The organism is Fructilactobacillus sp. X8R2C1, from assembly GCF_059900955.1.
The window spans coordinates 1-185,350 of the sequence record NZ_JBWXVI010000004.1; the positions used below are offsets into that span (position 1 = coordinate 1).

The following is a 185,350-nucleotide window of genomic DNA, read 5'->3' on the forward strand; positions in this document are numbered from 1 at the left end:
GTTCTACAACTTAAAATTACCTTACACTTGTAATCAAAATCTTGTTCAGTTTTCAAAGATCTACTCTTGATTGTTGCTGTTTAATTCTTCCTTAACGCAACATGTATAACTATACTACGTTGTGTTTTCAATGTCAACAGATAAACTCAATTATTTTAAATTTATTTGTTCAAGCATTGTATCCGAAGAACCCAGACAACAAAGACTATTATACAACGCTCATAATGAAGATGCAAGAGAAATGATTAAAATAATTAATTCAGTTCATAATCAGTGACTAATCGATTATTATCAAATCACTTTGTCTCCCTCACTGAGCATTTACTACTATACATGCGCTCAAATCATTTGTCAACACTTTTGGTCAAAAAAGGTCAAACTTTTTTAATTTTCATTTTTTATCAAGAAAATTGGCCTACTTTTTCTTTGAATATAAGTCAATTCCATCTTGCGGGTGTTGTCTTAGATAACGCGTCGTAAAAGCATCCACTGCACTCTTATCCTCTAAATCAACGTCAGCATCTTCCATCGCACTAACCAATTTCTTATAAAAGGCATCAAAATTAGAATCGTACATTGAACGTAATGCTTTACTATTATTTTCTACCCATTTATTCAAACTAGGACCATTACTAATAATTCCCTGATCGTTTAAATAAGAAAATAAATGGATTAAGGCAAAGGGAATTAGTTGAAACAGCGAGTCCGTTTTCTCATCACTATCTAGCATCAAAGTAAAACGATTAAACATTACGTTAGTAACTAAATCAACGTTCCAGTCTTTGGGCTGAACGCCTAAACCAACAATCGCAATCTCAGAAAAACTATCAATAATCGTATCAATCTCGTCAATTTCATCTTGAGTCTTTTCTGATACATCAGATTGATCATCAATAGCGTCTAGCCAGCGATCGATCATTTCCCCTACTTGTTGTACTTCTTCATCCTTATCCATGACTTCATCTCCTAAAGTATTTTTATTATTCACTTTATTATAGTAGAAACTCGAAATTAACATTAACTTTTGCACTTTAAAAAAAGTTAAGTAAAAACATGTATAATTATCAACGAATCATGTCAAAGGAGCATCGAATCTATGAATGACAATATCGTAATTGTAAGCGCAAAGAGGACTCCGATTGGTAAAATCAACGGCACCCTCGATAGCCTAACTTCGGTTGATCTTGGAACCATTGCCGCCAAGGCAACCATCAAAGACGCGGGCATTGATCCAAAACAAATCGACCAAGTCATCTTTGGAAACGTAATTCAAGCGGGCGGTGGACAAAACGTCGCCAGACAAATCGAGTTAAACGCTGGCATTTCTGACACAGCCACCGCCTCCACCATTAACCAAGTTTGTGGTTCCGGTATGAAAGCGGTCCGACTGGGGCAATCCGCCATCCAAATGGACGATGCTGACATCGTCCTTGTCGGGGGAACCGAAAGCATGTCGAACGCTCCATACCTAAATGTGAACGAAAGAAGGGGCCACAAATTTGGCCCAATCACTTTAGAGGACAGCATTCAAAAAGACGGACTAAACGACGCCTGGAGTGGAAAACCGATGGGAATGACCGCCGAAAACGTTGCCGACCAGTTCAACATTTCAAGAAGGGATCAGGATGCTTTTGCCCTTCAGTCCCATCGAAAAGCCAGCAAAGCTCAACAAAATGGTTACTTTAATGAAGAAATGATCCCAATTGAAGTTCAGAATCGCCACGGAAGCACCGTGGTTGATAAGGATGAGGGCGTTCGTTTTGACACCTCAATGGAACAATTAAAAAAGTTAAAGCCATCCTTTAAAGAAAACGGAACGGTGACGGCCGGAAACGCCGCTAGCTTAAATGACGGAGCCTCTGCAATCCTATTAATGAAGCAAAGTAAGGCCAACGAGCTTGGTCTAACCCCGCTGGCGGTTCTAGATGACTACGCCGAATCCGGATGTGACCCTAAAATCATGGGGTATGCCCCCTACTACGCCGTTAATAAACTACTGGATAAGACTGGTCAACAAATCAGTGACTTTGATTTGTTTGAACTAAACGAAGCCTTTGCCTCTCAAAGTTTAGCGGTAGCGCGTGACCTCAATCTTCCCGATAACAAGCTTAACATTACCGGTGGTGCCGTCTCAATGGGTCACCCCCTTGGCGATTCCGGTTCTAGAATCCTCATCACCTTAATCAACAACCTCAAACGGACTGGTCAGACTAAGGGACTGGCCACCCTCTGTATCGGTGGTGGAATGGGAATGGCAATGACCGTTCACACATTATAATGAAGAAACAAAAAAAGATCTCAGTAGTTAGATTCATTTTTAACTACCGGGGTCTTTATTTATCCTTGCTTCAATTGTTTTCTGGTCTTTTTCACCGAAAGAATCAATCCAATCGCAAATCCAATCAATGCGAACAAAACCCATCCCATTCCGTACTGCGCCAGCGGCAAAAGGTCATTAATTTTAAATAACCAAGCTAATTCTGGCACGTGCGTCAATTCGGGAATGGTGGTAATCCCGCTTAAAAAGGCTGGAATGGCGATGAACCAGATCGTCATTTGGTAAACAATCTTAGAGTTTTTAAGTAATGGTTTAATTAACGAAATCAAAATCAGACAGATGGAAAACGGATAAACAATCATCAAGACTGGCATGATAAACTTAATCATTTCAGTCAGACCAAGCGTTGCCAAAAACGCTGACATCACCACCGCAAAAACCAGAACGGGAAGGTACTTAAGCTTCGGGAAGACGTCAGACATTGTATCCGCAAAGGCACTACTCATCGCAATCGCTGTCTTAAGACAGGCCACAATCACAATTAGCGCCAACAAAATGTTTCCATACCCGCCAAAGTAATGTCTCGCAATCTGAACAAGGGCAATGCCACCATTCGCCGACGGCCGAAAATCGCCCAGACTGCTAGCGCCCATGTAACTTAATAGAACGTAGACAACTGCCATCATCAATCCACCAATCAAGCCGGCCTTTCCGATGCTAACGGCTAACTGCTTGGGGCTTTTGGCTCCTAGTCCACGCACGGTTTCCACAACCACGATTCCAAAAGCAATCGAGCCAGCACCGTCAAGCGTGTTGTATCCCTCAACGAAACCCGAAAGGAGTGGGGAATGCCCGTATTCACCCATTGGATGATAGAAACGTGGTGAACCCATTGGTTTAACAATCGACATGACGATGATGACCGCCAGTAAAATCAAAAACAACGGGGTCAAAAATTTTCCGATGTATTCCAGTAAGCGCCCTTGATTATACGAGAGTAAAAAAACGGCAATGAAGAAAATTAAAATAAATCCGATTAAGCCTAACTGCTGACGACCAGAACTAAGAAATGGTGCAATTCCAATCTGAAATGAAGTGGCTGCTAAACGTGGAATGGCCAAAAGTGGTCCCATTATAAAAGAAATTAAAATAGTAAAGACGTACGCAAACGACTTGCCAACGTTTGAAGAAATTTCAAAGGCTCCGGAACTGTCAGTAACCCCTAACGCAATGATTCCTATGATGGGGAGACCCACTCCAGTTAAAACAAATCCAAGGGTTGCCCACCAAACGTTGCCACCAGCCATCTGTCCCATATTAACGGGAAAGATCAAATTGCCAGCGCCAAAGAAAATCCCAAACAACATAATTCCAACGTAAATAATCTGCCTTACACTTAATTTCTTTTCCAAGTTTTCTCCAACTTTCCTAAATTACTGTTCAATGCATTTTACCAGAAAAAAAGCCGGCTCCCTAATTAATTTGGTGGTTGAAAAACCACATGAGCTTCACTATAATTATTTATCGTCTGATAATAAAAGTAAGGAAGTGTTATTATGTCTACTATTTACGTAAGAAAAGCTACTGAAGCTGACTTAAACGATATCTACACTATCATCAAAAACGCCAAGAAGTTTTTGGGCGAACAAGGCATCGACCAATGGCAAAGTGATTACCCGAGTGAAGAGGATTTAGCCAGAGACGTTAAATTTGGCATCTCATACGTCCTAGATGTTGACGGAAAAGTTGCTGGAACCGCAACCCTGCATTTAGGAATCGACCCCGATTACTTACACCTTGAAGGTGGGGAGTGGGAAAATGGTGACCAAGGTCACTACTCCGCCATTCACCGTATCGCCGTCTCAAACGACTATCGTGGTCAGGGACTAGCATCCAAATTCATCAGTGGCCTATTCACCATCTCAGCCTTTCGTGGTTTTAAAGACGTCAGAATCGACACTCATCCCGACAACAAGGGAATGCAGCACGTCATTCTCTCAAATGGTTTCACTAAACGTGGTATCATTTACGCAAACGGTAAAAAGAGTCATGGAACAAAACGTTTCGCTTACCAAATCGAACTAAAATAATAACTAGGAAGTGGCCAAATTGGGCGACACAGCGGTATTAATCAAATTAATCATAATGGCAACGTTCGGATTGATCGTAATTTTGGGATGCATGGGATGGACCTATCACAAGACCCACAAATTGACGTCAAAACGCTTTTTGGCATTATCGGTGTTGGCAATTTGTTTCATTATCATCCTAATTATTCTGGCATAAAAAGAGGCTCAACCTGTGATATTCATGGGTTGGGCCTTTTTGTTTTGGGATTTTTGAACATCAATTTGTGTAAACATTGAAACTTTACTACACTTAACACCATTAATTTAGTTAAGGAGAATTTTAATGAAACACAAAAAGACAATCGTATTCGTCGTTATTATCGTATTAGTAATTGGGATTGGATTTATCGTGTATTCAAATTCACATCATACAGGTCATAACGAAACATGTAATAGGACAAAACAAGTGGAACAAACAAAGGATAAAAAAACAAGCAATAGCAACGATAGCTCTGAAAACTCACCACAGACATCATCTACAACAGATAGTCAAAGTAATATAAGTTCAGACACTCCCTCTAGTTCCAATGACAACTCATCCTCTTCTACTAATGAGGCTCAATCTACACATTCCTCTAACAACTCTGATCAAAGAAACAATTAACAAAATCAGTCCAATCAAGCGCAAAATAATGTAGTCAACAATCCTGAACAAGCTATTAATGTCCTAAAAAATGGCTTAGGTTTTGGTGACGATATGGAATACGAATCTTTACCAACTGATGGGTCTTACTATGATATCCAATTGATAATTAAATCCTACAGAGATCAAGGTGGATCTGGAACTGCAGGAACTTATCGTGTTAATAAAAATGGAACATATGAAGAAATTCAATAAACGTTCTTATAAATGAAGAAAAGTAATATTTCGATGTTATCCTCTCTTTACATGTCAAATACCTTCTAATCGCTGATACTATTGTTACTTCAAGCATACTAGTGCTAACATAATTAGGGCACACCATTCAGCTTGATAGAAAAGCATTAACGAACATTCTTATTGGAGGAATTATTTTGCAATCATATTTTCAATTAGGTTATTATCTGCTGGCTAAATTATTCTTTTTTTGTATGCTTATAGTAATTATCTATGAAATTGTTGCCTATGAGCGTTCCAGACATTATTTAAGAAAAAGGGGAGAAATATTTAACAATATTTCTCCTCTAATATACATTTTGATTCTTTTTCTATATTTTGCCTCTAACAATATCATTGGACATACTTTAACTGATAATTATATGTGGAACAAAACATTAACAGATCGCTGGTATTATTTAATCGGGAACCCTAGTGGACTAATTATGCTAATGTCATACGTAATTATTCTTACCTGTATTGTTTTGTACATGACAATTAAACGCTGGAACATTTACAATAATGGGAACCAACAACCAAAATTAATTAAGCAACTGAAACAATCATTTTTTAAACATATTAACTATATCTATATATTAATTATATTTACTTGCATAATTTCATTTATTAATGTTGCATTAGGAATAATCTATCATTTTGTATTTTACTAATAAGGTAATATCCTAATTGTGAGGAGGAAGATAAATGTCAGAAAAACCGGACTACATCAAAGACTACCAAGAATACTTACATAAATACCACATTATGTCACGCTTATTGCTACCATCCATTATATTGGTAATCATTACCTTCACTTTGGGATCCATTCTCCTTAATATGCATGCAAACAAATTCATCCTTTGGATCATGGGGACAATCGATGGAATTACATTCTCGCTATTTATTACCGCACTAGGAACTACAATAAGATTAATGATAGAAAAATATAAGATTAAGCATATGCGACCTTCAAGGTTAAAACATTATTATTGTTTATGGGTCATTATTTTATTTCTGTGTTTTGGAATTTTTGTTTTCATTGGATCAATTGAAATACTATTACTTTCAAACAATTTATGGGAGGCATATGAATCTCCAATGCTGCCAACGTTTTTAATTTGCTCTGGATTTTTATTATATTATCTTTCTAAAAGCACCTTAAAATATCGGAAAAAGAAATATTCAAAAGAACTTACTGAGGGAATTAAAAAGATGAAATAAGTAATTGAGATATAAATCAATAAATGGACCTGTAATTACAAATTACAGGTCCATTTATTTAATCATTTTAATACAACATAAATTACGCAAATAATGACATATATCATCCTACTAGTGCCGCTAAAAATGCAATTATTACAGCAATACCAACACTTTCACCCTCAATTGCATATCTTACATATGCCGGTGTCAACGCAAGCGTATCAGTCTTTTCTCCTAATTTATCGGTAACCTCATCATAAGCTTTTTCATAACTCTTAAAGTCAGGATAATCATGTGGATGAGAATCAATATCTATTGAAATAGAAAGCTCTGTATCAAAACTTTTATTATTAATTTTTAACTTAAAAATATTAAATTCTACTGATATACTCCAACCGTCTTTAGTTTCTACAATCTCAATTGAAACTTGACCATCTTCAATTTTTTGAACAAATTCCCACTTATTAAATAAACTAACGATGTATACGCCAGCATTAACATTGTTATTACAACTTTGCATGACCCAATCAAACATAAATTTTAGTGGTAATTTCCCATTACTAATGGTAAACATCCCAGATCCATGGACTGGCTTAATATCAGCTTCACCTACTAAAGTAATTTTTAATGATTTATTATCATTGTATAGCACATAAGGAACATCAATTTCTACCTGTGTATTATCAACAATATTCTTTAAAGCTTCTTTAGCAGACATTTCTCCAATTCCCGTTGGCTTAATCTTATTAGTACCATCATCTCTACCAGACGACGCATCTTGGTCAATCGCAATGTCACCTAAACTGTATTCAACAAATTGGTCAATTGCCCAATTTTTAGGCATCTGATAACCCAAATTTCCACTATATCCAGTTGACATATCAGATACAAACGCCGTTTTTGCAAGTCCTTTACCAAGGGCTTGAGCACAAACATTTCTGGTTCCGTAAATTCCTGCTTGATAACTTGAGCCGCCTAATGCTTTTTTGACTCCCTCCATATATGGAATAACCGTACTATCAATGTCACCAGCTTGAATATCAGTATCAACAGCAAAGTAAATAATAGTATCCTTTGGGAATCCAAGCCGTTGTGCTGTTGCATTTGCAATTCCTGCATCAGCACAACCCTGGCCGTATTTAAAGTATTCCTGACTGCCATCATTATCTTGATAGATTGGAAACACCTTTAGGCCACCATCAGTAATTCTTTTCAGTTCATCATCAGTCAGATTTTTGTTACGACGTTTTGAGCCAGTGCCAACTGATCCAGTTAAATAGCGACCAACAATTTCAAAGCCATAATTTTTGATGTTTTTAACGTCTTTATCACTTAATTGAAATGAAGTATCACAAGCATTTGAATCTCGATTAGTATTCCCATTACTGGTAAGCAACCCCTTGATAACGGTTAAATCAGCTTTCCCTGTAAATGGTGGTAAATTCATAAACTTCCTAAAATTAACCACATCTTCAGCAACCGAATTATTAAACACTCCATCAACAGATCCACTCAGAAAATCATTAACCATTAATCCATATTGAAGTAGCTTAACGCCTGCACCTTTGTCCCCTTCAGTTAAAGTTGGCGTTTTATTAATGGTTCCAGGTCCATAAACTCCGTTTGCTTGTCCAGGTGTCATTCCTTCAACAGCTTGCAGGGCATAAATCAAAGCTGTGTTTGTATTTCGTTGATACAAACCATCAGTTGGAACCAAGCCAAGATCATCACCAAAATAATCTAAATAGTTATGGTTTAAATATTGTTGCATTTGACGATATTTCTTTTTACCACCATCAAGTAATTCAAAGGCAGCCATATCAAATAGACCAGCCATTAATGGAACAGTAACCCCACCTTTATCTAATCCAGCATCATTACGTAATTTATTTACTGCATTCTGTGTATCTTTGGTATATTTCTCATCAAACGCATTCGGGCTAATTCCCTTACACCAAAAAGCACCCTGAATTAACTTCGCAATCTTGCCCTTGTAACCGACCTTCAACTGATCGACCATTCCACTTAGTGCTTTCTTGGTTTTATCACCAAAACCACTACCAAGTGGACTAATCCCTAGTTCATGCTGAAGTCCCATTCTTAAAGCATAAATAGTTGGCCAACCCGTCTTTCCATTTTCCTTGACCTTATCAAATCCTGAAACATTACCGTATTCTTGGTTCAACCACTTTTGAACGCTTAAAACTTGTTCATCCATAATTATTTCCTCCTAAAATTTTCTTTATAAAATTTAAGAGCTAGCGCTAACTCGTACGTAAACACATCGAAATCAATTCGCAATCATGTAGAATAATCATTGAATCTTATAGACAAAAGTTCTACAATGATGGTAAAGAAAATCAGCTGAAATAATCTAAACCGACCTTTCTTCAAGATTTTTGCTTGATTTCTCATCTGTTTACAGGAACAATCATGTATCAATTATTTCTACATGTCAACAATTTCATAGATTAATTTTCTATGTAAATAATTAAAAGGAGTCAAAAATGTCGATCTATCAACGGGTTAAAGAGCTTGCTAAAAATAAAAATATTTCCATTCGCGAATTAGAGCATCAACTTGGGTTCTCCAACGGAACCATGCAAAAGTGGGACCAAACCGCTAATTCGCAAAAACTCAAAAAAGTTGCCAACTACTTCAACGTCTCCGTTGACTATCTCTTAGGAAACTCAACTGGTAACTCGGCTGACTTAGATGACCTCTCAACGATCATGATGTTTGGGGGCAAACCCATCCCAGAAGAAGACCGTGAAACAGTCGTGGAAATCTTAAGGAAACTTCGAAATGCACGAAATCATCAATAGTCTTTTTAACTATGCGTTAGATAATGACATTGCCGTTGTATACACGGACAAACTCCATCAAAATACCCAATCCTTTGCGGACGTTCGTTCCCATTCAATTGTGATTAATGCCAACTGGCAGCTACGAAAACAACTTCCATTTATCATTGCGCACGAAATTAGCCACGTCCTGCAGTGCGATCAGGATGATGCCATTCTTAGTTTTACCACTCTGATGAATCCCAAGTACGAACAGAAGGCCAACGTGAATGCCGTTAGGCTTCTAGTTCCCTTCTACGCTGACAACAAGGAAATTGACCAGCTTAACCTAGAGGAATTCATGGATTTATTTGCCATCCCGGATTCACTACGTGACGTGTGTTTTACTGAAATTAAAGACTATGTTGATTGAAACATCAAAAAAGCTCAACTTCATTTCGAAGTTGAGCTTTTCATTTACGATCATCTATTCAAATAATTTTTTAGCGGCCTTGGCCAGAATCTTCGGATTCTTATCAAATCGTGGGTTGTCCACGAGTTTTGACATTGGAACACCAGCAAAGTGGTAAGCGGCCATTTCACCAGAACGAACGGCACTTTGTTCGGTGAAGACCATTTGGTAAGGTTGTTCAACAAACTCACCGGTGAATGCTAGATTCGTTGAATGGTCAGGGATGACCTTGGGACGGTCAATCTTAGCCCGGTTGTTAAACAATGCCGAAGCGTATGGCATGTAAACGGGAACCGAGTTGACAATTGAGTCCATGATTTCCTTTTCTTTATCACGGATGTTTACGGGACCCGGATCGACCTTTGAAAGCTGTCCGATCAACTCTTGAACCATTTCTTTTCCAGTCATCTTGATGTACTGCTTGTCGACGAATTCACCGCGACGATATGGATACAAGAAGTAACCCCAAAGAACGGTTTCGTTTGGCTTCTGGTCGGTGAAATGAGGTTGATGATGAACCACAATCGACATTCTCACGTCTTTTTGACCTAACGGAGTAATTGGACTCGTTGATAGGAAGGAGTTCAAAGCATTCCCAGGTAGTTGCGTAGTAATACGGGTGATTTCGTTTAAGAAAGTATGATCCTTAGTGGTTACGGTAAAACTACTCCAGCCACTGGCGTTCCGATCGGCGAAGAATTTGTCTGGATTCCCCAAGTTGTAGAAGTGATTGGTGGCTTTCTTCCACAAACTTGAAGCAGCTCCATAATCGGTGTTTTCACCGGACGGGGTGTTGAAGTCTCCAAGCGTAGCCGAATCGGTAATGGAACCATTGGTGAAGAAGACCGCAGTATCATCATCGACATCAATGTGTTCATCTTTACCAGTGTCAACGTTCTCCATTTCTAGGCCCTTAACGGTAATTTCTTCGTTCATTGGAGTTTCTTTGAAGTCCCAATCATTAACCCGACGGTTCAAGACGAAGGTTACGCCTTGTTTCTTCAAGTAATTAATTAATGGTAGCATCAAACTTTCGTACTGATTGTAGCGAGTTCGGTTAACCCCCACGAGCGTGTTAATTTGGGTAAATTCGTAAATCATTTGGTGCATGTAACGCCTGAGTTCTTGAGCTGAACTTTGGGTACGAAAGGCAAAGGTCGTCTCCCACATGTACCAGAAGTTGGTTTGAAACATGTGGGGATCGTCCTTGAAGTAGTCAGCGATGGAGACGTTATCAAGTTCAGTCTCCTTGTCGTCTGGCATCATGATTAACTTCGTCAATAAGAACCGATCCTTGTTGTTAAATCCCATTTTAGAGGAGTTAATGATGCCCTTTTCGCCTTCCATCAAACGCGCTTTATCGTAGGTCCGATGCTTAGAATCAAAGTCACGCGTGTCCTCTGCGGCAGTCATTCCCTCTTCGGTGGCTGACGGAACCCGACTTAAGAGATCCATCAAATCAACGTAGGTCCGGTAATTCAACATTCTTCCCCCACGAGCGACAAAGCCAGTCTGGTCAGACGTTTCGTGATTGCGATTCCAGTATTCATTGCCGGTCACGTCAGTCTTGGCACCATCATTTGCGCCATGGTCGTCCAATGAATAGAAAGTAATGTTCTTTCCGTCCCAGTGACCTTCTTGAATCAAGTAAACGGCGGCGGCCATGTTAGAAATGCCGGCACCAATCATAATTGCTTTTTTCTTAGTCATATTAAACCTCCTAGATTTAAATACGTAGTAAGCATTTGTCTCTATGTTAGCAGTTTCACATATGCTTATATTTATATTATAACGTACCCAAAAGTTGGAATGTAACTTATCAATTTGATTTAATAATTTATTTAATTAATGTTCTTACGTCAACCATTAAGCAACTCACATGTCAGCCTGCGAATAGATAATTAAGGTCGTAATCTGGTACAATATAGTAGAAGAAAGGTGGTAATTACTATGCCAGAAACAGTATTTTTCAATCCCGGCGACTCACTTGGAAACTTTCACGACTATAATGATGCAGTTCGTTCTGCTCAACTTTACCGTGACAAACAAGTGGAGGCCAAAAACGTCGTAGTAGTTCATGGAAAAGACAAAAAATCATTCGATATTTTCCTTTCGGATAACGCTCAATCAGATGCTAAAAATAACGATCAAACTTCGCCCTATTACGTTAATAAACGAATCTAATTAATTGATTTAATTTAATTGGAAATTACGTAATTATTAGTGTACAATTGATTATATTAAATAACCAAACGTATGTTCGCAATTACGTAATATGTAAAAAGAAAGGAATTTTATGGCAAATTCTAAAAACAGTGTCGACGGGCGTCAAATCGAGCTCGATAAAGCACTCAGCAAAATCAAAAAAGAATTTGGAACTGGCGCTATCATGCGGATGGGCGAATCCCCTAACCAAAACGTTGATTCCATTTCAACCGGCATTTTATCCTTAGATATCGCCCTTGGCATTGGGGGTTTCCCTCGTGGCCGAGTCGTTGAGATCTTCGGTGCCGAATCATCTGGTAAAACCACGATTGCCCTTCAGACCGTTGCTGCCCTCCAACAAGCTGGCGGAACGGCCGCATACATCGATGCCGAAAACGCGATGGATCCGGAATACGCTCACAGCCTGGGAGTTAACATTGACAACCTTTTGTTATCGCAACCAGGAACCGGTGAAGAAGGACTGCAAATTGCCGATGCACTGGTACAATCCGGTGCTATCGACTTAATCGTTGTCGACTCAGTAGCTGCCCTAGTTCCGAAGTCTGAAATTGAGGGTGACATTGGTGATTCTCACGTTGGTTTACAAGCTCGTCTAATGTCACAGGCACTTAGAAAACTAGCTTCCAGTATCAACAAGACCAATACCGTCGTTATCTTCATTAACCAACTAAGAGAAAAAGTTGGTGTGATGTTCGGTAACCCAGAAACAACTCCTGGTGGTCGGGCCCTTAAGTTCTACTCAAGTGTGCGACTCCGTGTTAGTTCTGGTAAGCAATCAAAGGAAGGTCAAGACGTCGTTGGTCGAGAAACCAAGATTAAAGTCGTAAAGAACAAGGTGGCTCCCCCATTCAAGACCGTTGACACTTTGATGAGTTTTGGAAAGGGTATCGAACCGATTGCTGACATGGTCAACCTAGCCGTTGACAAAGACATCGTCGACAAATCTGGATCATGGTACTCATACGGTGAGGAACGACTGGGACAAGGCCTAAATAAGACCGTGGCCAATCTGCGTGACAAACCTGAGATGGTCGAAGAAATCAAGAACAAGGTCAGAGAAGCCTATGGCATTGCCAATGATGAAGAATCAAAGGACGATGACAGTGACAAGGATGCAAAATCCAAGTCAACTGACAATAAGGCCACTACTAAGAAAACAACCAAAGCAAGTACCAAAAAAGATAGCGAAACTAAGTTAGACGTTTAATTAAATGGAAAAGCATCAAATCATTATGTAATGATTTGATGCTTTTTTAATACAAATAATAATCTTGATAAAGCTTTAAACAATATTTTAATTAAATCTACATAAGTCAAATATCGAATACTCAAATGAATTTTCAGTGTAATTACACAACTATAAAAAACAATTTTTATAACTTTTAAAAAATTGTTGACTTTCTATATCGTTTAATTTATATTAATTATGGTAATTAAACCTCTCACAAGAAAGGAAGATTTAATATGAAGTACTTGCTTAATTTACAAGCACAACCAAACGTGGAGTTAAAGAAGAAGCGTCGTCATCACCATCACGGAGTACGAAGTAATATCAGTGTTCAATGTGATGTTCGAAGCAATGTAAGTGTCTTCTGTCAGTAATTTAACAATAGGTGTATTTATTATGAAAACTTTGCTAGACCTCCAAAAGACTGTGGGTAAAAATGCCAAGAAGCTTGTTGGCGGGAAAAAAGATTCTCATATTAGTGTTATGGGATGTGGCAACAACAGCAATATTAGTATTATGTGCAAATAATACTATAGGAGCATTTCATGAAACCTATTCTGCAATTACAACAACTTGATAATGTAGCATTAAGAAAAAAGCGCCGAAAAGGACGTAAGGGTTCTCATCTGAGCGTTGGATGCACAATTAACAGTGACGTTAGTATTCTTATATGCAAGAGATAAGAGAGCCCTAATAGGACTCTCTTTTTATTTTAAACTTAAAGGATGTAGTTATGGATTTAAGATATTTAGATTATTTAAAAAAAGGATCATTATTTTATCAACCCACCACAGCCGAAACAAACAGTTTAATTTATAAAGTTACTATTCACGACAAGGATAAATGGAATCATCATATCGATAAAAATTGGAATTATTTTATCAATAAAAATAGACAACTGCCAAACCAAGGGTGGAAAATTCATGTAACATCTCCCATTGATTACGCGCAAAAAACATTGGACCAAATCACACCGTATTTGATAGAAAATAACATTTCTTTTAAATTTGTTCCTACCAAAAAAGAATTAATTATGAAAAATTCAAAATATGGTGATCGATCTGCATGTGGAAAATTCATAACAATTTACCCCAAAGATGAAGATCAATTTATTCAACTATTAAGTCCCCTAACTGACCTAACCAATGACATCCCCAAGGGTGCATATATTTTAAACGATAAACAGTGGTACAATTCCAACATCTTCTTTAGGTATGGGGGATTTATTGGAATGCCAATGGTACATGATGGAAAAACGATCATGGGAATCAAAAATCCAAATGGAGAGTTAGTGCCAGACTTAAGGGTTCCATACTATAACGTTCCCTCATTTATTTCTGAACCAAAAGAAATTAAAAAAATGGATAAAATACAAACGATTGAATATTCCAAAATTGATTTAACTAAATTCAAACGCTATGAGGTTATTTCCGCAATTCACTTTAGTAATGGTGGCGGCGTCTATCAAGTCACAAAAGATGGTAAAAATTATGTAATGAAGGAGGGACGAAAACAGTCTGGAATTGATGCACAAGGGAATGATGGTTTTTTCCGTGTAAAGAATGAATACAATACCCTAAAAAAATTAAATGGGATTAACAGAACAGTTAAGGTCTATGATTATTTTGAGATATGGGAAAATAATTACTTGATTGAAGAATTTGTTCCTGGAAATTCATTATCCGATTTCATTCCAGAAAACTTTCCTTTCTCATACGAAAAGAATCGAAATGAATATTTAAAACTTATAGATCAATTAATCAAACAGTTAAAAGTGGCAATCACAGAAGTTCATCAGGCTGGTTTTGCTATTGGTGACTTAAATCCAAATAATATTATGGTTACTCCTAACAATAACATTAAACTAATCGATTTTGAGACTGCTACCCTCCTCTCAAATGAATATCATCCAGAACTACAAACTATGGGATACGTTAATTCTAAAATTAGTGACTTTAAAAGTGCTGATTGGTTTGCTTACATGAGGATCTCAAGATTTTTGTTACTACCGATTGAGTTCGTTTCTGATTTGTCTTTAAAAATTGAAGAAAATCAAAATAAATGGATAACAGATTATTTTGGAGAAAAAGCACTTGATATATTACAAAATACAGAAAAGGATTGTAAAAATTTCATTCCAAAATTAAAGAACATTTTCGACGTCCCAAAATTTGAAATCAATATAAAAGCAGTAGACAAACTCATCAATGGGTTAAAAACCGGAATAATTGAATATTCATCAAATCAAAATGATAGTTTTTCAGGTGGTGACATTAGACAATTTATTGACAAGCTTGGAAAAGTTAACATCGCTAATGGTGGTTTTGGAATACTAATGGCATTAAATCGGAGTAATACAAAGTTAACAAAAGAAATCAATTGGGCTAATAATAGCAGCAAAAATCTTATTAGCCACTTCAATGAAGACACCAGTCTTGGACTATTTAATGGTATTTCAGGAATCGCGTCTATTTTAGATGATTTAAACTTACAGGAACATTCAAACCAATTTCTTGAATTTATACTTGATCAAAAAAATAGAATTTTAAAAGAAACAGATTACACTCTTTACTCTGGATTAAGCGGAATTGGTTTAAGTTTACTAGCCTTCTTTAAAAAAAATAATAATAATAAATTTTTAGAAATGAGTAAATTAATCGCGATCCGCTTAAATACATTATTTATAAATGGTTCGGGAACTCAACCAGATGATGAAGATACCATTCCTTATGGATTAATGAATGGATGGTCAGGCGCGAGTTTATTTTTATTACTACTATTTGATGTAACAAAAAACAAAGAAACTCTGAAAAATGCCAAAGATATGTTGAATTTTGAACTAGATAAAAACATTGAAATTTCCGACTCACAATCTGCAGAGATTTTGGATAATTCAATTGGTTTTCCCAGAATACTTCCATATCTAGGAGAAGGAGGAGTTGGTGTCGGATTAGTATTGAGCCAATTTATTAGGCGCTTACATGAATTTCAAAACGAAAAATATTTAAACCTTCAAGAACAATTCACTAAAAATCTCCAAACTTACTGCACATACTCATCTGGACTAACCAGAGGGATCAGTGGAATTATCCTTATAGGAATTGATAATAAAAACAAATTATCCGACATCGATAAATTAGTCCAGTCATTAGAAAACTATCTGCTTGTAGATTCTAATAATAATATTATGTTACCCGGAACATATGGATATCGTTTTTCAAATGATTTGTTTACTGGAAATGCTGGTCTAATGACTGTCTTACAAGGCATTAAAGATAATAACGCTTGGAAATGGATGCCAGTGCCTAAATCTGTCTTAAATCAACTGTTTCTTTCCTAATCAAAATTAAATTAATGTCATCGTATAAAATCATTTATTATGATTAATTCTTAAATAAATTAAAAGTAGGAAAATAATGAAAAAGACAAAAATTAATTTCATTAAACTAGATGCCGGCTTCTTCGTTGGACTCGGTTTAAGTCTGATTGGAACAATAGTTTCTTTATTTATTCCCCTATTAATTGGTAAGGCTATCAACATTAAATCGTTACTCAGTCAAAAAAATAATACGTGGACAATTATTGGAATTTTGGCCTTGCTAATTTTTAGTGCCATTTTTACAGCAATTAGTGGATATTTGCTTAGTCGTTCAGGAGCCAAACAAATTGCAAATATTCGCACTCGTATTCAAGATCATCTTCTTTATTTACCAACTACCTATTTTGATAACCAATTAAGTGGAAAACTTTCTAGTAGAGTTATTAATGATGCCTCAATAATTCAAAACTTTACTACTGAAATAATCCCCTCTTCAATTAGTGGAATAATTACTGTGGTGGGAACATTTGCAATTTTATTTTCACTTGATTGGAAACTATCTTTACTTATCTTAATTGCATTTCCACTAGACGCGATGGTTACCATCCCAATTGGAATAATTGATGAGAAGGTTTCAATTAAATCTCAAGAGAAACTAGCTCAAATGAATGAAACCAGTTCTGAAAGTCTTAGAAACATTCGAGCGGTTAAATTAAATAACGCAGAACATAGTATCCAAAATAAATTCAAAAAAGACGTAAATGCTCTTTATCATTTATCACTAAAAATGAATGCAATTTTTGCTATAACAGGTCCAATTCAAACCATGTTTGGACTTTTATTGATTATTATAATCATTTGGTACGGTGGTGTTCGGGTATCAGCTGGAACTCTTTCCATTGGAACCCTAGTCGCTTTTCTAATGTATCTATTCCAAGTAATTGGACCAATTAATGTCATAGCTGATTTCTATGCAAGCTACAAGCAAGCAAAGGGAGCAACAAAACAAATTACTAGAATCTTACAGTTAAGTCCAGAAAATAACTATAAAAATCCTGTTATTAAAAACACTTCAAAAAATTCAGTTATTAAATTAAAAAATGTATCTTTTTCTTATGAAAATCACCTAGTACTAAGTAATGTTTCAATGGATTTTACTCCTGGTGATAAAATTGCAATCGTTGGTCCCTCAGGCGCTGGGAAAACCACTATTATCAATTTATTAACAAGACTTTATCCAATCCAATATGGAAAACTCTTGTTTGATGACAATGACGCTTCTAATTTTTCTATTTCGCAATGGCGTTCGCTTTTTGGAGTAGTAACTCAAGATAACACTATTTTTTCTGGAACATTTTATGATAACTTAGTTCTTGGTTTAGTAAATATCCCAAGCAAATCAGAAATATCAATAGCAATTAAAATTGCTGATTTAGAAAATTGTGTATCATCATTACCAGATGGAATAAAAACAATCATTGGTGAACAAGGACTTAAATTATCTGGAGGACAAAGACAACGATTACAAATTGCTAGAGCATATTTAAAACATCCTAAATTCCTAATTCTTGATGAAGCAACTTCTAGTCTGGACTCTGATTCTGAACAATTAGTAACACATGAAATTGATAAGATGATGACCGGCAAAACAATTATTGCCATTGCACACAGACTTTCAACCATTATAAATGCCGATAAAATATACTTTCTAAACCGTCACAAAATATTAGGCTTTGGAAACCACGAAGAATTAATGAATCGAGTTCCAGAATATCATCGCTTCGTAAATGAACAATTCATTGATAAAAACTAAAAAAGCATCAAATCATTATGTAATGATTTGATGCTTTTTTGTTTGTTATTAAATTAGGCTTTTCGCATTAACTTACTACCGACATAGTAGATAATGGCAATCACAATCATGGAAATGAAGGTGGCTCCAACCGTTGCCTTAATAATTGGCAACATGTTTAACGCAATGTACAATACCACCCCGATTGCGATACATAACATCGCGAACCAGTTAATTCCATTTTTGTACCAATATTTTCCGGCGGGAGTTTCTAAGGCTTTCAAATCGTATTTACCGTCCGACAAGCCAAAGTAGTCAACCACCAAGATGGCAATGATTGGACCAAGGAACATCCCAGTATAGTTTAGAAATGCGGTAAAGGCATCGAGGAAACTACCGTTAATCAAGGGAACCAGTGTCAAAATCATGGACAAGATGGTAACGATGAACAGTGATTTATTCAAACTAATCTTAGGAATCAGGTTATTTAGAGCGGAGCCACCAGACTGAATGTTGACGGCGTTAGCAGTCATACTGGTCAAAACAATGACAACCATCGCGATAACTCCTAGTCCCAATTTATTAGCAACCGTACTAGGATCGGAGTTATTAGGATTAAAGACCCCGGACGTCAAAGCAACACTCAGCGTCGTGCACAGACCGATGATGACAAAACTGACCATCCCAAGAATGGCGCCGACGTACGGGGCCTGGGTGGCAATGCGTTTACTGGAAGTGAACCGGGTAAAGTCAGCTCCACCAACTACCCAGCCAAGCGCAGCTGCAGCAATCGTATCAAGGGCGACCCCAAATGGCATCCGGGCTTTCATTGGAACTTGATACTTGGCAATCTGTGAAAACGAAACGTCACGAAAGACCACGATGACTTCGATAATCACAAAAATAATTACCAAAATCACTCCGATTCGTTCGATAATTTGAACGGATTTGGGACCAGCGATGATACTAAGTAAGTGCAGAATGCTCATGATGATAATTCCAACAATAATCCCAAAGTAACCGCCGGGTTGACCAAACAACGCCCAGCCAAACATACTGTGGAACAGATACGCAAGGGACGTGGCGGCGATAAACGTGTTAACGGCCGTCCACCCCATAAAAAGCGTCAGGTTAATGACTGATGGCACAACACTTCCCCGAATTCCAAAGGGGGCTCTGGACAAGATCGTGGTCGATGCCCCCGTTTGATATCCCATGTAGCCCACCATGCTCAAAAACGCGAAGGCAATTGCTGAAGCAACGATTGCCGAACTAATCCCACCAAAGAAACCAGCGGCGGCAATCACGCCACCAATGAACCAGGTTCCGTTGTTAGCGTTCGCTCCGAACCACGTGGCAAACATATCCCAATAATTCATGTCTCGTTCGGAAATTGGGATTGACTCAAATGCATATTTCTTATTTCGCTCCATTTTATCCTCCAATTATTAACGACTGGTTTGGTTTACTGTCTGATGGTCGTATTTGCAACTTATTTCAAGTATACCACTGAAAGAATCCTTCACAACGAATAATTCGAACACCTCCTCAATTACGAAAATTCTAAATTACATTAAGTAAATCATTAAGTTACCACAAATTTTATCATTCGTTTTTCTTTGAATCAATTAAGTTGGCTAGCTAATATTGTTCGCTTTCTACGAAAATAAAAACGCCAATCACTTTTGACTGACGTTATTATTATTTATTTTTTAGCCCTAACCCGCTGCAAAGTATTATTTGATAGCAGGTATAAATATTCGTCTTTAACTGGTTTACCCAAGATGTCTGATAAAGCAATCCCATAGATATTTACCTGACCACGATACTGGTCAATGATCTTCTTGACACTTTCATCCGGCTTCTTCGGATTAACGAAATCGGTCTTGTAATCAAACAGAACGGGTCCATCGTCTAAATTAAGATAACCATCAATAATTCCGTGGACCAACAACTTTTGTTTTGAATCGTTTTCAAATTCAGAGAAGATTTGGTCGGCTGAAACCAGCAGTGAAAACGGAACTTCCCGATGAAGTTGATCGGGATGATCCTTAATCAGTTTGCCTAGGTCACTTTGATAAAACTCGACAACCGAATCAACGTTGACCTTTTTGGCAACCTCCGGCGTAATTAACTTATCATTAATCAGCTGCGCCAAGAGTTCTGAAACCGTCTCGTGATTAACTGGTTCTTTGACGTTAATCTTCTGCAAAATCAGATGAGTTGCCGTTCCAATCTCCATCGAGTTGGGTTGTCCGACCGATTGCATGAACTGCGGCTGCATAAACGTTGAGTTATTGTATCGCGTTCGTCTTAAAATCATATTGCGACTTTCGGCAACACTTCCCAGCTGAATGTTGTCCGGATCATCAAACAATCGTTTGATTTCCGAAACGGACTGATAGGCCGTGGTGGTAGTAGCTGCTTTGTATGGATATTTGAACCCCATAATCTGCTTAATTTGTGATTGATCAATTTGATCAGCTGGAAGTTCCTGTTCCTCTGTGGCCGACTTTGTTTCGATCGTCCCAGGTTGCTTCAAATCCTTCGCCGTCACAAATTCGACCTTAAAGTTCGTCGGATCCTTCGCCAAAACGTGGGTGGCGTCAACTTTTCCCCGATTCTGATAGTAGTTTGGGTGACGAGCAAGGGCCGCCCCAATCCAGTCCATAAAGTTATTCGCACTACTTCTCGTGGAATGATTTAAGACCAAGTCTGAACTCTGATAGGCACGCTCCCACTTCTTGGTCTCGTCTTCGACCGACTTTTTGTTCTTAACAATCCCAGTGATGTAGAGTTGCTGCTCAGCCCGCGTCAGCGCAACGTACAACTGCCGCATCTCTTCGGCTAGCATACTGTTGTACTCTAAATCATTGATGGCCACGTACTGCAAACTGGGCAACAGTTCATGCTTTTTTTGGTCTAAGTATTTAACCCCAATTCCCAATTTATTATTGAAAATGTAGTTTCCCCGGCTGTCAGAGTTATTGAACTGTTTGGTAGCGTCCATCAAAAAGACCACCGGAAATTCTAGTCCTTTACTACCGTGAATCGTCATGACGTGGACCGAGTCGGTCTCAACTTCTGCAGGGGCCTCCGCTAAATCGTCATCCTTGTCCTGCAGTCGTTTCACAAACTGCACGAAGGCAAACAAACCCTTAAAACTACTCTTTTCGTATTCAGCGGCTCGTTCGTACAAAGCGTGCAGGTTAGCCTGGCGCTTCTTTCCGGCTGGCATCCCACCAACGTAGTCCAAGAAACCAGTCACACTGTAAATGTGCCAGATCAAGTCCGAAAGTTCATGTTTTGTCGCAAAGTCCTTAAAATCATTCAATTGATCCAAGAACAACTGCACTTTTTTAGAAACCAAATTCCCGAATTCGGTTGGTTCCTGTGTCGGATAGTTGTGGTAGAAATCAAGAAGCGACGTGAAATAGTCACCGGTCTTGTGGTTAATTCGCAGATAAGCCATCTCATTTTCATCCATTCCCACGATTGGCGAACGCAGGACCGCCGCGAGCGGAATATCCTGGTAGGGATTATCAATAATCTGTAAGAGTGACATCATAATCTGAACTTCAGTGGTTTTAAAGTAGCTCTCGCCACCATCAATTGAAAGTGGGATCTGTTTTTGGGCAAATTCTTTGGAAATATCTAAGTTATTCTTCCGGGTTGGTTCCAAGATAGCAATATCACCATAACGAATGTCACGCATCTCGTGCGTGGTCTTGTCGTAGATTTGCATCTTCTTTTTCATTAAATCTTGAATTTGATCGGCCACCATTTTGACCTGACCTTCAGAACTATTGTCTGGTTCAAGGGTCAGATCATCGTCATCATGGTCTGAATCATCAACGTACATCATGATATTGGCGTTTGATTTAACGTCATCACCGTAGTAAGTGGCTCCGTACTTCAACTTGGCGTTGCCGGTATAGTTCATTTCACCAAGACCTCGGTCCATGATTTGAGAAAAGACTAAGTTGGTAAAGTCATCGACGTTTTTGGCCGAACGGAAATTATCGGCCAAAACGACCGCCGTATCCGGATTATCGGATTCTTGATAATCGTCTAGTTTTTCCAGAAACATCCCGGGATCGGCCAACCGGAAACGATAAATCGACTGCTTGACGTCTCCTACCATAAACATGTTCTCATGTTTCGGATTCTTCATGGCGTTTAAAATGGCGTCTTGAAGACGATTATTATCCTGATACTCATCAACCATGATTTCATTAAAATAGTTCTGAAACTGATGTTGAATTTCAGGACTGTCCTTGCCCTTCCCCGTCAAAATGTTTAACGCAAAGTGCTCAATATCAATAAATTCGTAGGCGTGCTTTTGTTTTTTGACCTCAGCATAACGCGTCGAAAACGTCTTAACGACGTCCACTAACTTGTTAACGATGGTTTCGGAATGATGAATCACATCCAAATTGTCAGCTTGTTTGGCAAAAAAGTAGCGATTGGTAAGATTCTTTTTGATCGTATCATCAGCATTTTTACGCAGTTCCATGGCTCGTTTCTTGAATTCTTTTTGAGAATCATCCACCTTTTTTCGAGACATGGTTCCCAGTTTAAAATCATGAAATACATCATAGAGGGCATCCCAGTCCGCTGTTTTCAACCGATCGTAAATCTGATTCAACTTTTTAATGTCAGATTCAACCAAATCGGCCCGATCAGACATGGCACCGTTTAAAAATTCCTGACGGGACTGTTCAAGTAAACTAAGGGTCTGCTTCATTTTGTTTTGAAGTTCTGGGAGGAGGTACTTCTGGTAAAACGCACTCCGAGTGATACTACCGTCCATCTGGTACAAGCCTGAAAGCTTATCTAACCACGCCGCTGGATCTCGATCAACGTTTGCGAAATCATAAAGTCCCAGAACCACGTCGGTTAAGCCGTCGTCACCCCGATCACTTGAAAAATTGCGGGTTAATCTGGCAAATGACCCATCCTCATCGTCTCCATACAGGTCTTCACGCACGTCTTCCCAGACGGAATCCCTTAGCATCTCCAGCTCCGTTCGGTCGGCCAAAATCCGAAAGTTGGGATCTAGGTCAATGGCGTAGTAGTACTTCTGGACCAACCACTGACAAAAAGCATCCATCGTTGAAATGTGGGCCACTGACAACTTCCGAATTTGCTTGACCAAGTTTCGTTTTTGCGCATTGTCACTGGTCTGATTAATTTGATCCTGGAGACCCTTTTTAATGCGGTCCTGCATTTCCTTAGCGGCGGCCTTCGTGAACGTCACAATTAATAGATGGTCGACGTCAATGCCGTGTTCGACCTTATTTAGGACTCGTTGAACCAGCACTCGGGTTTTTCCCGAGCCAGCCGAGGCCGACACTAGCGCATTCCCCGGGAACTTTTCCGTAATAGCTTTTTCTTGTTCGGGGGTAAAATTCATACTATTGTTCGCCATTATCACGTGCCTCCTTTCTTAAGAAATCAATCACGTCCTTGTTGTTTCCCATGTCTTTTACAATTCGATAGTTATTTTCAGTTAATAATGGGTCAAACTGCATCACCGGTTTATAGGGAGAATAAATAATCTTGGATTGGTCTTTATACTGAGACGGTTCCAACTTAATGTTTCCGGCAAAAATCTGCTTACCAGCATTCTTAATCCGATCCTCAGTCCGTTTCAGTAGAAGGTCCAAGTCACGTGGTTCAACAATACTGGTCTTGACCGCATTACTGTATAAATCACCCTTACTGGTAAACTGATATGGATAAATATTACCGGCATCGTCAACGTTATTGACCATGTCTTTTAACATACCGTCGTTATTAACCAAGAGGCCCGTGTACTTATGAGCCTTCATCAATGCAGCTTCCAGCTGCTTCGGATCATCAAAATTCTTGACGTCCTGCGGCTTCAAAATCGGGTCAAAGATGTGCATGTAAAGCGCTCCCGCTAACTTCACCTTGTCAGTAGTAGATAGCTTGTCCTGATTTCGTAGCACTGCATCAAGGTAGGTCATCATCTGCATCCGCGTTCCGTCATAGGCTTCCGACAAATCAATCTTCTTTTCACCGGATTTATAGTCGACCACCCCGAGATACTCGGTCCCATCAATGAACATCTGGTCAATCCGATCAATTCGACCCCGCACGTTCACCGAGTGTTGACTGCCTAAATCAAAGTTCAGACCGTCAATGCCATTCGGTTTTCCGGGTTCACCAAAGATGACCTCGGTGTTTTTCGGCCGCATCTTGATATAATGGGACTGGTCTCTAAGTGCCGTCGCCATCTGGATCACGGTTTGAACTAACTGCTTAGCAATGTACTCCATCCGGTTGGAACTCTTCAGGATTTCGTACTGCAGGTTCGGGTCGTTTTCAATAATGGTATCAGTGATTTCAGTTACCATGTTTTTAATCTGTTCGTTGGTTAACTTAGTAATGTCAATGTGTTCGGCATTAATCTTCTTGACCAGTTCATCAAGAGACTCGTGGTAGAACGTTCCCGTACTGCTGGGATCAAGGTTAAACTCGTCTCGTTCTCTTAGTCGCAGTCCATACTTCAAAAAGTATTCGTACGGATCATAGTAGAATTCTTCTAGCTTAGAAATGGAGGTATTAATCGTGTTCCCGTACAGACCCGTCACAATTTGTGGCTTCAAAGAAGCTGGCACGTTCTCATACGTCAGACTGCCAAGTAACTTCTGCGTGATGGTCCGCATCGTTGGGTCATTTTCAAGGTTCGCTTTAATCTGATTCCAAGCCGGACTCAATTTTTTACCACTAACCTTCGCATCGAGTGCGGCCTTGACCAAAAACTTCAGGGTGGCACGCTTGGAACCAATGAACTGCCGAACATCATTAGAATCAGATACTGGCGTCCCACTTACATGTTGCTCTTTTAGGTTAAAATGATCCCTAATTCTGGCGATGTACGGTGAGATGGACTGAGTCACGTCTTCCTTTCCGCCACCCAAGTTGTATGAAAAGACCAATTTATCAGATGGAGTCATGAAGGCTAAATAATTTAAGTAGGGTTCGTTGACCATCTGGGTCTCACTGTTGTCATTTAAATACTGGTCATCAGTAAAGTGATCATTCATCTGGTCACGATCAGCGTCGTTAAAAAGACTATTGTTTTCAATCGTGGCCGGCATGCTATTGTCGTCAGCCCCCATCACAAAGGTCACTTTTTTATCGTTCAATTGGACTAGTCCGGTTTCAGAAATCGTGACCTGATCCAAGGTTGATGGAATCTGGGAGTACGAAGCCCCTTCAAAACCAGCCTTTAAGAGGTCCAGGAAGGTGTCCATCTCAAAGGGATGATCACCCAAAAAAGTAACAAAGTCGTCCAGTAAACCGCACAGTGTGTTCCAAACTTGTTCCGACTGACCAGCTTCCTGTAGGTCACCACGTTCAGTGGCATGATCCTGCCAGTGTTTTAGTTCATTAATTACACCATTTTCATCCAAAAATTGGTACAGCAGGTTGGCAGCATCTTTCCCCGTCTTGGCCTTCGCCATTTTCTTATAAAATGGTGGTAACGTTTCTTTTACAAAGTGGCGAATGACGTTGATGTCAGTGGAGATTTCCTTATTTCGATTTGACACAATGCCCGTATCGTTGTCAGAAACAGTGGCGTACTCCCAGTCTTCGTCCTGAGTCCAACATTTCCCCTCGTAGCCATTTTTTAGGACTAAATTTTCACACAACGAAAGACAGCGACGGTAACGATCAATGTTCATCGGCTTTCCGTCTTGATCCCTTGGCAGTAGTAATTCTGACTTTAGTAATCGCATCACATCGTCGTAGCGGTAATTCCGTTTCCGATCGGTACGATAGATGGAAAACAACGCGTCGATTAGTTCCACTAGGGGATGATTGTCCATGTGTTTCTGAATGTCCACGAAATACGGAATTTGTTGCATCTGAAAAATGGGATCAATGACGTTTTGATACTTGTCCAAATGTCTGGTAACCACCATGAAATCGGAGTAACGAAAGCGTCCCGTGGCAACCATCTGACGAATCATGGTCGCAATGTTCATCAACTCGTCATAATTGGAATCAGCCCGAAAAAGTTCGAGGTCCGAGTTGCCATTCGTGTTCGGCGAAATTGGTGTCCCGACCTGGCTACTTGAAATCCAGTAGTCCTCTAGTTCCTTAATGCCATCACTACAACGACAGTCGCCCGCGTACTGATCGGTCATGATTTTGACCCCGCTTGCCTTAGCGTACTGGTACAACTGGTTGTACAGTCTTCCCGAACGCAAAAAGAAGGCCGAGTTATCGGGCATTTCATTTGGATACGAACGGTCCAAGTTGAGGTCAATCGTGATGTCTTTGGCTTTATCAATCAACGTTTTGACGATGTCTAGTTCCGAAGCAGAAAATTGGGAGAAACCACTGATGTAAAAATGCATCTGGGACAGGTCGGTGTTTAGTAGGTACTGGTTTAACATTGTCAAAGTCTGTGAACTATAGACGTATTTTCCGTCCGTTTTTTTCAAGAATTCGCGATAAATCACGCTAATGTCTTTCAGTTTTCCCTGTAATTCGGGATTAATCGTTCCAGGATCAAGATCAGCAATCTTATCCAACGTATCGGGGTCAATCTTGCCCTGCTGCAGTTCGTTAATCTGATCAGCCACCTGCGAAATAAAACCTGGTTGGGCTCCTTCACCCTTAAATACGGATAATTGCTCTTGTTGATTTTCAATAATCTGAAAAATAATCATGTTGATGGCATCTTTTGAAAGCCGAGGTAGTTGATACTCCTTACTGTTGCCGAGAAAATACCACATCAATCGCGAAAAGGAAAAAACCTGGACCCGTGTCTCAGCAAACGTGTTCTGCTGCTTATGATTCAATTGTTTCAGCGTCCCTAGTTCGGACTCAAACTTAATATGGTTCGGTACCAAATAAAAATATGCATCGTGTGGATGCTGCTGCATGGACTGATCAAGATTTCCGACCACTTTTTTAAAATGGTCGTTACTGGCTTTGCCTAAGACAAATTGTAGTGCCATTATGCTTTCCTTTCTGAACGCTCCTCAATGAGTGCTTGTGACTGATTGATAAATTTCTCGTTCACGATTGCGTCAATTACAAAATGTGCAACCGTTTCATGGGAAACGTCTCCAACTGGAACGGACTTTCCTTCTTCAATCGTATGACCATCGTTGTGTTTGGTATTAACTACGTTAACCAAGCGAAAAACAGTGTAGGGGATTTCCGATTCATCAATGACTTTTATGGCATACTGTTGCTGCTTTAAAAATTCAGAGACGTCATCGACTCCCGGATAATCAAGTTTTCCGTCAACTTCTTTGTCAATGCCTGCTACCGAAAGAAAAATAACTCGTTCTAGTTGAAGGCGGTGCGAATAAATCACGGAAAACAACGCTTCCATGTCCAAATCAACGTCCATCGGTCCCAGAAAAGAAACCACGATATCAACATCCTTTAAGTGTCCCCGATACGTCCGTTCCTTAGTAAAATCGCCCGCGGTAATCTCAAAAACCTGAAATTTATTACTTCTATTAAAGTAGTTAAAGACCATTTGTTCGGCCGGAGTATTTCCTAATAATAAAATCTTCTTCATCTCTAAAACTCCATTCATACTCTAATTCTAACAAACATGTCAACGGACGTTAATGCACGATTTTTGCCTTGTAATTAGTATCGTTCGTGATTTGACACATTTTAACTTTGTGTTATCCTATTATCGTAATTCGTTTTTGAAAAACCGAATATTAATTTGATAGGAGTTGTGGAAATGGCTAATCGAATTGCCTCGTTTTTTCACTTTCAGGAATTAGGAACTAACTTCACCCGTGAAACGGTTGCGGGAGTTACGACTTTTGTTTCCATGGTGTACATTTTATTCGTAAACCCGAATGTTTTGGGTGCCGCAGGAATGGATAAAGGTGCCGTCTTTACGGCAACGGCCCTCGCCTCTGCCTTTGGCTGTTTCCTAATGGGAATCATCGCAAACTATCCGCCAGTCTGGGGCTCAACGCCTTCTTTGCGTACTCCGTATGTATTGGGATGAAGATTCCATGGCAGACCGCACTAGCCGGCGTGTTTGTTGCCTCCATTCTTTTCGTCATCTTGACCTTGCTCAAGTTGCGAGAAAAAATCATTGATTCGATTCCATCTGACTTAAAGTCAGCCATTGCTGGTGGGATTGGCCTGTTCATTGCCTTTTTAGGATTAAACAATGGTGGGCTTGTGGTTGCTAACAAGTCCACTTTGGTGGGTCTTGGTTCGTTCAGTAACCCTCTTACTTTACTGACGGTTGCCGGCTTAGTCATCACCTTGTTCTTGATGGCCGCTAACGTTCCAGCCTCAATCTTCATTGGGATGGTTGCTTCAGCCGTAATTGGAGTCCTTTTCGGATTAATCAAAATGCCTACCGGAATCGTCTCGGCAGTTCCCAGCATTAAGTCCACTTTCCTAGTAGGACTATTCAATGTTGACAAGATCAACACGCCCCAGTTAATTGTCGTCGTGTTGACGTTCCTTTTGGTAACCTTCTTTGATACCGCCGGAACGTTAGTTGGATTAGCCGAACAGGCTGGTTACATGAAAAACAATAAAATTCCACGAATCGGCCGTGCTTTAGGTGCCGACTCGGTTACCATGCTGGTTGGTTCACTTCTTGGAACTTCGCCAATGGGTGCCTACGTGGAATCATCAGCCGGCATTGCGGTTGGTGGTCGTTCTGGATTTACGGTAATTGTGACCGGAATTCTGTTCTTGTTAGCAATGTTCTTCTCGCCACTATTGACCGTTATTACTAGTCAGGTGACAGCTCCCGCACTGATTATCGTTGGAATCTTGATGGCCAAGTCACTTGGTAACATTCATTGGAACAAGTTTGAAGTGGCAGCCCCAGCCTTTCTGATTGCAATTGGAATGCCACTAACGTACAGTATCTCTGACGGAATTGCACTTGGTTTCATCGCCTACCCAATTACCATGATTGCCGCTAAACGTGGTAAAGAAGTCGGTTGGATGATGTACTCGTTAGCAATTATCTTCCTAGTCTTCTTGTGGATACTAAACATTAAATAACAAAAAGTCCCAAAATGAATTTGAAAGTTCATTTTGGGGCTTTTTTAAGAAATAGTAATACTAAGTTTTTTACCTAACGCCGTCGCAATTTTTGAAAGCGTCTTTACACTAACGTTATCACCCCTTTTCAACGCGGTTAACAGTTGACTGAGGAATTCTAGCCTTTTTAGCAAATTCTCTTTGAGAATATCCCGCATCTTTCCGTGCTTTCATAACTGAAACAGCACCTTCTAATTTGCCTTCTTCTTTTTGAACCCCACTCTTAAAGCTGGGTTCTTTTTTATCTCTATCTAATACATACTTTTCTAACTTATTCATTATATTCTCCCCTTATCAAGTATATATTTATTTTTTGTTCTTTTCCCACTTGCAAGATTTTTGTATCTTTTTCGTAAATATATAGGTAAATAATTTTTTCAAAACAATTAAGCCAATTTCATTGTAACCGCTTCCGAATGGATTATACTCAAGGTGAGATCCGAGTTAGCTAACTGATTCTCATAGTTATTTGGTCACTAAAGTTTAATTCAAGTTTATTTATAATAAGGGAGAGTTATTATGGCATATGAGACTGTAAATCCATTTAACAACGAAACAATTAAGACTTATCCAAACGCTACCGACGCAGAATTAGAGCAGGTGCTTAAAACTGACGAAGCGCTTTATCAAAAAACGAAAAAACAAGACATTAAAAAACGAGCTAAAATCCTTCACAACGTTGCCAAGGCTTTGCGTGACAACAAGGACGATCTAGCTAAGACCGCTACCATTGAAATGGGCAAGTTGTTCCGCGAATCTCAAGGTGAAGTTGAACTTTGTGCCATCATTGCTGATTGGTTCGCCGACCATAGTGAAGAATTACTTCAACCAAAGGCCATTTCATCAATTGTAACTGGTGAGGCCGAGGTTCATTATCATGCCCTTGGAACGTTAGTCATGGTTGAACCCTGGAACTTCCCTTACTACCAAATTATGCGAGTCTTCGCTCCCAACTTTATGGTCGGAAACCCAATGATTTTAAAGGATGCATCCAACATCCCAGACTCAGCTCAATCATTTGCGGACGTTATCAGAAAGGCTGGGGCACCAAAGGGCGCTTTAACCAATATGTTCCTATCATACGGCCAGGTCACAAAAGCCATCGAAGACAAACGGGTTCAAGGAGTAGCACTAACTGGCTCCGAACGAGGTGGCTCATCCGTTGCTGAGGCCGCTGGTAAAAACCTCAAGAAAAACTCAATGGAACTGGGTGGAATGGATCCATTCCTGATTTTAGATGACGCTGATTTAGACAAAGCGGAAGACATTGCTTGGCGGGTTCGTCTCTATAACGACGGTCAGGTCTGCTGCTCTGACAAACGTTTCATCGTCATGGACAACGTCTACGACAAGTTTGTTGAGAAATTAAAGGAAGACTTCAGCAAAGTTAAAATGGGCGATCCAATGGACCCATCCACAACGCTTGCTCCAATGAATTCCAAGAAAGCTAAGGACAAACTTCAATCCCAAGTTGATGCCACCATTAAAGCCGGCGCTAAGGTAGTCTATGGCAATGAACCAGTTGATCTCCCAGGCCAATTCTTCATGCCAACCATTCTTACCGACATCGACAAGTCTAACCCTGGTTACACCACTGAATTCTTTGGTCCAGTTGCTTCGGTCTACAAGGCCCACAGTGAACAAGAAGCCATTGACCTTGCAAACGACAACCCTTATGGACTAGGTGGAATCGTCTTCTCTGGCGATCCCCAACACGGCGCCAAGGTTGCCGACCAAATTGAAACCGGGATGGTTTTTGTCAACAACTTCCTTGCTTCCCTTCCAGCCTTACCATTCGGTGGTGTGAAAGGCTCTGGCTACGGGAGAGAAATGAGTGACATTGGACAAATGGCATTCGTCAATCAACAATTGATCGTTACTGCTCAAGAACCAGATATGCATAACCTGGCAGGTGCACTGGTTGCCACTGATCCTGAAAAATAAATCAAACTAAGAATGAACTTAAATAATTCATCCTTTTTAATAAAGAAGAGTCTAGATCGTTTGATCTAGGCTCTTCTTTATTTTTAAATTTGAACGTTAGAGAATTGGGGCTAACAAACGGCTAAAGTGCTGCTTGAAGTTTAACCACCATGACTCTGATTCAAACATCTTTGTTGTTTGAAGGGTACTATTCTTCAAGTCCTCTTCAAAAATTGCTCCCATTTGTTTTCCAAATGCTTCATCATAGGTAAACGAATTAATTTCGAAGTTTAGTTTAAAACTACGATAATCCATGTTAGCTGACCCAACTGAGACAATTTTATCATCAACTACCACCGTTTTAGCGTGCATAAAGCCGTTATTGTAGTAGTAAACTTTGACCCCCAGTTTGGTTAACTGACGTGCATAGTACTGGGTGGCCCGGTATACGAACGGATGATCTGGCATGTCTGGCACAATGATTTGGACGTCCACTCCCGACATGGACGCAATCTTCAGGGCGTCTAAGACCGATGGGTCAGGGATTAAATATGGCGTAGTAATCTGGACCTTGTGTTTGGCCATTTCAATCATCTTAATGTAGCCAATCTTAATCTGTTCCATACTGGTATCAGGGCCACTGGAAACAATCTGCATGACCGCTTCACCGTCGGTATGAATGATTGGATAGTACTTCTTGATCATTTCTGGGTTGTTGGGATTAATTTGGAGTTTCCCATCAGTGGCGTTCCAATCCAAAATAAACTGGGACTGGAGTCCATAAATGGCGTTTCCGTGAATTCGAATTGAACAGTCTTGCCAATTGCCAAACTTCTTACTCCAACCCATGTACTGGTCGCCGATGTTAAAGCCACCGACGTAAGCATGCTCACCATCGATCACTAAAATCTTGTGGTGATCTCGAAAGTTAACCCGAAAATCAAAGAAATTAGAATGGGTGTGTAGAAATGGGTAAGCATGGCCACCCGCTTCAAACAGCGGTTTAAAGAACTTCTGCGTGGTTCCCATCGAACCCCATGAATCATAGATGACCCGGACGTCAACGCCCTCTTTGGCCTTCTCAACCAATGCCGCTAAGACCTTTTTCCCAATTTTATCAGCATAAAAAGTGTAGAACTCAAGGTTAATGGAACTTTTCGCGTTCTTAATGTCAGAAAACATCTGATCCATCAACTTATCACCATTAGTGAAAACATCAATCTTGTTGTTGTCATAGAGTGGCGAGGTATCAGAATTCATAAACATGCGAACCATGTTAGCCGACTCCCACGCAATCTGTTTCGATGGTGTGTCAGCATCTTTCGGCTTTTTAAGCATTGCTTTTTCTTCACTAAGTTCATGTCTCACGTGTTTTTTCACGCTACCCTTTAACCGGAAGAACTTACTCTTAGGTAGTTTTCTCCCAAAGAAAGCGTAGATAATGAAACCTAGTAATGGTAGAAATACCAGTACTAAAAGCCATGCCCACGTTGCGGCGATGTCTCGTGGTTGCCTGAACACGGTAATAATCGCAAAAATCGCATTACCGATGACGATAATGTGCCAAATTAACATCCAATCAATTGCCATTGTAGATCCTCCTAGGTTTTATACGTCTATAATACATAATTTTAAAAGACTTTGCTTACTTTTTTGCTAACGATGGATTAAAATAATATGTACTTCGCATGAAATAGCAGGTGATGAAAATGAATTCTTACTTTGTCCTCGGACTACATGGTGTGCACAGTTTCTCGATTCTTCATCGATTAGTCAACGCCTTGATTGCCAATCCGCAGGTCGCAACCGTGGTCTTTGCCGCCATAGTCATCGCAATCTTAGTCTATCAATTGTTTTTGAAAAAATAAAAGTGTTTCATAGTTGGCGATTAGTAAACATCGCTCACAACTACGGAACACTTTTTTATGTTTCATTTATATCGATAATGATGATTAATTGTACTCTGAACACGTTGATTGATGATTAACAAGAATGCCAAACTGGAGAAAAGCAGTATTAGCATTGGAAAGTAATCGATGGGAAGGCTTACGAGTACCAAAGATAACGATCCAAATATCATAAATTCAACGACGTACAATCCAATTTTCAAAAACCACTTCATCTTACTCTCCCACCTATTCTACTGCTTGTTTAATAATTATTGATGCAAATTATACAAGCAATATAAATCGATGTCTACCGCTTAGTAGCGGTGTTTTGGAATTTTAACCCGCTGTTAAATGGATTGTAATAGTGTATAATGTCACAAACACTTTTTTCATGTCAAAACAACGAATGTAAATCTAAAAAAATAGGTAACCTACTGTGAAACGAACTTACGTTAAAACCAAAAATGGAATATTTACGTGTTTTTACCAATAACATTTTGTGATCAATAACTGTCCTAGCTATGCATCCCAATAATGATTCATTAAAGTATGAAGCCATTGTACTGGCAGCTGTATATCAATGCGACTGCTTTTTTATAATTATATATTATCATATGGAATAAAATAATCCATAAAAAACACCCTCCACATCGGGAGGGTATTAAATCAATTTTTATTGTAATGAATCCCATGGATCCAACTTGATTGGAGCTTTCTTCAGAACCTCTTTTTGGGTGTGCTTTAGATAACTCTTCTTAACAACCACTTCGTAAACGAAATCCTGCATCCATTCGTCGGTCATTGCGAAGTAGCCGTCGTCTCCCACCTTTTTGCCCCAACTGTTTTCAACTTTCCATTTCGTTGGAACGTCGTTGATTAAATCAACACCGGTCAATGTCATGGCGTGGGAAACTTCAGCTTCGTGGTACTTGAGGCGTTCAGCCTTGGTCATGGTCATGTTTACATCAAATAAGGCAGATTGACGGTAGAGTTTGCTATCCAAGTAACCCTTTTGTCGGTTCATTTGATGCAAAACATCATTTCCAAACCAAACAGTCTCGCCATCTTTAAGTTGCTTAATGGCGGCTTCCTTCAGTTCGTCCATTGGAGCGTTCAAGAACTCAATTGGCATGCCACCCTCAACGTTGTTCTGACTTGGAAGGGAATACATCTCATCCATTTTCTTGTCAGGTGAGTTGGTTAAAACGACATAATCGTTTAAGTCAACGCCGATGTACTTGTCGTAAAACTGTTTGGGAGTCAAACCCTGATCCAAATGATATTTCTTATCGTCATCACGATATTCAAGGTCAAAAGTCTTTGGTGGAACACCAAACGAATAGGCGGTCATTCGGTAGACCTCTGTCATCATCTTCTGTTTCATTTGGTTGATATCGTCGTCTGAGGCATCAGAATTAACCAAGTCTCTGAGGACCATCCCGTCGTGACGTAACTTTCGATCCATCACCTCATCGTAGTCGGTGGTGTCATCGGTGACGGCCGTTTCTGGAAAAGCCTCTTTGGGCATAACGCCGTACTTTTGGACCAGTGCCGCTGCCATTGCCCATTGGCCACCGTCTTCACCCGGCATGCTCAAGTAAAAGTCAACGTCCCGGTCACTCGTTGGTCGATCGGCCAATGCAATCATCCGGTCGTAAAACATATTCGCCCGTTCAATCTTGTCCCAGAAGAACAGGTAGTTCTGGGATAACTCAAAATCTTTCTTGTTGTACTTGACCGCAAACTTATGTCTCAAGGTGTTTAACAATGAGAATAGCCAGCAACGGCCACTATGTTTCTGATTAGAAACCGTTCCCGTATCAATGTCGATTGAGAAGGTGCGGTTCAGACGCACCGCCGTCTTAGGGTCCTCTGAAGCCTTATCAATCCCGTTGGTCATGATGGCCCGTGAGATCACTTCATTTTTTGGTTGCACTTCCAGATCGGCCTGCATTTGATCAACGTCATCTGGTGTAATTGGGTGGTTAAATTCTGTCATTATTTTTGTCCTTTCTTTCGATTAATTAGTTAATTGTAATTCTAAGTCTCAACTAATCGTTTTACAAGCGAAGGGACTAAAAATTAGGATTCGTCATCCGCATCAGTTCGGGACCTCGGTTTACCAGTAGCATGCCCTTCCCGTTTTCAAACGACAGTCCCTCAAACTCGCGGTGACCGTCGGTAATAGTCGTCCGGATGTCGCTGGTCTTTAAGTGGCCTAACTTATTGACCGGAATTCGCATGACCCCACCATTAGAAACGAGGTAAAGGTTATTATTCTGACCGTTATACGCCAGTGACTGAGGCACAATCCCAGGAGCGTGTCGGATTAACTGCGGAATTAGTTTGAACTTAGCTCCCCGTTCGTTAATCTGACCGCGATAAATCTTGACGGCTCCCCTTGGAGCGATGCCGTGATGAGTAATGCTGTAAAAATACGCCCGACCGGTTTTATCAAAGGCGAGGACCATTCCCATTGGAACCTTACCAGGAATGGTCGACTGAACCTGTGCTCTGACTTTTTGTTCTGGCTTTAAAGTCTCCATGTTCAGACGTTGGACAACCGGCTTAAACCCATTCTGTTTGATAAACCACATCTGTTTATTCTTAGGGTTATAGGCCATCGACTGCCCGTGCCCCGTGTGAAAGACGGGCCCAACCTTGATGGCGGCCAATTCGGTCTTACTATGACGAAACTTCCCCATGTAGCCTGGCAAGTCAAATCCCAGTTCGTTTAGCTTTTTTAAATCATAGCGCACTACGAACCCGGTGTTGGAGCCACCGTAGAAGGTGTACATAACGTACGCATACTGTCCGTGTAGCACCACACTCTGTGGATTACGCATCAGCCGGTGATTGCGGTCGTTCAAACGCGCGTGTCTACTGGTATAAGTAGGTAAAAAGTATTGGGTAACAAAGTCAGAATGACCGTCACCCCGAATCGTATGTAAAGTATTCGGATAGTTCTCATTTGGTTTATAGGCCGATTCGTATGGATAATAGCCCCGTGAGTAATCCTTGTTGTCAACTACCTGATAGGCGTGTGCTTGTTTTGATGATTGGGTCTCATTTTGATTTGATTTCATAAATTCTAAAAGGTAAAAAATGACGACCAATCCAACAAAAAGCAGACACATCACAAATAAAAGCCTCTTCATCAATCCCTTCATATAATCCCCCAAAAATTAATTTAAATAAAAAGCTCATCATAAATATGAAGAGCTTTTATTGATTTAATATCCTAATTCATTAATATTATACCGCTTTTGCTTGGTGGTACTCCATGGGAAGGTCTTGACAACCCCAACGACCTTCTTCTTTGGAACAAAGCCCCAGTAACGGCTATCGTTTGAGACGCTCCGGTGGTCACCTAAAACGAAGTACTCTCCCTTTGGCACCTTTACAACGCCCTTATTCTTAGGCCAGTTCTTGGATAAACTAGTTAGATCCCAGTCACCAGGCATCCGGTTGTAGTAAGTTCCCTGTTGCTGCTGACTCTTACTGATGTAATCCTGGTTAACCTTCTTGTTGTTAACGTAGATAATGCCACCCTTAAAGGCAACAGTATCACCAGGAAGTCCAATCACCCGCTTAACGTAGTCGGTGTTTGGGGCAGCAGTGGGATCCTCCCCTGCCGCATTAAATACAACGACACTTCGATGCTTAATCTTCGCCTGTCTGAAGACCATGATCCGTTCTCCATTTTCAAGGTTCGGCTGCATCGATGGTCCATCAACCTTGGCCAGCGTAAATAGATATTGTCTGATTATTAAGGCTAGGATCAGTCCAATCACAATCGGAATCACCCAACTCATGACGCTCTTAAAAAATTTCATTTCAGATTCTCCTCAATCATTATGTATAATTTTATTCTATCACTAATGATTTGTCAGGGATGAACTCCATCCCGAAAATTTCCTTTATATATTTAGTAAGTATACCTTATAATAGCAATTAGTGCGTCATTGATCGCAAATTTTTTACTAGGGATGAAAAAATGGAAACAAAGAAAAGTTATGTCATTTGGTTAGCGGTCTTACTTGGGATCGTTAGCGCAACTGGTCCACTCTCAATGGACCTATACATGCCAGCGCTCCCACAGATGATGGCAACGTTTCACACCAACGCCTCCATGATGCAACTAAGCATCACTGCTTGTCTGATTGGCCTGGCGGTTGGACAAGTCATCATCGGCCCCTTAAGTGACCATTATGGTAGAAAACCACTACTAATCATCGGTTTTGTCCTATTTAGTGTCTCATCTGCGATGATTGCGTTCATTCCCAACGTTTACGCGCTCATTAGTTTGCGACTGGTTCAGGGAATCGCTGGAGCAACCGGTCAGGTCATTTCTAGAGCCGTCGCTCGTGACATGTTTTCAGGAAAAATTCTGACTCGTTTCTATTCACTATTAACCGCTGTTAACGGCATCTTCCCCATTATTGCTCCCATCTTTGGTGGTTTAATCATCAAAATTACCGACTGGCAGGGAATCTTCCTCATCTTAGGGGTGATCGGAATCGTCATCATTTTCATGTGCCTCTTTGGCATCCCTGAAACTTTGACGCCCGAAAACCGCAGCACCGGTTCTCTTTTTCAATCCGAAGTGCAGATGTTTTACCTACTAAAGGACCCTAAATTTCTCCGCCTTGTGCTCGCAACCGGACTGGTTTACGGGTCGCTATTTAGCTACATCTCTTCCTCTTCCTTTGTCTTTCAGAATCAGTTCCACATGTCAGTCACCGAATTTAGCTTCTTATACGCCATAAACGGAATTGCCATTGGGATTGGTAGTGCGTTGCCGGGTCGTTTGGTAATGAAAACCGACTCCATCACCCTATTAAAATGGTTCATTAAGGCCACCATCATCACTAGTTTTATCCTAATTCTCAGTGCCACCTGGTTTAAAAACCTGTTAGTGGTTATTATCCTAGTCTTCATCATTCTCATCTTTATCGGTGCCATGCTGACGTTATCCACGACCGTCGCCATGAACGCTGCCAGTAAGAACGCCGGTAGTGCCTCTGCTCTCGTGGGTCTAACGCAAAACGCCATGGGTGGAATTGTTTCGCCACTCGTTGGTATCATGGGTGAAAATACGTATTTACCAATGGGACTCATCATTTTAATTGCCATGATTCTGTTTAACTTATTGTTGGTCAGACCAAAAACTGTGAGAAAATAAAGCAAAATCATTAATTTTTTCTGCAGGTTTTCTTCATGTTTTCTGCAGGTTTTCAGCACCCTTAAGTACCCAAAGACTATCAAATCAACGTTTTTACATCATCTTTTCTGCAAGTTTTCTGCAGATTTATTCTATCAATAAGGAGAACACCCCCATGCTCACCACCAAAAACAAACGCTTCGACTCCTTCTCACTTGTAGTCGGACTCTACTTTTTATTTGTTGCGTTCCTCCTATTTATCCGACCAATTGGCTCTTTAATCACCATTATGGCACTTGGAACCCTACTAGCCGGAATCTATCGCTACGTTCTGTACTACGAGTTGTCCAACTATTTCAATGTGATTAATAAGACCCTGATAGTAACGGGAACGATTGAACTCGTAATCAGTATCATCTTGTTTTTTCATCAATTCTTGAACTTTCACGTGGTCCTGATCTTAATATTTGCCTGGATAATCGTGGACTCCCTCACCGAACTTTTAACGGTCAGATTCATTCCTAAAGTTCGGAAGTGGTACCACGCAGTCGTGATTGGCCTCGGGATGTTGGGCATCATCGTTTCAGTGGCCCTCACCATTCTGTCATTTGTCTCCACCTCAGAAATGGTCATCTTATTGGCCTTGTTCTTCGTCGCCGATGGCATCGTCATTGCCGTTCGAGCATTTTAGGGAGTGAATTAATGATCGAAATTATTTTCAGCTCAATCGTGGCTTATTTTTCAACCAATCTGGATTACTTACTCGTCTTGGTCCTCTTGTTAGGAGCTTATAAGAGCCCAAAGTTGGTCCTAACTGGTGACTTAATTGGAACGGTAGGATTAACTACCCTACCGATGGCGATTGCACGGATTCTCGGGGCTGTTCCCCAGATGTGGATTCTCGGCCTTCTTGGGATCTTCCCCATTTTATTTGGAATTAAGGAGTTATTTCCACCCAAACCCCACTCTAGTAGTGACATCAGTACCAGTAATGGATCGCAATTCAAAACTGTGATGAAAGTCGTGGCGATTACCATCACCGCGTGTGGTGCTGATAACGTTGCCGTCTTCATCCCCATCTTCATCCGAAAGACTAATCTAGAATTACTGGTGGCCCTAATCACCATGCTCATCATGGCGGTCATTTTTTTCTTTTGTGCCATCCTCATTGAGGACAACCAACACATCAAGAAGCTGTTAGGAAAATACGGCCGTTACCTGTCATCAATCGTGTACATCCTTTTGGGAGTCTCCGTTTTAGTTCAAAACGGAACGATTGCCCATTTCTTTCATTAATTAACAAAAAGGCATCCCACTAGGATGCCTTTTTGTCTTGTTTCATAACTCGTCTCATGAACTGATCCTTCTGGTCAAACACGGTCTCATTCATAAAACCACTCGGACCATGGGGAACGCCGTCAACAATGTGAACCTCAACGTTCGGTTTGCCAATGAACTTGATGAGTTCAGCCGCCATGTTAATCGTCTGAACGTAAGGAACAACGCGATCACCAGTTCCCGCATACAGAAGTGCCGGAACCATTGCTTCATTTAGGTACGTCACCGGATTGGCCTCGGCAACTAAATCAGGAACGTCAATCGGTCGGTGAAATCCCAGCATGGCACCCTCAAAAGAGTCGGCGTCACCGGTCTCATAAAAATTGGGTTTTTGACCGAGCGCCTCAAACTCCGGCTTTAAAAGGTCCATTTCGTACAATCCGTACGAAGAAATCACGCCATCAACCTGACTCGAGTAGTCAAAATGACTACCAAAATCACTTTCAAGGTGGCCACTGGCTTCAGAAGCTGCCAGTAACATCGCTAATTGAGCCCCTGATGATTCACCCATCATGAAAACTGCGTTACTATCAAAGTGATAACTATCAGCGTGAGCTTTCACGAAGCGCACCACGGCTTTTAATTCGTAGATTGCGGTGGGAAATGGTTTCATGTAACTAAGCGAATAATTGGGGCTGACAACCGCGTAACCGCGCTTTAACAGTTCCAAAGCACCGTTTAATTTAAATGAACTCTTCTGTCCAAAGTACATCCCACCGCCATGCACATCAATGATGACCGGATAACGGTCCCGCTTTTCGTTTGGGAGGTAAACGTCAAGTTTGTGTCGTTTGCCTTCCGCATAGGCCACATCGATGAACTTGCGGTCCACGAAGTCAGAATCGGCTGGTGAAAATTTATGTTCACGTTCAATGAATTTAACCATTTTAAGACTCCTTTGAAGTAGTTAATTTTATGATAATTCAAAAGCAGAAGGGCGGCAATTATTCCTACTTAATCGTGATGGTTTCACCCTGACCCAGGTTAAATTAATTTATTTTACGAAAGTCAGTTTTTTCTATTGCTTTTTTAAAAAAAGAGGCTAAAATCAGTCCACGGTTGTTTAGAAGCACATTCTAAGCGATATTTGGAAAAAGGGGTGAGAAACATTGGATAACAAAATTCTAACTGACGATGATTACGCCAAAATGTCATTGTCAGATCTCACTAGCACGCTAGACACATCGAGCACCAAAGGTCTAACTACCAGCGAGGCCAAACAAAAGTTACAAAAAAACGGAGCCAACGTCATCAAGAAAGGTAAGCAGGAATCGGTTTTAATCGCCTTCCTTAAAAACTTCACTTCACTAATGGCCATGCTGCTGTGGGTCAGTGGTGTGATTGCCATTCTGGCAGGAACCGTCGACCTTGGAATCGCAATTTGGGCGGTCAACATTATTAATGGCCTCTTCTCATTTTGGGAGGAACATGCGGCCAAAAAGGCCACCGACGCCCTGAGTAATCTACTGCCAACCTACGTCAACGTCATTAGAAACGGGAAATCAATTCAAATCAACGCTGATGGGATTGTCCCCGGCGACCTACTGCAACTACAAGCCGGTAACGCCATCCCAGTTGATGGAGTCGTGGTCCATTCTTCATCACTACAGGTGGACGAATCTGCTCTAACCGGTGAATCACTTCCGGTTGATAAGAACAATAAGTACCAACATGGTGACGGCAAGTTTGCCATCAGTAACGTAGTCTACGCTGGGACCGTTGTCACTAACGGAACGGCGACCGTCTTAGCCGTTAAGACCGGGATGAACACCGAATTTGGTAAGATTGCCAGCCTGACGCAAAACCAGAAGAAGACGGACTCACCACTTACTAAGGAATTGAACCGTTTGACCCGTCAAATTTCCATTATTGCTTTTGCGATTGGAATTACGTTCTTTATCCTGGCAATTTACTTTGTTCATTACCCGCTTGCCAAGTCGTTTATCTTTGCACTGGGAATGATCGTGGCCTTCATACCGGAGGGACTCCTTCCGACCGTCACGTTGTCTCTAGCCCATGGCACCCAGGTCATGGCCAAACGCCACGCCCTTTTAAAAGACTTAGACAGCGTTGAGACCCTGGGTGAAACAAACGTAATCTGTTCTGATAAGACCGGAACGCTGACCCAAAATCAGATGACGGTCAACCACGTCTGGCTTCCAGACAAGGAGTATACCGTTACCGGAACGGGGTATTTCAACAACGGCAAAATCCAGTCCAACGGACAAGACGTTAATCTCGCTCACGAACCGGATTTGAACCTTTTGTTAAAGATTGCCCTGTTAAATAATGACACGGCCATTAAGTACGACCCAGACAACAAGAAAGCTCCGTCAATTTTAGGAACTCCAACCGAAGCCGGATTGAACATCTTAACCAACAAGGCTGGTTTAAACCGTGATGACGCGGCCAAACAAACTCCGAGGCTGAAAGAACTCCCATTTGACGCCAATCGGCGCCGCATGACCACGGTTCAAAAGACGGCGCCAGACGGCAGTAACGTCATTTACACCAAGGGTGCCCTTGATAACATTCTTTCGATTTGTGACAAAATCCTAGTAAACGGTCAGGTGCGCCCCATCACCGCAACTGACAGGCAAAAGATTAACCAGGCGAACGCCGATTACGCTAAGCAAGGACTGCGTTCACTCGCTTTTGCCTACCGCGATAACGATACTGATGATCCGAAACAAGCCACGATTGACAACACCGAAAAGAACCTTGTGTTTGTTGGTCTAGCCGTCATGTCCGATCCCCCACGAGAGGAAATCTTCGACGCGGCTAAGAAGTGTCACAGTGCCGACATTCGAATCATCATGGTCACCGGAGACAGTTCTTTAACTGCCAAGAGTGTTGCCGTCCAAATCGGCATTACCTCTAATAAGGCTCGGGTCATCACCGGAGAGGAATTAACCAAGATGTCAGACGATCAACTTCAAGAAGCCGTCAAGGGTGAAGTCATCTTTGCCAGAGTGGCTCCGGAAGACAAATATCGCATCGTCTCAATGTGTCAAAAAAACGGTGACGTGGTTGCCGCTACTGGTGACGGTGTCAACGACGCTCCAGCTCTAAAGAAAGCTAACATCGGGATCGCCATGGGGGTTAACGGAACCGACGTTGCCAAGGATGCTGCCGACATGATTTTAACCGACGATAACTTTGCCTCCATCGTTTCTGCCATTGAAGAAGGTCGAACCGTCTACAGCAACATCCAGAAGTTCCTCCTTTACATCTTGAACAGTAATATGGCCGAAGCCTTTCCATCAATTCTGTTTCTAATCTCTAACGGTGCCATCCCACTCCCACTGACGGTTATGGAGATTTTAACCGTTGACCTGGGGACTGATCTCCTGCCAGCTCTGGGACTTGGAACCGAAAAGAGTGAACCGGGAATCATGAAACGGCCACCACGTTCAAGAAGCTCGCACCTGTTAAACAAAGGACTTATTATCAAAGCGTTTGGTTGGTACGGACTATTTGCGTCCATCTTGTCAACTGGCGGTTACTTCTTTGCCAACTACCAACACGGTTGGCCCAAGATTCCGCTAGCTGGCAGTGGCACATTTTACGCCGAAGCCACTACCATGACGCTAGCTACCATCGGCTTCTGTCAAATCGCTGCCGTCCTTAACTGTCGAACCGATTCGACTTCCCTATTTAAAATTGGGATCTTTAGTAACCACCGCATCATGTGGGGCATCGCCTTTCAGATTGTCCTAATCACCCTCCTAATCTACGTTCCGTTCCTTCAAAGTGTCTTTGGAACCGCTGCAATTGGTGTCAGTGACTGGATCTATCTGATTGCCATCCCAATTCCACTGGTTCTAATTGATGAGGTCAGAAAGTACTTCGTAAGACGACACATTCACAACAAGTTCAACCAACACATGTCTCACCTACAAAAACTAGAAAAAACCCTATAAAATTAAAAGAGGATGCTGAACAAATTGTTCAACATCCCCTTTTTGGTATGGGTTTTAAAAATTGAGGTTTTAATAATTTAATGGCAATCAATCGTTACTTCAGAATCTGACAAAATTCAATGCGTTCATGGTTAGGACCATAGACGTTAAAGAATTTAATTCCCTTCGTCCAGTATGCCCCAATGTATTGAATTTGATCATCATCGACGTTCAGTCCCATTTCTTTAGCGGCCTTAAAGGCACTTTCAATGTCAGTGGTATTTAAGGCAAAGTGGTTAATCGCGCCATCAACTGGGTTGGTTGGCTCGCCTTCCCAAATTTCAAGGGTAAGGTTGTCGTACTTCATAAAGGCACAGTGAATGTTACCATTTGGGAAATCGCCAATCTTTTTAAATCCAAGTTTTTCATAATACTGAATGGTTTTGTTAAGGTCTTTGGTAGGAATTCCTACGTGTTGAAGACCAGTAAAGTAATCACTAATATTCATTTTCTTACTCCCCTTTTTATTATGCGATAATTGGTGGTCATCATTATCAACGTCGGTTGCCACCGTTGAATCTTCTATGCCATTAGACGTATCTAACGCTTGGTGCTTGAGGCTTGGAAAGACGACCTTATCGGCAATTCCGGTAATGCCACCCTGGAAAAGAAAGGCAAAAATCGTTCCAATCCCATAGTATTCAATTCGATGTGTGATCAAAATCGCAACTATTCCGATAACAGTCGGTGGGATGTATGAAGCCCACATTGCTTCAGCGGCGTTTCCCTTAAAATACTTGAAACGTAGGATCTGCATTAGATCGTCATTTGGGTGTAAGACCAGGTTGACCCGTTGATAAATCGAAATTCCAATCGCAATAAATGCAACTCCGATAAAGTTGACCAGCACGTAAACGGTGATTAAGCCCAACGAACGGGCCTCCGGTAACTTGATAATCTCGGTCAAAAGGTCATAGAATACCTGAACTAACCAGGAAAACGGAATCATGAAAATCATGTTTCCAATGGCTCTGCCCCAGTCCCATTTTCCAAGCAAGAGTGCATTCAAAATGATGATGGCGACTCCGATCAGGACGAAAGTCCAAAAAAGATTCCAATGAATCGCAATACTAAAGTTGGTTTCGGCCGCCGTCCAGTACGCGGACCCCAAAAACTGGGGAACCACCTTGGCACTGGTGACCAACGTCAGAACGTTTCCAAGTGAATTGATGATGATTGAAATAATAAAATAAATAATCGAAGCACTCATCGAAATCGTTCGTGGTGTTTTCTTTGCAGTCATAACAATCACCACATTTTTCTATTTAAGTTCTGGGTTAACTGCGACAATCGACTTCCCCATCTTAGGGGTCGTGTGATTTAGAACTCCTTCAACTTCGTCAAGCTTTAAAATATTATCCTGGAACGGAGTGGTTTTAACGGCACCGGATGCCAGTAAAGCAATCGCATCTTCAAAAGCATGGGGATTAATAATCGATCCCTTAATCGTTAACTGTTTCTTAAAGACGTTGTAAGTATTCATTGAGAAGGTCTGATCTGGTTTACCAACTCCAAACATCAGCACTTGAGCACCTTTGTTGGTGTGCTCAGCAGCTTCTTCTTGAGTCTCAGGACGACCAACGGCTTCAACCACAAAGTCATAATTTTCTTTAATCGGGGTCTTCGTCGTGTTAATCACGTTGTCTAACTTTAATTCAGACTTCAAGCGGTCAAGCACCGAGTCGTCCAGAATTCCGGCTAAGTCAATTCGTTGAATTCCATAATCACGCAGGATTTGAGCGAATAATCGAGCCATGAAACCATCACCAATGATTAAAGCGTGTTGGTAAGGGGTAATGTTCTCGGTAATCTTCATTGCGTGAACCACACAGGAGATTGGTTCAAGTGAACATGCAGCTTGAAGTGAGACTGAGTCTGGTAACTTGTAAACCACTTTTTCAGGTGCTGTAAAGTATTGAGCAAGTCCGCCATTACGAGTTACTCCAATGGCTGACAAGTTGTCACAGAGTTCATAACGACCAGTTCGACAATAGAAACACTTGTCACAATAAATATTGGGGTCAACGGCCACCCGATCACCCTTTTTAAATTCTTGGACGTTTTTACCAACGGCGGCAACAATCCCAGAATTTTCGTGACCTAACACGATTGGTGGGGTAGCGTCAGTGGAGCCTGGTAGTCCGTTGAACAGCCCATTATCAGTCCCACAGATTCCAGCATAGGCCGTTTCAACTAAAACTTCATCGTCTTTAGGAGTTGGAGTGTCAATCTGCTCCATCTTCATCTTCTGTTTGGCAGTCATTACTAAAGCATTCATTTTATCGTTCATAATAAATAGCCTCTTTTTATCATGTTAAATTTAGTATTAATTAATAGTAAGTAAAATAAGCGCTTGTTTTTATTTACACATTCAATATATACTCGGAATTTTAATAATGCAACCGCTTACACTATTGGCATGGCAATAAATAACAACTTCACAAGTACTTCTGAATCAGTAAATATACTAAGATCAATATTTCAAATCATTTTGATTCTCATTTTATTCTGAAATAAATTAATATAAATAATAATTTCACAATAATTGTTTTGGCAAAATGAAATAAAAACGAGAATTACACGAATTGTTCGGAAATAAAAAGCATCCCTAAACCGCTAGTGGTCCGGGGATGACTATCAAATGAAGGTATTTAGATTAATTGCATGATCAAAGTACTGTAGTTCAGACTTATTATGAACGACAGAAATAATGGTACTGTTTTTTAAATATTTTCCCATTAATTCATAGAATATATTAACCGATTGTGGATCAAGTCCACTACTACTTTCATCAAACAAAACCACCGATGGATCTTGAATAAAAGTTCGCAAAATCAGGATTTTCTGTTGCTCACCACCGGAAAAATGACTCTTAAATTCTTTAGTAGAATAATTTTTCAAAGCATCATCTTTTGAGACTTTCTCTAATCCGATTTCGTCAAAAAGTTGAGTAATTAAATCAAACGATGTCTTCTGATTTCCTGGATACGTTAAATTATCGTATAACGATCGGTTAAATAACGGTGTGTCCTGACCAAGATAAATAACATCAGTTGGACCTTCCACTGGAATTATAATTTCACCCCTTTGTGGCACTATCAGTCCACCAATTATTTTTAACAACGTACTTTTCCCTAAGCCATTATCACCAACAATCGCCGTCTTTTCACCTTTATGAATGTTTAATGACAAATGGTTGAAAATGTTTTTGCCATTACGATAACTAAATTTAACGTTTTTAATTCTCAACCAATCACTACCCGGGGCAAAAATTCTGCCTTCATGAAACGAACCCAAAACAGGATAGTGTAAATCGTCTAATCCCGACCTGATACGATCAAAAAGCTCAATCATCTCCAGATACTCAGACCCAAATTGACTCAAACTAATGATTGAATACACTAAAATTAAAAGTCCAGAAATACTGTAATCCTTGTTCTTACCAACAATGCTGATAAATACAATAATTCCGAAAGCCATCACCACAATGAATAACTGCTGGATAATCGCAGATCCATTAATTTTATTTTGTAATTTATAATAGATTCTTCTCTCATTATTTAGTAGGTTATTAAAAATACCGTTTTCGTAGCCTAAACTTCTTAGTGAATAAATTGTTTCTTTATTATTATAAAAATCCAAGATGTATTCATTCACTTTGGAAGTTTTACTTAAAGAGTCGCGGACATATTGCCGATTTCTTCCCGACAATTTAACGGAAAGTAAAATGTAGATGAGAAAGACAATTAAATATGCAATTCCAATCATTAAATTCATTTTAGCCAAAATAACGGTATATAAAGAAAGTAAGGCAACTCCCTTAATTCCTGCTGGCATCACCTCTTGAACCAACTTGCGACATGAAAACGATACCTCATCAATGTAACTTTGAAGTTTGCCCACTTTTTCTGCTTGAAAGTACTTGTAACCACCCTTTTCGATGTTTGACCAGATCTCCTGTTTAGAATACTTACGGGTAGCCTGTAAAAAATAATTACTAACATAAGTGGTAATCGAAGGAATCATTAGCGTTAAAAACAATAAACAACTCGTAAAGATGATTTTCTTACCGTTTGAATTAATGATTTTACTTAGTAAATACGGCTGTAAATAGAAGATGGCATACGACACAAATAAAAATAAAAGGTAAATGATAATCTTCAAAATACCAATTCGTTTAATCAAATGTTTAGCAAAATATTTCATTGGCCTGCTCCCAATATCTAATATTAACTACCGTTAATTTTTATGTGATTCAAATAAATTGAGATAATCATAGCACCATCAAAAAAAGATGTTGAACTTAATGTTCAACATCTAAAACAAATCATTTATAAAATCTATTCATTCTGAATCTCTTCATTTTTTCTCAAAAAATTGATTATCATAGACCCAACAAAGAAAATTAACACAACTACATTTAAAACCATCATTAAATTACTATTTGACACAAAAACCGCAATAAACCACAAAGTGAGAGCGGCAACAATCATTGATAAGAACTCCATGATAAAAATAAAAGTGGACATCATCTTACTATTAACGTAATGCTGAAATTCAATATTAAGTTGATATGAATAGACATTGAACGGAATCTGTAAGAGCGTCAAAAAGACGACGGGCATAAAATCAAGCCTGAATACATTACACAATGCAAATAAAATCAGAATAAGTATTAGATTAATAACATAAGATATCTTTGAAATTTTGATGTGTTTTAACATCATATTTCCAATAATTGAAAAGAGTTGAAACAACACATACACAATTCCGAAGTAAGCTTTAGAGATGTGGTCTTGTAACAATATAAACTGCCAATATTGATAGAACACTTGGGCAAACATCTGCAAAAAGCACATCAGTACAATGATTACTGATAATTTACTGTTACTTTTAAGACTTTTAAGTCCGCCTACCATTTGACTTAAGGTGATCCGATCTTCCATCTTGATGTTTACTTTTGGAATTAAGCCTTGAATTAGTATAAAGGCAAGCACAAATCCTAATAAAGACACAATGTATATGTTAATTCCGATGTAGTTATAAATGGTTGCACCTAGTCCGCCACCAATTAATCCACTAAACAAAATCGCATAGTTGTTTTTCACGTTGAATTTTTTGATACTACCGTCATGATTTTTAATGGTTTTCACAAAATAGGTGTCTAAAGACCCTGTCATGCCCGCTGATGACATCCCATACAAAAACCATGCCACGCTGATTAGCAGAAATGATTTGGTCATAAAAGTTAAAAAATAAGAAATAAAAATCAAAATTAGGGAAAGTTGGTACATGTTCTTCTCTGAAATAATATCTGAAACAATACCAGATGGAATCTCCATTATGAGAGCTGCAACCATAAAAATACTTTGAATGATAGATATTTGACTGATAGAAAATCCCTTATCCAACAGAATTACGGATAAGATCGCATGCGGGAGGACCCTGGAAAAATTATACATAAAGTTTCCGGTTAAAAAGCTTTTTATTTGAGTACTTAAAGCATCGATAGGATCTCCTCCAATCAATCAGATTCTAAAAAAAGGGAAGAATATTTCTTCCCCTTTTACAATTAAGTTAGCTCTATTAAACAACTTCCATTCTTATTGTTCAAATACTTTTACTATTTATCGCCCCCACAAGCTCCTTTGCCACCGCTTTCGGTGATTGCGGATTTTGTCCCGTAATTAAGCGTTCGTCTTTTACGACATGGCTTTTAAATGGTCGTACTTTTTCAAAATGAGCGCCGTGTTTGTTGGCAACCTTCTCATTTAAGAACGGCACTCTTTTATAGTTGCCACTTAAAACTTCCTCAGCAGTCGTAAAACCAGTAATCTTTTTATTAGAAATCAGATATTTCCCATCTGGCAGCTTAATGTTAAGGATTCCAGCAATGCCATGACACACCGAACAGATGTATCCACCGTTATTGTAGATTTCCAAACTGATTTTCTGTAACTGCGGGTCATCGGGGAAATCCCACATTACTCCGTGGCCACCAGTATAGTAAATCGCCCAATAGTCTTCGGGGTTGATGTCGACTGGTTTCAGAGTGTTAGCCAATCCATGATTCTGATAGTCGCGATCTTGATACATCCTTAGAGTATCAGCATCAACGTACGACGACTTCATACTTCTCGGATCAATCGGGACGTACCTTCCCTTCGGACTAAGATAATCCACGTCGTATCCAGCCTCTTGAACTTCCGCCACAAATTCAGCTGATTCCCCCAACCACAGGCCAGTTAGTCGATTACTATTAGGGAAATTAGTCGTGTTAGTCTCGACCACTAAAATTTTTTTCATCGCAGCATCCTCCTATTTATCTTGACTCAGATATGGCACTAAAATCGCCTTCACTCTCTTAGCCAGTTCACCTTTATCAACCTGTTTGTCTGATAAAACCAGCTCTTCGATGATGCCATCAATCCCGTAGCAAATGAAGTCTAGTTCCGTTTGACTGACGTCTTTAGTGACAAACACCAGTTGTTCCCTAGTAAAATCGTTGAATTCTTTTCTGAACTGATACGAATCTTGACTTTTTAATAGATTACGAAAGAAGTTACGATCCTGAGTGAAGAAATTAATCCAAAGTTCAATCTTTTCTTGGACTTTCGTGTCGTCGACATTCTGACAGGTCAACCTCAACTCTTTGAAATATGAATTCATAAAGTCCAAAACCAGCGCCGACTTGTCAGAATAGTGGTCGTAAAAGGCTTTTCTCGTAATGTCGGCTTGATCGCAAATCATTTTGACCGAAATGTTATCTAAACTATGTTTCTCCTGCAATAGTTCACGAAAGCTGTCCTGGATGGCTTTCTGGGTCTTTCGAACTCTTCTGTCAATCTTCTTTTCCATTAATAATCACCTTTTTTTGGTTAATAGTTGCAAATGCAACAGTTGTATTATAATATACTCGTGTAACTTAATCAATGAAACTTATATCATTTAGGAGGTAACTAATGAAAACAATCTTAATCACAGGAGCTAGCTCCGGAATGGGATATCAAACCGCTAAACGACTGGCAAACTCCGGTTATCAAGTTTTTGGGGCTGCCAGAAAAACAGACGCAATGGAACCTTTAAAGGCTTTTGGGGTTACTCCAATTAGCATGGACGTTACCGACCAAGATTCGATGCAAAAAGGTGTTCATCAAGTTATTCAAACTGCCGGCAAGATTGACGTCTTGATCAACGGGGCTGGTTATGGTTCTTTTGGCGCCATCGAAAACGTCAGTACTGAGGAAGCCAAACGCCAATTTGACGTCAACGTCTTTGGATTAGTTGCCCTAACCAAACTGGTTCTACCCTACATGGAAAAACAACACGCGGGCAAAATCATCAACATTTCTTCAATGGCGGGTAAGTTCAGTAGTCCACTCGCCGGCTGGTACTTTGCTTCCAAACATGCGCTTGAAACTTTAAGTGATTCACTTCGAATGGAAGTAAGAAAATTTGGCATCCAGGTGGTTCTAATCGAACCGGGGGTTGTAAAAAGTAACTGGTCCAACATCGCTATGAACAAGCTGGTTAATTCCTCTAAGGGAACCAAGTACGAAGCAGCCGCTAAAGAAATGGCCGAGAAAACTAATAAAATTTATGCTTCAAAATTAGCGTCACAACCCACTCTGATTGCCAAAACAATTCAAAAAGTCGTTTTAGCCAAAAAGCCCAGACCACGATATCTCATTGGGTTTGGTGCGAAGCCAACCGCTTTCTTCAATGCCGTTTTACCAACGAGACTGATGGATCGTCTGATCCCTAAATTTATGTAAGAGGTCATCAATATGACTAACATTCCCAAACAAATGACTGCGCTGCAACTGCTGAAATACCGAACGCCCTTTGTAAAAGACACCATTCCCGTTCCTCAAATCAATGACAACGAGGTCTTAGTGTCAATTGCGGCCTCGTCACTTAACCCAATCGACTATACGATTCAATCTGGTAAAGTAAAAATCATCATGCCTTACAAATTACCGATCACCGTTGGTAATGACTTTTCCGGAACGGTGGTCAAAGTCGGCAAAAAGGTAACTAAATTCCAACTGGGTGACCAGGTGTACGGGCGTCCTGATGATTATCAAAGTGGCACTCTAACCGAATTTATCGCGATTGACGAAAATGACATCGCTAAAACGCCTAGTAACCTAAGTATAGTAGATGCCAGTGCCGTTCCCCTAACTGGATTAACGAGCTACCAGGCTTTAATTGAAATTGGCAAACTGAAAAAAGGGCCAAAAAGTCTTCATTCAAGCCGGATCCGGTGGCGTTGGTACCATGGCAATTCAGATTGCCAAAGCGCGGGGTGCCTTCGTTGCGACGACCACGAGTCAAAAGAACGTAGCGTTAATGCGCTCTTTAGGTGCCGATCAAGTGATTGATTATCATATGACGGATTTTTCCGAGGTGTTAAGCGATTACGACATTGCCTTTGACAGTCGTGGCGGCAGGACCCTCAAAGATACCTTTAAAATCTTAAAACCAGGTGGCAAGCTAATCACAATCAACGGAATTCCAACCTTTAAATTTGGAATGGAACACCATCTCGGCTGGTTTAAATCAATTTTGTTTGGGATTGCTAGTGGTCCACTGCGACTTTTAGCTAAAAAACATCACGTTGAATACACCTTCTTCATCATGCATCCCAGTGGACCTCAACTAGACATTTTAACCCAAATGATTGAAGACCAGCAGTTAAGGCCGATTATTGATAAGGTCTTCCCGTTTAGTGACGTGCTAGCGGGATATAAACTACTGGAATCACACCACGCTACTGGCAAGATAGTGATTAAGATGAGGTAATTTTATTTAATAAAAACCGTAAAAATAAAATGAAGTGCCAGATAAAGTTAAAATTCTATGTCTGGCACTTCATTTTATTTATTTAAATACATCAACAATTTCAGGAACAAACCATCCTATAAATCCTCCAAAAACGTACAACAGCCACCAATAATGAGAAATAAAATACCAAAAATTCAAAACCAATTAAGAGGTTCTAAATATATTAAAAAGTTTAATTAACAATAAAAAAAGAAAAACTATGTACTCTTATGTTCTTCAGTGTTACATGTGATACAATGTAATTGAGGAGATGATGTTGATGGAAAAAGTTAAAATCAGAAAACGTGGAAACTCAATTGGTATTAACTTCAATAGTGAGACTCAAAAAGAATATGGATTAGCTTTGGGACAAGAATACTTTCTAACTAAAGATCAACAGGGAGCACTTATGTTGGTCCCAAAAATAAAACAAATTTATGGCGACAAAAAATATGCCAACGGAAAACTTTACCAGTCTCCCATTAATAATAAAAGTCAACTAGAGGGACGTGAAATGATTTGAATAATCAATCGTATTGTCCAAATCAAGGAGACGTTGTTTGGATTGATTTTGATCCCAGTAGAGGAAACGAAATTAAAAAAAGACGTCCTGGCCTAGTAATCAGTACCAAAGCCTTTAATGACGCAACTCGTTTTGCTGTTGTTTGTCCAATTACGAGTACAATTAGAAACTATGCTGGTAATTTTAATTTAAATGGATACAAAACACATGGTCAGGTTATAACTAGTCAGCTAGCAAGTTATGATTGGTCTAGCAACAGTGATAGAAATATTAAATTCATTGAAAAATTAACTCAATACGACTTACTAATCATAGAACAATTAGTAGGTCAGATCTTTAATTTCCCTAGCCAGGGATAAAACAAATAGTAATAAAAAACTGATACGCCACAAAAAGCCTCTAACTATCGAATTAGTTAGAGGCTTTGGCATTCATATTGTTAGTACTAACAGTACTAACAGTATTCTCATATCATTACACATTTCAAAAACACTAAAACCAATTTTTACTCTTAGTCATGCCTCTTAATTGGTTTGGCCGGATCGCCTACGTAAGTTGAATTGGCAGGAACATCCTTATTAACAACCGAACCAGCACCGATAATGGCATTTTCACCAATGGTAACACCTGGAAGGACAATGACACCAGTTCCAAGCCAAGCATTCTTATGAATGTGAATGGCACCAGTAGTAATCAAATTTCGGTGATCCGGTCGCGTATCATGGTTAAGCGTAATCAGTGAAACTCGTGGTCCAATCAAAACGTTTTCGTCGAGATAAATCCCACCAGCGTCGTCAAACAGACAATCGGTGTTAATTAAAACACCTGGTTTTAGGAAAATATTGCGACCAAAATCAGTCTGAAGTGGTGGAAAGACAATCACGTTTTCCGGTACTTCTCTGCCAGTAATCTTAGCCAAGATTTCCTGTTGCTTAACTGGATCTGGTTCACTGTTAAACTGTTTCAATAATTCAGCATTTTTAAAATGAATATCAAAGATTGGTTTAAACGACGGGTCACGAAAGTCAAACGTTCCACCGTTTAAGGCGGCTTTTAAAAGATCATCTTCTTGGGACATAGATATCTACCTCGATTTTTGTTTTTTAGAGTTATAAAGGCTCCTGTGACAATTGTATCATCATTATAATGAGAAACAGAAAAATCACATAAATGCCTACCTATAGTATCTAATAGTACTTTTTCTAATTTCGATACCATGCAGTTTTAGGCCAATTGTGATGTCGTTTCTTTTGACTCTCCATGATTAGCAATCTTTAACCCCATATCCATGCTCATTAAGTCCTTGCTAAAAATATTAATTGGATTTGAATTAATATTACTAAAAACAACCAAAAGCACCGAGAAAATTGAAATTACAACAAATAAAATTAACTTATCCGTTTTCATAGGTGTTATGTTACATAAATGACATTTCGTGATAAAATATTATCACGAAAAATAATAAATTAAGGGGACTACAAAATGAAAGCTAAAACAATTCTTATATCAACATCACTCATTATCATTTTATCGATTGGTTTTCTTGCTTTTGACCTTTTATTTGCTGACCATGCAGCAGTAAGCATTCAAATGAGAGCAATAACTTTATCAAATACTAAAATTAAAAAGTTTAGCAAAAATTTAGCCACTTATAACTACATAAAACGCCATAAATATGAGACATTAAAAAATTTATCAGATGATCAAGGGTCAGAAAACTTAGATTATTACGTAGGATCGTTAGGGCAAAAAAACATTGGTGTTTACGGAAGACTCAATTATTCAGGTATTAGGATTTTATTCCCACAATTTCAAGTGAAGTATATAGAGATAGAATAATCAAACTGAATAGATAATATTAACAATATTGGTTTTAAAATGAAAAAAATAAAATCAAAAACGTGGTAATTCAATTGGCATTAACTTCGATAGTAAGACAAAAAAAAGCCCACCAGCTTTAGCTGATAAGCTCAATCATCAGTTCACCACAAACTGGTGACTTGTGTATCTCTTACTATCAGTCATTATTCCAGTAATAATTAATTTATTAACTCATTTGATTGAAAAATTAATTGACTTTTTACTTAATAGGCAAACTACATAAAATTATTTTCTTTCATGTTATCCTAGCGATTAATCGCATCACAATCAATTCGTTCCTTATGCTCGCTCAGGTCTAATCCCTTAGCCTCTTCTTCTGGAGTAACTCGCATCTTCGTAACGTGCTTTAGCACTAACACAATCAAGAAAACCATGACGGTCACAAACACGATACTGAAACCAGTTGCCAGCAGCTGAATCCAAAACTGATGAAGTGAACCACCAGCAAAGATGCCACTAAACTTCACCTGCGGATTAATTGCCTTACTAGCGAACAGTCCGGTCAAAAGACTACCAACAATTCCAGATACCCCATGACAACCGAACGCATCTAACGTATCGTCGACGTGCAAGCGGGGCTTTAAGTATTTAATGAAGGTGTAACTACATAACGTGGCAATGATGCCAATCGCAATCGCACTTCCAATTCCAACAAACCCACAGGCCGGAGTGATGGCAACCAGGCCACACAAAGTTCCGGTACATGCGCCCATCAGGGATGGTGCGCCTAGGATGAAGACGTCCAAAATAATCCACGTTAACATCGAGGTTGCCGTAGCAATCGTGGTCGTCAGCATCGCCTGAAACGCAATGTGATTAATGGCGAGTGCCGACCCACAGTTAAAACCGTACCAACCAAGCCACAAGATGACCGTTCCCAAAAAGACCCAGGTCAGGTTATAAGCCTTGTCGTTTTTGCCGCGCTTGTGTCGTCCAAGCATGATGGCCAGAACCAGGGCGGTAATCCCAGCGTTAATGTGAATGACCGTTCCACCAGCAAAGTCCAAGACTCCCATCTGTTGTAAAAATCCCCCACCCCATACGATGTGAACGAGTGGATAGTAAATCAAGATACACCAGGCAATCGTGAACAGGATTAGGAACTTAAACTTCATCCGGCCAACGATTCCACCAATCCAAAGGGCTGGCGTAATGATGGCAAACATCATCTGAAACAGCATGTATGAACCGTTGGAGATGGGACCGGCAGTTGCTGGGGCGGTAAAGTTGAAATTATGTAACATGAAATCATGCATCCCACCGATAACGTTGAAGTAGTTCCCCGAAAACGAGAGCGAGTAGCCAATGATGACCCACAAAAGAACGGGGATGCTGCACATGATGAAGACCGACATCAGGGTGTTCACCACGTTTTTTCTTGAAACCATCCCGGCGTAGAAAAACGCCAGCCCCGGTGTCATGAAGAACACCAAAATCGTACAGATAAATACAAAAACCTCGTTTGCTGCCATGTTAGTCACGCCCGTTCATCAATTTAGTATACTAATAGTCTAGGCTTTAATTTTCATTTGAACAGGTTTAATGTCTCGAAACGTTACATGGAAGACGGAAAATTTTCATCAAGTCACCTTTCTTGACGTTTACGCCATATGAGGGTTTACCCTTTAACAGTATTAAGAAGGGAGTTGTTATGATGTCTGTTAAAGATAAAGTTGTTGTCATCACCGGTGGCTCTTCTGGAATGGGAGAAGCAACCGCTAAGTTGGCCCTTACACGAGGTGCCAAAGTGGTCATTGGATCACGAAACGAAGAAAAATTAGAACGAATGGCCGATGAAGTTGACCATCCCGAAAACTTTGCCTATCAACAAACTGACGTTACGAAAAAAGACGAGGTGCAATCTTTAGTCGATTTAGCCATCAAAAAGTTTGGCAAGCTCGACGTAATTTATAACAACGCTGGCATCATGCCTCAGGGAATGGTTGACGATCCAGCTAAATTGAGCGAATGGCAGGATATTTTAAATACCAATATTATGGGAGTATTAAACGGGATTGTGGCCGCCGTTCCCCAAATGAAGAAACAGGGTCATGGTTTAATCATGGCCACCGACTCAGTCGCTGGTCACGTAGTTTACCCTGGATCAGCCGTTTACAATGGTTCGAAGTATGCCGTCAAAGCCATCATGGAAGGCCTGCGTCAGGAACAACACAAAGATGGCATCAAGACCGGGATTGTTTCACCCGGAGCCGTTGATACCAACCTGATGTCAACTGTTCACGACGATACCATTCAAAAGAGTATTGAACAAAATAACAACACCAAGTATGGCTGGTTAGAACCTGACGACATCGCAGAGATTGCGGTCTTCATGATGAGTCAACCAGAAAACGTCGACATTAACGAGGTTTTGGTTCGCCCGACCGACCAAGACGTTTAATAAAACCTTGATTTAACTCCTACTCAACGAGTGGGAGTTTTTTTGTCACAGAATCTTAATCAATTTTGGAACCCATTTACTTGAATCAGGACTAAATTTAGCGTTAAATGATCTCGTATCGGAAGTCATAAGTTGGAAGAGGGGTTTTATTATGACAATCGAAAATAAAGTTGTAGTTATCACCGGTGGTAGTTCTGGGATGGGAGCTGCCACCGCCAAGTTAGCTTTGTCTAGGGGTGCCAAAGTGGTCGTTGGTGCTAGAAACGAGGAACAACTTGAAGAGCTTTCCACCGAAGTTGATAATCCAAAAAACTTTTCTTACAAAATTACGGATGTTACTAAGAAAGAAGACGTTCAGGAACTGACTGGCATGGCAATCGACAAGTACGGTCAACTAGACGTCATGTATAACAACGCTGGCATCATGCCGCAAGGGCCTGTCGACGACCCAGATCGTTTAGCCGATTGGAAAAAAACCATTGACACCAACATCATGGGCGTTTTAAACGGCATTGTGGCCGCGGTTCCCCAAATGAAACAGCAGGGCCAAGGTTTAATCATGGCCACCGATTCGGTCGCTGGACACGTAGTTTACCCTAATTCTGCCGTTTATAACGGTTCCAAGTACGCCGTCAAAGCCATCATGGAGGGTCTCCGTCAGGAACAACACCAAAATGGGATTCGGACTGGGATTGTCTCACCCGGCTTTGTCGACACGAACCTGATGGATACCATCAACGATGACAAGATTAAAAAACAGATTGAAGCTGGCAAACATGGTTGGTTAAGTCCCGAAAACATCGCGGAAATCGCAGTTTTCATGATGAGTCAACCAGAAAACGTTGATATTAACGAAGTCTTGGTTCGTCCAACCGACCAGGATGTTTAAATAAATAAACCAAATAAGCCCTTACTCAAATCGAGTAAGGACTTATTTTTTGGAAAACTAATCATTCTAATTTCATTAAACTATTGTTCAGTCAAACATAATTAATCCTTATCAACAATCAACAACGATTTAATGGCTTCCCGCTTATCCATGGCGGCATAAGCATCCTTGACGTGATCTAAATCAAATTCCTTGGTAAAGACTTTTCCGGGATTAATCTTGCCGTCAAGAACCGCCTTCAACAAGACATCACGGTCGTAGGTGGTAACGGGCGCAATGCCACCACGTAAACCAGTGTTGTTATAGAACAAGTTGTTGGTGTTCATGTCAGCCTTTTGGGGAATTCCCACTCGACCAACGACGGCACCTGGTCTAGCAACCTTAGTTGCGGTATCAACCGACTGTTCGGTTCCCACACATTCCAAAATGGCATCAGCGCCAGCACCGTCGGTTAGTTCCATGACGTGCTTGACCGCTTCATCCCCACGTTCTGGGACGATGTCAGTGGCGCCAAATTCTTTAGCCAACTTTTGCCGGTCCTCGTGCCGACTCATGGCAATGATTCGTTTTGCGCCACGTAACTTGGCCGCAATCACACCACAGAGACCAACGGCCCCGTCACCCATGACGACAACGGTGTCACCGTCCTTCACTTCGGCGCTGGCAGCCGCATGATAACCCGTTGCCATGACGTCAGAAAGGGTAACCAGTGACTTCAACATTTCGTCTGAATAGTCCGATGGTTGACCGGGAATCTTGACAAGCCCCCAGTTAGCGTTGATGTATCTGAAGTACTGGGCTTGATAACCAATGTTGGCACCCTTTTCCTGATTCATACAGTTACCGTCAAAACCCGCCAAACAAGCGGCACAGTGACCACAACCATGGGTAAATGGGGCAATCACAAAGTCACCGGGTTGAACGTCCTTGACGTCGGACCCAACTGAATCGACAATCCCGATGGCTTCGTGACCAACAAAGGTATCGCGTTTTCGTTCGTCAATGCCACGATACCACCAGAGGTCGGATCCACAAACGCTGGCCCTGACCACCTTGATAATGGCATCGGTTGGTTTTTCAATCTTGGGTTTGGACGTGTCAACGAGTTCAACATCGCCCGGTTTGATAAATTCCGTTGCTTTCATTTCAATTCCTCACATTCATTTAACTAAGCTTTTCGATTAATTCCTAAACTTTCTCTTACATCCAGCTGGTCATCTTGAAGCAGGCGCGTCGCTAGGTCAGCAATACTGGCAACGGCTACCCGATTACCGCTAACATCTTGACCCTTATACGTAATTTCGTATTCACTACTGCCGTTATCAAACCATCCCGGTCGAATTAACGTGTAATCTAAATCAGAACTTTCAATCACATCGGCCGCCTCACGATACGGTGCCAGTCGCGGATTATTTTTCAGGTTTCCACTTGCCGAAATTTCTTCAGGGACTTCATTATAAATGCCCATTGACGTAATGAAGACTAGGCGTTTGACGTTTTCATCATCCATGGCGGCCACAACGTTCCTGGCCATTTCCGGTAAGTTGCCACTAAGCGCCACAAACACTTCGTCCTGACCGTGCACTACTTTTTCAAGGTCAGATAAATCATTTACGTCGCCATTAACGACTCGTTCACGATCATCATCACTAAACCTTTGACCTGCACTTCTTGAAAAGAGTGTCAAAAAATCATCGGTCTTTTCCAACAGGTTCTTTCTGACTTCTTGGCCCACGTTTCCGGTCGCTCCAACAATTAAAATTTTCTTCATGAATTATGCCTTTCGCATTCTCATTATTTAACGAAGTTTTGAATGGTCTTTGGATCACGGTGGTCAAAGAATTGGCTTTCACCCTTGTCCAACTTGGCGATCTCCTTCATATCATCGTCACTTAATTCAAAGTCGAAGATATCAATGTTTTCTTCCATGCGATTCTTATGAGTTGATTTAGCCAGGGTCACGATTCCACGTTGAAATTCCCAACGTAAGATGACCTGACCAACACTCTTATCGTACTTAGCACCAATTGCTTTCAGGGTTTCGTTATTAAAGATAGCGTGTTTGCCCTCCGCAAATGGGGCCCAAGCTTCTGGACGAACATCAAATGATTCCAGATAGTCGACGGCGGTCTTTTGTTGTTCCCACGGATTAATCTCAATCTGGTTGATGGCGGGCTTAACGTCGTTAAATAATGCCAAATTGGTAATCTGATCATCGTAGAAGTTGGAAACCCCAATGGACTTAATTTTGCCCGCTTTTTGAAGTTCTTCAAGGGCTCGCCATGAACCAAAGGTGTCGCCGTAAGGTTGATGAATCAGGTATAAATCAAGGTAATCAAGCCTTAGTTTCTTGAGGCTGGTTTCAAACATGTTCATGGTTTTGTCGTAACCACTGTCAGTGAACCAAACTTTAGAGGTAACAAACAAATCTTCACGTTTTACGCCAGACTTCTTGAGACCCCGACCCACGGCTTCCTCGTTTTGGTAGTATTGAGCGGTATCGATTAAACGATAACCCGATGCGATGGCGTCGATGACCGATTGTTCGGCCTCTTCGGGGTTAGTGATTTGAAAGGTCCCAAAACCAGTTGCGGGCATTTGGTTGCCGTCATTTAATGTAAAGTATTCCATAATAACTCTCCTTATTTGTTATTTATTAACTACCCATAATTTACACCTTCACTTGGACTTGAATGCAAGTAAAGCGTTTTGTCGAAAAGAAAAAACAACCAAAGATTGGTTGTCTTAAACCGATTCATCTTCAAACTTAGCCATCCAATACACGTCATGGTAACTTCCGTTGACGTAAAACTGGTCTTTTAAGGTTCCCTCAATCTTAAACCCAAACTTTTCGTAAATATGAACAGCTGGTTTGTTTTGCACGTCAACGTACAAGAAAATCTTGTGGAGGTTTAACGTCTCAAATCCATAGTTCACACAGGCATCAAACGCCGCCTGGGCAATGCCGTTGCCAACGAATTCGTCACCAAGCGCAATCTCAATCTCAGCGTTTCGATCGCGTGGATTAATATCAATCAACGCCACGATTCCAGCAAACTTGCCCTTGACGTCAATCGCAAAATTGCGAACGGCCGAATCATTGTTCTCACGTTCGTATCTTTCGTTAAGAGACGACATAGAAAGATACGATTCGGTGAACCAGTAGTCCATGGCGCGTTTATCATTAAACAGTTCATGGAGTTTGGGTAAATCAGTTTTCTCTAAAGCACGTAATTTCATTAATTATTCCTCGGTTGTCTTTTAATTAGTGCCTAAATCTTATCAATCTTTAGCTACTTTGACAATTTATGAAGAAGAAACAGAAGTAAAACAAATGAACCCATAAAGTCGACTTTTAGTCCGACTCTATGAGTTCATCCTGTTCCTAATTATTAATATTGATTATCATTTTGCTTTATCAGGGTGTCCCTGCAAGTAGATGGTGTGGGTATTTAAGAATTCATCAATTCCATGTTTACCATCGTCACCACCAATTCCAGATTCTTTCCAACCAGAATGTGAACCATTAATGGCTTCAAAGTTGTAACGGTTAATGTAGGTTTCACCATCTTCGAGTTCGTTTGCGGCTCGATGAGCGTTATCCAGATTCTCGGTAAAGATTGATGAAGTAAGCCCAAAGTCACTATCGTTAGCCATCTTGATGGCATCACTTAAGGTCTTGAAGGTCACAATTGGGAGAACCGGTCCAAATATTTCATCCTGAATAATCTCAGAATCCTGTTTGACGTTCGTGATGACCGTTGGTTCGTAGTAAAAGCCACCTTCGATGTTCAACTTGTGACCACCAGCGGTAACCTTGCCGCCAGCTTCAACGGCTCGGTCAACCATCTTTGAAACTTTATCCAAAGCTCCTTGGTTAATCAGTGGACCCATCCCAACGTTTTCGTCCTTCATCGGATCGCCAACCGTGATTTCTGACATTTTCTTCGATAATTTCTTGATGAATTCGTCGGCCACGTCTTCTTGGACGTATACTCGTTCACAGTTATTACAGATCTGACCATTATTATCAACTCGGGAATCAATGATGGATTGAACCGCCAAGTCAATATCAGCATCCTTACATACAATGGCGGGAGCTTTTCCACCAAGTTCAAGTGACACTTTGGCCAAATGGGTAGCGGCACTCGTCATGACTCGTTTCCCTGACTCAACCGAACCAGTCAGACTGATAATGCCAACCTTTTTGTTCTTTGACAATTCGTCGCCAACAACCGAACCAGGTCCCGTGACAATGTTAACGACGCCCTTAGGAATGCCGACTTTTTCAACGATCTTAGCGAATTCAAGTGCTAAGTTAGGGGTGTCAGAACTTGGCTTCATCACAATGGTGTTCCCGGTGACTAGTGCTGGACCCATCTTTCTGGCAATTAAGAAGAACGGGAAGTTCCATGGTAAAATGCCGGCCGCAACGCCAATTGGTTGCTTTTCAATCATGATACTTTCGTCTTCGTTATCAGATTGAAGGATTTCTCCCTCATAGGTGCGACTGGCACTTCCCATGTAGTCAAAGTAATCGGCTGAGAACAGGATCTCAGTGGTGGCAAGTGACTTAATCTTGCCCTGTTCTTCTTGAAGCATGTAAATCAAATGGTCTTTTTGTTTACGAACTTCGTTTGCGACCGCGTGCAAATACTGACCACGAGTGGCAGCTGGAACCTTCTTCCATGATTCTTCGGCTTTAGCTGCGGCATCGATGGCTTGTTTAGTCTCTTCCTTACTAGCACTAGGAACGGTTGAGATTGCTTGTCCCGTCGCTGGATTGAGCACCGTTAATACTTTTCCTGAATCTGAATCTTTAAATTCTCCGTTAATGTACATTTGGTAATGTTTTAATTCAGTCATAATATGATGCTTCCTTTCAATAACGTTTAATTTCAACAATCATGTTAAAGTGATTTAATCAACCTTATTTGCCAGGTTGGTAGTCCTTATCAATTACTAGTACCGGTTTAATCGTCTTTCCGCTGATGGAATCAGCATTGGCTTCGTTGATTTCATCAAATGGGTAGAACTTCTCGGTCTTATCAAAGTCGAACATGCCTAATTGGTAAAAACGAATTAAACGTGGAACGTCGACTTGCGGGATCGAATCACCCATGTTAACACCGACAACCTTGCGATCACTGGTACAAAGGTCGTTCCAAGTATCCAAGTTAATGTGCTGGTCGGTTACGGCAATCGTAGCCGTTGTTCCGCCTTGAGCCAAGGCTTGAATCGAACTTTCCATGACCTGTTTAACACCAGTGGTATCAACGGCGTAGTCGACTCCGTGCCCATTAGTTAATTTCTTGATGGCTTCAACGGGATCCTCGTCCTTACTGTTGATGGCGTCAGTGGCACCAAGTTCCTTGGCCAACTTCAAACGGGAAGGAACGATGTCAACGGCAATCACACTGGTACATCCGGAAATGCGACCAGCCATCATGGCTGCCAAACCAACGGCTCCAGTTCCAAAGACCGCAATCGTTGAGCCGGGCTCGGGCTTTAAAGTGTTAAAGACCGTTCCGCTACCAGTCACGTAGCCACAACCTAATGGTCCTAACTTTCTTAAATCGAGGTCCTTTGAGACCTTAACGGCGTTTCGTTCACGTACCACCGTGGTTGTGGTAAACGATGATTGGTCAAACATGTCGGCAACATCGTGCCCATTTTCGGTGAAGTGCGCACTGCCATCGGGACGAACCCCCGATAGGTTATTGGCCGCGTAGTTTAGACATTGAGTGGGAATTCCCCTTAAACAGTTAATGCAATTTCCACAACCATAAAATGACAGAACGACGTGATCGCCGGGCTTAAAGTCTTTTACTTCCGAACCAACCTTTTCGACAATCCCAGAACCTTCATGACCCAGAATAATCGGATAACCAATCTCGGCCGTGCCCTTTCTTAAAGCTTCATCTGAGTGACAAATTCCAGTCGCAACCATGTGAACTTGTAAATCATCTGGTTGCATTTTGGCTAATTCGACATCATCTTTAATTTCGAACTTGCCATTTTTCTTATTAACGACCGCTGCTTCAATCTTCATAAGTAAACCCTCCCATAATGTAAAATTGTTAATTATTGAGCAATTATGATCAAAGAAAAAGCTGATTTCATTAATCAACAATTGATTTTTTAAACTCTTTTCTATAAAACAGGATTGGAATTTTCGAAATGATTGGTTTGATCTGTAACCGCTTACAGATTGTTATACTCGTCTTCTAAAAAAATTCAAGTTATAACACATCAAAATCATAATTATCTAAGAAATTATTCTTTCAAACCCTTGTGTTTCTAGTAGAGTCAAAAGCCAAAAAAATTCCCCAATATTGTGATGAAATAAACTTTAATTATGTATAAAAAGGGAATCCCAATAAATGGATTCCCCTTACTTAATTATTTAATTTTCGCTGGCTTCAAGATTGGCTTCTCCCAGAAATCAAGCGCACAAATCGAGTTAATAATGTAATAGATGTACTTGCCAACGTTTGCGAAGTTGCCTTGTACGATGGCCTTTAGTAACTGGATCAGATTGTAGACGAACCAGTACTTCCACTGAACGGTCAGTTTCATGGCGTTTAAAATGTTCGCAGTCAGCGACAAATCAAACGCAATCACGACAATCCAGAATAACAAATGCGTGTAACCGTTAGGCCATCCCACTAAATTGGCCGCAAACGAAAATATGAGACTCAAAAGTAAAATGCTGGTCATGACGACCCACTTCTTGATTCCCGTATACGGTTTGGTCGCCTTGTACTTAGCGGTCTTCATCCACTTATTAATCGCAAACGTGTAGATGATGAAAGTCACCGGATAGGTAACGACCGCCGCTTTATTACCTAAAACGTAGTCAATAAAGCCGGACAGAACTACGTTAATGATGCCAATCACATTGCCGAGGTTATTCATTCTCCCAGTTAAACGCGTTGAATAGATGGAGAGGACGGCGTTTATGATCGAAATAATTCCAAACGGAACAAAGACCGCCCAGGAGCCCCAGTGCGTGACGTCTGCCAGATTCTCCGTCAGATAACCACTCGCAATCGACGCAATCACCACGATTGCGACTCCAACTAGGTCAAACCATCGACTTTTTGCTAATGCATGTAACATTATGAACATCTCCTCATTGTTTTTAGCGAGGCGTATCGGAAGCAACCCTCGTTATTTAGTTTTTTGTTACAAACAATTGAACGGCTTGATTATAACACCATTATCATTACCAGAAGCCAAATTTTGAACGTAAAAAAGACAACCCGGATGGATTGCCTAATTAATCTAGTTCGATTTGCTTTGACTATCTTTCGCTGTTTCTTGATGCTTATTCTTAGAACTATCTTTATTTGTAAAGTGATTAATGACCATGTGTAAAACAATAATAAACAGGATGGCACCAACTAGGACGCCGACAATACGCTTTAAACTACCGTTAATGATGTACATCCCACCGACAATGTAGATGATCGACTGTGGAATTGACCCAATCACGACCGCTAGGACCAGTAGTTTACGTGATATTTTGAACCGTGAAGCCGCGTAACTAATTAAATAAACGGGGAAGAATGGGATGGCATAACCAATGCATAGAATGATAAAGGGATGCTTAACGTTACTAAAACTCAATTCTTTATCTCGATAATTACTGGCGATGTTACGGACGGACTTAATTAACTTAACACTGCAAAGACCTCCAAGGGTCAATCCAATTAAATTAATAAAAAAGCCCAGAACGTTTCCAAAACAAATGCCGGCTAACACACAAATTACTTGATAGGGAACAAATGGTAACAGTGTCGCAAACGTTAAAACAATTAAAAACAGAGCCGCATCAATGACCCCATGCTCATGAATTTCTTTGACGGCCTCGCCACGCTGACTTGGATCAAAAAACATCCGAATCTGTGGAAAATAATCCTTAAATAGAATCACTAATCCAATAACGACGATAATCGCTAAAAGACAGTATACGATTTTCTTATTTTCTAATTTTTTAATGATGATAAACTTCCCCTAACGTTAATTGAATAGGAAAATTCTAACACATGTCACGAAACGATAAAACCGATTTTACAAAATTAAATTCGATAATGCCATTTCTTTTCTAACTTTCATCACTAGTCTATAATCAATCCTAATAGTCACATTCAAGGAGGTTTTTACTTTGCACATTGACACAAAATTAATTCACGGTGGTATCACCGGCGACAAGGGAACGGGTGCCGTTTCCGTCCCGGTCTACCGCACCTCAACTTTTAAACAAACTAAGCTTGGCGGGAATCCACGCTGGGAATACTCACGGACGGGCAATCCGACCCGGTACGCCCTTGAAACCCAGATGGCAGAACTCGAAAACGGAACCGCTGGTTTTGCCTTTAGTTCGGGGACTGCTGCCATCAACACCATCCTCTCGATGTACTCCAAGGGTGATCACATCATTGTCGGCCAAGACCTGTATGGTGGGACGATTCGTCTAATTAATCAAGTAATGAAACGTTTCGGACTTGAGTTCACGGCCGTTGACATGCAGGATACTGATGCCGTTGAAGCTGCTTTTCAGCCCAACACTAAAGCCATTTACTTTGAGACCCCTACGAACCCACTGCTGACGGTAGCCGACATTCATAAATTATCCGAAATGGCGAAAAAACACGTTGCCAAAACCATCGTTGATAACACCTTTGCGACCCCTTATAATCAGAACCCGTTGGATTTGGGCGCTGACGTGGTGGTTCACTCAGCTACAAAGTATCTCGGTGGACACAGTGACGTCGTGGCGGGCGTTGCCGTTACTAACGATGACCAGATTGCCGAACAGTTGGCCTTCCTGCAGAATTCCATCGGTAGTACGCTTGGTCCCGATGACAGTTGGTTGGTTCAACGTGGCATTAAGACGCTGGGTGCTCGCATGCGGGTTCACCAAGACAACACGAACGCCATTCTTGATTTTCTCAAAAATGAACCCAAAGTGGCGAAGGTTTATTACCCTGGTGATCCTGACAATCCGAACTACGAAGTGGCAAAGAAACAGATGCGTAACTTTGGTCCCATGATTTCGTTTGAACTGCAACCAGGACTGTCAGCGAAGACGTTTATCGAAAGTTTGCAAATCATCACCCTGGCCGAAAGCCTTGGTGGCGTGGAAAGCTTGATTGAGGTTCCAGCGGTCATGACCCACGGTTCAGTTCCAAGAGAACAACGTCTAAAGGACGGGATTGCCGACGGTTTGATTCGTTTGTCAGTTGGGATCGAGGATAAGGAAGATTTACTGGACGATTTGAAACAGGCGTTTGATAAAATTTAGGAAGTAAAGAACTAGCATATTTAGATACGAATATGCTAGTTCTTTTATTTTGCCGAATGATATTTTTTAATCATAAGGTACCAAATTAACTGACAAATAAGTAGAATTACATATGGAACTAACAAGATCCCAAAAGTAATCCATTTAAGTTCAGTATTTTGGACTACACCAGTCGCATCAACTTTTCTAACAAAAATTAGTGTTGTAAATACAACAAACGTTAATGCTTCAAAAATGGATACTCCAGCCCATAATTTTATATGTAAAACACTCCAATAATTCTAATAATAGTATTTGCACATGATTATACACATTATCCGTAAGGTCGTCTATAATTGCCTAAACGAGCCAATTCTCTTGAAGGAGCATCTATCATGAACACTGTTAATCATGCATCAAAAATAATGGGACGCAACATTATGATCGAGAGAAAAAGACATGACTTATCTCAATCTGAACTAGCAAGCGGAATCTGTTCACAGTCTATGATTAGTAGTATCGAAATGGGAAATTATATCCCAAATGCCATTCTTTTATCACAGATCTGTCATAAACTAGACATTTCCATTGATAGTGTTCTACTAGCTGACTATTTTGAAATTGGCTCATTCAAAGACATTACGAAAAAAATCGAAAATTTATGTAATCAACATGAATATCAAAAATTAGTCGACCTGCTGGATCATTCAGATGTCATTAATCAACTTCACTACGACAAAGATTTTCAGAAATATTACTATTATTACGGTTGTGCGGTATTTCAACTAAAGCAAGATCCAAAGGAATCTGCCAAAATTCTTAAAATGGCATTACAATACACCTATAATTCAAAAGCCAAGCGAAACTTATCGTCGATTGAAATTCTCCTACTCAGCGCAATTGACTTTATCAATTCCAAATCAGCAAAACTCAATAGCGAACAATTCAACTTTCTAATCAACAAAATTAAAAATTATCATTTCAAAGATTACAGTGAAAATTTAAATGTTGTCTTTTATCAATACGCTTTAACCCTTTATGATCACCAAAAATATAGCGATGCAATTAATATTATTTCAGATGGAATCGTTTGGATCACAAAAAACAATTCTAACTACATGTTGTCTGATTTATACTTCTTACTATCAAAATGCTACGAAAAGTTGCGTGATAAAGACAACGAAAATAAATCTAGAAAAAATGCCACTGTTTTATCAGATGTATTTAACCAAAAAATTAATAAAAATCTGTAAACTTTAGATGATTTCATAACTTTTTTCTTAACCAAAGTAAGATAAGTAATTTAATAAAAAATAACACAAAGTATATTGCATAAACTACCAGTGCTGTAGTAAGTAAAGATACCGAAAAAAATTTACTAATTAACAGACTGATAAAGAAAAGTACAATCAATTGCCACAACATAAGTATCCCTCCCTTAATTAAATATAAGAATAATTGAGCTTACTAAAAAACGATAATTAGAATACTAATTATCGTTTTTCTATCTGCTTATTTAAAATTAAATCATAAAAAATAAGGGAGAAATTAATATGAAAGCAATTGTTCAAACCAACTATGATGGAATTGACGGTCTGGTATCTAAAGAAATATCACAACCAAGAATATTACCATTATCTAGTTTAATCAAAGTAAAGTACGTACCAGTTTTACCGTGGGATATTTATAGTGAAAATGGACTACTAGGGGATTTAAATTCAAAGGTACTTCCTAATGTTATTGGATATAGCTTTTCCGGTACTATTCAAAATTCAGGATTATTAAAAAACAGCAAAAATATCAACCAAAATGTGATTGGGGTTTCAACAACTGGAAGCTATGCCGAATATGTTTCACCAAAAATACCATTTTATACATTTAAATTGCCTAACGGAGTCTCTTTGAAACAAGGTGCTACCATTTTTGGCGGTGCAGATACTGCTCTAATGATGATCCTAGAATCAAAGATTACTTCCAGTGATAAAGTCCTTTTAATTGGAGCATCGGGTGGTGTTGGGAGTTACCTAATTCAAATGTTAAATTTATTAGGAACCGAAACGGTAATTTTTTCTTCTGAAATTGATCAAAAATTCTTATCTAGTAATTTTAAAAATAATATTGTGACCGATAAAAATGAGTTGTCTAACAACCAGTTCAACTGTGTTTTAGACACAACTGGAAATGTACAAATATTGCACAGTTTAGAAGTCAAATTATGTAGGCACGGAACCATTTTTTCGTCAGCATTACCGAACTTTATTCCCATTCGTAAAGAGATTAATTATCTGTTTAAAAATAAACCAATTGCTCCTCAAAAATACAACAAAATTATCCAAATGCTAAATGATGGTTCTTTAAAATCCTATATTGACTCAACCTATGATTTTAATCATGTCAAAGAAGCCCAAAAACATTTAAGTGATCATGGAAAACAAGGAAGGATTTTAGTGAAGATAAACAATCTTTTAGAAAATTAACCTAATATTGACAATTATTCTAACTTCGGTAAAATTATTAAAAAACAAGGAGGAAGTTATGAATTTATCTAAAAAGTTTATAATTCCAATTCTTTGCGTAACAATGTTGTTTATTCTAAGTGGATGTAAGAATTTCTCGTTAAATAGCTCTGGGAAAGATTATTTAAAAGTATATGATGCAAATAACAAAGTTATTGAAACGGCAAATGGTCATAAAAGCACTGATATTCTTTCAAAAATAGATAAAAACTATAATTCAGTAAAGAAAGAAAAGGTTCCTAAGGATGCTAAAGTAAGCTATAAATATGTAAGTCATGAAAGAAAACACAATATTAAAACCTCTTTGACCGTATATTCAAATTATAAGATCGCAAAAGTGAGCGGAATTCCAATGATTGGAAATGGCGTTATCCACTTAAATCAAAATGAATTTAACGAATTAAATAATCCTAATAAGCTAATTAATAAATACAAATAAAGTTGATTATTTTAAACGATAAATTAACGGGTCACTTTAATATCCATATATAATAAAAAAAGCTAATCATCACTGATTAGCCCAACCAATTAACGCACCTGAAATACGCGCTTGGAAGAGATATCGGACATCTCTTCCTTTTTTATTAAACTATTATTGTATGTGATAAACGCATAAATGTCAATCCAACTTTTTTTACTCCCAATCAACCTCAATCTGTTAAACTGAAACCAAATAATTAATGGGAGGCATATTATGACTAGAAAAATTGGAATCATTGGTGACGGTCACGTTGGATCAACGGTGGCAAATTACATCGTTGTGAACGGTTTCGCCGATGATTTAGTAATGATTGATAAAAACGACGCCAAGGTCAACGCTGACGCCATTGACTTTCGGGAGGGGATGCCTAATCTACCCTTTCACACCAATATCATTGTGAATGATTACGACGCCTTAAAGGACGCCGACGTTGTTATCTCGGCCCTTGGTAAGATTAAACTGTCAAATAACGACAGCGACAATCGTTTTGCCGAATTATCCTACAACATCGAACAGGTCAAAGAGGTCGCACCCAAGATTCGTGATTCCGGTTTTAATGGCGTTTTGATTGCCATTACCAATCCAGTTGACGTGATTACTCAGTTGTACCAACAAATTACTGGTTTACCAAAAAAGCACGTCATCGGAACGGGAACACTCCTAGATTCTGCCAGAATGAAGCGTGCCGTTGGTGAAAAGCTAGGCATTGATTCGCGCTCGGTGACTGGTTACAACCTTGGCGAGCACGGTAACTCCCAGTTTACCGCATGGTCGACCGTTCGGGCTCTTGACCAACCAATTGAAAAGTTAGCCAAAAGTCGTCATCTTGACCTCGACACTTTAGACCAGGAAGCACGCCACGGCGGTTTTAGAGTAATGCAAGGTAAGGGTTACACCAGTTACGGAGTTGCCAGTGCCGCAGTACGACTCGCCAACACCGTTCTCTCTGATGCCCGCACCGTTTTGCCAGTCTCAAACTACCGTTCTGACTATGGCGTATACTTCTCCTACCCAGTTGTGGTTGGAAGAGACGGCATCATTGAAGATGTCCCACTTGATTTAACCGATGAAGAAAAGGATAAACTCCAGGCTTCCGCCAACTTTATCAAAAAGAACGTTGAAAAATATAATTAAGAAATAAAAACACACCATAACCACTAGTCTTCTAGCAGTTACGGTGTGTTTTAATACTGTCAGCAATTAAAATCACCACAGCAGACGTAATAATAAAAAAGCCAATCATAGTGGACTAACTCACCTATGATAATCGCATCCAACTTGCGATGAGAAAAAAGTTAGAGATTTCTTCTCGTTTTTATTATATGGAATAAATAATTAGATGTCAATTTAAATAAAATCCATAAAAAAATGATTGCCCCACCAGGCAATCATTTTTTTACATTTATATGAGCAGCCAAGGACTTGAACCTCAATCTCACGAATAAAGAATTCGTTGCTCTAACAAGTTGAGCTAGCCGCTCGCAAGCAAAACTCAATTACATTTACCAGTATAATGCATATTAGCGCGTTCGACAACACTTTTTGCGGTCGATTAATGAAAACTTCATAATTTTAATTACTAGTGACGATGTCGATTAAACTTCCTGATTTGAAGAATTAAGTAGATTAACAACAGAAGGATAACCAGTAATTCAATCGCGCCCATGATCATTTTCATCACATTTACTGGATTGGTCGATTTGTAAACAACGGGGACACTCATGGAACTGTTTGGTAATAAGTCTAATTCATTTTGAGACGCCTGGATGTTAACCGTTCCAACCCTCTCGCCGTTCGTAATTGGAGCAAGTGGCGTTTTGAAAACCCTAGAGTGGTTGGTAGAGACAAAGTCTGTCTTTAATTTTTCACCCTGCGGTAACCAGTACGTTTGAGGCTTTACTACTCCAATCTTGGTTGTTTGCTTTTGTCCGTTAACAACGTTGACGGTTTTATTTTTAATCACGTTGTCACCAATCGTAATTGGTTCCAGGCTCTGACTGATTTGATTGAGCATTAATTGAGTTTGGGTGAAGCGCTGTTCCTTTGGCGCTCCCAAAACGACGGTAATCACACGGTCGTTGTTGCTGGTACCGGTTCCCACAAAATTCTCACCCGCGGTATTACTGGTCCCCGTCTTTAATCCATCAATCTTAAATGGATTAGTTTGGCCCAGAAGTAAGTTAGTGTTCTTGTGCGTATTTCCATCCCATTCCAATGTGGTCATTGAGGTAGTCTTTAAGATTTGCGGGTATTGAGTAATTAATTTCTGTGACAATTGAGCTAATTCCCTAGCTGACATCGTATTCTCAGCGTCATCACTTAGTTTAGGATTCTTTAGCGCGCCTAAATCATGATTAGCCAATCCACATGCGTTATAGAATTGCCCGTTCTTAATTCCCAATTTTTTGACTTCTTGATTCATCATTTTACCGAAGTCGTGGTTAGGACCTGCCAAATATTCGCCAAGTGCCATGGCAGCACCGTTAGCAGAACAAACCAGACTCGCGTCGTACAGTTGTTTAACCGTGTACAATTGCCCAGCTTTCAACGGAACGTTGGTAAAATCACGTTTCTGACTCAAATTAGCAACCCCAGGGCTAATTTTGACCTTGCTGTCCCACGAGATCTTTTTTGCTTTTATTTGGTTTAACACAATATATGTAGTGATGAGTTTACTAACGGACGCAATCGGCAACTCTTGGTTAGCGTTTTTGCTATAAATGATCTGGCCGCTGGTGGCATCAACGGCAATGGCACTTTTGGCCTTTATGTTAATTTCATTCTGTGAAATGGGCGGCTGTTTGTTACTAGCATCGACCGTACTAGGATTGAAGATCAGCGGCATGATTAAAAACACCAGCGAAAATATCACGCTCAGCGTCAGTAATTGATGTTTTTTACTTTTCAAAATCAAATGACCTCTTTTTATTAAATGATATTTTTTGTAGATAACACTTATACATCTATTGTACTAAATTAATAAAATAATCAAAATATGCCATTAAAAATAAGCTGACAATCACCATTAGATTGTCAGCTTATTTTATCTTGTTTAAAGCTTTAAACAACAATTTCGAAATATATTCGGGTGATTCAGGATTATTCTTCCTAAGCCACTTATCTAATACATTCCAGTATCCACCAACGAAAAAAGTCATGATGTAATTTGCCCCATTTTCACTCACGTTTACATGCCACGGGAAACTAAATAAAGAATAAACATCCTCAGATTTATCTCTTTTTTTCAACATAATCGGAATAAATAAATCTCTTTGAATTAAAATCGTTACTTTATCCTTTTTAGACCACCAAAAAGCAAAAAAGATATTCAATATATCTTTAAATGACATCTCTTCATTAACTTTTTGCTTCAACATTTCAAAATACTCATTAAATAAATTGTCACAATAATAGTTCAGTAAATCCGCCTTATTATCAAAAATGCGATAAAAAGTTCGTCGAGCTAATTGAGCTTCTTCAGTAATGTTACTAATCGTAATTTCAGAATAATTTTTGCGTTTTAATAGTTCAAAGAAAGCGTCGATGAGCCACGCTCTTGATCGATCAGTACTCTTACTCATTTTTTATCCTCCTGTCACAAAATAACGAAATATGTATCACTTGTTGAAATAGTATAGACGAAATTTAATCTCTAGTACTATACTAACAGCAATTCAAAAAATGTCACATGTGTGACGGTAAGGAGATTGAAAATGAAAATACTTTTAAGCTTTTGGATCTTACCAATTTTATTTATGCTTCACGATTTTGAAGAAATTATTTTCGTTCCAAATTGGGTAAAAAAGAATGTCGTAACCTTATCAAAAATGAAGAATCCATTATTTGGAGCTGCAAAAAATTCGAGTTTATTTTCTGTTGGTGTATTAGAAGAATTTATTATATTAGTTTTAATATCAGTTATTTGTATTATTTCAAATAATTCAACCCTTTATTTATCGTTTTTGTTGATCTACACGTTCCATTTTCTAATTCACTACTCAGCAACAATACGTTTTAAATCTTACACACCTGGCATAGTATCTGCCATTTTAGAACTACCAATTATGATTTGGATCATAATTAAATATTGGAAATTAAGCAACACATCTTTAATTGTATTTATTCTTTATTTAATTCCAACTATCTGCTTTGCTCATTTTAATCTTCTAATAATGCATAAATTAATCGATTTTTGTTCAAAAAGATAATAATTAACTTAATTATCGTAATGATTTGTTACAACATTGGATCTAAATTTAATAAAAATAAAAAGCCAATCATCACTGATTAGCTCAATCAAAATATTTCGTTATTCAATATTGATAATTAGTTCCACCACAACATCACATAAACAATAGTGGCAAACGCAAAGAAAATTCCATTAATTACGTACGTTTTCTTGGTTGGATAACACAAGAAATCGATTAAGTTCAGAATTAGGATAATGGGCAACCCAATTATCGTAAAGCCACTCACAATGGAATCAATAAACTGTGGCATTTTCATTCCGATCATGATCAAGCCAAGCAGCAGCGCGGAAACCACATAAATCAGGTTAATGATAAGCATCCCAACTGAGGCGTACTTACTGTATTTAGTTGAACTTGGCTTACCCTTTTTGAACAGGACGTTATAAAACAAAGCGTAAACTACGGCAAACACCACCATTCCGTAGATTAAAATAATCCAAAACATGGCGGGACTAAGGGTGAGGCTAGTCTTAATGTTTATAACCGCAAACAATTCAGGAAAACTACCGAAAACAATCAAAGCCGAAAGCAATGGTGCCAAGATAAACTTACCTAATGATTTAAGAAATCGCATACAGACACTCTTCTTTCAATTAAATTCAATCCTTAAGTAAATTATACTATAAACGAAAAAAATACCAACTAACTCCCATTTGGAATTAGTTGGTATTTTTGACTATTCATTAAATTAATTTCCTTCTAATGTATCCGGAACAGCCATCAATCACCATGACCATGATGACGATCCCCAATAGGATGATTCCTACTCTCGGCCAATTCCGAGTGTTCAATGCCATAATCATTGGCGCCCCGATTCCGCCAGCACCAACCAAACCAAGGATTGAGGCAGCTCGAACTGAAATTTCAAAGCTGTACAAAGTGTACGAAATCAAAGCTGGCAGGATGGTCGGCCACGTCGATAGTGCGAAAACCTGTGGTTTGCTGCCGCCAGCCGCCACGATGGAATACTCCGAACTATGATTCATTTCCTCAATGGATTCTGAGAAGAGTTTCCCTAGCATTCCGATGGAGTGAATCCCAAGGGCCATGACTCCGGCAAAACTACCGGGTCCCACTGCTTTAATGAACATAATCGCTAAAACGATTTCGGGGAAAGCTCGAATGGCGGTCAAAAGGAAGGTTCCCACTTTAGACGTTACGTTATACTTACTACTCTTACTATGAGCAGCGAAGAACGCAAACGGAACACTGATGACAGCGGCAATGATGGTTCCTAAAAAGGCAATGGCAAGCGTCATAATCAACTGTGACACCAGGTCTTCTCCACTACCATTGTAGATGTAGGACCAATCAGGATGGATCAGTCCCATGAAGATGGACTTAGAAACCGTGCCAGCTGATTCCTGAATCTGACTAAATTTCATGTCAGAGAAACACCAGCCATAGACCAAAATGATGACAATTGCCCAAACGATCCAGCTGTAGCGGTCCCATCGTTTTTGTTTCTCGTTAATTTTTGGAATGGTCATTGTAGTTTCCTCCTCAAGTAATTACTAAGGATGTCAATCACCAGAACCGTTACGAAGGTTGCTAAAATTACAACCGCTGTCTCGGAGTAGTTGAATTCATCGATGGTTTGTTGAAGATACAAACCAAGGCCTCCAGCACCAACGTATCCTAAAACGGTTGATGAACGAACGTTAACTTCTAAGGTGTACAGGAAGAAACTACAAAATTGACCTGTAATCTGGGGAATAATGGCCAAACGAATAATTTGAAGGATGCTGGCACCAGAAGCTTTCATGGCTTCAGCTGGCCCCATATCGACCGTCTCTAATACTTCATAGAACAGTTTGGAAATCATCCCAAATGAGAAGATGGCTAGCGTGATGGTTCCAGTCGTTGGACCAATCCCAAAGATGGCAACTAAGATAGCTGCCAACAGAAGTGACGGTAACGTTCTGACGATGTCCAGTACGAACCGAGACGTGCCATGAATAACCTTACTGTGATCAAGGTTCCGTGCGGCCAGAAATGCAGCTGGAATCGCAAAGACGGTTCCAATCGTAGTTCCAAGGATTGCCATCTGAACGGTCTGAACCAGTGGGTCCCAGATAAAACTAAAGTACGACCAATCCGGGTTACTCATTTGACCAATCAGAACCCCAAACTGGGCGATGTTCGAGATAAACAAGCTGGGATCAACCCCACAAATTTTCATGGAGTAAATAAACAAAACGATCAAAATGGCAATTACAATGATGCCCTTAACGTGATACTTTTTGACAAAGGACATCTTCGGCATGTCGCTAGTGTGCATTAGCTATTGCCTCCTTCGTAAATCGCCTTCAAATCTTCTGGAGTAGAATCAGCCGCTGGCTTGTCAAACACTAATTTTCCATCCCGAATTCCAATAATTCGGTCCGCAAATTCAAGTGCTAGTTCAACTGAATGGAGGTTCACCAGAACAGTATCGTGATCCTTGACGTTTAAATTCTTCAAATCCTGCATAACTCCGTGACTAGTCTTGGGATCGAGGGAAGCAACGGGTTCATCAGCCAGAACCAAATCAGGTTCTTGCATCATTGTTCGTGCGATGGCGACCCGCTGCATCTGTCCTCCAGAAAGGGAGTCCGCTCGATCGTATAATTTTTTGAGCATGTTAACATGGTCCAGTGATCGAACCGCCTTTTCCTTGTCTTCTCTACTATACAAACCGAGAAGTGTTTTCCAGACTGGATAGTAACCAACTCTTCCACTTAAAACGTTTTTTTGAACCGTAAGCCGGTTCACTAAGTTGAAACTTTGAAAAATCATTCCAATTTTTCGGCGAAAGTGGCGGAGCGCTTTCCCCTTCAATTTAGAAATATCAGTCCCGTTGATGATAATTTTGCCGTCGCTGATATCTTGCATCCGATTAAGGGAACGAAACAGGGTGCTTTTCCCCGCACCTGAAAGTCCAACGACCGCGATGAATTCACCGCGTTTGACGTTAAAACTAATATCATCTAATCCTTTAATACCACTAGGATAAGTTTTGGTAACATGATTAACTTGTAAAATATCCGAATCGCTCAATTTAATCCCTCTCGCTTATTCTTTGGTTTTACTAATCTTGTTGGCTTGGTCCATGTACGAATGAAGTTGCTTAAATTCTGACTTCTTGTACGGAACGTATCCCTCTTCTTGATAAATCTTAAAGATAACGTCATGACCCTCTTTCGTCTTCGCCATGTTCTCGTAGGCCTTTGCGATCTTCTTCTGCCACGACTTCGACATGTCACTTCGACAAGCAACCACGTCATTTGGAATAGCCTTAGTCGTGTAAATAACCTTGGTATCCTTCATAACGTTCGGATTGTCCTTTTGGACTAAGGTTTGAGCTCCTTGGAAAGTAAAGGCAGCATCGTTGTTCTTGTTTAAAACGGACAGTACAGCTTGATCATAACCATTAATAACGTCGGTCTTGATGTCATCCTTGTTAATATTAATTCCGTGCTTCATAAGCTCAACGACCGGATAAATATAACCCGCCGTTGAATTCGTGGTACCAGTGGCAATCTTTTTGCCCTTTAAATCGTTGATGTTGTTGATACCACTATCTTTTCTGACAACAATTGTGGAATAAAAGTGATCTGATGACTTATTAGTGAGTTGCAAAGTCTTCGGATCGCGTGCTTGGCGCGTCGCTTGAACGAGGGGAACCACCTTGTAATTCTTTTGCGCTAAGACAAAGTCCCCAGGGTTCATTTCAGAAACATCCAACGTCTTTGAACCCATGGCCTGAATAAGTGAGTTCCCGTCAGTTGAAACCTTGACTGTGACCGGAATATGGAGCTGTTTTTCTAACTGCTTGGCGAGTGGTTTGGCCTCAGCATTGGCCTGCCCAGCGTTCACTGATGGCGTAAAACCAACCGTTAATTTCTTTGGTTTGTAATTACTTGACTGTTTCCCACATCCAACTAATCCGACCGATAAAAATGTAAGTGCAGCACCAGCTGTAATCCATTTCAAAGCTTGCTTGAGTTTCATTACGAGTCCCTCCCAAAAAAATTGTTGTACCAGACAAATTAATCATATCATGATACATACAATTTTCAATAAATATCTTTTAATTGTTCGTATTTTATTTAAATACATGTTTTATATACCCTGTTACACTCAATACATTAATTAATTAACGAATATTGATAATCAATATAATTAGAGCAACCAAAAAGGACAACACTAATAAGTACGAGTTGTCCTTAAGAAAATTTTGTTAGATAAAAATTATTTTTGTTTCACGTGAAACTATTTTAATAATCATTTCATACCAAATAATAATTGACATTCGTCATCAACGGAAATAAAATAAGTGTATACTAAATAAAAAAGAAGAGATGCTGTTATCATCTCTTCTGCATAGGTTTAGTGTGTTATTTGGGTAAAAAGCTAATCTTTGCGGTTAGCTTTTTTTATTATCGCGTATGCTTTAGCAAAGTTAATTGCTGCACACGAGATAACAAGAACCACTACTGCTAGTGGAACAATCCCAATAACCCACTTTCTTCTGTATTCAAGCGACTCACCTCTTCATTAATTATTAAGGTGGAGATGAGGCTCAACACAGTAAACCTACTAAAGCTCCAATTGGTGATCAAATCAATTATCACTCTGTATATAATCATACCCAATTATTCTAAATAATGGAATAGTTAATTTTTAAAATGAAGTGAAAGGAGAAAGTTTCTTGGATAATCCTAACGAACAACAATTAGCCAGCATTTTCAAAGCTCTTTCTGAACCAAATCGGATTAAAATTCTCAGAATTCTCATGGAAAATAAAAATGAAATGACATGTGGCGAAGTTAGTTCCCATCTCAATCTATCCTTATCAACCGTCTCTTATCATTTCAAAATTCTCAGACACGCGGGATTAACCAATATGAGAAAAGCTGGGCAAACCAAATACCTATCCGTTAATCAAGACTTAATTAACAAAATTCACTTAAATAATGTTATTGAACAGAAGCCATAATTAGACTTCTGTTTTTATTTTGCTTTCAAGATACTTGCATCCAATTCTAGATGGGATTATTCTAATTATAATTTCGATAATTATCGAAATACATTTTACTAATTAGGAGGAACTACCTTGAAGAAAAAGAAGAAATGGACCAAGAAAAAAGTCCTCATCATCATTTCAGTGTTAATCGCCACGTTCATGACGTCGGTTGAGACCACCATTGTCACTACAGCTCTGCCCTCGATACTGAGCAGTTTGCACGGACTGGCTTTTCAAAGTTGGGTGTTCGCTACATATCTATTAACGACCACACTCAGTACACCCATTTACGGTAAATTGAGTGATCGAATTGGCAGGAAGCCCATTTTTCTCTTCGGCTTAGCAGTTTTCACGATTGGATCAATGGCCTGTGGACTATCAACGAATATCGGCTTGTTGATTGCGGCGAGAGCCCTTCAAGGACTGGGTGCTGGTGCAATTATGCCAATCACGTTTACCTTAATTGCCGACACGTTTCCACTAGAAGAACGTTCTAACATGATGGCATGGAATAATACGGCGTGGGGAATTTCGGCCTTAATTGGTCCCATCATTGGTGGTTTTATCGTTGACCAACTCAGCTGGCATTGGATTTTCTTCATCAACGTTCCACTGGGCATCATTGTATTCATTCTAATCTGCTTTGGATACGCAGATCCCATTACCAAGAAAACATCCCTCAAAATGGACTATCTTGGTAGCACTTACTTGGCCTTGTTTCTAGTATCACTGTTAGTTACCCTTCAATTTTTGGGTGAACAAAAAATCAACTTTGTCGTAATTATTATTGGATTGGTCATTATTACTACATCATTTATCCTGTTCATTCATGCCGAAAGAAAAGCCAGCGACCCTGTTATTCCGCTGAAACTATTTAAATCATCGACTTTTTCCGCCCAAATCTTAACGGCTTTACTACTGAGCGGAATTCAATTTGGCTTTCAAATTTATTTTCCAATGTGGTTACAGTCAATCTATCGGGTTTCAGCAACGATTGCAGGCTTGGCAATTACACCCAGTCCAGTTGCCTGGTTAATTACCTCATTCTTCGTTGGGGCGCTGATTAAGCGTTTCGCTCCAAAGTTCGTTACCATTCCGATTGTGATTATTCAATTTGCATTTTACCTCATTCTGGTATTCAGTTCCGTCTCCCTATCAATGATTTGGTTCTACATCATTTCAGGGATTACAGGTGCCGGACTGGGAATCGTAATCACGATGAACACAGTCGTTGCGCAAGCAATCGTGCCCAAAGACAACGTTGGTATCGCTTCATCAATGATTACGTTGGGCAGAACACTGGGACAGACTGTCATGACTGGAGTATTTGGTTTCATCTTTAACCTATCAATCAATCTAGGTCACAACCGTTACCCTGCCATCAACAGCAAACTTCTAAACGGTGTCATTTCATCAAAAAATTCGGCTGGAATTCACCTTCCAGCTAACATCATTAGTGATATCAATCAGATTCTCCTTGGCGCCTTTCACAACGTCTTCTGGTTCGCACTGGTACTATTCATCATTATCGTGGTAGTAAATTTAGCGGATAAGTTGAATAGGCCGTTGGATGTAAAAAATAAATAAGTGGTTTCAATATGTATCATAAGTTATCTGCCCACTTATCAAAATCATCAATATTTCCAATTTTATTAGTTTGGCCGTTAAGAGCATCATTTTTGGCTTGAATATTTGCTAAAGTATCTTTATCATTGCGTACATTGCTTTTAGCTTTTCTTCTTATCATAATGTTCATCTCCTTAGATCAATAATAAGGCATCATGTAGACAATGAAAACATGATATACGCATTATTTATTATTAATAATTGAATAAAACTCAAAAGACATCCCCACTTCCAAAAAAGTGAGGATGTCTTTTCGTATCTTATTTTGTGTAGGTTCTAATTTTTGGTGCTGTGTATGTGGTCATGAATTCATAGATGTCGGACAATGAATCAGAAAAGAGTAACTTTTTGCGGTCTTCCGCCGTCAAAAATTCCTTGTCGGTCATTTCGTCAAACATTTGTTTTAGTGGGTCGTAGTATCCCTGAACGTTATACAACACGCATGGATCATCATTGTCGCCGATTCGAGCCCATGAAAAAGCTTCAGAAATCTCTTCCAAGGTTCCAGGACCACCGGGTAGTGCAATACAACCATCCGATTGAGTCAACATTTTCTGTTTGCGAATATCCATGTTGGGAACTACCTCTAAACTAGTGAGACCGTCCATACTGGCACCACGATCAACGAGTTCTTTTGGCATGACGCCATGAACCACTCCACCAAGTTCTAGAACCGTCTTGGCAAGCAATCCCATGAGACCAACACCGCCACCACCATAAACTAACGCTAAGTCATGGTTAACCAACCATTTTGCCAATTTTTTGGTGGCTTCTTGGTATGCTGGATCATTGCCAGGAGCCGCACCACAAAATACTGCAACTGCTTTCATATTTTAATTTCCTCATTTCAATTTATTTTTATATTAATAAGTGTACCACGTCACTTCAAGCCAGTAATGACAGGTGCTTTGGCAAATTGTTTCATGTGAAATTACACTATATTTATAAATACTATGTTAAAAATTTAATATTAAAAAATACAACTTTATTTATCTTGATTAATATCATCTAACTTATAAATATTAATTAAACAATCAATAGAATCTTTTAGCTCTTTATCTGTAAATCGCTCATTTTTTTCTAATACTTCTGGATGATCAATTTCATTTCTTATGATATATGGAAGTGAATGATTACACTTTGGTTTCCAATCTTTGACATATCTTTCAGTAAACGGTTTACAATGATCCTCACATCTTGTTTTTAAATATTTTTTTTCAAAGTTATTTATACTAGGTTTTTCTTCAGAGTTTTCTTTCATCCATCTCAAATATATAGTTGTAAACAAAAGTTGATGAAAATCAATTGTAGGAACATCAAAAGCTTTATATGTTATTTCCCCAATAGAAGTTTCTGAAAATAATAACTTTTCTACGGTACTAATAACTTTTTCCTTATTTTGATTAATATTTAAAATGTGAATTGAATCTTTATCAGAACGGTAATTTCTAATTATATATGGAGAATGTGTTGTAATAAAAACTTGCCCACCTTTATCGGCAATCTTTATTAATGAATGCATTAGTTTGTCTTGAGCTTTGGGATGCAAAAATATCTCAGGTTCATCAATAAAATACTGTATATCCTTCCCCTTTGTATTCAAATTAGCAAAAACTTGTATGATAGCCAATGCTAACGCTCTTTGTAGTCCGTTTCCTTTTTCAGAAATACTAGTTGTTATATTATTCTCATCAACTAAGATATCTCCTCTTTTTAATAAGTCACTAACATCTGGAAAATCAAATTTAAAAGATACAATCGATTCCCCAAACTGGCTTTCTAAGACTTCTCCAATTTTAGTTTCCGTATTTTTTAATTCTTTTCTTATTCCATCTTCTCCAAATGCTTTTTTGTGAGCTTCTTCAAGCTCAATAAATGCTTGGTTATTTTGAAAGCCCTTAGTTACCTCTTGAATTAACTTTCCAGTTATTTTTGTGTTCCCAAAATTCTGATAATCTTCATTATGTATATCTGCGTAAACAAACTGTGGATCGAAGAGGGCTCTGATTGTTTTATCTATACCAGTTGGATTTTCAAATTGTGAATCTTTTTTATTCAAAACTTGAATCTTTTTAATATCTAAACTTTTATTTTTCCCCTCAACTTTTATATTTTCTTCTTTGGACGAACGTTTAATTTCTAATTCTCTTTTATGATCTTTAATTATTATATAAGGATCATACTTTTTTAAAGAGGGAGTGTTAAATTCAGGTACATCTTCTAAGATTAATGATACACTTACATCTTCATTCTCTTTTCCTTTTGTTATATAAGATTCTTTTTTCCCACCTGAAACTACAAAATTAACAGCATCAAAAATTGTCGTTTTTCCAACATTATTATTTCCAACTATATAGTTAACACTAGGTTTAAATTCTATGTTTTTATCACCATTAAACGATTTAAAATTATGTAATTTAATTTCTTTTATATACATTTTCCCAATATCCCCCAGAAGTAAAAGACCTATCATATATCGTTATAATACACTACTAGATTAGCATTTTAAACAATAATTTGATCTAACTTCACAAAAAAAGAAGAATATCAATTCTTCTTTTTAATTTCTTCTTTTGGGCGATTAATTAGTTTGAACCGATAACAACCAATAATTCCTTGATAACAGATGGTCAAGAATAGTTTTCAACAACTGTGTAGCTTTTTAAGTTATAAACTAACTTTTGTAAATCATCATCTTCAAAAACCGTAATATCGATTAATAAATGTACCACGTCACTTCAAGTCACTAGTGTCAGGAGCTTTGGCAAATTGTTTCATGTGAAACTATCTTAATTTTGTTTATTCATCATAAATACTGGCATCATATTTAAAGGGATGGTCCCTAAATAACTGACTGTAAAACGCGATTTCGGAAAAAGCTCGATTTAACTTCTTTATGTCCACGGCTTCCCCGGGAGCATCTTTTAGAAAATTTCCATCGTCAGCAAAATTTTTATCAACCTTTCGAATTAAAGTTGGCTTTGGCAGGGTAAACAGACCCAGTTGTCCAAGCGTTGGTAACAAGGCTGGATAGGAAAATTGGCCACCACGTGAATTGTTAGAATAGGTAATAATCTTGGCCGGTTTGCCCTTGGCTTCAAACGCCAAAAAGTCGAGCGCATTCTTTAAAACAGCCGGAAACGAATGATTATATTCAGGAACCAAAAAGAGATAACCATCCGCTTTCTTCATGTCATCCACCCATTTTTGTTCATTAGGTTTTAAAATCCGGTTTTGGTTGTCCATTGGCGCAACATCTTCGTAGAAAAAAGGCAAATCGTAGTCCGCCAAACTAATAAAATTGAAATCAGCATTATTAACCCGCTCAAAATCACCTTGTCGATTACGTAAGTACTTAAAGATCCGACGTCCCAGACTGGCCTTTCTTGAACTACTCAAAATAATGTTAATTGTCATTAAACATCACCTCAACCCATTTTCTAATCATTATACCTTTAAAATCAAAATAAAAAACCGAATCAGCTTTATCGCCAATCCGGAAATTTACTTATCAACTATTTCTTGGCTTCTTCTTTCGGACGATCAATTACCTTAACCTTATCGCCACCGATAATTAACTGATCACAAATATTTAAGAACAGACCGTGTTCAACAACTCCGGTGTAGTTCTTCAAGTTGTGAGCTAACTTTTGTAAGTCAGCATCTTCTGGAATTGTAATGTCGATTAGGTAATTTCCTGAGTCAGTTTGAAGAATATCACCGTCATCTCTGAAGCGGAACTCTGGTTTGTATCCGGCTTCATTTAAGTATCGGAAGACACCCATTCCACCGAACGGAATGACTTCAACTGGCAACTTCTGCCCAGCTAAGGTCTTGTGATACTTGGTCGAATCAACGATCCAAACGTTCTTGTCTGACATGGTTGCGACCAATTTCTCAAAGAGTAAGGCAGCTCCGCCACCCTTGATTCCGTTGAGCTTGTCGTCAACGGCGTCGGCGCCATCAACCGTTAAGTCCACCCGATCAATGGTGTTAACGTCAAGCATTGGCATTCCAAGACTTTCGGCTAATTTCTCGGTGCCAACTGAAGTGGCGACGCATTGAACGTCTAAGCCCTCTTTTTTGATTCGTTCGTTAATGGCTTTGACGAAGTAGGAAGCCGTACTACCAGATCCAAGTCCTAACACAATGTGATTTGGAACTCGAGCAGCGGCGTATTCAGCAGCTTGTTTCTTCTCTTTTTCGATCACTTCTTTAGTCTTGGAAGTCTTACTGATGACATCCAAGACATCTTTTTCATAAGGAATGGAGTTCTGTGCTCCAGCCACTTGAACCGTCAGTGATGAGGCGTGGTTAGCGTACAACATCGCATCTTTGATGTTAGCATTGTTTAAATCCAAACGTGATGCCAAGGCTCCGATGAAAGTATCACCAGCAGCGGTTGTGTCAACAGCTTTGACCTTAAAGGCTGGAATGAAAGCATGACTTGCTGGAGTAGCATAGAATGAACCCTTGTCCCCAACGGTGATGATCACCATTCTAATGCCTAGTTTAAAGAAGTACTCCGCGTTCTTCATCATGGAATCGTCGTCAATCACCTTAATCCCAGTGAGGGCCTCTGCTTCCGTTTCGTTAGGGGTAATAATGTCAGTCAATTGAAGTAATTCTTCTGGTAACTTCTTGGCTGGTGCTGGGTTCAAAATGGTCTGAACCTCATTTTTCTTCGCAATCTTAAATGCTTCGATAATCGTTGGTACTGGAATTTCTAGTTGCGCAATCGCACGGTCCGCCTTCTTAATGGCATCTTCGTGTTGGTCAACGTCCTCCGGTGTCATGGCCATGTTGGCTCCACCATAGACATAGATCGAGTTTTGACCAGTACTATCAACGGTAATGTAGGCCTGCCCAGTTTGTTGCGCTTTAGTGGTAATCACGGAATCAAGGTTCATCCCGTCCTTTTTAAATCCTTCAATCATGAACTTAGCGTCTTCATCATCACCTAGTTTAGTGATAAAAGTCGTATCGGCACCAGATCTTGCCGCAGCAATTGCCTGATTGGCACCCTTTCCGCCACCATGAGATTCTTGGTGATTCTTCACCGCCAAGGTTTCACCTGGCAACGCATACTTATCAACGTTTAGAACCTTATCAACGTTGGTAGACCCAATCACAACAACTTTTTTACTCATTTTACTGCCTCCCTATTTGCAACCGCTTTCATTATGTATATCATATCATTTCCAAGAAAAGTTGTATATGGATTTAATGGGATCATTCGTAATAAATTAATTTTTTATGTATAATACTACACAATCAACTCATTTATTTTAGGAGGAAAAGACAATTAAAACTTTTAAAAATGGCATCGATGCCCCCCTAGTACCTTTACTTTACCTATCGTCAGGATTATTTTTATCACTTTATGGAATTTTAGAATTGTTTAATCACCACTATATACTTGGAATCATTTTATTATGGTTTGGAATTTCATTCTTAATGGGTGGTTTAGTTTTTTTACATACATCAATGCGAGGAAAGAGTTTAATCTGGGACCATATAATTAGCAACTTAACCATTAATCCAGATGATCGGGTCTTAGATATTGGGTGTGGTCATGGTCTGGTTTTAATTAAAATTGCTAAATTACTTCACAAACCAGGTAATATAATTGGAATTGATCTATGGAAAAGTCGTGATCAAACTAGTAACTCAATAAAAAATACTGAAAAAATTATCAATGAAAATAATGTAAATAGGGTGACGACCCTAGAAACTGGTGATGCAACTAAATTACCGTTTTCTGATATGGTCTTTAATATTGTTACTTCAAGTTTAGTATTTCATAACATTAAACCAAAAGAAAAACGTCAAAAAGCTCTTGAAGAAGCAAGTCGAGTACTTAAATCTGGCGGAACAATGGTAATAGTAGACATCGAAAACAATCAAGCTGATTATCAAGATATTCTAATAAAGAACGGAATTAAAATCAAGAAATCATACAAAGCAGGCTTTAATGGATGGTGGACAGGACCATGGATGGGAACCTTTGTAATTATCGCAACTAAAATTTCACCAAAATAATTAAATTAGCTTCTTTTTAGGATAAATACTATGATCCATCATTCAGATCTTATCTTACTAACTTGATAACCAAGTTTTATTATGCTTGTTTAATTGCATGTTATCACGAATAATAAAAGATTAATATCAATTAACCTAGTTTCTAACAATTAACAGAGTCAGGAACTTTTTTACACAAAAAAAGAGACACCCGCAGGCATCCCTTTAAACAATTTAATTAATTATTTCTTTGATTCGTCCAAAGCCTTTTTAGCTAATACGAAATCACCAAAAGTAGCGGAACCATTGTGTGGTACGACTGGACGACTAATGTATTCGTCAAGAGGACCAACGTCAAGATAATTATCAAACAACAGATTGAATTGGTCTCTAACCTTTTGCACAAATTGAGGAGTACATACACCTCCACCAAGCACAATTTGGTCGGGACGGAAGTTAACCGTTAAACTGATAACTCCTTGGGCAATGTAGTACGCAATGATGTTCCAAACTGGATCATCTGGCGGGGTATCTTGACCTTTAATGTTGTTTCGAGCTTCAAAAGTCGGACCAGACGCAACCCCTTCAAGACAGTCACCATGATAAGGACAAATCCCAGGAAAGTTCATGTCATCTTGGTGTCTCTTAACTCGAATGTGACCAAATTCAGGAGTCCCACGAACCCCTAAGAATTCATCTTTGATGACGGTTCCAGCACCAATCCCAGTTCCATCAGTGATGTAACTAACGGCTTCAATATTTTTATTAGCCTGTTTACGTTTGATGTATTCACCGTAAGCTGAACCGTTAACGTCGGTCGTCCAGTAAATTGGAACCCCAAATTCACGTTTCATGGTTCCAACAAAGTTGACGTTACTCCAACCCTTTTTAGGGGTTTTAATAATCCAACCGTATTTGTCAGAATCTTTTCGAACGTCGATTGGTCCAAATGATGCAATCCCAAATGCATCAATGTGATCAAACTTCTTAAAGTACTCAACGACCTTTGCTAACGTTTCTTCTGGTGTCGTAGTTGGAATATGAACACTATCAACAATATTGAAATCGTCATCACCAACCGCACAAACGAACTTTGTTCCACCTGCTTCAATACTTCCATATCGCATAAAAATGATCCCCTTTGCCATTTTTTTGTATCGTTTATTGTTAATAGTATAAAGCGCTTACATATTGATTGCAATAGTTTACTACAAAAATTGTTAAAAACTTAACTTAGAAATAACAAAAAGCCGGACTATTCACGTAGTCCAGCTTGATCTTATTTTTTCTTCGCAATTTTTCCCTGCTGAATGTAAACGGAGAGAATGGCAATGTCAGATGGATTAACCCCACTGATTCGGGCGGCCTGAGCAATTGTCTCGGGTTGGATTTTCTCCAATTTTTGGCGACCCTCAGTTGCGATCCCATCAATTACGGAGTAATCAATGTGATCGGGAATCTTTTTGGATTCCATCTTCTTCATGCGGGCAACCTTATCTTCTTCTTTTTTGATGTAGCCAGCGTACTTCGTTCTAATTTCGACCTGTTCCACCACTTCTGGATCCAGTTTTTTTGCTGGAGCGGGAATAAAATCAAGTAACTTTTCGTAATTTACATACGGCCGACGTAAGAACTGGGCTGCGATGATGCCGTCTTTTAACGGTTTATCACCCTGAGCTTCAACGAACTGGTTGACCTTTTCACTTGGTTTAATCCGTACGGTGTTCAAACGCTTGATTTCATCCTCAACAGCATTACGTTTTTCAACAAACTTGTCATAACGTTCATCTGAAATCAGACCCAACTGGTGACCAATTGGTGTCAGCCGCATATCAGCATTGTCGTTTCTAAGCAGGAGTCGATATTCAGCCCGACTCGTTAGGAGTCGGTACGGTTCGTTGGTTCCTTTTGTAACTAGGTCATCGATTAGAACGCCAATGTATCCTTGGTCCCGCTGCAAAATCAACGGGTCTTTCCCTTGAATCTTAAGGGCAGCGTTAATTCCAGCGATCAAGCCTTGTCCCGCGGCCTCTTCGTATCCCGAGGTTCCGTTGGTTTGACCCGCGCTAAATAATCCACTAACTTTCTTGGTTTCAAGCGTTGGCTTCAATTGATATGGAGAGATAATGTCATACTCAATCGCATAACCGGGACGCATCATCTTCGCGTCTTCAAGGCCCTTCACAGAATGTAACATCTGTTGTTGAACCTCTTCTGGAAGGGAGGTTGACATCCCATCGACGTACCACTCTTCGTTGTGGCGTCCTTCTGGTTCCAAGAAGACCTGGTGGCGCTTTTTGTCCGCAAACCGAACGACCTTGTCCTCAATTGATGGACAGTAACGGGGACCGACCCCTTCGATGACCCCAGTAAACATCGGGGCGCGATCCAAATTATCCTTGATAATCTGATGGGTTTCTTCATTAGTGTACGTCAACCAGCACGAAATTTGCTTTGAAACCGGTAAATAATCGGCATACGGAGTGGTGTAACTGAAATGATGGGGCGTTTCGTCGCCCGGTTGCTCCTCCGCTTCATCGTAGTGAATGGTATCACCGTTGACACGCGGTGGTGTTCCAGTCTTAAAGCGCTTCAGTTCAAAGCCCAAATCTTCCAGATTTTCTGAAAGATGAATGGCTGGAATTGAGTTGTTTGGGCCCGAGGAATACATCAGTTCACCAATAATGATCTTACCACGAGCGGCCGTACCAGCACAGATGACCACGGCTTTGGAGTGATATTTAGCACCCGTATTGGTAACCACACCCTCAACCTGACCGTCTTTCACGATTAAACGCTCCACGATTCCCTGACGAAGCGTCAAGTTGGGTTCTTTTTCAAGGGTGTTCTTCATTTCATGGTGGTAGGCGTGCTTATCAGCCTGAGCTCTTAAGGCTCTAACGGCGGGACCCTTCCCGGTGTTTAACATCCGCATCTGAATGTAGGTCTTGTCGATGTTTTTCCCCATTTCACCACCAAGGGCGTCGATTTCTCTTACGACCGTTCCCTTAGCGGGGCCACCAACCGACGGATTACATGGCATAAACGCCACCATATCAAGATTAATTGTCACAAGCAGTGTTTTTTGACCCATGCGGGCAGCGGCCAGTGCAGCTTCACAGCCAGCGTGGCCGGCTCCAACGACGATGACGTCGTAATCGCCACCATTGTAAGTCTGCTTCACTTCTTGCTGTATCATTTTATTCATTTAAAAACCTCCATTGAGTCAAAGTCTTATTTCCCCAAACAGAACTGACTAAATAATTGATCCAGTAATTCGCCATCGTAACTATCACCGGTAATTTCACCCAGTAAATCCCAAGCGTTCGTCATGTCAATCTGAACTAAATCAACGGGCATCCCGTTATTTAACCCATTTTCAACGGACTGAAGGGAATCACTGGCCTGTTGTAAGAGACTAATATGCCTGGCATTGGTGACCATAACGTCATTTTGAGAACTCTTAATGCCACCAGTAAAGAACATCTTCGAAATCGTATCCTCTAAGGATTTGGTTCCGTTATCCTTTACGGCTTGGGTCTTAATCACGTTATCAGCATGATAGCGGTTCTTTAACTCATCAACATCAATTTTTTCTGGCAAATCTGTTTTATTCAATAGAATAATTCGTTTACTGTGTTGCGTTAAATCCAAGAGTTCACGATCTTCATCGGTTAGCGGCTCACTAGCATTTAACACCAACAAAACCAGGTCAGCCTGCTTAATCGCTTTTCTAGAACGATCGACTCCAATTTTTTCAACTTTATCGTTAGTATCACGAATTCCAGCAGTATCAACTAGGTGCAGTGGCACTCCCGAAACGTTCACGTATTCGTCTAAAACATCCCGTGTGGTTCCCGGCACGTCGGTTACAATCGCCTTGTCTTCGTGTAAAAGTCGGTTCAATAAACTCGACTTACCAACGTTGGGCCGTCCAATGATGGCGGTGTTTAAGCCATCTCGTAAGACTTTTCCCTGTTTAGCCGTTTTTAGCAATTGGTCAATCTGCGCCTTTAGTTCCTTGGACTTATCCATTAAAAGCTTCGACGTCATCGTCTCCACGTCATCGTACTCCGGGTAGTCGATGTTGACTTCGACCTGAGCCAGCACGTCTAAGATGTCTTGACGCAGGTGCTTAATTAAATGAGACAGGTTCCCATCGAGCTGATTTAAAGCCGCTTTCATCGATTCGTCAGTCTTCGCTTCAATCAGATCCATGACAGCTTCAGACTGCGACAAATCCAATCGCCCATTTAGAAAGGCACGTTTGGTAAATTCACCTGGTTCAGCCATTCTGGCACCATTACTCAAAACCAGCTGCAAAATCTTATTGGTGGCCACAATGCCACCGTGACAGTTAATTTCAATGATATCTTCCTTGGTATACGTCTTGGGTGCTCTCATGACCGAGACCATCACTTCATCAATTTCACTGTTGTGGTCTGCTGGATCAACAATGTGACCATAGTTAATCGTGTTTGAAGCCACCTTTTTGAGGTTCTTGCCCCGATAAATCTTTTCAGCCACTTTCATTGCATCCGATCCACTAACCCGAACAATCGAAATGCCACCTTCACCAGGTGGGGTCGAAATTGCCGCAATGGTATCGTAATCAGTCGTTGTCAGTGCCATTTGAAAACTCCTTTCTCATTTTTAATCGCATAAAAAAAGTACTTAAACCACGCCCGTTGCGTGGATAAAGTACTTTCACTACTTTACCTATTCGAATTTACAATCCTACACATAATAGGACGAAAGTTTTATTTTGTCAATCATTTTACCGTGGAGCTACTACGATTGAACGATGGGGTTCCCGTCCTGCCGAATATGTCATCACGTAGGGATTATCTTCAAGCGTCACGTGAATCTGTTTGCGCTCAAAAGATGGCATCGGGTCCAAATAGACTGGTTTGCCGGTGGCAGCGACCTCTCTTGCGGTTCGCTCAGCTAGACTGGTAAGGATCTGAAGGCGACGACTGCGATAATTAGCCGTATCCAGCTCAACTTCAAGGTAGCTAATCCCCATATTATTTAAATAAATCCCACTTAACTCCTGTAAGGCATTGATGGTCCGACCGTGTTTGCCAATCAAAAGCCCCTCTTTGGGCGTATCAAAATTAATGATCACATGCCGATTGTTTGGCATCTCATAACTTAGTTCGGCCTCAATCCCCATCTGATCAGTAATTGCTTGTAAATATTTAATTAGTCCACTAATAGCTTCAACGTTTCTAGCGTGACGATCCTCAGTTTGAACCGGATTAGCAACCGCCGTGCTCGCTTCTCTTTTAATTTTTAACTTGCCACCTGCTGGTTTTGGGTCTGGAGCAGATGATTTCAATTCCATTTCAACTTCTGCGGGATGTTTAAAAAGTCCGAAAAATCCCTTACTTGCGGTTTTAATAACTTTAATTTCAACATTATTTCGATTAGTATCAAGTGATTTTAAGCCATTTTTAACGGCTTCTTCGATGGTGGCTCCGGTGTATTTCGTCATTATTGTTCTCCTATTTTTGTAAACGTCTAACGTTATTAATCTTAGCACAAATTAAATAGCTGTTGGAATAGGATTTTAGAGATGTAATATTACATTTGTCACAAAAATAAAAAAAGCAGACCAACGTCTGCTTTTTGTTTAGTAATCTATTTGTGATGTTTACTCTGCTTGGCCTTTCGAATGGCCTTTTTAACGGCGCGATCGTGTTGACGCTTTTCACGTTCTTTTTCTTCACGTTCACGATTAATCTTCCAAGGGTTCTGAATCAATAACGTTTGAACTACTTGGAACGCGTTGGTTACCACCCAGTATAATGACAAAGCTGATGGCACGTTTAACGCGGTGAAGAAGATAATGATTGGCATCCCAATCGTCATCATCGTGGTCATTCCGTTTGATTCAGGTTGACCTTTCATTGACAGCCACGAACTAAGGAACGTGAACACGGCGGCCAAAACTGGCAGAATGTAGTACGGATCTGGAGTTCCCAGCTGTAACCACAAGAAGTGACCAGTTCGAAGGATGTGAGTTCGCCAGATGGCTTGATACAAGGCGAAGATCACTGGCAACTGGACTACCATTGGCAAACAGCCGACCCATGGATTAATTCCTGCTTCCTTGTAGAGCTTCTGCTGCTCAGTCTGCAGTTTTTCCATGGTCTCTGAATCTTTACTGGAGTACTTCTTTTGCAGGGCCTTCAATTGGGGCTGAATTTCCTGGGTCTTCTTCATACTCTTGGTCTGATACATCATTAACGGAAGAAGAATAATTCTAACCAGAATGGTGAAGAGGATAATTCCAATTCCATAGTTATCGCCAAAGAACTTTGATAACCAAATAATCACTCTTGAGAAATTCAAGACAACTAAGCCATCCCAAATTCCTTTACTATGACTAGTAATTGGGGCGTTACTACATGCCGTAAGCACCAGACCAATACTGGCAATTGCAAGTGTAGTAGCGATTCGTTTAAGTTTTTTCAATTTTATTCCTCGCTATAATCAGAATCTAGTAAATGAGCTAACTTTAAAACATGAATTAGACTTGCCTTAACGTCTTTTTGTGACATCGCATCCGCTCTCGGTCTCGCAATGATTAAAAAATCAACGTCCGTTTTTAGGTCTGGCTTTAATTCGGTGATCGACTGGCGAATTCTACGTTTAACCCAGTTGCGATGCACGGCATTTCCAATCTTCTTTCCAACGGAAATCCCGATGCGGAAATGTTTTTGTCCCGGCTTTTCCAGTTGATACACGACAAACTGTCGATTAGCAACTGAATCATGTTTTTCGAAAACCTTTTGAAAGTCAGCTTCTTTTTTGACACGGTACGATTTTCTCATGAATAATCTCCAAGTATTTTCAAAAAATAATGAAAAAGACCACTGAATGGTCAGTGGCCTATGCCGATAATACTTTTCTACCTTTTTGACGTCGATGTGCTAACACTTTGCGACCTTTGCCAGTGCTCATACGTTTTCTAAATCCGTGAACGCGGTTTCTACGACGTTTCTTTGGTTGGTAAGTTCTTTTCATTACTAACCCTCCTTACTAATTAATCGCCTATATTAAATTGTTTATTCAATAGCTTTTCTAACTTATAGTATCACAAATCGACCAATCTTCAAATAGGGATTTTAAATTCATAGGTAACACTCCGTTCGATTCAAAAAAGTTTCATAAAATTTACTTGTGGATTATTGTGGATAACTCATCCCGTAATTAACACGAATTCAACACGTTTTTAAACAAAAACACAGCATGTTAACAACGTTAACCACAATCTGTGGATAAAATGAATAATCATGCTGACATCCCCGTCACATTAATAATTAGTTGTCCACATTTTCGTGTTAATTACCTAAAATATTCGCGTGATTTTGATATTTATTAACAATGCTGTGGATAAACAGTAAACAGGGTGTGAAACATTTGTCCACACCCTGTTTTTTCTGTGGAAAACTTTTTTTAAAAATGATATTATACATTCATAATTTAAACACAAGGAGTCACTCTCAATGGATCAAAACGAATTATGGAACAAAATTAAAAATAAATTTAAAGCGGATCCGAAATTTGAGGGAACGACATATGATACATGGATCGCCACCGTGAACCCAATCTCATATGATGGCGATACCCTAACACTCGAATTACCATCCTCGCTTCACCGTGACTATTGGGAGAAAATGCTTAAAAGTCAGCTGGTTGAGTACGCTTATGCCATTACTTACAAGAATATTTCACCAAAATTTGTTCTAGAAGAAGAATTAAAAAAGAAGCAAACCCCAGCTCCTACACCGGAAGATGAGAACGAAAAATCATATAGTTACACCGATACGCACTTAGAGCCCAATTACACCTTTGAAACCTTCGTGATTGGACAGGGTAACAAGATGGCTCAGGCCGCAGCGCTAGCGGTCAGTGAGTCACCCGGAAAATTGTACAATCCACTCTTTTTATATGGTGGAGTTGGTTTAGGTAAGACCCACTTGATGCACGCGATTGGCAACAACATTATCAAACACGACCCGAGTCAGCGGGTGATGTACGTTACAAGTGAGAAATTCGCCAACGACTTTATCGGTGCCATCCAAAACAATAAGATGGATGATTTCAGAAACGTTTACCGAAACGTCGACGTCCTTTTAGTTGATGACATCCAGTTTTTTGGTAATAAAGAAGGAACTCAGGATGAGTTTTTTAACACCTTTCAAGCGTTATATTCCAATCACAAGCAGATTGTGCTAACGTCTGACCGTTTGCCAAACGAAGTGCCAAAACTAAAAGACCGGTTGGTATCCCGGTTTGCGTGGGGACTATCCGTTGACATTACTGCTCCCGATTTAGAGACACGAACCGCTATCCTTAGGGCCAAGGCCAAAGCTGACAACATGAACATTCCAGCGGATGCATTAGGCTACATTGCGAGTCAAATTGAGTCTAACGTCAGAGAACTGGAGGGAGCGTTATCAAGGGTGCAGGCTTTTTCCAAACTCAATAACGCTCCCATTGACACTGAACTAGTGGCAAACGCCCTAAGGCCGCTGAAGTTGGCCAAAGCGCGCTCGGCTCTGACCGTGTCAGACATTATCTCGAAAGTCGCCTCTTACTATCACATTAGTGTAAAGGAAATTAAGGGCACCAAACGGGTCAAAGCCATCGTGGTTCCTAGACAGGTTGCCATGTACCTGTCACGTGAAATGACCGACAATTCGCTTCCAAAGATTGGCGACGAATTCGGTGGTAAGGATCACACTACCGTCATTCACGCCTACGACAAGATTAGTAAAATGGCCGCAAATGACTCTGATCTGAGTAAGCAAATCTCAGACATCAAGACGGAACTCCAGCACTAAGCGTTGCTCGGTTTAAAAATGTTATAATAACGGGTGTGGATAAACGGGAATTTAACCGTTGATTTACCCACAAAGTTATCCACAGTTGATAACTTTTATTCCGTAACTAATCATTGAGTTATCCACAGTATTAACAGTGCCTACTGCTTCTACTGTTTTTTATCTTTTTAATTAAGTAAATAAACATGCACCACATTTTGAGGGGGAAATTTGGCAATGAAATTCGTAATTAACCGTAATGCTTTCATCAAAGCACTAAATACCGTATCAAGAGCAATCTCATCAAAAACGACCATTCCAATTTTAACGGGTTTAAAATTAGACGTATCAGAAAGTGACATTTTACTAACTGGTAGTAACGCTGACGTTTCAATTCAAACTAGCATTCAAGCTTCTAATCCAGATAATGAACTCACAATTAATTCAACTGGTAGCATCGTCTTACCAGCTCGTTTTTTTAGTGAGATCGTTAAAAAGTTACCCGATAAAACCATGTCATTAGAAGTTGGTGACAACTTTCAGACCACGATTAAGTCAGGCAACTCAGAATTTACGATCAACGGTCTTGATGCGAACGGTTACCCACATCTACCTGAAATTGATTCCGAGAATACGGTTGATTTAGCGGCTGATATTTTCAGACAGGTTATCGGACAGACGGTCATTGCGGTTTCAAAACAGGAAAGTCGGCCAATCTTGACTGGGGTGCACTTCACGCTTGCTAACAATAAGTTGCTTGCGGTTGCAACCGACAGTCACCGTTTAAGCCAACGAAGAGTTAGTCTTCCAGCTGATGACGACGGTAAGTTTGACGTGGTCATCCCAGGTGACAGTTTAAAAGAACTCTCACACATGCTTGATGGAATCGATCAAAACATCCAGATGAACCTGTCGGAAAATCAGGTCCTCTTTACCCTCGGCGACACCCGGTTCTACTCACGTTTACTTGAGGGCAATTATCCGGATACTTCGCGTCTGATTCCAAAGACCTCAAGTACCAAGATGGAGTTTGCGGCCGGTGACTTGCTCGCCGCAATCGAGCGGGCTTCGCTGTTGTCACATGAATCACGAAATAACGTCATTAAGTTGACGATTAAACCAACCGACCAGGTTGTTACCATTTCGGGGAATTCTCCTGACGTTGGAACCGTTGAAGAGGATTTAAAGCCAAAGACTTCAGAGGGCGATGACCTTGAAATTTCGTTTAACCCCGATTACATGAAGGAAGCTCTCAGAGTTTTTGGGCAAACTGACATTGAGATTGCGTTTACCTCAGCTCTTCGTCCGTTCACGCTGGTTCCAACCGAAAATAAAGAAGATTTCATCCAATTGATTACCCCAGTTCGAACCTTTTAATTAAGAATGATTATTAACGACCCTCTTTTTGAGGTCGTTTTTTTTATGTCTTTAAAATGAAACCAAATTATATTTACCAAAGACCTCAAAATATTAAAAAAGCTCATATTTCCATTTATTTACGAATATGAGCTTTTTAGATCATTTGAGGCATTTTTGTCTAGAAATGCGTACACGCGCATAAAACGCATAAAATCGCCCGATTTATGTACTTTTACCAAATTTTAGCGTATAATAGAAATAGATTGAAAGTGGGTGAATTCATGAAAAAAGACATTTTCATAACGACTCCGTACATAACTTTAGGGCAACTCTTAAAAGAAGAGAACATTGTTGAATCAGGTGGCAAAGCGAAGTGGTACCTAAAGGAAAATATGGTGTATCTAAACGATGAGCCTGAGAATCGACGTGGCAAGAAGCTCTATCAGGGTGATACGGTCTCAATTCCAGACGTAGGGATGTTTTTTATTAAGACAAAGTAGGGTTAAGCATGCAGCTAGAAGAATTGAAATTACGCAATTTTCGTAATTATAAAGATGCTGACGTTCATTTCTCAGATGGAGTGAACGTGTTACTTGGACAAAATGCCCAGGGCAAAACCAATCTACTTGAAGCGATTTATGCGCTCGCACTCACCAAGAGCCATCGGACCACCACCAATCGTGATTTGATTAATTGGGAAGAACACCATGCGCAATTGTGGGGTCGAGTTAAAAAGAACCATACCACCACTGAACTAGAGCTTGATTTTGGTAAAAATGGCAAACGAGCTAAGGTCAATCACATTGAGCAGCCCAAGCTATCGTCTTACGTTGGGCAGCTGAACGTGATTTTGTTTGCCCCCGAAGATTTGTCGATTGTAAAGGGTTCACCTCAGATTAGAAGGCACTTTATGGACATGGAATTTGGCCAGATGAGTAATCGTTACCTATACAACATGACCCAGTACCGTCGAATTTTGAAACAACGAAACGCCTATTTACGTGAACTATTACTTCACAAACAGAGTGATCTGGTCTACCTGGATGTATTGTCAGACCAGCTTTCAGCGTATGCGGCCGAGATTATTTTTCAACGCATCCAACTGATTGCCAAATTACAGAAATGGTCTTCGGCCATCCATTACGAAATTTCACAGCAAAAGGAAACGTTGCGATTTAAATACGTCACTGCGCTAAAAAAGACCGATTTAACGTCGGTGGAACGAATCTATCAGAGTCTGCTGGCTAAATTTAAGGCCAATCGAGATAAAGAAGTGAGGCAAGGAACGACGATCTTTGGGCCGCATCGTGACGATTTACACTTCATGGTTAACGGCAAGGATGTCTCCACCTTTGGTTCACAGGGTCAACAGCGAACGGCGGCGTTATCCACGAAGTTGGCCGAGATCGATTTAATGAAAGAAGAAACCGGCGAGTACCCGGTTTTACTACTTGATGATGTTTTGTCTGAACTTGATGAAAGTCGGCAGACCCACTTGCTGACTGCCATTCAGGATCGGGTTCAAACCTTTCTAACCACCACAAGTATGAGTGGGGTCGCATCTGATTTAATCAACAATCCCAAGACTTTTCACATTGAAAAGGGAGTCATTGTATCCGAGTAACGTAGTTGAGGAGGAATTGTAGTGACTGATCAAGAAAAAGAAGCAAAAAGAGAACGGGCAGGGGAGTACGACGCTAGTCAAATCCAAGTCCTAAAGGGACTAGAAGCGGTCAGAAAGCGTCCCGGAATGTACATTGGAGCCACTAACGAACAGGGACTCCATCACTTAGTTTGGGAAATTATCGATAACGGAATTGACGAAGCGTTGGCGGGTTTTGCTGACGAAATCAACGTTACCGTGGAAAAGGATAACAGTATTACGGTCGTTGATAACGGTCGTGGGATTCCCGTCGACACCCAAAAAGATACCGGTAAATCGGCACTAGAGACCGTCTTCACTATCCTTCACGCTGGTGGTAAATTCGGCGGTGGCGGATACAAAGTGTCCGGTGGACTTCACGGAGTTGGAGCCTCAGTGGTAAACGCCTTGTCAAAGGAACTGGACGTTGTTGTTACTAAAGGTGGCAAGCGGTACTACATGGACTTTGAAAGGGGTCACGTCAAGACGCCAATGAAGGTCATTGGGGACGCACCCAGGGATGCTCACGGAACTAAGGTTCACTTTGTTCCCGATCCAGACATCTTTACCGAGACCACGACCTTTAACATGAAGACTTTAACCACTCGTGTCAGAGAACTGGCCTTTTTAAACAAGGGGTTAAGAATCACAATTAGAGACGATCGTCCCGAAAAACCCGTGGAACACGATTTCTTCTACGAAGGTGGAATTCGGCACTACGTTGAATTCCTCGATCGGGGTCGCACTCCAATCTTCAAGGATCCCATCTACATTGAGGGTCAGGAAAATGGCATCACGGTCGAAGTTTCAATTCAGTACACTAACGATTACCACAGCACCCTTTTGACGTTTACTAATAACATCAATACCTATGAGGGTGGAACCCACGAAGAAGGGTTCAAGCAGGCTTTAACCCGAATTATCAATAACTACGGGAGAAACAACAATTTAATTAAGGATAGCGAACCGAACCTTTCTGGTGACGATGTGCGAGAAGGAATGACCGCGGTCGTTTCGGTTAAGCATCCCGATCCTCAATTTGAGGGTCAGACCAAGACCAAACTTGGTAACTCTGATGCGAGAACCGCTACGAACCACATTTTCGGTCAGGAATTTTCCAAGTTCATGATGGAACATCCTCAGATCGCGGAACAAATTGTTGAAAAGGGTTCTGTGGCCTCTAAAGCGCGAGCCGCAGCGAAAAGAGCTCGTGAAGTAACCAGAAAACGAAGCGGACTTGAAATCAACAGTTTACCCGGGAAGTTAGCTAATAATACTAGTAAGGATCCGAAGGTTTCCGAATTGTTCATTGTCGAAGGTGACTCGGCCGGGGGTTCCGCCAAACAGGGTCGTTCTAGACTGACGCAGGCCATCCTGCCAATTCGTGGCAAGATTTTAAACGTTGAAAAGGCCACGATGGAAAAAATTCTGGCTAACGAAGAAATTCGTTCTTTGTTTACCGCGATGGGGACTGGTTTTGGCAGTGACTTCGACATTAGTAAGGTTAACTACCACAAGTTAATCATCATGACCGATGCCGATGTTGATGGTGCCCACATTCAGATTTTGCTTCTAACCTTAATTTATAACTACATGCGTCCAATGATTGATGCTGGATACGTCTACATTGCCCAGCCACCGTTGTACCGAGTTCGTCAGGGAAACAAATTCCAACGATACGTTGATTCTGATGAGGAACTTCAGGAGTTGTTAGCTCAACTTCCGGCTTCACCAAAACCACAAATTCAACGATACAAAGGTTTAGGCGAAATGGATGCCTCGCAGTTGTGGGACACCACCATGAATCCAGATCATCGTCGGCTTCTAAGAGTTACTTCTGATGATGCTTCGGCTGCTCAAGAAGCCTTCACCATGTTAATGGGTGAAAAGGTAGCTCCAAGACGGAAGTTTATTGAAGACAACGCAACCTTTGTTGAAAATCTGGATGTATAAATTGTTTCACGTGAAACAATTAGGTTAATTGACTGATTTAACAAGGAATGGAGGCAAAATCTCTTGGCAAATGAAGAAAATAATAAACCAAGTCGAGTTCAAAACATTGAATTATCGAAGAAGATGAGATCATCATTCTTGGATTATGCAATGAGTGTGATTGTGTCCCGTGCGCTTCCTGATGTTCGTGACGGTTTGAAACCGGTTCATCGTCGAATTCTGTACGATATGCACGAATTGGGAGTTACACCGGATAAGCCTTACAAGAAATCCGCACGAATTGTTGGGGATGTTCTAGGGAAATTCCATCCTCACGGTGACAGTTCCGTGTATGAGGCCATGGTTCGAATGGCTCAGGAATTTAGTTATCGTTACATGTTAGTTGACGGGCACGGAAACTTTGGCTCCGTCGATGGTGATGGTGCCGCTGCCATGCGTTACACCGAGGTGCGACTCTCCAAGATTGCGATGGAAATGTTGCGAGACATCAACAAGGACACCGTTGATTTTCAGCCTAACTACGATGGCACCGAACGTGAGCCGGTGGTCTTACCGGCCAGAATTCCGAACCTCCTTTTAAACGGAGCTTCTGGGATTGCGGTTGGAATGGCTACTAACATTCCACCTCACAATTTAAGCGAAGTAATTAGTGCAATTCACATTTTGATGAGAAATCCAGACGCTACCACCAATGATTTGATGGAAGCTCTTCCTGGACCTGATTTCCCCACTGGGGGAGTGGTTATGGGTAAGTCTGGAATCAGAAAGGCCTACGAAACGGGTCGTGGTAGTATCATCGTTCGGGCTAAGGTTGACATTGAGGAACAAAAAAACGGCAAACAGCGCATTATTGCGACTGAATTGCCGTACATGGTCAACAAGGCCAAGTTAATCGAACGGATTGCTGAACTAGTAAGGGACAAACGAATTGAGGGCATTACCGCCATTAACGATGAGTCCGATAAGGACGGAATGCGGGTTGTGATTGATGTAAAACGGGATGCTTCAGCCGAAGTTATCTTGAACAATCTTTACAAGTTAACCCTGATGCAAACCTCCTTTAGTTTCAACATGCTAGCCATCGTTGATGGTGCGCCGAAAGTTTTGAGTCTGAAACAAATTTTGCAGTACTACCTGGAGTATCAGGTGGAAGTTATTACCAGAAGAACGAAGTTTGACTTACGTAAGGCTCAAGCTCGCGCTCACATTCTGGAAGGTTTACTGGTTGCTCTTGACAACATTGACGCCGTCATCAAGATTATTCGTAATTCCGCGACCGGCGATATCGCCAAAAACGAATTGATTAGTAATTTTGATTTAGACGATAAGCAAGCCCAGGCCATCTTAGACATGCGGCTGGTTCGATTAACCGGACTGGAACGTGGCAAGATTACCGACGAACACAATAAATTACTGGCTAACATTAAAGATTACAAGGACATTTTAAACAGTCGGGATCGGATCAACGGCATTATTTACGATGAACTCCTTGAGATTCAGAAAAAGTTTGGTGACAAACGGCGGACCGAATTACTGGTTGGTGAAATTACCAGTATTGAGGACGAAGACCTAATCGAAGAGGAAAACGTCGTAATTACATTGACCCACAACGGTTACATTAAACGGTTACCAACTGACGAGTTCAAGGCCCAAAATCGTGGAGGTCGTGGAATTCAAGGAATGGGCGTTAATAAGGACGATTTCATTGAACATCTCCTGTCAACGGCCACCCATGATCGACTCCTGTTCTTCACGAACGCTGGTAAAGTTTATAGTATGAAAGCTTATGAAGTCCCAGAGTACGGACGATCCGCGAAGGGAATTCCAATTGTTAACCTCTTAAATCTCGGTCAAAATGAGAAGATTCAAACGGTTATCAGTATTTCGTCCCAGCATAATGACGAGGACAAGTACCTGTTCTTTACAACGAAACTGGGAACGGTTAAACGAACCCCAGTCTCTGACTTCTTGAACATTCGAAAGAATGGTTTAAAGGCCATTCACTTACACGATAATGATGAAGTGATTGGCGTATCCATCGTGGATAACGGCGACAACATGATCATTGGAACCCACTTGGGCTACGCCGTTAGCTTTAGAGCTGATGACGTTCGCTCTATGGGACGTTCCGCTTCAGGAGTTAGAGGAGTTCGACTCAGACCAAACGACTATGTGGTTGGAGCGGCCATCTTGACACCTGACAGTGACGTGTTTGTCATTTCTGAAAATGGATACGGGAAACGCACGAAAGCTTCTGACTACCCGATCAAGGGTCGTGGCGGTAAGGGAATCAAGACGTCAAACGTTACCAAGAAGAATGGTCCCCTAGTCGGATTGAGTACCGTAACGGGTGATGAAGACATCATGTTAATCACTAACATGGGTGTTATGATTCGGTTTGCTGTTTCCAACGTTTCTGAAACCGGACGTGCCACCCTTGGAGTTCACTTAATCAGAGTCGACGATAATGCCAAAGTTGCTACGATGGCAGTCGTTGCAAAGGATGAAGAGAATGAATCAAAGGTCAATGAACCAGCTTCATCTACTGATCAATCCGAAGAATAATGCTTTAAAATAACACTACGTTAACGGTAGTGCTATTTTTTTCCTAAATTTATGGTTAACATTCGTAAATTGGCACTTTCATATTGATTAAATGGTGCAATTCGATTATGATATTGGTTGTGTTTGAAACATTTAAACTAAATTTGACAAAATAGTTCGTAAAATAATCAAGGAGAGTTATGAAGATGGACGTGTTTGATTACGAAGATATTCAACTGATTCCGAATAAGTGTGTGGTCAATTCTAGAAGTGAGTGTGATACTTCCGTGGAATTTGGTGGCCGTAAGTTCAAGATCCCGGTCGTACCCGCCAACATGCAGACGGTCATTAATGCTGATTTAGCCGAAAGCCTTGCAAAAAACGGTTATTTTTACGTCATGCACCGTTTTCAACCAGAAAAACGCCTTGATTTTGTTAAAAAGATGCACGCTGACGGGGTCTTTGCCTCTATCAGCATTGGAGTCAAGCCTGGCGAGTATGATTTCATTAAGGAGTTGGTCAAAGCCAACCAGCTTCCTGAATACGTTACGATTGACATTGCTCACGGATACTCGGATTCGGTCATCAATATGATTAAATTCGTCAAAGAACAGATGCCTGATACCTTCCTGATTGCTGGAAACGTTGGAACGCCAGAAGCCGTGCGGGCACTTGAAAATGCCGGAGCGGACGCTACCAAGGTTGGAATTGGACCCGGGAAAGCCTGCATTACCAAGATTAAGACCGGCTTTGGAACGGGAGGATGGCAACTAGCTGCCATTCGTTACTGTGCGAAAGGTGCCAGAAAGCCGATCATCGCTGACGGTGGGATTCGGACTGATGGTGATATCGCCAAATCAATTCGCTTTGGTGCTACAATGTGCATGATTGGATCGATGTTTGCGGGCCACGAAGAGTCACCCGGCAAAAAAGTTGAAAAAGACGGCAAAGAGTACAAAGAATACTTTGGTTCCGCATCGCAATTTCAAAAGGGTGCTTACAAAAACGTCGAAGGGAAGAAGCTGTTGGTTCCGTTTAAGGGCAGTATCTACGACACTTTAAGAGAAATGCAGGAAGATTTGCAGTCATCAATTTCTTATGCTGGTGGAAAAGACATTGATGCCATTAGAAAAGTTGATTACGTGGTCGTAAAAAATTCAATTTATAATGGTGATTAAAAAAAGATTTAAAAAAAGCTTCGTATTTAATCATGTATCGCAAGTCAACGTCTCGAATGTCCTGTTGAAGTAAAAAACAATCAATGATATAATCAGTCGTTGTGAGTTTAATTAGATTTTTAATTAACTCCCCTTGCTCTTCAAATTACTGGAGAGCCGACAGTCCACAAGGAGGTGTAATTCATGGAAAACAAATACGAAATTACTTACATCATCAGACCAGATATCGACGATGCTGCCAAGACTGACTTGGTAAACCGCTTCGATAAGATCTTGACTGATAACGGTGCAAACGTAATCGATTCAAAAGACTGGCAAAAACGTCGTCTTGCTTACGAAATCGGCGGTTACAATGAAGGTACTTACCACATTGTTAACGTTGAAGAAGGCGACAACGACCAAGGTCTAGACGAGTTTGACCGTCTTGCTAAGTTTAACAAAGACATCTTACGTCATATGATCGTAAGAAGAGACGACAAATAATTAGAATGAAAGGAGTTTTTCAGTATGATTAATACAGTAGTTCTTACTGGACGCTTAACACGAGACGTTGATTTGCGATACACCCAAAACGGCGCAGCAGTGGGTACTTTTACGCTAGCTGTTGACCGTCGTTTCACTAACTCAAATGGTGATCGGGAAGCTGACTTCGTCAACTGTGTCATTTGGCGCAAATCAGCTGAAAACTTTGCCAACTTCGTGCATAAGGGTTCCCTGGTTGGAATTGAAGGTCGAATTCAGACCCGAAATTACGAAAACAAGCAGGGTCAACGGATTTATGTTACCGAAGTAGTCGTTGAGAACTTCACTCTCCTTGAACCACGTTCACAGAACGGAAATGGTCAGGGTCAAGTTAACAACGGTGGCAATCACGCTCCTAGCGAAAATCCATTTGGAACTCCAAAGACGAGTGGTCAGGCCACTCCTAACAATAGTAAAGGTAACGACAATTCGAAGGATCCGTTTGCTAACTCTGGAGACCAGATTGATATTTCCGATGACGATCTTCCATTTTAATGGAACGATTTGATTAATGTTTTAGGAGGGAATTACACATGGCTCAACAAAGAAGAGGTGGCCATCGTCGCCGTAAGGTTGACTTTATCGCCGCTAATCACATTGAATACATTGATTACAAAGACGTTGATTTGTTAAGACGTTTCGTATCAGAACGTGGTAAGATTTTACCTCGTCGAGTTACCGGAACAAGCGCTAAAAACCAACGTAAGTTGACCATTGCGATCAAGCGTGCCCGCATCATGGGCTTAATGCCATTCGTAGTTGGTGACTAATTAAGAATTTGAGACTTAACTAATTTAGTTAGGTCTTTTTTTTATCCGATTATTGGGTTGCCTCAATGTGATAAAATAGAAGCTATAATGGAGCAAAGATGGGAGTTACTATGAAGAAATTCTTTTCACAAATGACGTTGCCGCCATTTTTAAAAAATACACGATTAAGAAAAATTACGATTTTTATTGCAATTTCATTGATTTTGGGACTAGTAATTGCCTTTCTCTACAACTTCTTTATCGGAATCGTTCTTTTACTGATTGCTTGTGTGGGACTCGTCTATACCATTAACACGATGAACCGCGTGGGTGAAGAATCCGATAAGTACATCAACGATTTGTCCTATCAAATCATGCGCGGACAACAGGAGTCACTGCTTGAGATGCCGATTGGGATCTTAATCCTTGATGACAACCACGTGGTGGAGTGGATTAATCCATATTTACAGCCATACTTTGATAGTACGGAGGTGGTCGGATATCCACTTGACCATTCTGCTCCAGACCTCTTTGACATCATTCAGGCCAACCTTGACCAGACCAAGCCAATTGAGGTTACCTGGCGCGGTCACATGTTCGACATGTTGATTCAAAGAGAGTACAACACCGTCTACATGATGGACATTACCCGCTATGCTGAGATTGAAAAGAAGTACGAAAACGGTAAAATTGCGGTCGGCCAGATTTTTCTGGATAACTTTGACGAAATTACGCAGTCAATGAGCGACCAGGACGTCTCGAACCTTAGAAACTACATCACCAACGAACTGAGCTCGTGGGCGCAGGAATACGGAATTTTTCTAAAGCGAATTGATGCCGATCATTACTTTATTCTGTTGTACGTTTCCGCGTTGAATCAAATTGAGGCGGATAAATTTAAGATTTTAGACGTGATTCGAGAAGATACCTCGAAACAGAACCTTCCTTTGACCCTTAGTATCGGGATTTCATACGATGATAATAACCTGAACAACTTAGCCGACCAGGCTCAGAGTAACCTTGATTTAGCCCTCGGTCGTGGTGGAGATCAGGTCGTCGTTAAGGCTAAGGACAAAGAAGCCCGCTACTATGGTGGAAAGACGAACCCAATGGAGAAACGAACTCGGGTCCGGGCGCGGATGATTTCCCACGCTTTACAAGAGTTAATGAAAGAATCGGATCAGATCTTCGTTCAGGGTCATGCTCAACCTGACATGGACGCGATGGGAGCCGCCATGGGAATTAGACGGATTGCCCAGATGAACGGGAAGCAGTGTTGGATTGTGATGGATGACGAAGAACCGCACTCAGACATCAAGCGGTTATTAAACGCGATTGATGATTATCCAGACATTAAAGAGTCAATTATTACTCCAGATAAGGCGTTGAAAAAGGCAACTGACAACAGTTTGCTGATTATGGTTGACCATTCCAAACCTGACATGGGTGTTTCTGGGGACCTTTACAAACGCTTAAAGAACCGCGTTGTCATCATCGACCATCACCGACGTGGGGAAGACTTCCCAGAGAATCCGATCCTGGTTTACATTGAACCCTACGCTTCGTCAGCCTGCGAACTGATTACCGAGATGTTTGAGTACCAGTCTCAAGACGCCGATCCAATCAATCAGTTAGAGGCGACCGCCATGCTAAGTGGGATTGTGGTTGACACCCAATCCTTTACCATTAGAACGGGAACGAGAACGTTTGATGCGGCGAGTTATCTGCGGTCAGCCGGTGCCAACGCTGACGAAATGGCCGACTTCATGAAGGAAAGTATCAATAATTACATGGCCCGAAACCACCTGATTTCCATGATGGAACAGATTGATGAGAACATGGCCCTGATTACCGCTGAAGATGATAAGGAATATGATTCGGTCATTGCCGCGCAAGCCGTTGATTCGCTACTGACGATTGACGGAGTGGAAGCCTCGTTTATCGTTTTTAAGCGGACGAACGGGAACATTGGAATCTCGGCGCGAAGTAATGGTAACATTAACGTTCAGTTGATTATGGAAGCACTTGGTGGAGGTGGCCACTTATCAGCGGGAGCTACGCAAATTCCCGACGAAAGTGTTTCAGAGGTTAAGAAGACACTGCTAGGTGCCATTGATAAAATCGTTAATAACGATGATAAAACCGACCAATAGCAGAATTAGTTTAAATCTGTTAAATTATTAGTAAACAAGGAGGGATTTAAAATGAAAGTAATCTTTTTAAGCGATGTTAAAGGCAAGGGCAACCGGGGCGATGTTAAGGACATGCCATCTGGGTATGCTAACAACTTTTTGATTAAGAAGGGCTTGGCTAAAGAAGCTACCAAGCAGGCTATCAGTGAATTAAAGGCTCAACAACACGTTGAACAGGAGCACGAGCAAGAGGAACTAGCAGATTCCAAGAAACTAAAAAAAGAACTTGAAAATGACAAAACCGTCGTTGAGTTGAAAGCCAAGGCTGGGTCTGACGGTCGCTTGTTCGGTTCTATTACCAGTAAACAGATTGCCCAGGGACTTTTGGATCAATACAACATTAAACTGGATAAACGGAAGATTGAATTAAGTGAACCAATCAAGACCATGGGATACACCGATGTTCCCGTTAAGGTTCATCCCCAGGTTTCCGCTCAAATTCGGGTTCACGTAAGCGAAAAATAGTCGTAAGTTGCAGTTAGAAAAGAGTCGATAATGAACAACGATACTTTAAATGATCATACGCCACCACAAAATATTGAGGCCGAAAAGGCCGTTTTGGGTTCCATTTTTCTGAGTACCGACGGTTTAGTTGACGCGATGGAATATCTGAATCCAGATGACTTCTATAAGCGGGCGCATCAATTAATTTTTAAGGCGATGTTGGATCTAAATGATGACGATCAGGGCATTGATGCCGTGACCGTGACCGATCTTTTGAAGCAGCGTGACCAGCTGGAAGACGTTGGTGGTGTGCCTTACATCATTGATCTGACCAACGCCGTGCCAACGGCCGCTAACTTGGTCTACTACGCTAAAATTGTAAGAAATAAGGCCGTGCTTAGGCGCTTGATTCAGACGGCTACTAACATTGCCACTCAGGGATACGAACAGTCCGAAGACGTCGAAGACCTCTTAGATAATGCCGAGCGTGACATTATGAACGTCTCTGAGGACCGTAATCAGTCGGGATTTAAGAACATCAAGGACGTTTTAAACGAATCATTTACAAAGATTGACCAACTTTCTCAAAATGGTGGCGACGACATCACGGGACTCGCGACCGGTTATCACGAGCTCGATAAGATGACGACCGGACTTCATCCCGGCGAATTGATGATTCTAGCTGCCAGACCGGCCGTTGGTAAAACCGCCTTTGCGCTAAACATTGCACAAAACGTTGGAACCAAGACCGACAAGACGGTGGCCATTTTCAGTTTGGAAATGAGTGCCGAATCGTTAGTGAACCGAATGTTGTGTGCCGAAGGTAGCATTGACGCCAATCACCTTAGAACGGGTCAGTTGACCGAAGAGGAGTGGCAAAATCTAGTCATTGCGATGGGCAGTCTTTCTAAGGCCCACATTTACATTGATGATACTCCCGGCAATAAAATGGCTGGAATTCGGGCCAACTGTCGTCGTTTGGCAAAACAAACGGGGAACTTAGGACTAATTGTGGTCGACTACCTCCAGTTAATTGAGGGTGGTAATAAAGAAAACCGGCAACAGGAAGTGTCTGAGATTTCCAGACAACTTAAAAAGCTGGCCAATGAATTACAGGTGCCAGTGATTGCGTTATCTCAGCTTTCGCGTGGGGTGGAACAGCGTCAGGACAAGCGTCCGGTGCTGTCTGATATCCGTGAATCGGGGTCAATCGAACAGGATGCTGACATTGTTGCATTCTTATACCGAGAGGATTATTATGAACACGATTCAGATGATGATGACCAAGATCCACGTTCCGATGTTGAAAATGATGATGATAACGTTGGCGAAGTTGAAGTTATTATCGAAAAGAACCGTTCGGGTCCACGTGGAACGGTTAAACTGCTCTTTATTAAATCGTATAATAAGTTTTCATCGATTTCATACGCTTCAAACGATGGTGTACAGTAAAAGGCCACTTACAGAGTAAGTGGTCTTTTTATTAAAATTAAGAATGATTGAGAGGATTTTCAATGAATAACAATGAAAAGACACAAGGGTTGCCAAAACTTACCACGGCCGCAATCTGGTTTCTATCCTTTGGAATTCTTGGAGTCCAAATGGCGTTTGGCTTAATGAATTCGCAACTGGGAAGAATTTTTCAGACCCTCGGGACTTCTCCGAGTCTTTTAGGGCTTCTGTTTATTATTCCCCCAATTGCGGGATTATTTGTCCAACCGTTAGTGGGAGCGTGGTCCGATCGAACCTGGGTGCCAAAATGGGGAAGAAGAATTCCCTACCTCATTATTGGAACCGTTGCTTCCGCCGTTACCTTGTTTCTTTTACCAAACGTTGGTGATTTTGGCTGGCCGAGCATCATTACGATCTCACTGGCCGCCGTCATCACGTTGGTTTTGATGATTGCGTTCAATATGTGTGTGCAACCCTACAAGATGTTGATTGGTGACATGGTTAATCAACGTCAGAGTGGGTTTGCTTACTCAATTCAGAGTTTTTTCTTAAACATTGGGAGTGTGTTAGCGTGTTTATCGCCGTGGGTTTTCACCGAGCTCGGGGTCAGTAACACCGCTAGTAAAGGGATGATTCCTAATTCAGTCATTTTTTCGTTCTACGTTGCGGTGATCGTTTTAATCTTCTGTACGTTTATTACCGTCATGAAGGTTGATGAGTACCCCCCTAGACAGTTTAATGATTATCATGGACTGGAGCAGAATGGCGAACTGGCCAAAAAGAGTACGTGGATGCTTTTAAAAGATGCTCCACGCGTTTTCTGGGTGGTATCCATCATCCAACTTTTTGCCTACATTGGCTTTGCCTACATGTGGATGTACGGGACGAGTATCATTGCCAAAAACGTTTTCAACACAACCAATCCGATGAGCAGTGGTTATCAGTCCGGTGGTAATTTATTTGGAATTTTATCGGCCGTTTATGCTTTATCAGCTGTTATTTTTTCACTTTTACTATCAAGAATCCCCCAAAGAAAGTACAAGTTGCTCTTTTCAATTAGTTTGGTAATTGGCGGAGTCGGCTTTTTGATGTCAGCATTCTCCCACACCGTTTTCTTGCAGGTGCTTGCGTTTATTTTGATTGGCATTGGATGGGCTGGCGTTTCGGTCTACCCGTTGACTTTTGTAACCCGTGAGATTCCAGGAAAGTACATTGGTGTGTACATGGGACTGTTTAACGTTCAAATTTGTATTCCTCAAATTGTGGCTTCACTTGCTAGTCCACTAGTTGTAATGGCAATTGGATCCATTGCTAACATCTTTGCGATTGCGGCGGTTACCATGGTTTTGGCGGCAATCTCAGTATGGATCTTAAACGACATTAAAGACTAGTTGGAGGTGAGAACGTGCAGGTAATTGATGTAGGTGGTTTTCATGGGCATCCACTGACCGTTAGTTTCGATGGGTTGAACGTCTATTTTGACTACTTAGATGTAATTAATTTATTGAAGCCCAAAATCGTTTCACTTTCAGACAGTGAACTAGTGACTGATGAAAATGGAGTTAACCAATTAACCGTGACGGGAACGTGTCGTTTTGCTTCCCTTAGTAATTATCCACGTGCTGACCGACTAATGCGCTGGATTCAGCAGCAGGTAAAACCAATCGTGTTGCGTTACGGAAATAGTTTAAAGCAGAATCAGATCACTAAATCAATTGATGACGTTTACGGTGAGTTACACGTAAGTGGGATGGAAATGACGAAACGTGAGTTTTACCAGTTCTTAAGAGCCCATCACTACACCACCAAATGGCTCAAGGGAAATAATAGCCCCAGTGACCTGAGTATTAAAAAACGGTTAATGGTACCAAAAATTGGTCATTTTAACTTGCCTCAACCATGTGGAGCGGATAAACTATACGTAAACGCGGCTTTTACCACCAAAGGTGTCCAAGTTGTAATTAATCAGTTGAAAAAATTAGATGAAGTTGCCTATCAACAGGTTTCATTGTTTTAAATGATAATTGTTCCACGTGAAACAATTGATGTAATCCCATGGTGTTCAAGGATTAGAGGTGTTAAGCGTGAAGAAGCAACATGTCCTATCGTTAATCTTGGCCTTTTTGGCGGCAATGTTTTTGATCCTCGTTCCGTTTATTGAGGATCAAAGCTTGATTTGGATTGGTCTGGCGATGGCCGGCTTTTGTGCTGTTTTAGCAATTTTAACCGAGATTTTAGCAATTAAAAAATAAAAAAGGAAGGATCCTTCGCAATTAACGAAGATGGTCTTTCCTTTTTTAGTGAAATTAATGATATAAAAAAAGATCATGGCGTTAACCATGATCATGATATGTGATGGGCAGTCAGGGGATCGAACCCTGGACCCACGGATTAAGAGTCCGTTGCTCTGCCAGCTGAGCTAACTGCCCAAATCAAAAGTACATTTATTATAATAGCATACCGCAAAACCCCATGCAACACTAATTTACAAAAAAAGGCGAAATTGCAGATACGGAAGAAATACTGAAAAGAGCTGTTATTAATTAACAACAGTTGTTGAATAACGTGAAGCGAGTAATTTGATGTGTTACAATTTAACTAGGATTGAGCGTAAAATAAGCCTTGATTCCAAACTTGATTGATATAGGGACTGCCAGCAGTTCAAAGGAGACAAATAATATTATGAAGAAAAAAATTCTAGTTGTCGATGATGAAAAACCAATTACAGACATTGAAAAATTTAGTTTAACCAAAGAGGGATTTGACGTCGACGTCGCACACGATGGGCAAGAGGCCCTTGATAAGGTTGATAGTAACACGCCTGACCTCATTATTCTTGATCTCATGTTGCCAAAGGTCGATGGCTTAGAAGTTGCCAAGGAAGTTCGAAAGACCCACAACATGCCAATTATCATGGTGACTGCCAAGGATTCTGAACTCGACAAGGTATTGGGTCTAGAGCTCGGTGCCGATGACTACGTTACTAAGCCATTTTCTAACCGTGAATTAGTGGCACGGGTCAAGGCCAACTTGAGACGGCAGAACATCACTGGTTCAGCTGGGGAGGGAAAAGACGATAATCACGATATCGAAATTGGTGACTTAGTGATTCATCCGGACTCTTACTCCGTTACTAAACGTGGGAAGGGTGTGGATCTTACCCACCGAGAATTCGAACTTCTTCATTACCTAGCCCAACACATTGGTCAAGTGATGACCAGAGAGCACTTGCTTCAGACGGTTTGGGGCTACGATTACTTCGGTGATGTTCGAACCGTCGACGTGACCGTACGTCGTTTACGAGAAAAAATTGAAGATGATTCAAGTCACCCCAAGTGGTTAGTAACCAGACGTGGGGTTGGTTATTACCTGCGGGATTCCGAAAAGGAAGAATAACCCAAATTGATTAGTTTAGAGGTATTCATGTAATGAAGAAGAAAAGACGTTGGCACTTTTTAAGGTCCATTCATTTTAAGATTGCGTTAGTTTTCGCCTTAATGATGATCATTACCTTGGAAGTAGTGGGTGCCGTTTTTGTGCGTCAACTCGAGTACCAAAATTTGAATACGTTTAAGGACTCCATCCAACTGAAGCCCTACGTTAATACATCCCTTAAAAAGCAGTTAGCCAAAAAGAACCAAACCAAGGCTAATAAGCAGATTCAGACGATCCTTGAAGACGTTGATACCAACAATTCTGATGATATTCTGGTGGTGGATTCCAGGGGGAACATTCGTGGAACCAATCAGAGTAGTGACCAATCGTTAGTGGGGCAAAAGACCACCGACAATGACATCAAGAACGCTTTAAATAACGGTAAAACCATCGAGAAAAACACCTACAGTGATGGGAACCGTTACTACACCATGATTACACCCTTGATTAACAGTCAGGGAAACGAGAACAACATGGAAGGGGTCGTCTACGTTCGGGCTAATCTGAATCCGGTTTACCAAAACATCAACAGTATCACCTTAATCTACCTGTTTGCGGCGATCGTTGCCATCATCTTGGGCTTGCTTTTAACGTTCATCATTTCTCGGGCCATTACGAAGCCAATCGACGCAATGAAGAAGCAGACGGAACAGATTGCTCGCGGAAATTATTCGGGGCACGTTAAGGTCTACGGAAATGACGAGTTGGGTCAACTAGCGAAGGCCGTCAACAACCTGTCAGTGCGGGTGGAAGAGTCTCAGGAGTCAACCGAGTCAGAGCGAAGGCGTCTGGATTCGGTCTTAGATAACATGACCGACGGTGTGGTTGCCACGGATCGTCGCGGAAACGTCATCATCATCAACGATGAGGCGCTTAGTTTTCTAGGCGTTAGTAAGCAACAGGTCATCGGTAAGTCCATCCTAGATGTATTGCATTTACGCGACCGGTTCACCCTTAAAAACTTGATTGAAGACCCAGGACAGGTCAACTTGGACTTCTCCGATCACGACCATAAGCTGATTTTATCAGCTCATTTTTCGTTGATTCAGCGTGAATCCGGCTTTATTAATGGGCTTGTTTGCGTGTTCCATGACATCACCTTGCAACAAAAGATTGATGACGATCGGAAGCAGTTTGTATCCAATGTTTCACACGAACTACGAACGCCCTTAACCAGTGTGCATTCCTACATTGAAGCCTTGCAGGACGGCGCTTGGAAGGATAAAAAGTTGGCACCCAAATTTTTGAAGGTCACTCAGGACGAGACCGACCGAATGATTCGAATGATCAACGATCTTTTGACACTGTCGCGGATGGATTCTGGAACCCAGAAGTACGATACGGAACTAGTTAACATCAATAAGCTCTTTAACTACATCTTGGATCGTTTTGACATGATCATTAAGACCGATGACGATCCGAAAAAGAAGAATTATTCCATTAAACGGGACTTTACTAAGCAGGATCTGTGGGCTGACATCGATACCGACCGTTTTACCCAGGTCATTGATAACATTATGAATAATGCGATCAAATATTCACCAGACGGTGGCGTCATTACCTGTCGGCTGTACGAACAGAACAACCGCATCATCATGAGTATTTCTGATCAGGGACTAGGAATGCCACGAAAAGCCATTAAACACATTTTCGATCGTTTCTATCGAGTCGATAAAGCTCGTTCACGGGCTCAAGGTGGAAGTGGACTTGGACTTGCAATCTCTAAGGAAATTGTGGAAGCTTTTGGCGGCCATATTTGGGTCGATAGTATTGAAGGAAAGGGTTCAACGTTCTATATCTCACTACCAAACGAACCAGTCGAGGAGGATCTTTGGGATGAAGGAGAAGCTTAAACCTTATATTTTACCGGTTTCACTGTGCATTGCCGTACTAGTCAGTTTGGTGCTCATCGTGGCGCTACTGGTTAATCCAGCTCGCTTTGGGAGTCGAATGCATCAGGATAAGTCAGCTACGCTTAAAAGCGAAGTTTCTTCGAAGAATCGTTATGATATCTATTCTCCCACCGAGGTTATTACTACCACTAGGAGTGGGAAGCAGAAGTCGCTCACAAGCGAGACCACGAGTTTGACCGGTGAAATCGTCAAAAACATTAAGACCTATCAGGTCAAGTCAATCAAAGAGGTCTCAAAGGATAATCAAAAGCGGTATATCGATACCCTTAACTCTGAAAATTCGCTGATGTTGAATTATGGTGGCGAAGTTCCAGTTAATTTGTTAAGTAAGATTTTTAATCACAAGGTGAAAAAGAATGATTTCAACGTTGATCGCATGGTCATTCCACTAAATGACAGTACCCACTTTTACCTGCTAGGCGATGACGGTTACCACGTGTACCAGGTCACCACTAAAAAGCGGAACTTAGCCAAGTTACAGAACATTCTTACTACGAAAGTTCAAAGTGTGGACGTTCAGATGCGGACGTTAAACGATCGCCCGTTTCTCTTCTACCCAAGCCAGGTCAAGATGCGTAATTACGGATATTTACTCGCAGAACAGTCCCAGACGGCTTACATTAATCGGGTATTGGGTAATACGACGGATACCAGCGTTAAGCACCGAAAGAAGAGTACGACCTACAGTAGTCGGGACCAGTCATTAAACTTTGACAATGAGGACAACGTTATTTATCAGGACTACCAGCAAAGTAAGCGGGGCCACAGCTATGAGGATGTTTTAAATTCAGCTTATCGTTACGCTAATAAACTAGGAATTCCACTGGATAATGCTCGTTTTGACAGCTATAATCCGGTTAAAAACACCGTCACCTACCGGACGTTTGTGGAGGGTTATCCCGTCTTCAATCAGAAGCGACTGGGAACGTGTTCGTTTAAGATGGGAAATGGTGGAGCCAATCGTTACGAATTTTCACTTTTAAGTTTTCAAATCCCAATTCCAACGAACGCCGAAAGTACTACCCTTCCAAGTACTGGAACAATCTTAAACCAACTATCCGCTCAGGGAATTGACATGAAGAAGGTCAGATCCATCACCCTTGGTTACCAAGTTGTTCCCGAAAAGAACAATAAGCAGTTAATCACCTTGCAGCCATCATGGTTCGTTAATTACGACGGCACCTGGATTAACTCCCAGTTGATTGGCAATGGGACCGGAAAGGAGAGTTTCTAATGAATTTTAAGCGAATTCAAGAGATCTTCTTGCTGGCTTTCATTATTTTAGACGTCTTCTTGGTCCTAATGATTGTTCAAAACCAAAACATGCAGTCCGAGAACACGAGTCAAAACAGTGCGAACTCCACCATTATCAAAGAGATGCGCAGGGATGAAATTTCCGTTGGGAAGCTCTCTAATAAGCGCTCTAACGGTTACTACATTTCCGCTTCTAATGATGGTAATCTCGCTAGTGAGATGGGTAACTTGAGAAATCAGGACGCGCGCTTTGAAAATGGAGCGGTCGTAAGTACGTTGCGGACGCCAATTGACATTGATAATCGGAACCCACATAACACGCTGGATCCACTCATGAAAAGAAAGAGTTTTGTGATTAACGGTGAGGATTATGAGTATGACCAAAACCAGTCCAATTCAAGTAAGATTGTCTACATTCAGAAGGCTTTGACGAGTAATTTGATGGACAATAATGCCAGAATCATCTTCTATTTAGATGACGACGGTAATATTAAGAGTTATACGCAAACGGCGCTTAATAACATCAAGATTTTACACGAGAGTTCTGAGACCATTTCGGAAGAACGGGCACTGATCTGGCTCTACCAGTATAATGAGATTCCCAATAACTCCAGGGTGCTTTGGACCAGAAGATCATACACTAAATTGTTAAACATTAATAATAATGGGGTCTATATCCCTACTTGGGTCATTGCCATCCAGACCCGCAACTCCAAGGACGTTTCCGTAAGGCGGATTAACGCTTTCACTGGGTCGGTCTTAAAGACCGAAAACGTTCAGGAGAACTTTAAAAATAAAATCACAAGTGGGACAGAAGATAATTAGAAAGCTGGGAATAAGTTGAGCGAAGATCCAATGAAAATCAGTGTATTGTCGAGCGGAAGTGGCGGCAACGTTACTTATATTGAGACGAACCAGCACAAGGTCTTACTTGATGCCGGACTGTCGGGCAAAAAGATTGAGAACCTCATGAATTCGATTGGACGGAGTTTGACCGACGTTGATAAGTTATTTGTGACCCACGAACATACCGATCATGCCAAATCAGTGGGAATCTTGGCGCGTAAGTATGACATGCAGGTTTACGCGAACGAGAAGACCTGGAACGCGATGGGTAACAAGATCGGAAAATTTCCTGAGGAACAAAAGTTTATTTTTGATCCCGATACCACTAAGTCATTTGGTGACTTGGACGTTGAAAGTTTCAGTGTGTCCCATGATGCTGCCGACGCTCAGTTCTACAATTTTCACGACGGCGATAAGAGTTTTGTGGTGTTGACTGATACGGGCTACGTCTCTGATCACATTGAAGGGGTCATAAGAGACGCCAACGCGTACGTTTTAGAGTGTAATCATGACGTGGAAATGCTGAGAAACGGCGACTATTCGTGGCCAACCAAGCAACGCATCATGAGTGATGAGGGCCATTTGTCAAACGAAGACGGCGCGGACGCCATGATGAAAATCATCGGACGTGACACCAAGAACATCTTCATCGGGCACCGCAGTCATCATAACAACATGAAGTCTTTGGCTCATCTCACCGTCGCTTCCATGCTTGAAAATGAGGACTTTGGGGTCGGACAAGACTTCAATTTGTTTGACACCGACGTCGAAAAACCATCCGATTTAATAACTCTTTGAGAATAATTGATACTTTTTTAAAAACTATTTGATAGAATAATATTAAATGGGGTGTAAATATGAAGAGAACACATCCGCTACTAACAGTTGCCATCGTGGCACTAGTAGCCGGTCTATTGGGCGGTGGAATTGCTTATGGTGGGATTTCGTGGTATAACGGCGGAATGTCTCTAGGAACTCAATCCGTCCCTGCGGGTTCCAATCGTGGCGGAACCGCAAAAGTTGAGAATGTAAGGGTAAATGCCTCTAATCAGGCGGAAAAAGTCTTTAAGGACAACAAGGATGCCGTCGTTTCGGTCATTAACACCGAGAAGACCAAGTCCAGTGACTCTGATCCACTTCAAGGTATGTTTGGTGGCGTGTTCGGAGGAAATGGTGGAGACAATGGCGGCCAAGACCAAAAGGATCAGCAACAGATCAGTGAGGGTTCTGGAGTTGTCTACAATAAGGATAACGGCTCAGCGTACATTGTGACCAACAATCACGTGGTGTCTGGTTCGTCCAACCTGGAAGTCATCTTGAGTAACGGCCAGAAAAAGGAAGCTAAGCTAATTGGCCATGATGCCGTAACCGACCTTGCCGTTCTTAAGATTAACGGCGATGGTGTCAATAAGGTGGCTAACTTCGGTAATTCTGACGACATCAAGGTGGGTCAAACCGCCCTTGCGATTGGATCACCACTTGGCTCTGAGTACGCTTCGTCTCTGACTGAGGGAATCATTTCCGCTAAGAAGCGGGAAGTGCCGCAGGCTAGCACCGAGAACGGTCAGCAGAACGCCAGTGCCGGTGACGCAACGGTTATCCAGACCGATGCGGCCATTAACCCTGGAAACTCGGGTGGACCACTCCTAAATAGTGCCGGACAGGTCGTTGGGATTAACTCCATGAAACTGTCGAAGGATAGTTCCGGTACCAGTGTTGAAGGGATGGGGTTTGCTATTCCAAGTAACGAGGTCGTACGGATTATCAACCAGCTCATTAAGAACGGAAAGGTAATTCGTCCCGAACTAGGCATTAAGTACGTGGACCTAGCTAACATCTCGGTTAAGCAACAGAAATCGATTTTAAAGCTCCCTTCAAACGTTACCAATGGAGTTGTGGTGATGGACGTTAAAGGTGGCTCACCAGCCGCTAATGCGGGTCTCAAGAAAAATGACGTGATTACCAAGTTGGCTGGAAAAGACATTACCAATCAGGGTAAGTTACGTGACATCCTGTATGAGCATAACGTTGGCGACAAGATTTCCGTTACCTATTATCATAATGGGCAAATGAAAACGTCTGAGATTACGTTAGATCAGCAAGCAAAACAGCAGTAATTTAAAAAATGTTCGTCGTAGAGTAGATGCGGCGAACATTTTTTGTTTGAAAAGAGTGAACTGACATTCGGATAGCTTAATGCGATAATTGAAGCAATTGTCCGTTTAAAGCCTGAATTTTAGTTGTGATGATTGTAACGATACTTATGAATTCCGTGATAGAGGGATTGACGGTAAACTCCGAACAAAATTGGTTTAAAAAAAATTAATAATCAGAAAATACGTGGTTGGAAATGTCAAGTGGTAAAAGTCTGTGCATAACTTTGGGGATAAACTCATTGTGAAAACACAAAAGCTGTAATTTAGGCTTTTAATGATAGTGGAAAAGTATCGAGAACTTATCCACAGGAAGTGTGCATAAGTTTATGTAACAAAATTTTATTAAAAAAAGAACGCGATAAACGTTGATATCACAACAACGAAAATTGCGTTAACGAACATATGTCTTGTTTATTTCTGTGGATAAATAAAAATGTTGTTGACAAAATCGAAATATTAACAGGTCTTTAAATTCTCCAGAAACGTGATAGTTTGTGAAGGTACCTGTGGATAACTTTGTGGATAGTCTGTTTAAAGGAGTCGACTTATGAACATTAAATTGGTGGTAGTTGGAAAATTGAAGGAAAAATACTTCAAAGACGGAATTAATGAGTACGTCAAACGACTTTCTCGTTTTTGCAAGTTTAAGATTGTTCAGGTTCCCGACGAAAAGGCGCCTGAGAACCTTAGTCAAGCGGAAATGGACGAGGTGATGGAGCAAGAAGGAACCCGAATTTTGGCTAAAATTAAAGACCGCGAGTATGTGATTGCTTTGGCAATTCAAGGCGATGAACTGACCTCTGAAGCCTTTGCGAAGAAAATCAAGGATCTCGCAACGTACGGTCACTCGGACATTACCTTTGTGATTGGTGGGTCGTTGGGACTTGCTCGTAAGGTCTTGAAGCGGGCTAACTTTGAACTGTCATTTGGTTGTTTTACGCTACCGCACCAGCTGATGCGCTTAGTGTTGACCGAACAAATATATCGGGCTTTCATGATTAATAGCGGCAGTCCGTACCATAAATAGGAAACAGGCTGATTAGCTTTTTTTATTATTTTATTTGTAAAATATGGATATTTGCTTCAACTACACGTACACGCCGAAAGGATGTCATTAATAATGAAAATTTTAAATTCGCATCGGATGCTGCGTTTTCTGGTTCAAGTTCTAATTACCGCTATTGGAACGGCGATTATCGCTTTGGGAATGACCCTGATGCGAAAGGAAAACCTCGGAATGGACGCCTTTACCGCGTTAAGTGTCGGATTATCGCACCATTTACCGCTTGGCTTGGGTAACATCCAGTTCATCGACTACATGATTCTGTTAGTCATCGTGCTGATTTTGGATTACCATCAGATTGGCTTTGGGACTTTGATTAACATGCTGGTGGGTTACGGGGTTCAGTATTTCACGCTCTGGTTCGGTGCCTACTTGGTGTTCGATAACTTCTGGTTGAAATTGTTGTTCGCTGTCCTTGGATTCCTGATATTCACGGTCGGAATTGCCGTTTACATGTCGGCCAAGTTCGGGGTGTCCTCGTATGACGCGATTGCTCCCATTTTCTCTAAAAGATTGCACATGCCGTACTGGTCAGTGCGGGTGATTCAGGATGTGCTTTTCATGTTTTTGGCGTTCCTCGTTTCTGGTCCAATTGGAATTATGACGGTCATCATCTCGTTGTGTTCGGGTCCGTTTGTGGAACTCTGGGGCAGACACCTCCATTTGATTAAATAAAAAAACGGTCCGCTGGATTATTCCAACGGACCGTTTAGTTTAATTAATTCTTATTATCATTTGGGTTAACGCTGCAACTGCCGCCTTCACAGTTAGCACCCTTTTGTTGGTCATCATCGCCACCAACCATTTCAATTGGTTGAAAGCTAGCCCAAGCCTTGTCTAAAGCGGACTTGAAGACCTTCACTGGTTGAGCACCAGAAACGGCGTATTTCTTGTTAAAGATGTAAAACGGAACCCCGTTAATTCCAACTTGTTGAGCGGCGGCTTCGTCAGCTCGGACGTCGTCCTTGAATTTATCACTGTCTATAACAGATTTGACTTCGTCTTGGTTTAAACCAACGCTCATGGCAAGGTCAACTAAAACGGAGTTGTCGTCAACATTTAAACCGTCGGCAAAGTAAGCCTCAAATAACTTGTCCATCAGTTCGGATTCTTTACCCTTGGTTCCCGCAAAGTGAAGTAAACGGTGAGCTTTTAAGGTGTTCACTACTTTAATCTTTCCGGTATCCATCCTTAAACCAGCTTCGTTTGCCAGTTCGGTGATGTTTGATAGAAACTCGGAAACTTTTTCCTTTGACATTCCCTTTTCCTTACTCATGTGGTCAGCCATGGTTTCTGGTTCACCAGATGCGTTGGGATCAAGTTCAAAACTATTGTAATGAACCTCACCGTCGTCCTTATGGTCAAAATCACTTAGTGCGGACTTGAAGTGGGCTCGTCCGATGTAACAGAACGGACATGCAATATCGGACCAAACCTGGACTTCCATTTTTTTCGTCATTTTAGTACCTCCTACAAATTGTCTACTAACTAAAGTATAGTGTTCAACTGAATCAATCACAATCATCTTGCTTAAGAATCACTTATCAATGGCGTTGCTTGTTCCAAGTAACTTATCGTTTTTGATTTGCTTTGGATCTTGGTTTTGTTCAGTGGTTTGCTTACTATCACTGTTTTTTGCTTCATTTGGAGTGTTTTGATTTTCATTCTCGGCATGATCCGATGACTTCTTGTCAGAATCGCCATGGACTGATTTGAGAATCTTATTAAGCCAATTCTTCATGTTACTTCCCCCTCATCTACTTCTCACCTTATTATAGTATAGTGAGTTTTGATTGTAATGAAAGTTAACTATTTTATAAAGAATTGTGATAGGCCAACTACGAAGCGGACCTTTTGCTTGCTTTTGTTTCGGAAATTAAATAGAATTAAAGTACATATTAACTTACTTTTTGTGAGTAAAGGGAGAGAGATTAAATGAAAACAGTTGACGTAATTTTAGGTAGTGCCAGATCTAATTCTAGTGGTGCCGGAATTTTTAACTTTTTAAAGAAGAACGCAAAAGAACTTGAGTCTGACAACGAGGTCAAGTTGAACTTTATTGATATTGGTGATTTAGACTTACCAATCTTCAATGAGCCACTTCCACCAATGGGTGATCCTGACCGGAAACTAACGGGGGCACCCAAGAAGTGGATTGATAACATCAAGGCTGGAGACGGTTATCTATTTATCGAACCAGTCTATGACAACGGTCTTTCTGGCGCGTTTAAGAACGCCCTTGATTATATCGGCTTTGAAACGGCTGACAAGCCTGCCCGAATTGTTTCGTATTCTAGCAGTGCCTTGTCTGGTCAAGCTTCGGCTTTAGGCATCCTTCCCACTTTATCCATGTTGGGAATGGTAATGCTGCCACACATGACCATGATTGGCCACATTGACGACAACTTTGAAAAGGATGGCAATTTTGTAAGTAATGCGCCATCAGAAGAGTACTATTCCAAACAGTTAAAGGATGCCGTAGGTGACATTGCTTCTTACACCAAGCTTTTAGGTAATTAGGACTATAAATAAATACGCAAAAGGAGCACTTCATTTTTTGAAGTGCTCCTTTTTTTATTGAAAAATCATCTGCAAGACGATCAGGATAATCGAGATCAAGAAGACCGCTGTGATTATGTACTTGAAGAGTTTGTTAATCTTATTACTTCCCTCGGGGAAGAGCCACAAGATTAAGATTAAAAGGACGTTTAGACCAATTCCCACCCATGGATTGGGATGAAAAAAGGTTAAGACCATCAGTAACACCAAAATCACTAGTTCAAGTAGTTCCTTAAAGACTGTCAATTCAAGTAACCCCCTTTCTGTTTTACTAAAAACACCAAATCCGAGTAGACGTGGAGGTCTCTCAATAGATTTGGTGCACAGGTATGTTTTTAAAATGGCAAAAGAGATTGATTGGTACTTCTCATTACCGAACTAATTATACCATTGCGTTAAAACAAAAGCGAGATTATTTTTAATTATTTTAGATGGTTGACAAGTACTGGCGATTAAGGCTGATTTAAACGGTCTAAGTATCAACTAATAATGGATTATCATTAATCAGTACATTCAACAAAGTTAATTAATTAAGAGCCAAGTTATATTACGTTCGAGGATTTTTCTGGTGCGACGATTGTTAAACATGTAACTATTAAAAAGTTAGTTAAAATTTGGCAAAAACGTTTAGCTTTCCCATTGTATCAACACATATCCACTTTTACAAATTATCGGTCTTTGAACGATTTGACAAAATTTGTGAAACAGTTATCATTATTGACGTACGACTAGGAAACTTTTTCTAGTCGGTTAAAATGCTTGTTATAAATTGCGAAACCCCGTACGATATGGGTGGTTAAATCGTTTAACCATAAGCATGAATAACAATTCTTAAGGAGGATTATTATGAAATCTGCAATTGAAGTGAACTCTGAAATTGGGCAGCTGAAGTCTGTCTTAATGCACAGGCCCGGAAAAGAGATTGAAAATGTCATTCCGGATACCATGAAGCAGATGTTGTTTGATGACATCCCGTATCAAAAAATCGCTGACAAAGAGCACGATTATTTTACCAATCTACTCCGTGATCATGGAGTGGAGGTTGTGTACATCGAGGATTTGTTGGAAGACATCTTAAAAAAGGATGACGTAAGGGATGATTTTGAGTCAACTTACCTAAGTGAACACTACTACACGGGTAGTTCGGCAGAGGACATCAAACGCTACTTTGAGAGTCTCTCGATTCACGACCTGGTCAGTACGATTTATGCCGGCCTAAGACGAGATAAAATTCATTTTACTCACCCAAGTTTGCACGACGTGGCCGGGACGAACGCTTTTGATCCTTTCCTACTGGATCCATTACCAAATGCGTACTTTACAAGGGATCCGCAAGCTTCGATGGGATCTGGTTTAACGATTAACCACATGACTTTTGAGGCGCGGCGTCCGGAGTCACTCATCACGGAGTACGTGATGAAGTATCATCCACGGTTTGCCGGAAAAGTTGACGTTTGGCTGGACCGCTATAATGATGCTCGCATTGAGGGTGGTGACGAACTCGTTTTAAACGATCACGTCATGGCAATTGGTTGCTCGCAACGAACCTCAACTCGTTCGATTGAAAAACTGGCTCACAAACTTTTTGAGGACCCGAAGTCACATTTCGACACAATCGTGGCGGTTCAAATTCCGCATAACCACGCCATGATGCATCTAGATACGGTCTTCACCATGGTCAACTACGACCAATTTACCGTATATCCAGGGATCATGAACGGTGGTAAGATGAATATTAACATCCTTCATCCCGGAAAAAACAATACCATCAACATGGAACATCGTGAAAGTCTGCCGGATACACTCAAGGAAGTTCTTGGATTATCTGAGATTGACATGATGGAGACCGGCGATGGTGACCCAGTTGCCGCTCCACGTGAACAGTGGAACGATGGGTCAAACAACTTGGCAATTGCCCCTGGGGAAGTGGTCACATACGATCGCAACACGGTCACGATTGATGTGATGCGAAAACACGGTATTACCGTTTACGAGATTTTGTCTTCAGAACTATCGCGTGGCCGTGGTGGAGCTCGTTGTATGTCACAACCAATCATTCGTGAACCACTTGATAAAAATAATTAGAGGGGGAGCAAATTAAATGAGTACATTACTAGAGGAATTAAAATCAATGCAGGGACGTTCTTTTTTAAAGGAGTCTGATTTTACACCAGCCCAGATTGAAGCTTTGATTGATTTTGCCATTAACTTGAAAAACGAACACAAGAAGTATGGCAAGGTGACCAAGTATTTACACGACAAGGACCTCGTCCTCTTGTTTCAAAAGACTTCGACCAGAACCAGACTTTCGTTTGAACTTGGTGGTGACGACTTAGGCGGAAACACGGCCTACATTGATCCAACCTCAAGTCAGTTCGGCAAAAAGGAATCGGTGGAAGACTCCGCACGAGTCTTTGGCGAACTGGCTGACGGAATTGAGTACCGGGGCTTTGAACAATCCGACATGGAAATCATGGCCAAGTACTCGGGAGTTCCCGTTTGGAACGGTCTTTCAAACGAGTGGCATCCCACTCAAATGATTGCGGACTTCATGACCGTGAAGGAAAACTTCGGTCACTTAAAGGGGCTCACGTTGACCTTTGTTGGTGACGGGCGAAATAACGTGGCTAATTCTTTACTGGTGACCGGTTCGATGCTGGGTGTGAACGTTCACATCGTGGCTCCAGACGAACTGCACCCCGAAAAATCAGTGGTTGACTTAGCGGAAAAGTACGCCAAGGAATCAGGAGCACACTTCATGATTACCTCTGATATCGACAAGGGGGTCAAAGGATCAAACATCATCTACACCGACGTCTGGGTCTCAATGGGTGAAAACAACTGGCAACAACGAATTGACCAACTACTACCATACCAAGTCAACATGGACTTAATGAAGAAGACGGGCACCCCTGACGATGAATTGATTTTCATGCACTGTCTGCCAGCCTTTCATGACGGCAACACCACCACTGCTAAAGAGGCAGTTAAAAAATACAAGGGCCTAAACAGTCCCGAAATGGAAGTAACCGACGAGGTCTTTAGAAGTCCTTACGGGCGCCAGTTCGTTGAAGCTGGCAACCGCAAGCACTCGATCATGGCAATTATGGCCGCCACTTTAGGCGACTTGAGTATGTACAACGAAAATTAAATTTTACTAAAGCATAAATAGGATTATCAATGATACAATCATGTCCTAAATTAGGATTTGAGAGGATTGCGTAAATTATATGGGAAATAAAAAGGGAGTTTCATTATTTGGATTAATCATGCTGGTCATTAGTTCCGCGATTGGCGCTGGAATTTATAATGCCAGTGAACAGATTGCGGCAGCGGCCACTCCGGGACCCGCGCTGGTTGCGTGGATTATTACTGGAGTCGGAATTTTTGCACTAGCAATGAGTTTGAAGTCTCTAAGTGAGGATAAACCAGAACTGACTGGAATTTCCGATTTTGCCAGAGATGGATTTGGTGACTTTGCTGGATTTCTATCGGGCTGGGGATACTGGCTATCGGCATGGCTTGGTAACATTGCGTTTGCCACCATGATGATGTCAGCGATCGGTTATTTCTTTCCGGTTTTTCGATCAGGCAACTCAATTCAAGCGGTAATCATTGCGTCGGTATTCACGTGGCTACTCACGTGGTTAGTAACGATGGGGATTGAGAACGCGGCTTTCATCAATACCATTATCACCGTAATAAAAATAATTCCCTTGGTTGCTTTCGCAATCTTAGGAATTGTCTTATTCAAAGCTAACGTTTTCACCGCCCACTTCTGGGCTAATTTTAGTACTAACTTCACGTATAGTCCGGCGACGGCAATGGGGGTATTTGATCAAGTCAAGGGCTGTATCATCACTACCATGTGGATCTTCATTGGGATTGAAGGAGCCACGATGATGGCAGGACGCGCCAAGAAGCGTTCTGATGCGGCCAAGGCGACCATTATTGGCACCATCTCACTCTTGATCATCAACATCGTGATTGCGATGCTACCATATGGTTACTTACCCCAAGCCAAACTAGCTAAGTTGAGTAACCCAGCCCTGACCTACGTTGTTAAAGATATGATTGGACCAATAGGTGCAGCTTTTGTCAGTATCTCACTTATAATCACCATGGTCGGTGCCCTCCTGTCATGGACCATGCTTCCGGTTGAAGCGACGTCACAACTAGCTGATCAGAAGCTACTACCCCGGTGGTTCGGTTACTTAAACAAGCACAATTCACCTTCACACTCATTGTGGTTAACTCAGATTTTGGTACAAATTGTTTTGATTTCGTTACTATTTACCGATCAGGCGTACAACCTGGCAATCTCGTTGTGTACGGCAGCGATTGTGATTTGTTACGCGCTGGTTGGTGCCGATCAAATTAAGGCTGGGCTGCAGACTCATTCGGTCAAGAAAATGATGCCGGGCATCCTAGCTCTATTGTTTGAAGTTGTCGGAATCGCAGTGGCGGGACTACAATTCTTGTGGTTATGCTCAATTGCATACGTTCTAGGCTTTGGTTTCTACATCAAGGCAATCAAGAATCAAGGACGTAAAATCACACCCTTTGAATGGATCATGATGGCATTGATAACGATTGCCGCCATTGGGGCGGTCATTGCTCTATTTATGGGAAAGATAGGGGTGTCGTAAATGAAGAGAATCGTGATAGCTCTAGGTGGCAATGCGATTTTAACCGATGATCCAACTGCGAAAGGGCAAAGAGAAGCTTTAAAAAAAACCACGAAAAAAATCGTGAAGTTCGTGCGTAATTCGACTGAGAACCTTCAGTTAGTGATTACCCACGGCAATGGCCCGCAAGTTGGAAACTTGTTACTCCAAGAACTAAACGGTAGCACGAAGGAAAATCCGCCAATGCCACTTGACGTGGTTGGAGCGATGACTCAAGGTGAGTTAGGACTGTGGATTGGGGATGCCCTTTCAGACAATGATATGACTAGTTCAACCATTGTCACGCGGGTATTAGTCAATCCCAATGATCCAGCGTTTAAGGATCCAACCAAGCCCATCGGTCCGTTTTACGCGGACGTTAATTCCGTTTTAATGAAACATCCGGACTGGAAATTCGTCGAAGACTCCGGACGCGGATTCAGGCGGGTCGTTCCATCGCCTCATCCCATCAGCATTTTAGAGGCGAAGCAGATTAGCACCCTGGTTGACAGTGGGTTCACTGTCATTGCTGGTGGTGGTGGTGGCGTTCCGGTAGTCATGACTGACAATGGGGACGTCGAAGGCGTGGAAGCCGTGATTGACAAAGATTTTACGGCTTCGTTAATCGGACAAATGGTCAATGCTGATCAGTTAATTATCCTGACCGGCATTGACCAGGCGGCCATTAATTTCGGACGGCCTAATCAAAGAGAACTGGGACACGTGTCGCTTGACGAACTGGACATGTATTTAAAACAAGGTCAATTTGGTAAGGGTTCAATGGAACCCAAGATTCAAGCGGCGATGCAGTTTGTGAAAAACACCGGCAAGGAAGCCGTGATTACGTCATTAGACAACGTTGCCGATTTTGAGGAAAACGGTCGAGCAACGGTCATTAAAAAATAAAGACCGAAGAAATCACCCGATGACTATGAACTAGTCTTTGGGTGATTTTTAGTTGTTATTAAGTGATTCAACGGGACTATAACCATTTTTCCAATTTGATATTAGCATTTAAGAACGAAATGTCAAAGATTATTCTTATCTAGTTAGAGGTAATCCAATGTCATGATTAGTCTTTAAAACAAAAAGTTCCCTTGCAACTATTTTTGATAGTTGCAAGGGAACTTCATGGTACTTGTGGGTCATAACCATCAAATAGAAAGGAGTAGTGCATCTTGTTTGAAAACTACCGCCTACGCGGTACAAACATAGTATATCACACATGATAAAAATGTCTATCTTTATTTATTTTATGTGATTGAGAGGTGGCACGATTAACGCTGGCTTTAACATAAACTTCACATGCATATCGCTATTAACGTTTAGTTGAATTTGTTATGCTTTAGACGTATATAGGAGGTTTCAATTATGAAGATTATGATTATTGGTGGAACTGGAAGAGTCGGTTCTGACCTAGTAAAACAATTTCAAAAAAACACTGACGATTCGGTTACCATTGCGGCTCGTCATCCTGAAGAAGTCAAGTTTGTGGACACCGTTGAGGAACGTCCCAAAATTAACACCATGAAGTTTAGCATCGTCGACATGAGTGTTAACGAAATGGCCGACGCAATGAAGGGCTTTGATGCCATCTATTTCACCGCTGGATCCGGTGGACACAACGTGGTCCTAGTTGACAGTTACGGAGCCATCAAGACCATGCAGGCCGCCGAAAAAGCCGGCGTCAAACGTTACATCATGCTCAGTTCAGCCTTTGCGCTTCAACCAGACCAATGGGAAGGAAAGAAACACTACGCTAAGTTGCAGGATTACCAGGCTGCTAAGTTCATGGCCGACCACTGGTTAATTCACGATACTGACCTGAATTACACAATTTTACAGCCGGGCTCCTTGCTTGAGACTCCTGGAACCGGAGAAGTAACCTTTAATGATGACCAACCCGGTTCAAATTCAATCAACGACGTTTCACAGGTTTTGTTTGACGTTTTAGATAACCAGCATGCCTTTGACAAAGTTATCGTCATGCACAGTGGTGACATGAGTATCAAAACTGCACTTAACAATTTAAAATAGTTAGGGAGAATTAAGATGGCTGTTAAAGATAAAGTAGTTGTAATTACGGGAGCTTCTAGTGGAATTGGTGAAGCAACCGCCAAGTTGTTGGCAAAGAATGGTGCCAAGGTTGTGCTGGGTGCTAGAAGAGAGGACCGCTTACGTGCGATTCAGGAAGATATCGAAGCTGACGGTGGCGTGGCCGCCATTCAAAAGACTGACGTCACTAAACTCGATGAGGTCAAAAACTTGGCGTCCGCTGCGGTTGACCAGTTTGGTCGCATCGACGTTTGGATGAATAACGCTGGTGTGATGCCCCAATCACCACTAATCAAAGGCGACGTTAAGGGGTGGAACCTCATGATTGACGTCAATATCAGGGGTGTTTTGTACGGGATTACCGCTTCCCTTGATACGATGCGTGGTCAAGGTGGTGGTCAGTACATCAACACCGCTTCGGTTGCGGCCCACACTTCTGGAATTAACAGTGGGGTATACAGTGCCACAAAGGCGGCCGTGAAGATGATTAGTGATTCATTACGAGAGGAAGAGGCTAAGGCTAAGTCTGGTATTCGGGTGACTATGATTTCACCCGGCGCGGTAGCTACCGAATTGCCCAATCACATTACCGATCCAGACATCAAGAAGCAGTTTGAGTCATACGATTTGACGCCGCTTAGTCCCAAACGGATTGCGCAATCCATCCTGTACGCCATTGACATGCCCAAGGATGCCTCGGTCAACGAAATCGTGATTCGACCAACCGATCAGGTTTAGGGTTAACGCATATGAAACTAGATGTGTCAAAGCACGTTCTACGGGATGGTTCGTTTTTAATCATCGCCATCCTGTCAATCATGCAGTTTGCGCGCTACGTCTACACCCAGGAGTATCTGCGTTCGGCTAAGTACCTGGTGCTGTTTTTGATTACCGTTTTAATGTATGGACTAGTTCCAGATCAAGTCCTGCAGTCGATTGTCAATCTGATTATGATTGGGCTGCTCCTGATTTTTACGTGGTACGACGAACGCATTGATAAACGACGAGAAAAGAAATAAATTAATTAGACTAGTTGTTGGTTTTAACCGATAATTAGTCTTTTTTTACGGAAAAATTAACCAATCCGTGAACCATTTCCGCGATGAAGGTTGAAATTGTTAATGTTTAATACTATTATTATAAAAAACAGGTTGTTCGAATTTTGTTATCTGACAATATCCGAACATTGCATATAAAATGGAGGAGAAAGTTCGATGAATTACTATCTAATCATTAACATCATTGGGGTCGCCGTGTTCCTCGGAATTGCCTTTTTGTTTTCCAAGGATCACAAGCACGTCAACTGGCGATCGGTCATTGTCGTTTTAGTCTTAAACCTCGTCATCGCGTTTCTCCTTACTCGCTTTAGTTGGGGTCGAGACGCTGTCAAGGGTGCCGCTGAAGGATTCAACTGGATTGTCCAGGTTGCTTACACTGGGATTGCCTTTGCACTTCCCAACTGGGTGCACGTCAAACAGATGAACTTTGTGACTTCAGCACTGCTTCCAATCCTAATGATTGTTCCGTTGTTTGATATCCTTACATACTTTGGGATCTTGCCATTTATCATTAAATGGATCGGAATTGCGTTATCAAAGGTCACGGGACAACCAAAGTTCGAATCATTTTACGCCGTTGAAATGATGTTCCTTGGAAACACGGAAGCCCTAGCCGTTTCTAGTCTGCAACTCAAGAAATTATCCAGTGAACGACTCTTGACGGTTGCCATGATGTCGATGTCGTGTATCACCGCTGCAATCGTTGGTTCGTACACCCAGATGATTCCGGGTCAATACGTCTTAACCGCAATCCCACTTAACATCTTGAACGCCATCATCGTGACTTCACTACTGAACCCCGTTCACGTTACGCCTGAAGAAGACACAATTGCGACGATGACGGAACCTTCAGAACAAGTGGCCGAAGAGACGGTTGCTGACAAACCGGAAAAACCCAAGAAAGAACCGTTCTTCTCATTTTTGGGTGACTCAATCTTAGGTGCCGGTAAACTGGTATTAATCATCGCTGCTAACGTCATTGCATTCGTTGCCCTTGCTAACTTAATCAGTAAGTTACTGGGACTCATTAATCCTTGGTTGTCACTTCAACACTTACTTGGAATCGTAATGTTCCCATTTGCATGGCTGATGGGGATGGACGTTAACCACGCCTTCCAGTTTGCTCAATACATGGGAACCAAGTTAGTGACCAACGAATTCGTGGTCATGGGTGCCATTGCTCCCCATATCAACAACTTACACATCTTCCCAGCTCACTATCAAGCCCAACTCTGTGTCTTTTTAACCTCCTTTGCCAACTTCAGTACCGTTGGCATGGTCATTGGATGTCTGAAGGGCTTAGTCAGCCGTGAAAAGAACGACGTTATTTCCAGAAACGTCGGTTATCTGATTCTGTCCGGAATCTTGGTATCACTACTTTCGGCCGGAATTGTCGGACTCTTCGTTTGGTAATTATTAAATAAAATTCATGACACTTCTGATTTAATTCAGAGGTGTTTTTTGTTGTCTAGTTATAAATACGTAAATTTAGCGAAACTTAATTTTAGTATGATACACTGAACGTAAATAATTAGGGGATGAGAATTTGAAACGAATCCATCCAAAGCTAAAGATTCGTTGGCTCGCCATCGTTTTGGTGCTAATCTCGGGGATCGTCGCCGTGACCTTCACCCATTTCGACGCACCGATGTACAAACAGACGGTGGCTCGAGTCGTAAACGTGCACAACTACGGTCGCACTTCACAAACTGATGAATTTAAGAATCATGACTACCAAGAAAACCAGAAACTGACGCTGAAAGTTTTAAACGGGGAGTACAAGGGGAAGACAATTACTGCCAACAACCAGTATTCTGGTGCTGGGGCGACCGACATGAAGTATCATGCCGGCCAACAGATCTTTATTCACGTTGCCAACAAGAACTTAAAGCCTTCGTCGATTCTGATCAACGGCTTTAAGCGGGACACCGCGGTCGTCTTCTTAATCTGGCTAACGGTGATGCTGTTGCTGGTGATTCTGAAATTCAGTGGGTCCATGGCGCTTTTAAGTATCATCATCAACGCCATCCTGTTCTTTTTAGCAGTCTCAATTGACGTGGGAACGAGCTTCAATCCGTTTGTTTTATTTGCCATCTTGTCGGTCATTTTCACGATTGTCACCGCCATCCTGATTTTTGGCGTGTCAAAAGAAACGGTCGTGACGATTTCGTCCACGATTCTAGGAACCGCGGTCGCGATTCTGATTGCGTTTATTGTCCTGTCGGTCACGCACGAACGGGGCATGAACTTTGAGATGATGGACTACGTGACCCAACAACGACTGCCAATCTACTTCGTTGGTTGTATGATTGGGTCGTTGGGGGCCATCATGGACCTCTCAGCTGACATCACGTCCAGCCTCTTTGCGGTTTATGAGGAAGACCATAGCCTCTCGTTCTTGAAGCTCTTAAAAAACGGGCAAAACATCGGGCGGTCAATCATGGGACCGCTGATTAACGTTTTGTTCTTAATCTTTGTTGCCGGGACTTTTCCGATGATGGTGCTGTTTTTAAGAAACGGCAATAGCTGGGGCTACTCGTTCTCAATGATTATGTCACTTGGAATCATTCAAAGTCTGATTAGCGCGATTGGAATCACTCTGACGGTGCCAATTACCAGCCTGATTGCGAGTGCGCTTTGTGAAATGAAGGTGATTAAATGAGTACCATGACCGTCTTATTAATCATTCTCTTTTTCGCAATGCTGCTGGCAGGAGGTTCCAAGGGTTTCGTGGCCTTCATTGGGTTACTATGTAACTTTGGTTTGGTCTTCATGTCCGTCGTTTTGATTGCGTTTGGTATTCCGTACCTCTGGGTAACACTGGTTAACGCCGTCATTATCCTCGTCATCACGATTTATTTCGGTAATGAGCAAGGACGAAACGCCGACGTAGCGTTTGTGACCTCGTTAATCGTGGTGGCAATCGTAATTGCGTTGATCATTCCGGTGGAACACTGGGCGCAGGTGCAAGGTTTTGGACCCGAGAATACCGAAGATTTGGAAGGAATGTCGCTCTTAATTGGCGTGAAATTCCTAAACGTTTCGTGCGCGATGACGATTCTGAGTTGTCTGGGAGCGGTGGCCGAAGCGGCTGTTGCGATGGCAACAGGTCTAGTTGAGATTCAGGACCACAACATCAAGATTTCTGATAAGGACTTCAGTTATATCGGGGTTTCGATTGGAAAAGAAATTGTTGGAACGGCCTTTAACACCCTGTTTTTTAGTTTCTACGGGGAACTGGTCGGTTTGTTTATCTGGTTTGCGCGTTTGCACTACAGTATCGGCATGGTCATGAACGACAAGATTTTTGCGTCAGAGTTGATCATGACGTTGATTTCGGCAATTGGAGTGGTATTGACCATTCCCGTGACCATCGCGGTGATGTTGTATTTGAAGCATCGCAAGTTGAAGAAAGCTAACAAAGCATAATATGCAAAAGGATCCTCACACATGTGAGGATCCTTTTAATTTGAAAAGTTATATTTTTATCGATAAATAATGATAAGATGAAGTTAGCTAGAGTTTAATGCGTAGTATATTTAGGAGGTAATCGTTATGTATAAATATTTTAAGATAACTTCAAATGCTGCTAAGAATCTTAAATATGCTTCACTTCATTTATGAGAATTAAGCGAGAAAACTCGTTCCTTCAGAGACGTGATGAATCGCTTTTTTCTTTTGCTAAATTTAGCTACATACACTTGTTTTAATTAAATGGTAAAATATATATATGAATAAAACTCAAAGACTTACGCACGGTAGAACATCTGTCTACAATGTTAATTACCATATCATTTGATGTACTAAATACCGTAGTAAAATTTTGAAAGGAAAAGTTGAAATAACTTTAAAACGAGAACTTTTAAATATTGCCCAAAATAAGGGATTTAAAATTGACCACATGGAAATTGGCAAGCAAGATCATGTACATTTGTTAGTATCGGCTCCACCAAAACTATCAATAACTAAAATAGTGAGTTGGCTTAAAGGAATTAGTGGACTACGTCTTTTTAGAATGTGTCCTGAATTATAATCAAGTTACTGGAAACAACAGGGACTTCGTCATTTGTGGTCTCCGAGCTATTACGTAGAAACCATTGGCACTACCAATAGTGATGCAATTGCCAAATATATCGACGACCAAAAGAAAAAATAGAGAGAAGGTGATTATCAATGGCTGAAAGTAAAGTTTTAAAAGCAATCAAACTTCGTTTGTATCCTACGGATACTCAAATTAACCAGATGTTAATTAATTTTGGGCAATGTCGGTTTGTATTTAACCAATTACTCGCTATGCAAATCCAACGTAAGGAAAATGGCGGAAATTTTGTTAATGAATTCGGCATGAATTATTGTATTAAAGCTTTAAAAATGGAGTATCCATGGCTTAAGCAGGCTGAATCGACCTCATTACAACAAGTTAGCCGTGATGTTAGTGATGCTTTTACTCGTTTCTTTAAGAAACAAAATAGATTTCCACGTTTTAAATCTAAAAAATCTCCCAAACAAAGTTATACCAGCAAATGCACTAACCATAATATTCAGGTTTTTGATAATCATCATTTAAAATTGCCTAAACTTGGGACTGTCTATTACCGTAATGGTTGTCAAATTAAAGGTACCATCAAACGTGTAACCTTGAGAATTTCTGCAACTGGAAAATTTTACGCCACTATTTTAGTGGAACAAGTTACTACCTTGCTTGTGAAAACCAAACAAGCAATTGGAATCGATCGTAACATTAACAATTTGTGTGCCATTTCGAATGGATTGATTATTCCTACTATTCGTTTTGACAAAAATTTAGCCAAGAAGAAACATAAATGGCAACGTAAGTTAGCAAGACGACGTCTTGCAGCTAAAAAAGAGATTGCTATGGCTAAGCATTATCAAAATAGGGATTTACAAATTAGTGATTTTAAAAATGTTGAAAAAGCTCGCATAATGGTAGCTAAATATGCTGAAAAAGAACGCAATCAACGTACTGACTATTTACAAAAATTAAGTACTGAATTAGTTAAGACTAACGATAAAATTGTAGTAGAAAGTTTGAAAACCAAAAACATGCTACGTAATCATAAATTAGCTCGGGCTATCAGCAATCAAGGATGGTATCAATTAGAAACTATGTTAGCGTATAAATGTGATTGGTATGGTAAATCTTTTGTCAAAGTTCCTGCTAAAAATACTACGCAACAGTGTTCTATTTGTGGATATTTACCGGATAAAACACGTAGGTTAACTCTTAAGGATCGAGAATGGACTTGCCCTAAATGTAAAACACATCATGTAAGAGACATTAACGCTGCTAAAAACATCTTAGCTTCCGCTTAATCATAATATAAAAGCTCGGTACGAGCTTTGGTAAAAAGACGCAACCACTACAATTAATTAATAACCGAAAGGTTACTTTAGTTTAGTTGCAAGTAAACGTTGTTCCCAGAAGCACAGGCTTTTAAGCTTGTGTAGTTCACCCTTTACAACTCGCGATTTCTGTGTTTAAATTGATAAAAATACGAAAGGGATGAAACCAATGACAATGATTACTACGAACTATCAAAATACTTACTGTTGCTGTACTTGTTACATGTAGGTCGGCGTTCGTAGTTTTAGATACGGGTGTTGATCAAACGCCTGTATCTAAGTGTAGTAATTTTTGTGCTCAGTTAGATACAACATTTTGTTAGTCTAACTGAGATTGGTGAATTCCAACTCAATCGAATATACTAATCTACTCTATTTATGTGGAGAAAAAAGGATCAGTTAGGCTAACTTAATGGATAGTCTAACTGATTTTTTTAATTGTTTCGTTTAATGAGGTTTTGGCAGAATCAGGATTACTTAGTCGAAGGAGAGAAATAGGATGAAGAAAAGATATTGGATTACCGCTTTAGTCGCAATTATCGTGATTTTATTTGGATATACGTTTGTGTATCGGCCGTATCAGAAGGCACATGCACCACAGTCAAACAAGAAAACCATCACGTTGGCAAGTTCACCCGGTCCTTACAGTGACCTGTTTATGAAGGGTATCAAACCCATTCTTGAAAAAGACGGTTATAAGGTTAAAAATAAGTCATTCTCCGTCTTACTGAATGCTGACATGGCGTTAAACCAGGGCCAGGTTGACTTAAACGTTGAACAACACGGTGCTTACATGAATAACTTTAACAAGGAAAATCACGGAAACTTGGTTTCATTAACCAAGGTGCCAACAATTCCAACTGGAATTTACCCCGCTAAAAAGCACAGTTTAAAGGACGTGCAGAAGGGTGATACGGTTGCCATTCCAAACGATCCATCCAACATGTCACGGGCTTTTCTAGTAATGGAAAAAGCCGGTTGGATTAGGCTAAAGAAGGGTGTTGATCCCATCAAGGCCACTAAAAATGACATCATCGACAACAAGTACGATCTGAAGTTTGATGAAATGGATTCGGCCAACGAACCACGTTCCAGAAACAGCGTGGACTACGCCATCATCCCTGGTTCTGATACTTACGGGGCTAAGATTCCAGCAAGTTCAATGCTTCTGCGTGAAAATCCACAGAGTCAGTACATGTTGCTAGCCGTTGTAAACAAGAAGAATGAGCACACCAAGTGGGCTCAGGACGTCAAGAAGGCATACAACTCCAAGCAGTTCATGAACTACATGAAGAAACACAATCAGGACCACGAGTGGGAAATTCCTGAGAAATAATTGAACACTGTGTCTAAAAATACGATCAAATCCTCCCAATGTTTGGAGGATTTTTTTGTTTATGGTTATTTCACAAAATAATTTTATTCTAATTGCTAATTTCATCGCACTTTTTCTTGATATTATGCTATATTGTGATTTATATAATTTAATTAATATAAAGTTTTTAAGAGGAGTCATTATGCAGAAAAAAAGAAACATGTATTTTTATCGTCTAAATTTTGGAGATGAAGAGACTGAATTGATAAATCTTCCTAAAAAATTCGATTATATATATGAATGTTTTAGAAATCATCAAAATGATAAAATTCCTGAACTTAAATTAGGGAAATCTAGATTTTATGTAGAAAATATAAAGAAAGAGTTTGTAGGAAAAGACAATGATAAAGATTGTTATGTATTTGCTTTGAATGTTCCTAGAATTGATTTAGAGGAACAAACAGTAGTAGGACACAGTCAAAGGGAAATAGATGAAAGAAGAGAGGTTATTGAGGGGGACGAGAATACAGGCCCCTTGAAAGATACCCAATATATTATTGATCCTAACAGGCATATTATTGCACTATGTCGTGGTATGGGAAGAAATTCAGTTTTATATACCACTGAATTTTTAAAGCAATTATTTGATGTAAAATCATTAAGGTTGGATATAATGATAAATAAAAAAGGTGTTGAAAGTATTAATAGAGTGACTCCCACAAGAATCGTTTTTAACATTGCTAGTCCAGATAATTTTACTAATCAAAGTTCCGTTTTTGAGGATGAGTTAACTGACTTTAAAAAAGCTAGATATTTAAATGCTGAATCAATAGAAATGAAAATGGAAGGCCCGCAAATTAATAAGAAAAATCTTATAAATGAAGTAAAGACTATCTTGAGACCGTCATCATTAAATATTAAGCATCTTAGAATAGGTGGGATAAATGATGATGGAGTAGAATCCGAATTCGATATTGTTAATAATAAGTTAAAAAGGGAAATAACTATAAATTTTGATGATAAAATTAAAACTGAAGATTATTGGAAAGCTATGATTAGTGGGTATAAAAACGTATATGACTTAATTAGTGAAATTTATAATACTTATTAATAATACTAAGGACAAATATGAAGTCATTTTTGAGACAAAGATGGAGAATATTATTATTTTTGATTATATTATCAGTTATATTTATATTCTTATTAAAAGTTTCTCCATCTAAAATAAAAAATTATACAAGTTTTATGAGTGCAATTTTAACAGTTTCTTCGATTGTAGTTGCGTTTTCTTTTTCATGTGTTTCTCTAGTTCCTGCGGCTACTGATTCTCGAATATGGAAAGAGTTGAAAAAAAAGAAAACTGATAAGAAATTAATGGAAAGACTAATATTCATTATAATACTATTTTTATTTACTATTACTATGTCTATCATTGAGTTAATATATTTTAGTTCGTGTGATTCATCATGTTTATCTATAGTAATAACATCTCTGTTAATGTCTTTTTTGATTTCAGGAATAATCGAAATCTTTTATATTATAAAAGTATTAATTGCCGCAGTTGAAACGCGCAGTTAATTAGTACAAAGTATTAATCGGAAATATTTATGTATAAAATAATATCTTTTATTGTTTACTTTGGTTATATACTTTATAAATCGGAAAAAGTATATTTTATTAGAAATAATTGAACACTGTGTCTAAAAATACGATCAAATCCTCCCAATGTTTGGAGGATTTTTTTGTTTCACGTGAAACTTATTCCACACAAAAACAGGTCAACCTCACAGTTGACCTGTTTTTTCTAAGTATTGCCAATCCTACTTGTTATCTTTGTTCAAAGCGATGTTCTTAAGGGCTTCAAAAGCATCGATGTCGATTTCTTCAGTAGTATTGTTGTTGAAAGTAACTTGGTATGAAATGATGTTACCTTCTGATTCGCGGGGATGGATTGAGTTCACGTTGTTCACGTTAATCAAACGACCGTCGCCAGTTTCAACTAATCCAGAAAAGTTCATGTTTTTCACCTCCTCACTAGTATTATTACATATGACGCGCCAAAAGATAACCAATAACACGCTCAATTGCCGTTAAATTGGGAATTTATTGCCTTTTGTTAATTTCGTGATTTACATTAAAAAGACTTAATAAATTAAGCAAGCGTTTTTATTGCAACCGTTTTCATATGGGAGTATATTAGGGTCAACAAAAGAATTAAGTACTTTTGGGAGGAAGAAATTATGACAGATGTAAAGAAAATTCCTGCAGCAGTAGCAATGCTTAAAGTTATTGAATCATATGGCGTTAAGGACGTTTATGGATACCCTGGTGGTTCCATTAACTCAACGCTTGCTGCGCTCGATCAAGAAAAAGATAACATTAATTACGTACAAATTCGACACGAACAGGTTGGTGCATTAACGGCCGCTGCTCACGCTAAACTAACTGGTAAAATCGGAGTTGCCTTTGGGTCCGCTGGTCCTGGTGCGGTCAACTTACTAAACGGTTTGTATGACGCCAAAGAAGACCACGCTCCAGTCCTTGCCATCGTTGGCCAAGTTGGTCATGACAACATGAACTACAATTACTTCCAAGAATTTCCAGAGACCCCAATGTTCTCTGACGTTTCGGTTTACGACCGTATCGTAATGACTCCTGAAAGCTTGCCACACGTTGTTGACCGTGCGATTCATGAAGCATACGCAAAGAAGGGTGTTGCCGTAGTTGTCATTCCAAATGACTTCGGTTTTGAAGAAATTCCAGATGTTCCGTACAGTTCTGCATCAAAGACTTACGACAAGCCAGCTCCAGAACCAGTCGCAACCGATGATGAAGTAAGTCAAGCCCTTAAGATGATTAAGAATGCTAAACGTCCAGTGCTCCACGTTGGTCGTGGAATCAAGGGCAATGGCGACAAGTTAATCGAACTTTCAAAGAAACTCCAGATTCCAGTTATTATGGATGGATTAGCTTTAGGCTACGTTGACGCCAACTACGAAGCTAACCTAGGAACCGCCAACCGTGCCGCATCAAAGGCCGCTGACGAAATCTTGAGTACCGCTGACTTAGTTATCGCCATTGGTGGTGACTTCCCATTCGCTAAATCAGTTTATGCAAGTCACAAATTCGCTTACATCCAAATTGATGACTCTCAAATCCAACTTGGTCGTCACCACGAAGTTGACCTCCCAATCTGGTCTGACGCGGGCTCATTTGTTGACAAGGCATTGGCTCAAAGTGAAAAAGTTGCTCCAAGTCCATTCTACAAGGCCGCTGTTGCTGACCAAGCTAACTGGATGGAGTACATTCACAAGATGTTAAACATTGGCAGTGACGAAACTGATGAGAGTAATGGTAGTTTCATGGAAGAATTCAAGGACTTTGGTAAGCACTTGAAGGACACCATGACTAACGCTAACTCAACCATGCCAGTTGCTCCAATCTACAAACAAATTAACCGAGTAGCCGACAAAGATGCCGTCTTCTCAATCGATGTTGGTGACAACATCATCAACAGTTTCAGATACTTGGACATTCAACCAACTAACAAGTGGGTCATTTCCGCATTGTTCGCAACGATGGGTTCTGGACTTCCTGGTGCCATTGCGGCTAAGAAGGCTTACCCAGATCGTCAAGTCTTCAACATTGCTGGTGACGGTGCTCTTTCAATGGTTATCCAAGACTTAGTAACTTTGACGAAGTATCAACTTCCAGTTATCAACGTGGTTACTTCAAACGAAGACTTAGGCTTCATCGAAGGTGAACAAGAAGACTTACCAATGCAATTCTTCGGCCTTCAACTTCAAGGTCAAAGCTTTGAATTGATCGCTAAGGGAATGGGAATTGACGCTACAACCGTTCACAACGTTTCTGAACTTCCTGCTGCATTTGACAAAGCCGTTAAGGTTACCAAGGCTGGTCACCCATTCTTGATTGACGCAAAGATTAACCAAGACCGTGGACTTCCAGTTGAAGATTTGATCGTTAAGATTGAAAATGGTCAAATCGTTGAAACCATCAGTCCAAACTACAAGAAGGACAAGAATGACAACAAGACTTACACATTACCAGAATTCTTCGCAGAATATGGTGGCGAAGGCTTGTTACCACTTAAGGACTTCTTCGACAAATACGATGTTCAACTTTAATAAGTATGAAAAAGAGCTCTCATTGAGAGCTCTTTTTTGTGGGCAAATAGAGGATGTAAAAACTTGAGCAAATTCCTCAGCTCACGGCGATTTAATGGTATGATGAAAGTAATCACAAGAGGATATCGGAGATGAAATATAATGAGTTTTAAAGGATTTGTTAATTGGTTTTTAGTTGTTTTTTGGATTGTGACTTTCGTGGTGTTAGCCATGGGTTTCAGTATGGTCTCAATGTATATGATGGTGATTGGGATGCTGATTCACAGTTTAAATTGTGTCCTAGGAGATAAAATTTAAGGGAGGAATTAGATGTTTAAACCAATTTTATTGATTATCGCAGTGATTGCCTTAATCATTGCCTGTTATTTGTATTGGACGAATCGCGGTCGAGCTGACGATAAAAGTTATATCAAGAGCTGGACGTACTGCTTCTTTGTTGTATGTATGCTGGTTGCTGTTGTAACTTTTGCCATCGCCACCAGAAACATTTTGTCAGTTGCTGGTTTTGTGATTGCCTTTGTCCTGTTTGTTTACTACTTGGTTCGCTACTTCGTCGTAGCGCTAGGTAAGCACTACAGTTGGGATCAGACCGTTTTTCTGAAATACTTTAGAAGAGCCGTGTATGCACTACTTGCAACCCTAATCTTCTTCATTGCGTTCTACTGCTCGTCAAACAATCAGTTGGATATATTGCATCATCGAGAAATCACTTCACATCTCCAGATGAAGCATAATAAGAAAAAGATGAGAGATAAGAAAGCGGAAATGAAATAGAAAAGAAGCATGACTTTAGCTAATAATGTTCAAGTCATGCTTCTTTTCTATTTAGATACTCATCATGCAACTTTTCAGCTAATTTATAATCTAAACAATGTCTTTTATAGAAAGAATTGGATTTGTTTTCAACAGGCTCATTGGACTTTCTATAGACCGTACGAGCCTTACTTTTTACCTTATCTTCATTTTTCTTAAGAAACAGATATTCGTTTAATAGGAGTCTATCTTTTTTACGACTTGCTTTTATTTTAATTTCAGTAAGTTCTGATTTTGGAACTGGAATCATGTTATTAAAGAGTAAATAACCAAGTATGTTGGTGTCGTTTTTTAATTCTCTTAAAGTAGTAATGACTCTACGTCTAGCCTTCATTGCGTTTATTCGATGCTTATTGTCGGAATGATATGACGTAAGTGGCACATAATAGTAATAAAAACAATTACTTTCATTTTTAATTTTCATAATTGTGCCAATATAATCTACTTCAGAAATATAATTGATTCCATGGTTATTTTTAACATGCTTCAATTTATTCTGTAAAAAGTGAATATAATGGTCACTTATTGTATAAAATTTCATCTATTTTTCCTTATTTAGACATATAAAAAGGTCGAAACCACCCCGGCTTCAACCCCACTAAAGATAAAGTTACAAGTCCCACTATCGCAGGGATACTCGATAAATAACCAAGTCTCACTATCGCAGAGACACTCGCAATAATAGTTCAGGTCCCACTATCGCAGGGATACTCGCTATCTATAATCATAATAGCATACTATGATAATTTTACAAATAAAAATCTTCCTTGTTCTCCATTTATTCCCTATGGTAAAATTATTATCGTGAAAAATTTCATTTTTACGTACTTTACTGTGCGTACGATAATATTCTACTTGGAGGTTAACGTTCATGAACGTTATGCAAGCAATTGAGAAGACCGTCACTAATGCGGGAATCATTAGTTCGATCACCTCAACGATTTTCATTATTTTACTGGGTTTCTTTTTACGTAAGAAGAACATTTTTACCGATAAATTCGGGAAGATGTTGTCAAAGGTCGTCTTGACCGTCGCCATTCCAGCTTTGGCACTGAATTCATTCATGCAACCAATCAACGATGATACCTTAAAAGAAGGAATGAATGTCCTCCTGTGGGGTTTCATCATTTACATCATCTTGATTTTCATTGCGCCACTGCTTTATCCCAAACAAGACGAGGATAAAAAAGAAGTGATGGGAATTTTAACCACGTTTGGTTCCACGACTTTCTTTGGAATTCCGATCGTTGGGGCGGTCTTTGGACCGAAGGGAATCATGTACAGTTCCATTTTCAATATTGGTTACCGGGTTTTCCTTTATTCATACGCCTACATCAGAATGTCAGGTTTGAAGATGGAAATGAAAAACATCAAGAAAATGTTCCTTAATCCTGTTGTAATTGCAACTTTCCTCGGACTTTTTCTGTGGTTAGGACAAAATTATGTTCCACATGTAACAGTTCAAACGATGTTGAACGGTATTCCTGGAAAAGGTACCAGTAGTGTAGCTTTCTACCGCATTGACCAAACCGCCTTGTGGCTCTGGAAGCCGTTGAACTACTTAGCTCAACTATCGTCTCCACTGGCTTGGTTATCAATTGGTGTCACTCTAGGTTCGATTTCGTTCAAGCAGGCTGCTTCTAACAAGCTTTCTTGGTACTACAGTTGGAACAAAGTTATCATTGTGCCATTGTTCAACCTGATTGCCTTGACGGCTCTCTCAATGCTGGGCATTATGCCAATGAGCTACGTGGCCATCGCAACGATTGTTATCATGATGGCAACCCCAACTGCCACGGTTGCTTCGGCCTACGCAATTAGCTTCAATCGGGATCCAGTCTTGGCTTCGAACGCGTCGTTCTTGTCGACCATTCTGTCAGTGATCATGATGCCGATTTGGATTGCACTGCTGGAAGTTATCAATAACTCGGGGATTATCAAATAATGGGTGATAAAATGTTCAAAATTACTGCGTACGGGGTACGTCCCGTTGAAGTCAGTTACTTCAAAGATTTGAATAAATACAATTATGAATTGAACCTGGTTTCGGAAATGTTAAATCGCGACAACGCCATTGATTCCAAGGGATCAGACGGAGTGTTAGTTCGTGGGAACTGTCTGGCTGACCGAGAAAATTTACAGAAGTTTGCTGACTGGGGCATTAAGTATGTCTTCACGCGTACGGTTGGATACGACCACATTGACCTGAAGGCTGCCAAGGAACTTGGCATCAAGGTCGCTCGCGTTCCCGGATATTCGCCTTACGCTGTAGCTGAACTTGCGATGACCCTCGGAATGAGTCTGTTTCGTAAAGTAGCTTTCGAAATCAACGCCACTCACGACGGCAATTTTATCGTCAACGATTCGTACTTTAGTCGGGAGATTCATTCCAGTACCGTTGGAATTATTGGTGCGGGTCGCATTGGCCGTGCTGAAGCTAGTTTGTACAGTGGGATGGGTGCAACCGTGCTCGCTAACGACCGTCACAAGGTTGACGCTCCTGAAATCGATGAATACGTCTCCATTGATGAATTATTGAAGCGGTCTGATATTGTTTCACTGCACGTTCCCTACACTAAAGGTGAAACTGATAACTTAATCAGTACCGCCCAAATCAATTTAATGAAAGACGATGCCATTTTGGTTAATACGGCTCGTGGTCAAGTGGTTGACTTAAAATCCGTCGATAATGCTCTTGCGTCCGGCACATTAGGTGGATATGGTTCTGACGTGTTAATTGATGAAGCTAACATTTTTGGTCACGAATTCAAAGGGATCGACAATATTAAGAACCAGGAAGTCGTTAACCTAATGAAAAAGTATCCTAACGCAATTGTGACGCCGCACGTTGGTTCGTTTACGGAACCGGCTTTGACGGACATGATTACCGTTAGTTACGACAATTTTCATGAAATGTTGACGACGGGTAAGTCGAAGAACGAGATTTAAGATTAAAAGTGAATATTAATTTTAGTCAGTATTTAACAATTATTGAGAGTGTCTTTTTTAAAGACATTCTTTTTAGTTTTACTTTTTATTCTATATGGTATAATCATCACTATAAAAAATTTCATTTTTTACGTATGAAGAGAGATGATACTACATGAAAGTGGTTAATTGTAATAATTTCAAAGTGAACTTTGAAACATACATGGATCGGGTTATGAAGGATGATGAAGAGGTTACAATTCATTGTGAGAATGGTGATTCGGCGGTGCTCGTTTCAAAAAAGAAATATGATAGCATGATCGAGAATCTGTTTGTCTTAGGAAATGGGGAGAATTTGAAGTTCTTGGAACATTCGAAGAAGCAATTGAAAAATGGAAAAACGAATCATTTGAAATAATAGTTAATTTAACATAATTATGCTGTATAATAACAAATGAAGATTATACAATCTACTCATCGATTTAATAGGGTGATGGGACTGAGTTTATCAGCTAAAAGTTGATGAACTCTTTTTTAGTTGTTATATAGTATGATTGAATTACTATTTAACTAAGTTATAATATATTTATAACAAGTAATACATGGTCACCTATTTTCGGTAGAATTGATGATCGAGAGCTCATCGGTCTGTCGCTGATGAGCTCTTTTTATACTTAAGATTAAAAAACGCAGCCTCCATTTAGGAAGCTGCACTTTTTAATTATCGTGTCTGTTTAAACGGTCAAATAATATATCAATTAATCGAATGATTAAATGTGATAAAGTATTAATCGTAATAGATACGATAATAAATTGTAAATAACACACATATTGTCACCAACGAGCGCATTTAGATTTTTGGTAGTGCATTTGCTCGCTTTAATTATTATACAGTATAATTGCTTTATTATTAAGTTGAGTTATAATAATAAATGTAAATAACACATGGTCACCGATTTTTGGTAGGATTGATGATCAAGAGTTCGTCGGTTTGTCGCTGATGAACTCTTTTTTTATCCACCAATCCACACATAAAAAGGCTGACACCTAAATTGGTTTCAGCCTTTTTGGTACTATAGGTCTCGCTAATGTGGAGACATTGACAAGATGGTGCCATTCCCACTAACGCAGGGAGCCTCGTTACTTCTATGATACCATTTCAATTTAATTAAATAAATGCCGTAATGGCGGAAGCAAAGACAATGAGAACTAACCCAAGGTAGGTCAGAGTCATTTCCTTTGGTGTCTTCTTCTGGTGCAAGAAGTAAATCCCGGTCAGAGTGGAAACCAAGACGGCTAATTGACCCAGAACGTTGGCAGTGGCCAATCCGTTCATGTCAGGTTGAGCTGAGATTAAGTACATTAACATACCAAAGCCTTGCGATAAGCCGGCGAGAATGTTCTTGTATGAAACGGATTGAATGAAGACATTTTCGTCTTTTAGGTTCCACAAATCGTAAATCACGGCACATAATACCATTCCGATGGCCTGGGGAAGAAACGCATGGTTCCCGTCCATGGCTTGCATGTTTGGCAATAAAGCTTTCATTGATGGCATGATGACCACCTGTGGAGCAGCTGAGTAAACTAAGTATCCCAGGGCACCAATCAGCTGAAAGATCGTAGCTTTCTTTAAAGCACCCTTATTGGTGGATTCTGGGTTTTGGACCCAAGCGGTGAGAGTCGCACCAAGGATTACGATAACTAGGGCAGTAAATCCTAAGACTTTTCCGATAATGCCGGTCCAGTCGCCTAGAACAAAGACTCCCCAAAGCGACGTCAGGATCAGCTGAAAGGCCGTGGTAATCGGCATTACTCGTGATGATCCAACTAATTTAAAACCCTTGAACTGCATGATCTGGCCAAAGCCCCAGCCAAGTCCAGAAATAATTCCAAAAGTGGTACTGATCCAACCAGGAAGGGCTAATCCTTCAATGAAAAACAGGACGACCGCAAAGACTAAGGTTCCAAGGGTGGCACCTAAGATTTGGTTGGCGGGTTTTCCACCAACCTTCGAAGCAATCGTTGGGAAAAGTCCCCAACCGACCATTGGTCCTAAACCAATTAATATCGCTAGCCAATTCATAATAATAACCTCCTAAAGTGTGTGAATGAATTTTTGAAACGCTGCGGTCCCCTGGTCATCAAGCTTGAAGACCCCGGCGTTTTCCAAGACGTGCATAAAGGTAATCCCGACTTCTTTGTCAATCACGTCCTGGACGTTGTCGGGATTGAGTTGGTAACTTTGTTTGATCTGGTTGGCCCAAGCAACGTGATAATCCGCGATGTCGTTGGGCTGACCAAGTAGATACTTCTTGACCTCGGCCAGTTCGGATTTCAGACGAGCGGGCAAGATGGCCCGTCCCATCACCTCAATCAGGCCAATGTTTTCCTTCTTGATGTGCTGGTATTCGGCGTGGGGATGAAAAATGCCATCGGGATACTTCTTGGATGTCTGGTTATCACGCAGAACCACGTAAACCTCAAATTGCCCGTGCTTATTCATGCAGACAATGGGGGTGACCGTGTGATGCGGTGTACCGTTTGTTTCGGCACGCACGTCGACGGACGGGTCTGAATACTTGCGCCATTCATTTAAGATATGGGTCGCAAAATCAATTAGTTCCTGTTTATCGGTCCCGGTCAGGCGAATCGTCGACATCGGCCAGTTTAAGACCTCGGCCTTAACGTCTGGATACTGGTCCAGATCAAAGGTGAACCGGGTCTGTGCTTTCATCATTGGAAAGGTATGATAGCCGCCCTGGTAGTGTTCGTGACTCAGAATTGAACCACCCACGATTGGCAGATCTGCATTACTCCCCATAAAGTACGCAGGGAACATCTGGACAATTTCAGTTAGATTGAAAAACGTCTGCGCACTAATTTTCATCGGCTCGTGAACATCATCCAAAAAGATGCAGTGCTGATCAAAGTAGGAGTACGGTGAATACTGAAAGCCCCACGGTTTCCCGCCGACTAAAACATCAATGATGCGGTGATTAACCCGCACCGGAATTTGCGAATTACCGTAGTAACCCTCGGTTTGAGCGCACAGGTTGCACTCGGGATAACCAAAGCGGGTGTTTTGACCGGCCTTGGCAATGTCCTTGGGGTCCTTCTCCGGTTTCGACAGGTTAATCGTGATTTCCAGATCCCCAAACTTGGTGTCAATGTCCCAGAGCAGGTTCTTCTTGATGCGAGCAGTTTTAATGTAGTTATTTTGTTGACTTAAATTGTAAAAATAGTTTGTGGCCCGGTCGGGAGCTTGCTGATACAGGTTCCAGAACTTGTCGTTGACCACGCTTGGAAGCGGGGTGTAGAGATTGGTCAGTTCCGCCTCTAACACTTCACGGTTTTTGAGGGTATCGTCAATTTGACCATTCTTAACGGCCACGTCGATTAACTGATCGACCGTTGCCAATAATTGGTCAGATAAGTTCGGATTGGACACGTTCTTTTCACCAACCAGATGGTAAAGATAGTTTATGAGATACGTGCGATCCGTTGGTCGGTACGTTTGTCCAGTATCAATGACCTGACCTGCGTAGTGTTCAACTAGATTTTCCATGTTGTTCACCTCACCTAAATCTGGATTTCTTTCGGGCCATCCGAGATGTTGGCGATGTAGAAGTCAGCGTCGTAGCCGAAGCGGTAGTTGTAGGTGTCACCAACGTTCTTGGTGAAGCTTGCGACTTGGTCGGATGGAACAATCGCAATCGCACAACCACCGAAGCCAGCACCGATCATTCGTGATCCAACGGCACCGTTCTTCCAAGCTTCGTGAACTAGCGTATCCAAGTTCGGACCAGTGACTTCGTAGTCGTATTCTAGTGAAATGTGAGAAGCGTTCACTAGTCGACCAAATTCAGCAATAGCGTTGTTACGTAAAGCCTTCACGGCTCTCAAGGTTCGTTGATTTTCAGAAACGGCATGACGGGCTCGTTTCAACAACGTTGCGTCATTAATGGTGTAGGTGTACTCGTCGAATTCATCATTTGACATGGCACCAAACGATGAAAAATCAGCCACCTTGTTGACGAGTTTTAAGGCGTCCTCACACTGTTGGCGGCGCTCGTTGTACTTGGAATCTTTAAGACCCCGTTTCTTGTTGGTGTTCATAATGACGATTTTGTCGTTTCCGAGTTTAATCGGAACGAACTCGCTCTTCATCGTGTTGGTATCGAGCAGAATGGCCGTGTCTTTTTTGCCCATCTCAACGGCGTACTGGTCCATGATGCCGGAATTCACTCCGATATCGGTGTTTTCAACGTGCTGCCCGAGTTTGGCTAATTCTGGTCCCGAGAAGACGTCGTTAAACTGGTCGTTTAAAATCTTGCCAAACAACATCTCAATGGAAGCAGATGATGATAGTCCTGACTCATCCGGTAAAGTGCCGTAAATTAGAATGTTGAAACCATGATCCAGCTTGTGACCTTTGTCGGCAAAGGCCTTAAACATGCCCTTGGGATAGTTAATCCAGCCATCATCGTGGTTAATTGTTAGGTCGTCGATTTTAAAAGAGTTGACGCCCGTATCTGGGAAGTTCTCCGAATAGATGTTGACTTGTTTGTCGTTACTCGGAGTCACCACGGCGTACGTTCCGAGGCTAATGGCACACGGGAAGACGTGACCACCGTTGTAATCGGTGTGTTCACCGATCAGGTTGATTCGGCCGGGCGCAAAGTACGCCTTGGTCGGTTCCTGTGAATACAAGTCTTGAAATTTATCCTTTAAATTACTAATAATTTTGTCAGTTGAAGTTATTTTCTCGGTCATTTAAAACATCTCCTTAGAAATCATTTCATTTGTAGTGATTTCTATTTTGAGAGTAAGCGTTTTCATATGGTAAGTCAAGATTTTTTATCTTATAAAATAAATTGTGTGAATGGCCCAAACCGTTAATTTGTTGCGTATGTAAGCGCTTTACATAGTCAAACAATTCGTTATACTGAAATTGTGATCACATTGAATTTGTTAAAAAGCAACAATTTAAGCAATAGGAGGATGGTTATGGATAAATCAAAATCAAAACCTAAGAAGGACACCCTTCCGCGGTTAAGTTTGTATACAATTTTTGCGATGACGTTTGGTTTCTTTGGAGTCAGTATGGCATTTTCGCTTCAAAGTTCACAGATGGGACGGATCTTTCAGACCATTGGTGCCGATCCAACTAAATTAGGATTCTTTTTCCTACTACCACCATTGGCTGGAATGATTATACAGCCCTTAATTGGAAAATATTCAGATGTCACTTGGAATCGGTTTGGTAGAAGAATGCCATACTTACTAGTGGGAGCTCCAGTAGCAGCCATCGTGTTGGTTTTATTGCCAAATGCTGGATCCTTTGGATTTGGTTACGGATCGTTTGCCGCTTTACTTTTTGGTGCTATCACAATTGCTGTGATGGATGTTTCGTCAAATGCATGTATGCAGCCTTCCAAGATGATTGTTGGTGACATGGTAAATGAAGAGCAAAAGGATTTGACCTGGTCATGGCAGCAGTCCTATGCCAATCTAGGTGGAGTGTTTGCGACGTTATTACCATTTATTTTAACGGCAATTGGAATTTCTAACGTCGCCCCAAAAGGTGTGGTTCCGTTATCGGTTAAGATGTCTTTTTATATCGCTGCCGCAGTTCTTTTAATCATGTCATTGTATACGGTATTATCGGTTCACGAATACAGTCCGACGGTCTACGCTAAATACCATGGGATTGACGTTAACAGTCAAAAAACTAAGAGTAGTTTAATTAAATTGTTAAGAACTGCTCCTCGTCCGTTTTGGGAAGTTTCGTTCGTCCAATTCTTTAGTTGGTTTGCTTTTCAATACTTATGGACTTACGGAACGGGTTCAATTGCCAAGACGATTTGGCATGTCACTGATCCAACTTCTGCTGCATACCAAGCAGCCGGGAACTGGTTTGGAATTTTGTCAGGAATTGAGGGACTGGCTGCTGCTATCTTTGGTTTCTTGGTTCTATCACGAACTAAACCCAATTCACGTAAAATGTGGTATCGAATTGGATTGTTTGCCGGTGGGGTTGGATTTGTTTGGTTGTCATTTATTCATTCCCAAGCTCTTTCAGTGGTAGCCTTTGTTTTAATCGGAATTTCCTTTTTGGCAATGCAATCTGAGTCTTTGTCAATCGTTACTGGGGCTTTAAACGGTGAGGACGAAGGTGCTTACTTAGGACTCTTTAATATTAGTATCTGTATGCCACAGATCATCGCATCGTTGGCCAGCTTTGTGATCTTACCATTAATTGGTAAATCAATGCCGGGGATGATTTTGGTAGCTGGAATTATGATGTTGTTTGGAGTATTAGCTGTTAGTGCTATTCACGTGAAACCAATTGTAACTTCAAAATAAGATTTAATTTAGGAGTTTGTTATGAAAAATTATCAATGGTGGAAAATGCAAAAGAAATCCGTCAGAATTATAATGATATCGAAAGTGAGTTGCGCACTTATGAAACAAGAATTTATTTAAGTAAATAAAAATGGGCTCATCAAACCATACCTTGATGAGCCTATTCTTGGTGAAAATTGATTTGAGAGGTGGAAATGATGAAAGACAAACAATGGTGGAAAAATGCAGTGGTGTACCAAGTTTACCCACAAAGTTTTCAGGATAGTAACGGTGATGGAGTCGGTGATTTAAATGGTATTAGAGAACGGTTGCCGTACATTAAAAAGTTAGGAGCCAATGTCATCTGGCTTAATCCCATTTATGAGTCGCCAGAAGAAGATAACGGTTATGACATCTCAGATTATCGCAAAATTAATCCGAAGTACGGCGACATGAAGTCATTTCAGAGGTTATTAGACCGGGCTCATGAACTAGGCATTAAAATTGTGATGGACTTAGTTGTTAATCACACATCCGATCAGCACAAGTGGTTTCAGGAAAGTCGGAAATCAAAAGACAATCCGTACCGCGATTATTACTACTGGCGTGATCCAGTTGACGGTCACGCCCCAAATGACTGGGGTTCCTTTTTCAACGGTTCAACGTGGAAGTATGATGAACAAACGGGTCAGTACTACCTCCATCTTTTTGCGGACGGTCAACCCGATTTGAACTGGGAGAATCCAAAAGTCAGAGAAGAAGTTAAGAGTTTGATGAAGTTCTGGTTAGATAAGGGGGTTGATGGTTTTCGAATGGACGCCATTAACTTGATTTCAAAGCCAAAAGGACTACCCAACATGGCCAAACCTGAGAATGCGAAGTATTCTGCTCCCGGTGCAGGGGTTTTGAACGGACCACGGTTGAATGAGTTTTTGCGTGAATTGGATACCGATGTCTTATCAAAATATGACATCATGACGGTCGGTGAAATGTCAGGAACTAATCCAGAACAGGCACTGGAATACACTGGTTTTGACGCGCATGAACTTAACATGGTTTTTCAATTTGAACACGTTGAATTGACACCCAATCCTGACACACGACTGAATAAATGGAACGACCAGCCCGTAAAATTGACTGATTTGAAGCGAGTCTTCAATAATTGGCAGACCAAGTTGCACAACCAGGGGTGGAACAGTCTGTATTGGAGTAACCATGACCAACCCCGAGCTGTGAGTCGGTTTGCGATTGACAAACCAGAGTATCGGAAGTTGGCTGCAAAAATGTTAGGAACGACTTTGCATATGATGCAAGGAACGCCATATATCTTTGAAGGTGAAGAACTCGGTATGACCAACGCTCACAAAGAAGACCTAACTCAATATGAGGATATCGAGGCAATCAATGCCTACAATCAATACGTAAAACAAGAGAAGATTGTTTCACCAACGAAGATGATGGAATATCTCGCCAATATGTCTCGGGATAATGCGAGAACGCCAATGCAGTGGGACAATTCCAAGAATGCTGGCTTTACCACTGGCACGCCGTGGTTTGCGGTTAACAAGAACTATAAAGAAATTAACGCAAAGGATGAAGTTGACGATCCAAATTCGGTCTTTGCTTACTATCAGAAGTTAATTGAATTGCGGAAGAATAACCCAATTATCATTGAAGGAGACTTTGAACTGCTAGACCCAGACGATGAGGAAGTCTTCACCTACAAGCGTCATTATCAAGGAGAAACTTTGTTAGTTATCAGTAATTTCACTGACCACGAGGTGGAACGTGATTATGATGTACCGGAGGACGCTGAAAAGTTGATTGGAAATTACGCTGATTTCAAAGATACGTTACGTCCTTATGAAACAAAAGTTTACTTGAGTAAATAGGAACCTGTATCATCAATCTATATTTTGATAAGTATATTAATAATATAAGATATTACACAAAGATTATATATTTTAGGAAGTTTTTATATTTAAGGATTTACATAGGCTCATAACCAATGTAAATCCTTTTTTGTGTTTGAAATTTATATGAATATAAGGTTTTTAATATTTATGTTAACAACAAGTAATACTTAAAAGCATATCAACACTATATTTAAAAAATTATATTTATCGTTTAATTTTTTTGTTATTTATTTATTCTAATTATTTGACATTTATAATTATGGAATTATTATTGTTCTTTGAAAGCGCTTGCAAAAATAATTAATAACGAGGTGAATTTGAGTTATGGTAGGAATTAATAAAAATAATTGGTGGAGAAATGCTGTAGGATATCAAATTTATCCTAAAAGTTTTAATGATAGCAATAATGATGGCATTGGAGATATTAATGGAATTATTAATAAAATTCCATATATTAAATCATTAGGTGTTACATTTGTTTGGATATCACCTTTTTTTGCTTCACCAAATATTGATAATGGTTATGATGTATCCGATTACGAAGCAATCGATCCTCAGTATGGAACAATGTATGATGTAAAAAACATGATACATAAGTTTCATCAAGCTGGAATTAAGGTCGTTTTTGATTTAGTAATTAACCATACATCTGACAAAAATAAATGGTTTGAGGAAGCAAGAAAAAGCAAGAACAATCAATATCATGATATGTATATTTGGAAGCCAAATATTGACAATAAGGAACCCAATAATTGGAAATCACTTTTTGGTGGATCAGCTTGGGAATATAACAAAGATACTAATGAGTATTATTATCATTTATTTGCAAAACAACAACCAGATTTAAATTGGGAAAATAAAAAAGTTCATGAAGAAGTTGCTGAAATTATTCACTGGTGGAAAATACAAGGAGTGGATGGTTTTAGATTAGATGCAATTTCACACTTAAAAAAATTACAAACATTTGAAAATGTTGATAATCCCGATAAAGCTATGAATGATGTTCCTGGAATTGATAAGTACTTAAAATTTTTAAGTGATCAATTTAAAAAGAATGATTTAATGACTGTAGGAGAAGCAGGTGGCGTTCCATTAGTTAGAGCTAAAAAATGGGTTGATCAAAAAAATGGCTATTTTAGTATGATCTTTCAATTTGATCATGTTAGCTTTTGGGAAAAATTTGATATTGGGAAAATTGATGTATCGAAATTAAGAAAAGTTCTTACTAAATGGCAATACGGACTTAATGATAGTGGTTGGAATGCCTTGTTTATTGAAAATCATGATTTACCAAGAGCGGTTTCATACTTTGGGGATGGAAATGAGAATTATAAAGATGAGACTGCTAAAACATTAGGAATGATGTATTTCTTAATGAAAGGAACACCGTTTATCTATGAGGGACAAGAGCTGGGAATGAGTAATGTTCAATTTGATAAAGTAGATAATTTTAGAGATTTGGATAGCATTAGATACTATCATGAACAAATAAAAAAAGGTGTTCCTACTAGTGAAATTATGAAGCATCTAAACGGTAAGAGCCGTGATAACGCTAGAACACCTATGCAATGGAATAGTAATAAATATGCTGGATTTAGTAATCATAAACCATGGATATCTATGAATCCCAGTTATTTAAACAAAAATGTAGCTAAAGAAAATCAAGACCCAAATTCTGTTTTAAATTTTTATCGTAAATTAATCAAATTACGTTTAAATGACAATATATTGTTAAATGGTGATTACCATTTAATAGATACAAATGATAATCAATTATATGTATATACGAGAAGCGTTAATAATAAAAGTTATTTAATAATTACTAATTTAAGTTCCAATGTTGCGTCGTTTGTTTTTCCTAAGGAAATGAAATTAAAACAGATATTATTTGTTGGTACCAATAAATATGATGACAAGAAAATCACTTTGGCCCCATGGGGTTCAGCTCTCTATAAGGAGATGATAGGACGTGAAACTAACTAATAAAGTAATGTTAATAACATATCCAGATAGTTTGGGTAACAATTTAACTGATTTGAAAAATATATTGGATGAATATATGGATAAGGTTATCGGTGGATTACATATTCTACCATTTTTCCCATCTTCAGCTGATCGAGGATTTTCACCAAAAGACTATACAAAAGTCGATCCTAAATTTGGGAACTGGAATGATATTAAAGATCTATCCAATTCGTATTATTTAATGTTTGATTTTATGATTAATCATATCTCAAGGCATTCCAAGTATTTCATTGATTTTAAAAAAAATCATAACAATTCTCCATATAAGGATATGTTTATTAATTGGGATGATTTTTGGAATTCCAAAAATCCACAAAAATTTGATTTGGGTCTGATTTATAAACGCAAGCCAAAAGATCCAGTTCAAGAATTTTATTTCGATGATGGTGAGTTAGGGAAGGTTTGGAATACCTTTGGCGATGAACAGATTGATCTTAACGTAACCAAACCAGTAACACAAAAATTCATTAAAGATACATTAACATTTTTAATGAATCATGGAGCATCGATTATTAGATTAGATGCATTTGCATATGCAATTAAAAAAGTTGGAACGAATGATTTTTTTGTTGAGCCGGATATTTGGGAACTTCTTGATAGTATTGAAAAAATAGTAAAACCGCGTGGGGTTAAAATTTTACCTGAAATACATGAAAATTATCATATTGTGAGGAAACTAACAAATCATGGTTATTATAGTTATGATTTTGCTCTTCCTATAGTGGTTCTTTACAGTTTATATTCTGGAAATGTTGATCCTTTGATTTGGTGGCTTAAAAATAGTCCAATGAAGCAGTTTACAACATTAGATACCCACGATGGAATTGGAGTAGTTGATGGCAAAGGTATTTTAACAGATAAAGAATTGGATTTTACTAAAAATGAAATGTACAAGATTGGGGCTAATGTTAAGAAAGTATATTCAAGTAGCAAATATAACAATTTAGATATATATCAAATAAATACTACCTACTATTCTGCACTTGGTAATGATGATAAGTCGTATCTAATAGCTAGAGCAATACAAATATTTGCTCCAGGAATACCACAAATATATTATGTTGGATTGTTAGCTGGTAAGAATGATATTGATCTTTTGGAAAAAACTAAAGAGGGTCGTAATATAAATCGTCATTATTATTCCAAAAAAGAAATTGAGGAAAATATTAATCGACCAGTTGTAAAAAACTTATTTAATATTTTGAGATTTAGAAATAAAAGTAAATCTTTTGATTTAGAAGGATCTATTAACGTAAGCAAAACAGATGATACGAGTCTTAAAATTGTCCGTTCATCTAGAAATAACAATAATAAAGCTACTATGACTGCTGATTTAAAAATCAAAAAATTAAAGATTATTGAGTCTATTAATGGAGAAAGTAAAATAATTATAAATATATAAGGAGAAAAACAATGGCTGATAAAAAGACGGAACATTTACCAAATTTAGCAACTTGGTCAATATTAGCATTAACCTTAGGTTGTTTTGGTATTAATATGGCTGGATCAATTCAAAGTTCTCAAATGGGAAGAATTTTCCAAACGATTGGTGCTGATCCAACTAATTTAGGATATTTTTTCATACTTCCACCATTAGTTGGAATGATTGTTCAACCACTAATTGGAAAGTATTCAGATATGACATGGACTAGATTTGGAAGAAGAATGCCATACACTATGGTATTTGCACCAATTGCAGCTCTCATGTTAATTTTGTTACCAAATTCAGGATCATTAGGGTTTGGATATGGTTCTACAGCTGCTATGTTTTTTGCAGCATTTTCTATTTTATTTATGGATTTAGCGACTAATGCTTCGATGCAACCATTAAAAATGGTTATTAGTGATATGGTTAATAAAGATCAAGAAAACTTTGCTTGGTCTTGGTCTTCAAACTTTAGTAGTATTGGCGGAATTCTAGCAACATTACTTCCATTTATCTTAACATTTCTTGGGGTTTCTAATGTGGGCAAACGAGGTTCTGTACCGAATTCAGTAATTTGGTCTTGTTACATTACGGCGGCTATTTTATTGATTACCATTACATTTTCAGTATTTTCTGTGCATGAATATAATCCAACTCAATATGCTAAATATCATGGAATTTCGATTGAGGAAAACAAAAAAACTCCTAGTTTTATTACCTTATTAAAAAATGCACCAAAATCTTTTTGGCAATTATCTTTAATTGAGTTTTTCTGTTGGTTCCCTATGCAGTATATGTGGACTTATAGTACTGGAGCAATTGCTAAAAATGTTTATCATGTTACTAATCCAACTTCTGCTGCATATCAAGCTGCAGGTAATTGGTACGGTGTTTTATTTGGTATTTTTTCGTTAGTTGGTGTTGGCTGGGGTCTAGTCATTGCAAAAACCAAGCCACGGCAAAGAAAATTTATGTACAAATTAGGAATTGCTTTGGGGGCTTTAGGCTACCTTTCAGTTTTCTTCATTACTAACAAATGGTTGTTAATCGTTTCTTACTCACTTTTGGGAATAATATTTGTTACTATGAATACTATCCCATTTACTATTCTGAGCGATACACTTGGTGGAAAACATCAGGGCTCTTACTTAGGACTGTTTAATATTAGTATCTGTCTTCCTCAAATTATTGCTTCGATAGGTAGTTTTATTATTTTTCCATTAGTTGGGAAATCAATGCCAGCGATGTTTATTGTTGCAGCCGTAGTTGCTTTTTGTGGGATTTTCTTTGTTCAATCAGTTTCTACAAAAAAGGCATAACAATTTTATAAATAAGTAAACACATACTTATGAAAGTTATATATTAAAGAACTTATACGAATATTATATTTGTATAAGTTCTTTTTGCTTTTAATTATTATTAAATTATTTACACTTTACCTAATATAATAAGTTAACAAAAAGTTTCATACTAGTGTTATGGAAATATTATGTAATTTAAAATTAGAAAATAACAAAAAATTTTATTTATAAAGATTCTAGTTAAGCTTTATTTAGCACAGTTAATAGAGTTTTAGGGAAATCATTCATAAATATGTTGATCGGTTTATCTTCAAGTGAAATCGAAAAAGGCTTATATTACTGGCATCTTTGTGGTATAAGTCATTAAAATATTAAACTTTTATATTGTACCTCAAGTTTTGTTTTTAAATTTAAACAAATATTATTCACAACAAAAGATTCCAAATCGGATAAACTACAATACTATTTCCCTCTGGTAGATCTAAAAACAATTCTCCATATTTATTTGAATGAGTTTCTTTACACATTGCACTAACCCAGCTGGGAAATTGAATCAAAAGTTTTTGCTTTTCTTTTTTTCTTTTTAATCTGATACTTTTACTAAAACGTAAATACTCACTAGATTTTTATTATCAATTGTTAATTTAATTGTGTAATTATTGGGATTGTTACTAATTTGTTTAATAGCATTTTTACTCTTATTAAGTTTAACTAGTACTTTACTATTTTTGTTAAAATATTTTTTAATAATTCCAGAGATGATAGTTAATATACCACCATTAATAGAGTAATTAACCTCAAATGTATTTTTTGGAAAGGGGTTCCAGAACCGAGTCCAGTCAATAAACAATGATAGGATTAAAGTTCCGATAATAGTGAGCATTGGAATTGAATAGGTAAGACATTTGAAAAATATAGATTTTAATCTGTTGAAATTAATTTGTTTCATTTAAACAAATTAATTTCAAGTTTGATAGACTTATAATTTTTGGATTTTATTCCAATTATTCCATTATTTTTAATTCTTACATGACTATCATGTTCTAAATCGTTGGATGTTAATTCTTTAATTTCTATACAATTTTTATTATTCAATGTGGTTAATTTATTTAGTATATCTATTATATTTTGTTTATTTTTTTCTGTTTTAATGTTTTTAATTTTGAGTTAATATTTTTCTCAAAAAAAGAATCATGTTCCATAAATTCTATACTAGTTAACGTAAAATCATCTTTATAAAATAGCATTTTAAATAACTTAATTATTAAGTCTGAAGTTAAAGGGACTTGTTCGAAGCCATTTTTACTCATATTTTCTAAGTAGTGGTAATAACTAACTTCATTATCTAGATAAGGTTGAATAGTGAATATTCCTGAGTTGCTTTTTTAAAGTCAATGAATACTTTTCCACGGAATTCTTTCATTATTATCCCCCTAACTTGCCTTTCGAATATATTTGTATGCTAGCATATGATTGCTTCTTTATAAAGTTTTTTAAGTTAATCTTTGTTGTTTAATTTATAAAATTAATGTCGTATTAATAGAATTTAATTATTAACTATTTTAATTGTAATGATAGACTTATATTAAAGTTGAAAATAGATAATTGTGAGGAAAAAATTTTGAGTGATAATTTTGATGATAGACCTTATAAGAATGATGAAAAAAAAGCTATAGATTATATAAAATCTCTATTAGATAAAGCGATAAATGAAAAGAGATTGACAGATGAAAGAAGATTACGAGAAGTTCTTCATTTACTTAGTAGGAAGAAGTTTGGATTGGTATGGGAAAGCCATGCTGAGGAAGTACTTGATGAATTAAAAGATAGTATCCCCTTTTTTAAAGAAATACCATCTAAACAAATAAGTGAAGATTCAAATAATAATCAATATAATTTTCTTCTAGAAGGAGATAATCTAGTTACTTTAGACTTACTTAATCGATCTTTACATGCAAAAATAGATGTCATTTATATTGACCCTCCATATAATACAGGACATAAAGATTTTAAGTATAACGATCAGTTTGTTAATAGTAATGACAAGTATATTCACTCTAAATGGTTAAGTTTTATGAATCATAGAATGAGAGTTGCTAGAGAACTTATGAGTTCAAATGGAGTTATGTTTATAAGTATTGATAATAATGAATACGCTGAATTAAAATTGTTAATGGATGAAATTTTACCAAATGGATATGTCACTACAATTCACGTACAAATGTCAGCTACTCAAGGACAAAAGGTTGGAGCTGCGAAAAGTGGCAATATAGTTAGAAATGGTGAGTATATATTAGTTTATTCAAAATCAGGGAAAAAAAATATAATAAAGCATCCGATGTTGGATAGAGTGAACTATGATTCTCATTATAATAAAATATTAGAAAAAATTGATAATCAAACTTATCATGAGAAGTCGTTAGCAAAAATTCTTCAAAATAATGATGACATCTATAATCAACTTTTATCTTTTGGACTAGTTAATAATGGTAAAAATTTGAGTTCTTCTAAAATTCCAGAATATTATTCTTTTTCACCACTAGTTAGAACATTTATAAATAAAAATGCTGATAAAATTGTTTGTGATGATAAAGCTCCAAATATTGTGAATTCAGAAGAATACTTACCTGGTGTTGTATATAAATATAAAAGTGAGAAACGTTCATATTTAATTGAAAAGAAGGAAAATGGAAAATTTCGTCAACGAATTCGATTGTCTAAAAAAATGGGTATTTCAGACGATTTCGTTTCTACTTATGGACCAACTACCATTAGAGGTGATTGGTGGAATAACTTTTATTTGGATATGGGAAATGTATCTAAAGAAGGAAACGTAAAGTTTTCAAATGGTAAGAAACCAGTTAGATTAATCAAACAACTGATTAAAATGGTTTCTAATAAAAATTCAATAATATTAGATTTCTTTGCTGGTTCTGGAACGACAGGACAAGCAGTTGCTGAATTAAATAATGAAGATAATGGTAATCGTAAGTTTATTATTGCTACAAATAACGAGGGAGATATAGCTGAGAGTGTTACTTATAAAAGAATGAAGAATATCAGTAAAAAATTAAAATTAAATTTAAAATATTTAAAAGACGATTCAATTCCAAAAGATGAAGTTATTTCAGAAAGGCCATTTTTAGAGAACATTAGTCCTTTAATTGAACTACAGAATTTCACTAATTTGAAAGAGTCTGATATTGCTATTGTTATAGATAGAAGCGATGTAGACAAAGTAGATTTAAATGAAAAAAATAAAATTTATATGCGTAAACAGGTTCATGAAATGTTGTCTGTTGATCAGGAACGAAGGTATGACAATAGTGGAGCTGAAATTATTGATATTCCAGATGAATTTTATGGCAATGAGATTAAGGAGTTGATTGATTAATGTCTTTTAAGAATATAGATTTTCAAAATTCTGCTGTTATGAATTTGTTAAATGCTTATGTAAGTAACAATAAGAACATTATATTGCAAGCGCCAACAGGATCAGGTAAAACTGCTATCTTAATTAAATTAATGGATAAGATCGCTTCGAATGATAATACTAAGGATATTGCGTTTGTTTGGTTAACACCTGGGACGGGTGATCTAGAAGAACAATCATGGAATAAGACTGCTGATAACGCAAATATAATCCATGCTCAGTTACTTGATGATGCATTGGCCGATGGATTTAGAAAAAACACAGCAACCTTTTTAAATTGGGAAAAGGTAACGAAAAAGGGAAATATAGCCATGGCCAATGGAGATAAGAAAAACTTAGAGCAAGTTGTTGAAGATGCGGATAATGAAAATATAAAATTTGTTATTGTAGTTGATGAGGAACATTATAATGACACAGAGAAATCTAATAAAATAATTAGTATGTTTAATCCAATTAAAATATTTAAAGCCAGTGCAACACCAATTGAAGATGACAAGGCTAGGAAAGTAGAAGTTCCTGAAGAGGATGTAATATCTTCAGGGCTGATAACAAGAAGTGTTTTAGTAAATGATCAATTTGATAATCCATTATCAGATCAAATCTTTAGTGGAGCTGATTCTGATTTTATAGATGCATCATATAAAAAGAGAATTGACATAAAAAATGAGTATCAAAAACTATCTAAAGATATTAATCCTTTAGTTTTAATACAATTTCCAGATGAAAATCGTTATAGTGATGAAGTTAATGATAAAGTGAAAGAAGTAACAGAATACTTAGTTAATGAATTAGGTGAATCTAGTGATAATATTGGGATTTGGTTGGATAAGAAAAAAAAGAATATAGAAAATGTTAAAGATAATAACTCAAATGTTAATTTTTTATTAATGAAACAAGCGATTTCAACAGGGTGGGATGCGCCAAGAGCTAAAATACTTGTTAGTTTAAGATTGAATTCATCGGCCACCTTTAAAGTTCAGACAATTGGAAGAACCAGGAGAATGCCAGAACAAAAGCATTATGATAATTCATTACTTGATAATTCATTTGTCTATTCTAATGATAGTAATTATGTTAGTGATATTATTAAGACACATTCTGGATCTAGTTTAGTCCAGATGGGAAGAAGTCAGAAGATAGATCCCTATATGTTTAATCTTGTTTCGTTAAAACGAAAAAGTAAAGTTACTAAAGATTTAAATAGCGTTACTAAAGATTTAGAAGATGAATTTAAATATGAATTTGGTCTAACAAAGGATCCTGAGAAAAATAAAAATAAATTAGAAAAATTTGGGTGGATATTTGGCAGGACTGTTAAAACTGGAGTTCGTTCTGGGTCTATAACCAAAATTTCTGATTATGTAAATCTCGCCACTGTTCCTGCAAATTTAATTATTCAGAGTACACGTTCTTGGGGTTTTCGCTATGATGCTTCATTGGAAATTTTAATTCGTTATTTACATGTGGGAAATGATATCAAAAAAGTGAATAGTATTATTAAGGAACTCTTTGGGATGGATGATCAAGGATCTTCATCATATAAATTATTGAATCTGCCTCCTAAAGATAGATATGCATTTGTTATAAATAATGCGAATAGAATTAAAGATGTAGTTAAACAAATGGATTCAAAGATGAGTAATTATATTCAAACTAATTTATTTGATTCCGATAGTAAAAATTTATATGACCATGTTAAAATGTATTTGCCATCAAGAGATGGTTATTTAGATAACGGTAAACATGGCAAACTTCTAAAAAAGAATGTTTATAGAGGATACTCAACTTCAAACTTTGTGAAACAAACTTATCCAGAAAGAATGTTTGAAGAATTTGCTGAAAAGGAAGACGCAATTAAGTGGGTATATAGATCTAAAGATCATGGACAAAATTATTTTTCTATTCCATATGATTCTAATGTAAGAGATTATTATCCTGATTATTTTGTAAAACTATATAATGGTGATACTTATATAATTGAAACAAAAGGGGGAGAAGGTTCTCAAATTGACAAGTATGCTGGATCAAAATTTCAGTCTTTAAAAGATTATGTACATAGTCCATTAGCTAATGGTGCTAAATTTGCTTTTGTTCGGCCACTAAATGGAATTTTAATGTATGATAATACCGAATGGGATGAAAATATGACTAGTTCTGATCATTGGAAACCACTAGTAGAACTATTTGATAAGAACAGTTAGTTAATTATAGATTTGCTTTATGTAAGTATGGATAATGCGTTAACTATTTGGAACAATAAAGATTATAAAGGTGTTTAAAAGTTATATAAAAATACTCTCATAATTTGAAATGCTATATGAAGTGCCACATGATTGTTATGTATTAAATAATTTACTATTTATTTTTCATATTCAAACAAAGTAAAGTAAGAAAAAGACTCATATCGATATTAGTATCGATATGAGTCTTTTATATTCTACCAGTAAGTATTTATTTAATTATCTCCCTTCCCATTGCTTTCCCAGACTCTTCCCTTTGTCTAAAATCTTTCCTTTGTTTTTCATCTAGTCCATCTAGATACCATGATTCTTCAAATGGATTGCGATGTTTAGGTGTTAACTTTAACGACCCATCACTTTCTTTTTTGACGTCAAAGTCCGTGCCTTCAGGATAGTTAAATTGTTTTGGAATCGTAATTACACTTTTATTTCCAACTTTTCTAAGTTTCATTAGTAGTTCCTCCTTCAAGAGTTTGTATAATGACAATTTTACCTGGCACCTTAACCCCCAGTGAGCTATGCTTAAACTGTAATGATTATTCATTGATATTAATTACTTAACTTTAACTAGGAGGGGTCCATGAAAAAGAAAAGGTATTTCATCATTACTGGGGTATTATTACTGTTAGTGATCGTCTTAGCTTGTGCGAGTTTTGCCGCATTGCACCACACTCACAAGAAGCCGGCCAGTAAAGGCATGAGTATGGCCAGTTTTCCTGCGAAGTTCCGTGGGACTTGGTACTCATATTCGACTAAAACCAATCAATACAGCGTTATCCGCAACACAAAAAGGACGAGTTCAGCGACTATTTATGATGTCGATTCCAAACCAGATACATATCGTGTCACGATCCATCAAACCAAGTATAAGCCCCATTTTAAAGAAATTGGTAATCGCACTAAACTTAGTAATAGTTACATAAAAAAGACCGAAAATTGGTCGTTATTACGCAACATGAGTTACATTCCGTGGCAATCAGGTCCAAAGGGAAGGGCGGCCACCGTTAATCTGTACGGTTGGACGCAATCAACTGGTGATGGGATTTACCTCCAAGAGCGGCGTCAGAAAGTCGACGATTATCACGTTGACATGCTGACGTACGTGAACAACGGGGTAAACCCAATCGTTGACATGAACGAGGGTGGTCACTTTTATCGTAGTAAGCAACTGGCGCAGAAGTTAGCTGGTCGCAGGTATCATCGTGAGTTTCGGTACGTTAAAGACTACTAAATTATTTCAATAGATTACTTAAGTCTTCCCATCCGCATCCACCTGAAGTCGGACCGTGGTAGTTAGAATTTCCCTTATCTTGACAGCCAAACAAGTTATTTACCAGTCTGGATATCATTTCCTCCAGACTTCTGATTTTGTAGGAGTACTCCTCCTGTTTCTTGATAAAGGGAAAAGAGCCGTCCAAATAGATCGGAGTGACGATGTCGTTGAAGTACAGTTCTAATCGGTCGTCGCCCTTGCGAATCATATGATTGAGGTTGTGATAGGCGATCCACGACGTGTTGCGCTTGCAATGGTCAATGGACTTTAAGCGCAGGAGTTGGACGTCATTTCTGACGTACGGGATGTTTTTGTTAATCTGACAGTGACTCGCCAGCGTTTTGATTTTATCAAGGGACAAATGGTTCTTTTGCCACAACTCTTTCATCAGGATGTTGGTGGTTTGCTTCACGAGGGTAAAGCCTGAGACACGGTCGACGACGAGGGAATTAAATTGATTGCGGGCGTCCTTTAAATTGATGAGCAACAGGACCGAATCCCAGTTGATGGTGTAGGTGGTTAGTTTCCGGTTCACCTGTGACGGTAAAATCGAATTGATGTCGACCGCGAATTCGTTGCGCATCTTTCGCTTAAGTGGTTCACATAGATTCAGTGGTAATTCATTTAATTCCATGATATCTCTCCTTTTTTGTTTGTTCATTATTTAGATACGCACTTTAGGGAGCAATTTTTCATGAATTTCGATTATTTAAAATAAAATACTGTTAGCACTATTAAAAATAAGCTCTAGTGATCATCACTAGAGCTTATTATGATATCAATGTGTGAAAGATTATTTGAGGTATTTACGGCGCTTGTCAACCAATCCGAAGATGCCCATCAGAGCGGTGAGAAGTCCGACGATTGACAACCAAGTGGTATTTGATTGTCCGGCTTGAGGAAGGGTCACGTTTGAAGTTCCCTGCTTCTTACTCGTCAGCTTATCAACCTTGACAGATTGACGATAAACAAGGGGTGAGGTGGTTAAACGAGTACCAGCTTGGTTACTTCGGTACTTAACTTCGGTTAACGGGGTTACGCCGGACGTATTGGTCTGGTTGCTTTCAGGACGAACCGTTTCCGTGTGGTTGATGTAAGCAGCCCGTGGTTTCGTGGTCCGTTGCGCGTGGTCAATGGCGTGGTTGATGATTTGAGCGTGCGCCTTTTTGGTTGTATTTTGACCACTAGTTTGGTTAGCAGCCTGCTCGTCATGAGCCAATGCGGCTTGGTCCTTTGCTAGGTCACTCTTAGCCTTGTTTAAAGCGGCTTGATCTGCTGCCGCTTGTTTTTCCAGGTCGGCTAACTTCGCCTTATCGTTGGCTAGTTTAGCTTTGGCGTTAGCTAAGTTATTAGCCTCATTTTGATAATTAATCAGTTGTTTTTGTAAAGAAGCTAGCTTAGCTTGGTCATCTTGCAGTTGCTTTTCTGCTTGTTCGAGAGCCTTTTGTTTATTGATGAGGTCTTGGGTGGCCTTGTCTAAGTCACTTTGAGCCTGTTCGTTTGCGGCCGTTGCCTTTTGTAACTTGTCTTGGTCGTTATGGAGTTGGTTGGCGTCGTTTGCGACCCGTTGTTTGGCCTGAGCTAACTTGTTCTGTAGACCAGGAAGGGCAGCGTTGTTGTGGTCAATGGTTTGTTGCTGCTGGGCAATCTGTTTGTTTAAGTCGTTGATTTCGGTCTTGGCCTTGTGAATGTTGGCGGACCATTTATCTGGATTATACTGGGTAACTTGCTTTTCATCGTTACCTAATTGATTGGTCAGACGTCCCAGCTTGTTTTGTGAGTTTTCTAGCGTTTGTTGGGCACGTTTTATTGCTCCTTTACAATCTGAGATTAATTCGAGCGTGTCATCAATTTGGCGTTCCAGTGTTTCGGGAGTCACGATACCTGTATCAGTTACACTAAACTTAGTCGAATCCTGAATTTGACTTGGGCTAATCAAGACCAAGTGAACTTGACCATAGTTATCAACGCCGATTCCAAGGTACTTGTCGTTATTGACGTTTCCGGTCTGCGGGTCGAGACCTAAAAGACTCATCTCGTGGGCATCCGATGCCTTACCGTCATTAAACAGCAAGTTCATAATTATACTGTAAAGTTTGGAGTAGATGGTATCCATGGTGGTGTAATTGTCAAAGGTCATGTCACCAGGGGTAACGATTTCATAACCGTCCGCTCCGGGGTAAACTTTCAGCCCATACTTGGCTGCTAAGTTGTTGATGGCGTTGACATCATAACCATTTTTGTTACTAATGTTCCAATCATCTTGGTTATAAGCGTTCATCAAGTTGTCAATAAAGTAGTCCATACTATAACCACCGATTGCAATGTCCGTGGTACCAAACTGTTTGTGGATTTGGTTAATGAGCCATTGGACGTATTCTGCCATTTCGAGTTTTTGATTATTGGTGAACTGCGGGGTTTCCTGACCGTTACTGTTAGTTCCGACCTGGACATAATCCTGCTTCGCAATGTCACTTGGTTGATAGTGGTTGGCAGCCATTGCCGCATTATCAAACTGGTTGAACCAATCGGAGGCGTTTTCGTTTGGATGCTGTTGTTTCCATTGCTGAAACCCCTGTAAGGTCATGCCAGCGGGAATGTGAATACTTTGCTCAAAGGCACTCTCGGACTGTTTCTCGTCGGTTAAGGTACTTTGCGCGTCACTAAGGGTTGAGTTCCATGAACTAATATCATCTTGTGCATTACTAATATCTTGGTTCGTTTTATTGATGGCATCTTGGTCGTGTTTAACGTTGTTTTCGGCCTCGTCATGTTTTTTCTTGGTGGCAGCTTGCCACTTGTCTAGGTTGTCAAGCGTGGTCTGGGTATCCGCTTTTTGTTGCTTAGCCTGGTCTTGTTTTTGTTGGGCGTCCCTGGTGCTCTGTTCGTTGTTGTCAACGGCACTTTGCGCCTGATTTTGCGCGTCAGTATCGTGGTTTAACTGATTCTGGTCATTGTTAACGTCGTTTTGGGCTTGGTTTTGAGCCTGTTGAGTATTATCAGCGTTCTTCTCATCTTTTTCCACGGTCGTCTGGGCGTCATTCTCGGCCTTTTGATCGTTATCAACTTGACTTTGGTCTTTTTTAATGTCGTTATCGGTCTGATTAATTTGGTCCTGAGTCTTTTTGATGTTTTCGGGAGTGGCATCGGCCGCTTCTTTTTTGGCCTGGTCAACAGCAGCTTGGTCCTTATTCACCACACCCTGTTGATTACTTATGGCTTGAGAGTCGGAGTCGACGTTCTTTTGGTCGGTGTTTACAGCCGTCTTATCATGGTTGACCTGGTTTTGATCAGTTGAGACGGCATTAGACGTGCCATTTTGTTGTTGACTAGTGGGTTGCGTCTGGACGTTTGCACTAGCAGTACTGTTGAATACTCCCACTGCAAACACTCCCGACGCTACCAAAGCGCTTCTAGTAGTAATCCTTAGCCAACGTTTATGTAGCCTTACTGGATTCACATGCGACTGATGACTATCATCTTTTGATACCTTACAATTATCATATTTAATAAATTTACTCATAACATAAGTCCTTTCTGCTTATAAATTATTTTGCATAATTGATAATACTATAAGGACTTTTATAATACAATTGTTTTAAGTAAAAAATGATAATTATGTGAGTTAATTTTATTTTAATAAATAAAAACCAGCGCGTAAAGCGCTGGTTTAATTATATTCAGTTTGGAGTTAGATGAGCCACCAAACAATCAAAGCGATGATGAAGACGATTAAGGTTAATCCGAGCCAGTCTTTATACGTTGGCCGATGTGGTGTCATCGTGATGGTTATGTGCTTTCCAATTTTCCATTCTCTCGTTTTCATGTCATACCTCCATATGTAATTGGTGATAGTGTGTTATACTAAAAATGTAGTAAGGAGCGAGCGCAAATCGCTCCTTAAATGAATTACCATTTAAAAACAATTGTGAGACTTAGAGAAGGCAATTTGAAGCTGATTTCAAATGCCGTTAATCTAAGTCTTTTGTTGTTTTTAGAGGCCATAGTCATCACCTCCTTACTACATTTACTACAATACACTAGTATGAAAGTATTTAAAACACTTTTTCTATTTCATTGTATATAATGATAAATTAATTTATTTCTGATGATAAAAACGCTTTACTTTCTCAACAATTCCCGTTTTTTCCGTTCAAACTCTTCTCTAGTAATAATTTCATCGTCCATTAACTTTTTGAACTTACGAATCTCATCTGCTTCTGAACTGGGTGAAGGATTGGTTTCTTTTGAGAAAAAGGTGGTGAGAGTACTTGTCAACATCCCCACAAAACTAATCCCGACCAGCATCAAAACGACAGCGATTCCCTTGCCAATCCTGGTTGTAGGACTAATATCACCGTAGCCGACGGTCGTTGTAGTCGCGATGGCCCACCAGATCGAGTTAGTGAGCGACGTGTTTTCGACGATGGAGTAGAGGCCGGCTGACAGTAAGATAATAATCGTACATATGAGTAATAGGTAAATAAAGCCGTTGGTTTTAAGAAACCGTTCGATTCGTTCTTTGAATTTGCCAAGGACACCCGCGACCCTGAAAAGTCGGAAGATGCGGGTTAATCGGGTTACCCGATAGATTTTGAAGAAAGATAAGCCGTACCCAAACGGAATGATTGCGAGTAAATCAAACAGATGAGTTTTTACGTACTGCCATTTTGGTTTGGCAAGCAAGAGCCCACCGAAGTAGTCGACGGTGAAAATCACCCAGATGGCATCGTCAATAGCCACGTATGGTTCAGCGTCAAGATTAAGCTTATTTAAGAACTGAAGAACGGTAAGCACAATGGAAATTATTGCTAATAAGATAATCATTGCATCGTAGGTATTTCTGATAATTGGTTTGGTCACGTTCACATCACCCATCACATAGTATATATTTATTTTACCAGTCCTTAGGATCGTTTATAACAACTTCAAAAGGGTTCACTACCAAAAATGATAGTGAACTCTTTTTGTTTTTGTTCTCATATTTGAATTGCTAATAATGTTGTGATACATCAATTTTTATCATGGAATAAAAATTATAATCAGAGAAATTGCACACCAGACGGCGATTATAATCGAATAATGATTATTAAATTATTATGGAAATCACATAATTATTTTTCACAAATTACCTACAAGCAACACTAAAAGTTACAAATATTATGTTATGTAACATATATTTTAAAATCGTTTAAATTGTGATGATGTACGCAAACTAGTGCTATCCTACGTATTTCTTAACTTATTATTTTAATTTTGGATAAATTATTCATAAAATACTTCGTTAACTTTGTTCAATCCACGTTATTCTTGTGAAGTATTAATTAATTGCTTGATTGGTAATGGACCTTAATTGCCGTGATTATAATTATTATTACTTCACAAAGCGTGTTTTTAAATGGAGTGGGAGGAGTTTTTATGTTAAGTAATCCAAAGAAACATTTCAAAATGTATAAAGCGGGAAAACGGTGGATGGTCGCCGGGCTGGTGACATTTGCTACCGTTTCGGGCTTAGCCGTCGGAGTAAGTGCTGATACCACCGCTCAACCGGCTGCAAATAATGTGAAAACCGATGCACAAGCAGCAGGTAGCGCAGTTTCTGTAAATTCTACTAAAGCTGCCCCAACGACAACTAATAATCAAACTCAGGTTGATAAAGCACCGACTGCTAACGAACAGCAGCCAGATGATCAATCGAGTCAACCTACAGCAAATAATGCGCAAGCAGAATCACAAACGACTCAAAATGACACCGTTACTCCATCAGTGCAAGACCAAAATGGTAACGATCAATCAGCAGTCGCTCAACCAAATGACCAGCAAAATGATGGTCAATCAACTGCTAAGCCTGCTAAACAGAACCAGGACCAAACTAATAATCAAACGACTGATGCTTCAAATGCTCAGCCCGACAAATCACAAGTAACCGATCAACCGGCTACCAATCAAAACGCTGATAACCAGGGTGTGAAGCAGCAAACTAACCCGGTAAAGGCCGACCAACCACAGGTGGACCAAAATAAAGCGGCAGTTGCTCCAACGAATCCAGAACCAAAACCAGTTGAAAAGATTGATGATCAAGCTAATTCAGTTGCTAACAACGTTCAAAATAACCAAGCTGTTCAATTTAACGCTCAACCAGTCAAAAACGTTCAATTAGCTGACCAGACGCAACAGGGGACCTGGGGTTCTGCTAAGTACGTGTACGACTACAACACTGGCACTTTGTCATTCAATGATGGTGGAGACTTAGGTAATGAATTTTCCTATGATAATTGGTTGAGTAATAACTACTATAACGTTCAACACGTTGTCTTTAATTCCAAGGTAATTGTTGATGATACCAACGGTCTCTTTGCCAGATGGAGTAGTGTTCAAGATTATAAAAATCTCTTTAATCTTGATATGTCGAATTGTACGAATATGAGTAACATGTTTTTGGACAATCACTCTTTGAAATCAATTGATTTAACTGGACTAGATACCAGTAAGGTAACCAACATTGGAGCACTTCTCTTTACTGATGCACATACAGACAATCTATATGGTAGTCAACTTCAGTACGTCAATCTTGGTGGTATTGATACTTCACACGTTACGAATTTTATGAACATGTTTAATAATGACCAATCATTAATTGAGATTGTTGGTCTAGACAAGTTAAATACCAGTAGTGCTCAAAATATGCAGAGTATGTTCCAATCAAATTATCGACTAGAAAATTTGGATGTAAGTAATTTTAATACGCAAAATGTTACTAACATGTCCTATATGTTCTGCGGAACCGGTGTTTTAACTGACGGCTTCAACATTAAAGGTCTTTCAAACTTAAATACTAGTAAAGCAACTGACATGAGTTACATGTTTAACGGTGATCAAAGCATCACGGACCTAAGTGGAATTACCAACTGGGATACCAGTAACGTGAAAAACATGGACTTTATGTTTCAGTATGATAATGCTCTAACCCAACTAGACCTTCACAATTGGGACACCAGTAACGTGACATCGATGAGTAACATGTTTGCCAACTGCTCTGACCTTAAAAGTTTGGATCTTTCTAACTTTGATACCCAAACCACTAACACGACTGACATGCTTGCAAACGATAAAAGTTTAAGTGAGCTCAAGTTAGGTAATGAAACTGGTTTGTTGGATTCTCATTTGCCAGCGGTTCCTAGTCAATACGCTGGTTGGGTTCAAGTCGACGCCAATGGCCACGTGATTCCTGGTCAAAACGCCTTGTCTTCAGATGAATTAACCAACGGTGAAGCTCATCCCGGAACATGGGTTTGGGGTAATCCAGTTAAAGATGAATCCTCAATTCATGCTCAGGGAATTACTATTTACGCTGGTGATGCTGTTCCAACCAACGCTGCAGCTTATAACGCTGGGGCTACCAATGAAGATGGCACCAAAGCTACCATTACCAAAATCGATACTTCAAAAGTTAATAATCAGGTTCCCGGACAATACCCAGTCACCATCACTTCCTCAAATGGTCAAAGCATGACGGTTACGGTCACTGTTTTAGCAAATCAAGCCAACATTACTGCCCATGGCATCACCATTTACGCTGGTGACAATGTGCCAACCGACGCCGCAGCTTACGGTGCCACTGCAACTAATGAAGATGGAACTCCCGCAAAGATTACCAAGATTGATACTTCGAAAGTTAATAACCAAGTACCCGGACAATACCAAGTTGCGATTTCTGCTTCCAACGGTAAAACCTTCTTTGTTCCGGTAACAGTTTTGGTTAATCAAGCTAACATTACCGCTCATGGCATTTCAATCTATGCCGGCGACGATGTACCAACCGATGCCGCAGCTTACGGTGCCAGTGCAACTAACGAAGATGGAACTCCCGCAAAGATTACCAAGATTGATACTTCGAAAGTTAACAATCAGGTGCCAGGTCAGTATCCAGTAACCATCACGGCCTCCAATGGTCAAAGTATGACGGTAACGGTAACGATTTTAGCTAACCAAGCTAACATCACTGCCCACGGCATTTCCATTTATGCTGGCGATAACGTTCCAACCGATGCAGCAGCTTACGGTGCCAGTGCGACTAACGAAGACGGTACTAAAGCAACGATTACTAAGATTGATACTTCGAAAGTTAACAACCAGGTTCCTGGACAATATCAAGTCGCAATTTCTGCCTCAAATGGCAAGACGTTCTTTGTTCCGGTCACTGTTTTAGCAAATCAAGCTAACATCATGGCTCACGGCATTACGATCTATGCTGGCAACAAGGTGCCAACCGATGCAGCAGCTTATGGTGCAAGTGCCACCAATGAAGACGGCACTAAAGCCACGATTACCAAAATAGACACATCTAAGGTTAATAATCAGGTGCCAGGTCAATACCAAGTTGCGATTTCTGCTTCAAACGGCAAGACTTTCTTCGTACCGGTAACAGTTTTAGCTAACCAAGCTAACATTACCGCCCACGGCATCACAATTTACGCCGGTGACAGTGTTCCTACTGATGCAGCAGCTTACGGTGCCACTGCCACAAATGAAGATGGTACCAAAGCAACAATTACCAAGATTGATACTTCGAAGGTTAATAATCAGGTGCCAGGTCAATACCAAGTTACGATTTCTGCTTCAAACGGCAAGACTTTCTTCGTACCCGTAACGGTTCTGGCTAACCAGGCCAACATTACCGCTCATGGAATTACCATCTATGCTGGTGACAACGTTCCTACTGACGCCGCAGCGTATGGAGCTACTGCCACAAACGAAGACGGCACACCCGCAACAATTACTAAAGTGGATACTTCCAAGGTTAACAATCAGGTACCGGGTCAGTACCAAGTGGCCATTAGTGCATCCAACGGTAAAACCTTCTTTGTCCCAGTAACGGTTTTGGCTAAGAACGCTACCAACCCTGACGAATCCGGAAACAACAGTAGTGGTAATCAACCATCTAATCCAGAAAATCATGACAACAATGATGGAAATGGTGAAAATCCAAGCACGCCAAATAACGAAGGTGGAAATGATAACGGTGGTAGTCAAGTTACTCCAAATCAACCAACAAATAACGGTGGATCGTCGGTAACCCCAGACAATCATGGTGACCACGTTTCAAAGTCTTCTGATCAAATTCCATCAGTTCCTGGTAACGAAGGTCAGAGTTCAACTGCTGCTAATCAGTCAACAAATCAGACTAGTGAGATCGCCAATGGAGGTAAGCAAACAACCACTTCTACTTCACTAAATAATCAAAATCAACCTTCAAACACTAATGCTGGTCATCAAATGACTATGAAGCCCCAAGGTAAGCGAGCTCCTCAAGCAACTAATCAATCCAACCAAAAGAGCGTTAAGAAAAATAAGCACGTTTTGCCACAAACCGGACAAAAGACTTCTACTTTCTTAGAACTCATTGGACTAGGCTTCATTAGTTCTGCTTTAGCTTTGGCTCTTCGTGATTTAAAACACCGCGTTAAATAAAAATAGATAAATTTTAAGCCACTATCAAATGATAGTGGCTTTTTTAGAATCTAAAAAGGACTCCCAAAGTTTTTAACTTTGAGGGTCCTTATTAACCAATTAATTATTTACTTTTGAAAACGTTTGGTTTCATATGCTGAATGACTCTATTATTCATTAACACGTACAGGATTACGATTTGAATCGGAGTTGCGATGATGTTTTTGACAATCCGGATTGGCAGGTAATAGAAAAACGACGTGTTGGACATGATTGAGATCCAGAGGGTGTTGAAAAAGACGTTAATCACTAACGTGACAATTACCATCGTGATCGTCAAGCGCACCCAACCAATTTTTTGGTGGTGATAAAAAGCAAAACTATATATCAGGGCGGCTAACACGGCGGTAAAAGTGTAACCAATGAAAAAGCCGTACCCATTAATAAAGGATTGTAGGATATCGAGGATTACTGCCGAGATGGAGGCCCAGAACGGACCAAACCACCATGCGATAAATACGGCGGCAATAAAGCCAAATCCAATCTCCAGATAACTAGTCTGAAACTGAATCTTACCTAGTACAATCTTGATGGCCATCAAGACCGCTAGATAGGTTAATCCCTTGGTGCTTAGGGGGAGCATCCCCCAATGTTCTAATTCTTTCTTCATACTGACATCTCCTTAGTGGAGCTGCCACCAAAATTGGCATAAATTAAAGTGGCGAATGCGGACCAAGCACCGCAAACTGTTAGTTTTTCGTTCAGCGTTCACATTCCGTTCCGCCGACACTTAACGCGCAAGGTCCTACTCCTAAATTTTTAGAACATTCTAAGTATACTCCTTTTAAGATAATTGTTTTGTTAAATATGGTCAGTCTGGGAATCGAACCCAGATTATCGAAGCCATCGCTGACCTACCATGACTAAGGTAAGAGAAAAAATAAGAAAATTGGTTTGATTAATAAGTAAGTATTAATCAAAGGTCCCTTTCCGATTAGTTCTCTTTGGAATTAACTACCTATGTATGATTTCTATTTATAAAAGCCCCGCCAGAGGAATGTACAAATCATATATATTAAAGATCGTAATTAAACTTTTAAAATTTAAACATAATAAGTAGTTAAGTGCAGAGGGAAGAATCGAACTCCCGTTGTTAAAAGTTACCAGACTCCGCAATAATTTATTCATCTAAGATACTAACAGGAACCAATTATTAATTGAGATCATATGTAAAAATAATACATTATTTTAAAAGAAAATTAAACGTACTTTTAGTTCATAATGAGGTACTATGAACCGTAAGAAAAAGACTAGTGCCCGTCTGTAGGCGCTAGTCTCTGGAAATTAAATTGTGATTACAAAATTAAATTATTGAAAACTGATGATTTTAAAATCGTCGTCATCGGCAAAAATCTGAAAGTTAAAGACTTGACCTAAGTCGTAGTGTTCGACGTGATAGGCAACGTTGTCGTCAATGGCGTTTTCAAGTTTGGAAAGATTAAGCGCGGAGATAAAACTAAGCGCATACTCTACTAACATGATTGGGTTGTCAATTAGGTCGTGGAACTGGCTCTCGTCGTCTGAGACCGTGGTGATGTTTCCTGAAAACTCGTCACCGATGGTGTTGACTCCGTTGTAGCACTTCTGTTTAAAGAATTGGTTGCGGATAAATCCTAGTCGGTTGGCCTCATCACGGTCTTTGACCTGGTCGGTTTGGACCTGGAAGTTATCATCAGTTTTGTTTAGTTGACTGTGATTTGGCACAAAGTCCCAAATTGAGCGTTTGTCTTTAAAGTTTGGGGTGACGTTGTATGGATTTAAGCGGATGATTTCATGATCGTTAAGTTCGCATACTGGAAGCGATGAGTACAGGCTTTCTTTTTGTTGTTTCTTGATATAGGCATCCTGATACATCAAGACGAGATCGATCACGTACTGGGCGTCTCTTAGCTCGTTTAGCTTCATGGTATTCCTCCTTTCTGTGCCACTCAATATAGCAGGATTAGGGCGTGAAAGTCTAACATATTGTTTATAAATTAACATGAAGTGGAGCTGAAATGTTTTATGTAAATATGATGACAAAGTGCTATTATAATAGTATTTATTAGAAAAGATGATTTGACAAAGCAAAAGTTATTTTTAGTAAATAGTTAGCATTTGTTACTAAATTCACTATGTTACATCTTTTCTTAACCAATTAATTTTTGCGGGATTCTTTAACGAATCCAGCCGGAGGTTAAAATGAATATTCATAAATTAATTGCCCTAACGGAACCGAGTTCGCTTGTATCAACCGTGATTCCCTTTTTATTGGGATTAATGTTTATCAGTTATGATTACGGGGAAGTCGACGTCTTTAATTCTATTATTTTGTTACTAGCGTGTCTTTTAATCCAGCTGATGGCCAACTCGTTGGATAATCTGGCTGATTATCACTCCGCCCTTAAGACTTCGAAAAAGGCAGCCAGGAAGTTTCGGAAGCAGACCAATTCACTAGGGGTCAACAAGATTTCATTTAAAGCGGCAGTGATTACGACCATGATCTTTGCGTTTCTAACTGCCATCTTGGGCATTTATTTGCTCATTGCGACCACGATGTGGTTACTAGTGATTGGTGTAATTGGCTTTATTATTAGTTATTTGTATGCTAGCGGACCATTGCCAATCTCTCACACGCCCTTTGGTGAAATGGCATGTTCGCTAACGATGGGAGTGGGGATTACTTACACCGTCATCATGGTAAACGTGCCGGTATCACAATTTAGTTGGCAACTGTTTTTAAATGGCCTTTTGGTGTCCACACTCGCTCTGTTTCCGCTTGCTAGTATCATGCTTGCCAATAACCTCTGTGATGTAAAGGAAGACATCCAGTTAAACCGATATACCCTAGCGTCTTTCATCGGGAAAAAGTGGTCGTTAGTGGTTTTTACTGGCAATTATGTTGTGACTTATATCATGGTAATTGTAACCGTCTGGTTGCGGCTACTTCCGGTTAGTACGTTACTGGTATTGTTCACGATTCCAGTAATTTATCTGCATGTGCGTAAATTTGTCCATGTTCAGGACAAAAAACGGACGTTCATTCTTTCCGTCAAGAGCAGTTTTGCGATTTTACTAGCGCTGATTTTGGCAGCACTGTGCCAGTTATTAATGACTTTTTTTTAAATTAATCTCGATAAGGTGGAAAATGGATTCCACCTTTAAATTTGATGTCTCGACGTTAGCCTCGCTAGCGTCTTTTTTGACGGCAAAATTCCGCCATTTGCCGGGATGGCGCTGATTCTCATCCCACCTTATGCTAGTTCCTGATACAAAGGCCTTTGGATCAAACTACTATAGGGAGATTCAATTTTATGAATAACGAGCAAGCAGCGTTTCGTTTCTTAATGGCAGGCGACCACGAGGTTGTTATTTTTGGCGTACTGAAACGTTTAGGAATCAGACCATTTTACGACCAATATCAGGACCTGGTATCAGAGGGACGCCTGGCATTTGTGAGTGCGTATCAACGCTATCCGGGTGATCCAACCGATGATAAGAGTCGATTAAATTTCATTTATCAGGAAGTTTACTGGCACATCTTGGATCTATTAAAGAAGGAAACTAGGCAGAGTTCCAGAATTGACGTTGAAAATAGTACCGACCTGGATGTTATTTCCGATGGCGGCGAAGATGTCGAAACGCGCATCATGTTTGAAGAAGTCTTGAACCGATTGAACGAAAGTGAGCACCAGCTGGTTATACGGTTGTATCGCGGCCAGTCGATGACAACAATTGCGAAAGAACTTCACGTTTCACGGAAGACCCTCTACCAGTGGAAAAAGAACATTATCAAAAAGGTCAATTGGGGTAACACATTTACCAATTGATTCGTTTCTAGTAGGTGTAAGGGGTTGGCCAACTGCCTTAACAAAATAAACTGAAGAGGATGGAAAAAATGAAAAGAAATTGGATGAAGACTAGCGCAACATACACACTTGCAGGAGAGGGTCACGCTGACGCCAAACACACCTTTAACAACCTGGTGCAAAACGTTTCAGAGGACCAGATCAAGCAGTTCGGTGTGATTTTAGCGGAATTATCCGGTGACTCATTTAAAAAGGCAACGTTGAGTTCCACTGACACTTTGGATGCTGAATAATTAGGAGGATGAACATGAGAAACTTAGAATTAGTTTTTAAATCAGATCAAAACAAGGTCAAGACCATTAAGTTGAGTTACGCTTCAAGTACTCTAGGCGAAGAAGTGGTCAAGAACGCCATGGACCGCATTGCCAAACTCGAGATGTTTCAAAAGGATGGCGTGAACTTGTACAGCACACCGGTTTGTGCCCGTTACGTGGAAATTAAGAAATATCCGATCTATCAGGCACCGGTAGTCCCAGCTACCAAGTAAATTATGAGCTTAGAAAAGCGCTTCATTGTGTATGAAGTGCTTTTTTTGTGCGTTATAATCGGTTTAATGGATGAACAGATTCGAAAGGAGGAAGAGCATGAGTTTACGGTTTGTTTTAGCGCCAGATTCATTTAAGGACAGTATGTCAGCCAAACAAGTGGCAGGCGCGATGGCGGCGGGCATTATCAACGTTGATCCGTCGGCCCACATCGATAAAGTTCCAATGGCTGATGGTGGTGAAGGGACCGTTGACACGCTGGTTGACGCCACTCATGGAAGGAAGATTGACGTCACGGTTGATGGTCCGATTCCTGGTCAAAAGGTGGATTCATTCTTTGGAATGCTCGGTGACGGCAAGACTGCGGTCATCGAGATGGCGAAGGCCAGTGGACTGGAGTTAATTCCTGAAAACCGTCGTAATCCAATGGTCACAACCACGCTTGGGACTGGTGAGTTGATTAGAGCTGCCTTGGATTTTGGCGCCCAAAAAATCATCATCGGAATCGGTGGCAGTGCGACTGTTGACGGTGGAGCCGGGATGGCAACGGCCCTTGGCGTCAAGTTCATGGACGAAAACGGAAAGGTCATTATTCCAAACGGATCCTCAATCGGTCGCATCTCCGACATTTCGGTGGCGGGACTCGATCATCGGATCGCCGAGACCGAGTTTGTGGTGGCATCAGACGTAACTAACCCACTGGTTGGAAAGAGCGGTGCGGCGCCGGTGTTCGGTCCCCAAAAAGGTGCCAATTCCAGTCAGGTCGTGCAACTGGACAATAATTTAAGAAGTTATGCGCACGTGATTAACGATAAATTAGGGATGGACGTTACAAGCGTTCCTGGCAGCGGTGCCGCTGGTGGTGTTGGTGCCGGACTGATGGTCTTTTTAAAGGCCAAGTTGCGTCCCGGCATTGAGATTGTGGAACAGACGGTCGGACTAGAAGAAAAAATTAAGCACGCCGACTGCGTTCTCACTGGTGAGGGCAGTATTGACGCCCAGACCAAGTTCGGTAAGGTCCCCTTTGGGGTCGCCAAGTTAGCCAAGAAATACCATAAACCGGTCTTCGTTGAGACGGGTCACATCGGTGAAGGAATTAGTGACCTGTACGATGTTGGAGTGTCGTCGGTGATTGACATCTTAGGCGGAGTGACGTCAATGGAAGAGGCCCTTAAAAAGGGACCCGAAAACATCGAACGTACCACCGAGAATATTATAAGAATTATCAAAGCCAGTTCGAAACTTTAGATTTTAAATAGAAATAAGGTAGAATAAGCGTATGTAGTAGTGGAGTACGTTTACGAAATGGCGGTAGGAAAATGAAAAAATTTTTTTGGAACCTTCTAATTGTGGTCCTGGTCGTTGTCGGGCTTGGTCTGGTCTTTAATTCTCAGATTACTTCATGGTGGGTTGGATACCAAGGCGGACAGAAGGCTAACAGTATCACCAAGCAGGAGGCTAAGCGCGGAAATCAACGTAAGGGTGATTATGATTTTAGTAACGTGAAGGCGGTCGACGAGAACGCCATTATGAAGAGTCAAAAGGCCAAACAGTCGCCCGCAATTGGCCGCATCAAGATTCCAGACTTAAACATTGATTTACCCATCTTTAAGGGGCTAAACGACGATGATCTAACGATTGGAGCCGGGACGATGAAGATGGACGAAAAGATGGGGGAGAAAAACTACGTCCTGGCGGGTCATCACATGAAGGACCCAAACGTGTTGTTTTCGCCGCTATCCAAAGCGAAGGTCGGACAGAAAATCTACCTTTCCAATCCTAGTAAGAAGTATACCTACAAGGTTACCAGTAAAAAGATTGTCTCTGAAGATGACATCTCGGTGATTAATGATAATGGCAACCAAAAAGAAATCACGCTAGTCACGTGTGCTTCTGGGAATCCGGGTGAAACCAAACGGTTGATTGTGTCCGGTAAATTAATTAAATAGTTCAAAATAAAATACCGTGTCGTTATTAATCTAATAACGACACGGTATTTTTGTGTCGTGAGTTGATAATATCAATTGTCTTGAAAGTATTCGCGAAGTTTCTTTTCAAAAGATTGGGGTGCCTCTGGGACTGGACTGGTAATCCACATCTCCAAAATAAAGAAAAAGGCCTGAGCCTGCAGATTCATAATCATATTTTTGGGAATCTTTTGTTTAACGTGAAAGTTGGGTGAGTTGTTCATAATGTTACTTTTATACTTTTTCAGTAAAAAAGCCATGAAAATCCCCTTGAGGCTTGGTTTGAGTAGGACACGAATCTGATCGCGATACTTATACACAAGCTCCGGTAGGCAATTAATCAAATTATTGACGTAGGTGTCGTCTGGATCACTTTCCTTATTAAATTCTTCGTCAATTTGATTGCATAATGTGGTTTGAATGTAAGTGATTAAATCATCAATGCTTTCGAAATTATTATAAAAGGACTTTCTTGATACGCCAGCCGAGTCTGTTAGTGATTTCACGTTGATATCAAAGATGCTTTTGTGACTAGCTTGAATTAGAAATTCGTTTGCGATTAAGTCCTTGGTTACATTGGTTGCCATATTTTTCTCCAGAATTTTGATATAAATCATTCTAAGAGAGTTACTCACTAGCGAGAGTTGTTTTAACTCTTTTGGATAATTAAGGCTTTTTACACATTAAGCGACCATTGAATGTGAATTGTATTATAGCAATTATAATATGATATCCTTTATAGTTTCCTGCATGAGTACCGATGTAAACTTTATAAATCAGTTTTTATGTACATCACAAGAAGTATTCTTATTTTTGGACTCGATCGTACATAACAAATTAAATTTTTTTAAAGGTTTCACATACTTGTTCTGGTGGAATTAATTTGATTAGCTGATCTACTAGTTACGTGGGTGCTAGTTGTGATTTCCATGAAACAAAAGTACTTATGTACTTTTTAACTTACTTCTTAGATTGAAAGTGAGTTTTGTTACTGCTTTTAAATATATAGTATTAATGTTACAAAAACATTACATTTTTTGGTGATTATTTACACATAATGAGTATTATGTGGGACCAGACACATGAAGTTAGACTAAATAAAAGCTTATTATGACAGTATTTTACACACGTTGTGTAAAATACAATTGTGTTCAATTCAATTTCGATTTGTGCAATAATTGCTTCAGGCTTAGTTAGCCGGTAAGTATAGATTAATTTGAAATTAGAAGGGCAGGTTTTTACTTATATGTTCAATCGTGATAGCAAAACACATTATAAGATGTATAAAGCTGGTAAACGATGGCTGTTCAGTGCAATTACAGTCACGATGTTTTCAGCCGGGATTTCAGGCGGAATCCTTATGTCTAACCAACATAATGTGAAAGCGGACGTTACTAACAACGCTCAGATGAATTCACAAAATAGTGATTCGTCTGATAAGCAAGTAACAGTACCGCAAAATCAGACTACCAATGATCCGGCAGCTGAACAGAACGTCACCAAGAGTGATGACACAGCAAGTAACCAAAATGCTACTGCTGCTCAAGACATAACTAAGAATGATGACGCTTCAGCTAAGCAAACCGATTCATCACAAAATCAGACAACCGATCAAAGTACCACTAAAAGTGATGACACAACCAGTCAAAAAACCGATTCAACAAACTCTGATCAAAACATAACAAAAAACAATGACACCACATCAGACAAGCAAGCTGACGCTGATGCCACTAAAAATGACAACACTACCAATCAAAATGCCGATTCAGCAAAAGACCAAGACGCCAATAAGAGTGACGATGCTTCAAGTCAGAAGAATGATGCATCACAGGACCAGTCTTCTGATAAAAAAGCTGATGCCACTAAAAATGATGATGTGGCAAACAAGGAAGCCGATGCCTTAAAGGACCCATCAGCTGATCAAAAGTCTGACCAGGAGGCAGCTACAAGTGATAACACAGCAAATAAACAAGACGCTGCGGTAGCTGCTAACCAAAAGACTGATGATCAAGCAGCAGCCATGAAGCAAACTGCGGCAGCCTTAGCCACCAATGATCCCCAGAATCAGCTAAAGAATGCCACTACTGATCTTGCTGCTGAACCATTTAAGATCACTGTTAGTGATCCAGACTACAAGTCTTATGGTGTTCCTTGGGTTGATCCAAACTCCGATCACTTTACGTATGGTTTTGTCACTGTGAAAAATGCTGCCAATACTAACAAAGTAAAGTGGATTGTTTGGTCAACTGATCGTACTGGTGACGGAGTTGTCTATGTAAATGAAATTGATGCTGACGGGAACCTTCTTAAAACCTATGTTCTTAATCAAGACGGCGAAGTAGATAACTCCGATTATATTAATGGAATACAGTATAAAAGATGGAGCAATAACTATAGTTCGATGGGATTTGAAGGCGATAATCCTGAACAGTATGTTTTCAGAAAAAACTGGTTCTATAATAACCCAGCCGGAGTGGATGCCAATCTTGGAGCTATGAATTCCTATACTCCAGATAAAGTTACTTCGACAGTTACGTGGACGAATAAGGACACTGGCGAAGTCATGGCTACCCATCATTTCACTGGAATGGCGGGTCAGTCATATGATATTACTGGCATGCCCCCTGAAATTCCCACCACTTATTACATTTCTACCGAGCCATCAAATGCTACAGGAACCATTTCAAGTTTTGGTGTGGTTGGGACTAAGTGGGTTTCACATCTGAAACAAGGTTACGAGGTAACCTATACTGAAACTGATGATCATGGTGGAATGAGTGTTCAATTAACGGATAAAGACGGAAACCTTGTTCCCGGTAGTGATGGTCAGACAACCTACCATATTGATGCTAGTTATAACTATGACCCAACAACTAAACAGTATTCATGGGATATTCCTGGATATGGAGTTGTGGTTCTTACCCCAATTTATGTTCCACAAACCCGTAAGATCGATTATCAAGTTGCTCAACTGGGAAAATTAGTTCCAGTTGATTCCAATGGCAATCCGATTGACAATGGATCCCATGATGTTCCATACGAAACGCAACCAGACGATCCTACTAAAGCACAACAACCTCAATTACCCAATATTCCTGGCATGATTCCAATGGATCCCCATGATCCAAGTCAACCATTAAAACCAGGTCCAGATGGAACTTATCCATACCCAATTACGGATCCAGGTTCAGATACCAAGGTCCCTTATGGCCCCGCTACCAGTCAAGTGACTGATAATAGTGGTCACGGTACCATTACCGTTCACTACAAGGATGCTAACGGAAACACCGTTTCACCAGATAAGCAAGTCAGCGTTCCATTTACGAGAACTGGTACTAGAGATAATGAGACTGGTAACATTACTTGGGGCGACTGGGAACCAGTTGGCAATGCTAATCAAGTAATCACTTCACCAGAGGTTCCTAATATGACTCCTAATCAGCCAACGGTTACTGGTCATGCCACTGAAGGTAAAGATGATGTTCATACCGTTATCTACAGTGACACCCTAACAACAGTAACTGATAATAGTGGTAAGGGAACCGTGACCGTTCACTATGTTGATGTTAACGGCAAGACCATGGCAAAAGACCAGGTTGTTACCGTTCCATTTACTAGAACGGGGACTAAGAATGAAAAGACTGGTTCAATTACTTGGGGTGACTGGAAGCCAGCCGATAACGCTAACCCAGTCATTAATTCTCCCAAAATTACTGGTTACACACCAAGTCAAGCTAGTGTAACGGGTGATGCTGCTGAAGGAAAAGACGA

The 185,350-nt window shown here is 40.0% G+C and carries 165 protein-coding genes, 2 tRNA genes, 3 pseudogenes and 1 riboswitch; of the genes and pseudogenes, 100 read left to right on the plus strand and 70 right to left on the minus strand.

All coding sequences use genetic code 11. The annotated features are described in order from the left end of the window. Positions 1–415: 415 nt before the first annotated feature. Positions 416–955, minus strand: coding sequence for a hypothetical protein (locus tag AC6UD6_RS04905; RefSeq protein WP_500695879.1), 540 nt, complete (start codon positions 953–955; stop codon positions 416–418). A 141-nt stretch (positions 956–1,096) separates the two neighbouring features. Between AC6UD6_RS04905 and AC6UD6_RS04910 the strand changes: the two genes are divergently transcribed. Beyond that, complete coding sequence (locus tag AC6UD6_RS04910) at positions 1,097–2,278, plus strand: thiolase family protein (RefSeq protein WP_500695880.1); 1,182 nt, start codon at positions 1,097–1,099, stop codon at positions 2,276–2,278. A gap of 59 nt (positions 2,279–2,337) precedes the next feature. On the opposite strand, the gene brnQ is transcribed toward AC6UD6_RS04910, so the two are convergent. Continuing rightward, complete coding sequence (gene brnQ, locus AC6UD6_RS04915) at positions 2,338–3,690, minus strand: branched-chain amino acid transport system II carrier protein (RefSeq protein ID WP_500695881.1); 1,353 nt, start codon at positions 3,688–3,690, stop codon at positions 2,338–2,340. 144 nt (positions 3,691–3,834) lie between these two features. Between brnQ and AC6UD6_RS04920 the strand changes: the two genes are divergently transcribed. From AC6UD6_RS04920 to AC6UD6_RS04940, 5 genes are all read left to right on the plus strand, one after another. Next, entirely contained in the window at positions 3,835–4,368 is a 534-nt protein-coding gene (locus tag AC6UD6_RS04920) for a GNAT family N-acetyltransferase (RefSeq protein ID WP_500694276.1), read from the plus strand. Between the two features lie 55 nt (positions 4,369–4,423). After that, the gene (locus AC6UD6_RS04925) at positions 4,424–4,564 is read left to right on the plus strand and encodes a hypothetical protein (RefSeq protein WP_500695882.1); all 141 of its coding nucleotides are present in this window, start codon (positions 4,424–4,426) and stop codon (positions 4,562–4,564) included. 126 nt (positions 4,565–4,690) lie between these two features. Beyond that, a complete protein-coding gene (locus tag AC6UD6_RS04930) occupies positions 4,691–5,011 on the plus strand; it encodes a hypothetical protein (RefSeq protein ID WP_500695883.1) in 321 nt (106 codons plus the stop codon). Positions 5,012–5,104: 93 nt separating this feature from the next. Then, positions 5,105–5,245: a hypothetical protein gene (locus AC6UD6_RS04935; protein ID WP_500695884.1), complete on the plus strand. Its 141-nt coding sequence runs from the start codon at positions 5,105–5,107 to the stop codon at positions 5,243–5,245. A 723-nt stretch (positions 5,246–5,968) separates the two neighbouring features. Beyond that, positions 5,969–6,484 (plus strand): hypothetical protein, encoded by a 516-nt coding sequence (locus tag AC6UD6_RS04940; protein WP_500694274.1) that lies wholly within the window; start codon positions 5,969–5,971, stop codon positions 6,482–6,484. A 103-nt stretch (positions 6,485–6,587) separates the two neighbouring features. On the opposite strand, the gene AC6UD6_RS04945 is transcribed toward AC6UD6_RS04940, so the two are convergent. Beyond that, complete coding sequence (locus tag AC6UD6_RS04945; protein WP_500694273.1) at positions 6,588–8,684, minus strand: glycoside hydrolase domain-containing protein; 2,097 nt, start codon at positions 8,682–8,684, stop codon at positions 6,588–6,590. 289 nt (positions 8,685–8,973) lie between these two features. On the opposite strand from AC6UD6_RS04945, the gene AC6UD6_RS04950 reads away from it, so the two are divergent. Together AC6UD6_RS04950 and AC6UD6_RS04955 are read left to right on the plus strand one after the other, a co-directional pair. Continuing rightward, on the plus strand, positions 8,974–9,291 hold the full coding sequence (locus AC6UD6_RS04950; RefSeq protein WP_500694272.1) for a helix-turn-helix domain-containing protein: 318 nt from the start codon (positions 8,974–8,976) through the stop codon (positions 9,289–9,291). After that, positions 9,272–9,682: an ImmA/IrrE family metallo-endopeptidase gene (locus tag AC6UD6_RS04955; RefSeq protein WP_500694271.1), complete on the plus strand. Its 411-nt coding sequence runs from the start codon at positions 9,272–9,274 to the stop codon at positions 9,680–9,682. The genes AC6UD6_RS04950 and AC6UD6_RS04955 overlap by 20 nt, the downstream gene beginning before the upstream one ends. Before the next feature lie 54 nt (positions 9,683–9,736). On the opposite strand, the gene AC6UD6_RS04960 is transcribed toward AC6UD6_RS04955, so the two are convergent. Then, on the minus strand, positions 9,737–11,476 hold the full coding sequence (locus tag AC6UD6_RS04960) for an oleate hydratase (RefSeq protein WP_500696007.1): 1,740 nt from the start codon (positions 11,474–11,476) through the stop codon (positions 9,737–9,739). A gap of 195 nt (positions 11,477–11,671) precedes the next feature. Here AC6UD6_RS04960 and AC6UD6_RS04965 point away from each other — a divergent pair, with 195 nt between their 5' ends. From AC6UD6_RS04965 to AC6UD6_RS04995, 7 genes are all read left to right on the plus strand, one after another. Then, entirely contained in the window at positions 11,672–11,905 is a 234-nt protein-coding gene (locus AC6UD6_RS04965; protein ID WP_500694270.1) for a hypothetical protein, read from the plus strand. Between the two features lie 112 nt (positions 11,906–12,017). Then, the gene (recA, locus tag AC6UD6_RS04970; RefSeq protein WP_500694269.1) at positions 12,018–13,154 is read left to right on the plus strand and encodes a recombinase RecA; all 1,137 of its coding nucleotides are present in this window, start codon (positions 12,018–12,020) and stop codon (positions 13,152–13,154) included. Positions 13,155–13,411: 257 nt separating this feature from the next. Beyond that, positions 13,412–13,549 (plus strand): hypothetical protein, encoded by a 138-nt coding sequence (locus AC6UD6_RS04975; RefSeq protein WP_500694268.1) that lies wholly within the window; start codon positions 13,412–13,414, stop codon positions 13,547–13,549. A 22-nt stretch (positions 13,550–13,571) separates the two neighbouring features. Beyond that, positions 13,572–13,703, plus strand: coding sequence for a class III lanthipeptide (locus tag AC6UD6_RS04980; protein WP_500694267.1), 132 nt, complete (start codon positions 13,572–13,574; stop codon positions 13,701–13,703). Positions 13,704–13,720: 17 nt separating this feature from the next. Further along, entirely contained in the window at positions 13,721–13,858 is a 138-nt protein-coding gene (locus AC6UD6_RS04985; protein WP_500694266.1) for a class III lanthipeptide, read from the plus strand. 50 nt (positions 13,859–13,908) lie between these two features. Continuing rightward, the gene (lanKC, locus tag AC6UD6_RS04990) at positions 13,909–16,515 is read left to right on the plus strand and encodes a class III lanthionine synthetase LanKC (RefSeq protein ID WP_500695885.1); all 2,607 of its coding nucleotides are present in this window, start codon (positions 13,909–13,911) and stop codon (positions 16,513–16,515) included. 76 nt (positions 16,516–16,591) lie between these two features. Beyond that, positions 16,592–18,307, plus strand: a complete 1,716-nt coding sequence (locus AC6UD6_RS04995) for an ABC transporter ATP-binding protein (RefSeq protein ID WP_500695886.1) — start codon at positions 16,592–16,594, stop codon at positions 18,305–18,307. A gap of 53 nt (positions 18,308–18,360) precedes the next feature. Here AC6UD6_RS04995 and AC6UD6_RS05000 read toward each other — a convergent pair whose 3' ends face one another. From AC6UD6_RS05000 to AC6UD6_RS05015, 4 genes are all read right to left on the minus strand, one after another. Beyond that, a complete protein-coding gene (locus tag AC6UD6_RS05000; RefSeq protein ID WP_500695887.1) occupies positions 18,361–19,719 on the minus strand; it encodes a cytosine permease in 1,359 nt (452 codons plus the stop codon). A 272-nt stretch (positions 19,720–19,991) separates the two neighbouring features. Beyond that, positions 19,992–23,717, minus strand: coding sequence for a helicase-exonuclease AddAB subunit AddA (gene addA, locus AC6UD6_RS05005; RefSeq protein WP_500695888.1), 3,726 nt, complete (start codon positions 23,715–23,717; stop codon positions 19,992–19,994). Next, the gene (locus AC6UD6_RS05010) at positions 23,704–27,288 is read right to left on the minus strand and encodes a PD-(D/E)XK nuclease family protein (RefSeq protein WP_500695889.1); all 3,585 of its coding nucleotides are present in this window, start codon (positions 27,286–27,288) and stop codon (positions 23,704–23,706) included. Before AC6UD6_RS05010 ends, addA begins: the two co-directional genes overlap by 14 nt. Beyond that, positions 27,288–27,863 carry an NAD(P)H-binding protein gene (locus tag AC6UD6_RS05015; RefSeq protein ID WP_500695890.1) on the minus strand — a complete coding sequence of 192 codons (576 nt, stop codon included), beginning with the start codon at positions 27,861–27,863 and terminating at the stop codon, positions 27,288–27,290. Before AC6UD6_RS05015 ends, AC6UD6_RS05010 begins: the two co-directional genes overlap by 1 nt. Positions 27,864–28,037: 174 nt before the next feature. Between AC6UD6_RS05015 and AC6UD6_RS05020 the strand changes: the two are divergent. Then, positions 28,038–29,338, plus strand: a pseudogene (locus AC6UD6_RS05020) (NCS2 family permease). A gap of 117 nt (positions 29,339–29,455) precedes the next feature. Here the strand turns inward: AC6UD6_RS05020 and AC6UD6_RS05025 are convergent. After that, positions 29,456–29,656 (minus strand): helix-turn-helix domain-containing protein, encoded by a 201-nt coding sequence (locus AC6UD6_RS05025; protein WP_500695891.1) that lies wholly within the window; start codon positions 29,654–29,656, stop codon positions 29,456–29,458. A gap of 240 nt (positions 29,657–29,896) precedes the next feature. Between AC6UD6_RS05025 and AC6UD6_RS05030 the strand changes: the two genes are divergently transcribed. Beyond that, the gene (locus AC6UD6_RS05030; protein WP_500695892.1) at positions 29,897–31,321 is read left to right on the plus strand and encodes an NAD-dependent succinate-semialdehyde dehydrogenase; all 1,425 of its coding nucleotides are present in this window, start codon (positions 29,897–29,899) and stop codon (positions 31,319–31,321) included. Between the two features lie 96 nt (positions 31,322–31,417). On the opposite strand, the gene cls is transcribed toward AC6UD6_RS05030, so the two are convergent. Beyond that, on the minus strand, positions 31,418–32,890 hold the full coding sequence (gene cls / locus AC6UD6_RS05035; protein ID WP_500695893.1) for a cardiolipin synthase: 1,473 nt from the start codon (positions 32,888–32,890) through the stop codon (positions 31,418–31,420). A 113-nt stretch (positions 32,891–33,003) separates the two neighbouring features. Between cls and AC6UD6_RS05040 the strand changes: the two genes are divergently transcribed. After that, positions 33,004–33,168 carry a hypothetical protein gene (locus tag AC6UD6_RS05040; RefSeq protein ID WP_500695894.1) on the plus strand — a complete coding sequence of 55 codons (165 nt, stop codon included), beginning with the start codon at positions 33,004–33,006 and terminating at the stop codon, positions 33,166–33,168. A 694-nt stretch (positions 33,169–33,862) separates the two neighbouring features. Here the strand turns inward: AC6UD6_RS05040 and AC6UD6_RS05045 are convergent. The 3 genes from AC6UD6_RS05045 to lepB form a co-directional block, all read right to left on the minus strand. Next, the gene (locus tag AC6UD6_RS05045) at positions 33,863–35,188 is read right to left on the minus strand and encodes a C1 family peptidase (RefSeq protein WP_500695895.1); all 1,326 of its coding nucleotides are present in this window, start codon (positions 35,186–35,188) and stop codon (positions 33,863–33,865) included. Positions 35,189–35,264: 76 nt separating this feature from the next. Further along, positions 35,265–36,275, minus strand: coding sequence for a hypothetical protein (locus tag AC6UD6_RS05050; protein ID WP_500695896.1), 1,011 nt, complete (start codon positions 36,273–36,275; stop codon positions 35,265–35,267). Between the two features lie 147 nt (positions 36,276–36,422). Beyond that, entirely contained in the window at positions 36,423–37,025 is a 603-nt protein-coding gene (gene lepB / locus AC6UD6_RS05055; protein WP_500695897.1) for a signal peptidase I, read from the minus strand. Between the two features lie 161 nt (positions 37,026–37,186). On the opposite strand from lepB, the gene AC6UD6_RS05060 reads away from it, so the two are divergent. The 3 genes from AC6UD6_RS05060 to AC6UD6_RS05070 all read left to right on the plus strand — a co-directional run bounded on the left by AC6UD6_RS05060 (position 37,187) and on the right by AC6UD6_RS05070 (position 39,649). Continuing rightward, positions 37,187–38,374 carry a multidrug effflux MFS transporter gene (locus AC6UD6_RS05060; RefSeq protein ID WP_500695898.1) on the plus strand — a complete coding sequence of 396 codons (1,188 nt, stop codon included), beginning with the start codon at positions 37,187–37,189 and terminating at the stop codon, positions 38,372–38,374. Between the two features lie 154 nt (positions 38,375–38,528). Further along, a complete protein-coding gene (locus AC6UD6_RS05065; protein WP_500695900.1) occupies positions 38,529–39,044 on the plus strand; it encodes a hypothetical protein in 516 nt (171 codons plus the stop codon). Between the two features lie 11 nt (positions 39,045–39,055). Continuing rightward, entirely contained in the window at positions 39,056–39,649 is a 594-nt protein-coding gene (locus tag AC6UD6_RS05070; protein WP_500695901.1) for a cadmium resistance transporter, read from the plus strand. A gap of 19 nt (positions 39,650–39,668) precedes the next feature. Here the strand turns inward: AC6UD6_RS05070 and AC6UD6_RS05075 are convergent, their stop codons facing one another. Continuing rightward, positions 39,669–40,577 (minus strand): alpha/beta hydrolase fold domain-containing protein, encoded by a 909-nt coding sequence (locus AC6UD6_RS05075; protein WP_500695902.1) that lies wholly within the window; start codon positions 40,575–40,577, stop codon positions 39,669–39,671. A 262-nt stretch (positions 40,578–40,839) separates the two neighbouring features. Here AC6UD6_RS05075 and AC6UD6_RS05080 point away from each other — a divergent pair, with 262 nt between their 5' ends. Next, positions 40,840–43,614: a cation-translocating P-type ATPase gene (locus tag AC6UD6_RS05080; protein WP_500696008.1), complete on the plus strand. Its 2,775-nt coding sequence runs from the start codon at positions 40,840–40,842 to the stop codon at positions 43,612–43,614. Between the two features lie 94 nt (positions 43,615–43,708). Here the strand turns inward: AC6UD6_RS05080 and AC6UD6_RS05085 are convergent, their stop codons facing one another. From AC6UD6_RS05085 to AC6UD6_RS05115, 7 genes and pseudogenes are all read right to left on the minus strand, one after another. Beyond that, positions 43,709–44,101 carry a VOC family protein gene (locus AC6UD6_RS05085; protein WP_500696009.1) on the minus strand — a complete coding sequence of 131 codons (393 nt, stop codon included), beginning with the start codon at positions 44,099–44,101 and terminating at the stop codon, positions 43,709–43,711. Between the two features lie 72 nt (positions 44,102–44,173). After that, positions 44,174–44,896: pseudogene (locus AC6UD6_RS05090) on the minus strand (DUF6198 family protein); the annotation flags it as partial. Positions 44,897–44,914: 18 nt separating this feature from the next. Continuing rightward, positions 44,915–45,931 (minus strand): zinc-dependent alcohol dehydrogenase family protein, encoded by a 1,017-nt coding sequence (locus tag AC6UD6_RS05095; RefSeq protein WP_500696010.1) that lies wholly within the window; start codon positions 45,929–45,931, stop codon positions 44,915–44,917. 359 nt (positions 45,932–46,290) lie between these two features. Next, the gene (locus tag AC6UD6_RS05100) at positions 46,291–47,859 is read right to left on the minus strand and encodes an ATP-binding cassette domain-containing protein (protein WP_500695903.1); all 1,569 of its coding nucleotides are present in this window, start codon (positions 47,857–47,859) and stop codon (positions 46,291–46,293) included. A gap of 134 nt (positions 47,860–47,993) precedes the next feature. Further along, positions 47,994–49,115, minus strand: coding sequence for an MFS transporter (locus AC6UD6_RS05105; RefSeq protein WP_500695904.1), 1,122 nt, complete (start codon positions 49,113–49,115; stop codon positions 47,994–47,996). 148 nt (positions 49,116–49,263) lie between these two features. Further along, positions 49,264–49,959, minus strand: a complete 696-nt coding sequence (locus AC6UD6_RS05110; RefSeq protein ID WP_500695905.1) for a type 1 glutamine amidotransferase domain-containing protein — start codon at positions 49,957–49,959, stop codon at positions 49,264–49,266. Positions 49,960–49,971: 12 nt separating this feature from the next. Beyond that, entirely contained in the window at positions 49,972–50,511 is a 540-nt protein-coding gene (locus AC6UD6_RS05115) for a TetR/AcrR family transcriptional regulator (RefSeq protein ID WP_500695906.1), read from the minus strand. A 104-nt stretch (positions 50,512–50,615) separates the two neighbouring features. On the opposite strand from AC6UD6_RS05115, the gene AC6UD6_RS05120 reads away from it, so the two are divergent. The 5 genes from AC6UD6_RS05120 to AC6UD6_RS05140 all read left to right on the plus strand — a co-directional run bounded on the left by AC6UD6_RS05120 (position 50,616) and on the right by AC6UD6_RS05140 (position 53,361). After that, on the plus strand, positions 50,616–51,428 hold the full coding sequence (locus AC6UD6_RS05120) for an oxidoreductase (RefSeq protein ID WP_500695907.1): 813 nt from the start codon (positions 50,616–50,618) through the stop codon (positions 51,426–51,428). A gap of 12 nt (positions 51,429–51,440) precedes the next feature. Continuing rightward, complete coding sequence (locus AC6UD6_RS05125) at positions 51,441–52,037, plus strand: alcohol dehydrogenase catalytic domain-containing protein (RefSeq protein ID WP_500695908.1); 597 nt, start codon at positions 51,441–51,443, stop codon at positions 52,035–52,037. Continuing rightward, positions 51,934–52,458, plus strand: coding sequence for an NADP-dependent oxidoreductase (locus AC6UD6_RS05130; RefSeq protein ID WP_500695909.1), 525 nt, complete (start codon positions 51,934–51,936; stop codon positions 52,456–52,458). The genes AC6UD6_RS05125 and AC6UD6_RS05130 overlap by 104 nt, the downstream gene beginning before the upstream one ends. A 301-nt stretch (positions 52,459–52,759) precedes the next feature. Next, complete coding sequence (locus AC6UD6_RS05135) at positions 52,760–53,002, plus strand: hypothetical protein (RefSeq protein WP_500694239.1); 243 nt, start codon at positions 52,760–52,762, stop codon at positions 53,000–53,002. After that, the gene (locus AC6UD6_RS05140; RefSeq protein ID WP_500694238.1) at positions 52,999–53,361 is read left to right on the plus strand and encodes a type II toxin-antitoxin system PemK/MazF family toxin; all 363 of its coding nucleotides are present in this window, start codon (positions 52,999–53,001) and stop codon (positions 53,359–53,361) included. The genes AC6UD6_RS05135 and AC6UD6_RS05140 overlap by 4 nt, the downstream gene beginning before the upstream one ends. Before the next feature lie 152 nt (positions 53,362–53,513). On the opposite strand, the gene AC6UD6_RS05145 is transcribed toward AC6UD6_RS05140, so the two are convergent. Further along, positions 53,514–54,080 (minus strand): LbetaH domain-containing protein, encoded by a 567-nt coding sequence (locus tag AC6UD6_RS05145; protein ID WP_500695910.1) that lies wholly within the window; start codon positions 54,078–54,080, stop codon positions 53,514–53,516. Positions 54,081–54,226: 146 nt separating this feature from the next. Beyond that, positions 54,227–54,409 carry a hypothetical protein gene (locus AC6UD6_RS05150; protein WP_500695911.1) on the minus strand — a complete coding sequence of 61 codons (183 nt, stop codon included), beginning with the start codon at positions 54,407–54,409 and terminating at the stop codon, positions 54,227–54,229. 75 nt (positions 54,410–54,484) lie between these two features. On the opposite strand from AC6UD6_RS05150, the gene AC6UD6_RS05155 reads away from it, so the two are divergent. Then, positions 54,485–54,841 carry a hypothetical protein gene (locus tag AC6UD6_RS05155; RefSeq protein ID WP_500695912.1) on the plus strand — a complete coding sequence of 119 codons (357 nt, stop codon included), beginning with the start codon at positions 54,485–54,487 and terminating at the stop codon, positions 54,839–54,841. Positions 54,842–55,128: 287 nt separating this feature from the next. Here the strand turns inward: AC6UD6_RS05155 and AC6UD6_RS05160 are convergent, their stop codons facing one another. Further along, positions 55,129–56,355 (minus strand): ammonium transporter, encoded by a 1,227-nt coding sequence (locus AC6UD6_RS05160; RefSeq protein ID WP_500695913.1) that lies wholly within the window; start codon positions 56,353–56,355, stop codon positions 55,129–55,131. A gap of 182 nt (positions 56,356–56,537) precedes the next feature. Here AC6UD6_RS05160 and AC6UD6_RS05165 point away from each other — a divergent pair, with 182 nt between their 5' ends. After that, the gene (locus tag AC6UD6_RS05165) at positions 56,538–57,284 is read left to right on the plus strand and encodes an SDR family oxidoreductase (RefSeq protein ID WP_500695914.1); all 747 of its coding nucleotides are present in this window, start codon (positions 56,538–56,540) and stop codon (positions 57,282–57,284) included. Positions 57,285–57,435: 151 nt separating this feature from the next. Continuing rightward, positions 57,436–58,173 (plus strand): SDR family oxidoreductase, encoded by a 738-nt coding sequence (locus AC6UD6_RS05170; RefSeq protein ID WP_500695915.1) that lies wholly within the window; start codon positions 57,436–57,438, stop codon positions 58,171–58,173. A gap of 101 nt (positions 58,174–58,274) precedes the next feature. Here AC6UD6_RS05170 and AC6UD6_RS05175 read toward each other — a convergent pair whose 3' ends face one another. The 8 genes from AC6UD6_RS05175 to AC6UD6_RS05210 form a co-directional block, all read right to left on the minus strand. After that, on the minus strand, positions 58,275–59,318 hold the full coding sequence (locus tag AC6UD6_RS05175) for a zinc-dependent alcohol dehydrogenase family protein (RefSeq protein WP_500695916.1): 1,044 nt from the start codon (positions 59,316–59,318) through the stop codon (positions 58,275–58,277). 23 nt (positions 59,319–59,341) lie between these two features. Continuing rightward, positions 59,342–59,944: an NAD(P)H-binding protein gene (locus AC6UD6_RS05180; RefSeq protein ID WP_500695917.1), complete on the minus strand. Its 603-nt coding sequence runs from the start codon at positions 59,942–59,944 to the stop codon at positions 59,342–59,344. A gap of 23 nt (positions 59,945–59,967) precedes the next feature. Continuing rightward, positions 59,968–60,804, minus strand: a complete 837-nt coding sequence (locus AC6UD6_RS05185; protein ID WP_500695918.1) for an aldo/keto reductase — start codon at positions 60,802–60,804, stop codon at positions 59,968–59,970. Positions 60,805–60,918: 114 nt separating this feature from the next. Then, positions 60,919–61,413 carry a GNAT family N-acetyltransferase gene (locus AC6UD6_RS05190; protein WP_500695919.1) on the minus strand — a complete coding sequence of 165 codons (495 nt, stop codon included), beginning with the start codon at positions 61,411–61,413 and terminating at the stop codon, positions 60,919–60,921. A gap of 165 nt (positions 61,414–61,578) precedes the next feature. After that, positions 61,579–63,039, minus strand: a complete 1,461-nt coding sequence (aldA, locus tag AC6UD6_RS05195; protein ID WP_500695920.1) for an aldehyde dehydrogenase — start codon at positions 63,037–63,039, stop codon at positions 61,579–61,581. Between the two features lie 64 nt (positions 63,040–63,103). After that, on the minus strand, positions 63,104–64,225 hold the full coding sequence (locus AC6UD6_RS05200) for an NAD(P)-dependent alcohol dehydrogenase (RefSeq protein ID WP_500694228.1): 1,122 nt from the start codon (positions 64,223–64,225) through the stop codon (positions 63,104–63,106). A gap of 350 nt (positions 64,226–64,575) precedes the next feature. Beyond that, the gene (locus tag AC6UD6_RS05205) at positions 64,576–65,295 is read right to left on the minus strand and encodes a nicotinamide mononucleotide transporter (RefSeq protein ID WP_500695921.1); all 720 of its coding nucleotides are present in this window, start codon (positions 65,293–65,295) and stop codon (positions 64,576–64,578) included. Between the two features lie 165 nt (positions 65,296–65,460). Beyond that, the gene (locus AC6UD6_RS05210; RefSeq protein WP_500695922.1) at positions 65,461–66,111 is read right to left on the minus strand and encodes a TVP38/TMEM64 family protein; all 651 of its coding nucleotides are present in this window, start codon (positions 66,109–66,111) and stop codon (positions 65,461–65,463) included. Between the two features lie 232 nt (positions 66,112–66,343). Between AC6UD6_RS05210 and AC6UD6_RS05215 the strand changes: the two genes are divergently transcribed. Then, entirely contained in the window at positions 66,344–67,483 is a 1,140-nt protein-coding gene (locus AC6UD6_RS05215) for a trans-sulfuration enzyme family protein (protein ID WP_500695923.1), read from the plus strand. Between the two features lie 44 nt (positions 67,484–67,527). Here AC6UD6_RS05215 and AC6UD6_RS05220 read toward each other — a convergent pair whose 3' ends face one another. Further along, positions 67,528–67,743 carry a DUF3923 family protein gene (locus AC6UD6_RS05220; RefSeq protein ID WP_500696011.1) on the minus strand — a complete coding sequence of 72 codons (216 nt, stop codon included), beginning with the start codon at positions 67,741–67,743 and terminating at the stop codon, positions 67,528–67,530. 159 nt (positions 67,744–67,902) lie between these two features. Between AC6UD6_RS05220 and AC6UD6_RS05225 the strand changes: the two genes are divergently transcribed. From AC6UD6_RS05225 to AC6UD6_RS05240, 4 genes are all read left to right on the plus strand, one after another. Beyond that, on the plus strand, positions 67,903–68,715 hold the full coding sequence (locus tag AC6UD6_RS05225; RefSeq protein WP_500695924.1) for a helix-turn-helix transcriptional regulator: 813 nt from the start codon (positions 67,903–67,905) through the stop codon (positions 68,713–68,715). Between the two features lie 300 nt (positions 68,716–69,015). Beyond that, on the plus strand, positions 69,016–69,939 hold the full coding sequence (locus AC6UD6_RS05230) for a zinc-binding dehydrogenase (protein WP_500695925.1): 924 nt from the start codon (positions 69,016–69,018) through the stop codon (positions 69,937–69,939). A 58-nt stretch (positions 69,940–69,997) separates the two neighbouring features. Then, complete coding sequence (locus AC6UD6_RS05235; protein ID WP_500695926.1) at positions 69,998–70,417, plus strand: hypothetical protein; 420 nt, start codon at positions 69,998–70,000, stop codon at positions 70,415–70,417. A 255-nt stretch (positions 70,418–70,672) separates the two neighbouring features. Then, positions 70,673–71,593, plus strand: a complete 921-nt coding sequence (locus AC6UD6_RS05240; protein WP_500695927.1) for an L-lactate dehydrogenase — start codon at positions 70,673–70,675, stop codon at positions 71,591–71,593. A 273-nt stretch (positions 71,594–71,866) separates the two neighbouring features. On the opposite strand, the gene AC6UD6_RS05245 is transcribed toward AC6UD6_RS05240, so the two are convergent. The 3 genes from AC6UD6_RS05245 to AC6UD6_RS05255 all read right to left on the minus strand — a co-directional run bounded on the left by AC6UD6_RS05245 (position 71,867) and on the right by AC6UD6_RS05255 (position 74,040). Then, positions 71,867–71,940 (minus strand) — tRNA-Lys (locus AC6UD6_RS05245). A gap of 98 nt (positions 71,941–72,038) precedes the next feature. After that, positions 72,039–73,367 (minus strand): D-alanyl-D-alanine carboxypeptidase family protein, encoded by a 1,329-nt coding sequence (locus tag AC6UD6_RS05250; protein ID WP_500695928.1) that lies wholly within the window; start codon positions 73,365–73,367, stop codon positions 72,039–72,041. A gap of 130 nt (positions 73,368–73,497) precedes the next feature. Continuing rightward, positions 73,498–74,040 carry a TetR/AcrR family transcriptional regulator gene (locus tag AC6UD6_RS05255; protein ID WP_500695929.1) on the minus strand — a complete coding sequence of 181 codons (543 nt, stop codon included), beginning with the start codon at positions 74,038–74,040 and terminating at the stop codon, positions 73,498–73,500. A 132-nt stretch (positions 74,041–74,172) separates the two neighbouring features. Between AC6UD6_RS05255 and AC6UD6_RS05260 the strand changes: the two genes are divergently transcribed. Then, positions 74,173–74,667 (plus strand): HXXEE domain-containing protein, encoded by a 495-nt coding sequence (locus AC6UD6_RS05260; protein WP_500695930.1) that lies wholly within the window; start codon positions 74,173–74,175, stop codon positions 74,665–74,667. Positions 74,668–74,785: 118 nt separating this feature from the next. On the opposite strand, the gene AC6UD6_RS05265 is transcribed toward AC6UD6_RS05260, so the two are convergent. From AC6UD6_RS05265 to AC6UD6_RS05285, 5 genes are all read right to left on the minus strand, one after another. Beyond that, a complete protein-coding gene (locus tag AC6UD6_RS05265) occupies positions 74,786–75,283 on the minus strand; it encodes a hypothetical protein (RefSeq protein WP_500695931.1) in 498 nt (165 codons plus the stop codon). Between the two features lie 109 nt (positions 75,284–75,392). Next, the gene (gene phnE / locus AC6UD6_RS05270; RefSeq protein WP_500695932.1) at positions 75,393–76,199 is read right to left on the minus strand and encodes a phosphonate ABC transporter, permease protein PhnE; all 807 of its coding nucleotides are present in this window, start codon (positions 76,197–76,199) and stop codon (positions 75,393–75,395) included. Beyond that, complete coding sequence (gene phnE / locus AC6UD6_RS05275; protein ID WP_500695933.1) at positions 76,196–76,990, minus strand: phosphonate ABC transporter, permease protein PhnE; 795 nt, start codon at positions 76,988–76,990, stop codon at positions 76,196–76,198. Before phnE (AC6UD6_RS05275) ends, phnE (AC6UD6_RS05270) begins: the two co-directional genes overlap by 4 nt. After that, positions 76,990–77,754, minus strand: coding sequence for a phosphonate ABC transporter ATP-binding protein (gene phnC / locus AC6UD6_RS05280; RefSeq protein WP_500694281.1), 765 nt, complete (start codon positions 77,752–77,754; stop codon positions 76,990–76,992). The genes phnE (AC6UD6_RS05275) and phnC overlap by 1 nt, the downstream gene beginning before the upstream one ends. A 9-nt stretch (positions 77,755–77,763) precedes the next feature. Beyond that, on the minus strand, positions 77,764–78,702 hold the full coding sequence (locus AC6UD6_RS05285) for a phosphate/phosphite/phosphonate ABC transporter substrate-binding protein (RefSeq protein WP_500695934.1): 939 nt from the start codon (positions 78,700–78,702) through the stop codon (positions 77,764–77,766). Positions 78,703–79,402: 700 nt separating this feature from the next. On the opposite strand from AC6UD6_RS05285, the gene AC6UD6_RS05290 reads away from it, so the two are divergent. Both AC6UD6_RS05290 and AC6UD6_RS05295 read left to right on the plus strand, forming a co-directional pair. After that, positions 79,403–79,690 carry an ArsR/SmtB family transcription factor gene (locus AC6UD6_RS05290; protein ID WP_500695935.1) on the plus strand — a complete coding sequence of 96 codons (288 nt, stop codon included), beginning with the start codon at positions 79,403–79,405 and terminating at the stop codon, positions 79,688–79,690. 117 nt (positions 79,691–79,807) lie between these two features. Further along, positions 79,808–81,304: an MFS transporter gene (locus AC6UD6_RS05295; RefSeq protein WP_500695936.1), complete on the plus strand. Its 1,497-nt coding sequence runs from the start codon at positions 79,808–79,810 to the stop codon at positions 81,302–81,304. A gap of 16 nt (positions 81,305–81,320) precedes the next feature. Here the strand turns inward: AC6UD6_RS05295 and AC6UD6_RS05300 are convergent, their stop codons facing one another. The 5 genes from AC6UD6_RS05300 to rbsK all read right to left on the minus strand — a co-directional run bounded on the left by AC6UD6_RS05300 (position 81,321) and on the right by rbsK (position 86,493). Continuing rightward, entirely contained in the window at positions 81,321–81,464 is a 144-nt protein-coding gene (locus tag AC6UD6_RS05300; RefSeq protein WP_500695937.1) for a hypothetical protein, read from the minus strand. Between the two features lie 139 nt (positions 81,465–81,603). Beyond that, the gene (locus AC6UD6_RS05305) at positions 81,604–82,173 is read right to left on the minus strand and encodes an LOG family protein (protein ID WP_500695938.1); all 570 of its coding nucleotides are present in this window, start codon (positions 82,171–82,173) and stop codon (positions 81,604–81,606) included. 155 nt (positions 82,174–82,328) lie between these two features. Further along, a complete protein-coding gene (locus AC6UD6_RS05310; protein WP_500695939.1) occupies positions 82,329–83,780 on the minus strand; it encodes an ATP-dependent nuclease in 1,452 nt (483 codons plus the stop codon). Between the two features lie 362 nt (positions 83,781–84,142). Further along, positions 84,143–84,760 (minus strand): NADPH-dependent FMN reductase, encoded by a 618-nt coding sequence (locus tag AC6UD6_RS05315; protein ID WP_500695940.1) that lies wholly within the window; start codon positions 84,758–84,760, stop codon positions 84,143–84,145. Positions 84,761–84,858: 98 nt separating this feature from the next. After that, a complete protein-coding gene (gene rbsK / locus AC6UD6_RS05320) occupies positions 84,859–86,493 on the minus strand; it encodes a ribokinase (protein WP_500695941.1) in 1,635 nt (544 codons plus the stop codon). Positions 86,494–86,830: 337 nt separating this feature from the next. On the opposite strand from rbsK, the gene AC6UD6_RS05325 reads away from it, so the two are divergent. Then, a complete protein-coding gene (locus AC6UD6_RS05325) occupies positions 86,831–87,385 on the plus strand; it encodes a class I SAM-dependent methyltransferase (protein WP_500695942.1) in 555 nt (184 codons plus the stop codon). Between the two features lie 221 nt (positions 87,386–87,606). Here AC6UD6_RS05325 and AC6UD6_RS05330 read toward each other — a convergent pair whose 3' ends face one another. The 7 genes from AC6UD6_RS05330 to rpmH all read right to left on the minus strand — a co-directional run bounded on the left by AC6UD6_RS05330 (position 87,607) and on the right by rpmH (position 94,396). Next, a complete protein-coding gene (locus AC6UD6_RS05330; protein ID WP_500694214.1) occupies positions 87,607–88,491 on the minus strand; it encodes an ROK family protein in 885 nt (294 codons plus the stop codon). A gap of 152 nt (positions 88,492–88,643) precedes the next feature. Beyond that, entirely contained in the window at positions 88,644–90,572 is a 1,929-nt protein-coding gene (gene mnmG, locus AC6UD6_RS05335) for a tRNA uridine-5-carboxymethylaminomethyl(34) synthesis enzyme MnmG (protein ID WP_500695943.1), read from the minus strand. Positions 90,573–90,598: 26 nt separating this feature from the next. After that, the gene (gene mnmE, locus AC6UD6_RS05340) at positions 90,599–91,996 is read right to left on the minus strand and encodes a tRNA uridine-5-carboxymethylaminomethyl(34) synthesis GTPase MnmE (RefSeq protein ID WP_500695944.1); all 1,398 of its coding nucleotides are present in this window, start codon (positions 91,994–91,996) and stop codon (positions 90,599–90,601) included. Between the two features lie 145 nt (positions 91,997–92,141). After that, on the minus strand, positions 92,142–92,861 hold the full coding sequence (gene jag, locus AC6UD6_RS05345) for an RNA-binding cell elongation regulator Jag/EloR (protein WP_500694211.1): 720 nt from the start codon (positions 92,859–92,861) through the stop codon (positions 92,142–92,144). A 146-nt stretch (positions 92,862–93,007) separates the two neighbouring features. Then, on the minus strand, positions 93,008–93,844 hold the full coding sequence (locus tag AC6UD6_RS05350) for a YidC/Oxa1 family membrane protein insertase (protein WP_500695945.1): 837 nt from the start codon (positions 93,842–93,844) through the stop codon (positions 93,008–93,010). Between the two features lie 2 nt (positions 93,845–93,846). Beyond that, the gene (gene rnpA, locus AC6UD6_RS05355) at positions 93,847–94,203 is read right to left on the minus strand and encodes a ribonuclease P protein component (protein WP_500695946.1); all 357 of its coding nucleotides are present in this window, start codon (positions 94,201–94,203) and stop codon (positions 93,847–93,849) included. Positions 94,204–94,261: 58 nt separating this feature from the next. Further along, complete coding sequence (gene rpmH / locus AC6UD6_RS05360) at positions 94,262–94,396, minus strand: 50S ribosomal protein L34 (protein WP_500694208.1); 135 nt, start codon at positions 94,394–94,396, stop codon at positions 94,262–94,264. A 482-nt stretch (positions 94,397–94,878) separates the two neighbouring features. Here rpmH and dnaA point away from each other — a divergent pair, with 482 nt between their 5' ends. From dnaA to AC6UD6_RS05440, 16 genes are all read left to right on the plus strand, one after another. After that, complete coding sequence (gene dnaA / locus AC6UD6_RS05365) at positions 94,879–96,219, plus strand: chromosomal replication initiator protein DnaA (RefSeq protein WP_500695947.1); 1,341 nt, start codon at positions 94,879–94,881, stop codon at positions 96,217–96,219. A gap of 216 nt (positions 96,220–96,435) precedes the next feature. Then, complete coding sequence (gene dnaN, locus AC6UD6_RS05370; protein WP_500694206.1) at positions 96,436–97,575, plus strand: DNA polymerase III subunit beta; 1,140 nt, start codon at positions 96,436–96,438, stop codon at positions 97,573–97,575. A gap of 263 nt (positions 97,576–97,838) precedes the next feature. Beyond that, a complete protein-coding gene (yaaA, locus tag AC6UD6_RS05375; RefSeq protein WP_500694205.1) occupies positions 97,839–98,057 on the plus strand; it encodes a S4 domain-containing protein YaaA in 219 nt (72 codons plus the stop codon). Positions 98,058–98,065: 8 nt separating this feature from the next. Then, positions 98,066–99,181, plus strand: a complete 1,116-nt coding sequence (gene recF, locus AC6UD6_RS05380; protein WP_500695948.1) for a DNA replication/repair protein RecF — start codon at positions 98,066–98,068, stop codon at positions 99,179–99,181. Positions 99,182–99,202: 21 nt separating this feature from the next. Beyond that, positions 99,203–101,152 (plus strand): DNA topoisomerase (ATP-hydrolyzing) subunit B, encoded by a 1,950-nt coding sequence (gene gyrB, locus AC6UD6_RS05385; protein WP_500694202.1) that lies wholly within the window; start codon positions 99,203–99,205, stop codon positions 101,150–101,152. Positions 101,153–101,275: 123 nt separating this feature from the next. Further along, positions 101,276–103,717, plus strand: a complete 2,442-nt coding sequence (gyrA, locus tag AC6UD6_RS05390) for a DNA gyrase subunit A (RefSeq protein WP_500696012.1) — start codon at positions 101,276–101,278, stop codon at positions 103,715–103,717. A gap of 185 nt (positions 103,718–103,902) precedes the next feature. Next, the gene (locus AC6UD6_RS05395) at positions 103,903–104,874 is read left to right on the plus strand and encodes a GMP reductase (protein WP_500695949.1); all 972 of its coding nucleotides are present in this window, start codon (positions 103,903–103,905) and stop codon (positions 104,872–104,874) included. A gap of 183 nt (positions 104,875–105,057) precedes the next feature. Beyond that, positions 105,058–105,357 (plus strand): 30S ribosomal protein S6, encoded by a 300-nt coding sequence (rpsF, locus tag AC6UD6_RS05400; protein WP_500694200.1) that lies wholly within the window; start codon positions 105,058–105,060, stop codon positions 105,355–105,357. 24 nt (positions 105,358–105,381) lie between these two features. Further along, on the plus strand, positions 105,382–105,891 hold the full coding sequence (gene ssb / locus AC6UD6_RS05405) for a single-stranded DNA-binding protein (protein WP_500695950.1): 510 nt from the start codon (positions 105,382–105,384) through the stop codon (positions 105,889–105,891). Positions 105,892–105,929: 38 nt separating this feature from the next. Beyond that, positions 105,930–106,166 carry a 30S ribosomal protein S18 gene (gene rpsR / locus AC6UD6_RS05410; RefSeq protein ID WP_010022194.1) on the plus strand — a complete coding sequence of 79 codons (237 nt, stop codon included), beginning with the start codon at positions 105,930–105,932 and terminating at the stop codon, positions 106,164–106,166. A 110-nt stretch (positions 106,167–106,276) separates the two neighbouring features. After that, positions 106,277–108,298: a DHH family phosphoesterase gene (locus tag AC6UD6_RS05415; protein ID WP_500695951.1), complete on the plus strand. Its 2,022-nt coding sequence runs from the start codon at positions 106,277–106,279 to the stop codon at positions 108,296–108,298. A 51-nt stretch (positions 108,299–108,349) separates the two neighbouring features. Continuing rightward, positions 108,350–108,802, plus strand: a complete 453-nt coding sequence (gene rplI, locus AC6UD6_RS05420) for a 50S ribosomal protein L9 (RefSeq protein WP_500694197.1) — start codon at positions 108,350–108,352, stop codon at positions 108,800–108,802. 30 nt (positions 108,803–108,832) lie between these two features. Beyond that, positions 108,833–110,233, plus strand: coding sequence for a replicative DNA helicase (gene dnaB / locus AC6UD6_RS05425; protein WP_500695952.1), 1,401 nt, complete (start codon positions 108,833–108,835; stop codon positions 110,231–110,233). 62 nt (positions 110,234–110,295) lie between these two features. Beyond that, entirely contained in the window at positions 110,296–111,624 is a 1,329-nt protein-coding gene (locus tag AC6UD6_RS05430) for an MFS transporter (protein ID WP_500695953.1), read from the plus strand. 14 nt (positions 111,625–111,638) lie between these two features. Then, positions 111,639–112,250 (plus strand): hypothetical protein, encoded by a 612-nt coding sequence (locus AC6UD6_RS05435; protein ID WP_500695954.1) that lies wholly within the window; start codon positions 111,639–111,641, stop codon positions 112,248–112,250. 67 nt (positions 112,251–112,317) lie between these two features. Then, positions 112,318–112,485, plus strand: a complete 168-nt coding sequence (locus AC6UD6_RS05440) for a hypothetical protein (RefSeq protein WP_500695955.1) — start codon at positions 112,318–112,320, stop codon at positions 112,483–112,485. Between the two features lie 104 nt (positions 112,486–112,589). Here AC6UD6_RS05440 and AC6UD6_RS05445 read toward each other — a convergent pair. Then, positions 112,590–112,662, minus strand: a tRNA-Lys gene (locus AC6UD6_RS05445). Positions 112,663–112,915: 253 nt separating this feature from the next. Here AC6UD6_RS05445 and yycF point away from each other — a divergent pair. The 8 genes from yycF (at position 112,916) to AC6UD6_RS05485 (ending at position 121,575) form a co-directional block, all read left to right on the plus strand. After that, positions 112,916–113,629, plus strand: coding sequence for a response regulator YycF (gene yycF / locus AC6UD6_RS05450; RefSeq protein WP_039143559.1), 714 nt, complete (start codon positions 112,916–112,918; stop codon positions 113,627–113,629). A 32-nt stretch (positions 113,630–113,661) separates the two neighbouring features. Next, positions 113,662–115,521 carry a cell wall metabolism sensor histidine kinase WalK gene (gene walK / locus AC6UD6_RS05455; RefSeq protein WP_500694192.1) on the plus strand — a complete coding sequence of 620 codons (1,860 nt, stop codon included), beginning with the start codon at positions 113,662–113,664 and terminating at the stop codon, positions 115,519–115,521. Beyond that, on the plus strand, positions 115,505–116,815 hold the full coding sequence (locus AC6UD6_RS05460) for a YycH family regulatory protein (protein ID WP_500695956.1): 1,311 nt from the start codon (positions 115,505–115,507) through the stop codon (positions 116,813–116,815). Before walK ends, AC6UD6_RS05460 begins: the two co-directional genes overlap by 17 nt. Continuing rightward, complete coding sequence (locus AC6UD6_RS05465; RefSeq protein ID WP_500695957.1) at positions 116,815–117,660, plus strand: two-component system regulatory protein YycI; 846 nt, start codon at positions 116,815–116,817, stop codon at positions 117,658–117,660. Before AC6UD6_RS05460 ends, AC6UD6_RS05465 begins: the two co-directional genes overlap by 1 nt. A gap of 30 nt (positions 117,661–117,690) precedes the next feature. Next, the gene (locus AC6UD6_RS05470; protein WP_500694189.1) at positions 117,691–118,479 is read left to right on the plus strand and encodes an MBL fold metallo-hydrolase; all 789 of its coding nucleotides are present in this window, start codon (positions 117,691–117,693) and stop codon (positions 118,477–118,479) included. Positions 118,480–118,538: 59 nt separating this feature from the next. Beyond that, positions 118,539–119,798, plus strand: a complete 1,260-nt coding sequence (locus AC6UD6_RS05475; RefSeq protein WP_500695959.1) for a S1C family serine protease — start codon at positions 118,539–118,541, stop codon at positions 119,796–119,798. Positions 119,799–120,384: 586 nt separating this feature from the next. Beyond that, positions 120,385–120,864, plus strand: a complete 480-nt coding sequence (gene rlmH, locus AC6UD6_RS05480; protein ID WP_500695960.1) for a 23S rRNA (pseudouridine(1915)-N(3))-methyltransferase RlmH — start codon at positions 120,385–120,387, stop codon at positions 120,862–120,864. 93 nt (positions 120,865–120,957) lie between these two features. Further along, positions 120,958–121,575: a YczE/YyaS/YitT family protein gene (locus AC6UD6_RS05485; RefSeq protein ID WP_500695961.1), complete on the plus strand. Its 618-nt coding sequence runs from the start codon at positions 120,958–120,960 to the stop codon at positions 121,573–121,575. Between the two features lie 43 nt (positions 121,576–121,618). Here AC6UD6_RS05485 and AC6UD6_RS05490 read toward each other — a convergent pair whose 3' ends face one another. Both AC6UD6_RS05490 and AC6UD6_RS05495 read right to left on the minus strand, forming a co-directional pair. Continuing rightward, entirely contained in the window at positions 121,619–122,359 is a 741-nt protein-coding gene (locus tag AC6UD6_RS05490) for a DsbA family oxidoreductase (protein ID WP_500695962.1), read from the minus strand. A gap of 78 nt (positions 122,360–122,437) precedes the next feature. Next, complete coding sequence (locus AC6UD6_RS05495; protein ID WP_500695963.1) at positions 122,438–122,641, minus strand: hypothetical protein; 204 nt, start codon at positions 122,639–122,641, stop codon at positions 122,438–122,440. 194 nt (positions 122,642–122,835) lie between these two features. On the opposite strand from AC6UD6_RS05495, the gene AC6UD6_RS05500 reads away from it, so the two are divergent. Further along, positions 122,836–123,420: an NADPH-dependent FMN reductase gene (locus AC6UD6_RS05500; protein WP_500695964.1), complete on the plus strand. Its 585-nt coding sequence runs from the start codon at positions 122,836–122,838 to the stop codon at positions 123,418–123,420. A gap of 54 nt (positions 123,421–123,474) precedes the next feature. Here the strand turns inward: AC6UD6_RS05500 and AC6UD6_RS05505 are convergent, their stop codons facing one another. Then, entirely contained in the window at positions 123,475–123,705 is a 231-nt protein-coding gene (locus tag AC6UD6_RS05505) for a hypothetical protein (protein ID WP_500694182.1), read from the minus strand. A gap of 600 nt (positions 123,706–124,305) precedes the next feature. Here AC6UD6_RS05505 and AC6UD6_RS05510 point away from each other — a divergent pair. The 14 genes and pseudogenes from AC6UD6_RS05510 (at position 124,306) to AC6UD6_RS05575 (ending at position 139,029) form a co-directional block, all read left to right on the plus strand. After that, positions 124,306–125,544: an arginine deiminase gene (locus tag AC6UD6_RS05510; RefSeq protein WP_500695965.1), complete on the plus strand. Its 1,239-nt coding sequence runs from the start codon at positions 124,306–124,308 to the stop codon at positions 125,542–125,544. A gap of 16 nt (positions 125,545–125,560) precedes the next feature. Then, a complete protein-coding gene (argF, locus tag AC6UD6_RS05515) occupies positions 125,561–126,610 on the plus strand; it encodes an ornithine carbamoyltransferase (protein ID WP_500695966.1) in 1,050 nt (349 codons plus the stop codon). A gap of 79 nt (positions 126,611–126,689) precedes the next feature. Next, entirely contained in the window at positions 126,690–128,108 is a 1,419-nt protein-coding gene (locus AC6UD6_RS05520; protein ID WP_500695967.1) for a basic amino acid/polyamine antiporter, read from the plus strand. Continuing rightward, entirely contained in the window at positions 128,109–129,032 is a 924-nt protein-coding gene (gene arcC, locus AC6UD6_RS05525; protein WP_500695968.1) for a carbamate kinase, read from the plus strand. It abuts the gene before it with no gap. 465 nt (positions 129,033–129,497) lie between these two features. Next, positions 129,498–130,163, plus strand: coding sequence for an SDR family oxidoreductase (locus AC6UD6_RS05530; protein ID WP_500695969.1), 666 nt, complete (start codon positions 129,498–129,500; stop codon positions 130,161–130,163). 15 nt (positions 130,164–130,178) lie between these two features. Further along, positions 130,179–130,919, plus strand: coding sequence for an SDR family oxidoreductase (locus AC6UD6_RS05535; RefSeq protein WP_500695970.1), 741 nt, complete (start codon positions 130,179–130,181; stop codon positions 130,917–130,919). Positions 130,920–130,930: 11 nt separating this feature from the next. Continuing rightward, the gene (locus AC6UD6_RS05540; protein ID WP_500695971.1) at positions 130,931–131,200 is read left to right on the plus strand and encodes a hypothetical protein; all 270 of its coding nucleotides are present in this window, start codon (positions 130,931–130,933) and stop codon (positions 131,198–131,200) included. 195 nt (positions 131,201–131,395) lie between these two features. After that, positions 131,396–132,652 (plus strand): NupC/NupG family nucleoside CNT transporter, encoded by a 1,257-nt coding sequence (locus tag AC6UD6_RS05545; RefSeq protein WP_500695972.1) that lies wholly within the window; start codon positions 131,396–131,398, stop codon positions 132,650–132,652. Positions 132,653–132,785: 133 nt separating this feature from the next. Then, complete coding sequence (locus AC6UD6_RS05550; RefSeq protein ID WP_500695973.1) at positions 132,786–133,901, plus strand: YibE/F family protein; 1,116 nt, start codon at positions 132,786–132,788, stop codon at positions 133,899–133,901. 5 nt (positions 133,902–133,906) lie between these two features. Continuing rightward, complete coding sequence (locus AC6UD6_RS05555) at positions 133,907–134,668, plus strand: YibE/F family protein (protein ID WP_500695974.1); 762 nt, start codon at positions 133,907–133,909, stop codon at positions 134,666–134,668. Positions 134,669–134,969: 301 nt separating this feature from the next. Beyond that, positions 134,970–135,395: pseudogene (gene tnpA / locus AC6UD6_RS05560) on the plus strand (IS200/IS605 family transposase). A gap of 17 nt (positions 135,396–135,412) precedes the next feature. Continuing rightward, on the plus strand, positions 135,413–136,573 hold the full coding sequence (locus AC6UD6_RS05565; protein WP_500695975.1) for an RNA-guided endonuclease TnpB family protein: 1,161 nt from the start codon (positions 135,413–135,415) through the stop codon (positions 136,571–136,573). A gap of 529 nt (positions 136,574–137,102) precedes the next feature. Next, positions 137,103–137,939, plus strand: coding sequence for a MetQ/NlpA family ABC transporter substrate-binding protein (locus tag AC6UD6_RS05570; protein WP_500695976.1), 837 nt, complete (start codon positions 137,103–137,105; stop codon positions 137,937–137,939). A gap of 61 nt (positions 137,940–138,000) precedes the next feature. Then, entirely contained in the window at positions 138,001–139,029 is a 1,029-nt protein-coding gene (locus tag AC6UD6_RS05575) for a hypothetical protein (protein WP_500695977.1), read from the plus strand. Between the two features lie 709 nt (positions 139,030–139,738). Here the strand turns inward: AC6UD6_RS05575 and AC6UD6_RS05580 are convergent. Further along, positions 139,739–139,936 carry a hypothetical protein gene (locus tag AC6UD6_RS05580; RefSeq protein WP_500694170.1) on the minus strand — a complete coding sequence of 66 codons (198 nt, stop codon included), beginning with the start codon at positions 139,934–139,936 and terminating at the stop codon, positions 139,739–139,741. Between the two features lie 222 nt (positions 139,937–140,158). On the opposite strand from AC6UD6_RS05580, the gene AC6UD6_RS05585 reads away from it, so the two are divergent. From AC6UD6_RS05585 to AC6UD6_RS05595, 3 genes are all read left to right on the plus strand, one after another. After that, entirely contained in the window at positions 140,159–142,066 is a 1,908-nt protein-coding gene (locus tag AC6UD6_RS05585) for a thiamine pyrophosphate-dependent enzyme (RefSeq protein ID WP_500695978.1), read from the plus strand. A 141-nt stretch (positions 142,067–142,207) separates the two neighbouring features. Then, a complete protein-coding gene (locus AC6UD6_RS05590) occupies positions 142,208–142,363 on the plus strand; it encodes a hypothetical protein (protein ID WP_500694168.1) in 156 nt (51 codons plus the stop codon). A gap of 12 nt (positions 142,364–142,375) precedes the next feature. Beyond that, positions 142,376–142,840 (plus strand): hypothetical protein, encoded by a 465-nt coding sequence (locus AC6UD6_RS05595; protein ID WP_500695979.1) that lies wholly within the window; start codon positions 142,376–142,378, stop codon positions 142,838–142,840. Between the two features lie 34 nt (positions 142,841–142,874). Here the strand turns inward: AC6UD6_RS05595 and AC6UD6_RS05600 are convergent, their stop codons facing one another. Then, positions 142,875–143,420, minus strand: coding sequence for a type III toxin-antitoxin system ToxN/AbiQ family toxin (locus AC6UD6_RS05600; protein WP_500695980.1), 546 nt, complete (start codon positions 143,418–143,420; stop codon positions 142,875–142,877). A 330-nt stretch (positions 143,421–143,750) separates the two neighbouring features. On the opposite strand from AC6UD6_RS05600, the gene AC6UD6_RS05605 reads away from it, so the two are divergent. From AC6UD6_RS05605 to AC6UD6_RS05615, 3 genes are all read left to right on the plus strand, one after another. Continuing rightward, positions 143,751–144,824: an AEC family transporter gene (locus AC6UD6_RS05605; protein WP_500695981.1), complete on the plus strand. Its 1,074-nt coding sequence runs from the start codon at positions 143,751–143,753 to the stop codon at positions 144,822–144,824. Between the two features lie 11 nt (positions 144,825–144,835). Then, a complete protein-coding gene (locus AC6UD6_RS05610; protein WP_500695982.1) occupies positions 144,836–145,828 on the plus strand; it encodes an NAD(P)-dependent oxidoreductase in 993 nt (330 codons plus the stop codon). Positions 145,829–145,982: 154 nt separating this feature from the next. Beyond that, the gene (locus AC6UD6_RS05615) at positions 145,983–146,225 is read left to right on the plus strand and encodes a type II toxin-antitoxin system Phd/YefM family antitoxin (protein ID WP_500695983.1); all 243 of its coding nucleotides are present in this window, start codon (positions 145,983–145,985) and stop codon (positions 146,223–146,225) included. A 750-nt stretch (positions 146,226–146,975) separates the two neighbouring features. Here the strand turns inward: AC6UD6_RS05615 and rbsU are convergent. Genes rbsU through AC6UD6_RS05630 form a run of 3 tightly spaced genes read right to left on the minus strand, consistent with a single transcriptional unit; the run spans position 146,976 to position 150,583 of the window. Further along, the gene (gene rbsU / locus AC6UD6_RS05620) at positions 146,976–147,893 is read right to left on the minus strand and encodes a ribose/proton symporter RbsU (protein WP_500695984.1); all 918 of its coding nucleotides are present in this window, start codon (positions 147,891–147,893) and stop codon (positions 146,976–146,978) included. A 12-nt stretch (positions 147,894–147,905) separates the two neighbouring features. Then, positions 147,906–149,375: a UDP-glucose--hexose-1-phosphate uridylyltransferase gene (galT, locus tag AC6UD6_RS05625; protein WP_500695985.1), complete on the minus strand. Its 1,470-nt coding sequence runs from the start codon at positions 149,373–149,375 to the stop codon at positions 147,906–147,908. Between the two features lie 14 nt (positions 149,376–149,389). Next, complete coding sequence (locus AC6UD6_RS05630) at positions 149,390–150,583, minus strand: galactokinase (protein WP_500695986.1); 1,194 nt, start codon at positions 150,581–150,583, stop codon at positions 149,390–149,392. A 234-nt stretch (positions 150,584–150,817) separates the two neighbouring features. Between AC6UD6_RS05630 and AC6UD6_RS05635 the strand changes: the two genes are divergently transcribed. From AC6UD6_RS05635 to AC6UD6_RS05665, 7 genes are all read left to right on the plus strand, one after another. After that, positions 150,818–152,176 carry an SLC45 family MFS transporter gene (locus AC6UD6_RS05635; protein ID WP_500695987.1) on the plus strand — a complete coding sequence of 453 codons (1,359 nt, stop codon included), beginning with the start codon at positions 150,818–150,820 and terminating at the stop codon, positions 152,174–152,176. Between the two features lie 197 nt (positions 152,177–152,373). Further along, entirely contained in the window at positions 152,374–154,047 is a 1,674-nt protein-coding gene (locus AC6UD6_RS05640) for a glycoside hydrolase family 13 protein (protein WP_500695988.1), read from the plus strand. A gap of 348 nt (positions 154,048–154,395) precedes the next feature. After that, complete coding sequence (locus tag AC6UD6_RS05645; RefSeq protein WP_500695989.1) at positions 154,396–156,054, plus strand: alpha-glucosidase; 1,659 nt, start codon at positions 154,396–154,398, stop codon at positions 156,052–156,054. After that, the gene (gene gtfA / locus AC6UD6_RS05650; RefSeq protein ID WP_500695990.1) at positions 156,041–157,498 is read left to right on the plus strand and encodes a sucrose phosphorylase; all 1,458 of its coding nucleotides are present in this window, start codon (positions 156,041–156,043) and stop codon (positions 157,496–157,498) included. Before AC6UD6_RS05645 ends, gtfA begins: the two co-directional genes overlap by 14 nt. Before the next feature lie 11 nt (positions 157,499–157,509). After that, entirely contained in the window at positions 157,510–158,841 is a 1,332-nt protein-coding gene (locus tag AC6UD6_RS05655; RefSeq protein WP_500695991.1) for an SLC45 family MFS transporter, read from the plus strand. 1,603 nt (positions 158,842–160,444) lie between these two features. Further along, positions 160,445–162,217 (plus strand): site-specific DNA-methyltransferase, encoded by a 1,773-nt coding sequence (locus AC6UD6_RS05660; RefSeq protein WP_500695992.1) that lies wholly within the window; start codon positions 160,445–160,447, stop codon positions 162,215–162,217. After that, positions 162,217–164,457, plus strand: coding sequence for a DEAD/DEAH box helicase family protein (locus AC6UD6_RS05665; protein WP_500695993.1), 2,241 nt, complete (start codon positions 162,217–162,219; stop codon positions 164,455–164,457). The genes AC6UD6_RS05660 and AC6UD6_RS05665 overlap by 1 nt, the downstream gene beginning before the upstream one ends. Positions 164,458–164,707: 250 nt before the next feature. Here AC6UD6_RS05665 and mazE read toward each other — a convergent pair whose 3' ends face one another. Further along, positions 164,708–164,947: a type II toxin-antitoxin system PemI/MazE family antitoxin gene (gene mazE / locus AC6UD6_RS05670; RefSeq protein ID WP_500695994.1), complete on the minus strand. Its 240-nt coding sequence runs from the start codon at positions 164,945–164,947 to the stop codon at positions 164,708–164,710. 129 nt (positions 164,948–165,076) lie between these two features. Between mazE and AC6UD6_RS05675 the strand changes: the two genes are divergently transcribed. Next, positions 165,077–165,727, plus strand: a complete 651-nt coding sequence (locus AC6UD6_RS05675; protein ID WP_500695995.1) for a hypothetical protein — start codon at positions 165,077–165,079, stop codon at positions 165,725–165,727. Between the two features lies 1 nt (position 165,728). Here AC6UD6_RS05675 and AC6UD6_RS05680 read toward each other — a convergent pair whose 3' ends face one another. From AC6UD6_RS05680 to AC6UD6_RS05695, 4 genes are all read right to left on the minus strand, one after another. After that, entirely contained in the window at positions 165,729–166,403 is a 675-nt protein-coding gene (locus tag AC6UD6_RS05680) for a hypothetical protein (RefSeq protein WP_500695996.1), read from the minus strand. Positions 166,404–166,562: 159 nt separating this feature from the next. Next, entirely contained in the window at positions 166,563–169,292 is a 2,730-nt protein-coding gene (locus tag AC6UD6_RS05685) for an SEC10/PgrA surface exclusion domain-containing protein (RefSeq protein ID WP_500695997.1), read from the minus strand. A gap of 168 nt (positions 169,293–169,460) precedes the next feature. Beyond that, positions 169,461–169,595, minus strand: a complete 135-nt coding sequence (locus AC6UD6_RS05690; protein WP_500695998.1) for a hypothetical protein — start codon at positions 169,593–169,595, stop codon at positions 169,461–169,463. Between the two features lie 296 nt (positions 169,596–169,891). Then, positions 169,892–170,647: an ion channel gene (locus tag AC6UD6_RS05695; RefSeq protein WP_500695999.1), complete on the minus strand. Its 756-nt coding sequence runs from the start codon at positions 170,645–170,647 to the stop codon at positions 169,892–169,894. A gap of 540 nt (positions 170,648–171,187) precedes the next feature. On the opposite strand from AC6UD6_RS05695, the gene AC6UD6_RS05700 reads away from it, so the two are divergent. Beyond that, positions 171,188–175,240, plus strand: a complete 4,053-nt coding sequence (locus tag AC6UD6_RS05700; protein WP_500696000.1) for a BspA family leucine-rich repeat surface protein — start codon at positions 171,188–171,190, stop codon at positions 175,238–175,240. A gap of 103 nt (positions 175,241–175,343) precedes the next feature. On the opposite strand, the gene AC6UD6_RS05705 is transcribed toward AC6UD6_RS05700, so the two are convergent. Both AC6UD6_RS05705 and AC6UD6_RS05710 read right to left on the minus strand, forming a co-directional pair. Then, positions 175,344–175,889, minus strand: coding sequence for a folate family ECF transporter S component (locus AC6UD6_RS05705; protein WP_500696001.1), 546 nt, complete (start codon positions 175,887–175,889; stop codon positions 175,344–175,346). A gap of 47 nt (positions 175,890–175,936) precedes the next feature. Further along, a riboswitch (THF riboswitch) is annotated at positions 175,937–176,034 on the minus strand. Positions 176,035–176,587: 553 nt separating this feature from the next. After that, complete coding sequence (locus AC6UD6_RS05710) at positions 176,588–177,184, minus strand: hypothetical protein (protein ID WP_500696002.1); 597 nt, start codon at positions 177,182–177,184, stop codon at positions 176,588–176,590. A gap of 276 nt (positions 177,185–177,460) precedes the next feature. Between AC6UD6_RS05710 and AC6UD6_RS05715 the strand changes: the two genes are divergently transcribed. The 6 genes from AC6UD6_RS05715 (at position 177,461) to AC6UD6_RS05740 (ending at position 181,561) form a co-directional block, all read left to right on the plus strand. Continuing rightward, entirely contained in the window at positions 177,461–178,384 is a 924-nt protein-coding gene (locus tag AC6UD6_RS05715; protein WP_500696003.1) for a prenyltransferase, read from the plus strand. 188 nt (positions 178,385–178,572) lie between these two features. Continuing rightward, positions 178,573–179,088: a sigma-70 family RNA polymerase sigma factor gene (locus AC6UD6_RS05720; protein ID WP_500696004.1), complete on the plus strand. Its 516-nt coding sequence runs from the start codon at positions 178,573–178,575 to the stop codon at positions 179,086–179,088. 68 nt (positions 179,089–179,156) lie between these two features. Next, positions 179,157–179,360, plus strand: a complete 204-nt coding sequence (locus tag AC6UD6_RS05725; protein ID WP_500694590.1) for a DUF1659 domain-containing protein — start codon at positions 179,157–179,159, stop codon at positions 179,358–179,360. Positions 179,361–179,374: 14 nt separating this feature from the next. Then, on the plus strand, positions 179,375–179,614 hold the full coding sequence (locus AC6UD6_RS05730) for a DUF2922 domain-containing protein (protein ID WP_500694589.1): 240 nt from the start codon (positions 179,375–179,377) through the stop codon (positions 179,612–179,614). A 97-nt stretch (positions 179,615–179,711) separates the two neighbouring features. Continuing rightward, positions 179,712–180,860, plus strand: coding sequence for a glycerate kinase (locus AC6UD6_RS05735; protein ID WP_500696005.1), 1,149 nt, complete (start codon positions 179,712–179,714; stop codon positions 180,858–180,860). Between the two features lie 71 nt (positions 180,861–180,931). Continuing rightward, positions 180,932–181,561: a class A sortase gene (locus AC6UD6_RS05740; protein WP_500694587.1), complete on the plus strand. Its 630-nt coding sequence runs from the start codon at positions 180,932–180,934 to the stop codon at positions 181,559–181,561. A gap of 71 nt (positions 181,562–181,632) precedes the next feature. Here AC6UD6_RS05740 and AC6UD6_RS05745 read toward each other — a convergent pair whose 3' ends face one another. After that, a complete protein-coding gene (locus tag AC6UD6_RS05745) occupies positions 181,633–182,166 on the minus strand; it encodes a hypothetical protein (RefSeq protein WP_500694586.1) in 534 nt (177 codons plus the stop codon). 659 nt (positions 182,167–182,825) lie between these two features. Here AC6UD6_RS05745 and AC6UD6_RS05750 point away from each other — a divergent pair. After that, a partial coding sequence (locus AC6UD6_RS05750; RefSeq protein ID WP_500696006.1) for a mucin-binding protein occupies positions 182,826–185,350 on the plus strand: 2,525 nt, incomplete at its 3' end.

Excerpts from the sequence above, each read along its gene's own strand:
- rlmH (WP_500695960.1), top strand. The coding sequence starts at position 120,385 with ATGAACATTAAATTGGTGGTAGTTGGAAAATTGAAGGAAAAATACTTC.
- addA (WP_500695888.1), bottom strand. The coding sequence starts at position 23,717 with ATGGCGAACAATAGTATGAATTTTACCCCCGAACAAGAAAAAGCTATT.
- dnaB (WP_500695952.1), top strand. The coding sequence starts at position 108,833 with ATGAACAACGATACTTTAAATGATCATACGCCACCACAAAATATTGAG.
- AC6UD6_RS05315 (WP_500695940.1), bottom strand. The coding sequence starts at position 84,760 with ATGACAATTAACATTATTTTGAGTAGTTCAAGAAAGGCCAGTCTGGGA.
- AC6UD6_RS05710 (WP_500696002.1), bottom strand. The coding sequence starts at position 177,184 with ATGAAGCTAAACGAGCTAAGAGACGCCCAGTACGTGATCGATCTCGTC.
- AC6UD6_RS05705 (WP_500696001.1), bottom strand. The coding sequence starts at position 175,889 with ATGAAGAAAGAATTAGAACATTGGGGGATGCTCCCCCTAAGCACCAAG.
- AC6UD6_RS04980 (WP_500694267.1), top strand. The coding sequence starts at position 13,572 with ATGAAAACTTTGCTAGACCTCCAAAAGACTGTGGGTAAAAATGCCAAG.
- AC6UD6_RS05205 (WP_500695921.1), bottom strand. The coding sequence starts at position 65,295 with ATGTTACATGCATTAGCAAAAAGTCGATGGTTTGACCTAGTTGGAGTC.
- AC6UD6_RS05605 (WP_500695981.1), top strand. The coding sequence starts at position 143,751 with ATGAACGTTATGCAAGCAATTGAGAAGACCGTCACTAATGCGGGAATC.
- AC6UD6_RS05640 (WP_500695988.1), top strand. The coding sequence starts at position 152,374 with ATGAAAGACAAACAATGGTGGAAAAATGCAGTGGTGTACCAAGTTTAC.
- phnE (WP_500695933.1), bottom strand. The coding sequence starts at position 76,990 with ATGCACACTAGCGACATGCCGAAGATGTCCTTTGTCAAAAAGTATCAC.
- AC6UD6_RS05080 (WP_500696008.1), top strand. The coding sequence starts at position 40,840 with ATGTCATTGTCAGATCTCACTAGCACGCTAGACACATCGAGCACCAAA.
- AC6UD6_RS05565 (WP_500695975.1), top strand. The coding sequence starts at position 135,413 with ATGGCTGAAAGTAAAGTTTTAAAAGCAATCAAACTTCGTTTGTATCCT.
- AC6UD6_RS05025 (WP_500695891.1), bottom strand. The coding sequence starts at position 29,656 with ATGAATAAGTTAGAAAAGTATGTATTAGATAGAGATAAAAAAGAACCC.
- AC6UD6_RS05185 (WP_500695918.1), bottom strand. The coding sequence starts at position 60,804 with ATGGAATACTTTACATTAAATGACGGCAACCAAATGCCCGCAACTGGT.
- AC6UD6_RS05630 (WP_500695986.1), bottom strand. The coding sequence starts at position 150,583 with ATGACCGAGAAAATAACTTCAACTGACAAAATTATTAGTAATTTAAAG.
- AC6UD6_RS05465 (WP_500695957.1), top strand. The coding sequence starts at position 116,815 with ATGAATTTTAAGCGAATTCAAGAGATCTTCTTGCTGGCTTTCATTATT.
- AC6UD6_RS05540 (WP_500695971.1), top strand. The coding sequence starts at position 130,931 with ATGAAACTAGATGTGTCAAAGCACGTTCTACGGGATGGTTCGTTTTTA.
- rbsK (WP_500695941.1), bottom strand. The coding sequence starts at position 86,493 with ATGAGTAAAAAAGTTGTTGTGATTGGGTCTACCAACGTTGATAAGGTT.
- lanKC (WP_500695885.1), top strand. The coding sequence starts at position 13,909 with ATGGATTTAAGATATTTAGATTATTTAAAAAAAGGATCATTATTTTAT.
- AC6UD6_RS05720 (WP_500696004.1), top strand. The coding sequence starts at position 178,573 with ATGAATAACGAGCAAGCAGCGTTTCGTTTCTTAATGGCAGGCGACCAC.
- rpmH (WP_500694208.1), bottom strand. The coding sequence starts at position 94,396 with ATGAAAAGAACTTACCAACCAAAGAAACGTCGTAGAAACCGCGTTCAC.
- dnaA (WP_500695947.1), top strand. The coding sequence starts at position 94,879 with ATGGATCAAAACGAATTATGGAACAAAATTAAAAATAAATTTAAAGCG.
- AC6UD6_RS05395 (WP_500695949.1), top strand. The coding sequence starts at position 103,903 with ATGGACGTGTTTGATTACGAAGATATTCAACTGATTCCGAATAAGTGT.
- AC6UD6_RS05700 (WP_500696000.1), top strand. The coding sequence starts at position 171,188 with ATGTTAAGTAATCCAAAGAAACATTTCAAAATGTATAAAGCGGGAAAA.
- AC6UD6_RS05530 (WP_500695969.1), top strand. The coding sequence starts at position 129,498 with ATGAAGATTATGATTATTGGTGGAACTGGAAGAGTCGGTTCTGACCTA.
- AC6UD6_RS05085 (WP_500696009.1), bottom strand. The coding sequence starts at position 44,101 with ATGAATATTAGTGATTACTTTACTGGTCTTCAACACGTAGGAATTCCT.
- AC6UD6_RS05070 (WP_500695901.1), top strand. The coding sequence starts at position 39,056 with ATGATCGAAATTATTTTCAGCTCAATCGTGGCTTATTTTTCAACCAAT.
- rnpA (WP_500695946.1), bottom strand. The coding sequence starts at position 94,203 with ATGAGAAAATCGTACCGTGTCAAAAAAGAAGCTGACTTTCAAAAGGTT.
- AC6UD6_RS05535 (WP_500695970.1), top strand. The coding sequence starts at position 130,179 with ATGGCTGTTAAAGATAAAGTAGTTGTAATTACGGGAGCTTCTAGTGGA.
- AC6UD6_RS05645 (WP_500695989.1), top strand. The coding sequence starts at position 154,396 with ATGGTAGGAATTAATAAAAATAATTGGTGGAGAAATGCTGTAGGATAT.
- AC6UD6_RS05300 (WP_500695937.1), bottom strand. The coding sequence starts at position 81,464 with ATGATAAGAAGAAAAGCTAAAAGCAATGTACGCAATGATAAAGATACT.
- AC6UD6_RS04975 (WP_500694268.1), top strand. The coding sequence starts at position 13,412 with ATGAAGTACTTGCTTAATTTACAAGCACAACCAAACGTGGAGTTAAAG.
- AC6UD6_RS05200 (WP_500694228.1), bottom strand. The coding sequence starts at position 64,225 with ATGAAGATTGAAGCAGCGGTCGTTAATAAGAAAAATGGCAAGTTCGAA.
- AC6UD6_RS05570 (WP_500695976.1), top strand. The coding sequence starts at position 137,103 with ATGAAGAAAAGATATTGGATTACCGCTTTAGTCGCAATTATCGTGATT.
- lepB (WP_500695897.1), bottom strand. The coding sequence starts at position 37,025 with ATGAAATTTTTTAAGAGCGTCATGAGTTGGGTGATTCCGATTGTGATT.
- AC6UD6_RS05415 (WP_500695951.1), top strand. The coding sequence starts at position 106,277 with ATGAAGAAATTCTTTTCACAAATGACGTTGCCGCCATTTTTAAAAAAT.
- AC6UD6_RS05100 (WP_500695903.1), bottom strand. The coding sequence starts at position 47,859 with ATGAAATATTTTGCTAAACATTTGATTAAACGAATTGGTATTTTGAAG.
- mazE (WP_500695994.1), bottom strand. The coding sequence starts at position 164,947 with ATGAAACTTAGAAAAGTTGGAAATAAAAGTGTAATTACGATTCCAAAA.
- AC6UD6_RS05130 (WP_500695909.1), top strand. The coding sequence starts at position 51,934 with ATGGCAATTCAGATTGCCAAAGCGCGGGGTGCCTTCGTTGCGACGACC.
- AC6UD6_RS05325 (WP_500695942.1), top strand. The coding sequence starts at position 86,831 with ATGCGAGGAAAGAGTTTAATCTGGGACCATATAATTAGCAACTTAACC.
- AC6UD6_RS05110 (WP_500695905.1), bottom strand. The coding sequence starts at position 49,959 with ATGAAAAAAATTTTAGTGGTCGAGACTAACACGACTAATTTCCCTAAT.
- AC6UD6_RS04965 (WP_500694270.1), top strand. The coding sequence starts at position 11,672 with ATGCCAGAAACAGTATTTTTCAATCCCGGCGACTCACTTGGAAACTTT.
- AC6UD6_RS05460 (WP_500695956.1), top strand. The coding sequence starts at position 115,505 with ATGAAGGAGAAGCTTAAACCTTATATTTTACCGGTTTCACTGTGCATT.
- yycF (WP_039143559.1), top strand. The coding sequence starts at position 112,916 with ATGAAGAAAAAAATTCTAGTTGTCGATGATGAAAAACCAATTACAGAC.
- AC6UD6_RS05015 (WP_500695890.1), bottom strand. The coding sequence starts at position 27,863 with ATGAAGAAGATTTTATTATTAGGAAATACTCCGGCCGAACAAATGGTC.
- AC6UD6_RS05490 (WP_500695962.1), bottom strand. The coding sequence starts at position 122,359 with ATGACGAAAAAAATGGAAGTCCAGGTTTGGTCCGATATTGCATGTCCG.
- AC6UD6_RS05575 (WP_500695977.1), top strand. The coding sequence starts at position 138,001 with ATGGTTATTTCACAAAATAATTTTATTCTAATTGCTAATTTCATCGCA.
- AC6UD6_RS05680 (WP_500695996.1), bottom strand. The coding sequence starts at position 166,403 with ATGGAATTAAATGAATTACCACTGAATCTATGTGAACCACTTAAGCGA.
- AC6UD6_RS05175 (WP_500695916.1), bottom strand. The coding sequence starts at position 59,318 with ATGAAAGCAACGGAATTTATCAAACCGGGCGATGTTGAACTCGTTGAC.
- AC6UD6_RS04985 (WP_500694266.1), top strand. The coding sequence starts at position 13,721 with ATGAAACCTATTCTGCAATTACAACAACTTGATAATGTAGCATTAAGA.
- AC6UD6_RS05520 (WP_500695967.1), top strand. The coding sequence starts at position 126,690 with ATGGGAAATAAAAAGGGAGTTTCATTATTTGGATTAATCATGCTGGTC.
- AC6UD6_RS05580 (WP_500694170.1), bottom strand. The coding sequence starts at position 139,936 with ATGAACTTTTCTGGATTAGTTGAAACTGGCGACGGTCGTTTGATTAAC.
- rbsU (WP_500695984.1), bottom strand. The coding sequence starts at position 147,893 with ATGAATTGGCTAGCGATATTAATTGGTTTAGGACCAATGGTCGGTTGG.
- jag (WP_500694211.1), bottom strand. The coding sequence starts at position 92,861 with ATGACGAAATACACCGGAGCCACCATCGAAGAAGCCGTTAAAAATGGC.
- AC6UD6_RS05050 (WP_500695896.1), bottom strand. The coding sequence starts at position 36,275 with ATGAAATCAAATCAAAATGAGACCCAATCATCAAAACAAGCACACGCC.
- AC6UD6_RS04935 (WP_500695884.1), top strand. The coding sequence starts at position 5,105 with ATGGAATACGAATCTTTACCAACTGATGGGTCTTACTATGATATCCAA.
- AC6UD6_RS05610 (WP_500695982.1), top strand. The coding sequence starts at position 144,836 with ATGTTCAAAATTACTGCGTACGGGGTACGTCCCGTTGAAGTCAGTTAC.
- AC6UD6_RS05510 (WP_500695965.1), top strand. The coding sequence starts at position 124,306 with ATGAAATCTGCAATTGAAGTGAACTCTGAAATTGGGCAGCTGAAGTCT.
- AC6UD6_RS05485 (WP_500695961.1), top strand. The coding sequence starts at position 120,958 with ATGAAAATTTTAAATTCGCATCGGATGCTGCGTTTTCTGGTTCAAGTT.
- AC6UD6_RS04910 (WP_500695880.1), top strand. The coding sequence starts at position 1,097 with ATGAATGACAATATCGTAATTGTAAGCGCAAAGAGGACTCCGATTGGT.
- AC6UD6_RS05105 (WP_500695904.1), bottom strand. The coding sequence starts at position 49,115 with ATGTATAATTTTTCCAGGGTCCTCCCGCATGCGATCTTATCCGTAATT.
- yaaA (WP_500694205.1), top strand. The coding sequence starts at position 97,839 with ATGAAAAAAGACATTTTCATAACGACTCCGTACATAACTTTAGGGCAA.
- arcC (WP_500695968.1), top strand. The coding sequence starts at position 128,109 with ATGAAGAGAATCGTGATAGCTCTAGGTGGCAATGCGATTTTAACCGAT.
- aldA (WP_500695920.1), bottom strand. The coding sequence starts at position 63,039 with ATGACTGAATTAAAACATTACCAAATGTACATTAACGGAGAATTTAAA.
- AC6UD6_RS05170 (WP_500695915.1), top strand. The coding sequence starts at position 57,436 with ATGACAATCGAAAATAAAGTTGTAGTTATCACCGGTGGTAGTTCTGGG.
- AC6UD6_RS05725 (WP_500694590.1), top strand. The coding sequence starts at position 179,157 with ATGAAAAGAAATTGGATGAAGACTAGCGCAACATACACACTTGCAGGA.
- AC6UD6_RS05165 (WP_500695914.1), top strand. The coding sequence starts at position 56,538 with ATGTCTGTTAAAGATAAAGTTGTTGTCATCACCGGTGGCTCTTCTGGA.
- AC6UD6_RS05305 (WP_500695938.1), bottom strand. The coding sequence starts at position 82,173 with ATGAAAGCAGTTGCAGTATTTTGTGGTGCGGCTCCTGGCAATGATCCA.
- AC6UD6_RS04945 (WP_500694273.1), bottom strand. The coding sequence starts at position 8,684 with ATGGATGAACAAGTTTTAAGCGTTCAAAAGTGGTTGAACCAAGAATAC.
- AC6UD6_RS05615 (WP_500695983.1), top strand. The coding sequence starts at position 145,983 with ATGAAAGTGGTTAATTGTAATAATTTCAAAGTGAACTTTGAAACATAC.
- AC6UD6_RS05190 (WP_500695919.1), bottom strand. The coding sequence starts at position 61,413 with ATGAAATTACGTGCTTTAGAGAAAACTGATTTACCCAAACTCCATGAA.
- AC6UD6_RS05675 (WP_500695995.1), top strand. The coding sequence starts at position 165,077 with ATGAAAAAGAAAAGGTATTTCATCATTACTGGGGTATTATTACTGTTA.
- AC6UD6_RS05120 (WP_500695907.1), top strand. The coding sequence starts at position 50,616 with ATGAAAACAATCTTAATCACAGGAGCTAGCTCCGGAATGGGATATCAA.
- AC6UD6_RS05135 (WP_500694239.1), top strand. The coding sequence starts at position 52,760 with ATGGAAAAAGTTAAAATCAGAAAACGTGGAAACTCAATTGGTATTAAC.
- AC6UD6_RS05690 (WP_500695998.1), bottom strand. The coding sequence starts at position 169,595 with ATGAAAACGAGAGAATGGAAAATTGGAAAGCACATAACCATCACGATG.
- AC6UD6_RS05240 (WP_500695927.1), top strand. The coding sequence starts at position 70,673 with ATGACTAGAAAAATTGGAATCATTGGTGACGGTCACGTTGGATCAACG.
- AC6UD6_RS05745 (WP_500694586.1), bottom strand. The coding sequence starts at position 182,166 with ATGGCAACCAATGTAACCAAGGACTTAATCGCAAACGAATTTCTAATT.
- AC6UD6_RS05590 (WP_500694168.1), top strand. The coding sequence starts at position 142,208 with ATGAGTTTTAAAGGATTTGTTAATTGGTTTTTAGTTGTTTTTTGGATT.
- AC6UD6_RS05585 (WP_500695978.1), top strand. The coding sequence starts at position 140,159 with ATGACAGATGTAAAGAAAATTCCTGCAGCAGTAGCAATGCTTAAAGTT.
- AC6UD6_RS05265 (WP_500695931.1), bottom strand. The coding sequence starts at position 75,283 with ATGCGATTTCTTAAATCATTAGGTAAGTTTATCTTGGCACCATTGCTT.
- AC6UD6_RS05040 (WP_500695894.1), top strand. The coding sequence starts at position 33,004 with ATGAAAATGAATTCTTACTTTGTCCTCGGACTACATGGTGTGCACAGT.
- AC6UD6_RS05635 (WP_500695987.1), top strand. The coding sequence starts at position 150,818 with ATGGATAAATCAAAATCAAAACCTAAGAAGGACACCCTTCCGCGGTTA.
- AC6UD6_RS04905 (WP_500695879.1), bottom strand. The coding sequence starts at position 955 with ATGGATAAGGATGAAGAAGTACAACAAGTAGGGGAAATGATCGATCGC.
- AC6UD6_RS05500 (WP_500695964.1), top strand. The coding sequence starts at position 122,836 with ATGAAAACAGTTGACGTAATTTTAGGTAGTGCCAGATCTAATTCTAGT.
- mnmG (WP_500695943.1), bottom strand. The coding sequence starts at position 90,572 with ATGAATAAAATGATACAGCAAGAAGTGAAGCAGACTTACAATGGTGGC.
- AC6UD6_RS05715 (WP_500696003.1), top strand. The coding sequence starts at position 177,461 with ATGAATATTCATAAATTAATTGCCCTAACGGAACCGAGTTCGCTTGTA.
- AC6UD6_RS05655 (WP_500695991.1), top strand. The coding sequence starts at position 157,510 with ATGGCTGATAAAAAGACGGAACATTTACCAAATTTAGCAACTTGGTCA.
- phnE (WP_500695932.1), bottom strand. The coding sequence starts at position 76,199 with ATGACCATTCCAAAAATTAACGAGAAACAAAAACGATGGGACCGCTAC.
- AC6UD6_RS05225 (WP_500695924.1), top strand. The coding sequence starts at position 67,903 with ATGATCGAGAGAAAAAGACATGACTTATCTCAATCTGAACTAGCAAGC.
- argF (WP_500695966.1), top strand. The coding sequence starts at position 125,561 with ATGAGTACATTACTAGAGGAATTAAAATCAATGCAGGGACGTTCTTTT.
- AC6UD6_RS05695 (WP_500695999.1), bottom strand. The coding sequence starts at position 170,647 with ATGGGTGATGTGAACGTGACCAAACCAATTATCAGAAATACCTACGAT.
- AC6UD6_RS05065 (WP_500695900.1), top strand. The coding sequence starts at position 38,529 with ATGCTCACCACCAAAAACAAACGCTTCGACTCCTTCTCACTTGTAGTC.
- rpsF (WP_500694200.1), top strand. The coding sequence starts at position 105,058 with ATGGAAAACAAATACGAAATTACTTACATCATCAGACCAGATATCGAC.
- AC6UD6_RS05330 (WP_500694214.1), bottom strand. The coding sequence starts at position 88,491 with ATGCGATATGGAAGTATTGAAGCAGGTGGAACAAAGTTCGTTTGTGCG.
- walK (WP_500694192.1), top strand. The coding sequence starts at position 113,662 with ATGAAGAAGAAAAGACGTTGGCACTTTTTAAGGTCCATTCATTTTAAG.
- AC6UD6_RS05310 (WP_500695939.1), bottom strand. The coding sequence starts at position 83,780 with ATGTATATAAAAGAAATTAAATTACATAATTTTAAATCGTTTAATGGT.
- AC6UD6_RS05150 (WP_500695911.1), bottom strand. The coding sequence starts at position 54,409 with ATGAAAACGGATAAGTTAATTTTATTTGTTGTAATTTCAATTTTCTCG.
- AC6UD6_RS04930 (WP_500695883.1), top strand. The coding sequence starts at position 4,691 with ATGAAACACAAAAAGACAATCGTATTCGTCGTTATTATCGTATTAGTA.
- AC6UD6_RS05545 (WP_500695972.1), top strand. The coding sequence starts at position 131,396 with ATGAATTACTATCTAATCATTAACATCATTGGGGTCGCCGTGTTCCTC.
- recF (WP_500695948.1), top strand. The coding sequence starts at position 98,066 with ATGCAGCTAGAAGAATTGAAATTACGCAATTTTCGTAATTATAAAGAT.
- AC6UD6_RS05255 (WP_500695929.1), bottom strand. The coding sequence starts at position 74,040 with ATGAGTAAGAGTACTGATCGATCAAGAGCGTGGCTCATCGACGCTTTC.
- AC6UD6_RS05000 (WP_500695887.1), bottom strand. The coding sequence starts at position 19,719 with ATGGAGCGAAATAAGAAATATGCATTTGAGTCAATCCCAATTTCCGAA.
- AC6UD6_RS04920 (WP_500694276.1), top strand. The coding sequence starts at position 3,835 with ATGTCTACTATTTACGTAAGAAAAGCTACTGAAGCTGACTTAAACGAT.
- galT (WP_500695985.1), bottom strand. The coding sequence starts at position 149,375 with ATGGAAAATCTAGTTGAACACTACGCAGGTCAGGTCATTGATACTGGA.
- AC6UD6_RS05230 (WP_500695925.1), top strand. The coding sequence starts at position 69,016 with ATGAAAGCAATTGTTCAAACCAACTATGATGGAATTGACGGTCTGGTA.
- AC6UD6_RS05740 (WP_500694587.1), top strand. The coding sequence starts at position 180,932 with ATGAAAAAATTTTTTTGGAACCTTCTAATTGTGGTCCTGGTCGTTGTC.
- AC6UD6_RS05555 (WP_500695974.1), top strand. The coding sequence starts at position 133,907 with ATGACCGTCTTATTAATCATTCTCTTTTTCGCAATGCTGCTGGCAGGA.
- AC6UD6_RS05060 (WP_500695898.1), top strand. The coding sequence starts at position 37,187 with ATGGAAACAAAGAAAAGTTATGTCATTTGGTTAGCGGTCTTACTTGGG.
- AC6UD6_RS04955 (WP_500694271.1), top strand. The coding sequence starts at position 9,272 with ATGCACGAAATCATCAATAGTCTTTTTAACTATGCGTTAGATAATGAC.
- AC6UD6_RS05470 (WP_500694189.1), top strand. The coding sequence starts at position 117,691 with ATGAAAATCAGTGTATTGTCGAGCGGAAGTGGCGGCAACGTTACTTAT.
- AC6UD6_RS04940 (WP_500694274.1), top strand. The coding sequence starts at position 5,969 with ATGTCAGAAAAACCGGACTACATCAAAGACTACCAAGAATACTTACAT.
- AC6UD6_RS05030 (WP_500695892.1), top strand. The coding sequence starts at position 29,897 with ATGGCATATGAGACTGTAAATCCATTTAACAACGAAACAATTAAGACT.
- AC6UD6_RS04950 (WP_500694272.1), top strand. The coding sequence starts at position 8,974 with ATGTCGATCTATCAACGGGTTAAAGAGCTTGCTAAAAATAAAAATATT.
- gyrA (WP_500696012.1), top strand. The coding sequence starts at position 101,276 with ATGAGATCATCATTCTTGGATTATGCAATGAGTGTGATTGTGTCCCGT.
- AC6UD6_RS05735 (WP_500696005.1), top strand. The coding sequence starts at position 179,712 with ATGAGTTTACGGTTTGTTTTAGCGCCAGATTCATTTAAGGACAGTATG.
- recA (WP_500694269.1), top strand. The coding sequence starts at position 12,018 with ATGGCAAATTCTAAAAACAGTGTCGACGGGCGTCAAATCGAGCTCGAT.
- AC6UD6_RS05495 (WP_500695963.1), bottom strand. The coding sequence starts at position 122,641 with ATGAAGAATTGGCTTAATAAGATTCTCAAATCAGTCCATGGCGATTCT.
- rplI (WP_500694197.1), top strand. The coding sequence starts at position 108,350 with ATGAAAGTAATCTTTTTAAGCGATGTTAAAGGCAAGGGCAACCGGGGC.
- mnmE (WP_500695944.1), bottom strand. The coding sequence starts at position 91,996 with ATGGCACTGACAACGACTGATTACGATACCATTGCGGCAATTTCGACC.
- AC6UD6_RS05475 (WP_500695959.1), top strand. The coding sequence starts at position 118,539 with ATGAAGAGAACACATCCGCTACTAACAGTTGCCATCGTGGCACTAGTA.
- AC6UD6_RS05595 (WP_500695979.1), top strand. The coding sequence starts at position 142,376 with ATGTTTAAACCAATTTTATTGATTATCGCAGTGATTGCCTTAATCATT.
- rpsR (WP_010022194.1), top strand. The coding sequence starts at position 105,930 with ATGGCTCAACAAAGAAGAGGTGGCCATCGTCGCCGTAAGGTTGACTTT.
- AC6UD6_RS05685 (WP_500695997.1), bottom strand. The coding sequence starts at position 169,292 with ATGAGTAAATTTATTAAATATGATAATTGTAAGGTATCAAAAGATGAT.
- AC6UD6_RS05155 (WP_500695912.1), top strand. The coding sequence starts at position 54,485 with ATGAAAGCTAAAACAATTCTTATATCAACATCACTCATTATCATTTTA.
- AC6UD6_RS04925 (WP_500695882.1), top strand. The coding sequence starts at position 4,424 with ATGGCAACGTTCGGATTGATCGTAATTTTGGGATGCATGGGATGGACC.
- dnaN (WP_500694206.1), top strand. The coding sequence starts at position 96,436 with ATGAAATTCGTAATTAACCGTAATGCTTTCATCAAAGCACTAAATACC.
- AC6UD6_RS05115 (WP_500695906.1), bottom strand. The coding sequence starts at position 50,511 with ATGGAAAAGAAGATTGACAGAAGAGTTCGAAAGACCCAGAAAGCCATC.
- AC6UD6_RS05285 (WP_500695934.1), bottom strand. The coding sequence starts at position 78,702 with ATGAAACTCAAGCAAGCTTTGAAATGGATTACAGCTGGTGCTGCACTT.
- AC6UD6_RS05600 (WP_500695980.1), bottom strand. The coding sequence starts at position 143,420 with ATGAAATTTTATACAATAAGTGACCATTATATTCACTTTTTACAGAAT.
- ssb (WP_500695950.1), top strand. The coding sequence starts at position 105,382 with ATGATTAATACAGTAGTTCTTACTGGACGCTTAACACGAGACGTTGAT.
- AC6UD6_RS05045 (WP_500695895.1), bottom strand. The coding sequence starts at position 35,188 with ATGACAGAATTTAACCACCCAATTACACCAGATGACGTTGATCAAATG.
- AC6UD6_RS05095 (WP_500696010.1), bottom strand. The coding sequence starts at position 45,931 with ATGAATGCTTTAGTAATGACTGCCAAACAGAAGATGAAGATGGAGCAG.
- AC6UD6_RS05180 (WP_500695917.1), bottom strand. The coding sequence starts at position 59,944 with ATGAAGAAAATTTTAATTGTTGGAGCGACCGGAAACGTGGGCCAAGAA.
- AC6UD6_RS05730 (WP_500694589.1), top strand. The coding sequence starts at position 179,375 with ATGAGAAACTTAGAATTAGTTTTTAAATCAGATCAAAACAAGGTCAAG.
- cls (WP_500695893.1), bottom strand. The coding sequence starts at position 32,890 with ATGGCAATTGATTGGATGTTAATTTGGCACATTATCGTCATCGGTAAT.
- AC6UD6_RS05430 (WP_500695953.1), top strand. The coding sequence starts at position 110,296 with ATGAATAACAATGAAAAGACACAAGGGTTGCCAAAACTTACCACGGCC.
- AC6UD6_RS04995 (WP_500695886.1), top strand. The coding sequence starts at position 16,592 with ATGAAAAAGACAAAAATTAATTTCATTAAACTAGATGCCGGCTTCTTC.
- AC6UD6_RS05260 (WP_500695930.1), top strand. The coding sequence starts at position 74,173 with ATGAAAATACTTTTAAGCTTTTGGATCTTACCAATTTTATTTATGCTT.
- AC6UD6_RS05235 (WP_500695926.1), top strand. The coding sequence starts at position 69,998 with ATGAATTTATCTAAAAAGTTTATAATTCCAATTCTTTGCGTAACAATG.
- AC6UD6_RS05665 (WP_500695993.1), top strand. The coding sequence starts at position 162,217 with ATGTCTTTTAAGAATATAGATTTTCAAAATTCTGCTGTTATGAATTTG.
- AC6UD6_RS05010 (WP_500695889.1), bottom strand. The coding sequence starts at position 27,288 with ATGGCACTACAATTTGTCTTAGGCAAAGCCAGTAACGACCATTTTAAA.
- AC6UD6_RS05075 (WP_500695902.1), bottom strand. The coding sequence starts at position 40,577 with ATGGTTAAATTCATTGAACGTGAACATAAATTTTCACCAGCCGATTCT.
- AC6UD6_RS05160 (WP_500695913.1), bottom strand. The coding sequence starts at position 56,355 with ATGGCAGCAAACGAGGTTTTTGTATTTATCTGTACGATTTTGGTGTTC.
- AC6UD6_RS05125 (WP_500695908.1), top strand. The coding sequence starts at position 51,441 with ATGACTAACATTCCCAAACAAATGACTGCGCTGCAACTGCTGAAATAC.
- AC6UD6_RS05145 (WP_500695910.1), bottom strand. The coding sequence starts at position 54,080 with ATGTCCCAAGAAGATGATCTTTTAAAAGCCGCCTTAAACGGTGGAACG.